At 68.2% G+C, this 230,686-nt stretch carries 199 protein-coding genes and 3 tRNA genes (2 of these 202 only partly in view); 50 read left to right on the top strand and 152 right to left on the bottom strand.

Annotated features, from left to right (window positions below):
• A protein-coding gene (locus LQ566_RS10835; RefSeq protein ID WP_231091715.1) for a GntR family transcriptional regulator crosses the window boundary here: on the top strand, positions 1-642 show its 3' portion. The gene continues 15 nt to the left of window position 1, outside the view; 642 of the gene's 657 nt are visible here — the last part of the coding sequence; its start codon lies beyond the left edge, outside the window; the stop codon is at positions 640-642.
• A gap of 61 nt (positions 643-703) precedes the next feature.
• Here LQ566_RS10835 and LQ566_RS10830 read toward each other — a convergent pair whose 3' ends face one another.
• The 7 genes from LQ566_RS10830 to LQ566_RS10800 form a co-directional block, all read right to left on the bottom strand.
• Positions 704-2,338 (bottom strand): amylo-alpha-1,6-glucosidase, encoded by a 1,635-nt coding sequence (locus LQ566_RS10830; RefSeq protein WP_231091714.1) that lies wholly within the window; start codon positions 2,336-2,338, stop codon positions 704-706.
• The gene (locus LQ566_RS10825; protein ID WP_231091713.1) at positions 2,335-3,270 is read right to left on the bottom strand and encodes a carbohydrate ABC transporter permease; all 936 of its coding nucleotides are present in this window, start codon (positions 3,268-3,270) and stop codon (positions 2,335-2,337) included. Before LQ566_RS10825 ends, LQ566_RS10830 begins: the two co-directional genes overlap by 4 nt.
• Positions 3,267-4,223 carry a carbohydrate ABC transporter permease gene (locus tag LQ566_RS10820; RefSeq protein ID WP_231091712.1) on the bottom strand — a complete coding sequence of 319 codons (957 nt, stop codon included), beginning with the start codon at positions 4,221-4,223 and terminating at the stop codon, positions 3,267-3,269. The genes LQ566_RS10825 and LQ566_RS10820 overlap by 4 nt, the downstream gene beginning before the upstream one ends.
• Entirely contained in the window at positions 4,223-5,521 is a 1,299-nt protein-coding gene (locus tag LQ566_RS10815; protein ID WP_231091711.1) for an ABC transporter substrate-binding protein, read from the bottom strand. Before LQ566_RS10815 ends, LQ566_RS10820 begins: the two co-directional genes overlap by 1 nt.
• Before the next feature lie 94 nt (positions 5,522-5,615).
• Positions 5,616-6,515 (bottom strand): carbohydrate ABC transporter permease, encoded by a 900-nt coding sequence (locus LQ566_RS17670; protein ID WP_231091710.1) that lies wholly within the window; start codon positions 6,513-6,515, stop codon positions 5,616-5,618.
• Positions 6,512-7,420 carry a carbohydrate ABC transporter permease gene (locus tag LQ566_RS10805; protein ID WP_231091709.1) on the bottom strand — a complete coding sequence of 303 codons (909 nt, stop codon included), beginning with the start codon at positions 7,418-7,420 and terminating at the stop codon, positions 6,512-6,514. Before LQ566_RS10805 ends, LQ566_RS17670 begins: the two co-directional genes overlap by 4 nt.
• Positions 7,420-8,730 (bottom strand): ABC transporter substrate-binding protein, encoded by a 1,311-nt coding sequence (locus LQ566_RS10800; protein ID WP_231091708.1) that lies wholly within the window; start codon positions 8,728-8,730, stop codon positions 7,420-7,422. The genes LQ566_RS10805 and LQ566_RS10800 overlap by 1 nt, the downstream gene beginning before the upstream one ends.
• Positions 8,731-8,902: 172 nt before the next feature.
• Here LQ566_RS10800 and LQ566_RS10795 point away from each other — a divergent pair, with 172 nt between their 5' ends.
• On the top strand, positions 8,903-9,208 hold the full coding sequence (locus tag LQ566_RS10795; protein WP_231091707.1) for a zinc-ribbon domain-containing protein: 306 nt from the start codon (positions 8,903-8,905) through the stop codon (positions 9,206-9,208).
• Between the two features lie 67 nt (positions 9,209-9,275).
• On the opposite strand, the gene LQ566_RS10790 is transcribed toward LQ566_RS10795, so the two are convergent.
• The 12 genes from LQ566_RS10790 to LQ566_RS10735 all read right to left on the bottom strand — a co-directional run bounded on the left by LQ566_RS10790 (position 9,276) and on the right by LQ566_RS10735 (position 24,151).
• The gene (locus tag LQ566_RS10790) at positions 9,276-13,613 is read right to left on the bottom strand and encodes an Ig-like domain-containing protein (protein WP_231091706.1); all 4,338 of its coding nucleotides are present in this window, start codon (positions 13,611-13,613) and stop codon (positions 9,276-9,278) included.
• A gap of 79 nt (positions 13,614-13,692) precedes the next feature.
• Positions 13,693-14,694: a hypothetical protein gene (locus tag LQ566_RS10785; RefSeq protein ID WP_231091705.1), complete on the bottom strand. Its 1,002-nt coding sequence runs from the start codon at positions 14,692-14,694 to the stop codon at positions 13,693-13,695.
• A gap of 257 nt (positions 14,695-14,951) precedes the next feature.
• Positions 14,952-16,145 carry a M20 metallopeptidase family protein gene (locus tag LQ566_RS10780; protein WP_231091704.1) on the bottom strand — a complete coding sequence of 398 codons (1,194 nt, stop codon included), beginning with the start codon at positions 16,143-16,145 and terminating at the stop codon, positions 14,952-14,954.
• 3 nt (positions 16,146-16,148) lie between these two features.
• Complete coding sequence (locus LQ566_RS10775; protein ID WP_231091703.1) at positions 16,149-17,582, bottom strand: MFS transporter; 1,434 nt, start codon at positions 17,580-17,582, stop codon at positions 16,149-16,151.
• Positions 17,572-18,186, bottom strand: coding sequence for a TetR/AcrR family transcriptional regulator (locus LQ566_RS10770; protein WP_231091702.1), 615 nt, complete (start codon positions 18,184-18,186; stop codon positions 17,572-17,574). Before LQ566_RS10770 ends, LQ566_RS10775 begins: the two co-directional genes overlap by 11 nt.
• A 380-nt stretch (positions 18,187-18,566) precedes the next feature.
• Positions 18,567-19,880, bottom strand: a complete 1,314-nt coding sequence (locus tag LQ566_RS10765) for an MFS transporter (RefSeq protein ID WP_231091701.1) — start codon at positions 19,878-19,880, stop codon at positions 18,567-18,569.
• Positions 19,881-20,058: 178 nt separating this feature from the next.
• A complete protein-coding gene (locus tag LQ566_RS10760) occupies positions 20,059-20,694 on the bottom strand; it encodes a hypothetical protein (protein ID WP_231091700.1) in 636 nt (211 codons plus the stop codon).
• 219 nt (positions 20,695-20,913) lie between these two features.
• A tRNA-Met gene (locus LQ566_RS10755) sits at positions 20,914-20,987 on the bottom strand.
• A 21-nt stretch (positions 20,988-21,008) separates the two neighbouring features.
• Positions 21,009-21,080: transfer RNA gene (locus LQ566_RS10750), tRNA-Thr, on the bottom strand.
• Between the two features lie 63 nt (positions 21,081-21,143).
• The gene (locus LQ566_RS10745) at positions 21,144-22,283 is read right to left on the bottom strand and encodes a M23 family metallopeptidase (RefSeq protein ID WP_231091699.1); all 1,140 of its coding nucleotides are present in this window, start codon (positions 22,281-22,283) and stop codon (positions 21,144-21,146) included.
• Between the two features lie 199 nt (positions 22,284-22,482).
• A complete protein-coding gene (locus tag LQ566_RS10740) occupies positions 22,483-23,274 on the bottom strand; it encodes an inositol monophosphatase family protein (RefSeq protein WP_231091698.1) in 792 nt (263 codons plus the stop codon).
• Positions 23,275-23,605: 331 nt separating this feature from the next.
• On the bottom strand, positions 23,606-24,151 hold the full coding sequence (locus tag LQ566_RS10735; RefSeq protein ID WP_231091696.1) for a hypothetical protein: 546 nt from the start codon (positions 24,149-24,151) through the stop codon (positions 23,606-23,608).
• A 234-nt stretch (positions 24,152-24,385) separates the two neighbouring features.
• Here LQ566_RS10735 and LQ566_RS10730 point away from each other — a divergent pair, with 234 nt between their 5' ends.
• The 4 genes from LQ566_RS10730 (at position 24,386) to LQ566_RS10715 (ending at position 31,521) form a co-directional block, all read left to right on the top strand.
• Positions 24,386-27,706: a hypothetical protein gene (locus tag LQ566_RS10730; RefSeq protein WP_231091694.1), complete on the top strand. Its 3,321-nt coding sequence runs from the start codon at positions 24,386-24,388 to the stop codon at positions 27,704-27,706.
• Positions 27,703-28,641: a nucleoside hydrolase gene (locus LQ566_RS10725; RefSeq protein WP_231091692.1), complete on the top strand. Its 939-nt coding sequence runs from the start codon at positions 27,703-27,705 to the stop codon at positions 28,639-28,641. Before LQ566_RS10730 ends, LQ566_RS10725 begins: the two co-directional genes overlap by 4 nt.
• A gap of 61 nt (positions 28,642-28,702) precedes the next feature.
• Positions 28,703-29,935, top strand: a complete 1,233-nt coding sequence (locus tag LQ566_RS10720; protein WP_231091691.1) for an ROK family protein — start codon at positions 28,703-28,705, stop codon at positions 29,933-29,935.
• Between the two features lie 212 nt (positions 29,936-30,147).
• Positions 30,148-31,521, top strand: a complete 1,374-nt coding sequence (locus LQ566_RS10715) for an ABC transporter substrate-binding protein (RefSeq protein WP_231091690.1) — start codon at positions 30,148-30,150, stop codon at positions 31,519-31,521.
• 282 nt (positions 31,522-31,803) lie between these two features.
• Here LQ566_RS10715 and LQ566_RS10710 read toward each other — a convergent pair.
• From LQ566_RS10710 to LQ566_RS10685, 6 genes are all read right to left on the bottom strand, one after another.
• Positions 31,804-31,887, bottom strand: a tRNA-Tyr gene (locus LQ566_RS10710).
• 100 nt (positions 31,888-31,987) lie between these two features.
• A complete protein-coding gene (locus tag LQ566_RS10705) occupies positions 31,988-32,908 on the bottom strand; it encodes a carbohydrate kinase family protein (RefSeq protein WP_231091688.1) in 921 nt (306 codons plus the stop codon).
• Positions 32,905-33,384, bottom strand: coding sequence for an FBP domain-containing protein (locus LQ566_RS10700; RefSeq protein WP_308070845.1), 480 nt, complete (start codon positions 33,382-33,384; stop codon positions 32,905-32,907). Before LQ566_RS10700 ends, LQ566_RS10705 begins: the two co-directional genes overlap by 4 nt.
• Before the next feature lie 39 nt (positions 33,385-33,423).
• On the bottom strand, positions 33,424-35,313 hold the full coding sequence (locus LQ566_RS10695) for a glycoside hydrolase family 13 protein (RefSeq protein ID WP_231091686.1): 1,890 nt from the start codon (positions 35,311-35,313) through the stop codon (positions 33,424-33,426).
• A gap of 65 nt (positions 35,314-35,378) precedes the next feature.
• Positions 35,379-36,401 (bottom strand): BtrH N-terminal domain-containing protein, encoded by a 1,023-nt coding sequence (locus LQ566_RS10690; protein WP_231091685.1) that lies wholly within the window; start codon positions 36,399-36,401, stop codon positions 35,379-35,381.
• A complete protein-coding gene (locus LQ566_RS10685; protein ID WP_231091684.1) occupies positions 36,398-36,916 on the bottom strand; it encodes a PadR family transcriptional regulator in 519 nt (172 codons plus the stop codon). Before LQ566_RS10685 ends, LQ566_RS10690 begins: the two co-directional genes overlap by 4 nt.
• A gap of 75 nt (positions 36,917-36,991) precedes the next feature.
• On the opposite strand from LQ566_RS10685, the gene LQ566_RS10680 reads away from it, so the two are divergent.
• Positions 36,992-37,483: a YajQ family cyclic di-GMP-binding protein gene (locus tag LQ566_RS10680; RefSeq protein ID WP_231091682.1), complete on the top strand. Its 492-nt coding sequence runs from the start codon at positions 36,992-36,994 to the stop codon at positions 37,481-37,483.
• Positions 37,484-37,545: 62 nt separating this feature from the next.
• Here LQ566_RS10680 and LQ566_RS10675 read toward each other — a convergent pair whose 3' ends face one another.
• Positions 37,546-38,019 (bottom strand): META domain-containing protein, encoded by a 474-nt coding sequence (locus tag LQ566_RS10675; RefSeq protein WP_231091680.1) that lies wholly within the window; start codon positions 38,017-38,019, stop codon positions 37,546-37,548.
• 257 nt (positions 38,020-38,276) lie between these two features.
• Between LQ566_RS10675 and LQ566_RS10670 the strand changes: the two genes are divergently transcribed.
• Positions 38,277-40,340, top strand: a complete 2,064-nt coding sequence (locus tag LQ566_RS10670; RefSeq protein WP_231091679.1) for a S1 family peptidase — start codon at positions 38,277-38,279, stop codon at positions 40,338-40,340.
• Positions 40,341-40,481: 141 nt separating this feature from the next.
• Here LQ566_RS10670 and LQ566_RS10665 read toward each other — a convergent pair whose 3' ends face one another.
• The 4 genes from LQ566_RS10665 to LQ566_RS10650 all read right to left on the bottom strand — a co-directional run bounded on the left by LQ566_RS10665 (position 40,482) and on the right by LQ566_RS10650 (position 44,811).
• Entirely contained in the window at positions 40,482-41,519 is a 1,038-nt protein-coding gene (locus tag LQ566_RS10665) for an alpha/beta fold hydrolase (RefSeq protein WP_231091677.1), read from the bottom strand.
• 63 nt (positions 41,520-41,582) lie between these two features.
• The gene (locus LQ566_RS10660) at positions 41,583-42,959 is read right to left on the bottom strand and encodes an FAD-dependent oxidoreductase (RefSeq protein WP_231091675.1); all 1,377 of its coding nucleotides are present in this window, start codon (positions 42,957-42,959) and stop codon (positions 41,583-41,585) included.
• Positions 42,960-43,008: 49 nt separating this feature from the next.
• Entirely contained in the window at positions 43,009-44,070 is a 1,062-nt protein-coding gene (locus LQ566_RS10655; protein WP_231091674.1) for a polyprenyl synthetase family protein, read from the bottom strand.
• A 9-nt stretch (positions 44,071-44,079) separates the two neighbouring features.
• Entirely contained in the window at positions 44,080-44,811 is a 732-nt protein-coding gene (locus LQ566_RS10650; RefSeq protein ID WP_308070839.1) for a class I SAM-dependent methyltransferase, read from the bottom strand.
• Between the two features lie 76 nt (positions 44,812-44,887).
• Here LQ566_RS10650 and LQ566_RS10645 point away from each other — a divergent pair, with 76 nt between their 5' ends.
• Positions 44,888-45,805, top strand: coding sequence for an AraC family transcriptional regulator (locus tag LQ566_RS10645; RefSeq protein WP_231091673.1), 918 nt, complete (start codon positions 44,888-44,890; stop codon positions 45,803-45,805).
• On the opposite strand, the gene LQ566_RS10640 is transcribed toward LQ566_RS10645, so the two are convergent.
• On the bottom strand, positions 45,691-46,926 hold the full coding sequence (locus tag LQ566_RS10640) for an MFS transporter (RefSeq protein WP_231091672.1): 1,236 nt from the start codon (positions 46,924-46,926) through the stop codon (positions 45,691-45,693). The genes LQ566_RS10645 and LQ566_RS10640 overlap by 115 nt on opposite strands.
• 76 nt (positions 46,927-47,002) lie before the next feature.
• Positions 47,003-47,539 carry a DUF402 domain-containing protein gene (locus LQ566_RS10635; RefSeq protein WP_231091671.1) on the bottom strand — a complete coding sequence of 179 codons (537 nt, stop codon included), beginning with the start codon at positions 47,537-47,539 and terminating at the stop codon, positions 47,003-47,005.
• 59 nt (positions 47,540-47,598) lie between these two features.
• Here LQ566_RS10635 and LQ566_RS10630 point away from each other — a divergent pair, with 59 nt between their 5' ends.
• From LQ566_RS10630 to LQ566_RS10620, 3 genes are all read left to right on the top strand, one after another.
• Entirely contained in the window at positions 47,599-48,837 is a 1,239-nt protein-coding gene (locus LQ566_RS10630; RefSeq protein ID WP_231091670.1) for an isochorismate synthase, read from the top strand.
• Between the two features lie 147 nt (positions 48,838-48,984).
• Positions 48,985-49,554, top strand: a complete 570-nt coding sequence (locus LQ566_RS10625; RefSeq protein ID WP_231091668.1) for an ArsR/SmtB family transcription factor — start codon at positions 48,985-48,987, stop codon at positions 49,552-49,554.
• Position 49,555: 1 nt separating this feature from the next.
• A complete protein-coding gene (locus LQ566_RS10620; RefSeq protein WP_231091666.1) occupies positions 49,556-50,791 on the top strand; it encodes an MFS transporter in 1,236 nt (411 codons plus the stop codon).
• 16 nt (positions 50,792-50,807) lie between these two features.
• Here the strand turns inward: LQ566_RS10620 and LQ566_RS10615 are convergent, their stop codons facing one another.
• From LQ566_RS10615 to LQ566_RS10605, 3 genes are read right to left on the bottom strand one after another with little or no spacing between them, the layout of a single operon-like run.
• Positions 50,808-51,671, bottom strand: coding sequence for a PPK2 family polyphosphate kinase (locus tag LQ566_RS10615; protein WP_231091664.1), 864 nt, complete (start codon positions 51,669-51,671; stop codon positions 50,808-50,810).
• A 42-nt stretch (positions 51,672-51,713) separates the two neighbouring features.
• Complete coding sequence (menD, locus tag LQ566_RS10610) at positions 51,714-53,393, bottom strand: 2-succinyl-5-enolpyruvyl-6-hydroxy-3-cyclohexene-1-carboxylic-acid synthase (protein WP_308070835.1); 1,680 nt, start codon at positions 53,391-53,393, stop codon at positions 51,714-51,716.
• Positions 53,350-53,778 (bottom strand): PLD nuclease N-terminal domain-containing protein, encoded by a 429-nt coding sequence (locus tag LQ566_RS10605; protein WP_231091662.1) that lies wholly within the window; start codon positions 53,776-53,778, stop codon positions 53,350-53,352. Before LQ566_RS10605 ends, menD begins: the two co-directional genes overlap by 44 nt.
• A 72-nt stretch (positions 53,779-53,850) precedes the next feature.
• Between LQ566_RS10605 and LQ566_RS10600 the strand changes: the two genes are divergently transcribed.
• A complete protein-coding gene (locus tag LQ566_RS10600; RefSeq protein ID WP_231091660.1) occupies positions 53,851-54,111 on the top strand; it encodes a DUF4229 domain-containing protein in 261 nt (86 codons plus the stop codon).
• 161 nt (positions 54,112-54,272) lie between these two features.
• Here the strand turns inward: LQ566_RS10600 and LQ566_RS10595 are convergent, their stop codons facing one another.
• The 3 genes from LQ566_RS10595 to LQ566_RS10585 form a co-directional block, all read right to left on the bottom strand.
• A complete protein-coding gene (locus LQ566_RS10595) occupies positions 54,273-55,244 on the bottom strand; it encodes a 1,4-dihydroxy-2-naphthoate polyprenyltransferase (protein WP_372459800.1) in 972 nt (323 codons plus the stop codon).
• Positions 55,245-55,335: 91 nt separating this feature from the next.
• Positions 55,336-56,472, bottom strand: a complete 1,137-nt coding sequence (locus LQ566_RS10590) for an AMP-binding protein (RefSeq protein ID WP_231091659.1) — start codon at positions 56,470-56,472, stop codon at positions 55,336-55,338.
• Positions 56,472-57,386 (bottom strand): 1,4-dihydroxy-2-naphthoyl-CoA synthase, encoded by a 915-nt coding sequence (locus LQ566_RS10585; RefSeq protein ID WP_231091658.1) that lies wholly within the window; start codon positions 57,384-57,386, stop codon positions 56,472-56,474. Before LQ566_RS10585 ends, LQ566_RS10590 begins: the two co-directional genes overlap by 1 nt.
• Before the next feature lie 502 nt (positions 57,387-57,888).
• Between LQ566_RS10585 and LQ566_RS10580 the strand changes: the two genes are divergently transcribed.
• Positions 57,889-58,863, top strand: coding sequence for an o-succinylbenzoate synthase (locus tag LQ566_RS10580; protein WP_372459802.1), 975 nt, complete (start codon positions 57,889-57,891; stop codon positions 58,861-58,863).
• A gap of 51 nt (positions 58,864-58,914) precedes the next feature.
• Here the strand turns inward: LQ566_RS10580 and LQ566_RS10575 are convergent, their stop codons facing one another.
• Complete coding sequence (locus tag LQ566_RS10575; protein WP_231091655.1) at positions 58,915-59,589, bottom strand: TetR/AcrR family transcriptional regulator; 675 nt, start codon at positions 59,587-59,589, stop codon at positions 58,915-58,917.
• Between the two features lie 124 nt (positions 59,590-59,713).
• Here LQ566_RS10575 and LQ566_RS10570 point away from each other — a divergent pair, with 124 nt between their 5' ends.
• Both LQ566_RS10570 and LQ566_RS10565 read left to right on the top strand, forming a co-directional pair.
• On the top strand, positions 59,714-62,446 hold the full coding sequence (locus LQ566_RS10570; RefSeq protein ID WP_231091654.1) for an MMPL family transporter: 2,733 nt from the start codon (positions 59,714-59,716) through the stop codon (positions 62,444-62,446).
• Complete coding sequence (locus LQ566_RS10565) at positions 62,443-64,986, top strand: YhgE/Pip domain-containing protein (protein WP_231091653.1); 2,544 nt, start codon at positions 62,443-62,445, stop codon at positions 64,984-64,986. The genes LQ566_RS10570 and LQ566_RS10565 overlap by 4 nt, the downstream gene beginning before the upstream one ends.
• Before the next feature lie 77 nt (positions 64,987-65,063).
• Here the strand turns inward: LQ566_RS10565 and LQ566_RS10560 are convergent, their stop codons facing one another.
• The 20 genes from LQ566_RS10560 to LQ566_RS10465 all read right to left on the bottom strand — a co-directional run bounded on the left by LQ566_RS10560 (position 65,064) and on the right by LQ566_RS10465 (position 83,800).
• Positions 65,064-66,305 (bottom strand): four-carbon acid sugar kinase family protein, encoded by a 1,242-nt coding sequence (locus LQ566_RS10560; RefSeq protein WP_231091652.1) that lies wholly within the window; start codon positions 66,303-66,305, stop codon positions 65,064-65,066.
• Positions 66,302-67,174, bottom strand: a complete 873-nt coding sequence (locus tag LQ566_RS10555) for an NAD(P)-dependent oxidoreductase (protein WP_231091651.1) — start codon at positions 67,172-67,174, stop codon at positions 66,302-66,304. The genes LQ566_RS10560 and LQ566_RS10555 overlap by 4 nt, the downstream gene beginning before the upstream one ends.
• A 57-nt stretch (positions 67,175-67,231) precedes the next feature.
• The gene (locus tag LQ566_RS10550; RefSeq protein ID WP_231091650.1) at positions 67,232-68,626 is read right to left on the bottom strand and encodes an MFS transporter; all 1,395 of its coding nucleotides are present in this window, start codon (positions 68,624-68,626) and stop codon (positions 67,232-67,234) included.
• 145 nt (positions 68,627-68,771) lie between these two features.
• Positions 68,772-69,542: an SDR family NAD(P)-dependent oxidoreductase gene (locus tag LQ566_RS10545; RefSeq protein ID WP_231091649.1), complete on the bottom strand. Its 771-nt coding sequence runs from the start codon at positions 69,540-69,542 to the stop codon at positions 68,772-68,774.
• A 10-nt stretch (positions 69,543-69,552) separates the two neighbouring features.
• The gene (locus LQ566_RS10540) at positions 69,553-70,521 is read right to left on the bottom strand and encodes a 3-hydroxyacyl-CoA dehydrogenase family protein (RefSeq protein WP_231091647.1); all 969 of its coding nucleotides are present in this window, start codon (positions 70,519-70,521) and stop codon (positions 69,553-69,555) included.
• 25 nt (positions 70,522-70,546) lie between these two features.
• A complete protein-coding gene (locus LQ566_RS10535) occupies positions 70,547-71,494 on the bottom strand; it encodes a sugar phosphate isomerase/epimerase family protein (RefSeq protein WP_231091646.1) in 948 nt (315 codons plus the stop codon).
• A gap of 141 nt (positions 71,495-71,635) precedes the next feature.
• Positions 71,636-72,358: a GntR family transcriptional regulator gene (locus LQ566_RS10530; protein ID WP_231091645.1), complete on the bottom strand. Its 723-nt coding sequence runs from the start codon at positions 72,356-72,358 to the stop codon at positions 71,636-71,638.
• Positions 72,359-72,383: 25 nt separating this feature from the next.
• A complete protein-coding gene (locus tag LQ566_RS10525) occupies positions 72,384-73,124 on the bottom strand; it encodes a triose-phosphate isomerase family protein (RefSeq protein ID WP_231091644.1) in 741 nt (246 codons plus the stop codon).
• 6 nt (positions 73,125-73,130) lie between these two features.
• Entirely contained in the window at positions 73,131-73,586 is a 456-nt protein-coding gene (locus LQ566_RS10520; RefSeq protein ID WP_231091643.1) for a ribose-5-phosphate isomerase, read from the bottom strand.
• 1 nt (position 73,587) lies between these two features.
• Positions 73,588-75,309 carry a dihydroxyacetone kinase family protein gene (locus tag LQ566_RS10515; protein WP_231091642.1) on the bottom strand — a complete coding sequence of 574 codons (1,722 nt, stop codon included), beginning with the start codon at positions 75,307-75,309 and terminating at the stop codon, positions 73,588-73,590.
• A 609-nt stretch (positions 75,310-75,918) separates the two neighbouring features.
• Positions 75,919-76,926: a c-type cytochrome biogenesis protein CcsB gene (gene ccsB / locus LQ566_RS10510; protein WP_231091641.1), complete on the bottom strand. Its 1,008-nt coding sequence runs from the start codon at positions 76,924-76,926 to the stop codon at positions 75,919-75,921.
• Between the two features lie 4 nt (positions 76,927-76,930).
• Positions 76,931-78,721 (bottom strand): cytochrome c biogenesis protein ResB, encoded by a 1,791-nt coding sequence (gene resB / locus LQ566_RS10505; protein WP_372459799.1) that lies wholly within the window; start codon positions 78,719-78,721, stop codon positions 76,931-76,933.
• Positions 78,702-79,448, bottom strand: coding sequence for a cytochrome c biogenesis CcdA family protein (locus LQ566_RS10500; protein ID WP_231091639.1), 747 nt, complete (start codon positions 79,446-79,448; stop codon positions 78,702-78,704). The genes resB and LQ566_RS10500 overlap by 20 nt, the downstream gene beginning before the upstream one ends.
• A 28-nt stretch (positions 79,449-79,476) precedes the next feature.
• Entirely contained in the window at positions 79,477-80,085 is a 609-nt protein-coding gene (locus tag LQ566_RS10495; protein WP_231091638.1) for a TlpA disulfide reductase family protein, read from the bottom strand.
• Entirely contained in the window at positions 80,082-80,711 is a 630-nt protein-coding gene (locus LQ566_RS10490) for a histidine phosphatase family protein (protein ID WP_231091636.1), read from the bottom strand. Before LQ566_RS10490 ends, LQ566_RS10495 begins: the two co-directional genes overlap by 4 nt.
• A 178-nt stretch (positions 80,712-80,889) precedes the next feature.
• Entirely contained in the window at positions 80,890-81,174 is a 285-nt protein-coding gene (locus tag LQ566_RS10485) for a WXG100 family type VII secretion target (RefSeq protein ID WP_269143072.1), read from the bottom strand.
• 1 nt (position 81,175) lies between these two features.
• Positions 81,176-81,463 carry a hypothetical protein gene (locus LQ566_RS10480; protein WP_231091632.1) on the bottom strand — a complete coding sequence of 96 codons (288 nt, stop codon included), beginning with the start codon at positions 81,461-81,463 and terminating at the stop codon, positions 81,176-81,178.
• Between the two features lie 212 nt (positions 81,464-81,675).
• On the bottom strand, positions 81,676-82,977 hold the full coding sequence (locus tag LQ566_RS10475; RefSeq protein ID WP_231091630.1) for a putative T7SS-secreted protein: 1,302 nt from the start codon (positions 82,975-82,977) through the stop codon (positions 81,676-81,678).
• A complete protein-coding gene (locus LQ566_RS10470; protein ID WP_231091629.1) occupies positions 82,977-83,267 on the bottom strand; it encodes a hypothetical protein in 291 nt (96 codons plus the stop codon). The genes LQ566_RS10475 and LQ566_RS10470 overlap by 1 nt, the downstream gene beginning before the upstream one ends.
• Positions 83,268-83,413: 146 nt before the next feature.
• Entirely contained in the window at positions 83,414-83,800 is a 387-nt protein-coding gene (locus LQ566_RS10465; RefSeq protein WP_231091628.1) for a hypothetical protein, read from the bottom strand.
• Between the two features lie 126 nt (positions 83,801-83,926).
• On the opposite strand from LQ566_RS10465, the gene LQ566_RS10460 reads away from it, so the two are divergent.
• The 5 genes from LQ566_RS10460 to LQ566_RS10440 all read left to right on the top strand — a co-directional run bounded on the left by LQ566_RS10460 (position 83,927) and on the right by LQ566_RS10440 (position 88,216).
• Positions 83,927-85,090 carry an ABC transporter substrate-binding protein gene (locus LQ566_RS10460; protein WP_231091627.1) on the top strand — a complete coding sequence of 388 codons (1,164 nt, stop codon included), beginning with the start codon at positions 83,927-83,929 and terminating at the stop codon, positions 85,088-85,090.
• Positions 85,087-86,007, top strand: a complete 921-nt coding sequence (locus tag LQ566_RS10455) for an ABC transporter permease (protein WP_231091626.1) — start codon at positions 85,087-85,089, stop codon at positions 86,005-86,007. The genes LQ566_RS10460 and LQ566_RS10455 overlap by 4 nt, the downstream gene beginning before the upstream one ends.
• A complete protein-coding gene (locus LQ566_RS10450; protein WP_231091624.1) occupies positions 86,004-86,813 on the top strand; it encodes an ABC transporter permease in 810 nt (269 codons plus the stop codon). The genes LQ566_RS10455 and LQ566_RS10450 overlap by 4 nt, the downstream gene beginning before the upstream one ends.
• Positions 86,810-87,910, top strand: coding sequence for an ABC transporter ATP-binding protein (locus LQ566_RS10445; RefSeq protein ID WP_231091622.1), 1,101 nt, complete (start codon positions 86,810-86,812; stop codon positions 87,908-87,910). Before LQ566_RS10450 ends, LQ566_RS10445 begins: the two co-directional genes overlap by 4 nt.
• 123 nt (positions 87,911-88,033) lie before the next feature.
• On the top strand, positions 88,034-88,216 hold the full coding sequence (locus LQ566_RS10440; protein WP_231091621.1) for a YegP family protein: 183 nt from the start codon (positions 88,034-88,036) through the stop codon (positions 88,214-88,216).
• Between the two features lie 76 nt (positions 88,217-88,292).
• Here LQ566_RS10440 and LQ566_RS10435 read toward each other — a convergent pair whose 3' ends face one another.
• The 7 genes from LQ566_RS10435 to LQ566_RS10405 all read right to left on the bottom strand — a co-directional run bounded on the left by LQ566_RS10435 (position 88,293) and on the right by LQ566_RS10405 (position 92,187).
• Positions 88,293-88,592, bottom strand: a complete 300-nt coding sequence (locus LQ566_RS10435; protein WP_231091620.1) for a Dabb family protein — start codon at positions 88,590-88,592, stop codon at positions 88,293-88,295.
• 18 nt (positions 88,593-88,610) lie between these two features.
• Positions 88,611-88,883, bottom strand: a complete 273-nt coding sequence (locus tag LQ566_RS10430) for a glutaredoxin family protein (protein ID WP_231091619.1) — start codon at positions 88,881-88,883, stop codon at positions 88,611-88,613.
• A 60-nt stretch (positions 88,884-88,943) separates the two neighbouring features.
• Positions 88,944-89,234, bottom strand: a complete 291-nt coding sequence (locus LQ566_RS10425) for a rhodanese-like domain-containing protein (protein ID WP_231091618.1) — start codon at positions 89,232-89,234, stop codon at positions 88,944-88,946.
• Positions 89,221-90,924: an FAD-dependent oxidoreductase gene (locus LQ566_RS10420; protein WP_231091617.1), complete on the bottom strand. Its 1,704-nt coding sequence runs from the start codon at positions 90,922-90,924 to the stop codon at positions 89,221-89,223. Before LQ566_RS10420 ends, LQ566_RS10425 begins: the two co-directional genes overlap by 14 nt.
• Positions 90,925-91,009: 85 nt before the next feature.
• Positions 91,010-91,108 (bottom strand): 30S ribosomal protein bS22, encoded by a 99-nt coding sequence (locus tag LQ566_RS10415; protein WP_003792170.1) that lies wholly within the window; start codon positions 91,106-91,108, stop codon positions 91,010-91,012.
• Positions 91,109-91,214: 106 nt separating this feature from the next.
• Entirely contained in the window at positions 91,215-91,406 is a 192-nt protein-coding gene (locus tag LQ566_RS10410) for a helix-turn-helix domain-containing protein (protein ID WP_231091616.1), read from the bottom strand.
• A 379-nt stretch (positions 91,407-91,785) separates the two neighbouring features.
• The gene (locus tag LQ566_RS10405; protein WP_231091615.1) at positions 91,786-92,187 is read right to left on the bottom strand and encodes an ArsR/SmtB family transcription factor; all 402 of its coding nucleotides are present in this window, start codon (positions 92,185-92,187) and stop codon (positions 91,786-91,788) included.
• 69 nt (positions 92,188-92,256) lie between these two features.
• Here LQ566_RS10405 and LQ566_RS10400 point away from each other — a divergent pair, with 69 nt between their 5' ends.
• The gene (locus LQ566_RS10400; RefSeq protein ID WP_372459798.1) at positions 92,257-93,699 is read left to right on the top strand and encodes a TrkH family potassium uptake protein; all 1,443 of its coding nucleotides are present in this window, start codon (positions 92,257-92,259) and stop codon (positions 93,697-93,699) included.
• Positions 93,692-94,363: a potassium channel family protein gene (locus LQ566_RS10395; protein WP_231091613.1), complete on the top strand. Its 672-nt coding sequence runs from the start codon at positions 93,692-93,694 to the stop codon at positions 94,361-94,363. The genes LQ566_RS10400 and LQ566_RS10395 overlap by 8 nt, the downstream gene beginning before the upstream one ends.
• Positions 94,364-94,375: 12 nt before the next feature.
• Here the strand turns inward: LQ566_RS10395 and proC are convergent, their stop codons facing one another.
• Positions 94,376-95,212 (bottom strand): pyrroline-5-carboxylate reductase, encoded by an 837-nt coding sequence (proC, locus tag LQ566_RS10390; RefSeq protein ID WP_231091612.1) that lies wholly within the window; start codon positions 95,210-95,212, stop codon positions 94,376-94,378.
• Positions 95,213-95,436: 224 nt separating this feature from the next.
• On the opposite strand from proC, the gene LQ566_RS10385 reads away from it, so the two are divergent.
• The 4 genes from LQ566_RS10385 to upp all read left to right on the top strand — a co-directional run bounded on the left by LQ566_RS10385 (position 95,437) and on the right by upp (position 98,714).
• Positions 95,437-96,540 (top strand): alpha/beta fold hydrolase, encoded by a 1,104-nt coding sequence (locus LQ566_RS10385; RefSeq protein WP_231091611.1) that lies wholly within the window; start codon positions 95,437-95,439, stop codon positions 96,538-96,540.
• Between the two features lie 80 nt (positions 96,541-96,620).
• Positions 96,621-97,550, top strand: coding sequence for a DUF808 domain-containing protein (locus LQ566_RS10380; protein ID WP_231091610.1), 930 nt, complete (start codon positions 96,621-96,623; stop codon positions 97,548-97,550).
• Position 97,551: 1 nt separating this feature from the next.
• Positions 97,552-98,013: a nucleoside deaminase gene (locus LQ566_RS10375; protein WP_231091609.1), complete on the top strand. Its 462-nt coding sequence runs from the start codon at positions 97,552-97,554 to the stop codon at positions 98,011-98,013.
• 68 nt (positions 98,014-98,081) lie between these two features.
• Complete coding sequence (gene upp, locus LQ566_RS10370; RefSeq protein WP_231091608.1) at positions 98,082-98,714, top strand: uracil phosphoribosyltransferase; 633 nt, start codon at positions 98,082-98,084, stop codon at positions 98,712-98,714.
• Positions 98,715-98,783: 69 nt separating this feature from the next.
• Here the strand turns inward: upp and LQ566_RS10365 are convergent, their stop codons facing one another.
• The 8 genes from LQ566_RS10365 to LQ566_RS10330 form a co-directional block, all read right to left on the bottom strand.
• Positions 98,784-98,960, bottom strand: a complete 177-nt coding sequence (locus LQ566_RS10365) for a PspC domain-containing protein (protein ID WP_231091607.1) — start codon at positions 98,958-98,960, stop codon at positions 98,784-98,786.
• An 83-nt stretch (positions 98,961-99,043) separates the two neighbouring features.
• Positions 99,044-102,556 carry a TM0106 family RecB-like putative nuclease gene (locus LQ566_RS10360; RefSeq protein WP_231091606.1) on the bottom strand — a complete coding sequence of 1,171 codons (3,513 nt, stop codon included), beginning with the start codon at positions 102,554-102,556 and terminating at the stop codon, positions 99,044-99,046.
• Between the two features lie 54 nt (positions 102,557-102,610).
• Complete coding sequence (locus tag LQ566_RS10355; protein WP_231091605.1) at positions 102,611-102,787, bottom strand: hypothetical protein; 177 nt, start codon at positions 102,785-102,787, stop codon at positions 102,611-102,613.
• Positions 102,788-103,013: 226 nt separating this feature from the next.
• Positions 103,014-106,133, bottom strand: coding sequence for an AAA family ATPase (locus tag LQ566_RS10350; RefSeq protein ID WP_231091604.1), 3,120 nt, complete (start codon positions 106,131-106,133; stop codon positions 103,014-103,016).
• A complete protein-coding gene (locus tag LQ566_RS10345) occupies positions 106,130-107,284 on the bottom strand; it encodes an exonuclease SbcCD subunit D (RefSeq protein WP_231091603.1) in 1,155 nt (384 codons plus the stop codon). The genes LQ566_RS10350 and LQ566_RS10345 overlap by 4 nt, the downstream gene beginning before the upstream one ends.
• A 117-nt stretch (positions 107,285-107,401) precedes the next feature.
• Positions 107,402-107,815, bottom strand: coding sequence for a VOC family protein (locus tag LQ566_RS10340; protein ID WP_231091602.1), 414 nt, complete (start codon positions 107,813-107,815; stop codon positions 107,402-107,404).
• 102 nt (positions 107,816-107,917) lie between these two features.
• Positions 107,918-108,895 carry a DNA-3-methyladenine glycosylase family protein gene (locus LQ566_RS10335; RefSeq protein WP_231091601.1) on the bottom strand — a complete coding sequence of 326 codons (978 nt, stop codon included), beginning with the start codon at positions 108,893-108,895 and terminating at the stop codon, positions 107,918-107,920.
• Between the two features lie 52 nt (positions 108,896-108,947).
• Positions 108,948-109,643 (bottom strand): winged helix-turn-helix domain-containing protein, encoded by a 696-nt coding sequence (locus LQ566_RS10330; protein WP_231091600.1) that lies wholly within the window; start codon positions 109,641-109,643, stop codon positions 108,948-108,950.
• 386 nt (positions 109,644-110,029) lie between these two features.
• Here LQ566_RS10330 and LQ566_RS10325 point away from each other — a divergent pair, with 386 nt between their 5' ends.
• Both LQ566_RS10325 and LQ566_RS10320 read left to right on the top strand, forming a co-directional pair.
• Positions 110,030-110,515: a DIP1984 family protein gene (locus tag LQ566_RS10325; protein WP_231091599.1), complete on the top strand. Its 486-nt coding sequence runs from the start codon at positions 110,030-110,032 to the stop codon at positions 110,513-110,515.
• 251 nt (positions 110,516-110,766) lie between these two features.
• The gene (locus tag LQ566_RS10320) at positions 110,767-111,060 is read left to right on the top strand and encodes a GNAT family N-acetyltransferase (protein ID WP_231091598.1); all 294 of its coding nucleotides are present in this window, start codon (positions 110,767-110,769) and stop codon (positions 111,058-111,060) included.
• Positions 111,061-111,067: 7 nt separating this feature from the next.
• Here the strand turns inward: LQ566_RS10320 and LQ566_RS10315 are convergent, their stop codons facing one another.
• Together LQ566_RS10315 and LQ566_RS10310 are read right to left on the bottom strand one after the other, a co-directional pair.
• Entirely contained in the window at positions 111,068-111,892 is an 825-nt protein-coding gene (locus LQ566_RS10315) for an alpha/beta fold hydrolase (RefSeq protein ID WP_231091597.1), read from the bottom strand.
• 274 nt (positions 111,893-112,166) lie between these two features.
• Positions 112,167-112,934, bottom strand: a complete 768-nt coding sequence (locus LQ566_RS10310) for a phosphatase PAP2 family protein (RefSeq protein ID WP_231091596.1) — start codon at positions 112,932-112,934, stop codon at positions 112,167-112,169.
• 79 nt (positions 112,935-113,013) lie between these two features.
• On the opposite strand from LQ566_RS10310, the gene LQ566_RS10305 reads away from it, so the two are divergent.
• The 3 genes from LQ566_RS10305 to LQ566_RS17665 all read left to right on the top strand — a co-directional run bounded on the left by LQ566_RS10305 (position 113,014) and on the right by LQ566_RS17665 (position 116,123).
• Positions 113,014-113,376: a PLD nuclease N-terminal domain-containing protein gene (locus tag LQ566_RS10305; RefSeq protein WP_231091595.1), complete on the top strand. Its 363-nt coding sequence runs from the start codon at positions 113,014-113,016 to the stop codon at positions 113,374-113,376.
• A 71-nt stretch (positions 113,377-113,447) separates the two neighbouring features.
• Complete coding sequence (locus LQ566_RS10300) at positions 113,448-115,205, top strand: hypothetical protein (protein ID WP_231091594.1); 1,758 nt, start codon at positions 113,448-113,450, stop codon at positions 115,203-115,205.
• A gap of 42 nt (positions 115,206-115,247) precedes the next feature.
• Positions 115,248-116,123 (top strand): alpha/beta hydrolase, encoded by an 876-nt coding sequence (locus LQ566_RS17665; protein ID WP_231091593.1) that lies wholly within the window; start codon positions 115,248-115,250, stop codon positions 116,121-116,123.
• 3 nt (positions 116,124-116,126) lie between these two features.
• Here the strand turns inward: LQ566_RS17665 and LQ566_RS10290 are convergent, their stop codons facing one another.
• From LQ566_RS10290 to LQ566_RS10275, 4 genes are read right to left on the bottom strand one after another with little or no spacing between them, the layout of a single operon-like run.
• The gene (locus LQ566_RS10290) at positions 116,127-116,537 is read right to left on the bottom strand and encodes a DUF6157 family protein (protein WP_231091592.1); all 411 of its coding nucleotides are present in this window, start codon (positions 116,535-116,537) and stop codon (positions 116,127-116,129) included.
• 36 nt (positions 116,538-116,573) lie between these two features.
• The gene (locus tag LQ566_RS10285; RefSeq protein ID WP_231091591.1) at positions 116,574-117,212 is read right to left on the bottom strand and encodes a dihydrofolate reductase family protein; all 639 of its coding nucleotides are present in this window, start codon (positions 117,210-117,212) and stop codon (positions 116,574-116,576) included.
• 41 nt (positions 117,213-117,253) lie between these two features.
• On the bottom strand, positions 117,254-118,957 hold the full coding sequence (locus tag LQ566_RS10280; RefSeq protein ID WP_372459801.1) for an ABC1 kinase family protein: 1,704 nt from the start codon (positions 118,955-118,957) through the stop codon (positions 117,254-117,256).
• Positions 118,958-119,007: 50 nt separating this feature from the next.
• Positions 119,008-119,553, bottom strand: a complete 546-nt coding sequence (locus LQ566_RS10275; RefSeq protein ID WP_231091590.1) for a PadR family transcriptional regulator — start codon at positions 119,551-119,553, stop codon at positions 119,008-119,010.
• A gap of 368 nt (positions 119,554-119,921) precedes the next feature.
• Here LQ566_RS10275 and LQ566_RS10270 point away from each other — a divergent pair, with 368 nt between their 5' ends.
• Positions 119,922-120,347, top strand: coding sequence for a GIY-YIG nuclease family protein (locus LQ566_RS10270; RefSeq protein WP_231091589.1), 426 nt, complete (start codon positions 119,922-119,924; stop codon positions 120,345-120,347).
• On the opposite strand, the gene LQ566_RS10265 is transcribed toward LQ566_RS10270, so the two are convergent.
• The 25 genes from LQ566_RS10265 to rpsJ form a co-directional block, all read right to left on the bottom strand.
• Positions 120,337-120,753, bottom strand: a complete 417-nt coding sequence (locus tag LQ566_RS10265) for a VOC family protein (protein ID WP_231091588.1) — start codon at positions 120,751-120,753, stop codon at positions 120,337-120,339. The genes LQ566_RS10270 and LQ566_RS10265 overlap by 11 nt on opposite strands.
• Positions 120,754-120,858: 105 nt before the next feature.
• Positions 120,859-121,632: a DsbA family protein gene (locus LQ566_RS10260; RefSeq protein ID WP_231091587.1), complete on the bottom strand. Its 774-nt coding sequence runs from the start codon at positions 121,630-121,632 to the stop codon at positions 120,859-120,861.
• Positions 121,633-121,749: 117 nt separating this feature from the next.
• Positions 121,750-122,601, bottom strand: a complete 852-nt coding sequence (map, locus tag LQ566_RS10255) for a type I methionyl aminopeptidase (RefSeq protein WP_231091586.1) — start codon at positions 122,599-122,601, stop codon at positions 121,750-121,752.
• On the bottom strand, positions 122,601-123,203 hold the full coding sequence (locus LQ566_RS10250) for an adenylate kinase (protein WP_231091585.1): 603 nt from the start codon (positions 123,201-123,203) through the stop codon (positions 122,601-122,603). Before LQ566_RS10250 ends, map begins: the two co-directional genes overlap by 1 nt.
• Positions 123,200-124,525 carry a preprotein translocase subunit SecY gene (secY, locus tag LQ566_RS10245; protein ID WP_231091584.1) on the bottom strand — a complete coding sequence of 442 codons (1,326 nt, stop codon included), beginning with the start codon at positions 124,523-124,525 and terminating at the stop codon, positions 123,200-123,202. The genes LQ566_RS10250 and secY overlap by 4 nt, the downstream gene beginning before the upstream one ends.
• A gap of 90 nt (positions 124,526-124,615) precedes the next feature.
• Complete coding sequence (gene rplO / locus LQ566_RS10240) at positions 124,616-125,167, bottom strand: 50S ribosomal protein L15 (RefSeq protein ID WP_231091583.1); 552 nt, start codon at positions 125,165-125,167, stop codon at positions 124,616-124,618.
• Positions 125,167-125,352 carry a 50S ribosomal protein L30 gene (gene rpmD / locus LQ566_RS10235; protein WP_167038504.1) on the bottom strand — a complete coding sequence of 62 codons (186 nt, stop codon included), beginning with the start codon at positions 125,350-125,352 and terminating at the stop codon, positions 125,167-125,169. Before rpmD ends, rplO begins: the two co-directional genes overlap by 1 nt.
• Positions 125,352-126,035: a 30S ribosomal protein S5 gene (rpsE, locus tag LQ566_RS10230; protein ID WP_372459797.1), complete on the bottom strand. Its 684-nt coding sequence runs from the start codon at positions 126,033-126,035 to the stop codon at positions 125,352-125,354. The genes rpmD and rpsE overlap by 1 nt, the downstream gene beginning before the upstream one ends.
• On the bottom strand, positions 126,032-126,391 hold the full coding sequence (gene rplR, locus LQ566_RS10225; protein ID WP_231091581.1) for a 50S ribosomal protein L18: 360 nt from the start codon (positions 126,389-126,391) through the stop codon (positions 126,032-126,034). The genes rpsE and rplR overlap by 4 nt, the downstream gene beginning before the upstream one ends.
• A gap of 2 nt (positions 126,392-126,393) precedes the next feature.
• Positions 126,394-126,930 carry a 50S ribosomal protein L6 gene (gene rplF, locus LQ566_RS10220; protein WP_231091580.1) on the bottom strand — a complete coding sequence of 179 codons (537 nt, stop codon included), beginning with the start codon at positions 126,928-126,930 and terminating at the stop codon, positions 126,394-126,396.
• Between the two features lie 6 nt (positions 126,931-126,936).
• The gene (gene rpsH / locus LQ566_RS10215; RefSeq protein WP_231091579.1) at positions 126,937-127,335 is read right to left on the bottom strand and encodes a 30S ribosomal protein S8; all 399 of its coding nucleotides are present in this window, start codon (positions 127,333-127,335) and stop codon (positions 126,937-126,939) included.
• 156 nt (positions 127,336-127,491) lie between these two features.
• Complete coding sequence (gene rplE / locus LQ566_RS10210; protein WP_231091578.1) at positions 127,492-128,058, bottom strand: 50S ribosomal protein L5; 567 nt, start codon at positions 128,056-128,058, stop codon at positions 127,492-127,494.
• Complete coding sequence (gene rplX, locus LQ566_RS10205; protein ID WP_231091577.1) at positions 128,058-128,417, bottom strand: 50S ribosomal protein L24; 360 nt, start codon at positions 128,415-128,417, stop codon at positions 128,058-128,060. The genes rplE and rplX overlap by 1 nt, the downstream gene beginning before the upstream one ends.
• 2 nt (positions 128,418-128,419) lie before the next feature.
• Complete coding sequence (rplN, locus tag LQ566_RS10200; RefSeq protein ID WP_231091576.1) at positions 128,420-128,788, bottom strand: 50S ribosomal protein L14; 369 nt, start codon at positions 128,786-128,788, stop codon at positions 128,420-128,422.
• 34 nt (positions 128,789-128,822) lie between these two features.
• Positions 128,823-129,113 (bottom strand): 30S ribosomal protein S17, encoded by a 291-nt coding sequence (gene rpsQ, locus LQ566_RS10195; protein WP_269143071.1) that lies wholly within the window; start codon positions 129,111-129,113, stop codon positions 128,823-128,825.
• The gene (gene rpmC, locus LQ566_RS10190) at positions 129,113-129,424 is read right to left on the bottom strand and encodes a 50S ribosomal protein L29 (RefSeq protein ID WP_231091575.1); all 312 of its coding nucleotides are present in this window, start codon (positions 129,422-129,424) and stop codon (positions 129,113-129,115) included. The genes rpsQ and rpmC overlap by 1 nt, the downstream gene beginning before the upstream one ends.
• Positions 129,424-129,843, bottom strand: coding sequence for a 50S ribosomal protein L16 (gene rplP / locus LQ566_RS10185; RefSeq protein ID WP_231091574.1), 420 nt, complete (start codon positions 129,841-129,843; stop codon positions 129,424-129,426). Before rplP ends, rpmC begins: the two co-directional genes overlap by 1 nt.
• Entirely contained in the window at positions 129,843-130,607 is a 765-nt protein-coding gene (rpsC, locus tag LQ566_RS10180) for a 30S ribosomal protein S3 (protein ID WP_231091573.1), read from the bottom strand. The genes rplP and rpsC overlap by 1 nt, the downstream gene beginning before the upstream one ends.
• Positions 130,607-131,002: a 50S ribosomal protein L22 gene (rplV, locus tag LQ566_RS10175; protein WP_231091572.1), complete on the bottom strand. Its 396-nt coding sequence runs from the start codon at positions 131,000-131,002 to the stop codon at positions 130,607-130,609. The genes rpsC and rplV overlap by 1 nt, the downstream gene beginning before the upstream one ends.
• Positions 131,003-131,023: 21 nt before the next feature.
• The gene (rpsS, locus tag LQ566_RS10170) at positions 131,024-131,305 is read right to left on the bottom strand and encodes a 30S ribosomal protein S19 (protein ID WP_040162977.1); all 282 of its coding nucleotides are present in this window, start codon (positions 131,303-131,305) and stop codon (positions 131,024-131,026) included.
• 11 nt (positions 131,306-131,316) lie between these two features.
• Positions 131,317-132,156 (bottom strand): 50S ribosomal protein L2, encoded by an 840-nt coding sequence (gene rplB, locus LQ566_RS10165; protein ID WP_231091571.1) that lies wholly within the window; start codon positions 132,154-132,156, stop codon positions 131,317-131,319.
• A gap of 21 nt (positions 132,157-132,177) precedes the next feature.
• Complete coding sequence (rplW, locus tag LQ566_RS10160) at positions 132,178-132,477, bottom strand: 50S ribosomal protein L23 (RefSeq protein ID WP_231091570.1); 300 nt, start codon at positions 132,475-132,477, stop codon at positions 132,178-132,180.
• The gene (gene rplD, locus LQ566_RS10155) at positions 132,474-133,130 is read right to left on the bottom strand and encodes a 50S ribosomal protein L4 (RefSeq protein WP_231091569.1); all 657 of its coding nucleotides are present in this window, start codon (positions 133,128-133,130) and stop codon (positions 132,474-132,476) included. The genes rplW and rplD overlap by 4 nt, the downstream gene beginning before the upstream one ends.
• Positions 133,131-133,132: 2 nt before the next feature.
• A complete protein-coding gene (rplC, locus tag LQ566_RS10150) occupies positions 133,133-133,792 on the bottom strand; it encodes a 50S ribosomal protein L3 (RefSeq protein ID WP_231091568.1) in 660 nt (219 codons plus the stop codon).
• A gap of 14 nt (positions 133,793-133,806) precedes the next feature.
• On the bottom strand, positions 133,807-134,115 hold the full coding sequence (gene rpsJ / locus LQ566_RS10145; RefSeq protein ID WP_040162964.1) for a 30S ribosomal protein S10: 309 nt from the start codon (positions 134,113-134,115) through the stop codon (positions 133,807-133,809).
• 878 nt (positions 134,116-134,993) lie between these two features.
• On the opposite strand from rpsJ, the gene LQ566_RS10140 reads away from it, so the two are divergent.
• Complete coding sequence (locus LQ566_RS10140) at positions 134,994-135,833, top strand: endonuclease domain-containing protein (RefSeq protein ID WP_231091567.1); 840 nt, start codon at positions 134,994-134,996, stop codon at positions 135,831-135,833.
• Between the two features lie 306 nt (positions 135,834-136,139).
• On the opposite strand, the gene LQ566_RS10135 is transcribed toward LQ566_RS10140, so the two are convergent.
• From LQ566_RS10135 to LQ566_RS10125, 3 genes are all read right to left on the bottom strand, one after another.
• On the bottom strand, positions 136,140-146,672 hold the full coding sequence (locus LQ566_RS10135) for a CLIPPER-2 domain-containing protein (RefSeq protein WP_231091566.1): 10,533 nt from the start codon (positions 146,670-146,672) through the stop codon (positions 136,140-136,142).
• A gap of 234 nt (positions 146,673-146,906) precedes the next feature.
• Positions 146,907-147,152, bottom strand: a complete 246-nt coding sequence (locus tag LQ566_RS10130) for a hypothetical protein (protein ID WP_231091565.1) — start codon at positions 147,150-147,152, stop codon at positions 146,907-146,909.
• A 110-nt stretch (positions 147,153-147,262) separates the two neighbouring features.
• Complete coding sequence (locus LQ566_RS10125) at positions 147,263-149,263, bottom strand: DUF4012 domain-containing protein (RefSeq protein ID WP_231091564.1); 2,001 nt, start codon at positions 149,261-149,263, stop codon at positions 147,263-147,265.
• A gap of 233 nt (positions 149,264-149,496) precedes the next feature.
• On the opposite strand from LQ566_RS10125, the gene LQ566_RS10120 reads away from it, so the two are divergent.
• Complete coding sequence (locus tag LQ566_RS10120) at positions 149,497-150,621, top strand: glycosyltransferase (protein WP_231091563.1); 1,125 nt, start codon at positions 149,497-149,499, stop codon at positions 150,619-150,621.
• Positions 150,618-151,583 (top strand): glycosyltransferase family 4 protein, encoded by a 966-nt coding sequence (locus LQ566_RS10115; protein WP_231091562.1) that lies wholly within the window; start codon positions 150,618-150,620, stop codon positions 151,581-151,583. The genes LQ566_RS10120 and LQ566_RS10115 overlap by 4 nt, the downstream gene beginning before the upstream one ends.
• Before the next feature lie 45 nt (positions 151,584-151,628).
• On the opposite strand, the gene LQ566_RS10110 is transcribed toward LQ566_RS10115, so the two are convergent.
• From LQ566_RS10110 to LQ566_RS10095, 4 genes are all read right to left on the bottom strand, one after another.
• Positions 151,629-152,702 (bottom strand): glycosyltransferase, encoded by a 1,074-nt coding sequence (locus LQ566_RS10110; RefSeq protein ID WP_231091561.1) that lies wholly within the window; start codon positions 152,700-152,702, stop codon positions 151,629-151,631.
• Entirely contained in the window at positions 152,699-153,784 is a 1,086-nt protein-coding gene (locus tag LQ566_RS10105; RefSeq protein ID WP_231091560.1) for a hypothetical protein, read from the bottom strand. Before LQ566_RS10105 ends, LQ566_RS10110 begins: the two co-directional genes overlap by 4 nt.
• Positions 153,785-153,890: 106 nt before the next feature.
• Positions 153,891-155,387, bottom strand: coding sequence for a glycosyltransferase 61 family protein (locus tag LQ566_RS10100; protein ID WP_231091559.1), 1,497 nt, complete (start codon positions 155,385-155,387; stop codon positions 153,891-153,893).
• A 2,505-nt stretch (positions 155,388-157,892) separates the two neighbouring features.
• A complete protein-coding gene (locus LQ566_RS10095) occupies positions 157,893-160,319 on the bottom strand; it encodes a glycosyltransferase (protein ID WP_231091558.1) in 2,427 nt (808 codons plus the stop codon).
• Positions 160,320-160,600: 281 nt separating this feature from the next.
• Between LQ566_RS10095 and LQ566_RS10090 the strand changes: the two genes are divergently transcribed.
• Together LQ566_RS10090 and LQ566_RS10085 are read left to right on the top strand one after the other, a co-directional pair.
• Positions 160,601-161,455, top strand: a complete 855-nt coding sequence (locus tag LQ566_RS10090) for an ABC transporter permease (RefSeq protein WP_231091557.1) — start codon at positions 160,601-160,603, stop codon at positions 161,453-161,455.
• Positions 161,439-163,301, top strand: a complete 1,863-nt coding sequence (locus tag LQ566_RS10085) for an ABC transporter ATP-binding protein (protein ID WP_308070810.1) — start codon at positions 161,439-161,441, stop codon at positions 163,299-163,301. The genes LQ566_RS10090 and LQ566_RS10085 overlap by 17 nt, the downstream gene beginning before the upstream one ends.
• Before the next feature lie 80 nt (positions 163,302-163,381).
• Here LQ566_RS10085 and LQ566_RS10080 read toward each other — a convergent pair whose 3' ends face one another.
• Positions 163,382-165,733: a glycosyltransferase gene (locus tag LQ566_RS10080; protein WP_231091556.1), complete on the bottom strand. Its 2,352-nt coding sequence runs from the start codon at positions 165,731-165,733 to the stop codon at positions 163,382-163,384.
• A 62-nt stretch (positions 165,734-165,795) separates the two neighbouring features.
• Here LQ566_RS10080 and LQ566_RS10075 point away from each other — a divergent pair, with 62 nt between their 5' ends.
• On the top strand, positions 165,796-166,962 hold the full coding sequence (locus tag LQ566_RS10075) for a nucleotide sugar dehydrogenase (protein ID WP_231091555.1): 1,167 nt from the start codon (positions 165,796-165,798) through the stop codon (positions 166,960-166,962).
• Between the two features lie 69 nt (positions 166,963-167,031).
• On the top strand, positions 167,032-168,537 hold the full coding sequence (locus tag LQ566_RS10070) for a sugar transferase (RefSeq protein ID WP_231091554.1): 1,506 nt from the start codon (positions 167,032-167,034) through the stop codon (positions 168,535-168,537).
• A 100-nt stretch (positions 168,538-168,637) separates the two neighbouring features.
• Here LQ566_RS10070 and LQ566_RS10065 read toward each other — a convergent pair whose 3' ends face one another.
• Positions 168,638-169,150, bottom strand: coding sequence for a VanZ family protein (locus tag LQ566_RS10065; protein WP_231091553.1), 513 nt, complete (start codon positions 169,148-169,150; stop codon positions 168,638-168,640).
• 248 nt (positions 169,151-169,398) lie between these two features.
• Here LQ566_RS10065 and LQ566_RS10060 point away from each other — a divergent pair, with 248 nt between their 5' ends.
• Complete coding sequence (locus LQ566_RS10060; protein WP_231091552.1) at positions 169,399-171,462, top strand: acyltransferase family protein; 2,064 nt, start codon at positions 169,399-169,401, stop codon at positions 171,460-171,462.
• Position 171,463: 1 nt separating this feature from the next.
• Here LQ566_RS10060 and LQ566_RS10055 read toward each other — a convergent pair whose 3' ends face one another.
• Entirely contained in the window at positions 171,464-172,003 is a 540-nt protein-coding gene (locus LQ566_RS10055; RefSeq protein WP_231091551.1) for a VanZ family protein, read from the bottom strand.
• 131 nt (positions 172,004-172,134) lie between these two features.
• On the opposite strand from LQ566_RS10055, the gene LQ566_RS10050 reads away from it, so the two are divergent.
• Positions 172,135-174,183: an acyltransferase family protein gene (locus tag LQ566_RS10050; RefSeq protein ID WP_231091550.1), complete on the top strand. Its 2,049-nt coding sequence runs from the start codon at positions 172,135-172,137 to the stop codon at positions 174,181-174,183.
• Between the two features lie 31 nt (positions 174,184-174,214).
• Here the strand turns inward: LQ566_RS10050 and LQ566_RS10045 are convergent, their stop codons facing one another.
• The 6 genes from LQ566_RS10045 to rpsL form a co-directional block, all read right to left on the bottom strand.
• Entirely contained in the window at positions 174,215-175,000 is a 786-nt protein-coding gene (locus LQ566_RS10045; RefSeq protein ID WP_231091549.1) for a PaaX family transcriptional regulator, read from the bottom strand.
• Complete coding sequence (locus tag LQ566_RS10040) at positions 174,997-175,479, bottom strand: YqeB family protein (RefSeq protein ID WP_231091548.1); 483 nt, start codon at positions 175,477-175,479, stop codon at positions 174,997-174,999. The genes LQ566_RS10045 and LQ566_RS10040 overlap by 4 nt, the downstream gene beginning before the upstream one ends.
• Positions 175,480-175,652: 173 nt before the next feature.
• Positions 175,653-176,846, bottom strand: a complete 1,194-nt coding sequence (tuf, locus tag LQ566_RS10035) for an elongation factor Tu (RefSeq protein ID WP_231091547.1) — start codon at positions 176,844-176,846, stop codon at positions 175,653-175,655.
• Positions 176,847-177,007: 161 nt separating this feature from the next.
• Positions 177,008-179,122: an elongation factor G gene (fusA, locus tag LQ566_RS10030; protein ID WP_308070805.1), complete on the bottom strand. Its 2,115-nt coding sequence runs from the start codon at positions 179,120-179,122 to the stop codon at positions 177,008-177,010.
• Between the two features lie 78 nt (positions 179,123-179,200).
• Positions 179,201-179,671 carry a 30S ribosomal protein S7 gene (gene rpsG / locus LQ566_RS10025; protein ID WP_231091546.1) on the bottom strand — a complete coding sequence of 157 codons (471 nt, stop codon included), beginning with the start codon at positions 179,669-179,671 and terminating at the stop codon, positions 179,201-179,203.
• A 5-nt stretch (positions 179,672-179,676) separates the two neighbouring features.
• Positions 179,677-180,045, bottom strand: a complete 369-nt coding sequence (gene rpsL, locus LQ566_RS10020) for a 30S ribosomal protein S12 (protein ID WP_231091545.1) — start codon at positions 180,043-180,045, stop codon at positions 179,677-179,679.
• Positions 180,046-180,424: 379 nt separating this feature from the next.
• On the opposite strand from rpsL, the gene LQ566_RS10015 reads away from it, so the two are divergent.
• Genes LQ566_RS10015 through LQ566_RS09995 form a run of 5 tightly spaced genes read left to right on the top strand, consistent with a single transcriptional unit; the run spans position 180,425 to position 183,521 of the window.
• Positions 180,425-180,757, top strand: coding sequence for a hypothetical protein (locus tag LQ566_RS10015; RefSeq protein ID WP_231091544.1), 333 nt, complete (start codon positions 180,425-180,427; stop codon positions 180,755-180,757).
• Positions 180,754-182,382, top strand: coding sequence for a hypothetical protein (locus tag LQ566_RS10010; protein WP_231091543.1), 1,629 nt, complete (start codon positions 180,754-180,756; stop codon positions 182,380-182,382). The genes LQ566_RS10015 and LQ566_RS10010 overlap by 4 nt, the downstream gene beginning before the upstream one ends.
• Complete coding sequence (locus LQ566_RS10005; protein ID WP_231091542.1) at positions 182,379-182,864, top strand: hypothetical protein; 486 nt, start codon at positions 182,379-182,381, stop codon at positions 182,862-182,864. The genes LQ566_RS10010 and LQ566_RS10005 overlap by 4 nt, the downstream gene beginning before the upstream one ends.
• Before the next feature lie 2 nt (positions 182,865-182,866).
• Entirely contained in the window at positions 182,867-183,238 is a 372-nt protein-coding gene (locus tag LQ566_RS10000) for a YbaB/EbfC family nucleoid-associated protein (protein WP_231091541.1), read from the top strand.
• Positions 183,228-183,521 (top strand): hypothetical protein, encoded by a 294-nt coding sequence (locus LQ566_RS09995; RefSeq protein ID WP_231091540.1) that lies wholly within the window; start codon positions 183,228-183,230, stop codon positions 183,519-183,521. Before LQ566_RS10000 ends, LQ566_RS09995 begins: the two co-directional genes overlap by 11 nt.
• Positions 183,522-183,523: 2 nt before the next feature.
• On the opposite strand, the gene LQ566_RS09990 is transcribed toward LQ566_RS09995, so the two are convergent.
• The 5 genes from LQ566_RS09990 to LQ566_RS09970 all read right to left on the bottom strand — a co-directional run bounded on the left by LQ566_RS09990 (position 183,524) and on the right by LQ566_RS09970 (position 187,597).
• Positions 183,524-184,834, bottom strand: a complete 1,311-nt coding sequence (locus LQ566_RS09990) for a S8 family peptidase (protein ID WP_231091539.1) — start codon at positions 184,832-184,834, stop codon at positions 183,524-183,526.
• 10 nt (positions 184,835-184,844) lie between these two features.
• Entirely contained in the window at positions 184,845-186,275 is a 1,431-nt protein-coding gene (locus LQ566_RS09985) for a hypothetical protein (protein WP_231091538.1), read from the bottom strand.
• Between the two features lie 89 nt (positions 186,276-186,364).
• Complete coding sequence (locus tag LQ566_RS09980; protein ID WP_231091537.1) at positions 186,365-186,835, bottom strand: hypothetical protein; 471 nt, start codon at positions 186,833-186,835, stop codon at positions 186,365-186,367.
• A gap of 127 nt (positions 186,836-186,962) precedes the next feature.
• The gene (locus tag LQ566_RS09975; RefSeq protein WP_231091536.1) at positions 186,963-187,253 is read right to left on the bottom strand and encodes a WXG100 family type VII secretion target; all 291 of its coding nucleotides are present in this window, start codon (positions 187,251-187,253) and stop codon (positions 186,963-186,965) included.
• A 32-nt stretch (positions 187,254-187,285) separates the two neighbouring features.
• The gene (locus LQ566_RS09970) at positions 187,286-187,597 is read right to left on the bottom strand and encodes a WXG100 family type VII secretion target (RefSeq protein ID WP_231091535.1); all 312 of its coding nucleotides are present in this window, start codon (positions 187,595-187,597) and stop codon (positions 187,286-187,288) included.
• Positions 187,598-187,930: 333 nt separating this feature from the next.
• On the opposite strand from LQ566_RS09970, the gene eccD reads away from it, so the two are divergent.
• The 3 genes from eccD to LQ566_RS09955 are packed head-to-tail and all read left to right on the top strand — an operon-like array spanning position 187,931 to position 191,906.
• A complete protein-coding gene (eccD, locus tag LQ566_RS09965; RefSeq protein WP_231091534.1) occupies positions 187,931-189,274 on the top strand; it encodes a type VII secretion integral membrane protein EccD in 1,344 nt (447 codons plus the stop codon).
• 2 nt (positions 189,275-189,276) lie between these two features.
• A complete protein-coding gene (eccB, locus tag LQ566_RS09960; protein ID WP_231091533.1) occupies positions 189,277-190,602 on the top strand; it encodes a type VII secretion protein EccB in 1,326 nt (441 codons plus the stop codon).
• Positions 190,599-191,906 (top strand): S8 family serine peptidase, encoded by a 1,308-nt coding sequence (locus LQ566_RS09955; protein WP_231091532.1) that lies wholly within the window; start codon positions 190,599-190,601, stop codon positions 191,904-191,906. The genes eccB and LQ566_RS09955 overlap by 4 nt, the downstream gene beginning before the upstream one ends.
• A 33-nt stretch (positions 191,907-191,939) precedes the next feature.
• Here the strand turns inward: LQ566_RS09955 and LQ566_RS17660 are convergent, their stop codons facing one another.
• From LQ566_RS17660 to LQ566_RS09835, 25 genes are all read right to left on the bottom strand, one after another.
• Positions 191,940-192,866 (bottom strand): FHA domain-containing protein, encoded by a 927-nt coding sequence (locus LQ566_RS17660; protein ID WP_231091531.1) that lies wholly within the window; start codon positions 192,864-192,866, stop codon positions 191,940-191,942.
• Entirely contained in the window at positions 192,863-196,837 is a 3,975-nt protein-coding gene (gene eccCa / locus LQ566_RS09945) for a type VII secretion protein EccCa (protein ID WP_231091530.1), read from the bottom strand. Before eccCa ends, LQ566_RS17660 begins: the two co-directional genes overlap by 4 nt.
• A complete protein-coding gene (locus LQ566_RS09940; RefSeq protein ID WP_231091529.1) occupies positions 196,834-198,219 on the bottom strand; it encodes an RDD family protein in 1,386 nt (461 codons plus the stop codon). Before LQ566_RS09940 ends, eccCa begins: the two co-directional genes overlap by 4 nt.
• Before the next feature lie 4 nt (positions 198,220-198,223).
• A complete protein-coding gene (locus tag LQ566_RS09935; RefSeq protein WP_231091528.1) occupies positions 198,224-199,519 on the bottom strand; it encodes a ubiquitin family protein in 1,296 nt (431 codons plus the stop codon).
• Between the two features lie 71 nt (positions 199,520-199,590).
• Entirely contained in the window at positions 199,591-199,716 is a 126-nt protein-coding gene (locus LQ566_RS17485) for a hypothetical protein (protein WP_269143067.1), read from the bottom strand.
• A 158-nt stretch (positions 199,717-199,874) separates the two neighbouring features.
• Entirely contained in the window at positions 199,875-200,627 is a 753-nt protein-coding gene (locus LQ566_RS09930) for a hypothetical protein (RefSeq protein ID WP_231091527.1), read from the bottom strand.
• Positions 200,624-202,594 carry a DUF5684 domain-containing protein gene (locus LQ566_RS09925; RefSeq protein WP_231091526.1) on the bottom strand — a complete coding sequence of 657 codons (1,971 nt, stop codon included), beginning with the start codon at positions 202,592-202,594 and terminating at the stop codon, positions 200,624-200,626. The genes LQ566_RS09930 and LQ566_RS09925 overlap by 4 nt, the downstream gene beginning before the upstream one ends.
• Positions 202,591-205,074, bottom strand: a complete 2,484-nt coding sequence (locus LQ566_RS09920; protein WP_231091525.1) for a transglutaminase domain-containing protein — start codon at positions 205,072-205,074, stop codon at positions 202,591-202,593. Before LQ566_RS09920 ends, LQ566_RS09925 begins: the two co-directional genes overlap by 4 nt.
• Entirely contained in the window at positions 205,071-206,438 is a 1,368-nt protein-coding gene (locus LQ566_RS09915) for a DUF58 domain-containing protein (protein WP_231091524.1), read from the bottom strand. The genes LQ566_RS09920 and LQ566_RS09915 overlap by 4 nt, the downstream gene beginning before the upstream one ends.
• Complete coding sequence (locus LQ566_RS09910; protein WP_231091523.1) at positions 206,435-207,400, bottom strand: AAA family ATPase; 966 nt, start codon at positions 207,398-207,400, stop codon at positions 206,435-206,437. The genes LQ566_RS09915 and LQ566_RS09910 overlap by 4 nt, the downstream gene beginning before the upstream one ends.
• Positions 207,401-207,428: 28 nt before the next feature.
• Positions 207,429-213,464 (bottom strand): Ig-like domain-containing protein, encoded by a 6,036-nt coding sequence (locus LQ566_RS09905; RefSeq protein ID WP_231091522.1) that lies wholly within the window; start codon positions 213,462-213,464, stop codon positions 207,429-207,431.
• Positions 213,464-214,585: a serine/threonine-protein kinase gene (locus tag LQ566_RS09900; protein WP_231091521.1), complete on the bottom strand. Its 1,122-nt coding sequence runs from the start codon at positions 214,583-214,585 to the stop codon at positions 213,464-213,466. Before LQ566_RS09900 ends, LQ566_RS09905 begins: the two co-directional genes overlap by 1 nt.
• A 174-nt stretch (positions 214,586-214,759) precedes the next feature.
• A complete protein-coding gene (locus LQ566_RS09895) occupies positions 214,760-215,422 on the bottom strand; it encodes a spermidine/putrescine ABC transporter substrate-binding protein (protein WP_231091520.1) in 663 nt (220 codons plus the stop codon).
• A gap of 189 nt (positions 215,423-215,611) precedes the next feature.
• Entirely contained in the window at positions 215,612-216,076 is a 465-nt protein-coding gene (locus LQ566_RS09890; protein ID WP_231091519.1) for a DUF6121 family protein, read from the bottom strand.
• A complete protein-coding gene (locus tag LQ566_RS09885) occupies positions 216,076-217,548 on the bottom strand; it encodes a hypothetical protein (protein WP_231091518.1) in 1,473 nt (490 codons plus the stop codon). Before LQ566_RS09885 ends, LQ566_RS09890 begins: the two co-directional genes overlap by 1 nt.
• 136 nt (positions 217,549-217,684) lie before the next feature.
• The gene (locus LQ566_RS09880; RefSeq protein WP_231091517.1) at positions 217,685-217,855 is read right to left on the bottom strand and encodes a hypothetical protein; all 171 of its coding nucleotides are present in this window, start codon (positions 217,853-217,855) and stop codon (positions 217,685-217,687) included.
• A gap of 129 nt (positions 217,856-217,984) precedes the next feature.
• A complete protein-coding gene (rpoC, locus tag LQ566_RS09875; protein ID WP_231091516.1) occupies positions 217,985-221,866 on the bottom strand; it encodes a DNA-directed RNA polymerase subunit beta' in 3,882 nt (1,293 codons plus the stop codon).
• A gap of 56 nt (positions 221,867-221,922) precedes the next feature.
• Complete coding sequence (rpoB, locus tag LQ566_RS09870) at positions 221,923-225,414, bottom strand: DNA-directed RNA polymerase subunit beta (RefSeq protein WP_231091515.1); 3,492 nt, start codon at positions 225,412-225,414, stop codon at positions 221,923-221,925.
• 236 nt (positions 225,415-225,650) lie between these two features.
• The gene (locus LQ566_RS09865; protein ID WP_231091514.1) at positions 225,651-226,469 is read right to left on the bottom strand and encodes an alpha/beta fold hydrolase; all 819 of its coding nucleotides are present in this window, start codon (positions 226,467-226,469) and stop codon (positions 225,651-225,653) included.
• A gap of 306 nt (positions 226,470-226,775) precedes the next feature.
• Complete coding sequence (locus tag LQ566_RS09860; protein WP_231091513.1) at positions 226,776-227,786, bottom strand: hypothetical protein; 1,011 nt, start codon at positions 227,784-227,786, stop codon at positions 226,776-226,778.
• A 152-nt stretch (positions 227,787-227,938) separates the two neighbouring features.
• Positions 227,939-228,658, bottom strand: a complete 720-nt coding sequence (locus LQ566_RS09855; RefSeq protein ID WP_231091512.1) for a hypothetical protein — start codon at positions 228,656-228,658, stop codon at positions 227,939-227,941.
• Between the two features lie 2 nt (positions 228,659-228,660).
• Positions 228,661-228,843 carry a ribbon-helix-helix domain-containing protein gene (locus LQ566_RS09850; protein ID WP_231091511.1) on the bottom strand — a complete coding sequence of 61 codons (183 nt, stop codon included), beginning with the start codon at positions 228,841-228,843 and terminating at the stop codon, positions 228,661-228,663.
• A 113-nt stretch (positions 228,844-228,956) separates the two neighbouring features.
• Entirely contained in the window at positions 228,957-229,799 is an 843-nt protein-coding gene (locus LQ566_RS09845; protein WP_231091510.1) for a 5-oxoprolinase subunit C family protein, read from the bottom strand.
• The gene (locus LQ566_RS09840; RefSeq protein ID WP_231091875.1) at positions 229,796-230,413 is read right to left on the bottom strand and encodes a 5-oxoprolinase subunit B family protein; all 618 of its coding nucleotides are present in this window, start codon (positions 230,411-230,413) and stop codon (positions 229,796-229,798) included. The genes LQ566_RS09845 and LQ566_RS09840 overlap by 4 nt, the downstream gene beginning before the upstream one ends.
• A protein-coding gene (locus LQ566_RS09835; RefSeq protein WP_231091509.1) for a LamB/YcsF family protein crosses the window boundary here: on the bottom strand, positions 230,410-230,686 show its final stretch. Its footprint extends 491 nt past the window's final position; 277 of the gene's 768 nt are visible here — the last part of the coding sequence; its start codon lies off the right edge, out of view — the gene reads right to left on this strand; its stop codon occupies positions 230,410-230,412. The genes LQ566_RS09840 and LQ566_RS09835 overlap by 4 nt, the downstream gene beginning before the upstream one ends.

The raw sequence follows: 230,686 nt of genomic DNA, 5'->3' as shown, positions 1-230,686 counted from the left end.
AAGAACCTACGCTCGCAGGTGCGTGACGAACTGCTCGAGCGCATGCGCTCCGGCGCGGTCGCCCCCGGTGAGGGGATCAACGAGGTCCAGCTGGCCACGGAGCTCGGCGTGAGCCGCACCCCCTTGCGGGAGGCGCTGATCGCGCTGGAGAGCGAGGGGCAGATCACCAGCGAGAACGGCAAGGGTTTCCGCTTCGCGCCGTTCAGCGTTCAGGAGTTCCAGGATCTCGCACCGGTGATGGCCGCGTTGGAGAGCCTCGCACTGGAGCTGACCCCCGCCGAGGCCCTGCCGGCCCTCGGCGAGCGACTCGCCGCCCTGGCGGCGGAGTTCGACGCCGACGTGGCCGAGCACGGGCTGATCATCAAGAACGACGACCAGTGGCACGAGGTGATGCTCTCGGCCTGCCCCAACCGTCCGCTGCTCGATGTGATCGAGAGCGTGCGGGCATCCATCCACCGCTATGAGTCGCTGCTGGTGCCCGAAGGGGAGCTCGTCGGCCGCGTGGCGTCGGAGCACGCCGACATCGCGCGTCATCTGATCGCGGGTGACGTGGCCCAGGCCACCGCGGCGCTGCGCACCAACTGGATGAACGGGAACCGGCGCATCGCCGACAACGCATCCAGCCCCTACTTCAGCGCCTGACGAGGATTCGCACGCACACGGCTCTCCCGCCGGCTCCGAAACGGAGCCGGCGGGAGAGAGCTCAGCGACCGGTGAGGGCCACCGCATTGTCGATGAACAGCGCGGCGGACCAGGCGAAAGCCGTGGTCGCTCGTGGAGCCTTCTCCCCCGTCTCGGGATTGAAGTACTCGTGCGGGCCGCCGGCGTGGATGACGAGTGCGGCGATACGCTCACGGATCTCCCGCGCGAGCTCGGCACGACCGGATCGTTCCAGGCCCTCCGCGACCAGCAGCGTGGTGTTCACCCACACCGGCCCTCGCCACATGCGCGTGGGCGAATAGTCCGGATCCGACAGCGCCACGGTCGGGATGACCCACGGCGCGGCATACCGCGCGGGGTCCTCGATCGCGGCCACCAGTTCGGACACCACCGCCTCCGGCAGCGTTCCGGTGAACAGCGGGATCAGCCCCACCACGGTGTCACTGACGATCGGCTCACCCGCGCCCCAGGCCACGAACCGGCGCAGCTGGGGGTCCCACAGCCGCAGCAGGCGTTCCGCCGTGCGATCGGCGCGCCGGCGCAGTTCCTCGGTGTCCGCGGCTTCCGGCGCGTATCGATCCCAGAGGTCTGCGAGCTCCCGATCCTGCTGGACCAGGTACGCCGCGAGGTCCGGGGCCGTGGTGGGGATGGGCCCGTCGAACACCGGGCTGTCGTCCAGGCCGGAGGAGTACGGGTGGCCGTACTCCGGGAGCCCGTCGTGGTCCAGGTCGCTGTCGCGCAGCCACCACTCCTGACTGGCCGCCACCACGGGAAGGACACGTCGCGCCCACTGCGGATCGTCCTCGGCCTCCAGCACCGCGCGCACCGCCCATGCCGCCAGCGGCGGCTTGGTGAGCGGCACCGGTGCGGTGGGATCGGCGATCGCGGAGCCCGCACGACGCAGGTTCTCACGATCGCCTTCGGGCAGGTCGTCGCTGGAGGCCAGCACGCCGTGCTCGTGGACAACGTCCGGCAGCTGGCCGGTGGGCGCCGGAAAGGCGAACACGATGTCCAGCTGCTCGCGCGCGAGGGCCGGGTCGCCGTGTCGCAGCCCGCGCGCGATGAAGTAGGCGTCCCACTGCCAGGCGCCGACGTAGCCGATCTTCGACGGCACGACGGCACGCGAGCCCGGCATGCTCGGGATCTCCACGATGTTCGCTCCCAGCACCCACCAGCAGAACGCGGCCATCTCCTGCAGGTCGTCGCGCACGACCGGAAGCTTTGCGAACCAGCCGTCCCACGCCGCCTGCGTGGCGGCGAGCGCCGCATCGTGAGCATCGGCGGCGGACAGCCGCAGCGAGCGATCCGTGCCGATCGCGATGCGCAGACCGGCGGAGCCGTCGTGTTCGACCCTCTCCCCCGCCTCGGTCACCGCCACGATGCCGGCGCCGCCGCGCAGCGACAGGGCACCGGCGCCGTCGAACGTCAGTGTGGCCGCCCCGCCGCCGAACTCGATGCGATCCACGCGAACCGCGGTGATCGGCAGCGCGGCGCCTGCCCCGTCGTGCACCAAGAGGCTCTGGAGGACACGGCACTCGTCGCGACTGCGCTCGTACTCCGAGGTGTGCACACTCACGGCGTCCTCGCCACGACGGAACACCATGATCCGCGACGAGGGCAGCGTGAACGGTGCGCGATCCAGATCCAGCAGACGCGCCGCGAGATCGGCGGCGCTCATCGCCCACCCAGCCCGGACGCGGCCATGCTGTTGAGGATCCGGCGCTGACCGATGACGAACGCGATCAGCATGGGCACCGTGGCGATCGCCGACGCCGCCATCACGAGTCCGTAGTTCACCGACCCGAACTGACCGCGGAAGCTGGAGAGCAGCAGCGGCACCGTGAACAGGTCCGGGGTGTTCAGCAGCACGAGCGGGAACAGGAAGCTGTTCCAGACGTCCAGCGCCACGATGATGCTGAGTGCACCGAGGCCCGGCTTGAGGTTGGGCAGGATCACGCTCCAGAAGGTCCGCCACCGACCGGCGCCGTCGACCACCGCCGCCTCTTCCAGCTCCTTCGGCAGCGCGAGCACGAACTGACGCATCAGGAACACCGCGAACGGGTTGACGAGCATCGCCGGCACCAGCAGCGCCAGATGGGAGTCCACCCACCCCAGCTGAGCCATCAGCAGGTAGAACGGAATGAGCGTGACCTGCTTGGGGATCATCTGCGTGGCCAGGAACAGCACGAAGATCACCTTCGAGCCCCGGAACCGGATGCGTGCGAACGCGTAGCCGGCCATCGAGGCGGTGAGCAGCGTCCCGATCACCGACAGCACGCAGATGTAGATGCTGTTGAGGTACGCCTGTGCGAACGGCATGGCGTTCCACGACTCGGCGTAGTTGCTGAACGTCCACGGGTCCGGAAGGAGCTCAAGCGGACGCCGCAGCAGTTGCGGCAGCGTCTTGAACGAGGTCAGCAGCATCCACAGGAACGGCGCCACCATCGCGATGCCGCCGAGGGCGAGCAGCGTGTGCAGGATGATCGTGGAGGCGCGTCGGCGGGTGCCGCTTCCCTTGCGGGCGCGGCGCGCGAAACCGGGCGCCGTGATGGTCATCGTGGCGTCCTCGGGGCGGGTGGGGCGCGCGAGGGTGGGCGCGGTCTCGGTCATGATGCCTCGTCCTCGTAGTGCACGAACTTCTTCTGGGCGGCGAACTGCAGCGCCGTGATGATCAGCGTCAGAATCAGCAGGATCACCGATGCCGCGCTGGACAGCCCGAACTGGAACTTCCCGAAGCCGAGGTCGTAGATGTGGTACACGATCGTCCGCGTCGCGTTGTCCGGCCCCGCATCGGAGGTCAGGATGAAGACGGTGTCGAAGGTCTGCAGCGACGAGATGAACGCGATGATCGAGGAGAAGAAGACGATCGGCGACAGCAGCGGCAGGCGGATGTTGAGGAACAGTCGCACGGGTCCGGCACCGTCGAGCTTGGCGGCTTCGATCACCGAAGGCGAGATGTTCTGGAGGCCCGCCAGGAAGATGATCACGTTGAGACCGAGCGACGACCAGATGGTCACGATGCACACCGCGATGAGCGCCAGGCGGGGGTCGCCCAGCCAGTCCGGCGGGGTGATGCCGAAGACGGCGCCGATCGCGCTGGAGAGCATCCCGTCGGCGCGGAAGATCTGCTGCCAGATCATCGCGACCGCCACCGTCGAGGTGACCACCGGCGCGAAGAACATCACCAGGTAGAGGGTGCGCGTGCGCAGCTTCTCCAGCGCCACCGCGACGATCACCGCCAGCAGCAGGCCGATCGGGACCGTGATGATCGCGATCAGCAGCGTGTTGACGATTGCCTTGCCGAGGAGCGGGTCGGCGAGCTGGGTGGTGAAGTTGTCCAGTCCCACCCACTCGAGCGCGGTGAGGCCGTCCCACTTCGCGAAGGCGAGCACCAGGCTCGCCAGGAACGGCAGCAGGATGAACAGCGCCATGCCCGCCACCTGCGGCGCGATGAAGACGTATCCCCATCGCCGATCACGACGCCGCCACCGCGGCTCGCGCCGCGGGGCGGGGGTCGCACCGGAAGCGACGGCTCCCGGTGCGACCTGCCCGATGCTGCTCATCACTTCGCGGCTTCCACCTTGGCGGCGACCTCGTCGAGCGTCTCCTGCGCAGACTGCTTGCCCTGGTAAAGCTTCAGGAAGATGTCCGAGACCTCGGTGGACAGACCCGGCACCGTCGCCTCGGTCGGATAGTCCTCGAAGCCGATGTCGCGCATGTCGAGGAAGGTCTGGGCGTGCGCGGGGTAGTCACCTTCGAGCACCACCTCGTCGGCGCCCTTGATCGAAGGAACCGCGTTGCCGCCGCCCTGCAGGCGGAAGACCTGACCCTCGGCGGAGAGGAACTCCGTCCAGAAGGTGAAGGCGGCGTCCTTGTTCTTGGTGGCCTTATTGATGGCCAGGTAGCTCACCGCGACGCCGGTGGGCGCGGCCTTGCCGTCCGGAGTCGGCCAGCGAACGATGTCGTACGCCTCGGTATCACCGGCGGACTTCACGGTTCCGATCGTGTACCGCCCCTGCACGAAGAAGCCGGACTTGTGGCTGACGAACACGCTGTCCGCACCCGCACCCTCCGGAAGGGTGTCGGCCACGACGAAGCGGCCGTCCTGGAAGTAGTCGCCGAGCGTCTGGACCGCGTCGACCGTCTTCTTGTCGCTGTTCGCCACGAACGCACCGGAATCGTCGAACGCCGTGCCGCCCTGCGCGGAGATCCAGCTGTAGTGGGTCGCCCAGTAGTTCCAGAACATCGACCCCGTGAGCCCTGCCGCCTTGAGCTTGTCGTTCATGGCGAGGAAGGTCTCCGTGGTCCACTTGTCGGCTGCGGCGAGTTCAGCCGGGTCCTCGGTGATACCGGCGGCGCGGAGGGCTTCCTTGTCGTACCAGAGCACGTCCGGGTTGGAGTCGTTGGGCGCGGCGTAGTACTCACCGTCGCGCTCTGCGGCGCCGAACAGTCCGGGGAAGAAGTCGTCGGGCTTGGTCTTGCTGTCCGCGCTGTTCATGAGGTCCGTGAGCGGCATGAGCACGTCGGAACTCACGAACTGGCCGATCTTGTCGTCCCCGATGTAGAAGACGTCCGGAGCTGTGCGGCTGGTGAGCTGTGCCAGCAGCTTGGAGTGGTAGTCGCCGTATCCAGCCACCGGCTGCAGCTTCACCGTGATGTCGGGGTGGCGCTCCATGAACTCCTTGTTGAATTCCTCGTAGCGCGTGAGCTCCTCCGGGGTGCCCCACGTGGACCAGACCACCGTCTTGCCGTCGGACGCTCCGCCGGCGTTGCCGCCCGAGCATGCGGTGACGCCGAACACGACCGCGGCGACGGCGGCGATGGCGCCGATGCGGCGCGTTGTCGTGGTGAATCGGGCCATGGCCCTACCTCTTTCTCTTCGTTGCGAAAGGCGACGCGTCGGATGAACGTCCATATCGTATTTTGTATACAGAATGCGCCGATGTCAATGGCGATCAGCCCTTGACCGCCCCGCCCAGCAGTCCCGCGACGAACTGCTTCTGGAAGATGAGGAACAGCAGCATCAGCGGGATCGTGGCCAGCAGTGAGCCGAGCATCAGTCCGGAGTAGTCCACCCGCGACATGCCGATCATCGTGTTCAGCGCCACCGGCACGGTGTAGTTGTCCTCCGTGTTCAGCATGAGCAGCGGCCAGATGAACGAGTTCCACTGGCTGATGAAGGTGTAGATCACCAGCGCGGCGATCTGGGGCTTCGCGATCGGCAGCACGATCCGGTAGAACGTCTTTAGCTCGCCGGCGCCGTCGATACGAGCGGCCTCGATGAGCGAGGCCGGGAAGTCGAGGAACCCCTGCCGCATCAGGAAGATGCCGAACGCGTTGGCTAGGAACGGCAGGATCACCGCCTGATAGGTATCGATCAGTCCTGCCGACGCCATGATCTGGAACAGCGGAACGAGCAGCACCTGCATCGGGATCATCATCGTCACGAGGATGACGCCGAGCAGCACGCCGCGCCCCCGGAACCGATAGGTCGCCAGCCCGTAGCCGCACATGATGGAGATCAGAGAGCTGAACACCGTGTAGACGATGGCGATGCCCAGGCTGTTGACCATCACGCGACTGAAGTGCACCTCGCTCTCCAGGCGCGCCAGGTTCTCCCAGAGATCCCCGCCGGGCAGTACGGGCAGCGGTGTCCCGAAAAGGGCCGAGGTGGGATGGGTGGAGGCGATGATCATCCAGAGGAACGGGATGATCGAGATCACCGAGGCGATGATCAGCAGCACATATCCGGGCACATGCGCGAGCGCGCGGGCCAGCCGGGAGCCGCTTCCCGCCGGCCGCGTGCGCGGTGTGCGCCCGCCGGTGACGATGCGCTGTGTGACGAGCTGGGTCACGGCTTCTCCCTCATGATGCGGAACTGGATGACGGCGATGATCGCGGTGAGGACCACGAGCATCCAGGCGATCGCGGACGCGTAGCCGAAGTCGAACTGACGGAAACCCACCTTGTAGAGGTAGAGCACCGGCGTGAGGGTGGCATCGTTCGGACCTCCCTGGGTGAGGATGTAGTTCTCGTCGAACAGCTGCAGCGCGCCGATCGTCGAGGTCACCGAGGTGAAGATGAGAACCGGCCGCAGCTGCGGCAGCACCACGTGCCAGAACGTCTGCCACTTGCCCGCGCCGTCGATCCGGGCCGCCTCGTACAGCTCGGCGGGGACCGCCTGCAGTCCCGCGAGGATGATGACCATGTTGTAGCCGGTCCACCGCCAGGTGATCGCCGCGATCACGGCGACCTTGGCCCACCACTCGTTGTTCAGCCAGTCCACCGGAGCGATGCCGAACACTCCGATGATCTGGTTGACGGCGCCGCCGTCGGTCGTCAGCAGCACCCGGAACACCACCGAGTAGGCGACGAGTGTGGTGACGGCCGGCAGGAAGGTGAGGAGGCGGAAGCCGGAGCGGAACCGCAGCCACGACTGGTTGAGCAGGTACGCCAGACCGACCGCGAGCGCGATCATGACGGGCACCTGGAGCACCAGGATGATGCCGGCGTTCAGCAGGCTCTTACCCACGAGCGGATCGCGGAAGAGGCGCACGTACTGCTCGACGCCGACGAAGGTGGACTCTCCTCCGGCCGTCTGGAAGAAGCTCTGCCAGAGTGACGCGATCAGCGGATAGGCGAAGAAGATGCCGAGCAGAGCGGCCGCCGGCAGGACGAACCAGACACCCGCGCGCTGGGGGCGCCAGCGGCGCCCCGCTCCGCGCCCCCGGCGCGAAACGGGGGCCGGGATGCTCGCCATCACGGCTGCGCGATCTCGCGTCCGGTGGCCGTGGCCAGCTGCTGTGCCGCATCGGCGAGCACGCTCTTCGGGTCCGCTCCGTTCAGCACGGCGGCCGTCACGGCGTTGGCGACGATGTCCGTTGCCTGCGCGCTGTCGGAGGTGTAGACGATCGGCGGGATCTGGGCCGTCAGCTCGGCGAAGGTCTCGTACACGGGCGCACCGCCGAAGTACTCCACCGGCTGCTGGAAGTAGTCGGACTGCAGGGCGGGCAGGTAGGCGGGGAACAGTCCCTCCTCCTTCATCATCGACACCTGGTTGTCGGTGTCGGCGAGTGCGTACTTCACGAAGGCAGCGGCCAGGTCGGGATTCTTTGCCTGCGTCGGGATGGCGAGGCCCGATCCCCCGCTGTTCGAGGTGCGCACGCCTCCCGCGTCGAACGCCGGGAGGGGCAGCACTCCGTAGGATCCGGCGAGCTCCGGGGCATCGCCCTGCAGCGTGCCGATCCACCACACCGCCTCGGGCGTGACCGCGGAATCGCCGTCCTTGGCGCTGGTCACGCGTCCATCCCAGCCGCGGACGTTCTTGATGAGACCGGCGGCGTTCATCTCCGTCATCATCGTGAGCACGCGGACGGCCTCCGGCGAGTCGATCGTGATCTCGCCCTCGGCATTGAAAAGCCCCTGGCCCAACTGCTGCAGGTACATCTGGAATCCGCCGCCGGTGGACAGGTCCGTGGACAGGAGCGTGTGTCCGGTCTTGTCCTTGATGGTCTTGCCCAGGGCGATCAGATCGTCCCAGGTCTCGGCCGTGGACAGGTCGACACCGGCGGCCTCGGCGTAGTCAGTGCGGTAGAACAGCGCGACGGTGCCGGAGTCCCACGGCGCGATGCGCAGCGACCCCTCGTCGTTCGATCCGACACTCCACTTGAAGGGGTCGAAGTCGGCCTTCTGCTCCCCCAGCACGGGGGTCAGGTCGGTGAGCCCCTTCGGGAACTGGGTGATGTATCCCGGGGCGGCATCCGATTCGATGGTGATCACGTCCGGAAGACCGGTGCCCGCCTGCAGCCCGACGGAGATCTTGTCGTAGGCGTTGTCATAGCCCACGTCCACCACCTTCACCGTGGTGCCCGGGTGCTCCGCCTGGAAGGACTCGGCGATCCGCGTGAGCGCGGTGGCGCCGACGTCCCACGACCAGACGGTGATTTCGCCGGACACCTCCGCGTCGGCGTTCAGGGTGGCACCGGCGCTGCCGCCACCACCGCCCATGGCACATCCGGACAGGGACAGGGTGAGCGCTGCTCCGAGAGCGATCGCGGACCGCATCTTCATGGGGGGACTCCTTTGTCGACGAAGCGCGACGCCGTCATCCGCTTCCAGCGGCTTCATCGTCGCGTATTCTGTATACAGAATACGCGACGATCGCGCAAGGCTCCCTCCGAGATCGTCGACCCGGTTCACAAGACGGCCGGTAGTCTGGCTCTTTCACGACACCGGGGGCATCATGATCATCTTCGGCACGCGGGGCACCGCGAAGTTCCTCGCTGCACTGTTCACCATGTGCGGCTTCTGCCGCGCGACAGCCGCGCAGCGCCTGTACCGCCGGCGCACGTGGTTCACCCTCTTCTTCATCCCGATCTTCCCGTTCGGGCATGGGAAGTACGTGCTGCAGTGCGCCAACTGCGGTGAGCAGTCCGAGCTGCCTCGTGACGTCGCGGAGCGCTTCCAGGTCGACGCCGCGCAGCAGCAGGCGGCACGGCAGGCGGCGGAGTCGACGATCGCGCCCGCACCCTCCTCCGACGCCTCCTGACACGACACCGGCCGCAGCATCCGTGAGGACGCTGCGGCCGGTGTCGTCGATCAGTCCGCGCGCGCGATCAGTCGCGCACGGTCCGTGCCCGAAGGCGGGCCAGCAACACGACGCCGGCCGCGGCCAGCAGCAGGGAGATCACTCCCGCTGCCGTCCAGGGCGATCCGTCGATGCCGGTGGAGGGAAGTCCTCCCGCGGGCGGCGTCGCGGCCGGGACGCTGCCGCCCGGGGTGACGCCCGGGCCCGCGGTCACGGTCGCACCGGGGGTCGACGTCGCGGTTCCCGTCGGCTCCGGGGTTTCCGTGGGTGCCGAGGTTTCGGTTGGTGCGGGGGTTTCCGTGGGTGCCGGCGTTTCGGTCGGGTCCGGCGTTTCCGTCGGTGCCGGCGTTTCCGTCGGGTCCGGCGTTTCCGTCGGGTCCGGCGTCTCCGTCGGGGTCGGCGTCTCCGTCGGGGTCGGCGTCTCCGTCGGGGTCGGCGTCTGCGTCGGGTCCGGCGTCTCCGTCGGGGTCGGCGTCTCCGTCGGCGTCGGCGTCTCCGTCGGGGTGGTGCTCGGCGTCGGCGTACTCGCGAGCGCCACCGTGACGGTGATGCTGTCGGCCACCCCTTCCACCCGCGTGCTGCTGGCGGTGATCCGGTACTCGCCCACGGCGGCGTCGGCAGCCACGTGCAGCACGCCCGACTCGTCGATGGTCAGCGCAGATTCAGCCGCTGCCCGGAGGGCGGAGCGGGCCACTGCCGTGCTGACCTCGGCGACGCTCCACGCCACGTCACGACCCCAGTCGTCGGTCACCGGATACGGCGCGGCACCGGTGACGTCCACGGTGATGGGCGCGGTGGCTCCCGGGGCGAGCTCCGATTCCGTCATCGTCAGCGCGATCGATTCCGGACGCGGATGCGTGGTCACCACCTGCTCGGGCCGCAGTTCGTTCGGGTTCGTGATACCGCTCGGCAGCTGGATGCCGCCGGGGAACCGGTACGTGTCGGGCGGGCTGGTGGGACCGTAGTTGCGGGGGTCGTCATCCCAGCCGGTGACCACCAGGTCCACGCTCGACCCGTCGTCGAGTGTGGCTGTGACGACACCGGGCATGCCGAGCTCGCTGCGGGACAGCCCCACGGGGACGTCCATCGGAGCGAGATCCACGAGGCTCACCACGTGGAGTGCGACCACGCGCACCACGGCGACCACGGGGGCGGAGATCCCCGCGGCGCGACCGAGGAAGGTGTGCTCCCCCTCGCTCTGCACCTGATCCGCCGTGATCTCCGGCCACGTCACCGGGACCTCGGCGGTCTCGCCGTTCGAGTAGGTCACGGTGACCGTCTCGGGAAGCACCGGAACCTCACCGGGCGCCACATCGACCGCCACCGGGCTGATCGAGGACACGAACACCTCGGACAGATGCAGCGAAGGTGCGAGCGCCGTCTCGGACATCGTGAACCCCGCCGGCAGGTTCGCCGGCAGCGTGAGCTTGCCCGCGCCGTAATCGGCGAACGCCTGCTTGGCGCCGAGGATCGAGAACGCATCGAATCCGGCGTTGTCGCGGTTGTAGTTGGGGATGGCGCTCGCCGGGATGTCGATCGCGAAGCTGATCGGGCCGGAATCAGCCGGGAGGGAGCGGATGTAGTCCGCGACGTCCAGGTCGATGGCGTTGCCGTTGTCGATGATCTGGCCGTTGGTGAACGCCTGGTGCGACACCGGGACGAGCTCGTCGTAGGACGGGATTCCCTCGTTCGCGGAGTAGTCGGCGTGCGCGTAGCGCGAGATCTCCGCACCCAGGGGCGCGTTGTTCCACGTGAGCGTCGACGAGGTCCAGGTGGGCTCGGTGGCGTACACGTCCGCGGTGAAGGCGGTGTTGCGCAGGCGCTCCGCGTCGCTGCCGCCCGCTCCGGTCCACGCGTCGTACCGCGAGACGTAGAGGCGGATCGATGCGGACTTCACAGCGGCCAGATCGCCCTCGTAGGAAGACGGGTCGAACTGCACGTAGATCCGACGGGTGAATCCCGCCGAGGCCGCGTTCTTCAGCTTCAGCACCAGGTTGTTGGACATCGAGACGCCGAACGGGAACTTGTACTTGTCGCCGGCCGCCGGAGCGGTGCTCGTACCCGCCTGCGTTCCCATCGCCGTGGTTCCCGATCCGCGCTGCACGAAGCTCGCGTCCAGGGCAACGGAATCGCCCTGTGCGGTACCAGCGCCGAGCTCGCCCACGACCGTGACGGTCGCCTCGATCGCGGCGCTGGGCGTGCCGCCCACGGTTCCGGTCGCTGTGATGGTGCCGGCCGCACGATAGCTCTCGCCCGGGATCAGATCCCAGGTCACGGGCCGCTTCTCGGTGCGCTCGGTGGTGTTGGCGCCGGCGGTCTCGCGCACCGTCACCTGGAGCACGTCGGGCAGGGTCGGGTACACGCCGGCGGCGGTGCGCACGGAGACCTCAGGAAGCACGAGCGTCGCGACCGTCTTCACCTGCGACACCTGGTGTGCGCCGATGTCGAGACCGACGCCGGCGGTGTTCGCACCGAAGAAGTCCTCGGACGGACCGCCCGTGATCGCGGTTCCCGCCGTGACGGCGGGGCTGGTCGACGCGATCTGGAAGAGCGATGCCCGCTCGCGGAGCCGCTCGCGCGAGGTGAAGTCGGCGATGCGATCGGTGGCGTCGTCGAACGTCGTGGTCGCCTGGGACGCCAGGCGGGCGACGAGCTGCGGGTCGCCCTCGATGGCGAGCTGCGGGCGGGCGAAGATGTTGCCCGCGGCCTCCATCTTGGCGACGTCGACACCGCTCGCGGCGCTGGCCAGGCTCTGCGGCCAGAAGATGTTGTTCTTCATGAGCTTGTCGGGTGAACCGAGTGCGCGCTCGATCGCGTCCTTGCCGTCCGACGGATGCGCCGTGAGGAACTTGAGCGACCCGGCACCCTCCTTCAGCAGGATGTTGTTCCAGAAATAGGCGTTGGTCCCGGAGTTGTCGCCCGAGTTCCCCTCGCCGAACAGGGCCGTGGAGATGCCGTCGCCTACGTACAGGGTGTTGTTGTAGATCTGGGGCATCGCGGAGCCCTCGTTCTTCACCCAGTAGTGGAAGATGCTCTGCTCCTTGTAGGTGTAGCCGCCGCCACCACCCTTGTCCGCGTTCGTCCCGCGGTTGCCGCCACCATCGTTCGCGGAGATGTTGTAGCGGACGATGGAGTCCTTCTGGTCCGACATGAGCAGCATGAAGCCGCCCGCGTTGTGGTGGCTGTAGTTGTACTGATAGACCACGTTCACGCAGCCGAGGTCGATGTCGTACGCCTCTGCGTCGTTGTAGCCGAACGTGGTTCCGTAGACCTCGTTGTACTGGAACAGGGCGTCGTTGTTGGACATCGACCAGACGCCGGCGAAGTTGCGTGCGCCATAGTCGGCGTTGGCGGGCCGGACGGCGATGTTGCCCTCCACGAGACCGCCGGAGGCCACCTCGCTCAGCACGATCGCGTCGCCGGAGACGTCCTCCAGGTAGTTGTTCTTGATGCGGATGTCGGACATCGTCTTCTTGAACGAGTTGCTCACCGCCGTGTTCGCGTCAGCCTTGGTGCGGATACCCTCCAGGCCCACGCGCTTGACCACGTTGTTCTCCACGGTCACATCGTGGAAGCCGGTGGACGAGCGCCACTCGCCCGCAGGCAGGAGCACCGTGCCGTCGGGATCCACCCAATGGCCGAGGATGATGATGCCTCCGGTGGCCTTGAGGGCCGGCCCCTGCGAGGCGGGCGGCAGGCCCGGCTGCTGGAAGTACTCCGACTGCACGTCGTGGACGTAGTTGTTCGCGATGCGGATGGAGGTGAAGGTGCGATCCTGTTCGTAACCCATCACGAGGATGCCCGCGCGCTGCGCGTCGCCCGGCTTCTTGTACCCCTCCGGGTTGGAGGCCTCGGGGCTGTTCGTCACCTCCAGGTTCTGGATCTGCCAGTTCTCCTGGTTGACCAGCTGCACGGCACCGGTGATGTAGCGCTTGAAAGTCCCGGTCCCGTACGTGCCGCCACCGTTGATGACCGGGCGCCGCTGTGCCGTGAACGACGCCGTGCCGCCCTCGTCGGTGTAGAGGTCGACCGCGATCGGGGCCTCGGCTGTGCCACTGCCCTTCGGGTGCAGCATCTGGCCGTTCCAGGTGCTGTCGGATTCGAGGAGGATGTGATCACCCGGCTCGAAGGTGGTGGCGGACACCTTTGTCAGGCTCTTCCACGCGGTGGCGGGACTGGTGCCGGCGGCACTGTCGTCACCGGACGCACCGTCGACGTAGTAGGTGGTCCCGGTTGTCGACGGGCCGATCGAGGTGTACGCCGCCGGTTCCGGTTCGGCGGCGGACGCGGCCGGCGGAGCGGCGACGCCTGGGAGGAAGAGCGCCGCGGACAGGGCCGCGGCGAGAGCCACGCGGGAGAATCTCATTCCAACGCAGTCCTTTCTGTGTGGGGATGTTCGAGTCGGGATCCGCGCGCGGTGTGCTGCGCAGCGGATCGGCGACCGGTCAGGGGGTCGCGTCCAGCAGTAGCGTCGCGAGGTCGGCGGTCATGCGGAGGGGATCTGCATCGATTCCCTGCTCCAGCTGCTCCTCAAGCAGTTCGTTCACGTAGGCGTTGCGGGCGAGCTGGGGCGCCTGTTCGAACGTGAGCAGTCCGCCCCCGAGCTTGTCGACGAGGATGAGCCGCTCCCCCTCCGTGAATCCGTCGATGACCGCCCCCGGCTCGGCGTGCTGCATCGCATCGAGGATCTGCGAGGAGTAGAGATCCTCTTTCGAGATCTCCTGAGAGTCGATGCGCAGCTCCTCGACGCTCGCGCCCGCGGCGATGAGGCGGTCACGAAGGGCGGCGGCGTTCGTGGTGTCGACCGTCGCGGAACTGCCAGTCACCCCGGCGGAGGTCGGCGAAGCGGGCGCCATACTCGCGGCGAGCACCTCCTCAGCGCCGTGGACGCGCCAGACGGTGACGGCGAGATCGGACTCCTTGGAGACGTCGCCCAGTCGTTCGAACGCGGAACGCAGGTCCGCATCGTCGGGCGGGGACTGCTCCAGCAGCGCAGCGCGCACCGCGTCCTTCAGCTCTTCGGCGCGGGAGCGGAGGCGCTCGTACGCGTCGACGCCGCCCGGCTCCTCGGTGGCCGCCCGAAACGCCGAGCTGTCGACCCCCCAGTCGTCAGCAAGGAGAATCAGCGCACAGTCCGCGGTGAGAGCGGACTTCACGGCGGACGCGAGAGCGTCGACGGGTCGAGTGCCGCCGTACTCCTGACCCCAGAAGTCCGAGCCGTAGGAGGCGATGTCATGCTGGGCCGCGAAGTCTGTGCCCACGGCACTCTGCAAGCCGAGCCCGTAGGTGACGGCGGTGGAGGCAGGCACAGTCACGTCGCCGCAGACCGCGGCGGCGCCGTCCGCCTCGCGCGTGATCGCCCATGCCCCGGCGGAGACTCCTCCGATCAGCAGCACCGCGACGACCGCACCGATCATCGTCCGTCGTCCTTGACGTGCCCTCTGCATTCCTGTTCCTCCGGGACTGCACTCGAGACGTGAACATTCTTGTTCACTTAGACACAGTCTTAAACGGAGAGGAACATTAGCGAAAGTTTGTGTTCACTATTGATCACTTCGGAGCCAACACAGGTCCCCGACGAGCGTGAGAGATCGAAAACGCACCTCCGAGCGACCTCAGAGGTGCGTTTTCGATCTCTCACCGCGAAACCTCACGGAAACGTCGGGGACGTGGCGCGGTGACCGAGCCCACGTCCCCGACGTGATCAGCGGGCGGTGCGGGCGAACGCCACTGCGGCGAGCGCGGCGGCCTGGTCTCCGAGAACCCCGTCGTCGAAGATGACGCGCGGCGAGTGGTTCCACTCGACCGTCGCCAGGTCGGTCTCCGGCGGCGAGGTCATCAGAGCGATGAAGGTTCCGGGCACCTCGTTGAGCACGAAAGCGAAGTCCTCCGAGCCCATCATGGGCGTCGGCATGATCGTCACGCGCTGCTCACCGAAGGTGTCGCGCAGCACGTCCACGGTCTCCGCCGTCTCCGCCGGGTCGTTGACCGTGACGGGATACATCGTCTCGAAGCTGATGTCGGCGGTGAGGCCGTGCGCGCTCACCACACCCTCGATCACGCGCGGCAGCCCCTCCTGCAGTGTCTTCAGCGACGCCGGCGACATGTTGCGGACGGTCGCGGCCAGCTCCACCTGCTCCGGGATCACGTTCACGGCACCGTCGCCCGTGGACAGCCGCGTGACCGAGAGCACGATCGGGTCGAACGCGTCGAACCGGCGGGTCACGAAGCTCTGCAGCGCGAGCACGATCTCCGCGGCCGCGGGCACCGGATCCAGGGTCTGCTGCGGCTGCGACCCGTGTCCGCCGCGACCCTTCACGGTCACGTGGAGCTGGTTGGAGCCGGCGGCCACGGCGCCGGCTCGCGTGGCGAAGACGCCCCGGGGGCCGGGTGCGACATGGATCGCGTAGGCGGCGACGGGACGCTCGCCTGCAGCGTCGAGAAGACCCTCGTCAAGCATGACCTTCGCTCCACCGTGTCCTTCCTCGCCCGGCTGGAACATGAAGATCACCGATCCGTGGAGCTCGTCCTGGCGAGCGGAGAGGAGCTTCGCAGCACCCACCAGGCCGGCGGTGTGCAGATCGTGACCGCAGGCGTGCATGTTGCCGTTGGCCGAAGCGAAGTCGAGACCGGTCGCCTCATCGATCGGCAGCGCGTCCATGTCGCCACGGAGCAGGACGGCGGGCCCGGGGTGTGCACCGCGCAGCACCGCGACGACGGATGTGGTGGCCGTTCCGGTGCTGATCTCCAGCGGCAAGCCGGCAAGGGCGTCGAGCACCTTCTGCTGGGTCCGGGGGAGGTCGAGTCCGAGTTCCGGGTCGGCATGCAGGGCGCGGCGCAGGGCGACGAGCTCGGGAAGGATGCCGGCCGCGTCCGCGGTGAAGTCGGGTGCTGTCATGGTTCAGCCTTTCGTGGTGGTGGTGTCGGCCGGGCTCGGCATGCGCATGAACGCCAGTGCCACGGCGGCGATGAGGAAGGCTCCGGCGCAGACGGCCCAGATCGTGACGTAGCCGCCGATCGAGGAGGACAGCGAACCGGAGGCGGTGAAGCCGGCGAGGATCACGGCGAACACGGCGCCGGCAGCGGAGCCGCCGAGGGTGCGGAGGGAGTTGTACACACCGGTCGCGATGCCGGTCTGGTCGCTCGGAGCCACCTCCGCGACGAGCGCGGGCAGCGCACCGAGCAGCAGGCCCATGCCGGTGCCGTTGATGGCCGAGACCAGGAAGATCTGCCACAGCTGGTCGTGGAACGCGATCTGTACGAGCGAGCCGCTTGCGGCCAGGATTGCGCCGGTCACGAGCACGGTCCGGATGCCGACCCGGCGTGCGATGGGTGCGAAGGTGGCGGCGCCGATCGTCGCGAGGATGGTGACGACGGCCGTGACGGCGGAGGCCGTGCCCGCACTGGCGGCGAAGCCGTATCCGGTCTGGGCGGGATCTGCGGTGAGGAAGGTGGTGGACGGCGACTGCGCGCCGAACATCACCATGCCGAAGAGGAAGGCGGTGAGATACACCGGCCCCATCCGGCGCGAGACGATCAGGCGCACATCGATCGCGGGCGATGACGATCGCAGCTCCCACAGCACCCAGAGCGCGAAGATCACGACCGCGGCCGCGAGGGTGCCGATCGTGGCGGCTGATCCGAAGCCCTCGCTGGAGGCGAGCCGGAGGCCGAACAGCAGGACGATCATGGCCAGTCCGATGCCGATGAAGCCGAGCACGTCCACCTTGGCGCCGGTGCGAGAGGTGGACTCCGGCACCTTGAAGAAGACCGCGTACACGCTCACCGCGACGAAGAGCACGGGAATGAGGAGCGTGAGGGTGAGGCTCGGCAGCAGCGCCGAGAACACCCCGGCGGAGATGGTGCCGAGGATCGCGCCGCCGGTGAGGCAGGAGACCAGCAGACCGATCGACGTGCGGGCGGTCTCGCCCTTGATGCGGTTGTGCACCAGGGCGATCTCCAGAGGCAGCCAGACGGCGAGCGGCCCCACCAGGATGCGGGCGGCGAGCACCAGCGGGTAGTTCGGCAGCAGAGCGGTGACGAGGGTTCCGATCAACACGGAGATCACGGCGATGCGCAGCATGCGGCGATGACCGAAGATGTCGCCGAGCTTGGACAGCAGGGGTACGCAGACCGCCGCGGCGAGCGTCTGCACGGTGAGGAACCAGGTGATGTCGGCGTCGGACACCTTCAGGTGGCCGGCGATCTCGCCGAGCAGCGGGGCGTAGAAGCCCTGAACGAAACCGCTCGCGAGCTCGCAGAAGATGAGGAAGCCCACGACGGCGCGAGCGCTGACCTTGGGCAGGGATTGGGTGACGGGGGCGTCAATGGACATGGTGGACCTGTTCGTCGGAGTCGCCGGAGCGACGCGGCGGGCGTGAGACGAGCGCGTCGATGATGTCGACGTAGGAGTGCTCGGCGATGCGAATGCGTTTGACCGACTGCCGGTACAGGGTGAGTCCGGCGATCGTGTCGAGGAGGACGTCATGGTGGACGTCGTCGGGGAGCTCGCCACGGGCGATGGCGCGGTCGATGATCTCGATCCCCTGCGCTCTGCGGTGCTGGAAGAACCCGTCCCAGAGGGCCGGGAAGACGTCGGGCTCGAACATGGCGCGCAGGCCGTGTCCCTGCTCGGGCGACAGCTCCTGATTGCGCTGGTTCTGCAGCGCGTGCTCCAGGAGATCGGCGCGGACATCGCCGGAGTCGGGAACCTCGCCGATGCGCACCTGAGACTGCAGGACGGCCGCGACCAGCGCGCCCTTGTCGGCGTACCGGCGGTAGATCGCAGTCTTGCCGCACCCCGCCGCCTTCGCGACCTGCTCCACGCTCAGTGCGGCATAACCTCGCTCGCCCAGGAGCCGGGCCGCGCTCTCGAGGATGCGCCTGGTGAGGTCCTCGTCGGTGGGACGGCCAGTGCGCTCAGCGGGGGTCGCGGTCATACCGAAACGATACGGTACGACGTGTTTCGTAAGTGTTACAGATGGATCACGATGAGAATCACGGAGCAAGGAGAGGCACGCGGCAGGCGAGTGCCCGGCATGGCGTCACCCGGCGCCGGATACAGCGCGGCCCCAGCCGGTACCGAATACCGCGCCCCGCCAGCCGGTACCGAATACCGCGCCCCGCCAGCCGGTACCGAATACAGCGCCGCGCCAGCCGGTGCGGAAGACAGCGCGGCGCCAGCCGGTGCCGAGGACAGAGCGCAGAGCAGGCCGAACGCGCCCCGGACGAACACGAGACGCCACGCAGAGCAAGAGCGGGGACGCTCGGGGTGACCCCGGCTCGCGAGGAGAACCCCGCGCGCTCTGACTCCTCGCGCTCAGACCGCCGCGGGAGGCGCCACCGATGCGGCACGGCGGGCGATCAGCATGATGCCGGCGGCGGCGAGGAGGAAGATCAGGGCGAGCATCCCCCACCCCGCGAGCCCGTAGGTGAGCGCAGTGGCGTTGACGACCATCGGCGATGCCAGTGCGCCGAGCGAGAAGCCCATGCCGAAGACTCCCTGGTACGCGCCCGCGCGCACGGGATCCGCCAGCTCGAAGCTGAGTCCCCACGCTCCCGCCTGGGAGAGGATCTCCGCGAAGGTGTGGGCGACCATACCGAGGACGAGCACCGCGATGGCGGCCCAGGTGGGAAGGCCAGCTGCGAGCGCGTAGATGAAGCAGGCACCGGCCATGAGCCAGCCCGCGATCATCGTCACGCGTCCGGCCACGCGGATGTCGTGGGTGCCGCGCGAGGCACGCACTTGGAAGAGCACCACCAGCGCGGTGTTCAGGACGAGTAGCACCGACACGATCACGGTCGGTGCTTCGGTCTCCTGCGTGATCCACAGCGGCACGCCGAGCTCGGCCACGCCGAACTGCATGCCGAACACCGCCGAGAGGACGGTCAGCAGCAGGTAGCGCGGATCCCGCCAGGGCGAGCGACGCCGCCAGTCGCTGCGCTCCGCCTGGGCGACGGTGTTGATCGACCCCGTGTCGGTGCGCAGCGCAGTCGTGCTGCGGGCAGGGGCGTCGACGCTTGAGGGAAGCCGCAGCAGCGGGATGGAGCCGATCGCGCACAGCAATCCCGCCGCGAGGATCACCACGCGGTAGGCGGGCGCGGTGCCGAGCGCGAGCGCAATCGCCGCGATGCCGGAGCCGAGAGCGATCGACAGGTTCGTGACGGTGCGCAGCACCGCGCGGGCGTGCACGCGGCGCTCGGGAGCCAGCCCTCGGGCGATGATCGCGGACCGCGCCGAGTGCCCGACGGAGTCGAAGAATCCGGAGAGGCTGGCGAGGATCAGAGCGGAGAGGAAGTCGCCGGCAAACGCGTATCCCGCCAGCAGCAGACCGCCCAGGGCCTCGCACGCGAATGCGATGCGTCGCGCGCTGCGCCGATCGGACAGCCATCCACCCACCAGTGATGCGACCACCCCGCACGCGCTGGACACGGCCAGCACGAGCGCCGCCTCCCCCGCGCCGAGCCCGAGGATCTGCGTGAAGAAGAGCACGGTGACCGTGAGGAACACCCCGCGACCCACCCGGGACACCGCTGTCGAGGTGACGAGGGCGCGAAGCACCGGGTCATTCATCGAGGCGGTGAGCCTGCGCCACAGCCCCTCACGAACGGGGGCGGGACCTGCAGAGCTCACCACTCGATCCTCGCACGTGCGCGGTTCTTGTCATGACGCGGCGGCGGAGCAAGCACGTCGCTACCGGACGCCCACCGCCGGGCTCGGAGCACGCGAACACGAACGGCGCGTTGATGGGGAACACAAATCAGCGCTGCTCTGCCGGAGGATCATCGCCGCCACGCCGGAGGATCAGCGATCAGCCACCCGGGCCCGACGGATCGATCGGGGCGCCGTCGCCATGCTCGGGGAGGTCGCCGCGCTCGACCGGCATCCCCGCGGGCGGCTCGGGCGCATCGGAGAAGAGCAGTTCGAGTTCAGCCTCCGATGGCACGTGCACTGCCTGTGCGGCCGCCCGCAGGTCCTCCTCCGAAGCGCCTCGGCCGCTCACGCGGATGAGCACATCGTCACGCGTCGCTACGTACTCGTGTGCGTCTCCCGCAGTCCGGTGCCAGAGTCCGTCATCGTCCTCTTCGCAGGTCACGGCCACGTCGTGCGCCTCGAAGAGCGGAGTCGCCGCGCAGTTCTCGGCGGTCACCTCTCCGAAGTCGGTGCGGATCGTCAGTATCCCGCCGCGCGCCTCGCTGAACCACGACGCCGACATGCCGCTGGAGCCGGTCGAGCCGACCGACTGTACCGCAAGATCGTAGCCGTCGACATCGGTCGTGTAGACGAGTTCGGGCGTGATGCCGAGAGAGCTCGCGCTCTCGGCGATCCGCTCGGGGTCCGCGGGCGTGTTTCCACCCGCGCCGGTCGCGCACGCCGAAACTGTCAGGGCGACAGAGGCCGCGATCGCGAGGGCGATCACGGGCCGGAGCGAGGCATGGAGGCGCACGACACGATCGTAGCCATGGAGTGCGGCCGCGCTCCAGGACGTGAGAGGAAACAGCCGGCACGTCGTGGGCGTCCCGAGCGGTCGTTGCCCCGCCTCCCCCGCCTCGCGGAGCGCAGGAACTGCACGCGTGGCCGATCGCCCGGTGAGCGATCAGCCACCATTCCGGTCCGCCAGCCCCGATACGACAAAACCCCCGGAAGAACCGGGGGTTTTCATCTGTAGCAGGAGCGGGGCTTGAACCCGCGACCTCACGATTATGAGTCGTGCGCTCTCACCAACTGAGCTACCCTGCCGCACGGCATTTTCATGCCTTGAGCCCCGAGTCAGGATTGAACTGACGACCCCTTCCTTACCATGGAAGTGCTCTGCCACTGAGCTATCGGGGCGTTGTCACCCTCACCGGGGCAACTCATCCAGCGTACCAGATGATCGAGGTGGCGATTGACCACTCACTCCGTGTGAGCGCGCAACCAGGCGATCGGATCGACGGTCTTTCCGTCGATGATGATCTCGAAGTGCATGTGCGCACCGAACGAGCGACCGGTGTTGCCCGTGAGCCCGACGACGGTGCCCACTGTCACCTGGTCCCCGGCCTTCACGCGCAGCGAGCCGTACTGCATGTGCGCGTAATGGCTCGTGACGATCTGGCCGTCGATCTCGTGATCGATGTACACGTTCACGCCGTATGCGCCGCCGTTCTCGGTGGCGATGCGAACGGTGCCGTCGGCGATCGCCTGGACCGGCGACCCGTCACCCGGCTGGAAGTCGGCTCCCTCGTGCATACGCCCATCGCGCATGCCGAAGCCATCGCCCACGGGAACGCCGACGGCGAAGGGCCACTGGATGGGTGCGGAGACGTTGTTCACGAAGACCGACGACGAGTAGTTGCGGATGCCGCTCTCCTGGGCGAGCTCAGCGCCCGAGATCGTCGAGTAGTTCTCGCTGCGGGCGAGGTCATCGGTGAGGGCATCACCGGAGGCGACGAACGCCTGGATGTCGGCCTTGGCGGTGGACGGTCCGGTGCTGGCGACCGAGGCGACCGCCGAGCTGCTTCCGATCGACGGCGGCAGCGCCATCGCGAACACCAGGGCCGCGGCAGCGCCCATAACGCCGATGGAGGCACCTGCGGTCGCGATACGACGGACGTTGCGACGCTTGCGGGGCGCGACGTGCAGGTAGACGGGAAGGTCCGATACGGGAAGCGTTGCGTCAGCGGGCGCGCTCTTCTCCTCGATGATCGACGTCACCTGCGTGTGACCGGCCTCGGCAAAGACGCGCGATGCCTCGGCGAACGCGTCGCCTTCGGGATCGGCGATGACGTCGGAGATGTGCGCGACGGGAACAGTCGGCCCGGGGGCCGCCTCCGCGGCTGTGCTCTGCTGGGCGCGACGCGCGTCGCTCCGACGCGAGGGCTGTGGGCGCTGTGCGACGGTCTCGGCGGCGGGCTCGGCGGGCGCGACAGCATTGTCGGCGGGAGCGACGCCAGCGGCGGCGATCGTGACGGCGGCAGCGCGAGCGCGCAGGGCACGGCGCGTCAGGCGCGCACCGGAGTCGGCGGGAGCGGATTCGTCGCGGTCAGCTTCAGACACAGCGCCGTCACCGGCTCGGGTGTGATCTATCGACAAGAACTCGTTACCTCAGGGTTGGCCGCACAACCGCGACACGAACAGATTCAGGGGGCGGACCGAACTCCGCTGCGGGTCAGCAAAAGTAACGATCAGGTAAAGGCTACCCCCGCTCCGCTGAAAAAGCCATCCGAAGAGCGAACTCTGTTAGCAATCCAGGACCTCAGCCGGCCAGCGCCGCGATCACGCGATCATGGGCGGCGGGAGATCCTGCGACGATCCGCGGGCGTGAGCCTTCCGCGTCGAGAAACGACACCGTTCCTCCGGCCTCGATCACCAGCAGGGCACCGGCGGCGTGATCCCAGGCCTTCAGATCCCGTTCGGAATAGGCGTCGACGCGGCCGGCCGCCACGGAGGCGAGATCCAGCGACGCGGCACCGAACCGGCGCAGATCGCGGGCGAAGGGCAGCACACGCGCGATCTCGGCGAGGTCAGCGGCATGAGTCGTCCGGTCGTAACCGAAGCCGGTGGCCACCAGCTCGCCCGCCGCACTCGGCTCCGCCACCCGCAGTCGCTCGCTCGTGCCCACGCCGTCCAATCGCGCACCCTCGCCGACCGCTGCACTGAACATCTCGTTTGTCGCGGGAGCGAAGATCGCACCTGCGACCGCCGTCCACTCCCCCACACGGGCGGGACCCGAGACCACCGCGACGCTCACCGCCCAGAACGGCAAACCCTGCGCATAGTTGACGGTGCCGTCGATCGGATCGACGATCCAGGTCAGCCCATCCGCGGGGACCGGGTCGTACTCCTCGCCGATGATGCCGTCACCCGGTCGCTCACTCGCCAGCCGATCACGGATGAGCCGTTCCACCTCGCGGTCGGCTTCGGTGACGATGTCAGCGAGCGTGGACTTCGTCGCCGCGATCCGCACACCCTCTGCACGTCGGCGAGCGGCGAGCTCCCCCGCCTCCCGTGCGACGTCGATGGCCAGGTCCCGAAGCTCCACACTCATGCCGTCAGCCTAGGCGCCCAGGCCGACGGCGCATGCTCTCGTCTGGAACGGATGAGCCCTCGCTCACCTTCACGACAAGCAAGAGGAACCAGGGGACTCGCCTGCGACGCGGAGCCGACGTCCTCGGGAGAGAGAATCGTGCCTCCCGATCGGCAGCGCCGCACAACACTGACACACCTGATACCCAGATGTGCAGGCATCTACGACGGTCGAGGGTGCACACATGGCATGCGCGGCTCACTGGCACTCTGGGGACGATCCTGAGTTCCCCTCAGATATCCGTGCCCCTGTGCGGCTTCTCGAACGTGGATCAGCGAAGGACAAATGCGCTCTATGTCGGCGATGACGCCCAGGCGTTTTCGATCGCAGTCTCCCAATTCTCGATCAGGTTCGTTACCGAACCGGTTTCCCGAATCGTCAGCGCATTCTCCGGGACTGCTCCCACGACGTGCACGAGGAGGAAACGGTCGTGAGGGAGGTCGAAGCGCGCCACGCCGTCGGCCGTCGACGCCACCAGGACCTCACCGCCGCGGAGTTCGACGGTCACAGCCGCCGTCATGTTCCACCGCGGTGGGTGGCTCCGCCTGAAATCGTCCTCGACGAAATCGACATCGCCCTGAACCCCCGTCATCAGCGCGACGATCGGACGCTGTGCGTCGTCCCGCACAGGGAGCGAACGCCAGTATGTCCCGCCGACCAGAGAGGTGCCGTCAACCTCATCCTCAGCGAGGGTTCCGGGGAAACCGAACAGCGGTGGACTCACGATCTCCCAGGCCACAGCCTTCGTGACAGATCGCATGGGTGCAGAGGCCCGGGCAAAGAACTCATCGAGTTTGCTCCGATCCCCTGACTCCTCGTCTGGAACCGTGGTGACCATCCCCCGAACGTAACCTCAGCGCTCGTTTCGTGTCCAGTAACGACGGCAGAGGACGCGCCACTCGCGTCAATCTTGCTGGATAGCCGCATTGGTGTATTCAGATCTTCGCCGCATGAGCGATCTGCGCACGCAAGTGCCCGCTCAACGCAGTGCGCACTTGCTCTCGTAGGATCTGTGCGATATAAAATCCAATCAGTGGATTTCTTTTCGGCCACGTCCAATGAAGGAGCTGCCATGGAATCGACCACCCCCCGCCGCCGCCCGCGACGGCGCAGGAGCGCCCTCGCAGCGCTCCTCCTCCTCGCCGGGTTCTTCGTCGCGATGCCCACAATCGCGCACGCCACCTCCTACGGTGCCGACGCGGTCGCTGTGCTGGGTGAATCCCCGGAGCTCATCGGAGTGGATGGCGCACGACCTGGAGACCGCGAAATCGACCCGGCTGCCGTGGCGACGACCGTAGACGGTGTCCAGTGCTGGGCGATGCAGGAGTCGCCCCTGGTCCGTTACGTCTACGTCAACGTCGCCGACGCGGTGGTTCCCGAGGGCGCACGGCGCGCAATCGTGACCGTGGACTACTACGACGTCGGCACGAATGGCTTCGATATTCAGTACGACGCGCAGTCGACGCCGTGGGCGGGAAGCCGGAACCAGCCCATGACCGACAGCCACCAATGGCGAACCACCTCGTTCGAGCTCACGGACATTCGGTTCCAAAACCGCTCGAACGGCGCCGACTTCCGGCTCAATGTCAAGGCTCCCGTCGGCGGCATGTCTCCCGTGTGCTTCTCGAAGATCGAAGTGAGGTTCACCGATGCTCCGATGGCGGCCCTCGATTCTCTCGCGATCATGAGCCCCTCGCTGATCTTTGCGGAAGGGGAAGCGCGTATCGATGTCGCCAGTCCCGCGAGCCAGGTCAACTGGCGAGTGAGCGATGCGTACGGCGTCGAGATTCGAACCGGTATCTCTGCGATGACAACGGGGGCAGGAACCATCGACGTCAGCGACCTGGGCTTCGGGTATTACACGCTCGACGTAACAGCTCCCCTGGGCACTCCGGTCACCCGCTCCACCTCCTTCGCGGTGCTCGACGCTCCACCTGCAGGCTGGAACGCCGACGATGCCTTCTACGGGGTGGGACTCCACCGTGGATGGCAGAGTCCGCGCGACACGACGTCACTCATTGAGGCGATCGCATTGGCAGGCTACGGACTCAGTCGCATCGATCAGACGTGGGAGGGCATCGAACCGACCGCGGGAAACTACACGTTCGACACGCTCGCCACCGCGACGCAACGAGAACTCTCGCAACACGGCGTCAACGCCATGTGGAACGCCCTGTACAAGAACCCGCTCTACGACAACAATCAGACGCCTCACACTCCTTCGGGAATCGCAGCGTTCGCCGCATATGCCGGAGCAACCGCGGGGTTCGCGTCGGCCGAGAGCCTCACCCATGACGTCGGCGTTTACAACGAGTACAACTCCAGCGGCTTCAACAGCTCGGGCTGCCTCACCGCCGCCTGCTACGTCGCTCTCCTTGAACCGACGGCATCTGCGATACACGCCGCTGATCCGCAGGCGAACGTGATGGGACCCGTCACCGCGGGGGTGCAGCTGGATTGGGCGCGCGATTTCATCGACCGCGGCGGGCTGGATTCCATCGACACGTACGCGGTCAACTACTACGGCGTGCAGAACTTCGGCCCCGGCACTGCGCCCGAGGAGAGCGAAGCAGTCACGGCGTTGCCGGAGCTGGTCGACCTGGTGCACGCGAACGATGGCGGTCGTGACATTCCGGTACGCATCACCGAGAACGGGTGGGCAACGCACACGGCGGGTTCGTCCGCCCAGCAGCAGGCCGACTTCGCAATCCGCGGACCCGTACTCGCGGAGGCGGCGGGCGTCGACTCATACATCTGGTACGCGATCATGGACACCGGCTTCAATCCCTCCGAGCGCGAGGATAACTTCGGTCTGCTCAACCGCCCGGACGCGACCTCGTGCTGGAACTGGATCTGCCCGGATGCTCCCGGCTACACGTATGGTGGCGTGCACGGCATCAGCCCGAAGCCCGCCTTCGTCACGCAAGCAGTCCTGATTCGACAGACGACGGGGTTGGAGCAACAGCCCCGCGAGGACCTCTCCTCCCCCACGGCATACTCCTATCCGTATACCGATGGCACCAGGACGAACCGAGTGCTGTGGAGCACGGCGGCCGACCATGTCACAGTCTCCTCTGCGAACGGGTTCACTCTGACGGATGAGTTCGGCACGAAGACGGAGGTCGGTGCGGGCGATTTCTCACTCACCCTCGACGAGTCACCCGTGTTCATCTCCGGTACGGTGACCCTTGCTCTCACCCCCGCCCCGTTCGCCGTCGACGTCGCGGATCAGACGGTCGCCGGCGGAGCAGCCACCGTGACCGTGACCGCACTCGATGCAGGGATACGCCCGCGTACGGTCACGGTGATGGGTGACGGTGTGAAGCAGACATTCCACCTCGCTGGCGGCTCAGTGCAGATGACCCTGCCCGCGGCAAGCCGCCTGGGGCGTCGCACCATCACCGTCACGGTCGCCCAAGGCGGGCAGGGCCAGAAACCGATGGCTCAGCTTCGCGCGCACACACAGGTCATCGACGGCTACGAAGTCATCGCACGGCCAGGCGTCACCCGAGAAGCTGACGACTATGCCTACGCTCTCGATGTGACGGTCAGGAACAACGATCCCGACCATGAACTGCGTCTCGATTCCCTGACCTGGCGCGTCGGAGCAACGGCAGGCACGATTGCTTCGCCGCCGGTCGTTCCCCCGGGAACGTCCGCAACCGTCGCGGCCGCGGTGCCTGCCCCTGCCCTCTTCGTCCCCCTCGCCTACGAGGTGCGCGCTGCTGCCGGCGGATATCGCCACGAGGACGTCGGCACGCTGAGCTTCTCCCCGATCGAGCCGGACGACGCGACACGGGTTGACCCGATCGATCTGAACCGCATCGGTGTCTGGCGTGCGAACGGGTCGGGCACCCGCGGCGGAACCGCAGACGTCGGCGGGTCCGTACGCTTCACGTCCCTGCCCGGGGGTCTGCGCGTTCACGCCGAGATCACCGATGATAAGCACATCGGTTCCCGAGCAAGCGCGTCGCAGGCCTGGCAGGTGGATTCGATTCAGTTCAGCACCTATGACCTATTCCCCTCCCTCATCGGCGGACATCGCGTCGAGATCGCGGCCGCGCTGCTCGACGGCGGACCCGTCACCTACACATTCGCCGCACCTCCCGGCGCGGTGGCGGGCCCGACACCCGGAGCACAGACGAGCATCACGCGCAACGAAGAGACACGGACGACCGTCTACGACGTTTCGGTCCCCTGGAGCTCGCTGGGATTCGATGAACCGCCACAGAGCGTGTTCGGTCTCTCCTTCCTCGTGAACGACGCAGATGGTGACGTCACAGGCACCGATGGCCGCTCAGGATGGGTGGAGTGGGGCGGCGGGATCGGTCAAGCGTCGAAGAACACCGCCCTCTTCCGATCGGCCAATCTCATCTCGGCGGAGGCGGAATGATCGCGTCGTCAGCGGGGATTCCTCGCATCGTTCTGGAAAGCGACATGTTCGCCGACGTTGATGACGTCGGCGCCCTGGCGATCGCTCTCCATCTCGCTCAAGCGGGGATCATCAGCCTCGATGCCGTGGGCATTAACACCCCGAGCCGCTGGGGACCGCGCACTGCCGCCGTCGTGTGCGCCCACCACGGTGCGGACGTCCCGATCGGCCACCACGCTCGCACCACGGATGATGTGTGGGAGAACGACTACGCGCGCGCTGTCGCCGAGCACTTCGCCAGCACACCGGGACGCACCCCAGAACCGGCAACGCTCGTTCTCAGACGCGCCCTCGCGGCAGCCGAAGACGGTGCCATCACTGTGACCTCCATCGGCTTCTTCGCAAATCTCAACGCCCTGCTCGCCTCCGCACCGGACGAATGGTCTGCATTGTCAGGAGCGGAGCTCGTCGAACGGAAGGTGGGGCGCACCGTTGTCATGGGTGGACAGTTCCCGTGGGGTCGGGAATTCAACCTCGCCGAGCACGCTCCGGAGGCGATGGAGTTTCTCGACTCGTGGCCAGGCAGCGTCGACTTCGTCGGATTCGAGACGACCGAGCACGTCGTGACAGGTCGGCATCTCGCGGAGCGTCTGGGCGCGGAGAACCCTGTCGCCCTGGCGTATGAGACCTTCTGCGGCGTCGGAGTCGGACGTCCCAGTTGGGACCTCCTCACGATCTACCTCGCTGCATTTCCCGACTCCCCCCTCGTCACATGGAGCCCGCCCGGCGAGCTTGTGCTGGAGCGGGACGGCTGGAATCGCTGGACCACAGGCGGAAAGACAGCGCGCCACAGACACGCCCTCGTGACGGTCGGAGAGACTGAGCTCGCCGCCGTGCTCGACGCATGGCTCGAAGGGAAAGTCGAAGCACCACGCGGCTCTCATGCGCCGGTGTAGCGTGAGAGAGCCGCGGTCGAAACGATGACCCGCATCTTCGCGGCGCGCATCGGGAGGTGCCGTGGACACTGCCGCACAGTCGCCTGCGGACGACAACGGCGCGGGGACCCCTCGACGCGTGGAGACCAATGAGGCTCTGGTGCTCACGGCCGTGCGCCGCGGCGCACGTTCCCGCGTCGCGCTCGTCTCCGAGACCGGACTCATCCCCCAAACGGTCTCGAATGTCACCCGTCGTCTGATTGACGCCGGTCTGCTCCACGAGGTCGGCAAGGAGCGGATCCCGGGCCATCGCAAGCCGCGGACGCTGCTCGATCTCGACCCCACCGGCTGCTACGCCGCGGGGGTCCATTTCGACCCAGTCGTGGCCACATGCGTGATTCTCGACTTCGCAGGCGGAGTCGTCGTCGAGAGCAGGCAGTCGCTCACTCCGGGAACCGATGCACAGGCGACGACAGCCATGATCGCGGCACAAGTCGGGGACCTCATCGAGCGGTCCGGTGTGAACCCCGCGCGGATCGCAGGCGTCGGTGTGGCGGCCCCGGGCCCCATCGACGGCGCCACCGGTACTCTGCTCAGCCCACCTCATTTGCCGGGATGGGACAGAGTACCGCTTCGCGACATGCTCAGCCGACGCCTCGGTCGCCGGGTGCTTCTCGAAAAGGATGTGATCGCATGCGCCGTCGGTGAGCAGTGGGTAACGGGTACCGATGCCCCCGCCAATTTCGCCTTCCTGTACCTGGGTACCGGCGCGGGCATCGGCCTGGTTGTGGATAGCTCCGTCGTGCGCGGCAGATCCGGCAACGCCGGTGACGTCGGGCTCCTCGCGGTCACCGCGGATGAGATCGGCGAACGCTTCACCGGTGATTTCCATGCGTTCTGGGAGGTCGCCTCACAGAGCGCCCTCGTGCATCAGGGCGTGGAGGCGGGAGTGCTGCCTCGCGAGGCAGGAGGCAACACCTCCCCCGAAGCCAACGAGCTGTTCGCCTTGCTCTGTCGCGCGGCGGATGGCGGCGATGAGGTGGCGGTCGGGATTCTGGACCGCGCCGCCCGCTACACGGCGTCCGCCGCGCTTACGATCGGCAACCTCCTCGATGTCGACACGATCGTCATGGGCGGTGCTATGTGGGACCAGGTCGCCTCCCGGTTCCTGCCGATCATGACCCCCATTGTCGACCGGGTATCCGTCACACGCCAACTGCACAAGGTGACACTTCGTGGCACCACGCTGGGGCGCGACGTCGCCGCCATGGGCGCAGCCTGTCTCGTATTGGAAGATCTCTTCAGTCCAGCCTGACGCTTCCGATCACGAAGCTCTTTCTTGCACGCCCGTACGACGCTCATCATCGTGCTCGCGAGCGCGCGCTGGCGCCATCGCACAGGCCGCCCGGATATCGCCGCGTGTGGTGCGCACGCAGGCAGACGATCATCCCGATTGATAAAATCCATCAATTTGATATATGCTCGCTCCCACCCGGCGCTGAGTCGCCGCTACGAAGGAGTAGCTTCATGCAGGCACGTCCCCCTCGCATCACCGGTGCCACCATCGTCACCGCAGCCCTCGGGATCGCTCTCGTCGCGTGTTCCCCAGCAACCGACCCGCAATCCGATCCCGCGGCGACCGGCTCCGTGACCATACGGGTCGGCGAGATGCCGACAGCCGATCAAGCGGCATCCCTCAAGGTGTTCACCGATCGCGTGGCTGAGTTCGAGAAGCGGTACCCCAACATCACCGTGGTCGGCGATGAGACCCGCTACGACCCGCAGAGCTTCAGCGCACTCCTGGTCGGCGGCACAGCTCCCACCACACTTGCGATTCCATTCACCGACATGACCGCCCTCATTCAGCGCGGTCAAGCAGCGGACATCACCGATCTCGTCGAGCGGAGTACGGTGCTGTCGGGACTCAACCCGGACCTTGACGATGCAGTGGTGGTCGACGGCAGAACCTATGGCGTCGTGCGACAGGCCTACGAGATGTCCCTGATGTACAACCGCGCACTGTACGCGCAGGCCGGCCTCGACCCGAACACGCCGCCGACGGACTGGGAAGGGGTGCTGGAGAACGCCAAGACCATCGCAGCAAGAACCGGCAAGACGGGGTTCATCATCCCCACGACCGGAAATAACGGAGGCTGGCTCCTGACGACCATGGCCTACGCGAACGGCTCGCTCGTTGAGACCGTCGACAAAGATGGCGCTGCCACTGTCACGGTTGACACCGCGGCCATGAAATCATCGCTTCAATTCCTCCATGACCTGCGATGGGACGCGGATGCCGCGGGTTCAAACTTCCTGCTCAGTCCCGACGACATTCGCAACGAGTACGCCGGCGGCAACGTCGCACAAACGATCAACGGACCGATCTACACCGACGTGGTCGTCAACCGCGGTATGGATAAGGATGACATCGGAATCGCACCGATGCCCCAAGGTGCCGCGGGCCTCGGCACTCTCGGCGGGGGTGCCATCCAGTGGTACAACCCGAAAGCATCTCCGGAAGAACTGGACGCCGCACTGAAGTGGACCGAGTTCTACTGGCTGGACCGATACTTCGACAAGGACACAGCGATCTCGCTCGCGACTGCCGCGGTGGCTGACAACGTGCCGGTCGGCATCCCCGAGATCCCTCTCGTGAGCGATGAGCAGTACGAGACCTACCTCGGCTGGATCGCGGACTCCATCACTGTCGATCGATCCCTGTACACCGACTACCTGAGCTCGAAGCTCACGGTGAATCCCGAGCCCGCCGTGAAGGCGCAAGAACTGTACGCGGCGCTTGACCCGATCGTGCAGGCGGTACTCACGGATGAGAAGGCAGATGTAGACGCGCTCCTCGCGGAGGCGCAGAAGTCGGTGCAGGCGGTGATCGACGCCGGCTGATGAGTTCGCACGAACGACCCGTCTAAGCACCTCGTCACCCACGGGAGTAGACGGCGTTCAGGGCTCCGCTGACAACGGCGAGCTCCCCAAGAGATCACGGCCGCCGAGGAGACCACGGTGAGGGTCTTCGCGTGTTGCAACGACCTCGGCGATGATCTCTCGCCGGTGCGCACAAGCGTGAGCGCACCGGCGTCAGCGAGAAGAGAAACGCCCCCGAAATCGGGGGCGTTTCTCTTCTCGCTGTTCGAGTTCCCTGAACAAAACTCAGGAGCGAACAATCCATGGTGGCGGGTGAGGGATTCGAACCCCCGTAGCTTACGCGTCTGATTTACAGTCAGATCCCTTTGGCCGCTTGGGAAACCCGCCAGGTGCGCACCCGACCAACTTGTACAGCCGACCAGAGGCGCGGATATCGATACTACCGGAGCTTCGGCGTGACCAGAAATCGGCTGATCAGGGGCGGGTCTCAGGTGTCGATGCGGTGAGCCTCATCGCCCGCGTCGTCACGCGGAACGCGCAGCAGCGCGCCCTCGGCCCGGCACGTCGCCGCCGCCACGTCCATCGCCTCGGCGAGAGCCTGCTCCCATGCCGCCTCGTCGAGCTGCGGGCTGCGCACGAGCGCCTGCACCACCGTCGCCAGGGTGGCATCCCCGGCACCCATCGTGTCGACGATGCGCCCCGGCAGGACCGAACTGCCACGGGAGACGCTGACGCCGCTCGCGTCCAGCCGCGCCCCGTCCGCTCCGGCCGTCGAGAGCACCGCGGCCGCCCCGAGCGCCAGCATGCGCTCCCGCATCTCGGTGAGGCTCGAACGGTACAGCAGACGCGCGTCGTCATCACCGATCTTCACGAGGGCGGCCGCGGGCACCAGCGCCTCGAGGCCGGCGATGAAGCGATCGCGATCGTGCATCATCCCGGCACGCGGATTCGGGTCGATGACCAGCCGCGTGGGCGTACCGCCGACGGCGTCGGTCAGGTCGTTCGCCTGGGCTTCGTCGTCGAATGCCACGCAACTGACCACGGTGACGGGTGCCGCGCCGATCGCGGCGCGTTCGGCTTCGCCGTAGCGGATCCTCCGCTGTCGGGCGGCCTCGGAGAACACGTACACCGGCTCCCCCGACGGGCCCCGCTCGCTGACGGCGCGGGCAGTGCCGAGCGGCGAGGGCGTCGCCAGCAGTTCGACGCGATATGCGTCGAGGAGTTCGCGAATCCGAGCACCGGGCTCGTCATCGCCCACCATCGCGATGAGCGTGGCCGGCACTCCGAGCACGCTCAACCCGACGGCGACGTTGAGGGCAGCACCGCCGATGAACTCGCGGACGCCGTGCGGATCACGCAGTTCGTCGATCAGCGCATCACCGATGACCACGACCCGGTCCTCGCTCATGTGTCCTCCAGCACACGACGCACGAAGTCCTCGGCGCGGCGTCGTGTTCCGTCCAGGCGATGATTCACGTCGCCGCGGATCTCGCCCGGTGCCAGGGGAGCCGCCAGGCGGACCGCGTCATGGCACGTGAGATCCGCGCACATGTACGTGCCGATGCCGTCACCGCGCTCCCCCGCCGTGCCCCCTCGTCGCGCCGTGAACATCGTCACCTGGTCCGCGGGCTGCATCGTGTGGCAGATGTTGCACACGCCCGCTCGCGCATGACTGGATCCGGACGCCGCGCGCAGAACGATCCCGGTGGGATGGCCATCGAGCTCGACGATCAGATACGCACGATCGCGCGTGCGCGGGTCCCGCCAGGCGACGAAGTCCATGTGATCCCAGTCCAGGATCAGAAAGGCCGTCGGCACCGCCATCAGCTCGCGCTCGCCGTCGGACGCGTTCGCGAGCGCTGCGCGCGCGTCATCTTCGGTCATTCCTCGCATGAAGCCTCCGTCGGCGAGTCTAGGAGCCTCTCACGCCGCGCGGGCCGGAACCGCCACACCGGGCAACGACCACACGCCGAAGCCCGGGCCGTCGCAGACGATTCGAGTCTCGCCTTCCGCACGGGCAAGCGTGACCTCACCGAACAGCGGCGCAGCGGCGCCGAGGCCCTCCACAGCCTGATCCGGAATGTCCGCGGCAGAAGCAGAGCGCGCCGCCGCGATCAGCAGGGTCTCCTCGGCGCTCTCCCGCACGAACACCAGCAGTTCGTCGGACACATGCAGCCATCGCATTCCCCCGGTGGCCAGTGCCGCATGACCCCGGCGCAGCGCGATCAGATCGCGATACAGCGTGATGCGCTCGGCCACCCGACCCTCGCCCTCCGTGCCCCAGGGCATCGGCGTACGGCTCGATTCGCCGTCCGCGCCGGTGAGGGCGTACTCGTCACCGGCGAAGACGACAGGCAGACCCGGCAGCGTCATGGAGAGCCCGACGGCCACGGGCACGGTGCCGGGCGCAGCGTTGGTGGCGAACCGCGCCGTGTCATGGGTGTCGAGTGGCTGCATGTTCCCGAGCCGGACCCGCCAGGGGATGCCCGCGGTGAAACGCGTGATCGCCTCGGCGACATCGCGGCCCGAGTACCGGGGGATGCCGCCGACCGGCTGCGTGAAGAACCACGGATCGGTGGAGGTGGTGCCGTCGGCCTCGAGGTAGGGAGCGTGCGTGGGCTCGCTCAGCCACCCCCAGACCGGCCGGGTGAACGAGGGGTAGGTCATCGCTCCGTGCCACGCATCACCCTGAAGATCGCTCTGTGCGTCGTTGGTCGACTCGCCCAGCAGGATGCGCTCCCCGGGGACCGAGGTGATCGCACGCAGCAGCCCTCGCCGCACGTCGGCGTTCAGGTCGATGGCGCCGAGCCGTCCGGTCATGTTGGCCACATCCACGCGCCAGCCGTCGATGCCGAACGGCTCGCGCAGCCAGTGCGCCACGACGGAGTCCTCATCCTCGTAGAACCGGCGACGCAACTCCGCATCGGACCAGTCGAACTTCGGCAACGTGTCGTAGCCGAGCCAGGACTCGTAGCGCGTGCACTCCGGATCGGTGAAGTAATAGAACCCGGCCTCCGCTGCCTCCGGATGACCTTTCGCAGCGCGGAACCACTCGTGGCTGTCACCGGAGTGGTTGCTGGTGAGGTCGCCGATGATCCGCATGCCGCGTGCATGGACAGCAGCGATCAGGCGGGCGTAGGCCTCATCACCGCCCAGGAGCTCGTCCACGTGACGGAAGGTGGAAGCGTCGTAGCGATGATTGGATTCGGCGGGGAACACCGGGGTGAGATAGACCAGGTCGACGCCCAGGTCCTCCAGGTGATCGAGGTGCTCGATGATGCCGTCCAGGTCGCCGCCGTAGAACTGCTGGGTGCGGCCGGGCATCACCGGGTCCACCGGATCATCCCAGGCCGCCGGGATCGCCCAGGCCGGTGTCGGGCGCGTGTCGGCCGCAGCCGAGCGAGCGAAGCGGTCGGGGAAGATCTGGTACATCACCGACCGATGTAGCCACGTCGGGGGCGCCGCGGTGGTCACCAGCGCGAAATCCTCGCTGTCCAGGGTCTCCCCGGTGTGCAGCCCGGATTGATTCAGCCACTGAACCCGGCCGTCGTCGTGGATGAAGACAAAGCGGTAGCCGTGCCTCGGGTTCGCCACCGTGACGGGCGCTTCCCACCACTCCCATCCGCCGGCCACCCCGATCCGCTCCGCCTCGGTCCAGGCCGGCTCGTGATCGGGATTGGAACGGGTACGAACCGCGGCGAGCGGTCCGAAATCGACCGGCACCCGCACGCGCACGCGCACGGTGTCCCCGAGGGCGGGCGCATCGTCCGAGACATACAGCGCGGAGCCGTCGTGGTGCGGTGTGAGCGTCATCCGTGGTCCTCCCTCAGCGAGGGCGGCGGCCTCGTCCCCGGCCGTTGTCCCCTCGTGCGGTCAGTCTAGGGGCGGCTTCGGACACCGCGCTGTTCGAGGATGCGAAGCCCTTCCATGGCGGCGGTTTCGACGTCGGCGATCGCGGAGAGCAGCGCACCCGCCTCTGCGAGAAGGCGGGGCTCCCGCCCGGATCCGGCGGCGTCGATCAGCTCCGCTGCGCGCGTCCACCGGCGGGCGGCGTCCGCGAAGAGGTCGACGCCGCGCTCCAGCGCCGAAGCCTGTGCCGGAGCGAGATCGGCCGCGACGATATCGCGAGCCTCGATGAGAAAGTCCCGATAGAGCGCGCGGAAGAGTCCGCCGCCAGTCCCGCCGCGCTCCATCAGGGCCGCGATCTGTCGCAGGTCCCGGGGCGGGTCGGCGACGCGCTCCAACCAGGCCGGCACCTTCCGCGCCGCCGTGCGCACACCACGGCCGCCCACGTTGGCGATGGGCGGATTGAGGTAGGCGTCTGCGGCCGCGACGATCGCGTCGAGGATCGCGGGCGACAGATCGCGGGAAGCTCCGGCCCGGATCGTGAACGAGCGGTTCCGTGCGGACATCGGGCCGCGGGCTGACCGCGCCGCCGCCAGGCTGTCGAGGTCCGTGGACACCTGGCCGCCCTGCTGCGCCGTGTCGACCAGGTGCGCACGCTCCCCCTCGTACCCGGTCATCGCCACCACGTGTCCGGCGAAGTGCACCCGGGACGTGAAGTACGGCAGGTAGAAGCTGTCGAGTTGCAGCCCCACCGCCGAACCGCTGTCGAGGGCCCCTCGCACCTGCTCCCACGCCAGCCGCGGGGACGCGGTCTCGTGCACGTTCAGGGTCACGCCGCACCGCTCGATCACCGCTCGGACGATCTCGAACGGCTTCACCCGCCCGCCGATGAACGGAAGCGGCTGCCGACGAGAGTCCCAGTAGACGAACGACAGCCCGCTCCCGAGCCCGAACAGCATCGGCTCGGACAGGGAGATACCCGCGTCCGCGAACAGCACGCGGAGCGTCGAGGTCTCGCAGTGAACGCCGCCCGCCAGCGCGGGACCCCCGCTCATCGGCTTTCCCCCACGCGCTCGTGGAGCCAGGTGCGCTCAGCCTCCCACTGGTGGAGGGAATATGAGAACACCTCGCGGGCGGCGAGCGGGAGCGGCTGCTGACTCCGCTCGGCGGCACGGATCGCCGCGATCCGCTCCTCCACCTCGGTCAGTCGCGCGCGAAGGACACGCGCATAGTCCGGACCGACGAGGTCGAGGTTCGCGAGAGCGACAAGGAAGGGATTGGCCGCGGGCTGTGCATGCTCCAGAAGTTCACCGACCGCCGTGAAGGCTTCCTCCCGCCCCGCGGCGGTGGCATGCATCACGCGGCGTGTGGTCGGCCCCGTGGCGGCCGCGTCGGATGCCAGCAACCCCCGCTTCTCCAGCTTGGACAGCAGGTAGTAGATCGAGGAGAAGCCGATGTCGGTCCACTGGCGGATGCCGCGCTGCTCGATGACACGCTCCAGGTCGTAGCCGTGACGCGGCTGCTCGATGACGAGTCCGAGGATCGTGAGCTCGGCGGAGGTCAGAGTCATGTCGATATTCTAGCGCTAGAATATCGATGCCTCCCTCTTCCGCCTTTTCGCGGTCCCCGCGGATACACTGGCGACATGCCAAGCGACAGTAGTTTCGACATCGTTTCCAAGGTCGACCACCAAGAGGCCGACAACGCACTCAACCAGGCGAAGAAGGAAGTCGAGCAGCGCTACGACTTCAAGGGCACCGATGCCTCCATCGACTGGAGCGGTGAGAGCATCCTGATCAAGGCCAACACCGAGGAGCGCGCACTCGCCGTCCTCGACGTGTTCCAGTCCAAGCTGATCAAGCGCGGCATCTCCCTGAAGAGCCTGGAGTCGGGCGACCCGACGCCGAGCGGCAAGGAGGTGCGCATCGTTTCGACGATCAAGAACGGCATCTCCCAGGAGAACGCGAAGAAGATCGGCAAGATCATCCGCGATGAGGGCCCGAAGGGCGTCAAGAGCCAGATCCAGGGCGATGAGCTGCGCGTGCAGTCCAAGAGCCGCGACGACCTTCAGGAGGTCATCCGCCTGCTCAAGGCGTCCGACCTCGACGTCGATCTGCAGTTCATCAACTACCGCTGATCGCCCAGACGCGCGAAACCCCGCCTGCTCCCGTGGAGCGGCGGGGTTTCTGCGTGGGAGGGCTAGGCGGTGCGAGCAAGCGTGCCGATCTCGGCAGCACTGCGGTCGAGGATGATGAGCTGGTCGGCGTCGACCTTCACCGCGCGGACGGCGCTGAGCCAGGTGTCCACATCCGGGCAGGCCTTCATCGTGGACGGCATGCGCGAGAGGGAGATGGTGTCTCCGTCAGCGGCGAACGTCGCGCCGATGCCGTTGCACCCGTCCGAGCCCAGAACCATGCCATCCGCGGTGAACGTGAGGTAGGCACCACCCTCATCGCCCCAGGTTCCGAGCGCGGACTCCAGCAGCGCGCGATCACCCTGGGGCGCGGCCGACAGCGGCGTGGGTGTCGGGTTCGCGAACGCGGGACGACTCGGCGTCGGAGAGGACGAGGGAGAGGAGGACCCTCCCGCCCCGGCGGACGAATTCGTCGCGCACGCGACCAGCGGGGCGGCGAGAGCCGCGACGAGGAGGAGCTTTCCGAGTGTGCGGGCCATGCCGTCAGTCTCACGACTCCGGCTGGCAATTGCCAGTGCTCTCCTGCGGACCGAAGAAACTCCCGATCAGAAAGATGAGAACTTTCTCATGCTGAGAACGGGGTGAGTGTCTCCGATGACTTTGCCAAACGGCGATCCCCCCGTACCCTGAACGGGGCGTCACCTCCGACGACGCTTCAAGGGGAACTCTGCCGCATGCGCGCGGCTTCGTGACCTTCTGCCTGATGGCTAATCAACACACAACGCAGAGAGAAACGATGAACAACAGCAAACGACGCATCGCCGCGGTGGGTACCACTGCCGGTCTCGCGCTCGCTCTCGTCGGTGGCATTGCGCCGCTGGCGGCGCAGGCCGATGACGCCACACCCGCTCCGACGTCCGGCGCCGAATTCGACGCCAACGCCCAGTCGCTGCTCGCCAGCGACGACGCCGTCCAGGCCGTCGGTGTCGACGCAGACGGCAAGGTCGTCATCCTGGCCACCGAGAAGGACAAGAACCTCCGCTCCAGCGCCCCGAGCGCCGCGGACGAGTTCGCCGACAAGCACAGCAACGTCGAGGTGCGCTACCTCAAGGGCGAGATCACCTCGCTGAGCTCCAACGACCTCGTCGCCGGAGCCGGCTACCTGGCCGCTGACGGCGACGGCCAGATCAAGGGCGCCTGCTCCGTCGGCTTCCCGGGCTGGACGCCGGACGGCAAGCCCGCCTTCATCTCCGCCGGTCACTGCACCGACGACGGCGCCTCGACCATCGCGGCCGTGGAGGTCCCCTCCACCGCAGAGGCCAACGGCGGACCCGGCTTCGAGCCCGGCGCCGTCATCGGCGAGCTCGGGTTCAGCCAGTTCGGCGGCCCGAACAACACGCAGGGCGCGGAGAACGACGTCAAGTCTGTCGACATCTCCGTGTACGACGTGCTCAACCCCGACCTGAACCTGATCCCGGGCGTCACCGACTGGTCCTCCGCGGACTCGGACGACCTCGCCGCCTCGATCGTCAGCAAGGTCACCGCGGTGGGCACGGCCGACTTCGGCCCGATCGCGCGCTCCGGCCGCACCACCGGCTACACCACCGGTGACGTGACCTACACGAACCTCTGGTTCCTGGTCGACGGCACGCGCTACGTCCACGGCTTCGGCACCGACGCCCACTCGGACCACGGTGACTCGGGCGGCGCGATGGTGCAGGGCACCACGGCTGTCGGCGTCCTCTCCGCTGGTGGCACGCTCACCGACGGTTCCGAGATCACCCTCGGCGCCGACCTGATCGACGGCCTCGCCCTCACCGGCGGCTACTCGGTGCTGCTCGACATCGCTGAGCCCACCGTTGCCACCTCCGGCAAGGTCACCCCGGGCACCACGATCTCCGGCACCGCGACCCCCGGTCTGACCGTCGTGGTCACCCCGGAGACCGGCGACCCCATCACGGTCACCGCTGACGACGCGGGCAACTGGTCGTTCCCGGCTCCGGCCGCATGGGGCGAGTACAAGTTCTCGGTCATCGCCAAGGACGGCGGCTACAACAAGTCCGACGCCGTCACCGGCGCCGTGACGATCGTTCCCGCCGCTCCGACCTTCACCGCTCCGGCCAACCCCACCGAGACCTCGGTCTCCAAGGTCACCGGTACCGGCGTGAAGGGCGCCACGGTCACCCTCACCGGTGACATCGAGGGCACCGCCACGGTGAAGGACGACGGCACCTGGGTCATCACGGTCGACCCGGCCGCCACCTACGGCAACTACAACGTCTCGGCCACGCAGACCATCGGTGGTCAGACGTCCGCTGCTGCCGACCTCCGCTTCGACGTGATCCCGACCGCTCCGGTCATCACGGCACCGGAGAACGGCGCGACCTTCACGGAGGGAACCACGCCCGCCGCGGTCACCGGTACCGGCATCGTCGGCGCCACCGTCACCGTCTCGCTGAACGGCGAGAAGGTCGGCACCACCGAGGTCGTCGCTGCGACGCAGACTCCCGCCCCGTCGGCTTCCGCCGGTGCTGCTGCTCTCGCCGCCGAGGCGAACGCCGCTGAGGAGACCGGCACCTGGGTCATCGCCCTCCCGGCCGGCCTCGCCGCCGGCACCTACACGGTGACCGCAACGCAGGCCATCGACAGCATCTCCAGCAACGCGGCCGAGGTCGCCTTCACGGTGGAGGCCGTCGTGGCTCCGACCACGCCGCCCACCACGGGACCGGCTCCGAAGCCGACCCTGCCCACCACGGGTCAGGGCGACGCCACCCCGCTGGCGCTCGGCGCACTGTTCCTGTTCGTCGCCGGTGGCGTGATCATGGCTTCGCGCCGGATCCGCGCAGCGAAGAACAGCTGAGCTGACTGATCGGCCCGAGGGGGTCGCGATGCGAGAGCATCGCGGCCCCCTCGGCTTTTGCCCGACGGGGCGAGAAGAATAGCCGGTCGACGCAGCGCCGTCGAATCGTGCATGAGAATCCTCACATGCACGAGAAGACCGTCACACGTTCGCTGCCGGCCCGGGCAGCGACGCGGTCAGCATCCGGCGCGCGGTGAGGTCCAGCCGCCGGTACGCGTCCTCGCGAGCATCGTGCCGCGACAGGAAGACGTCGTGCAATGCACCCTCGATGCGCTCCAGCCAGACCGTACGGCCGAGGTGCGTGGCGGCCTGCACGATGTCGGCTACGACCAGCACGCTGTCCACCGAGGTGAGCTCCTCACTCCACCGCAGGGGAACCGCGCTGCGACGGGAGGTCATCACGCACACCGGCACGTCGATGTCGAGTCCGGCCTGCACCCGGGTCTGCCCCTGCACCACGGCGTGCAGCCAGCCGGCGTACACGGGCATCGTCTGCTCGGGCCGCCAGTTCAGGTTGACGGGCTCATCATCGGGCTCGGCCACCTCTCGCTGCGCACGCGTGTAGAAGCCGCCGTCCAGCTGCGGACCCGGCTCCGTGGGCCAGTGCTGGGAAGACCAGTTCAGCACCGATGCCACCAGCGCACGGGTGGTCGCGGGAAGCTGTAGCGTCAGCCACGGGCTGTTCAGGATGACCCCGGTCGCTACGCCGGGATGGCGCGCAGCCCACAGGGAAAGGGTGAGTCCCCCGGTCGAATGCCCGAGCAGCACGAGACGCCGGTCGGCCCGGCCTCGCGCGGCATCCCACCCCATCGCTGCGAGGGCCGCGGCGATGTCCTCGTCGTAGGTCGCGAGATCCGTCACGTAGCCCGCGGTCTGTCCGGCGCGAAGGCTGCGCCCGTACTTGCGCAGGTCCAGGGCGAAGAAGCGGGCTCCGAGGCCCGCCCAGTAGCGCGCCAGGCGTTTCTGGAAGAAGTAGTCCGACCACCCGTGCACGTACAGCACGTCCACGTCGTGGAACAGGGGCCTGCGGCCTCGGAGGCGATCCCAGAACGTCGGGGAGTCCGGCAGCAACCGCACCAGCGTCGCCACCACCTCACCCTCATCATCGGCCCCGAGGGGAATCGTGAGCTGTTCGAACCCGTCACCGAGAACGTCGGGGATCCACGTCTGCTCGCTCATGACCTCAGCCTAGGCAACAGACAGCGCCTCCCCGCCGAAGGCGGGAAGGCGCTGGTCGTCGTGTCAGCCGTCGGCGCGGGAGATCCGCACCATTTCCTCGCGCGGCACCACCTTGACGCGCGCCCGCCCGGAGTCCTGGCCGAGCGCGATCTCGTGCGCGTCCAGCAGGTGCCACCCCTCAAGGTCGGTCCACTGCACGTTCCGCTCGGCCAGCAGCGCCGGCATCGCCTCCTCGGAGGGATCCTCCGGCTGCCACCAGGTGCTCTGGTCGGCGATGAGGTGGGTCACGGTCTCCATCGCGTCGGACTTCGTGTGGCCGATCAGGCCGATCGGTCCGCGCTTGATCCAGCCGGTCGCGTAGATGCCGGGGATCTGCTCGCCCGACGCCGGATCGATCGCCTGTCCCTCGTGGTTCGGGATCACGCCGCGCTTCTCGTCGAACGGGATGTCCGACAGCGGAGAGCCGAAGTATCCGATGGCGCGGTACAGGGCCTGTACCGGGATCTCGCGGTACTCCCCGGTGCCCACGACGCCACCCGCGCCGTCGGAGGCCGTGCGCTCGACGACGAGTGCACGCACGCGTCCGTCCTCATCGCTGAGCACCTCGTGCGGCTTGGCGTAGAAGTGCAGGTGCAGCCGGCGCGAGGCCTCACCGCCGGCGTTGTTGACACCGGGACGCTGCCGCCACGACTGGAGGACGCGGTCCATCACCATGATCTGCTTGTTGGACTTCACCGCGGCCTCGGCGGCCTCGTCGTAATCGAAGTCCTCGTCGTAGACGACCATGTCGACATCGTTCAGCTCGCCCAGCTCGCGAAGCTCCAGCGGCGTGAACTTCACGGCGGTGGGGCCACGGCGGCCGAAGACGTGGACGTCGGTCACGGGGCTCGCCTTCAGCCCCGCGTACACGTTGTCAGGGATCTCGGTGACGTGCAGGTCGTCGGCGTGCTTGGCGAGCACGCGGGCCACATCCAGCGCCACGTTGCCGTTACCGATCACAGCGACCGAGGTGGCATCCAGCGGCCATTCCCGTGAGACGTCGGGGTGACCGTCGTACCAGCTCACGAAGTCCGCGGCACCGTACGAGCCCACGGCGTCGATGCCCGGGATGTCCAGCGAGGCGTCGCGCTGGCCGCCGGTGGCGAAGATCACCGCGTTGTAGTGCTTCTTGAGGTCTTCCAGCGTGATGTCGGTGCCGAAGTGGACGTTGCCGAAGATGCGGATGTCACCGCGATCCAGCACGTCCCGCAGGGCGTTGATGATCCCCTTGATGCGGGGGTGGTCGGGGGCCACACCGTAGCGGACCAGCCCATAAGGCGCGGGCAGGCTCTCGAACAGGTCGATCGACACGTCGAAGTCGCGTTCTGCCTTCAGCAGGATGTCCGCGGCGTAGATCCCCGCGGGTCCGGCACCGACGATCGCCAGGCGCAGCTTGCTCATGATGTCCTCCGTCTCGTTGCCAGGCGGCGTCGAGGTTCTGTGAAAAGCGTCAGGCGGAGCGGTCGACGACCGCGTCCGCGAAGCGGATGAGCGCCTCGTGCACGGCACCGCTGGGAAGTGCGTCCAGTGCGGACTTCGCCTCCCCCGCCCACCGCGCGGCGAGTGCCTGCGTCTGGCGGGTCACGGCGCTGTCGCGCAGCTGCTCGATCTCCTCATCCAGGATTCTCGGGTCCTCACCCGCGATGACGCGGGCCTGACCCGCCCGGATGCGGTCGGCGAGATCGCGGTCGGCGGGATCCTCCGACCGGTCCAGGAGCAGCGACGGCATGGTCGGAACGCCCGCGCGCAGGTCGGTTCCCGGGACCTTGCCGGTCTTCTCGGCATCGGCCGAGAGGTCTATGACGTCGTCCTGGAGCTGGAAGGCCACGCCGACCTTCTCGCCGTACTCGCGCACCGCATCTTCCAGTGCCAGATCAGCCCCCGAGAAGAGGATGCCACTGGCCGCGGCCGCCGCGATCAGCGAACCGGTCTTGTCGGCGAGCACCTGGATGTAGAAGTCGATCGGGTCATCGTCCTCGCCGGCACCGACCGTCTCATTCATCTGACCGAGCACGAGGCGCTCGAACGTGTCCGCCTGCAGGCGGATGGCGCGCTCCCCCGCCCCGGCCATCAACTGGCTGGCACGGGCGAACAACAGGTCTCCGGTGAGGATCGCGACGTTGTTCCCCCACACCGCGTGCGCACTCGGAACACCGCGGCGGCGGTCTGCACCGTCCATGACGTCGTCGTGGTACAGCGAGCCGAGGTGCGTCATCTCCAGCGCCTTGGCGGCATCGATCACGCGATCCGTGCCGCCGTCGCCCAGCTGCGCCACCAGGAGCGTCAGCATCGGGCGGATGCGCTTGCCACCGGCTTCCAGCAGATAGCGGCTGGCCGAGTCCGCCACGGGCGAGGTGACGCGCAGGTCGTCCGCCAGCTCCGCCTCCACGCGATCGAGGCCCGCATCGACCGCGGCCAGCAGCCGCCGCGAGCGGGGACCGGCGAACACGCGGTCGCTGATGCCCAGTCGGCTCGCGATCCGCGCGCCCGGGGCTGGACGGCTCGAAGTCACCTGATCAGCCTACCGTGACTCGGCTGCGGGCTTGCGTGCCCGGTGCAGAGCGACGATACCGAGGGTGAGATTGCGGTGGGCGACCGCACTCCAGCCCGCCTCGCGCATCCATCCGGCGAGAGTGCGCTGATCAGGCCAGTCGACGATCGACTCGTTCAGGTAGTCGTAGGCCTCGACATTCGAGGACACCAGCCGCGCCACGACAGGCAGGATGCGTGCGTTGTAGAACCGGTAGAGCGCGCGGAACGGAGCGAACGGCGGCTGGGAGAACTCCGCGATGACCACGCGCCCGCCCGGGCGCGTGACGCGCAGCATCTCCGCCAGCGCCTTCTTCGGATCGTTCACGTTGCGCAGGCCATACGAGATCGTCACCGTATCGAAGGTGTCGTCCTCGAACGGCAGATCCAGCGCGTCCGCCTCCTGGAAGGTGAGGTTGGGCACCGTGCCGTGGCGCCGACGCCCCTCGGCGATCATGCCGGCGGAGAAATCACCGGCGACGACCTCGGCGCCCGCGTTGGCGAGCACCACGGAAGAGGCGCCGGTCCCCGCCGCGAGATCGAGGATGCGCTGCCCGCGCCGTGGAGCGATCGCCTTCGTGGTGGCGATGCGCCACCACTTCTCCAGCCCGAACGTGAGCAGGAAGTTCGTGCGATCGTATGCCGCCGCGACCTGATCGAACATGCCGCTGACGCGTGCCGGGTCCTTGTGCAGATCTGCGCGGTTCCGGGATGGTGTGCTCACCCCACGAGTCTACGTGGCCGCACCTGCGCGTCGTCCGGGTGGAATACGCGCGTGATGGCGGTCGTTGGCAGAGGTCATGACGCCCACCGCCATCGCCAGCTCGACGGATCCGGGAGTGGACCTTCGGGCGCTGGACCGGTTCCTCAGCGACTCCGAGTGGGAGATCCGCACGGCCACACGCGTGCGCCTCGACGACGGCGACCCCCTCCCGACGTGGCCCACCACCACGCTGGTGTACGTGCACGAGGGAACGGTGGCCGCCCCCGGCAGCCACCCCCATGACCGGCTGCATGCCGGTCACCTGCTGCTGGATTCGTCCGGCGCCATCCGCCTGCACGCGCTCTCACCGGTGTCGGCGCTGGTCGCCGAGGTGGTCCGCGTCCGCGCGCCGGAACGTGCCGCGCAGCTGCCCACGACGATCTCCATCGCCGATCTGCCCGAGCGCGAGCCGTCGGCGTCGGCCCTCGTCGCGATGCTCGGCTGCGACGCCGCCCCCTCCCCAGTGGACGGGCTCGTGTGCGCCCGCATCGTGACCACCCTGCTGACCGTGGCGCTCCGGCGCTGGGCGGTTCAGGGGTGCGCACCGCAGGGGTGGCCCGCACCGGCCATCGACCCGTACCTGCAACAGGCGATCGATGCCGTGCACGCCGACCTCGCTCATCCGTGGTCGGTGGCCGAGCTCGCGGCCCGCAGCGCCATGGGGCGCTCCGCATTCGCCGAGCGGTTCCGTGCCTGCCTCGGCGTCTCGCCCGCCGAATACGTCACCACCGTGCGGATGACGGCGGCGGCGCAGCGGCTGCGCATCGGAGAGCCGGTGTCCCTGGCGGCGCGCGCCGTGGGGTACGACTCCGACGAGGGCTTCCGCCGCGCCTTCCGTCGTCACACCGGTGTGGCTCCGTCCGAATGGCGCGAGCGTGCGGACGCCGCGAACACGATGCCTCCCACGATCGCCGCGGCCCCTGCGGCGAGGAAGAGTGTGAACGCGCCGCTCTGATCGACGATCCAGCCGCCCGCTGCGGCACCGATCACGATGGCGAGCTGGAAGCCGACCACCACCAGGCTCCCTCCGGTCTCGAGCTCGTCGGGCATGACCCGCGCAATCCAGGCGTTGACGACCACGAGCCAGCCACCGAACGACGCGCCCCACAGCGCCGTTGCGGCAAGTCCCAGACCGAAGCTCGGGAAGAGCGCGAGCGCGCCGATCATCATGCCCATCACGACGGGAACCACGGCGGACAGCAGCCGGAGCGAGCGTGCGGCCACGAGTCCGCACAGCAGGTTTCCCAGGAACCCGCCGACCCCGAAGGCGGTCAGCAGCACACCGACGCCAGCGGCGTCCAGATCCGGGATGCGCTCCAGACCCACCCGGATGAAGGCGTAGGCACCCATGTGCCCGAGCACCACGAGCACATGCCCGATGAGTCCCGGAGTGATGCCGGGACGACGCAGCATGCGCGTGAAGATGCCGAGGCCGGCGCGGGGGCCCGCCGGGGTGACCGGCAGCAGGAACAGGAGGGCGATGGCGACGGCCAGGGACAGTCCGGCCGCAATCACGAAGACGTCTCGCCAGGGCAGCGTGCCGCTTGCCCAGATGCCGAGAGGCACCCCGATCACGGACGCCAGCGTGTTGCCGACATTGACGATCATCATTCCGCGCGCGACGCCGCTCGGCGATGTGATCCGGGCCACCACAGCGAGCGAGAGCGACCAGAATCCGCCGATGGCCGCACCGATGAGCAGGCGCGACAGGAGCAGGGTGAGAAGGTTCGGCGCCAATGCCACGGCCAGGTCGGACACCGCAGCGAGCGCCGCGAGCGCGGTCATCACGACCCGTCGATCCAGTCCTGGAACGATCAGCGTGATGGTCGGGGCGATCAGCAGACCCGCGAGGGCGGTGACCGTGACGGCCTGACCCGCCTGACCCGCGGTGACGCCGAGGTCCGCTGCGATGAGTGTGAGCAGGCCGCCGGGGAGGAACTCCGCGGTGATGAGGATGAAGCTGGTGACGGCCATCGCGACGAGCGCGGCCAGTCCGCGCCCACGGCCGATCGATCGAGTCGATGCGGGTGAGGCGATGCCGGGAGCCGTCGGGACCGGGCTGGTCTGGGTTGTCATGTTCTGAGTCTCATCCGGCGCCCCGCACCGCACCGGGCAGAGCGTCCGGACCGCCGAGCCGATCGTCCGCGAACGATCAGCGTTGTGCGAGCACCTCGTCCAGCCGCCGGTTCCAGAACTCCACCGTCGCCTCGTCATAGGGCGCTCGTCCGGCTCGCACATCCGCGGCGATGACGCCGGTCCGCTCCTCGAGTTCGCGGACGATGTCTTCGGGATAGCCGTATCGCACGCGATGGTCCGCCCACTCGTCTTCATCGTCGATCCAGGTGCCACGCTCGTCGCGCGCGCGGATGACGTCGAGGTCCATGTCGATGCCGCGAACCACATCGGCACCGTCCCACCGCACGTCCCAGGCGATGTCGACATAGACGGCATAGTCGAGCGGGCGGGCGTTGAAGGTGGGAACGTGGTCCGCTGACGGCGGGATCAGGCTCAGCGTCCGCGATCGGGCGGGCATGGATGCGCCGGGCCGCTCGCTGCGCCAGCCGATCTCCTGACCGACCCAGTGACCCCACTGGTCAGAGCCCAGGTAGATGCAGTCATGCTCCCAGTGCGGCGCCCCGTTCCACTTCTGCCACAGCATTCGCACCGGCATTCCCGCGATTCGCTCCATCACCGCAGTCTAGACACGGCTCAGACGTCGATCCCGCCCGCACGATCTAGGCTGGAGGGGTGATCGAATCGCCCGTTCCGCGCCTGGTGGTCACCACCCGGCGCATCGATTCTCCCGACGATCTCCTCGCTGTCACCGACCCCGCTGCACCCCTGGTGTGGATGCGCCGCGGTGATGCTCTGATCGGTGCGGGCTCCCCCGTCGCGGTGCTCTCCGAGAGCGGCGGAGACCGCGCGGCGCGACTGGCCTCCCGATGGCGGGAGCTCTCCGCGGCGGCGATCATCGATGACCCGATCGGCGTGGCCGGTACGGGACTCGTGGCTTTCGGAGCGCTCGCCTTCGACGACCGCTCCGCCTCGCCGTCCACGCTGACCGTGCCGCAGGCTGTGATCGGCCGGCGCGGCCCGGACGCGTGGCTCACCACCGTCGGCACGGCGGATACCCCAGCACCGTCGCCATGGGGACCATACTGGTCCGCCACCCTGGGCCCGGGCGCACTGGATCCGGCCGGCTACCAGCTCGCGGTGACCGCGGGACTGGAGGCGATCGCCGCCGGCCGGGTGGAGAAGGTCGTCCTCGCGCGCGACCTCGTGGGATCCGCTCCCGCGGGTGCGGATCTTCGCCGCCTGGCGCGCGAACTGCATGATGCCTATCCCGACACGTGGACGTATGCCGTCGACGGCATCATCGGCGCGAGCCCCGAGACGCTCGTCACCGTCTCTCGCGGCACCGTGACCGCACGGGTGCTCGCCGGCACCATCGCCCGCGGCGCCGATGCCGATGCCGACAATGCCGCGGCGATTGCCCTCCGCACCAGCACGAAGGACCAGGACGAGCACGGGTTCGCCGTGCGCAGCCTGCTGAGCGCGCTGGAGCCGCACACCACGGCGCTGGTGGCAGGTGAGGAACCGTTCACGCTGAAGCTGCCCAACGTCTGGCACCTGGCGACGGACGTGGAGGGCACGCTGTCAGACGCGGCGTCAAGCCTGGATCTCGTCGGCGCCGTCCACCCGACGGCCGCGGTGGCCGGAACGCCCACGCCGACGGCGATGGACCTGATCGCACGGCTGGAACCGTCGGATCGTGGTCGTTATGCGGGCCCGGTCGGCTGGATCGACGCGCAGGGGGACGGAGAGTGGGCCATCGCCCTGCGCTGCGTCCAGGTCTCGGCGAACGAGGACGGATCGTTCGCCCTCACCGCCCACGCCGGCGCCGGCATCGTTGCGGAATCGGACCCGGAGAAGGAGATGCTGGAGACACGGGTGAAGTTCCGCCCGATCGTGGAGGCGCTTGCCTGAAGCGAGCCGTCAGTCTTCAGGCGCGAACGCCGATTTCAGCTCCGCGAGGGCAGTAGCCCAGCTCGCCAGACGGACTTCTGAACTGCTCGCACGTCAGATTAGACAAGATTTCTTGTGCAATAACTCTTGTATACCTACACTCGGACCATGACCGATGCGATCCGGGTAAACGATCCCTCTGCTCTGCGCGCGCTGGCCCATCCGCTGCGGCTGAAGATCATCGGCGAGCTCCGCACCCGGGGAGCCATGACGGTGGGTCAGCTCGCTGCGGCCCTGTCCGCCGCGCCCGGCTCGGTGAGCTATCACCTCGCCACCCTGGCGACGCACGGCTTCGTGGCACCGGCACCCGACCTCGCCCGTGACGGACGCGAACGCTGGTGGCGTGCCACCGCGGACACCACGCACTACGTGCCCGCCGAACTGCAAGAGGAGCAGGAACAGCGGGAGGCGAGCTGGGCGTTTCGCCGCACCATCGTGCAGTCCTACGAGGCCGAACTCCTCGAGCACCTCGACCGGGAAGACGGTGACGCACCGGAGTGGATCGAGGCGGCTACGCTCGGCGACATCATCTCCTGGCTCACCGCCGACGAGGCGGACGAGCTGCGCCGGGAGGTGGAGGAGCTCGCCGCACGCTGGTCCCGACGAGGATACGAACGACGCGACGACGCCGACGTCCGCCCCGTGCGCTTCATCTACGCCAGCTTCGGGCGGCGATGACGTGACCGGCACCGCCGTCCGGCGTCGCGGCCCCCTGGTCGCCCTTTTCGCGGCCGGTGCGCTGTCCCAGCTCGGCAACGCGATCACGACGATCGCGATCCCCCTGATCGTGCTGCAGACCACCGGATCCGCCTGGGCCACGGGTCTGGCAGGCACGGCGGCGACGGCGCCGCTGCTCATCGGCGGGGCGCTCGGGGGGATCGTGGTGGATCGACTCGGCTTCCGCCGGGCGAGCATCATCGCCGACACCGCCAGCGGAGCGACGATCGCCGCCATTCCCGCACTGCTCGCCCTCGACGCGCTGCCCTTCGGGCTGCTTCTGGCACTGGTGTTCCTCTCCAACCTGCTGGATGCCCCCGGTCGTGCGGCACGCGCGAGCCAGGTGCCGGAGCTGAGCGCGCTCGCCGGACTCGGCCTGGAGAAGGCGACGGCGATCGACGCGACGGTGTCCCGCATGAGCATGATGATCGGAGCTGCGGCGGCGGGTGGTCTCGTCGCGCTCGCCGGCGCCGGCCCCACCTTGCTCGTCACCACCGCACTCTTCGCGGCGGCGGTGACGGTGACGATCCTGTGCGTCCCGGTGATCGCGCTGGATCGGCTGGACTCGGCATTGGAGGATTCCGGGCTCGGCTGGCGCGGGGTCACCGCCGGCATCCGGTTCGTCTGGACCACGCCGGTGGTGCGCGCGATCGTGGGATTGCTGATCATCACCAACCTGCTCGACATCGCCGCCTTCTCGGTGCTGAACCCGATCACCGCAACGGCCTATGCCCCCGATGGCGCAGCGTACGGCGCGATGACCGCCTTCTTTGCCGGTGGGGCGCTCACGGGAGCGGCCCTGTCGACGCTGATCCCGGCGCGGTGGCCCCGACGCACGGTCATCCTCGTGCTCTTCCTGGTCGTGGGACCCGGGATGTTCGGGCTGTTCGCCCTGCGTCCGCCCCTTCCCGTCCTGCTCGCCGGAACCGCCATGGCGGGGCTCCTGGCCGGTCCCCTCAACCCGATCCTGGACACAGCGCTGCTGCGGGTGATCCCGTCCGCGATCCGTGCCCGCACCCTCGGCGCGGTGAGCACCGGCGTCGCCGCCGGCATGCCGATCGGCACCCTGCTCGCGGGAGCCGGCGTCGATCTGCTGGGGCTGACCGAGGCCTATGCCGTGGGCGGCGCCGCATACCTCGTCACGATCCTCGCGCTGGGCTCAGGCCGGCGCTGGCGATCGATCGACACCGTCCGCTGATCACACCGCCCGCTGATCAGCTCGCTGCGAGGCGCGCCATCTCAGCGTCGACGTCGTAGTCCGCCTTCGGCCACGCCGGCGCGATGTCCGTGAGCGTGGCGACCAGCAGTTCCTGCACGGCCAGGCGAGCGAACCACTTGCGGTCGGCCGGAACCACGAACCAGGGCGCGACGTCCGTCGACGTGCGGTCGAACACCTGCTGGTACGCCTGCATGTAGTCGGGCCACAGCACGCGTTCGTCCACGTCGCCGGGGTTGTACTTCCAGTGCTTGTCGGGGCGCTCGAGGCGCTCCATCAGCCGCACCTTCTGCTCCTCCGCGGAGATGTGGAGCATGACCTTGATGATCCGCGTTCCCGCGGCCGCCACCCGGTTCTCGAAATCGACGATGGCGCCGTAACGCCGTTCCAGCTCCTCCGGAGAGGCGAGCTTTCGCACACGGCCGATCAGCACGTCCTCGTAGTGCGACCGATCGAACACCCCGATGAAGCCGGGCTCGGGAAGGCGCTTCTCAATGCGCCAGAGGAAGTCGTGCTCGAGCTCCTCCGGGGTGGGCTTCTTGAACGAGGCGAGTGAGACGCCCTGCGGGTCGACTCCTCCCACGACGTGACGGACGATGCCGCCCTTGCCGGCGGAGTCCATCGCCTGCAGCACGAGGAGCACGCTGTCACGCGCGTCGCCCATCCGGCTGGAGGCGAACAGCCGTTCCTGCAGATCGCTGAGCCGGGTCACGCCGCTGGTGAGCTCGAAGCGTCCGCTCTCCTTGTCGCCCGAGTAACCCGGGGTGGAGCGGGGGTCTACATCCGTGAGCCGGAATCCGTCTCGGACACGCAGTGCCTCGGTGGCGGGAACGGACCAGGAGCCGGGCTTCGTCTTCGACATGGCGACATTCTGGCACGGGTCCCGAACGCGTTCGTGAACCCGTCAGCGATCCAGAGGAACCTCGATGAGGCACCGCGTGTGCCGCGGATCCAGCGCCTCGGCGAGGTGGTCGACGCTCCTCACCCGCACATGCTCCCACCCGTAGGCGCGCGCGAGGGCGGCGAGGTCGACCTGCTGCGGTGTGTACTGCACCCGCCGGAACGCCTCGGGTGCCGCGACGCCCGCCACTTCGAGCGTGTCGAAGATCGTGCCGCCGCCGTCGTTTCCCACCACCAGCTGCACGTGCGGATCGGGCTCGTCGGCGGGCAGGAGGAGGGACCCGGCATCGTGCAGCAGAGTGAGGTCGCCCAGGATCACCCGGGTGACTCCGCTCTGCGCTGCCGCATCGATGCCGATCGCGGTGGCGATGGTGCCGTCGATTCCCGCGAGCCCCCGATTGGCGTGCACACGCACCGCTCGCGGCTCCAGGACGCTGTCGGCCACACGGACCAGACGGGACGATCCGAACATCACGCGATCGGCGGGGCCGCTCGCCCGCCACACCGCGCGCACCAGATCGGCGCGGGAGATCCCGCCCTCGGCCGGGGCCGCCGGAGCGGACCCGCGCAACCAGCGTTCCAACGAGTCTCGATCGCCGCGCGCGGCGTCCCGCAGCTGCTCCACCGTGACGGGGCGTGTGCGGCCGTTGAGGTTCAATCGCTCACCGGTGGCGGGGACGGCCACGATGTCCAGGTCGGCGCGCGACAGGAGCCGGGCGACTTCACGCGTCAGCGTGGGATGGCCGATGACGGCGACCCGCTGGATGGTGTCGGCGAGTTCCGGGGAGCGCAGTGCGGCGCGGTAGTCGGGGACGACGTTTGCGCCCAGGCGGGCGCCGCTGACGATCTCCGCCACCAGGGGCCAGCCCCGCTCCTCTGCGAGCACCGCCGCCTCCGGCCCGGCATCCGCTCCCGCGACCAGGAGTGTGTGCGCGGGAAGATCCCACCCCAGAGCTCCCTCGTCCACAGCGGCGGACTCGGCTCCCCCCGCCGGGTCCGAAGCCGATCCTTCGCCCGACGCCGGCTTCGACCACCACTCGGGGAACGCCCCGGCAAGCGGCTCGCGCACGGGGAGGTTGAGATGCACGGCTCCGGCTGGAGCGCCCGTGGCAGCCCTCCACGCGCGGCGCGCCAGTTCCCGGTATCCGTGGATCTCCGCCGTATCGAGCATCTCCGCCGCTTCGACGGGAACGGGGGCGTCGGTCTCGAACCGGACGAACGCGGAGAACATCCCGGGCTGGGTGGTCGCCTGATTCGCACCGACACCGCGCAGTTCGTGCGGGCGGTCGGCAGTGAGCAGCAGCAGCGGCACGCCGGCATGATGGGCTTCCATGGCGGCCGGCAGGAGATTGCCCACCGCCGTGCCGCTGGTCACGATGACCGCTGCCGGCCTGCCGCTCTGCCGGCCGATGCCGAGCGCGAGGAAACCGGCCGAACGCTCGTCCACGCGCACGTGCAGGCGTACGCGCCCGCTGCGCTCCAGATCGGCCGCCAGCAGCGCGAGCGCCTGGGAGCGAGATCCCGGACACAGCACGATGTGCTGAAGTCCCGCGGCGACGAGCTCATCGAGCAGGGCGGCCATCGCCGCCATGGCGGGGGACGCCGTCGGCCCGGCGGCCGTGGGGGCCTCGTCGGGCATCTCAGCCGCGCGCGCCGGAGCGTCCGCGAGAATCGTCGTCGCCATCGGGCGCGGGCGTCTCCGGATCGGCCGGCTTCTCACTCGGCTTCGCCTGAGCCTCTTCGGCGTCGAGGCGGGCGAGTTCCTCTTCCAGACGGCGGATGCGCTCGTCCTGCTCCGCACGCTCGGCTGCGGTCATCCCGCCGATGGTGCCGAGGAACGTCGGATCGTCGTCGGGCGCGCGATTGCCCGCCGGAGCCGCGGCCGCACGCCCGCGTCCGATCCAGAACCACAGGACACCGCCGATCACCGGCAGCAGCAGCACAATGACGATCCAGACGGGCTTGGAGACCCCGCGGTGGCGAGCCGGCGGCTGCAGCGCGCAGTCCACCACGCTGATGACCCAGAACAGGACCGCAGCGACCACGACGATGGGAATGAGGCGTGCCACGCCTCCATCCTAGGCAGGTCGAGCGGTGAGCGGGCTGAGGGCCCGTTCAGCGTTCGCCTCTAGACTGTCGGGGTGAAGCTGCCTCCCCTTCTGACGTACACGGTGCTGCGGCTCCTGGCCTTCCTGGTGCCGTTCGGCATCATGATGCTGTTCCCGATCCTGCGGGAGTGGTACTGGCTCTCCGCCATCTTCGCCGCGCTGATCGGTATGAGCCTGTCGATCCTGTTCCTGCGCCGTCCACTCAGCGAGGCGACCGCGAACATGGGCGAACGACGTGCCCGCAAGCGCGGCGTGGCCGACGAGGACATCGAGGACCAGCTCACCGAGGACTGACGTTCAGCCCGTCAATGCCCGGAGTCTTGCTCCGGGCATTTTTCATGGCGACCCGCGGTCCGTGTCGTGGATCCATGACCCCGCGCCGAGTTCATGAGGGATTCAGCGAATGCCTCATACGTTGAGCGCATGATCATGGATTCACGACAGAGCCCACCCGATCACGCCGCGGCGGCGGGGATGCCCCAGAAGGCCCAGAACAGGGCGCCGGCGTAGATGAGAGCTGACAGCGACACCAGGGCGAGCGCGATCACGAGCTCGCCGGGCTTGCGGTACATCCATACGATCACGATGGCGGGGCCAGACGCCAGCAGCGACATGAGCGCGAGCCAGGCGATCGGGTAGAACAGCGCGAGGAATGCCGCGATCAGCAGCGCCAGCACGATCAGCACCGTGAACAGCACCTGGGTGGCGCGCTTGCCGATGCGCACCGTCAGCGTGCGCTTGCCCGCCAGACGATCCTGGTCGATGTCTCGCAGGTTGTTGGCGAGAAGCACCGCGCAGGCCAGGAAGCCGGCGGCGACGGCACCGAACCACGCCTCCTGCGGGAGCATGAGGGCCTGCACCCACGTGGTGCCGAGCGTTGCGACGAGGCCGAAGAACACGAAGACGAAGAGCTCGCCGAGCCCCGCATAGCCGTAGGGGCGCTTGCCGCCGGTGTAGAACCAGGCCGCGACGATGCACACGGCACCCACGGCGAGCAGCCACCACTGCTGGGTGCGGATCACTATGGCGAGGCCGGCGAGGGCCGCGAGCGCGAAGAAGGTGAGGGAGACCACGAGCACCGTGCGCGGTTTCGCCTTGCCGGCACCGGTCAGTCGCGCGGGGCCGACGCGGAAGTCGTCCGTGCCGCGGATGCCGTCGCTGTAGTCGTTCGCGTAGTTCACGCCGATCTGCAGCAGCACGGCCACGGCCAGGCACGCGAGCGCGATCACCCAGTGGAAATCGAAGGTGGCCAGCTTCGCCGCACCGGTGCCGATCACGACGGGCGCGATGGCCAGCGGCAGGGTTCGCAGGCGCGCGGCACCCACCCAGTCGCCGAAGGTGGCGGGGGTGACCTGGGCCAGCGGTTTCTTGGCCGGGTTGCCCGATCGGCCGCGGGCGGCGCGGGACTTCTTCGAGGTGCTGCTCACAACCCTCGATCCTATCGACCACGCCGTGGACGATCGATGCGGGCGCTATGGATCAGCCCTGAGCGACCCGTCCCCCGCGTGGAATGCCTCGTCACCTCGCGACAAGAGCGGTGAGCACCCGGCGGTCAGGCTTTCCGGAGGCGAGGAGCGGGATCTCCGCGACCGGCACGATCCGGTCCGGCCGCCCGGCGACGCCCACCTCCGCCTCCACGGCGTCGCGTACACGCGCGAGGGCGTCGGCATGCTCGGTGTGCGCGGTCACCACCACCGGCACCTGCCCCCACCGTTCGTGAGCCGCCCCCACGACGACCACGTCCTCGAACCCGGGAATTGCGCGGACCACGCGCTCGACGCGATCCAGCGACACGTTCACGCCGCCCGAGATGATGACGTTGTCCAGTCGTCCGGTGATGCTGAGGACGCCGTCGTCGGTGAGCTCAGCCGCATCCCCCGTGCGGTACCAGCGGATGCCGTCGGCGTCGGTGAGGAACACTGCGTCGGTGCGTTCCGGCTCGCCGAGATAACCATCGGCGAGCGTCGGTCCGGCCACCTGCAGCTCTCCATCCACGATGCGCAGGCTCACGCGATCCAGGGCACGGCCGTCGTACACGCAGCCACCGCTGGTCTCCGTCGATCCGTAGGTCCGCACGATTCGCCAGCCTTCTTCGCGGGCGCGTTCCAGCAGCGCCGGCGCGACGGCCTGACCTCCCACGAGCATGGCCCGAAACGATCGCCCGGTGCCCGCGACCGCCGGATCGTCCGCGGCGTCGAGCAGCGTCTGCAGCTGTGCCGGCACCAGCGACACGAAACGCGGCACCGGCGCTCCGTCGGCCGTCGCGTGCATCCGCCCCGCGGTGTCCACGAACGCGTCGGGACTGAAGTGACCGTCGAGCACCACGGGATCGTGACCCTGCACCAGCGACCGGATGATCACCTGCAGTCCGGCGACATAGGTGGGAGGAAGCGTCAGCATCCACTCCCCCGCACCGAGCCGGTCGGCGGTGGCCATCGCGGAAGCCGTGAGCGCCGATCGCGACAGGATCACGCTCTTGGGCACTCCGCTGGATCCCGACGTGGTCACCACGGCGATGGTGCCGGCCGGCAGTACGGCGTCGTCGGCCACCGGAGCCCCGAGCGCCAGCACGGGACCCGTGCCGTTCATCGCACAGCGCGCCGCGGTGACGACCTGGGCCGCCGGGGTGGCTGAGGGGAGGAAGAGCGCGGACATCAGTAGTGGTAGGGGAAGGCGGACCAGTCCGGATCGCGCTTCTCCAGGAAGCTGTCGCGTCCTTCCACGGCTTCATCGGTGCCGTACGCGAGCCGCGTGGCCTCACCGGCGAAGACCTGCTGGCCCACCATGCCGTCGTCGACCGCGTTGAACGCGAACTTCAGCATGCGGATCGCTGTGGGCGACTTCCCGAGAATGGTCCGTGCCATCGCGATGGCCTCGCGCTCGAGATCGGCGTGATCGACGACACGGTTGACGGCGCCGATCTCGTACGCGCGCTGAGCGGAATACTCCTCGGCGAGGAAGAACACCTCGCGCGCCACCTTCTGCCCCACCTGCCGCGCCATGTACGCCGAGCCGTAGCCGGCGTCGAACGAGCCCACATCGGCGTCGGTCTGCTTGAAACGACCGTGCTCCCGAGAGGCGATCGAGAGGTCGCAGACGATGTGCAGGGAGTGACCACCGCCTGCGGCCCATCCCGGGATCACCGCGATGACGACCTTGGGCATGAAGCGGATCAGGCGCTGGACCTCGAGGATGTGCAGGCGCCCCGCGCGTGCGGGATCGTGCACGGCGGTCTCGTCCTCCGAGTACTTGTAGCCGTCGCGACCACGGATGCGCTGGTCGCCGCCGGAGCAGAACGCCCAGCCACCATCCTTGGCGGACGGGCCGTTGCCGGTGAGCAGCACCACGCCGATCCGCGGGTCCTGACGCGCGATGTCCAGCGCCCGGTACAGCTCGTCGACCGTATGAGGACGAAACGCATTGCGCACCTGCGGCCGGTCGAAGGCGATGCGCGCGATGCGGCCGTCGACGGACGTGTGGGCGGTGATGTCGGAGTAGTCGGCGGCGCCGGGGGCAAGGACCCACGCCTCCGGGTCGAAGATGTCCGAGACGTTCGGCAGCGCACTCATGCCTCCAGCCTATTGCGCGCCTCCCGCGCGATGCGCCCCGCCGCTCAGCCCCCGGCCGCCGGCGCCAGGAACAGTCTCACCACCGGCAGGACAGCCACGCCAGCACAGCCAGCTGGACACGACGCACTGGTCTCATGCTCGGCAGCGCAACAGCACCGTCGCTGCCGGATGGGGGACCGTCCGCCGAACTGGTCTCATGTTCGGCGCCACAACAGCACCAAAACCGCCGAAAGTGAGACCACCGGCCGAGCCGGTCCGATATTCGGCGCCACAACAGCACCAAAACCACCGAAAGTGAGACCACCGGCCGAGCTGGTCCCATGTTCGGCGCCACAACAGCACCAAGACCACCGAAGGTGAGACCACAGGCCGGGAGCACGGCGATGCGCGCCGCTGCGACCCGCCCGCCGCGCCCGCCCGCCCGCCGCGCCCGCCCGCCGGCACCCGCTCGCGCGGCGATCTGCGTTGCGGAGCCCGACACCGGGGGCAGAATGGGGGCATGATGCTGCCACCGCTGGCCGAGGTCCTGGACACGATGCGCGTGGTCACCCTGCCGATGGCGGTGCGCTTTCGCGGAGTGGACCTGCGCGAAGTCGCCCTCTTCGAAGGACCAGCGGGCTGGACGGAATTCTCGCCGTTCCTGGAGTACGACGACGCGGAGGCGTCGTCGTGGCTGGCCGGCGCGCTGGATTTCGGCTGGCACGTCGCTCCCCCGCCGCGGCGGGACCTGGTGCCGGTGAACGCCACGGTCCCCGCGGTACCCGCTTCAGAGGTCGCCGCCGTGCTCGCGCGCTTCGACGGCTGCCGCACGGCGAAGGTGAAAGTGGCCGAGCGAGGCCAGTCGCTCGCCGACGACGTCGAACGCGTCCGCGCCGTGCGTGCCGAGATGGGCCCCGAGGGGCGTATCCGCGTCGATGCGAACGCCGGGTGGAACGTGGATGAAGCGGAGCGCGCGATCCACGCGCTCGCCGAATACGACCTGGAGTACGTGGAGCAGCCGTGTGCCACCGTGGCCGAGCTGGCCGATGTCCGTCGGCGCGTGAAGTACGCCGGCATCCTGATCGCCGCCGACGAGAGTGTGCGCAAGGCGGAGGATCCGATCGCCGTGGCGCGGGCGAAAGCCGCCGACGTGCTCATCGTGAAGGCGCAACCGCTCGGCGGCATCCGGCGGGCGCTGGACGTGGTCGCCCAGGCGGGACTTCCGGCGGTCGTCTCCAGCGCACTGGACTCGGCGATCGGGATCGGCATGGGCGCGGCACTCGCCGCGGCGCTGCCGAATCTCGACTTCGACTGCGGCCTCGGCACCGCCTCCCTGCTGCGCGACGACGTGGCCGATGCCCGTCCGCGTGAGGGCGTCCTTCCCGCGGGGCGGGTGGTGCCGGAAGCGGGCGCGCTGCAGCGGCTCGCGGCCGACGCCGGGCGCGCGCTCTGGTGGCGCGAACGCGTCACCCGCTGCTATCGCCTGCTGGAGAGCTGAACCACACGCGTCACGCGGTTGTGATGATCACCGGCTCATCGAGCGCGGACCCTAGCCGCGACCGGTGGTCTGCGAAGCGACGAGCGCCGCGATGATCGCCACCGTACGCCGGCAGACCTGATCGGCCAGATCCTCCTGATCGCGGCGCTCGATCACAGCCTGAACGCTGGTGCCCTCCCAGATGAACATCACCATCTGCGCGAGCTCGGCGGGCTGCATCGACAGTTGCAGCCCGGTCCCCCGCGCGATGTCGCCGACGATGCCCTCGACGCGCTCCTCCATGCCGTGCTGCCAGGCGAGATACGCCTGCGCAGCACGCTCGTCGCGCATCGCGCGGGTACGGAACTCGTTCATCAGGCGCACGGCGACGGGTTCGTCGACGATCACGTCCAGGATGCGGCCGAGCAGCTCCTCCACGGCCATGTCGCGCAGGCCCTCGGACTCCAGGGAGCGCACCCGCTCGCTCACCGCGAGGAGCTTGCGATCGGAGACCGCGGACACCAGCGCGAAGAACAGGTCGTCCTTCGACTCGAAGTTCGAGTAGAACGCACCGCGGGTGAAGCCGGCGCGCTCGGTGATCATCTCCACGGACGCCGCGTCGACGCCGATCTCGCCGAACACCTCGGCGGCCGCCTCGAACAGCCGGGCACGGGTGTTCCCCCGGCTGCGTCCGGTCTTCGTCTCGCCCGTCACGTCATTGTTCGGGCCGTCGACCTCGTCGCGCATGCATCTCCTTCTCGAACTCCCAGTCTCACATCCCCCGTTCAGAAACAGCGGACTAAATCGGGTTACGATACATAACTGTATCCGATACACAACTGTATCGAACCTGATCGCTGGAGGCTCTCGAGTGTCGACCCTGCTCTACTCCCTCGGCCGCTGGTCGTACCGTCACCCGTGGCGGGTTCTCATCGCCTGGCTGCTCGTTCTGGGCATCGCCGGCGGCGGCGCGATGCTGAACAAGGGCACGGACAACTCGTTCTCGATTCCCGGCACGGAGTCGCAGGCCGGGCTCGAGCAGCTCTCACGCACGTTCCCGCAGGTGAGCGGAACCAACGCGCAGTTCATCGCGGCGGTTCCCGACGGCTCCGACATCGAGACCTACAAGCCGCAGATCGAGGCGACCATCGCCGAGCTGGAGAAGCTGGACGGCGTCCTCGCCGTCACCGACCCGTTCGGCGAGACGGTGGACGGCCTCATCGCTGATGACGGGTCCGCCGCCATCGTGCAGCTCCAGTTCGACGGTCAGGCCACCGACGTCCCGCAGCAAACGAAGGACGACCTCACAAGCATCACAGCGGATCTGCGCACCGAGCTTCCGGACGGCTCGGACGTGCTCCTCGGCGGCGACCTCTTCGCCGTCTCCATCCCCGCGATCTCCATCACCGAGGGCGTCGGGCTGCTGATCGCGCTGCTCGTGCTGATCGTGACGTTCCGGTCGTTCGTGGTGGCGGGACTTCCGCTCCTGACAGCGATCCTGGGCGTCGGCATCTCCATGGCGGCCATCTTCATCGCCACCCTCTTCACCTCCATCTCCTCCACCACCCCGCTGCTGGCACTGATGCTGGGTCTCGCCGTCGGCATCGACTATTCGCTGTTCATCGTGTCGCGACATCAGGATCAGGTCAGAGCGGGAGCCGACCCCGAGGAGTCCGCCGCGCAGGCCACCGGCACGGCCGGTTCCGCCGTGGTGTTCGCCGGCATCACCGTGCTCATCGCCCTCATCGGCCTCGGTTTCGCCGGCGTGCCGTTCCTCACCACGATGGGGATCGCCGCCTCCGGCGCCGTGCTCATCGGAATGTGCCTCGCCATCACCATGACGCCCGCGCTGCTCGGCTTCGTCAAGGGCAAGGTGGCGGGTCGTCCGCCGCGCAAGCCCCGCCCACGCAGCCGCACCTTCTCCGCGCGCTGGGTGCGCCTGGTCACGCGCCACCCCGTCATCACCACGGTCGCCGTGGTGGTCGGACTCGGCGTCGTGGCGATCCCCTCCGGAAGCCTCGCGCTCGCGCTGCCGAATGCCGGAGTCCTCCCGCATTCATCCGAGGCGCGGCAGAGCTACGACCTCGTGGCCGAGAAGTTCGGCCCCGGCTTCAACGGCCCGCTCATCGTCACCGGCACCATCGTCACCTCCACCGATCCGCTGGGCCTGATGGAGGACCTCGCCGACGAGATCCGCGATCTCCCCGGCGTCAAGGCGGTCCCGCTGGCCACGCCGAACATGACGGCGGACACCGGCATCGTGCAAGTCATCCCGACGACGGCACCCGACGATCCCGTCACCGCCGACCTGGTGCGCGAGCTGCGCTCGCACCACGACGAGTGGAAGGACACGTACGGCATCGACGTGTCGGTGACCGGGTTCACGGCCGTAGCCATCGACATCTCCGACAAGCTGGGCGCGGCGCTCCTGCCCTTCGGCGTGTTCGTGGTGGGTCTGTCGTTCATCCTGCTGATGATCGTGTTCCGCTCCATCTGGGTGCCGCTGAAGGCCACCGTGGGCTATCTGCTGAGCGTTCTCGCCGCGTTCGGCGTGGTCAGCGCGGTCTTCGAGTGGGGATGGCTGGCCGATGCCCTCCACGTGGCGAAGGTCGGCCCCGTGATCTCCTTCATGCCCATCGTCCTGATGGGGGTGCTCTTCGGTCTGGCAATGGATTACGAGGTGTTCCTGGTCTCCCGTATGCGCGAGGACTTCGTGCACGCCACCCGGTTCCGCCGGGCGGATCGCGCCATTGCCATCGCCTCCGTTCGCAGCGGGTTCTCCGCCTCGGCGCGCGTGGTGACCGCGGCCGCACTGATCATGTTCGCGGTGTTCGTGGCCTTCGTCCCCGAGGGCGACTCGTCGATCAAGCCCATCGCTCTCGGCCTCGCGGTCGGTATCGCGGTGGACGCCTTCCTCATCCGCATGACCCTGACCCCGGCCATCATGGCGCTGCTCGGCGACAAGGCGTGGTGGTTCCCGCGCTGGCTCGACCGGCTGCTTCCCCACTTCGACATCGAGGGCGAGGCGGTCGTCCGGGAGAAGGAGCTCGAGCAGTGGCCGTCGCCCGATTCCACCGCGGTGATCGCCGCGCAGGACCTCGCCGTGCGCGACGAGGATGCGGAGCTCTACTCCGGTGTCAGCTTCCAGGTGGAGGCGGATGACACTCTCCTCGTGAGCGGGGCGGGCGACCGTGCCGTGCTGCTGACGATCGCGGGCCGTCTGGCTCCGACGGACGGGATCGTGAAGGTGCTCGGGCGCCTGCTTCCGGCCCGCGGATCGTGGGTGCGCTCCAACGTGGGCGTCGCGCTCCTCGCCGATGCCGCCGATCCGCTGCGCGCACTGCGCACGGCCTTCTCCGGCGGCACGCGCCTGGTGGTGATCGACGGCCTGGACGCCCTCTCCGCCGCCGCCCGTGAGCAGGCCGCCGCGACGATCCGCGACGCGGGGCTGCGCGCCGCACGCGCCGGTCATTCCCTCACCCTCGCCGCCTCCGGCGGCCAGTACCCCGCCGCCGTCGCCGACGTGCTCCTGCGGGCAGACCGGTCCCGCCCGGTCACCGTCGAACTCGCATCCGTCCGCTCCACCCGTGAGGTGATCGCATGACCCTTCCCATCGAACGAGCCACCACCCGGCGCCGGGTCACCTGGCTGACTGTCATCGGGGTGATCCTGCTCCCGGTCCTCATCGGCGGTGTTCTCGTCGCCGCGCTGTGGAACCCGACCGAGAGGCTCGACAACATCCGTGCCGCGATCGTGAACGAGGACTCCCCCGTCACGCTCAACGGGCAGACCGTGCCGCTGGGGCGCCAGCTCACCGCCGGACTCGTGGAGGGATCCGACGACGTCGACAGCAACATCGACTGGGTGATCTCCAACGCGGACGACGCGAAGTCCGGCCTCGCAGACGGCACCTACGACGCCGCGATCACCATCCCGGAGAACTTCTCGGCCGCCGCCACCTCCACCGCGGGCGACAACCCAGAGCAGGCGAAGATCGAGGTGACCACGTCGCCGGACGCCAAGGTGTTCGATGCCACCATCACCAACCAGATCGCCACGATCGCCTCCGGCAGCATGGGCGAGATGCTCTCGAAGAACTACCTCGAGAACGTGCTCCTGGGCTTCACCACACTGAACGAACAGCTGGGCACGGCGGCGGACGGCGCCACCGAGCTCGCCGACGGAACGCGGCAGAGCGCGGACGGCACCCGGCAGCTGGCCGACGGAGCGACCACGCTCGCGGACGGCATCGGGCAGCTGGACAGCGGTGCGCAGCAACTCTCGAGCGGAGCGGCGACCGCGGCGGACGGCACCCATCAGCTCGCCGACGGCGCCGGTCAGCTCGCCTCCGGCCTCAACCAGCTCGCCCCGGGTGCCACCCAGCTCGCCGATGGCGCCGCGGCGTCCGCGACGGGCGCGCAGGGACTTGCGCAGGGCGCCGGTCAGCTCACCGAGGGTCTCAGCGCGCTGGCGCCGGGTGCCCGCGGCATCGCCACGGGCGCATCCGACCTGTCGGGTGGCGTGAAGACGTACACCGACGGGGTGTCGGCTGTGCTCGGCGCGCTTCCCCAGATCTCCGCCGGAGCCGGACAGCTGCGGGACGGCATCGGGACGCTGGCGGACGAGATCCGCGCCAACGCGGAGACCATGCGCTCCTCCGCGCTGCTTCCCGACGAGCTGCTGACCAACGCCAGCGATGCGGCCGCCACGACGGCGTCCGTCGCGACGCAGATCGGCGACGCCGCCCAGACGCTGGGCGCCGCGGCGCAGTCGTGCGCTGTGGCGCACGGGCAGACCGATGCCTCGTGCATCGCCCTCGCGCAGCAGGCGCAGGCGCTCGGTGCACTCGCCACCGGAGACGCGACCACGGCCGCAACGCAGGCAGGCACCGCCTCGGCGTACGCCCAGGGCACGGCGCAGGCTCTGCCGGGGACCATCGCGGACCAGCTCGTCGCGCTCGGTGACGCGATCGACACGACGCCCGGCCCCGACGGCTCGCCCAACCTCGCTCAGGGGGCCACCGCACTCGCCTCGGGCATCGACACCCTCATCACCCAGGCGGCACCGCTCGACCAGGGCGGCAAGGAACTGGCCGCAGGCGCCGCGGCCCTCGCGTCGGGCGCCGCCTCGGTGGCCGATGGCGTGGACGCGACCGCGACCGGTGCTTCCTCGCTCGCCTCGGGCTCATCCCAGCTGGCGTCCGGCATTCAGCAACTCTCCGACGGCGCCTCGGGGCTGTCCCTCGGTCTCGGGCAGACGCAGATCGGCGCAGGTTCCCTCGCCTCCGGCACCAGCGCGCTGGCCGACGGAGCCGACCAGCTGGCGTCCGGCGCCTCCGCGCTGAGCGACGGCGTCGGGCAGACGGCGGACGGCGCAACCACGCTGGCAGAAGGAACCACCACGCTCGCCGACGGCAGCACGAAGCTGGCGGACGGCAGTGCCGGCCTGGCGGACGGGCTCCAGGACGCTGTGAAGCAGATCCCGAGCTACAGCGAACAGCAGCGCACGGATCTGGCCACCGTGGTGGCGAACCCGGTGGTCACCGAGGGCACCGGCTCGAACATGTTCGGAGACTCCGCCATCCCGCTGCTGGCCGTTTTCGCACTCTGGTTCGGTGGCCTCGCCTCGTACATCGCCATGCAGGCACGCACGGCGCGCACGCTTGCGGAGCGTCGCCCGTCGGTTGTGCTCACCCTCCGGGCGCTGATTCCGGGTGCCCTGATCGGTGCTGTGCAGGGCGTGCTCATCGCCGGCGTGGTCCAGTTCGTCGCGAAGTACGACGTCGGCGAGTGGTTCGCGTTCGCGGGTGTCGCAGCCCTCGCCGGCATCGCCTTCGCCGCCGTCAACCAGGCGCTGGTCGCCCTGTTCGGCGGCGCCGGGCGCTGGATCTCGGCGATCGTCGGCGTCCTGTTCTTCGCCACCGGTGTGGTCTCCACCACCCCCGGATTCCTGGACGCGGTCGCCGGAGTGCTTCCGACGGCACCGGCGTATCAGGGTCTGCTCGCGCTGGTGACGCCCGCGGGCGGCTTCGGCGCCGCTCTGACGGCCCTTGTGATCTGGACGGTGCTGTCCATCGTCGTGACCACCGCGTCCATCGCACGCCGGCGCTTCACGTCGGTTCGGGCGCTGCAGGCCGGAGCCTGATCCGACACAACACAGCGGCCCCGGCGGAGTGATCCGCCGGGGCCGCTGTGTTGTGTCAGGTTCCCGGGGTGCCGCGGTCAGCGGCCGAGGGCTGCCAGCACGTCGGTGAGCGCCGAGGCATCGCCGACATTGCCTGGCACCACGACATACAGCCGCGGGTCCCCCTCGGCGGAGACGAGATCCCAGACCGAGACGCCCGGAATCACCTGGCCCCGCACCTCGGCACGCGTGGCGCCGACGCCCGTGCGCGCCAGCTCTGCGGAGGTGATCCCGCCCTTCGCAACGACGGCTTCCACCTCCGGGACGAGAGCGCGGACGGCGACGGTGAGCGCCTGCATGACGAGCTCGCCGTGACGCAACGTGTTGTGCTCAGGACGCCGGTGTCGCTCGGTGGACACGACCGCGAGACCGCCCTGCGCGAGCTGCTCTCGGGCGCGATCGGCCGCGGCGAGTCCCGCTGCCACCGCATCGGCGAAGGCGTCCGCCGTGGGGATGACGACGGCGGGCCCGTGGATGGCCGCGACGGCGTCGAGCTGTGCGGTCGCGCCCGCGGTGTGGGAACCGCAGGCCAGCAGGGTCGGCACCGGCAACGGGATCAGTGGACGAGGGAGTAATCCGTCGCTCTCGACGCCCGCGAGCGCGGCGGCCAGCGGCGACGCGCTGCGGACCACCACCGAGCGGCCGGCACGGCGCACCACGGCGATGGCCCGGGCGATCTCGCGGATGTCGTCGTCGGTGAGGGCGTCGGGCAGCACCACGGCGCCGGCCGGAGCCGTGGCGATGGCGGAGGCCACGCCGCCGGCGCGCACCGTCTCCAGATCCACGAGCAAAGAGGGACGTCCGGACTTCTCGGCAACGTAGTCGGCGAGCACCCCGGAGGAGAATGGGAACACCGGATCATCGGCGTACTCCGTCTCATGCGCGGGCAGGTCCTGATCGCCGATGCGCACCCGATGGACACCGTCCAGCGTGGTGCGGCCACCCGCGGGGAAAGCCGGGCTGAACACGATGACAGCGTCCTCGTCGAGGAACTGCTCGGTCTCCGCGAAGACGTGCCCGCGCAGCGTCGAGTCTCCGCGCAGGACGAACTGCAGGTCCTCACCGAGGCTCGCTGCGGCGCTCCTGGCCGCGTCGCGAACGTCCGACACCAGTGCGATCGCGGCTTCCTCGTCAATCGCACGGGAGTTCGTCTGCACGTACACGCTGTCCGCCCGGGAGAGCGCCTCGCGCAGCAGGTCCGCGTCGTACTGCAGGAGCACGGTCACCCCGGACGCCGACTGGGTCCCGGTCGGGTCGTCGTCCAGCACCACGGTCTTCATGATCCGCTCCTCTCGCGATAGGTCTCGATCACGCTGGAGTCGTCGCGGCCGCGCAGGCCCGCGGCATCCGCGCGGAGGAATCTCTCACGGGCAGCGGCCAGCACGGGCAGCGAGATGCCGGCGGCATCGGCCGCATCGGCGACGAGTCCGGTGTCTTTCACGAAGATGCCGATCTGGCTGAGCACCGGGGCATCCTCCCCCTGCAGCATGCGCGGACCACGATCGGCGAGCATGAACGACGCAGCCGCACCCCCGCCCACGACGTCGAGCACGAAAGCGGGGTCCAGTCCCAGCCGTTCCGCCAGGGCCAGTGCTTCGGCGGCGGCGACGATATGAACCGCGCAGAGGTGCTGATTCACCACCTTGACCGCCTGCCCGTCCCCGATAGCGGCCCCGACCACGCGCACGGTGCCCATGGCATCCAGGACCGGCGCGACGGCCGCGATGTGCTCGCTCTCGCCCGCAACGAAGAGGGAGAGCTCGCCCGTGGCCGCGCGCGCCACGCCACCGCTCACCGGCGCATCCACGACCCGCGCACCGGCACCGGCCAGCCGCTCGGCCTGCGCGCGGACGGCGTCGGGACCGACCGTGGACATGACGATCCAGTGCGATCCCGTGATCTCTGCTCCGGCGAGGGCCGCATCCACCACGGCGGCGAGCTGCTCAGCGGTTGCCACCATGACGACGGCGACATCGACGACGCCGGCGTCCGCGATGGAGGCCACGGCACGCAAGCCCGCCGCTGCCGCACGCTCTCGTCCTTCCGGTGACGCTTCGACGCCGACGACGTCGAAGCCGGCTCGGGCGATGCTGCGGGCCATCGGCAGCCCGATGGCTCCGAGGCCGATGAAGACGGTCTTCGATGACATGCGTTCCTCCTGTCGAAGAGTACGGGGCGCGTACCATCCGGTACGCGCCCCGTCGGGTCAGTGACCTGGTGCCCGATCCGTGACGAGCAGGGCGTCGGCCTTCGCGCTGAAGAAGCGCGTCGCCCACATCATGACGGCAGCCACGAAGGCGAACACACCCAGCGAGACCACACCCCAGGCACCGCTGTCGGTCGGCACCGCGTCGTTGATGCCGGTGCGCATGATGGGCGCCACGAAGCCGCCCAGATTGCCGAGCGAGTTGATCAGGCCGATACCGGCGGCTGCGGCCGCCCCCGTGAGGAACGAGGTCGGGAACGACCACGTGATGGGCCCGGTCGACAGGAATGCCGCGACAGCGACTGTGATGGCTGCGATGCCCAGCAGCCCCTGACCGTTGGCCCCGGCCCAGGCGGACACGAGGATCGCGAGACCGGTGATGAGGAAGAACAGCGCACCCCAGGTGCGGCGCCGCTTGACGGTCGTGGCGTGCTTTCCCACGTAGTAGCAGGCGAACAGGCCCACTGCCCACGGGATGGCGGAAACGAGACCCACCTGCCAGCCGACGGACTGCCCGATGAGGCTGGACACCTGCTGTGGCAGGTAGAACGTCGTGCCGTACACCGCGATCTGCAGGCAGAAGTAGATCGCCGTGAAGTACCACACCTTCCAGCTGATCAGCGCGGCGCCGATCCCGCGCGGACCGTCGGACTCCTTCACCGAGTCCTCGTGATCCATGACCTCCTTCATCGCGGCCTTCTCATCGTCATTGAGGAACTTCGCCTTCTGGGGCGAGTCGACGAGGAAGAAGAACGACGCGATTCCGGCGGCGACCGCCATCATGCCCTCGACGAAGAACATCACCTGCCATCCGGCCCAGGGCGTGACCTGGTCACCGAAGCTGATGAGCCCACCCGACAGCGGTGCGCCCAGCATCTGTGAGAACGGCTGAGCGAGGTAGAACAGCGCGAACATCTGGACGCGGCGCTTGTTCGGGAACCACTGGGCCAGGAACATGATGACGCCGGGGAACAGTCCCGCTTCCGTCACGCCCAGGAGGAAGCGCAGGATGATGAACATCGTCTCGCCGTTCACAAAGGCGAACGCCGCAGCGACGATACCCCACGTGATGGCGATGCGAGCCAGCCAGAAGCGGGCACCGAACTTGTCCAGCAGCAGATTCGAGGGGATCTCGAACAGCGCGTAGCCGATGAAGAAGATGCCGGCACCCAGCGCATAGGCGCCCGCGGTGATGTTGCGGTCGACCTCGAGGGCGGCCTCGGCGAAGCCCACATTCGTGCGATCGAGGAACGCGACGAAGTAGAGGATGATCAGCATCGGCATGAGGCGGAAGGTCGCCTTGCGGATACCGCTGGTCAGATGCGGGCTGGACAACAGGTCCTGCGCCACGGTGACATTGGCCCGCGTGGCGGGACCGAACTCCGAATGGGACACGAACTCTCCTTTGAGTGGTTATCGAATGGGGGTCAGCCGCCCAGGGACGGGACGATCAGCACGAGGCCGATGACCACGCAGATCACCCCGACCGCGAGGAAGGCGATACGGCTCTTGGACCAGGATCCGGACATGTGCGCGAACCTCAGTGCATGTAGAGGCCACCGTCGACGTTCAGGGTCTGGCCCGTCACGAATCCGGCGTCCTCGCTGATGAGGTAGGCGACAGCGGCGGCGATGTCGGTGGGAGTGCCGATACGCGGCAGGACACCGTCGGCGGCCATGGCGGCCTTGCGCTCGTCCGTGAGGGTACCGCCCATGATGTCGGTGTCGATGGGGCCGGGCGAGATCACGTTGGCCGTCACGCCGAGCGGTCCCAGCTCTCGGGCGATGGAGCGCATGAGGCCGATGACGCCCGCCTTCGATGCCGAGTACGGGGTCTTGGAGAACGTTCCGCCACCACGCTGGGCGGAGACGGAGGAGATGCCGACGAGGCGGCCCACCCCGTTCTCCGCAAGCGTGCGCGCCACGCGCTGGGTCACCCAGTGCACGCCTTCGAGGTTGATGGACTGCACGCGGTGCCACTCCTCCGGGGTGACCTCCAGGTACGGGATCGGAGACGAGACGCCCGCGAAGTTGACCAGTGCGACGGTCTGGGGCAGCTCGGCCTCCAGCGCGTCGACGGCCGCGACCGCCTGCTCGCGATCGGCGACGTTCGCGCCGACGCCCGCGGCACGGACGCCGTGGGCTTCGGCGACCTCGGCGGCGGTGCGTGCGGCGGCGTCACCGTCGACGTCGATGATGCCGACGTTCCACCCGCGCTCGGCGAGGTAGAACGCGGTGGCGCGGCCGATGCCGCGGGGGCTGGCGGCGCCCGTCAGGATGACGGTGCGCTCGGTGGGAAATGCAGTGGCCATGTCGTTCTCCTTAGTTCTGGGCGGAGTGGATCGGGGCGGGGCCGAGTTCGTCGACGAGCTTCTTCATCGCGACGTAGGCCTTGTTGCGGTACGCCACGAGCTCCGGGGTGCGGTCGGCCGGGACGTCGAGGAAGCCTGCGCCCGACTTGGTGCCGAGCTTTCCGGCGGACACCAGGGCATCGAGGATCGGCGGGGTGGCGAAGCGCTCGGGGAACTCGGTCTGCAACGAGGCGTAGCAGAACGCGTACACGTCCAGCCCGGCCATGTCGGCGATGGCGAACGGGCCGAAGAACGGCAGCCGGAAACCGAAGGTGGTGCGGACGATCGTGTCGATGTCCTCCGGCGTGGCCACGCCCTCCTCCACCAGCTGCGTGGCCTCGTGGAACAGCGCGTACTGCAGGCGGTTGAGGACGAAACCGGTGGCGTCCTTCACCCGGGCGGTCTCCTTGCCGGTCGCGGCGACGATCGCCTCCACCGTCGGGAGGACGGCCTCGTCGGTTCCCGCGTGCGGGATGAGCTCGACGCCGGGGATGAAGGGCGCCGGGTTGGAGAAGTGCACGCCCAGGAAGCGCTCCGGGTTGCTGACCGCTTCGGCCAGGCGGCCAATGAGGATCGTGGAGGTGTTGCTGCCGATGATGGCGTCCGGGGATGCGGCCGCCGAGATCCGTCGCAGCGTCGCGTGCTTGATCTCGATCTTCTCGGGCACGGCCTCCTCGATGAAGGTGGCCCCGGCGACGGCGTCTTCGATGGTGGCGGCCGTGAGGCGCTCGGCGATCACGGCAGCGGCGTCGGCGGGGAAGAGCCCGTCGGCCGCGAACTGCTCCGCCTCGGCGATGAGGCGATCGCGGTTCTTCTGCGCGATGTCGATGTCGACGTCGGCGATGCGCACGTCGGCGCCCGAGAGCGCGAGCGACTGCGCGATGCCGCCGCCCATGTAGCCGCTGCCGATCACTGCATAGACGGGACGCTGTTCGGTCATGTCGTTCTCCTTGTCGATCAACGGGTCAGGCCTCTGCCACGTCGGGCAGCAGGGTTCGCAGGTAGTCGCGGTTGGTGGCGCACACGCCGAGGCTGTCTCCGCCGTACTGCTCCATGAGGAACGGGCCGCGGAAGCCGATCTCGACGGCGCGGGCCACCATCGCGCGGTAGTTGATGAGACCGAGCTCCATGCTCGTGGGCACCGCCGTCTGCCAGCTGCCGTCCCCCGCCTCGTCACGGATGTAGTTCTTCACGTGCCAGTAGTTGGCGTACGGGAGGGTCTTCTCGTGCATCTCACGCCAGTCCTCGATCGGACGGTGCAGACGCACGAGGTTTCCGATGTCGGGGTTGAGGCCCACGTTGTCGAGGCCGATCTCCTCGATCAGGCGCACGGCGCTGTCCGCGGTGCCGAGGTACGTGTCCTCGTACATCTCCAGCGCCATCGGCAGACCGACGGATGCCGCGTGCTCACCGAGCTCGCGCAGGCGCCGGACGGCCAGGGCGCGCGTCTCTGCGTCGTCGGGGTCGACCGGTCCCGGCGCCGTCCAGAACCACAGCGCCTTGCGCTGCGCCTCGCTGAACGGCTGGTGCAGACCGGTGGAGAAGACGCTCATGCCGAGTTCGGCGGCGGCATCGATCGCCCGGTGGGCATAGGCGAGGTTCTGCTCGCCCTTGCCCGGTTCGATCACGCTCTGACGCTGCACATGCACCGAGATCAGCTCGACGCCGTGCGCGGTGGCGATCTGCTTCAGCTCCGCTCGGCGTGCCGGGTCCAGCTCGGAGGGCCGGATGTGGCTGTCGGCGATCTCGACGGCGGTGAAACCGAGGCGCTCGATCTGGCCGAAGACGCCGTCCCAGGTCTCGGCGGTCGCATCGTGCAGGCGCGTGCCGTCCGCGGCGACGGGAGCGAATCCGTGCATGCAGACGGCGATCGGCCAGTTCTGACTGGTGAGGGGGTGCGACGTTGCGGTCATGACGACTCCGTTGACGTGATGGCGAACCGGTCTCGGCTCTTCGTAGATCCTATAGGAAATAGGTGATGCGTCAACCCCTCACCTCGGAGACGAGAAATGCGCACGGCCTCGAACGAGACCGTGCGCATGTCGATGGTGGGATCAGACCTGCTCGAGATCGAGGGAACGGGCCCGCACCTGCTCGATGTGGTGCTGCATGAGACGTTCGGGCGCATCCGGGTCCTCCCCCGCGAAGGCGTCGGCGATCGCCTCGTGCTCGGCGATCGCCTCGCGCACGTCGGTGACCCCGTGCAGCACGGACTGCCGCATGCGGTGCAACTGCGCACCGAGTGACTCGGACATGTCGCTGAGGTAGCGGTTGCCGCAGTGATCGAACACCACGCGATGAAAGGCCGCATCGGCGGCGAAGTAGGCGGTGGTGAGTTCCACGTCGGTGTCTCCCGCGCGCAGCGACGTGATCACGCGCTCACCGATACGGCGATGCGCTTCCTCCGCCGCCCGCAGCTCCGCGAGCATCGCCGGGCTCGCCGGGGTCGCGAGGCGAGCGGCACGGGACTCCAGCATGATTCGCGCGTCGAACAGCTCACGCAGCTGTTCGACGCCCAGCGGCGGTGCGACCCGATAGCCCTTCAGCGCCTCGCGGGTCACCAGTCCGGTGCGCTCCAGCTGCACCATCGCCTCACGCACGGGCGTGGGTGAGACATCCAGCTGACGTGCGATGGTGTCGATCGACAGGCGCGCACCCGGGGCCGCCTCGCCGCTCAGCAACAGACGCAGGATGCGGTCGTACACGTGATCGCGCAGCCCTCGACGCTCGATCGTCGAGTCCAGTCCGCGCAGACCGCCATCGCCTGCTGACACCATCCGTACCTCCCAGAGCCGGGCGCGATCACGCCGTCAGCGCGCCCACTTCATCGAGGATGTCACGAACTGCGCCCGCTTCGTGCGCGAATCGGCCGAGGAAGAGCCCGTCGACGCTGTCCGCGATCCTGGTGAGCAGCCCGGGTCCGGCACTGCCCCCGTAGATGACCGCGCCGCGGCGCTCCCCCTCGCGCAGGTGGGCGCGCAGCCGTGTGCACACCCTGCGGATGTGATCGTCTGACGCGGGCGCGGGCGCACCGATCGCCCAGAGCGGCTCATAGGCGATGACGATCTCCCCGTGTGCGCCTGCGTCATCGGCAGCGGCGAGCGCACTGCGGATCTGGGCGATGCAGACATCGGCGGCGGCTTCGGCATCCACCCGTTCGGACTCACCCACGCACACGATGGGCACCAGACCGTTCCGCAGCGCGGCATGGGTCTTGGCTGCGACGACCGCGTCGGTGTCTCCGAACATCCGGCGCCGCTCCGCGTGTCCCACCTCCACGAACCGGCACCCGAGCTCTGCCAGCACCGCGGCCGACACCTCACCCGTGAACGCGCCGGAGTCCTCGGTGGCGACGTCTTGCGCTCCCACCAGAAGATCACCCGCACGTTCGAGGGCAGCCGGAATGGAGGGGTACTGCGGAATCACGAAGGCCGTCACGGCGTCTGCTGCCGGATGACCCGCGACGATGGTGGCGACATCCGACACCCACTCCAGCGTGCGCGCGTGGGAGAAGTACATCTTCAGACTCGCCCCGATGAGCATCGCGGATCAGCGGCCTTCGTAGGCGCAGATCTCCCGCACCTTGTCCGCGGACGCGCTCTGCGGGTCGAAGGTGTAGGTCAGCCACTCGGCGGCCAGCCGTCGCGCCAGCTCGATGCCGATAACGCGCTGGCCCATGCACAGGACCTGAGCATCGTTGGAGAGCACGGATCGCTCGACGGAGAACGAATCGTGGGCGGTGACAGCCCGGATCCCGGCGACTTTGTTCGCCGCGATGGCGACGCCGAGGCCGGTGCCGCAGATCAGGATCGCGCGATCCGCGTCCCCGGCCGCGACCCGCTCGGCCGCCGTCGTCGCGATCGTCGGATAGTTGGTGTGGCCGTCGGCGTCCACGCCCACGTCCACCACCTCCGACACCAGTGGGTTGTTCAGCAGGTCGGCCTTGATGCGTTCCTTGTAGTCGAAGCCGGCGTCATCGCAGCCGATCACGAGTCGAAGTGCCATGTCAGTTCTCTCCCTTGAGGATGTCGAGGACGGTGTGGGTGATGAGCGCGAAGGAAACTGCGCCGGGGTCAGGAGTGCCGAGGCTCTTGTCGCCGTGCGAGCGGGCGCGGCCCAGGCGTGCGGTCAGATGGGCGGTCGCCTGCGCCGCTTCCTGTGCAGTGCGAGCGGCCTCCTCCCACGCCGGGACGAGGTCCGCGCCGGCGGAGAGCTGCTGGGCGAGGGCGTCCGCGAACGGAACGATGGCGTCGATCATCGTCTTGTCGCCGACCGTGGCCTTGCCGAAGGACATGACCGCGTCCTTCATGCGGCCGACGCCCGCCCCGACCTCGGGTGCCCCGACCGGGGCTTCGTCGCCCAGCGAGGCGCCGAGCGCAACGAGCATCTCCCCCCAGATCGCGCCGGAGGTCCCGCCTCCCTTGTCCGCCCAGGCGTCGCCTGCGTGCTGCAGCAGCGTGCGCGCCCCGGCGCCGCCGGCCAGCCCTTCTGCGGCGGCCGCCGCTGCGGCGCGGCTGCCGCGCTGCATGCCGATGCCGTGGTCCCCGTCCCCGGCGACCCGGTCGATCCGGCCGAGCTCCTCCGCTTCCGCATCCAGCATGGCGGCCATGGCTTCGAGGGCGGTGGCGATGGTCACGGCAGCGGCGCGCGATGCGTCCGATGCCGGCGGGATGACGAACTCCTCGGTGAGTTCCTCGATCTCGTCCACCACGACGCGATCGGCCACGGCGCCGCGACGGAAGGCCGGAGTGTCGCAGGCGGCGAGCCACAGGCGCTCGAGCTCGTCGTCGAGCCAGAGCAGCGTGAGCGAGGCGCCCGCCATGTCAAAGCTGGTGCAGAACTCACCCACCTCCGGCGAGACGACGGTGACCCCGGCCTGGGCAAGAAGGCGGTCGATCGCCGCATAGACGACATACAGCTCCTCGTACTTCACGCTGCCGAGCCCGTTGAGGATCGGAACCACGCGTGCGGTGGCGAGATCGACGCCGTCGGGCACCTCCGCCAGCAGGGAGGAGACGAACAGCTCCGCCAGACCGTCGGCCGTGGGGATGTCGACCTCGTCGATGCCCGGCTCGCCGTGGATGCCGAGCCCCACGGCCATCCGCCCCTCGGGAACGGTGAACAGCGGCTCGTCGGCGCCCGGAAGGGTGCATCCGCCGAACGCGACACCCAGGGACCGGGTCCGCTCATTGGCGAGGGCGGCGACGCGCTCCACACCGTCGAGGTCCTGTCCCTCCTCCGCAGCAGCGCCGGCCACCTTGAACACCACCAGATCCCCGGCGATGCCGCGGCGCTTGTCCCGTTCCGTGATCGGTGCGCTGGAGATGTCATCCGTGACGGTGACCGTGCGACAGTCGATGCCGGCGGCCCGCAGCCTTTCCTGCGCCTGCGTGAAGTGCAGCACATCGCCCGCGTAGTTCCCGTAGCTGAGGAGCACGCCGCGTCCCTCGTGCGCAGCGGTGGCCACCGAATGCACCTGGTGCGCCGAGGGGGAGGCGAAGAGGTTGCCCATCACGGCGCCGTGCGCGAGCCCCGGACCGACCAGTCCGGCGAACGCCGGGTAGTGCCCGCTGCCGCCGCCGATGACGACGGAGACCGTGGATTCGGCACCCCGCGTGGAGCGGACCACTCCCCCGGTGACGGGACGAACCCAGCGGCGGGATGCCGCCACGAACCCGGCAGCCGAATCGGCCGCGAAGTCATCCGGATCATTGAACAGGCGCGTCATTGCGATCTCCTCCACGTGAGAGCGGGCGGTGCCCCGCACCTCAGCATCCTATAGGAAATTGGATAGAGGAAGCTAGTGAGTCCGCCGATCGCGGCGGCGGCGGCCCAGGAGCGTGCCCAACAGAGCACGATGTCGGCAAACGAGGACGTTGTCGTCAAAAGAGGACGATGTCGCCAAACGAGGACCACTCCGGCCGAATCATCCTCTTTTGGCGACAATGTCCTTCGTTGGTGACAACGCTCGCGACGCGCCAACCACGACGCGGCACGTGCAACCCCGGACCGAACCACCCACAGCCCCGCTCACGAAACATGCACATGGGGCGCAGACACGTCCCCAACAGAGGACCATGTCGCCAAACGAGGACAACGTCGCCAAACGAGGAGCACTCCGGCCGAAACATCCTCTTTTGGCGACGTTGTCCTTCGTTGGTGACAGCCTTACGAGCCCGCACGGCTATCGCATGCTCATCAACCGCCACACGGCAGACGTGTACCCGCCACACCAGTACCGCCACCACCACACTGGTGCCGCCCGCAAAAGAAACCCGCGCCACCAGCCCCAGAAACAGCAAAACCCCGCTCGCGCGGGGTTTTGCTGGGCCTGGACTCAGCTCAGGCCGGAGTAAGCGTGCAGTCCCTTGAAGAAGACGTTGACGATGGTGAAGTTGAACAGCACCGCAGCGAAGCCCACGATCGACAGCCAGGCGGAGCGGGCGCCACGCCAGCCGCGGGTGGCGCGCGCGTGGATGTAGCCGGCGTACAGCACCCAGATCACGAAGGTCCAGACCTCCTTGGTGTCAAAGCCCCAGTACCGCCCCCAGGCGTCATTGGCCCAGATGGAACCGGCGATCAGGGTGAAGGTCCACAGGATGAAGCCGACGATCGTGAAGCGGTAGGCGAGACCCTCCAGACGCGTGGCGTCAGGGATCGTGTCCAGGAAGGATCGCTTGACCGGGGCCGCGGCGGACGCGGCGATCTTCGCCGCACGACGCGACTGCATCAGCTGAAGGATCGACAGGCCGCAGGCGAGAGCGAAGAACGCGCAGGCGAGGGTCGCCACGAACACGTGGATCACGAGCCACACGGACTTCAGCGGGTCGGCGAGCGGGACCACCTTCACATAGAAGCTGAGCGTCGCACCGGCGAGGAACAGCACCACGATGAGCGAGATGAACGAGCCGAGGTAGCGCAAGTCGTAGAAGAACAGCACGACCAGGTACACGAGCGACACCAGGAACGTGCCGGTCATGGCGAACTCGTAGAGGTTCGACCACGGCACGTGACCGATGGCCAGACCACGCAGGATGATGCCCGCGAAGTGGAACAGCAGGCCGAGCCACATCACACTCGTGGCGATGCGCGCGTAAAGGTTCCGCTTGCCCCCTGCAGGACCGGAGGCCGCGGGGATGCTGGCGCCGCCACCGGTGACCGGATTGGTTCCGTCCGCCCCCACCAGGACCTTCTCCCGTACGGTCACGGCCGCATCGACACGGTCCGCAGCCTGCTGGGCGCGGCGCGCGATGTCGAAGGCGTAGATGAGGAGGGCGAGCGCGTAGAGCGCGATCGCTGTCCAGATCGACAGAAGGGAGAACTGCTCGAAATCGGACGCGGACATGGGCTCAGTCTACTTTCTGACCGGAATCGGACGGCTGGGGGGATTCGGCGAGCGCCGCCTGATGCTTGTCCGCGATCGCTTCTACGGACGCGGCGAGCTGGGGGTCCTCACCACGAGCCAGGCCCGCGTACTCCAGGGTGACGCGCTCCCCCTTCGGGGTCGCCTTCACCCAGACGCGCCGGCGCGGGATGAACAGCGCAAGCAGCAGGCCGAGCAGCGCCAGCACGGCGAAGATGAGCACGAAGATCGATGTCGGGTCGTGGTGCATCTGCAAGGAGACGTATCGGGGGACGGAGTGCTCGTACTGGGTGCTGTGATCCGCGGCGGGCGAGAGCTGCGCCTTCGGATCCAGATTGTCGAAGGTGACGGTGCCCCAGCCGTTCGGCAGATCGACGGTCTCACCCGGCTTCATGATCAGCGGCGGGAAGTCCGCCTTGGGGCCGGCGATGTTGCGCATGCTGGACACGTCCAGCGTGTAGACGTTCACCGGGGTGCCGTCGTTGATCCCGAGGTCGCCGGCGTACACGTTCAGCGAGAGCGTCGGCATGATCAGATCCGGATACACCGAGGTGAGGGCACCGGTGTCGAGGGTTCCCACCGTGGGATAGAAGAAGCCCTGCAGCCCCACCTGCTCGGGCAGGCCGTCGGTGATCTTCACCACGCCGCCGGAGAGCATCGTGCTGTTCTCCTGCGGGACGAACGGAACCGCCTGGCTGAAGATCTCCTCGCCGTCCGCGTTTCGCACCGTGATGTGGGGCGCGTAGCCGTTTCCGAGGAGGTACACCCGGTCTCCCCACAGGCTGAGCGGGTGGTTGACGCGCACCGTCTGCTTCTCCTTGTGACCGTCGCCGGGTGCGGTGATGGTGAGGTTGGCAGCGAAGTCGCCGGCCTGTCCCGGAGAGTTGCTGTCGGGAAGCTGGTAGGTCACATCGAACGAGTCGAGTGTCATCCCGTACGGGACGAGGGCCTCATCGCTGACGAAGCGGCCCTTGTTCATCGAGGAGTAGTCCACGAGCTGGTTGACGAAGGTGGTGCCCTCGACGATGACCGTCTGGCCGGTGTAGGAGAACCCGCCACCCATGCCGACGGAGATCAGCACGCCCACGAGCGATACGTGGAAGAGCAGGTTGCCGGTCTCACGCCAGTAGCCGCGCTCCGCGGAGACCGAGAATGCACCGCGTCCGTCGTAGCGCTCGACCCGGTAGCCTGCCGCACGCAGCTGGCTGGAGGCCACCTCCACGGCGTGCTCGGCCTCCGCGGCCGCATCGCCCGGCACCTCGAAGACGTCCTCGCGATGATCGGCAAGGCGCGACAGACGCGCCGGCGTGCGAGGCGGGCGCGAGCGCAGCGCCTTCGCGTGGTGCTTGATCCGCGGGATGATGCAGCCGACGAGCGAGACGAACAACAGCAGGTAGATCGCCGAGAACCACACCGAGGTGTACACGTCGAAGAGCTGGAACCAGTCCGCCACCGGGAACATGTCGGGGTTGTTCGTCTTCCACGCCACGACGCCGTTGGGGTCGGCGCTGCGCTGCGGGAAGATCGAGCCGGGGACGGCTGCGATGGCGAGGATCAGCAGCAGCACCAGCGCGGTGCGCATGCTCGTGAGCAGCCGCCAGGCCCAGCGGAACCAGCCGATGAGACCCAGCGCCGGAGCGTTGACGTCTTCGCGATCGGCGCCGGATGCGCTGTCGATGTAATCCGAAGGGCGAAGCGGGTCGGTGGCGTCGGCCGCGGAGGCCTTCGCGATCCGCGGCTTGCCGCCCGGGCGAGGGTCAGAGGGGGAGGATGACACTGGACATCACTGATCCAAGACGGGTCATGAGCATCGTCCAGACGCCCAGGACCATGAGAAGGCCGACGATGATGAGGAGCACGCCGCCGATGATGTTGACGACGCGGATGTGCTTGCGGATGAACGCCACGGACCTCGAGGCCCACCCCAGACCCAGCGCCAGCAGGATGAACGGGATCCCGAGGCCCAGGGAGTAGGCGATACCGAGGATCGCCGCGCGACCCGGGTCACCGAGTCCCCACGCCACCGACATGATCGTGGCCAGCGTCGGCCCCATGCAGGGTGTCCAGCCGACGCCGAGGGCGATACCCAGCAGCGGCGCTCCGATGAGACCGGTCTTTCCCGAGACATCCATCTTGACCGTGCGCTGCAGGAACGACACCTGACCGATGAAGACGAGGCCCATCAGGATCACGACCACACCGAGGATGCGGGTGATGAGGTCCTGATACTGCATGAAGACGCCACCGAAGAAGCCGCCGAGCACGATCACCACGACGAACACCGCGGTGAAGCCCAGGACGAACAGCAGCACGCCGAAGAGCAGGCGCCCGCGGGAGACAGCACCGCCCTGCTCGCCCGAGCCGCGCGTCACGGTGCCGCCGAGGAAGCCCAGGTAGCCCGGAACCAGCGGCAGCACGCACGGCGACAGGAACGAGATGAGACCGGCGAGCAAGGCCACCGGCAGCGCCGCCCACAGCGCGCCGCTCGCGACCAGGCCGTTCACGAGACCTCCGCGGCCGACGGTGAGCCGGTCACGATTCTTCGGAGAGCTCGGTGACGAAGGTGTTCAGCACGGAGGGGCCGTCGATTGCACCGATGATGCGGGCGGCGACGCGTCCCTCCTTGTCGAGCACGACCGTGTTCGGAGACGCCTGCAGCGGAACCGTCTGGGCGAAGGCGATCTTCGCCGCTCCGTCGCCCGCGTCGATGATGCTGGGGTACGTGACCCCGTAGGTCTTCATGAAGGACTTCGCGGTGTCGGCCTGATCGGCGGTGTTGATGCCGATGAAGCTAACGCCGTTGTCCTTGTGGTCCTGATAGACCTTCTCCAGGTCGGGCGCCTCGACGCGGCAGGGACCGCACGCGGCGTACCAGAAGTTGATCACCACGACGTTTCCGCGAAGATCGGCGCCTGAGACCTCGTCGCCGTCTTGCGTGACGCCTGCGAAATCGACCGGCTTGCCGCGCTCAGCTTCGGGAACCTCGACCCAGCGCCCGTCGCCACCGATGTACCCGGCGTTCTGCCCGTCACGGAACGCCTGAGTAGCGGCGTCGGTGGACGTGCAGGCCGACAGCGAGAAGGTGAGTGCCACGGCCGCGAGTGCGGCGGCGGCGGTGGCGAGCATGCGGCGCCTGGTCATACTGCTCCTACATCGACAGCGGATCCGGTGGATGCCGGCTCGGCATAGCCGACCTCGGTCCACACTCCGTCACGCCGCTCGAACGACGTGACGGAGGAGAGCGCGCAGCGGCGCGTGCTCGGGTTGTGAGCGAGCTTCTCGCCCGCGACGGAGAGGTGGGTGATCCAGATCGGCGCCTGATGCGACACGATGACGGCGTCCGCGTCGTCGGTCTCGTCCCAGAGATCGTCCATGGCGGCGCGCATGCGGGCAGCGATGGAGGCGAACGGCTCTCCCCAGCTGGGCACCGACGGCCGCATCAGGTAGCGCCAGTTGAGGGGGTTGAGCACAGCGAGCCGCATCCGCTTGCCTTCGAAGGCGTTGGTCGGCTCGATGACGCGGTCATCCACCACGGGTGCGAGGCCGAAGCGCGCGGTGAAGGGCTGCGCCGACTCCTTCGTCCGCTGCAGCGGGGAACACACCAGCGCGCCCACCGGACGGTCGAGGCCGGCCACGTAGTCCGCCGCCTGGCCTGCCATGGCGCGACCTGCCTGGCTCAGCCGATAGCCCGGAAGGCGACCGTAGAGCACGCGCTCGGGGTTGAAAACCTCCCCGTGGCGCACCAGATGGAGACGGGTTGCGGGCACCCTTCAATCCTACTGAGGGCCACCTGGCGACCGGCTGGACGGATGCTGTGCGAGAGCGTCAGCCGCGGCTGCGCACCGACGAGGCTGGATTCAGGCCGCGGGCTCACCGGCCGCACCGCCGGCTCCCCTTCCCGATTCCTTCGGGCCTCTCGGGACCGTTTCGTCCCGCGGGCCCCGTTCAGGCCCAGACGCGGGCGGCCAAGGCACCCGTGTCAATGCTGATCTGGTTCGCATTGGCGAGACGCCCGGTGAGCTCGCGAAGAACGGTGCTCATCGCGGCCTGCGCCGCGCTCCATCGCGCGTGAGCGACTCGGTACGCCTCCCGTGCTTCTCCGTTCCACTGCGACTGCAACAGCGCTGCGGTCGCATCGAGCTGCTCAAGCTCCCGAGCGATCTGCGTGGCTGCAACAGACATCTCGACAACGAGCCCGGCTACGCTCTCATGCTTAACAGAAATCTGCATCTCATCCCCCGACCCCGAGATCGAACTCACGCAACTGATACGGCTGTGCAACAGTGTCGGTGAGGTAGAAGGTCAAGAAGACCACGGCCGCCTCCTCAGCAGTGAATACTTCGTTCGACGAGACAGTGACCTGCGCACGGTCATTGATCCAGATCGTGGTGGGCGGCCCTTTCACCGGCTCCTGTCGTCCCACCGTGAACAGACGGGCCGTGCCGTCCGAGGTCATCACCCGCGCCTCTACGGTCATCGCTTGCGCGGAGCCGCCCGCCTGAATGAAGGTCTCGCCCATCCGCGTCGGGCTCCGCTCCCCCGCAGGGACACGCCAGATCGAATAGGTGGTTGCTCCCTCTCCATCGAGAGTGCGTAGAGAATTGAGGATGTGATGAGAGACCGTGCCCCCGATGGGATTTAGCTCCCCCGCTAACTCAGCGATCGGTCCCGAGGCGTACCCAACTCGTTCGCCGTATGCGACTGCACACATCTCACTCTTCCTCAATCTCTTCAAGCTATCGTTCCGCGAATCACGCGAACCGCGGTGACGCGAATCTCTTCGCCATTCAGCGTGCCGACCGCAGGGCTGTTCAGTAGACCTTCGTCGAATTCACGTTGCACATAGCCTTCTCTAAAATACTTGTCATATTCGCTACCGAACTTGACCTCAACGCCCGTATAGGTGCCGTCTGGATTGCGTATGAGGCCGTCGTAGTAGCGCCCATTCTGAGGTGCGCCAGGATAATCGATACGCACCTTGTCACGTATCACCGTGACATTGAACCTCTCTTCGAGCTTATCCAGGCCGTTCTTCTCCGCCTGCTCATAGTCGCGAGGGGGCGCGTCCGGGTCTCGGGATGTGAAATTGCCTTTGTAGTCCCGTCCGTCGCCGCGGTCCATGCCCGGTCGGCGGTCGGGATCGGTGGCGGCTTCGTTCATCCAGCGGTCGATGCCGTTGCCCAGCATGCCCGCACCGCCCGCAGCGACCGTCCCGCCGGCGATGACCGCGGGAACGGCGATGGGGGAAGCGCCACCCACGGTGACGAGTTCCAGGCCCCCGCCTCCCACGATGGTGGCCACACCACCGGCGATGCCGAGGATCCCGCCGAGGATCTCGAACACGATGTCGGGATGCTCGAGGACGGTCTCGACGATCCCGCCGAGAAAGTTCAGGGTGGACACAAACGGCTGGACCACGCTCATGTCCACGGTGAGATAGACCGCGGCATCGATGGCTGCCTGCTGGGCCTGTTGTGGTGTCAGCGGGAGCGGGGCCGCGTTGCTCGCTTCCCCGATCGTGTTCGCGTACCCGGTTGCCAGCACGTCGAGCTGGTAGCGGGCATTCGCCAGCACTTCCCGCGCTTCCTGGTGCGCCGGCCCGGACGGATCGACGAACGGGACATCGACGTCGACGTGCCGCAGCCCGTGCCCGCGGCGAAGCTCGCGGACATACTCCTCATGCTGAACGAGCGCCGCCGCTGCTTGCGCCTCAGCCGCGTCCCACAACTCGATCGCGCGCGCCGCCTCGGCTTGGGCCCATTCCAGCGCGTTCGCGTAGTTGCCGAGTGCGTTCGCCGCGGACGTGAACACGTCACTCGTGTCCTGCCAGTACGCCAGCTGCGTACGGAAACGCTCCAGATACCGGTCGTACGCGGCACCGGTCCAGGTGCCCGCGTCATCCAGTTTCGCGAACGCATCACGCGTGGCGAGCGCCTTCCCCGCCGTCCTCGCCCATTCCGTGGCCCCGAACCGGGCGTTGGACACCGACCCCGGAATCAGGGCCATGGCGCTCTGCGTCTGCCCGAGCTCCATCAGAAGTCCCAGATCAGCGAGTCCAGCTCACGCTGGGCGGCATTCTGCCCCTCGTCGAAAATGCGCGCGGTGCTCGCGAGCTTGCCCGAGAACTCCGTCAACTCGTCGACGCGCGACTGAAGCCCCGTCCCCCACTTCTCCATGAAGAAGCCGACCGCTTCCTCGATACCCGCATGCCCCAGCGACGTCGGGTGCGAGACCCTCGTACTCCCGAACCCCGCGGCAATCTGCGCAGCCCCCGCCGCCATGACCCGCAACTGATCCGTATCGACCCCATAGTCATCGTCCATCCCAGCCCCCAGGCCGTGCCACATATAGTAGGCACGGCCGAGGTGCGAATGCACCGCTCGACCGAGAGGATTCCGCGCGCTGTGATCACAGCTCCCCCGCCGCGCACCCTCTCAGGAGCGCGGCGTCGAAGACCGCGACGAGAAGATCAGCCCAGCAGCGACAGGCCGAGGGCGGCCAGGTGACCGACCACACCCGCGAGGATCCCCAGCAGCACGCCGAGAATCGTGAGCCACACGGCCCCGTTGCCACGCTGACGGCGGCGCAGCAGACCGATGAGGAAGAACACCAGCGGCAGCGCGAACGGCAGCGCCATGGTGGCCAGCGCCACCAGGCGGCGCACGCCGCTCGCGTTCACGGGCGTCGGCACGTCCGTGTATCCCATCAGCAGGACGGCACCGCCCCAGCCGAGAAGCAGGAACACGAGGGCGAGCACGAGATCGGCGATGCTCGGGCGGATGCGATCGACCGTCTCTGCGGTGGCGGTGGTGCGTGGCGACATGGTGATTCCACCGTAGGTGAAGAGGATGCCCATTCACACCTCCCCCGCACGGAAACCAGCGCATCACCCTCCGTTCACCTCACGGACGATTCACCGCAAGGCGCGATGCATAACGTCATCGAGGCCCTGCCGCCGGCCGGGCCTCGAGAGGACACAGCAATGACCCGAACCATTCGTCCGTTCCGCCGCCTCGCCGTGGGCGCAGCCGTCGCCGGAATCGCCGCCCTCACCCTGTCGGCGTGCTCGACCGGCACCGCCGACGCTGCGGGCACCGCGGCCGCCGGAGAGACCGGCTCGTCATCCGTCGACGCCGCCACCGCGACCAGCCTCAGCGATTTCGGCACCCTGGCCGACCTGGAGGCCGCCGCGAAGAAGGAGGGCAAGCTCAACGTCATCGCCCTGCCGCGCGACTGGGCCAACTACGGCGAGATCATCGACGCGTTCACGGCGAAGTACCCGGAGATCACCGTCACCGAGCAGTCGCCCGATGTCTCCTCCGCCGAGGAGATCACCGCCGCCAAGACCAACAAGGGCCTGGACACCGCGCCCGACGTCTTCGACCTGGGCCTGACGGTCGCGCTGCAGAACACCGACCAGTTCGCCGCCTACAAGGTGCAGACGTGGGACGAGATCCCCGAGGCGCTCAAGGAGTCGACCGGCCTGTTCGTCGGCGACTACGGCGGATACATGTCTGTGGGCTACGACTCGAAGAAGTTCCCGGCCCCGGCTGCGATCACCGACCCCCTGAAGAGCGAGTACAAGGGTGCGGTGGCCCTCAACGGCGACCCGACGCAGGCGGGTGCCGCGTTCGGTGCCGTGGGTCTCGCCACCGTCCAGAACGGCGGAAGCCTCGACGACTACAGCGCGGGCATCGACTTCTTCTCGAAACTGAACTCCGCGGGCAACCTCCTCAAGGTGGATGTCACGACCGCGACCGTCACCTCGGGCGAGACGCCCGTCGTCTTCGACTGGGACTACCTCAACGCGGCCCACACGAAGGACAACAAGGACTGGAAGGTGGTCGTCTTCCCCGGTAACGGCTACGCGGCCTACTACAACCAGGCCATCAACGTCGACGCCCCCAACCCCGCCGCAGCCCGCCTGTGGCAGGAGTTCCTCTACAGCGACGAGGTGCAGAACCTCTGGCTGAAGGGCGGCGCACGCCCGGTGCGCATGGAGGCCATGACGAAGGCCGGAACCATCGACGCCGACCTCGCAGCCAAGCTGCCGGAGGCGCCGAAGGAAACGCTCGTTCCCACCGAGGAGCAGAGCAAGGCGGCCGGCACCCTGCTCGGTGAGAAGTGGGCGGCAGCGGTTCAGTGACCTCCCCCGCCGTCTCCCACGGCACCGTTCCCGCCGGCTCGGGGCTTCGCGCTCCGGGCCGGCGGGTTCGCCGTTCGTCCCTCGCGGGCCTCGGGCTCGCGCCGTTCCTGATCTACGTGGCGCTCTTCCTCGTGGTGCCCACCATCATCGCGATCGGCTCCGGCCTGTTCGCGAAGGACGGCTCGTTCTCGCTGGCGTCCTTCGCCGCGCTCGGCGACCCCGTGATCCTCGCCACCTTCTGGAACTCCACGTGGCTGTCGCTGCTCACCGCCGTCGTCGGCGCGATCGTCGGCGCCCTCGTCTGCTACGCGCTGCTGGGGCTGTCACCCACCGGTTTCGTGCGCACCACGGTCGATGCCGCGTGCGGTGTGCTGGCGCAGTTCGGCGGTGTGATGCTGGCGTTCGCGATGATCGCCACCATCGGAATCCAGGGCGTCCTCACCCGCTTCCTCCGCGACGCGCTGGGCATCGACATCTTCGCCGATGGCGCGTGGATCTACGCCCTCCCGGGCCTCATCCCCGCGTACCTGTACTTCCAGGTGCCCCTCATGGTGATCACCTTCATGCCCGCCGTCGCCGCGTTGCGCGCATCCTGGGCGGAGGCCAACCTCACGCTGGGCGGCACCCGCGCCGGGTTCTGGCTGCACGTGGGCCTGCCGGTGCTCGCCCCATCGTTCCTGGCCAGCACACTGCTGCTGTTCGCCAACGCGTTCTCGTCCTACGCGACGGCCGCGGCGCTCGCCAGCCAGGGATCGCAGATCGTGCCGCTGCAGATCCGCACCGCGCTGACCAGCGAGACGCTGCTCGGCCGCGAGAACCTGGCGGGCGTGCTCGCGTTCGGGATGATCGTGGTGATCGGTGTGGTGATGTGCGCATACGCGCTCGTGCAGCGACGAGCGGCGAGGTGGCAACGATGAGCCGCGCGCCCGGGGACATCGGGCCCACGCTTGCCACCCGCTGGATCATCGGCACCCTGGTGGGCGTGATCTTCGCGATCCCGCTGGTGTCCACCCTGCTGTACACGCTGCAGGATGCCGACGGCGCGCTCACGCTCGATCACTGGGTCAGCCTCTTCAGCGCCGCCAACCCGTCCGTGATCAAGCCGCTGACGGCGGGGCTCGGCAACTCGCTGGTCCTCGCCGTGGTCACCGTGGTGATCGTGATCGTGCTGCTGGCACCGACGATGATCCTTGTCAATCTGCGATTCCCGGGGATGAAGGCCGTCTTCGAGTTCATCGCGCTGCTGCCCATCTCCATCCCCGCCATCGTGGTGGTCGTGGGCCTCACGCCGATCTACCTGCAGATCGGACGCACGCTCGGCACCGGGGCGTGGACGCTCGCGTTCGCGTACGGAGTGACGGTGCTGCCTTTCGCGTACCGCTCGATTCAGGCATCGATCGACGCCGTTGACCTGCGGACGCTGACCGAGGCCTCACGTTCTCTCGGCGCGAACTGGCCCACCGTGTTCGTCACCGTGCTCGTGCCAAACCTTCGCTCGGGGCTGCTGGCCGCATCGCTGATCTCCATCGCCGTGGTGCTCGGAGAGTTCACGATCGCCTCCCTCCTCAACCGTCAGGTGCTGCAGACCGCTCTCGTGGTGGTCGGCAAGATCGACCCGTACGCTTCGGCGATCTTCACGCTGCTGGCGCTCACCTTCTGCTTCCTCCTCCTGCTCGCGCTGGGCTTCGCCGCCCGCGGGCGCTCACGAAAGGCGCGGTCATGACAGACGCTCCGCTGAATCTCCCGCCCACCGGCGACAACCTGCTGCTCGCGGACGCCGGCACCGGCACTCGTGTCGATCTGGTGGACGTGGTGAAGGACTACGGCAGCACCCGGGTGCTGCACGGACTGGATCTGCGCATCCGACCGGGTGAGTTCGTCTCGCTGCTGGGGCCATCGGGCTGCGGCAAGACCACGGCGTTGCGCGTGCTCGCCGGGCTCGAAGACGCCTCCGGCGGCTCGGTGCTGATGGACGGTGTCGACGTGTCCGCCGTCCCCGTGAACAAGCGCGACATCGGCATGGTCTTCCAGGCGTACTCGCTGTTCCCGCACCTGCGGGTGCGGGAGAACACCGCCTACGGTCTGCGCCGGCGCAAGATCGCGCGCGCCGAGGCGCTGCAGCGGGCACAGGACGCGCTGGAGCTCGTCGGGCTGGGCGGATTCGCGGACCGGTACCCGCACCAGCTCTCGGGCGGCCAGCAGCAGCGCGTGGCCCTTGCCCGTGCACTCGTCACCGCTCCGCGCGTCCTCCTGCTGGACGAACCCCTCTCCGCCCTGGATGCCAAGGTACGGGTGCAGTTGCGCGACGAAATCCGCCGGCTGCAGCTGCGTCTCGGGATCACCACCGTGTTCGTGACGCATGATCAGGAGGAGGCGCTGGCCGTCTCCGACCGGATCGCCGTGATGAACTCCGGCCGCATCGAGCAGATCGGTACCCCGGAGGAGCTGTACTCCGCGCCGGCAACGGCGTTCACGGCAGCGTTCGTCGGGCTCTCCAGCATCGTTCCGGCCGCAGCCGACGGCGCTCGTGCCCGGGTGTGGGGCCGGGAGCTCACCCTCGTAGAGCCGGCGAGCGGGGCGGTCGAGGTGTTCCTCCGTCCGGAGCACCTCTCACTGGTAGCGGCCGGTTCCGGCGATGTGCAGGGCGTGGTGCAGGAGAGCACCTTCCTCGGCAGCATCCGTCGCACCCTGGTGCGCACGGACACCGGTGAGCTGATCCGTGTGCAGCACGACGCCGCGCTCCGCCCCGAGTTCGGGGAGGCCGTGGGCGTGCGGCTGTCCGATCACCCGGTCACCAGCCGACCGCTCGCACCGGCCTGACCCGCACCGTTCATTCGCTGTCACGTTACCCGCGGGCTCTTCCTCCGCACCGGTCCGCAGCGCTATGTTCCCTTCAACGCACGCCCGGATCTGCGGACGGTGCCCGACCCCAGGAGGTTCCCCATGGCAGGAAAGTTCGAGCTCTACCAAGACAAGGCCGGCGAGTGGCGCTTCCGCCTCAAGGCCAGCAACGGCGAGGTGATCGCCAGCGGCCAGGGCTACGCCTCGAAGTCCGGCGCACAGGGCGGCATCGAATCAGTCCGTCGCAATGCCGCAGACGCCGAGGTGGTCGAGCTCGAGGCCTGATCCGCCTCAGCGGGACGAAGGGCCCTGCTGACGTTCATCGTCGGCAGGGCCCTTCGTCGTGCGCGGCGGGTGCGGATCAGACCTCGAAGTCGACCGCGACGCGTCCGGACACCACGCTGCGTACGTAGGCGACGACCTCCTGATGGGCCGGATGCGTCTGGTATCGCTCCAGGGCCTCCCGGTCCGCGAAGTCGGCGACCAGGGCCACGTCCCAGTTCTGCTCGTAGAGCGCCTCCGCGCCGGCCGAGATCGACAGGATCTCGGGGATGACGCCGTCGAGCGCGAGCAGCCGATCGGCGATGCCGCGGGCGTGCTCAGCCTTCAGCGCGGCGTCATCCGCTGCGACCTGCCAGGCGACGATGTGACGGATGGTCATGGATCCTCCGAGTGCGTATCAGGAGTGGGTGCGGTCAGCGGCGATGAGCGCTGACTGCAGACGGTCTGCGGCCACACGCCAGTGCGCGTGGAGCGAGTCGTCGATCAGCACCACGGGGATCTTCTCCCACCACAGCTCATAGAGCGCCGGGTCGTCGAGAATCGACTTCTCGACCACCTCGACGCGATCGGCGACGTCCTCCGGAAGCTCCGAGAGGACCCGCTCGACGACTCCCTGAGCCACATCACAGAGGTGGCACTCCGGCTTGCCGATGATGGTGAGAGTGGTCACCGTCTCATCCTATGCCGATGCGGGCATACGGGATCCGCCGGCCGTCGAAGGTGTGGACGATCAGTGCTCGACGGGCTTGCCCATCGCGATCCAGGCGCCGGTGCCGCCGTCGATGTTCGTGGCGTCGTGGCCCTGGGCTTCGAGGTACTCCACGACGCGAGCCGACCGTCCGCCCGCCTGGCAGATCACATCGAAGGCACCGGAGGGGAGCTCATCCAGTCGCCCGGTGATCTCCGACATCGGGATGTTGACGGCACCCGGCACGTGACCGGCCGCGAACTCGTCGGTCTCGCGCACGTCGATGAGCGGCAGACCGCGACCCTCGAGTTCGGTGATGTCAATGCTCTTCATGGCTGAGGATGCCCTTTCCGTGGAAGGCGAGGAGCGTCTGCATCCCGCCGGAGAGTGTCGCGGAGTCGAACCCGGCCGCCACGAGCTGGCGATGGGCGAGATACGAGCGTACGCCCGACGCGCAGTGGATGCGGACCGGGCGCCCGCCGGCCGCTTCTCGCACTTCGTCGATGCGATCGCGCAGTTCGGTGTGCGGGACGTGCAGAGACCCGGCGAGGAAGCCGCGAGCGCGTTCGTCGGCGCGCCGGACGTCGAGGATCAGGGTGGCTTGTCGAGCCGCGTCGAGCTCCCACGGGTACCACAGCACCGTGGTGCCCGTGAGCACGTTGTCCCCGACGAGGCCCGCCATCGTGATGGGGTCCTTCGCGCTGCCGTACGGCGGAGCATAGGCGAGGTCCAGGTCGATCAGGTCGCTGACGTGCAGCCCGGCCCGGATCGCGGTGGCCAGCACGTCGATGCGCTTGTCGATGCCATCGCGTCCCACCGCCTGGGCGCCGAGAAGGGTTCCGGCGGCGATCCGGTGGTCGCCCACCGCGAAGTGGACCACGAGATGCACCGGCTCCGAGCCCGGGAAGTAGCCCGCGTGCGATCCGGCGTGCAGGTGCAGCGTGTGGTGCTCGATGCCTGCGGCCTGGAGCTCGGCCCGGGTGCGGCCGGTCATCGCCACCGCCTGCCCGAACACGCGCACGATGGAGGTCTGCAGCGGCGTCGGCTGCGGACGTGCTCCCGAGCCGCCAAGCATGGCATCGGCGATGAGACGCCCGTTGCGGTTGGCGGGACCGGCCAGTGCAGCAACCAGATCTCCGCCCGTGAGCGGATCGGCGACACTTGTCGCGTCACCGGCGGCCCAGATGCCGGGAACCGAGGTGGCACCGTGCGCGTCGACGGCGATGAAGCCGGCGGGGGTGAGCGGCACCGCGCCGTCCAGGAAATCCGTGTCGGGACGGGTTCCCGCGGCAACCAGCACGGTGCGCGCCGAAAGCCGGGCTCCGTCGCTCAGGACGACGTCGGCCTGATCGCCCTGGTCTTCGATCGCCACGACGGTGACTCCCGAGTGCACGGACACGCCCCCGCGCTGCAGTTCGCCGGTCACCAGGCTCGCCAGCTCCGGCTCCAGCCTGCTGAGCACGTGGGGACCGCGCTGGATCACGTGCACCTCGTCGCCGCGCAGCCGGAAGGCCTCCGCCGCCTCCAGGCCGATGTACCCGCCGCCCACGACAACGACCGGCCCGGTGCCGGCACGCTCGCGAAGCGCAACGGCGTCCTCCACCGTGCGAAGCAGAGAAACCTGCGGAGCATCGACCCCGGCGATCTCCGGCATCAGCGAGGCCGCACCGGGTGCCAGCATCAGCCGGTCGTAGTGCTCGACGCTCTCCCCCGCCGCCGAGCGCACGGTGATCGTTCGGGCACCGGCATCGACAGCGACGACGTCGTGCCCGACACGCACGTCGATGTCGAGCGCGTCGCGCAGCGATTGCGGCGTCTGCACGAGCAGGGCGTCGCGCTGCTCGATCTCACCCGACACGTAGTAGGGCAGCCCGCAATTGGCGAAGCTCGGATGCTGGCCGCGCTCGAACACCACGATCTCGGCGCTCTCATCCAGGCGCCGGGCACGCGCGGCGAAGCTCATGCCTGCCGCCACGCCGCCCACCACGAGGATGCGCAGTGTCGGCTGTGCTGACTGGTCCATTCGTCCTCCGTGATCGTTCGGGGAGAAACACGAAGCGCCCGTCCGAAGACAGGCGCTCGGTGTCAGGCCCGCCGGGCCTTGCCGCTCACTTCTTGTTGCGGCGCTGGTGGCGAGTCTTGCGAAGCAGCTTGCGGTGCTTCTTCTTCGCCATGCGCTTGCGGCGCTTCTTGATGACAGAACCCACGGAAACCTCACTAGATCGGGGCTGGGCGAACACGTGCGTTCACCCGGGAACGGGCAGATGAAAAATTGCCTCGCGACAGTCTACAGGATGCCGGGAGTCGACTCGTTCAGCCCACGTCCGAGATGGGCCGTTGCAGCAGCTGAGCCACCGCGGACTCGGGCACACGGTAGGAGCGGCCGAACCGAACGGCCGGCAGCTCACCGGCGTGCACCATGCGGTACACGGTCATCTTCGACACGCGCGCGAGCTCGGCGACCTCTGCCACCGTGAGGAAGCGCACATCAGAGTAATCGGACACGAAACCCCTCCTTCCGAACCTGCACAGCCTATGGCTTTCCTGAGAAGGATGTAAACATCCGAGTCCAGCGTGACTCCTGTGACCGGTGTGGTTTCTGCGAACTGTGATCACAACCAGAGATCCTCAGCGGACGCATAGGGCCCTCTGCGCCGCATTTCAGACCGGTGTCGTTTACTGGGTGTCATCGGGGCTCGCAGAAGCTCTCGATGACCGGACGGGTGCGACGTTCTCCCCCTTTCACCGCACCAATCCGGTCCGATCGCGGAGACACGGGACTGAATCCGCGGCATCGAGTGCGAGCCTCGCGGTTGTCGGGACCGATGCGACGGGCGGGTGAGCTGAGCTCCCCGCCCGTCGCCATGTCCGCGGTCGGAACCGATCAGCGAGACGGGCGCTTGCGGAACGTCGAAGTCACCGCGTGCGTGATGGCCGCGGCCGTGCGTCCCACGAAGTCGGCGGCGTGCACCGCACCCTCCGGGAGGGCAGCCACGACCTGGTCGTCGTGGGCGTCGATGAACGGCATCAGCCAGTCCTCGATCTCCTCCATCGGCACGATGTCGAGGCTGTAGAAGCGGTGCTGGCCCTCCTCGCGGACGGTGACGAGCCCCGCGTCGCGCAGCACCTTCAGGTGCTTCGAGACGGTCGGTTGGCTGATCCCGAGGTCCGCGACGATCTGGGAGACGCTCGTCCCGTCGTATCCGGGGGCGTCGGATCGGTCCAGCAACAGCCGGAGAATCTCTCTCCTGGTGCTGTCGGCGATCACGTCGAAGATGTCGGCCATGTGTTTAGGGTAGTCAGGACCAGACCGGAGTACCATGACGGACGGCCGGAATCGGGAAGAGGGAGCCAGATGCCACGCGTGTCCGCACGTCGGCTGATACCTCAGGAGCCGGGATCATGGATCCAGCGACTGGGAGTGAAGCTGCGCGACACCACCACGGAATCGCCCGCTCGATTCGCCGTCGTGATCTTCGTCTCGCTCATCGCGCTGTTCACCGTGCTGTTCTCCCTGCCGGCGGCCAGTGCCACCGGCCAGCGGACCTCGCTCGCCGACGCGCTCTTCACCGCCGTGTCGACGATCTGCGTGACGGGACTCGCGACCGTCGACATGGACTCGCACTGGTCGCCCTTCGGCAATGCGCTGGTGTTCATCGGCGTCCAGGTGGGAGCCCTCGGCGTACTGACGCTGGCGTCGATCCTCGGTCTGGTGATCTCCAAGCGCCTCGGCCTGCGGGCGAAGCTGATCGCAGCGGGCGACAGCAACCCGCTGCGCGTGCACGGCGGTCCGGTGAACGAGGGACAGACCGTGCGTCTGGGAGAGGTCGGCTCGCTGCTGCTGACCGTCGCGATCTCGACGCTCATCATCGAGGTGAGCCTCGCGATCATCCTGTACCCGCTGCTGGTGATCGCGGGCGTCGATCCCCTGATCGCCCTCTGGGAGGCGCCGTACTACGGCGCGATGGCGTTCACCAACACCGGCTTCACACCCAACGCCGGCGGCCTCACCCCGTTCGCCGACGACCACGCGATCCTGTTCGTGCTGATGCTGGGAGTCTTCCTCGGATCGATCGGCTTCCCCGTCATCTTCACGCTCGCCAAGCAGCGCTGGCATTACCGCAAGTGGTCGCTGCACGCGAAGCTCACCCTCATCACCACGGTGATCCTGTTCTTCGCCGGCGCCGCGATGTTCCTGATCCTGGAATACGACAACCCCGCCACATTCGGGTCGATGGACGCCGGCAACACCACGTTCCAGGCGTTCTTCATGTCCGCGATGACGCGCTCCGGCGGCTTCTCCGTGGTGGATCCAGGCGAACTGCACGGATCGTCGCTGCTCGTCGCATCGATGCTGATGTTCGTCGGCGGAGGTTCGGCCTCCACCGCCGGCGGCATCAAGGTGACGACCCTCGCCGTGCTCGCCCTCGCCGTGTTCTCCGAGGCGAAGGGACGCCCGAGCGTGCAGGCCTTCGGGCGCAGGATCCCCTCGGACGTGCAGCGGGTGGCGCTGTCGGTCGTGGCGTGGGGCGCGACCATCGTGGCCGCCTCCACGATCATCCTGACCCAGATCACGAAGGCGCCCGTCGAGCACGTCCTGTTCGACGTGATCTCCGGATTCGCCACCGTGGGACTTTCCACGGGTATCGCGGAGAACCTGCCGGATGCCGGCGTGTACGTGCTGGCGGCCACCATGTTCATGGGCCGCGTTGGTACAGTGACTCTCGCCGCGGCGGTCGCCGCCTCATCGAAGACGCAGCTGTACTCGCTGCCCGTGGAAAGGCCCATCGTTGGTTGAACGGATCCGGAGCGATGCTCCCGTCCTCGTGATCGGCCTCGGCCGCTTCGGCGCCGCGTGCGCCGGCGAACTGGACCGGCTGGATCGCGAAGTGCTCGCCATCGACGACAACCTCGAACTGGTGCAGAAGTGGTCCGAGCGCGTCACGCACGCCGTGCAGACGGATGCCCGAAACCTCGAGGCGCTGAAGCAGATCGGCGCGCAGGACTTCCAGGTGGCCGTGGTGGCGGTGGGCTCATCCATCGAGGCATCCGTGCTGATCACCGCGAACCTCGTAGACCTCAAGGTGCCGCAGATCTGGGCGAAGGCCGTCTCCCAGGCGCACGGCAAGATCCTCGCCCGCGTCGGTGCGAACCACGTGATCTACCCGGAGCGCGAGGCCGGAGAGCGCGTCGCGCACCTGGTCTCGGGCCGCATGCTGGACTTCATCCGCTTCGACGACGACTTCGTGCTGGCGAAGATGTATCCGCCCCGTTTCATCCGTGGCGTGCCCCTGATGGAGTCGGGTGTCCGCAGCAAGTACAACGTGACCGTGGTCGGGGTGAAGAGCCCCGGCAAGCCGTTCCGCTACGCGGAGGCCGCCACGGTGGTGACCAACCACGACCTGATCATCGTGTCGGGCACCAACTCGGACATCGAGCGGTTCGCGGGGCTCGACCGCTGACGCGGCCGCCGCTCACGCTCCGGCCGCGAGCTCCTTCGCACGCGCCAGCGCGGCGTCCGTGGCACGGACGAACACCTCGTCGAGGCGCGCCTCCTGCAGGACCCCCACGGCGCGTTCGGTGGTGCCCTTCGGGCTGGTCACGCGCCGGCGAAGCTCCGCGGGATCCTCGCCGCTCGCGTCGAGCAGTGCCGCCGCCCCGATGAAGGTCTGCTCGGCCATGACACGGGCATCGGCCTGACTGAACCCCTTGCCGACCGCGGCCTTCGTGAACTCCTCGATGAGCAGGAAGACGTACGCGGGTCCGGATCCGGAGATCGTCGACAGAGGGTCGATTCCCGCTTCGTCGGTCTCGATGACCGTGCCGACGTACTCGAACAGCCGGCGTACGGCGGCGACGTCCTGGGCCGAGGCGTGGGCGTTCGCGGCGATGCCGGTGACGGCCTTGCCAACCACCGCGGGGGTGTTCGGCATGGCGCGGAGGATGCGACGGGTGCCTCCAAGCGCCTGTTCCATGGTGGCGATCGTGGTGCCTGCCGCGAGGCTCACCACCACGGCGTCGGGATCCAGATCGTCGGCGATCTCGCGCAGGAGGTCGGCCACCATGGCCGGCTTGACGCCGATCACGACGATCTGCGCACCGCGTGCGGCGGTCCGGTTCCCGTCAGGCTGGTCCGCGAGCGCGATGGAGTGCACCCCGTCGAGTTCGGCAAGCGCTGCGGCCTTGTCCGCCGTGCGGTTCGTCACGCTGATCCCGCGGACGCCCCCGGCGACGAGGCCCTGCAGGATCGCACCGCCCATCGAGCCTGCTCCGAGGATCGCGATGGACGGGGACGGAACCGGTGCGCTCATGCCGCCATCCTACGTCGGAGCAGCGGGCGAGGACCGGCCCGCGTCCCGTCACGATGTCGCATTCCTGGGCCGGTCTCCGAGCCGGCGACGATACGTCTCCCGCCCCGCGGACGAGGTTGAGCTCGCGACCCGCAGCCGATGCACCCCGCCCGTCCAGGTGGCGTGCTTATCATCAGAGAACCGATGGCAAACGCGCAGCGAAGCGCGGCGAGCAAAGGATGATCATGACGCTCTTCGACGGAATCACAGCCCGAGTGGTGCAGACGCCCCGCCTGGCCGTCGGAGTGCTCGAGCGCGCCGGGGACTCGCCGGATGCACCAGCGGACCGGACGATCGTCTTCGTGCACAACGTGGTCGGCTCCGCGGAGATGTGGCAGAAGACGATGCTCGCCCTCCCCCGCGATCTCCGGCTCATCGCCGTGGACCTGCGCGGCCACGGCCGCTCCGAACGCCTCGGCGTGGATGCGACACGCGGTGTCCGCGACTTCGCCGATGACCTTCACGATGCTCTCCAGGCGCTGCAGCTCGGCGCCGTGCACCTGGTGGGCTGGGGTCTGGGCGGCGGTGTCGTCCTGCAGTACGCGCTCGATCACCCGGTGCTGTCGCTGACGCTGGAATCCCCGGTCTCCCCGTATGGTTTCGGGGGCACCCGCCGCGACGGCTCGCTCCTCACAGAGGACGCCGCCGGGACGGGAGCGGGCGTGGCCGATCCCGACTTCGTCGCCCGGATCGCCGAGGAGGACGAGACGGCGGAGGTGGCCACGTCACCGCGGTCCGTGTTCCGCTCGGTCTTCCTCGCCACCGGCTACGTCTCGCGCAACGAGGACGTCTGGGTCGAGTCGATGCTCACCACGGCGGTGGGCGATGACGCGTTCCCCGGCGCCACGAGCCCGTCGTCCTCATGGCCCGGATTCGCACCGGGCACCACGGGCGTGCTCAATGCGCTGTCTCCGCGGTACTTCGACGTCTCCGCCATCGTCGATCTGCCGCACAAGCCCCCGATCCTGTGGGTGCACGGCGGACGCGACATCATCATCTCAGACGAATCCGCCTTCGACACCAACGTGCGAGGACGCAACGGTGACATCGACGGCTGGCCGGGCGAGGATGCCGCCCCCGCACAGCCGATGGTGACGCAGACCAAGGACGTGCTCGACGCGTACTCGGCCGCGGGTGGTCACGTCCTCGACGCGCTCTTCCCCGCCGTGGGCCACTGCCCGCACCTGGAGGAGCCGGAGGACTTCCGCGCCGCACTGCTGTCGCGCATCGACTACGTCCCGGTGGGCGGGCCTCCCACCGAGGTCATCGTCCTGAAGTCGGCGGACTGATCGCTCTCACCACCGCCGACGTGGGTGACCGATAGAATCGCTGGGTCGCCGGACGATCACACGGCGTTCGAGGGGGATTCATGTCCGTTGGTCTGCTGGCAGTCGTCGATGACATCCTGAGCGCGGCGCTGAAGGCGTCAGCGAAGTCCGCGGGAGTCGTGATCGACGACGCCGCGGTCACCCCGCAGTACGTGCAGGGCATCACGCCCGCCCGTGAGCTGCCCGTGGTGGGAAAGATCGCGCTGGGCTCGATCGCGAACAAGTTCGTGATCATCATCCCAATCGCGCTGGTGCTGACCCAGTTCGCCCCGTGGATCCTGCCCTGGCTGCTGATCATCGGTGGGACGTTCCTGTGCTTCGAAGGCGCGGAGAAGGTGCTGGAGTGGTTCGGTGTGGGCCACCATGGCGACGAGGAAGCCGAAGACCGCAACGAGAACAAGCTGGTGTGGGGCGCCATCCGCACCGACCTCATCCTGTCCACCGAGATCATGCTGATCTCGCTGTCGAACCTGCCTGAGCACCTCGGTTTCTGGATGGAGCTGGCCGCCCTCGTGGTCATCGCACTCCTGATGACGGGCGTCGTGTACGGCGCCGTTGCGCTCCTGGTCAAGCTCGATGACATCGGCCTGCGGATGGTCCGCAGCGACGAGAAGCGCGTGCGTCACACCGGAACGCGCATCGTCCGCTCGATGCCGGCCGTGTTCCGCGTCATCAGCGTCATCGGCACGGTGGCGATGCTGTGGGTGGGAGGTCACCTCGTGATCGCCAACCTGGGCGAGGTCGGCTTCCACCCGCCGGCGGATCTGCTCCACCTCGTCGAGCACGCCCTGGCTCCGCTCGGCGGCGTGATCGTGTGGATCGCGGACACCGCCATCTCCGCCGTTGCGGGGCTCGTGATCGGTCTGATCGTGGTGGCCGTGGTCATGCTGGTGCGTCGCATCGCGGGGCGGGGATCGTCCATCCCCTCGGCCGGTGAGAACCCGGATCTGGCTCGCACATCCGGGCACTGACATGCTCACGACCCCGGCAGAGGACGCCGCGATGGCCCGGGCGCTGGGCCTCGCGGCCGAGGCGGGCGCGGCCGGCGAGATCCCGGTGGGCGCCGTGGTGCTGGGCCGCGACGGCGACGTGCTGGGCCTCGGACGAAATGACCGCGAGGAGACGGCCGATCCCACCGGCCATGCGGAGGTCGTCGCGATGCGCGCGGCGGCCCGCACGATCGGATCCTGGAACCTCCAGGACACCACGCTGGTGGTCACGATGGAGCCGTGCGTGATGTGCGCCGGCGCCGCGCTGCAGGCGCGTGTCTCACGGGTCATCTTCGGCGCGTGGGATGACAAGGCGGGTGCGGCCGGCTCGGTCTACGACGTGCTGCGCGACCGCCGTCTTCCAGTCCGTGCCGAAGTGGTCGGCGGCGTCCGCGAGGCCGATGCGGTCGCGCTGCTGCAGGAGTTCTTCCGCGGCCGTCGCTGAGCACCCGCGCGTTCTCGCGCACGACGACCGCACAGCGTGGGACCGTTCGAGCGGATATTCTGTACCTCATGCGTGTTCACGTCGCCGATCACCCCTTGATCACCCACAAGCTCACGGTGCTGCGTGACAAGAACACGCCGTCGCCCGTGTTCCGTCAGCTCACCAGCGAGCTGATGACGCTGCTGGCCTACGAGGCCACACGGAACGTCCGGGTCACGCCGTACGAGATCCAGACCCCGGTCACCACGACCACGGGTGTGCGCATCTCGGAGCCGCGTCCGCTCATCGTGCCGATCCTCCGCGCCGGTCTCGGCATGCTCGAGGGCATGACTACGATGATCCCGACCGCAGAGGTCGGCTTCCTCGGCATGGCACGCAACGAGGAGACCCTGGAGCCGCAGACCTACGCGGAGCGGCTGCCCGAGGACCTAAGCGCGCGCCAGTGCTTCGTGCTGGATCCGATGCTGGCGACGGGCGGCTCGCTCGGTGCCGCCATCGACTTCCTGTTCCAGCGCGGTGCGCAGGACGTGACCGCGGTGTGCATCCTGGGCGCCCCGGAGGGCGTTGCGGCGATCGAGAAGCAGGTGGCGGGCCGTGATGTCACGCTGGTGCTGGGTGCGCTGGATGAGCGTCTCGACGAGCACGGCTACATCGTCCCGGGCCTCGGCGATGCGGGCGATCGCCTGTACGGCACGGTCTGATCCCGGATTTCTTGCACGAATCGCCCCGCTGTCTGAGCGGGGCGATTCGCGTTTCGGGATGTGTCCGCGTCACTCGGAGGGGATCAGCGCCCAGGCGACGAGGTAGGCGATGAGGGAGACTCCGAGCAGGACGGTGAGCACGCGCACGAGCGTCACATCGAGGTTGAAGTGCTCGGCGACGCCAAGGCAGACGCCTCCGACCCATCGGCCGTCGCGGGGTCGGCGAAGCGGTGTGTTGATCGACATATCAGCAGGTTAGGCCCAACCGAACCGGCACGCGCCTCAGTGGTGCCGCCGCGGCAGCGGTTCGCGCCGCTGAGCCGTCGGTGTCACTCGCCGGCAGGCTCAGCACCGACCATGCGGGTGAACGCGGAGAGCCGGGCCACGCCCGCCGGTGTGCGAGGCAGATCATCGAGCAGGCCGGGCGCGTACAGGACGTACGCGGCGACCTGTGCGCGGGAGATGGCCACGTTGAGGCGGTTCTCCAGCAGGAGGAACTCCAGGCCACGCGGAGCTTCACGTGCGCTCGACGCAGCCAGGGAGACGACCGCCACCGCCGCTTCCTGTCCCTGGAACTTGTCCACCGTGCCGACCGGGGTCTCGGCGAAACCCGCAGCGACGAGCGCCTCGCGCACGGTCTGCTGCTGGGCGTTGTACGGGGTGACCACGATGATGTCGGACGCCTCGAGCGGACGCACAGCGGCGCCCTCACCGGGATCGAAATCCCGCCCGATCAGGTCCTGCACCAGGTCCACCACGCGCGCGGCCTCGGCGTCGCTGTGCGAGGTATTGCCGCGATGATCGACGGTGAGGGCGTGCACGCCGGGCTCGATGCCCTCGATCGTGCGCTCGAGAGCTGCGGCGGCTGCGGTGAGCTTGCCCTCATAGGACAGCGCGGAGACCACGTCGGCGACCTCGGGGCGCATGCGCCAGGTGTGTTCGAGGAAGTAGCCGAACTCCGGCCGGATGACGTCGTCGCCGTCCATCACCCAGCCGAGTGCCGAGGTGTCCACGGGCTCGGGATGCGTTCCCTGGCTCACCTGTGGCAGCTGCTGTGGGTCGCCCAGCAGCAGGAGATCGCGCGCCGCCACGGAGGTGGCGATGGTGTTGGCGAGGGAGTACTGGCCCGCCTCGTCGATGACGAGCAGATCCAGGCTTCCGGGCGGCACCCGACGACCGTTGCAGAAGTCCCACGCGGTGCCGCCGATCACGAACCCCTCCCGATCGAATTCCTCCCGGAACTGTGCGATGCGGTCGCGCGGCACTGGCGTGAAGCGCTCGTCCTCGGCGTCTTTGTCGGCGCTCGCCTTGCCCACCCGCTCGATCGGAAGCCCCGCCTGCACCACGCGGGTCAGCAGGTTCTCCACCACGGCGTGCGATTGTGCCACCACGCCGATGCGATAGCCGTGATCTGCAACGAGACGGGCGATCACGTGCGAGCCGACGAAGGTCTTCCCGGTGCCGGGAGGACCCTGCACGGCCACGTAGCTGGAGTCGAGGTCACGGATGCTCGCGACGATAGCGGCGACGTCGTCTCCGGTGGACGGTGTGAGCCGCCCTGACCGAGTGCGCGGCGGCCGGCGCAGCAGCACATCGGTGGCGGCATCGCGCGGCAGAGCGGGCGCGGTGCGCAGCACGCCGTCGGCCCAGAGGTCGATGCGCTCCTGGATGTTCTTCGTCGACGGCGGTGGGCCGGGGACCACGGCGATCGGCGCGCGCTCCCACTCCACCTCGGGCATCCCGCGCTCGGCGACCAGGAGGCCGTCGTCGCGGACCTCGATGATGCGCGCCGGCACCGGAACGTTGATCCAGCGGGAGGACTTCAGCGCAGGGAACGGGACGGGGCGTTCATAGATCGTGAAGACCTCGGAGCCATCGCGCAGACTCGAGCCCGGGGCGATCTCACCACGCAGCATGACCTCGCGCTGGGGCGAGTGGGCTCGCTCCGGCAGATACCAGGGCTGGGCGACGAAGGAGCGAGCGGGATCCACGGTGAGCACGTCTCGTCCCTGGTTCCAGCTGGAGAGCGGTTCGCGCAGGCGCAGGTAGTGCCCCGCCCAGAAGGCGCGGCTCTCCCGCGGGTGGTAGTCGATGGCAGCTGCCGCCAGCCGCAACGCGGTCTCCTCGGCCGTGCGCTCCGTTCCCGGGGTGCGTGCGGCGAGTGCTTCGGCGTCATGCAGCAGCGCGGTGGAGCGTTCCGAGGGGTGGTAGGCGTTGGTCTCCGCTTCGATCTGCTGGCCCGGCTCCACTCCCGCCTCGGCGGCGCGGGCGCGCAACCAGTCCCGCAGGCGCCGAGTGGACACGCAGTCGTACCGGTTGTAGTCGGCCAGATCGTCGAGGATGTCCTGCGCCGCTGCGGTGTGGCCGTCTGCCGCGAGAGCGCGCGCCTCGACGTACCGCTCGATCGACTCGTCACCCTTCTGCACTTCGGCAGTGCGCACCTCGTCACCCATGTAGAGCGGTTCGAGCTTCTTGATGGAGTAGGAACGGGACCCCACTCGCACGGCGCGCTTGACGATCGGATACAGATCCACGAACACGCCCTCTGCGAGGAGGCGATCCACCTCGGCCTCACCGAACCCATGACGGGCGGCCATGGCCGCCAGGTGCGTGGGCTCGTACGGAGCGTAGTGGTAGATGTGCATCTGGGGGTGCTGTGAACGAAGCAGCGAGACCGTCCGCAGGAACGTCTCCAGCGCCGCCCGCTCGGCGGCGAAGTCGTGCGCCCAGATGGCCGAGTATGTCTCTGCGTCATCGACCCAGCCGAACAGGTAATCGAGCCCCCAGTGCTCACCAGCGCCCTCGGTGTACAGGGGGTCGCCTTCGAAGTCGAAGAACATGTCGCCGGGATCCGCCGGCGGCAGGATGGCCAGCGCTGAGGGAAGGATCACCTCGTAGGTGGGAACCGGGTGGGCCGGTGCGTCCTCCCCCACCACCGGCACTCCGGCGGGGCTGGCCAGCTGAAGCTGCGCCTGGATCCGCAGCGCGTGGAACACGTCGGCCGCGATGTCGTCGGGGGTGTGCTCGGCCCCGGCGAGATCGTCGATGGTGACGATGCCCGCGGCCCGGAGCCGGCGGCGCTGCTGCGGACGCATGCCCGCCACGAGCAGCAGATCCCGGTGGGCGACGGACTCGGACTCGCAGGTGGCGCAGCGGCCGCAGGCGATGAGGCCCAGCTCGCCGCGCTCATCCGCCCACGCCACCGCCTCGACCGCTGTGCCTGCGGCCACCTGGCGATCCGCGATCAGGGCCCGCAGCCGCTCGCGGCGAAGGCGGAAGACGGGACGGATGTCCTCGATGCGGTGCGTGCTGATCTCGCCGGTGCCGAGGATGAGCTCGACGGTGGGCGCGACGGGGATGCCCTCGGCCTCCAGGCGGTCGACGTAGGCGACCAGCTGCATCAGCGCCGTCACGCGCGCTGTGCGGGCGAGCTTGGTGTCCTGGACGAGCCAGCCGTCCGGGGTGCGCACGATGAAGTCCGCGAACCCGATGAAGTCGGGGGCGGTGAACGCGCCCTGGTAGACCACCTGCGCGTCCGTCCCGCGCAGCGCGTCGAGCGTACGCGCGAAGGCCGCATCGCGATCCTCCGCACCGCCCTGGCTGACGTCCTCGATCTCGACCACAGCGCCGGGGAAACGACGGTGGTAGTCCGCCAGAACGCGCTTCTCGTGCGCCAGGCCGAGCTCGATGGCACGACGCATCATGGCGTCTTCCGGTTCCTCGATGGCCTCGATGCGCCCAAGCTTCGCGTCGATGCCGCGCACCCAGGCGAATTCGCAGTCGGCAGCCTTCTTCAGATCGGTCGCACTCCAGATGACCCGGCCGCCATCAGCAATTCGCATGTTTCCTCCTGCCCACGACGCTATCGCGGGGTTCGGACATCGGCCCGCGTGCGGTCAGCCGTCGCGGCGCGCGGTGATCGTGCGGATCACGCCGTAGACCACGACCGCGACGATCGCCACGATGGCGATCTTCGCGATCAGCCAGGCGAGGGAGAACAACGCGTTCACGAGGAACCAGGCGATCACGACCGCCACGATCACGGTGATCCAGGTTCCGAGCGAAGACTTCATGCACTCACCGTATCGCCCGTTCCCGAGCGCTTGCCCACACCGGCGGGCACAGGCGGGCCGAGCACACAGGCACACGGGCACACGGGCGGGCACACAGGCACACGGGCACACGGGCACATGGGCGGAGACGGGCACACGGGCACACGGGCGCAGACGGGCGCAGACGGGAGTGCGGTCTCGGACGCGCACGCAGCGCGGACGGCGAGAGGCCCGGACGGCGAGGAGGTCAGACGGGCGGGGCACCGGTCTCGCGAGAGACCACGCTGGAGCCATCCGAGCGTACGCTCACGCGCAGCCGTGCGGGAATCTGATCCTGCATCGCCTCCACGTGGCTGATCACCCCGACGGTGCGACCGCCCTGACGCAGCTCGTCCAGTGTGCGCATGGCCACATCGAGCGTCTCCACATCCAGGGAGCCGAAGCCCTCGTCGATGAACAACGTGTCCAGCTGCACCCCGCCCGCTCGCGAGGTGACGACCTCGGCCAGGCCGAGTGCGAGTGCCAGGGACGCCAGGAAGGTCTCTCCGCCGGACAACGACGTCGCCGGACGCGAACGGCCGGTGTGGGCATCGACCACCTCGATTCCCAGGCCTGACGCGGCGTTGCGCGCCGCCCGTTCGTCGGTGTGGGCGAGCGTGTAGCGGCCCGAGGACATCTCGGCGAGGCGGAGATTGGCGGCAGCGACGATGTCCTCCAGCTCAGCGGCCAGCACGAAGGTCTCCAGGGACATCTTGCGGGTGTTGGGCTCGCGACCGGCGATGGTGTCGGCGAGGCGGACGATCACTGCGCGCTGCGCTTCCGCATCGCCCATCTCCCGGAGCGCTTCCGCGGCGTCCTCCGTGGCGCGCGCCAATTGCTGGACGGCCGATTCCGCGCGAGCGGATTCGGCGGCGGCTCTCCCTGCCGCCGCCCGAGCCTCGGCCACGGCGGTGTGCGCGGATTGCACGTCGATCGGCTCCTCCGGGAGCATCTCGAGCTCCGCTTGCAAGAGCACCGCGCGCAGGTCCCGGAGTGCGGCGTCGTGGGCGGCCAGCGCCGCCTCGAGACGGTCACGATCCGCGCGCGGGAGGAGGGCGGCGCGCGCAGCGTCCGCCGATTCGATGCCCGTGCGCTCGAGCACGTCCGCCAGGACGGCGCGTGCCTCCGTGAGCGCCTCCCGCCGCTCGGCGCTGTCATCGAGCGCGTCCGCCAGGATCGTGGCGGCATCTCGGACCTCGGTGAGCCGCACGATCCGATCCGCCACGCTGTGCGCTCCGGCGCGCGCCTGGGTGATCGTCTCAACCGCCGCGCGGGCCCGCTCGTCGATGGCGTTGCGGACCGACTGCAGTTCGGTCCGCTCCCGCATGAGATCTGCCAGTGCGGCCTGCTGTTCGTTACGGACGTCGGTGAGGTTCTGGATCTGCGCGGCGAGCTGGGCAGCACGCGCTTGCGCCGCATCGGCCGTCTCACGGGCGGTGCGTGCAGCGGCGGCGAGTTCCCGGAGAGCGGCAGTCTCGTGTCCCCCGGCGGCGGCGAGCGCAGCAGAATGCCTGTCTCGCACCGTGCGTGCGGCGTCGGTCGCCGCCTGCGCAGCCGTCGCGGCGCGCTCCGCGGCGTCCTCCGCGGCCGTGATGTCCGCCTCCGACACGGGGGTCCCGTCATCGGGCGCCGGTGCCGGGTGATCGAGCGAGCCGCACACGGGACAGGCCTGCCCGTCCTGGAGATCGCGGGCGAGCTCGGACGCGTGTCCGTCGAGGCGGCGACGCATCAGCTCCGTGAGTGCGGCGCTCGTCCGGGTGCGAGCTTCGGAGGCCGCTGCCTGCGCCTCCTCGGCGCTGCGAAGCTCCGGACGGATCGTGTCGACCAGGCGGGCCGCGGTGAGGGCCGCTTCCAGACGCTCCTGTTCGGCTCGGGCCGCGGGGAGCGCGGCGGCGGCGGCCACGGCCTCCGTATGCCGTTCGCCGAGCCGCTGCAGTTCGCCGGGGATGTCCGCGAGGCGGGCGGTGAGCTGCGCGATCCGCTCGTCGGCGCCCGTCAGATCCTCGTGAGCTCGACGCTGCTGGGCGGCCAGTTCATCGGCCTCCTGCTCGAGCTTGTGCGCGTGGGCCAGGGCTCCGAGCATCTCCGACGCCCGCGATGCCGTCGCCCGCAGTGCTTCGCCTTCGGCTGCCAACCCCGTCTGTTCCGCCGCCGAGGCGGCACCGCTCGCCTCGTCGTCCGCCACGACCTGCCAGCGCGAGCGCGCGGCGACCACCGCGGCATCGCAGTCCTGCTGCCGACGTTCCGCCGCCGCCAGTGCGTCCAGGGTCGCGCGCGCCTCCTCCGCCCGCTGAGCCACAAGCAGTCGAGCGCGATCCTGTTCCATCTCCGGCACAGCCGACTCCGCCCGCGCCAGTTGTACGCGAGTATCGTCGCGGCGCCGCTGTGCCTGGCGCTGCACCTCCAGCTCGGCGGCGATGCTCGCGAGTCGATCCTGCTCCGCCACCAGCCGCTGGGCTTCTTCAGCGGCCACGTCTCGGCGGTACTCCGCGCGCGGCAGCGCTTCTCGGATCACGTCCAGACGTTCAGCACGGCTCAGCGGCGTGGCCGTCGCACCCGGCGCGGGCGACCATTCGACGGCCGCAGAGGCCCCGGCGTCGGCCACGTCATCGGGCGTCGGCGTGGCCTCCGTGCCGGCCGGTTCCTCGTCGAGACCGAGATCGCGGATGATCCGCTCCGCCGCGTCCAGCCGGGCATCCGTCGCAGTACCTCGGCCGGCTAGTTCGGCCTCCGCGGCTCGTCGGCGTGCCTCGAAGGCATCGGCGTAGTCCTGGAACCGACGCGTGCCGAACAGCGTCTGCAGCACTTTGCGCCGTTCGTCGTTGCCGGCGAGCAGAAACTCGGCAAAACGGTTCTGTGCGAGCAGGATCACCTGCAGGAACTGCTCCCGGGACAGCTGCAGGATCTCGTCGAGGTCGTTTCCCACGTCGCGAGCGCGCGCCGACATCCCGCGCCACTCGCCATCCTCCCAGCGGGCCAGCTGCACCGCGGCCGCCTGAGTGGTCATCCCCTCACCGCGCTGCTTGGGTTTGAGGTACTCCGGATTGCGGATCACCCGGTAGCGGTGCTCTCCTGCGCTGAACTCCAGCACGACCTCCGTCGGCTCCTCGGGTGCGCTGTGGTCGCTGCGCAGCCGCTTCTCACCGCTGGAGTAGCGCGGGATCGAGCCGTAGAGTGCGAAGGTGATGGCGTCCAGGATGCTGGACTTGCCCGCACCGGTCCGACCGGAGATCAGGAAGAGACCATCCGCCGCGAAGTCATCGAAGTCGACGTACTGCCGTTCGCGAAAAGGGCCGAATCCCTCGATCTCCAGCCGGTGGAGTCTCATACCAGCGCCTCGGCGCGTGCGTGCTCATCCAGGATCTCCCGGATCAGCGCGCGTTCCGCCGCACTGGCCCCCTCCTCCGCCCGGACATGCACGAGGAATGCCTCGATGCGTTCCTCATCCGAGGTGGCAGTACGCAGGCGGTCACGATAGGTGGCCGTCGTCTGGACCTTCGCACCGTGGGGCACGTGCACAACCACCGCGCAGAACGGAAAGCGCTGCTGCAGTCGCCGCATGGTGTCCCGCTGCGGTGTGCGGTCGGTGTACTCGATCGACACCCAGGCGTCTTCCACTCCGGAGTAGGCGGGATCGGTCAGCAGGGCCTCGAGGGTGTCCCGCAGCACGACGAGTCGCCGGGGTACGGGCAGCGGCAGCCACTCGATCTGTGCCAGGCCCTCCGCGTCGAGATCCACCAGCCACGAGCCGCGCGGCTTGTCACGCTCCCCGAAGCTGTAGTGCAGCGGGGCGCCGCTGTAGCGGACGCGGTCCGAGAGCTGCTGGCGGCCATGGATGTGCCCGAGCGCCACGTAGTCGGGCCCGTCGAAGGCGGACAACGGCACCATGTCGAGGCTTCCCTGTCGCACCTCACGCTCGACACCCGGCGTGGCTTCCACCCCGACGGCGAAGCAGTGCGCGATCGCGACAGACCTCACGCCGCGGCGCTGGATGGAGGCACGAACGAGGCTCATCGCGTGCCCGATCGTCTGCGCCTGGGAACGTAGATCGGCCCCTTCCCACGTGTTGCGCACGATGGTCGGCTCGAGATACGGGATGCCGTAGAAGTCGACTTCCCCGTGCTCGTCCCGGATGGTGAGCGGAAGATCCAGCGCGAGCGGATCGGTGACCACGTGGATCCCCTCGCGAAGCAGTGCCGACTGGAATCCGAGTCGTGCCGCCGAGTCGTGGTTTCCGCTGGTGACGATGACCGATGCGCCTGTGTCAGCCAGTGCGCGCAGCGTGTCGGTGAGCAGGGTGTAGGCGGGAGCGGCCGGCGTCGACGAATCGAAGACGTCTCCGGCGACGATGACGACATCGACCTCGTTGACCCGGACCTGCTCGACCAGCGCCTCCAGCACCTCACCGAGCGCGGCCAGCGTCGGGTTGCCGTGGAAGGTACGCCCGATGTGCCAGTCAGAGGTGTGCAGGATTCGCATGTCTTCACCGTAGAAGGGGCCTCCGACATTGCTGCGGCGGCGAGCCGACAACAGCCCGGACACGCTGAACGGCCGGCGCCTGCGGGCACCGACCGTCACGGGAAGCGCGGCGGAGACTCAGAAATCGTCGTCGATGGAGACCATCCAGCTGATGCCGTAGCGATCGACGAGCATCCCGAACTCGCCTCCCCACGGCGCCTTCTCCAGCGGCTGCGTGATGGTCGCGCCGTCGGCGAGGCCGTCCCAGTACCTGCGCAGGGAATCGGCGTCCGCCCCCGACACGGAGACCGAGATTCCCGCCGGCGCCACCCATCCCATGTGGCTCGGGGTGTCGGATCCCATCAGGACGAACCCGTCCGGCGTGGTGAGCTGGGAGTGCATCACCAGCCCCTGTTCGGCCTCGGGCATCCCCATGCCGCCCATGTCGGCGAAGGTCATCACCCGCAGGTCCCCGCCGAAGACGCTCTGGTAGAACTCCATCGCCTCGCGCGCATTGTCGTGGAACGAGAGATAGGGGTTGAGGGTGGACATAGGAGGCTCCCATCCGCGCACCGACCTGATGCGCACGAAGGACAGTGTGGAGCCGCGGCGTCTCGTCGGCAAGAGCCGCGGGCCGATTCATCGGTACCGCCGTCAACGGCCCCGGTGATCCTCCGGATGCAGGCGGGGTGCTCGCCGCGGTTCGCCCAGACCGGCCACGCCGATCAGGCGGATCACGCGCTGACGCTGTCCCGCCCACGGCGCGAGAAGACGCAGCATTCCGGCATCATCCGTGCGTCGGCCGGCCAGAGCATGACCCACGTGATGGGCCAGGTGGAAATCGCCGACGCTGACCGCGTCGGGATCGCCGAAAGCCCGGATGCGTATCTCGGCCGACGTCCAGGGGCCGACTCCCGTCAGCGAGGTGAGGACGCGTTCTCGTTCGGCTGCATCAGGTGCGTTGCGCACCGCGTCGAGCAGCGATGATCCGCGGGATGCGGCCGACACGATGGTGCGCGATTGCGGGGGCTCGACTCCCGCACGATGCCAGGCCCAGGATGGGATCCGCCGCCACTGGTCCCAGGTGGGTGCCACCCGCAGGGGACGCGGTGCCGGGGACGGCACCGTCTCACCGAACCGCGTGACCAGGGAGCGCCAGGCGCCGTATGCCTGCATGGCGGTCACCTTCTGCTCCAGCACGGCACTGACGATGACCTCGGTCAGACCTTCGCTGGAGCCGATGCGCAGACCGGGGTGGCGCCGGTGGGCCTCGGCGATGAGCGGATTGTCGCCGGGATCGAAGCGCTCCGGATGATCTTCCGCGCCGCACAGACGCGGCACCGTATCCAGCGCCTCCGCCGCGCCGCTCCCCCACGCGGCAGCCAGGACGCCGTCGGCGCCCTGGCGCAGTGCCAGGACCGCGGGTCCAGCCGATGTGCGCAAGGCACGCCAGATCACTCCGCCCGCAATGTGCATGGTGGGGTCGGTTCCGCCACGCCGATGAAAACCCACGGTGCGCATCAGGTCCAGCTCGTGCGCCGGCCGATAGCGTGTCTCCACGCGCGGGGGGACGCGTACGGACCGGTCCGCGACGGGCCTGCGTGGCAGGGTCCGCGGCGGCGAGAAGGTCATAGGCTCACGCTACGCGGCACCTCCGACAACGGCCTGCACGACCGCGGCGCGCTCAGAAGCGGTCGGGAGAGGGCGTGCCCGAGCCGTAGCGGATCACGACGTCGGCGTGCCGGTCGAAACGGTAACCCACGCCGCGCACGGTGCGCACGATGTCCTCGTACCGGCCGAGCTTGGCGCGCAGCCGACGCACGTGAACATCGATCGTGCGCTCGCCCGGGGCATCAGCATCCCCGGCGCTCCACAGCGACGAGACCAGCTCGCTGCGCTCGATGGTGCGCCCCTCGCGCAGCACCAGGTACTGCAGCAGCTCGAACTCCTTGTAGGTGAACCCGGCGGACTCACCGTCGATCACGACGCGCTTGCGGGAGATGTCGACAATGACGCGGCTGGCCTCGTCGTCCTCTGCGGCGGCGGGACGGTTGCGTGCGACGGCGCTCGGCTCGTGCAGAGCGAGACGGACCACGTCCACATCGCGTCCGCCTGCGCTGGTGGGGGCGAGGGCGACGGTGGCGTAGGTCTCGGCGGAGGGCGACAGCTCGGCGAGCGTGCGGCGAAGGGCGTCGACGAGCAACGGCAGGCTGACACCGTCAGCGGCGGCCTTGAGCTCGTCGATGCCGACGTACAGGGCGAAGCCGCGGGGCGAGGGACCGGTGGTCACGACGTTCTCCGTGCGGGAGACGGCACGCAGGTGCGGCTGGCTGACGGGGGCGGTGCGGGCGGGTGCATCGATGAAAGCGAGGTTCGACATGATGATGAGGAGTCCTTGGAGGGGTTGCCGAAAAGGCGAGTGAGCTTGCTGCGAGGTGGGGCCGTCATCGGCCGGCGCCATCGCTCGGAGCCTCCTGGTGTGGGGCGGAGCGGCGACGCGGGGTCCACACGTCTCACGCCAGATTGGAGCGTGGAGTCGGACCGAGCGAGAGCTGCAGGTTTAGCGGCACATTCGGCAACACATGCCAACACGGCCGGCCATCATCATGCCGGCACTCCCGTTCGCCTCCCAGGCGGACACAGGATATGCGTTGTTGGTCATGTGGGCATTATGACGAGACAAGTCCTTCCATGTCAAACTGAGACATGCTATGAGCGAGCTGTGACCGCGTGGCAGTGCCCCGGCATGGCGGCTAGGGTCGGAGCATGAAACTCGCTGAAGCATTGGCTCTGCGCGCAGATCTGCAGCGGCGGATCGAACAGCTGCGGAGCCGGATCGTTCAGAACGCGCGGTACCAGGAGGGCGAGCCGCCCGCCGAGGACGCCACCGCGCTGCTGGCGGAGGCGGAGAGGTGCGTGGAGCGGCTGCGGCTGCTGATCTCCGCCATCAACACCACCAACGCCGCGATCGATCTGGGCACGGATGGCACGATGACCGAGGCGCTGGCCGCCCGGGACACGCTGCGTCTGCAGCATTCCGTGCTGACCGCCGCAGCCGACGCCGCGAGCCCCGCGAGCTTTCGCCAGATGCGCTCCGAACTGCGACAGATCGCCGCCTTCGATGTCGCCGTCGTTCGCACCCGCGCGGATGACGTCGCGCGCCGGCTGCGCGAGCTGGACGGGCGCATCCAGCAGGCCAACTGGCTGAACGACCTCCGGGACGAGGCGGGAGCCATCAGCCAGGAGGAGTGAGCGGAGTCGGTAGTCGACGGCAGCGGGCACACAACCCACGAGCACGGGTATATGTGCTCACTGTCCGGGTCTGAGCAGCCCATCACCACGGTGCACGCTCAGCACACCGCACCTGTGAAGGTGCACCGGGACAGCGCATCACCGCGTGCCGGGTCGTCGACGAGGGTGGGATCGGGGATCTCCGCTGACGGTCCGCTGCGTATCACGCGCAGCGGACCACCGCAGGCGGGCGACAGGCGTACGCTGTGCCGATGACCGATCTGGAGTTCGCACGCGAGCGGGATGCGGCGCGCTTCGCGTTGCGCCGCGGCGATGAGCTGCTGAGCGTGCTGGACTATCGCGACGACGGGCGCACCGTCGCCCTCACACGGGCGTACACGGTCCCCGCGCATCGCGGTCACGCCTATGCGGCGGTGCTGGTCGACCGGGCCGTGGCGGAACTGGAGGCCGAGGGCGACCGCGTGGTGCTTCCGGTGTGCTGGTATGTGGCGGACTGGTTCCGTGACCACCCGGAGCGCTCCGGCATCCTCTCCCCCCGGAGCTGACCAGCGATCATCGCAGCTTGCGCTCCAGCAGGAACTGCTCGATGCGGATGACCGACGCCTCCGGTCGCACGATCAGCGCGGCATGCCCGCGACCCGGAAGCTCGGTGAGCGCGCCGTCCGGGAGGAGGGCGAGCACTTTCTCGCTCCACTTCTTCGGCACGACGTGGTCGTTCGCCCCGCGCAGCACGAGCACCGGGATCTCCATGCGCGGGTATGTCGCTTCGGGCCGGTGCACGACCGTAGCCCGTGCCTTGCGCATCAGGTGCGGCCCCGCCTTCAGATACTCCGCCGCGCCCCGGTAGAACGTGAGCGGGTGGGCCGCGACGATGTCCCGCGCCAGACGCAGCGTCTGCCGCAGGAGTCCGCGAGCGCCGGAGTCGGTGGTGGGTGCGACGAGAACGGCTGCGGTCACCGCGGACCCGGGATGACGGGCGACCGCCTCAGCCACGATCTGCGTGCCCATCGAGTGGCCGATGAGGACGACGTTCTCGAGTGCGCGGTCGCTGACGAACGCGGCAACCAGGTCACCGAGTTCTTCCATGGTGGGCGTCCGCGCCGGCTCGGGCGCTTCTCCGAACCCCGGCAGGTCGAGCGCGATCACGCGTCCGGCGGCTGTCAGGCCGTGCGCGATCTCGATGTAGGCGGAGCGACCGAGGCCGAAGCCGTGGACCACGATGAAGGTGAGCGACTCCGGTCCGGCCAGCTCTTCGGCGATCAGCTCCCGCCCGTCGAGGGAGAAGGTCGTGACGTTGCTCCCCGACTCGGACAGCTCGGGCTCCGGTACTGTGCCGTCGCCGTGCTCAGGGTGCCGATCCGCACGGGTCGAGGTCATGCCGGCTCCTTCCAAGCGTTGCGGGGACGTGGCCGGAAGTGGGGTGGTCGTCTTGTGCCCCCCGGCGTTGACGACCACCCCGCGCGGTCTCGATGAGCTCCGGCGCCTGCAGCGTTACCGCTGCTGCTGCGATCGCCCCCACGACGACGGCAGCAGTCCAAGCGGGCGATCACCAGATCGCCCCGTCGTTTCGCGCGACCGCGGAACGACTGAATGTCCCTCATTATGCATCCCCCACCTGGGGAACAGCAGATCGTGAAGTCACCGGCGGTCATCACAGTGGGTCGTCCGCAGCGGCCACGGAGCGCGGTCCGCGCGCTGGGACCACGCGCTCGGCGACGGCGAACACCGCGGTCGAGACCACGGGCACCACGAGCAGCGACGCGGTCACGTCCGTGGGGTGATGCACCCCGAGGTACATGCGCGACCACGCAGTCACCAGAGCCAGCACGGCGGCGACCGCGGCGGCGACGACGACCGGTGCCGCACGGTGGGTCCGGCTCACCACCGTCCATACCAGAGCGACCCCTAGTGCGGCGGCGAATGCGGTGTGACCACTGGGATAGCTGGCCGACGCGGGCTCGCGGATGAGCTGCTCCACCAGAACGCCGGCATCCGGCCGCGGCCGGGAGACCACCGCCTTGATGACGTCGACCACGAGCCAGGGCACGGCCACCAGCAGTCCGAATCGCACCGCAGGCCACGCCGCCCGTGCGCTCATCCCGATCACCACGGCGACGATGAGCGAGATGATCACCGCGCCCACCGGCCCGAACCCAATGTTGATGGCCAGCGCGATCGGCGTGAGCAGCGAGGTGTGCATCGCGCTGAGGTCGTGCAGGAAGGAGAGCTCCGCATCGTTCACCGCCGCGCTGTCCCGCACGAGGACGCCCACGACCGCGACCACGAGGACGACGGCGAGGGCGACCGGAATCCACACCGCAGGTCGCGGTCGGGCAGCGCGAAGGTCACTCATCCCGTCAGCGTGCCACAGCCACCCGAGCGGTTCCTGCTGACGCAGAGTGAGGCGTTCAGCCCTCATGAGGACATTCTCATGCAGAGGCGTCACCCCATCGACGCCCGCCCGGCCAGCACATAGATTGAGAACCATGATCCCGTTGATGACCCTGCTCACGGTGGCGCTGTTCGTCACGTCCCTGGTGGACATCATCCTGCGTGACTCGAGCAAGGTGAAGCACCTTCCGAAGGTCGTCTGGATCCTCATCGTGATCTTTCTTCCCCTGATCGGAAGTCTGTTGTGGTGGATACTCGGCCGCGAGTATGACAGCGCGCGCATGCCCGCGCCCCGCGCCCAGCGCGCCACGGACCGCCCCGGATACCCGACCCCGCGGGTGGTGGATACACGTACGACCGAGCAGCAGATGGCCGACCTGGAACGCGAGATCGAGGAGTGGCGGCTGCGTGAGGAACTCGACCGCCGTCGGCGCGCGAGCGAGGGTGGCAGCACTTCGCCCTCGGAATGAGCGCGACAGCCGCTGTACCATCTTCCTCAACGATCGACGGGCTGCTCGGCCCGTCCTGAGGGGGACCCGCCATGAGCGACAACAGCGCTGACCAGCCGACCAACAACAACGCACCCGATCCGTCCGGGACGCCACTGCCGGACCCGACGATCGATTTCGGGGACGCGCCGGCGACGGCACCGCAGCCGCCGTCCTCCGGACAGCAGCCGACCTACACGCCGCCGCCCGCCTACGAGCAGGGGCCGACGTACCATGCGCCGGCCGCCCCCTACGGGGGTCCGGAACAGCAGCCGCCCGCATACGGTGCGGCCCAGCCCGCGGCGGGGGCGTCCGTTCCGCAACCGGACTCGTCCGGCGCGACTGCGGAGGCAGCTCCCGCGGCGACGGGCGAGGACGCCACCTGGAGCACGACGGCTCCCGTCGAGCCCGCAGAGCCGACGCCACCCTCCGGCGCGCCGGGGTACACCGGTGGCGCGGTCGGGGCATCTTACGGAGCGCCAAACCAGGCAACGCCGGCCTACGGCGCACCCAATCAGCCCGCCCCGCCCTACGGCGCACCCAATCAGCCCGCCCCGCCCTACGGCGCACCCAATCAGCCCACTCCGCCCTACGGCGCACCCAATCAGCCCGCCCCGCCCTACGGCGCACCCAATCAGCCCACTCCGCCCTACGGCGCACCCAATCAGCCCGCCCCGCCCTACGGCGCACCCAATCAGCCCAGTCCGCCCTACGGCGCACCGGCAGGCTACCCGGGCGGCCCGACCGGCCCCAGCGGACCCCTATACGGCTCGTCCGTGGTGGCCGACAAGCCCAAGGGCAAGGGCCTGCTGATCGGGCTGATCGTCGGCGGCGTCGCGGTGCTCGCGATCATTGTGGTGATCATCGCACTGGCGATCGGTGCGATCCGCGGCGCGGCCCACAACGGCACCCCGGTCGACGGATCCGGCGACGGCGACCCGTCGTCCGCGGCGGCCGAAGCGGTTCAGGGGTACTTCGACGCGCTCATCGCCTCCGACTCGAAGAAGGCCCTGAGTTATCTCGATGACACCGCGGGGCTGGACAAGACCTTCCTCACCGACGAGGTGCTGAAGTACTCGAACGAGCTCTCGCCCATCACCGATGTCGAGGTCGACGCGAGTGACGTGTCCAGCTACGGCGGGTACGCCACGGTCGACTTCATGGTGGGCGACAACGCCGTGTCGGAGGACTTCCTCGTCTCCGTCGACAAGAAGGGACGCGCGAAGCTCGCCTCCTACAACGCGGTGCAGAGCCTCTACCTGTCCGACAGCCAGTTCGATCTGGAGCTCAACGGGGTGCCGGTGACGGGCGACACCGCGGATGTGTTCTTCGGGATGTATCAGCTGAGCAGCGTGAACAAGAACTTCACGCTCCCGGGCGACGGGAAGTTCGCGGTCACTCCGCTCAACGCGGAGCTACCGCGCGCCAGCGACGTCCAGCTCACCGATGAAGCTCGCGCCAAGGTGATCAAGGCCGTGAGCGATGCGGTCACGGCTTGCCTGGAGGAGAAGACGATCGCGGCGGGCTGCGGGCTCTCGCTCGAGTCCGCGTCCGGAGAGACCCTGGCCGAGAACGGCATCACCCGCAGCATGGATGAGGACTCGCTCAGCGATCTCGCCGATCCCACGATCACCATCTCCTACGACACGGTGGGCGTGGAGGTGACCGACTTCGGGTCGGTGGACTTCGCAGCCACCTGCACGAAGGACGGCGCCACCGCACCGTGCGAGGTGTACGGCGCCCCCGACTTCTACCGCGTGCTCGTCGACATGTCCGATGAGAAGTGGAAGCTCACCTGGGAGAACTTCTGATCTCCTCCGCGCTCACTCCTCCCGCGCGTCTACGCTGGAGGAGTGAGCGCACCCGATCCCGCCTCGTCCGCACCCGACGCCGCCCCCACGTCCGCTGACGCTGCGGTCGAATCCGGGACGGCAGCGGAGCGACGCGCGTCGCGCCGCGACGCGCGCCTCGCCCCGCGTTCCTCACGCCCGCACCGCGTTCGGCGGGTACTCGCCTGGGGAGCCGGCGGTATCCTCGCCCTCCTCGTGGGCGCCGGCGCCGGCTTCCTGATCTGGGCGAACACGGGTGTGATGGCGGCACAGCCCGATCCTCTCGCCGCTGTTCGCGCCGACTCCGGCATCGAGCTGGCCGACGAGGGGACAGCCTGGGTGATGCGCCCCACCGACGCCTCCGATGGCACAGGTCTGGTGTTCATCCCGGGCGCGAAGGTCGCGCCCGAGGCATACGCCGCGACGTTCCAGGCTCTGGTGGACGACGGCACCACCGTCGTGATCACCAAGCCCCCGCTGAACCTCGCGATCCTCGATCTGCGTCCGCTGTCGCGCTTCACCGAGCTGGTTCCCGAAGTGTCGGACTGGGCGGTGGGTGGCCACTCGCTCGGCGGTGTGAAGGCATGCCAGCTGGTCGGGAGCGCCGGCGTCGAGCGTCTGATCTTGTTCGCCAGCTACTGCTCCGACGACATCTCCCAGACCGGGTACGACGTGCTCAGCATCTCGGGCACCGCGGACGGGCTGTCGACTCCCGCGAAGATCGAAGCCGCCTGGCCGCTGCTGCCCGCGGATGCCGCGGCCTTCGTGCTCGACGGCGGCAGCCACGCCTCCTTCGGCGCCTACGGACCGCAGGCGGGCGACGGGACGCCGACGATGCCGGCTGACGAGGCGCACGCGCGCATCTCGAGCGTCGTGCGGGCCTTCCTCACCGGAGGGTGACGCTCAGCCGCGACGCGACCTCATCGCCGCGGTCTGCCTGAGCTGCGGCGAGGTCGACAGTTCGGCGTATTCGTCGCTTCCCATCGGCACGAGCGCCACGCGACCCTGCGCGTCGTGATGGGTGCCCCAGCCGTAGCGCTTCCCGAGAGCACTCGAGCGCAGGCAGGCCTGCCCCCGGGAGAAGAACTCCTCGCGTGCGCGTTCGCGATCCTCTTCGGCGATACCCGCACGATCGGCATAGACGGTGAAGATCACATCGTCCGAGGTGAACTCATACGGATGCTCGTGCAACAGCGCGAACTGCCGGGCCGCGATGCTGGGGTTGTCGGGATCGCTCGGCGGAGCCTCTGCCGCCACGGCGCGGCTGTCGGGCGCTACGGCGATGAAGGTGTCGACGTAGTTCGTGGTGTGCATGCGGACATCCTGGCACGGGGCACGGACACCGCGTCGCTATTCGCCGACGGTCCCGGTCTGCGGCGCGAGGTCCACGGGCCCGTACCGGAGGGTGAGCACCCCGCGCGACGAACTGGTCGCCGGGGCCAGGAGCCGGAGGTTCGCCGGTGTGCTCCCCGCGGGGAACACCCGCTTGCCGTGGCCCAGCACGAGGGGATACGTCCACAGCTTCAGCTCGTCGTACACCTGCGAAGACAACAGCGTCTGCACCAGATCGGCGCTGCCGATCACGTGGATGCTGCGGTGACGATCCCGCAGGGCGTCGATCTCCGCCGCGACGTCGCTCCCGATCCTCGTCGTGTTCTCCCAGGCGGGCTCCCACTCCCCCCGTGAGGCGACGTATTTCGGCACCGCATTGATGATGCGGCCGATCATCCCCTCCGGGCCCTCGGCGTGATGCGGCCAGTACGCCGCGAAGATGTCGTAGGTGCGCCGGCCCAGCAGGAGCGCGTCCATCGACTGCAGTCCGGCGACGATGTCCGCACCGATCTCCTCATCCTCGAACGGCGCCTGCCATCCCCCGAAACGGAATCCGTCGCTGGGGTCCTCCTCCGGCCCTCCGGGTGCCTGCACGACACCGTCGAGGGTGCTGAAGAGGTCGATCACGATGCGCCCGCGCGCGCTTGCTTCGCTCATGCGCACAGTCCACTCCGCCCGGGCCGCCCCCGCAAGACCCCTCAGCGGGAGCGGGCGAAGAGGGCGAACACGCCCACCGGGGCCGATCCGATCATCAGCACCGCACCCAGCACGGCGTCGGAGGAGTGCACCACGGCGCCGCCGATGATCAGCCCGGCGAAGATCACCACGGCGATCACCCGGCGAGCCAGCCGATCCACCCGTCGCTCCAGCCGGGAGGTGTCCACCACCAGCCGTCCCTGCTCCAAGGTGGTGATGAGCTCGTCCGCACGGCGGGGCAGCCGTGACAGCACGCCCGCCACCTCCGCCGCCTGCTTTCCGAGACCCCGCAGTGCTCCCCCAGCCTGCCTGCTCATCAGGCCCGTCGCATACGGCTCCGCCGCGTTCCAGATGTTGAACGCCGGATCCAGTGCGCTGCAGACGCCCGACGTGAGGGAGACGGCACGGATGAGCAGCAGGAAGTTCTCCGGGAGCTGGAACGGGAGCTCTCGCACGACGTCGCCGAACTCCCGAGCGAAGTCGCGGAACTCCCGGGGATCCACCTGCTGCAGTTCGGCGAAGCCCATTCCCCCGAAGCGCTCGAACAGTGCCGTCAGTGCCCGCTCGAGCTCGACGGTGTCCGCGGAGGGAAGGAGCATTCCCACATCGCGGAAGGCGCGCACGACACCGGCCCCGTCACGGGAGACGACCGCGATCACCGCTGCCTGCAGATGCTCGCGCAGCTGGCCGGAGACCTCACCCATCATCCCGAAGTCGATGAACGTGAGGCGGAATCCGCCCTCGACGCTCGCGTCCGGGGTGACGAACACGTTGCCCGGATGCGGGTCGGCGTGGAAGGGTCCGTCGAGGAAGACCTGGTCCAGCATCGCCGTGGCGAAGGCATGGGCGACGGCCGACGGGTCGATGCCGGCCGCGCGCAGCGCCGGAACGTCGCTGATCTTGATGGCGGACACGTCCTCCAGCACCAGCACGGTGCGTGTGGTGCGCTCCCACGCCACACGCGGACCGCTGATTCCCGGCCGTTGCGCGGTGTCCATCGCAAAACGCTCCGCGCTGGCGGCCTCGTGCAGATAGTCGATCTCATCACGGCTGACCGCCGCGAACTCGGCGACGAGAGCGGGAGCGTCGACACGGCGCGACACCATGCGAACGCGAGCCAGGATCCGTCCGATGCGCGCCAGAGCGGCGAGGTCGGTGTCCACGATCCGATCGATGCCCGGCCGCTGGATCTTCACCACCACATCCGCGAAGCCCGCGATCTCGGCGTCCTCGGCCCGCAGCACTCCCCGGTGGGCCTGACCGAGCGACGCGGCGGCGAGCGGGATCGGATCCAGGCGTTCGAAGGCGCGCTCCAGCGGCACACCCAGGCTCACCTCCGCCGCGCGGCGGATGTCGTCGAACGCCACCGGCGGCGCCTCGTCCTGTAGATCCGCGAGCTCGGCCGTCACCTCGGGCGGAAGCACGTCCAGCCGGGAGGACAGAAACTGGCCCACCTTGATCATCAGGCCGCCGAGCTCGACAGCGAGCGGGTGGAAGCGGCGGGCGATGCCCACCATGCGGCGGGTGCGCGTGCGATTCGCGAGCGCTCGCAACCCCACAGCGGGAAGCACCAGCTCGTACCACCACGACTGCACCAGCACCCGCGTGGCGAAGCGCATGATGCGGCGGTATCGCCCGCGCAAGGCCGGATCAACGCGCGACGGAGGCACCGGTGTCGCCGTGCTCACCACACCGAGCTGCTGCATCACCGCGTCCGCGGCGGATCCTGCGGGAGGATCGCGCCGGTCCTCGGCCATCACTCCTGCGCGAGGATCGCGTAGAGCTTGCGCCGGGCGTCTTCCAGCACGGCGATCGCCGCCTCGACCTGAGCGGGGCTGCCGTCGCGGCCGACCTGAGCGGCGGCCTGCGCCAGCTTTGCACCGGCTTTCGGCAATGCCAGGTGGTGAGAGCTACCGGACGAGGCCGTCGAGCCCTCCCATGGCGCTGCGCCCTCGCTCGCCTCCGCTGCTTCACGTCCGGCGTCGGTGAGCGAGTACGTCTTGCGGCCCTCCGCCTCGTCGGCTTCGATCAGGCCTTCATCGGCCAGCAACTGCAGCGTGGGGTAGACGGACCCCGGGCTCGGCTTCCACGCGCCGTCGCTGCGATCCGCGATCTCCTGGATGATCTGGTAGCCGTGCATCGGCTGTTCGGCGAGCAGCGCCAGAATCGCCGCGCGGACGTCGCCGCGCGCCATCCGCGGCGGCGCGAACCGGCGCTCGAAGCCGTCACGCAGCTGCTCCATCGCATCCCACAGACCGTTCATCGGGTTGCCGAATCCGGGCATCGAGTTGCTCGCGTTCATGATCGTCCTCCTTCGCGCCGATGACGTCGGCGCATCAAGCGATATATACCGATATATCGCTTGATGCCGGGTGTCGCCAGATCCCTCGGCGCTCTCCCAGCCGACCCGCAGGCGAAGGGGCTTCTCGCGCGGCGGTCGCGGATCTGATTCCGGGCACACGCCGCGTCGAGCGCTTCCCGAGAATCTCGCCACGACCGCTGTGGCGCCGTCCGCGGACGACGGGCGCCACCAGGACGACCGGACCGCCGATGTACAGGGTGAACACGACAGCGGCGCCCCTCCGCCGGGGCCGGCCGCTGAGTCGGTTCGGACGGGCGGGGGCATCGGTGCGGATCGGCGATGTCCGAGACGGGGCGTAGCGTGAGCGCATGCCCAAGCTGCCCGCGCCCTGCCTGTTGTGCCGCGGGCGGCGTTCGGAACGCGCCGACGGCTCGCTCCGGTGCGCCCGCTGCGGCTGGCGGTTCGGCGATGCCCCTGACCCTGACCTCCCTCCCCCGCGCGTCGACGTGGTCTACTACCTGCGCTGGCGGGACCGCATCAAGATCGGCACCAGCGCGAATCCGCGCCAGCGGCTGGCCGCGATCACGCACGAGGAACTGCTGGCGTTCGAACGCGGCGACCGGATCCTCGAGCGGGAACGGCACGAGCAGTTCGCGCCGCTGCGCCTCGGGGGCGAGTGGTTCTCCGCCGACGAGACGCTCAGAGCGCACGCCCTCCGGCTTCGCGGTAACCGTGACCCGTGGGATCGCTACGTTCGCTGGTTCGCGACGGAACTTGCCGCCATCACGGGGTGAGCTCCGGAGCATCGCCCTCATAACCGATGAGCCACCGGACACCCCACCGGTCCCGTACCTGACCGTCGTGTGACCCCCACGCCGTCGCGTGCAGCGGATCCAGCACGGTCCCACCCTTCGCCAGCTGATCGAACCAGCGCGTGAGAGTGGCCGGATCGGCTGTGCCGAGCAGCGCGATGGCCGCGCCGCGCATGTCGAGGGCGTCCTCCTCCCCCGTGGCGTCCGTGGCGTAGATGGTCACGGCTCCGACCAGCTGGCCGTGCGCTACAGCATCTGACGGGCCGTCAACGCGGTTGAAGTCGGCATATGAGTACCGGGTGACCTCTCCGCCGAAGACGGACTGGTAGAAGTCGAGTGCATCGCTGGCCGTGCCGGGGAACCACAGATACAGCGTGGGAGACGTCATGATTCTCCTTCGTTCAGGTGTCCTCACCCTACGCCCAGACGCGTGAAGAACGGGCCCGCGCCGATGGCGCGGACCCGTTCTTCACGCGCAAAGCGCCGGGATGAGTTACTTGGCCGCGGTCGGCGGCGTGGCAGTGCTGGAGGACTCCGGCGAGGCCGACGCGTCCGGTGCCGGGGACTCGGTCGGCGTGGCCGCACCGAACTTGTCGGTGAAGAAGGTGGCCGATGCTCCGATGGTCGCGAGCTGCTGGTACTCGCCGTCGATCACGATGGTCGGCGTCGCACTGGATCCCGTCGCCGGGTTGGTCGGCAGCTTCTTCGTCGACCACGTCACGTACTTGGAGAACTTCGCCTCCTGCTGGCAGGTCGCGATGTCCACGCCCAGGTCCTTCGCGAAGCCGACGAGCTGATCATCGGTGAGTCCCTCGGTGTTCTCGGCGGGCTGGTTGGCGAACAGCGTGGTGGCGAAGTCCTGCAGCTTCGAGCTGTCGGTGTCCGCCACGCAGTAATAGGCGTTCGCCGAGCGGCTGGAGTAGTTGGTGCCCATCGAGAAGCGATCCAGAATCGCGACCGGGTGCACCGCGAGGGTGATGTCGTTGTTGTCGGCGAGCTCAGCAAGCTGCTCACCGTAAGCGCCCTCGAACTGGTTGCACGCCGGGCACTGGAAGTCGACGTACGTCTCCACGCGGTTCTCGCCCTCGCCGAACAGCAGGGCGCCGGTGTCCTTGTCGAGGTTCGAGGCGGCCGGTGCCGTACCGGAGCTCGTCGCGACGCTGTTACCGACGACGACGGCCACTCCGGCGCCGATCACGATGACAGCGACGATCACGCTGGTCCAGATTGCGAACCAGTTCGTCTTGCGGGCAGCAGCCTTCGCCATGTCTTCCTCTGTTCAGGGCCGTGGGCTCCAGAGCGGAGCCGCATTCAATGCGCTGGAATCCATTTTGCCCTGCACCTGCCTGAGCCTGCGGTGTGAGAGGGAACGATGACGTAACGCTCAGGGAACCGGAACCGGCACCACACCGAAGGGGGCAAGGCCCGCCGCCCCGCCATCTGCCGCCGTGAGCACCCAGATGCCGCCGTCGTGAACGGCGACGGAGTGCTCCCAGTGCGATCCCATCGAGCCGTCTGTGGTGCTGATGGTCCAATCGTCCTCTTCGACCACGACCTGCTCGGTGCCTGCGGTCATCATCGGCTCGATCGCCACGCACAGTCCCGGCTCGATCTCGGCGCCGAGACCGCCGGTCTCGTAGTTGAAGATGCTCGGCTTCTCGTGCATCTTGCGCCCGATGCCGTGCCCGACGAAGTCACGAAGGATGCCGGCCGGACGGCCGTGCTCCGACAGGGGATGCTCGACGATGTACTTCTCGATCGCCACACCGATGTCGCGTGTGTGCGCTGCCGTCGCCATGGCGGCAATTCCCGCCCACATCGAAGCCTCCGTCACCCGCGAGAGCTCCTCGCGATGAGCGACGAGCTCCGGGCGCGACGGGTCGGGAATGACGAACGTCCGGGCGGAATCGCCGTTCCATCCGTCGAACTCCGCCCCCACGTCGACCGAGACGATGTCGCCCGGCTGCAGAACCAGGGACCCGGGGATGCCGTGCACGACCTGCTCGTTCACCGACACGCACGTCGTGTGGTGATACCCCTTCACCATCTTGAAGTTGCTCTTCGCCCCGTGCCGGAGCATCTCCGCTTCCGCGGCTGCGTCGAGGTCGAGGGTGGTGATGCCGGGCCGGATGGTCGCGGCGACCGCGTCCAGCATGGCGCAGGTGATCCGCCCAGCCACGACCATCTGGCGCAGCTGGGCGGGCGTCTTGTACTGCGAACGGGGAAAGAGCCGCATCAGACCGCGACGGGCGCGAGACCGCGAGCGGCCAGCGCTGCGAAGATGCGCTCGGTGATCTCATCGAGCGTGCCGACGCCATCGATGGTGTCCACCACCCCGCGCTCCTCGTACACGGCGAGGATCGGCGCCGTCTCGCGCTCGTAGATGTCCAGGCGATGCGCGATGGCTTCCGGGGTGTCGTCCTCGCGTCCCTGCTCCTGCGCGCGCAGGGCGATACGAGAGATCGACTCTTCACGGGGCACATCCAGCGCGATCACGGCGTCGAGCGCGACCCCCTGACCGCTCAGGATGTCATCCAGGTGGCCGACCTGCGCACGGTTACGCGGGTACCCGTCGAGCAGGAACCCGCCCGCCGCGTCCTCCTGCGAGAGCCGGTCGCTCACCAGTTCGCCGGTGAGTTCGTCGGAAACGAGGTCGCCCGCGGCGGTGATGGCCTGGACCTTCTTGCCGAGGTCCGTCCCCTGCTTGATGTTGGCACGGAAGATGTCTCCGGTAGAGACCACCGGGATGCCGAACGCGTCCGCGATGCGGACCCCCTGCGTTCCCTTTCCGGAGCCCTGCGGGCCGACGATCAGGAAGCGTGCAGAGGAGTTCGTCATCGGAGGAGCCCTTCGTAGTGGCGCTGCTGAAGCTGCGCGTCGATCTGCTTGACGGTCTCCAGACCCACACCGACGATGATGAGGATCGAAGCGCCGCCGAACGGGAAGTTCTGGTTGGCACCGACGGTCGCCAGCGCGACGAGCGGAAGCAGAGCCACGAGACCGAGGTAGATGGCGCCCGGCGTGGTGATGCGGTTGATCACGTACTCGAGGTAGTCCGAGGTCGGCTTGCCGGCGCGGATGCCCGGGATGAAGCCGCCGTACTTCTTCATGTTGTCCGCGACCTCGACGGGGTTGAACGTGATGGCCACGTAGAAGAAGGTGAATCCGACGATCAGCAGGAAGTACAGAATCATGTAGAGCGGGTGATCGCCCTTGACGAGGTACGTCTGAATCCACACGACCCAGCCGGGGATGTTGCCGTCCTTGTCGGGGTTCTGGTTGAACTGCGCGATGAGGGCCGGGATGTACAGCAGCGACGAGGCGAAGATGACCGGCACGACACCGGCCATGTTGACCTTGATCGGGATGTAGGTGTTGGTGCCGCCGTACGTGCGACGGCCCACCATGCGCTTGGCGTACTGGACCGGGATGCGGCGCTGGGACTGTTCGACGAACACCACGAGCGCGACGACGAGGATGCCGACGGCCAGCACGAGGAAGAAGACCTCGGGGCTCTTGGCGGTCCAGATGGCCCACATCGAGGCCGGGAAGCCGGCGGCGATGGAGGTGAAGATGAGCAGCGACATGCCGTTGCCGATGCCGCGCTCGGTGACGAGCTCGGCGAACCACATGATCAGGCCGGTGCCGGCGGTCAGCGTGATGATCATCATCAGCTGTGCCCACCAGGCTGTGTTGGTCAGCAGGTTCTCGCACGCGGCGGGACCGCCGGTGCCGAAGAGCTGGCCGGTGCGCGCCACCGTGACGAGGGTGGTCGACTGCAGGAGGGCGAGTGCGATCGTCAGGTAGCGCGTGTACTGGGTGAGCTTGGCCTGACCGGCCTGGCCCTCCTTGTAGAGCGCTTCGAAGTGCGGGATGACCACGCGCAGCAGCTGCGTGATGATCGTCGCCGTGATGTATGGCATGACGCCGAGGGCGAAGATCGACAGCTGGAGCAGCGCGCCGCCGGAGAACAGGTTGACGAGCGAGAGCAGACCTTCGGAGGTCGATGCACTGGCGACACACGCCTGCACGTTCGGGAAGTCCACGAACGGCGCCGGGATGTGCGCACCCAGTCGATAGATGGCGATGATCAGCAGAGTGAAGCCGATCTTGCGCCGAAGATCCGGGGTGCGGAAGATCCGCGCGATTGCGCTGAACAAACTCGTCCTCCTGACGAAACGTCTATAAGCGGGAACGGGCGGCCGGGGGTTAGACCCCCGCCGCCCGTTTCACGACTCAGGCTCTGAGCCTCAGCCTACCGAACCACCGGCGGCGACGATCTTCTGCTCAGCAGAGCTCGAGACCTTGTCCACCTGGACGTTCAGCTTAACGGTGATGTCACCGTTGCCGAGAACCTTCACCTTCTCGTTCTTGCGCACGGCACCCTTGGCGACCAGGTCGGCGATGGTCACATCGCCACCGGCCGGGTACAGCTCCGAGAGCTTGTCCAGGTTCACGACCTGGTACTCCACGCGGAACGGGTTCTTGAACCCGCGCAGCTTCGGGGTGCGCATGTGCAGCGGCATCTGGCCACCCTCGAAGCCGGGACGCACCGAGTAGCGCGCCTTCGTACCCTTGGTACCGCGACCCGCGGTCTTACCCTTGGAGCCCTCACCGCGACCGACACGGGTCTTGGCGGTGTGAGCGCCCGGGACGGGACGCAGGTGGTGGACCTTCAGCACCTGCGGGCGCGCGGCGGGAGCCTCGGCCTTCGCGGGAGCCTTCTTGGCGGCCGGCTTCTTGGCGGCAGCCTTCTTCGGGGCGTCGACCGTCTCCACGGTCTCGTCCTTCTTCTCTGCCATTAGTCGATCTCCTCAACCTTGACGAGGTGAGCGACGGTCTTGACGTAACCGCGCGTCTGCGCGTCGTCCGGACGGACGACCGAGTCGCCGATCCGCTTCAGACCGAGCGAACGCAGCGTGTCGCGCTGGTTCTGCTTCTCGCTGACCTTGGACTTGATCTGGGTCACCTTGAGACGCGAGGCCATCAGGCACCAACCTTCTCAGCTGCAGCATCGGCAGCGGCCTGGGCCTCCGCCTTGAGGATCTTCGCGGGAGCGACCTGGTCGTAGTCCAGGCCACGACGGGCGGCCACGGCGCGCGGCTCCTCGAGCTGCTTCAGTGCCGCAACGGTCGCGTGCACGATGTTGATCGTGTTCGACGAACCGAGGGACTTCGACAGGACGTCGTGGATACCAGCGCACTCGAGGACGGCGCGAACCGGACCGCCGGCGATAACACCGGTACCGGCAGCAGCCGGACGCAGCAGGACGACGCCTGCAGCGGCCTCACCCTGAACGGGGTGCGGGATCGTCTTGAGGATGCGGGGAACGCGGAAGAAGTTGCGCTTCGCCTCCTCGACACCCTTCGAGATCGCCAGCGGAACCTCGCGCGCCTTGCCGTAGCCGACGCCGACGAGGCCGTTGCCGTCGCCCACGACCACGAGGGCCGTGAAGCTGAAGCGGCGTCCACCCTTGACGACCTTCGACACGCGGTTGATCGTGACGACGCGCTCGAGGAACTGGCTCTCGGCGCGGTCACGCGAACCGCGGTCGCGGTTCGGGTTGCGCTCGCGTCCACCGCGACGCGGCTCGCGCTCGCGCTCGGTGGTCGCCGCCTCAGCCGCGGGGGCTGCGGTCTCGGTCACTTCGGTCTCCTTGTTGTCGCTCACAGGCTCAGACCTCCCTCACGGGCGCCGTCAGCGATAGCTGCGACGCGACCCGCGTAGCGGTTGCCACCGCGGTCGAAAACGACCTCGGTGATGCCTGCTGCCTTCGCACGCTCGGCGACGAGCTCGCCGACCTTGCGCGCCTTGGCGGTCTTGTCCTCGGTAGCCGCACGGAAGTCCGCCTCGAGCGTCGAAGCGGAGGCAACGGTGTGACCCTTGCTGTCGTCCACGATCTGGACGAACACGTGGCGGGCGGAACGCGTCACGACCAGGCGCGGACGCTCGGCGGTGCCAACGATGCGCTTGCGAAGACGGGCGTGACGACGCGCGCGGGCGTCGGACTTGCTCTTCACAGCCATGATTACTTACCAGCCTTTCCGGCCTTGCGACGCACGACCTCGCCGGCGTAGCGCACACCCTTGCCCTTGTACGGCTCGGGCTTGCGGATCTTGCGGATGTTGGCAGCAGTCTCACCGACGGCCTGCTTGTCGATACCCGACACGGTGACCTTGTTGTTGCCCTCGACCGTGAAGGTGATGCCCGCGGGCGGGTCCACCAGGACGGGGTGCGAGAAGCCGAGGGCGAACTCGATGGAGCTGCCCTTCTGCGCCACGCGGTAACCGGTGCCGACGACCTCGAGGCCCTTGGTGTAGCCCTCGGTCACGCCGATGATGTTGTTGCTGATGAGGGTGCGCGTCAGGCCGTGCAGCGAGCGCGAAGCGCGCTCGTCGTCGGGACGAGTGACCAGAACCTGGTTCTCCTCGACCTTGACCTCGATGGGGCTGGCCACGGAGAGCACGAGCTCACCCTTGGGGCCCTTGACGGCGACCTCAGAGCCCTCGATGGTCACAGTGACGTTCGAGGGGATGTCGATGGGAAGACGACCGATACGAGACATCGCGGGTCACCACACGTAGGCGAGGACTTCCCCACCCACGCCCTTCTGGTCGGCCTGGCGGTCCGTGAGGAGGCCAGACGAGGTGGACAGGATCGCGATGCCCAGGCCGCCGAGGACGGTGGGCAGCTCGGTGGAGCGTGCGTACACGCGCAGACCGGGCTTCGACACGCGCTTGATGCCGGCGATGGAGCGCTCACGGTTGGGTCCGTACTTGAGCGAGAGGGTCAGCGTCTTGCCGACGCGTGCATCCTCGACGTTCCATCCGGCGATGTAACCCTCCTTCTGGAGGATCTCGGCGATGTGCGTCTTCAGCTTGCTCGACGGCATCGACACGGAGTCGTGGTGCGCCGAGTTGGCGTTGCGCAGACGGGTCAGCATATCTGCGACCGGGTCTGTCATTGTCATATGAATTTTCCTTCGTTCACCAGGTTTCGACGCCGCGGCAAAGCGGGCCGACCTGTGGTGGAGATACCCAAAGAGTCATCCTCTCATGCCGACTCCCCGCGCACAAAACGCAGGGAGTCGGCAGAGAGGTGATCTCGGGTGGGCGTTCCCGCCGGATTACGCCTGGGCGTCGTCCGACTTGAACGGGAACCCGAACTGCTTCAGCAGCGCGCGTCCCTCGTCATCCGTCTTCGCGGTGGTGACGACAGTGATGTCGAAACCGCGAACGCGGTCGATCTTGTCCTGGTCGATCTCGTGGAAGACCGACTGCTCCTGCAGACCGAACGTGTAGTTTCCGTTGCCGTCGAACTGCTTGTCCGAGAGGCCGCGGAAGTCGCGGATACGCGGCAGGGCGAGCGAGACCAGACGGTCCATGAACTCCCAGGCGCGGTCACCGCGGAGGGTGACGTGAGCACCGATGGCCTGGCCCTCACGCAGCTTGAACTGCGCGATGGACTTGCGGGCCTTGGTGACGACGGGCTTCTGACCCGTGATCGCGGTGAGGTCTGCGACCGCACCCTCGATCACCTTGGAGTCGCGAGCCGCCTCACCGACACCGGTGTTGACGACGATCTTGACCAGACCGGGGATCTGCATGACGTTCGCGTAACCGAACTCCTTCTGCAGTGCCGGTGCGATCTCGGACTTGTACTTCGCCTTCAGGCGGGGCTCAGCCGTTGCCATCAGAGGTCCTTACCGCTCTTCTTTGCGTAGCGCACGCGAACGGTGCGCTTCACGCCGTCCTTCGTCTGCTCCTCGACGCGGTGACCGACCTTGGTCGGCTTCTTCGTCGAGGGGTCCACGAGGGCGACGTTCGAAATGTGGATGGGGGCCTCGATGGTCTCGATGCCACCCGTCTTGGTGCCGCGCTGCGACTGGCCGACACGCGTGTGGCGCGTCGAGTAGTTCACACCCTCGACGACCACGCGGTTCGACTCGGCCAGGACCGCGAGGACCTTGCCCTGCTTGCCGCGGTCGCCGCCCTTGTCCTGCTTGCGACCCGTGATGACCTGAACCAGGTCACCCTTCTTGATCTTCGCCATGATCAGATGACCTCCGGTGCCAGCGAGACGATCTTCATGAACTTCTTGTCACGAAGCTCGCGACCGACCGGTCCGAAGATGCGGGTGCCGCGGGGCTCCCCGTCGCTCTTCAGGATGACGGCAGCGTTCTCGTCGAACTTGATGTACGAACCGTCAGGACGGCGCGTCTGCTTCTTCGTGCGGACGACGACGGCCTTGACCACGTCACCCTTCTTCACGTTTCCGCCCGGGATGGCGTCCTTGACGGTGGCCACGATGATGTCACCGAGACCCGCGTAACGACGGCTGGAGCCACCGAGAACGCGGATGGTGAGCAGCTCCTTGGCACCGGTGTTGTCGGCGACCTTGAGGCGGGATTCAGTCTGAATCACTTGTTACTCCTTGGATTCCAAGCAAGCCGAGGGCTTACTTGGCCTTCTCGAGGATCTCGACCAGGCGCCAGCGCTTGGTGGCGCTCAGCGGACGGGTCTCGTTGATGAGAACCAGGTCGCCGATGCCGGCGCTGTTGGTCTCGTCGTGCGCCTTGACCTTCGAGGTGCGGCGGATGACCTTGCCGTAGAGGGGGTGCTTCACGCGGTCCTCGACCTCGACGACAATGGTCTTGTCCATCTTGTCGCTGACGACGTAGCCACGACGAGCCTTGCGGTAACCGCGCTCGAGCTCGGGGGCCACCGTCTCGTCCTTCTTGTCAGCCATTACTCGGCCTCCTCCTTCGGCGCGTCAGCCTCAGCCTTCTTCGCCTTCGTCGCCTTCTTGGCCTTGGGGGCCGCCTCGACGGGAGCGGGCGTGGCACGAATGCCGAGCTCGCGCTCACGGATCACGGTGTACAGACGCGCGATGTCGCGCTTGACGGCGCGGATGCGGCCGTGGCTCTCGAGCTGACCCGTGGCGGACTGGAAGCGCAGGTTGAACAGCTCTTCCTTGGCCTTACGGACCTCCTCGAGGAGGCGCTGGTCTTCGAAAGTGTCGAGCTCGCTCGTGGCGAGCTGCTTGGTACCGATCGCCATTATGCGTCGCCTTCCTCGCGCTTGATGATGCGTGCCTTCAGGGGCAGCTTGTGGATGGCACGGGTGAGGGCCTCGCGTGCGAGCTCCTCGTTCACACCCGCGACCTCGAAGAGGACGCGACCCGGCTTGACGTTGGCGACCCACCACTCGGGCGAACCCTTACCGGAACCCATGCGGGTTTCGGCCGGCTTCTTGGTCAGCGGACGGTCGGGGTAGATGTTGATCCACACCTTTCCACCACGCTTGATGTGACGCGTCATCGCGATACGAGCTGCCTCGATCTGACGGTTGGTCACGTAGGCCGGGGTGATCGCCTGGATGCCGAACTCACCGAAGGACACCTTGGTGCCACCGGTGGCGTGACCCGAGCGACCCGGGTGGTGCTGCTTGCGGTACTTGACCTTGCGGGGGATGAGCATTACGCCGAAGCTCCTTCCGCGACCGGTGCCTCAGCGGCTGCGTTGTTACGCGGGCCACGACGGCGGTCGCCACGGTCGTCACGACGAGACTTGGGCGCGTTGGCCTGCTCGCGTGCGAGTTCCTTGTTGGTGAGGTCGCCCTTGTAGATCCAGACCTTCACGCCGATGCGGCCGAAGGTGGTCTTCGCCTCGTAGAAGCCGTAGTCGATGTTCGCGCGCAGCGTGTGCAGCGGCACACGACCCTCGCGGTAGAACTCCGAACGGCTCATCTCGGCGCCGCCGAGGCGGCCGGAGACCTGGATGCGGATGCCCTTGGCGCCGGCGCGCTGAGCGCCCTGCAGACCCTTGCGCATCGCGCGACGGAACGCCACGCGAGCAGAGAGCTGCTCGGCGATGCCCTGCGCGACCAGCTGAGCGTCGGCCTCGGGGTTGCGCACCTCGAGGATGTTCAGCTGGATCTGCTTGCCGGTGAGCTTCTCGAGGTCAGCACGGATGCGCTCGGCCTCAGCACCACGACGACCGATGACGATACCCGGGCGCGCGGTGTGGATGTCCACACGCACGCGGTCGCGGGTGCGCTCGATCTCGATGTTGCTGACGCCGGCACGGTCCAGCTGCGTCTGCAGAAGCTTGCGGATGCGGATGTCCTCGGCGACGTAGTCGGCGTAACGCTGGCCGGGCTTCGTCGAGTCCGAGAACCAACGCGACACGTGGTCGGTCGTGATTCCGAGGCGGAAGCCGTACGGGTTGACCTTCTGTCCCATTACTTGCTCGCCTTCTTGCTGGAGCCGGCAGCCGTGTCAGCGGCCTCCGGCGTCGAGAGCACGACCGTGATGTGGCTCGTGCGCTTCTTGATCTGGAAGGCGCGACCCTGTGCACGGGGCTGGAAACGCTTGAGCGTCGTGCCCTCGTCGACGTACGCGTTCTTCACGTACAGGTCGCGCTCGTCCAGGAACTCGCCGTTCTTGTCGGCGGTGACCCGTGCGTTGGCCATAGCCGACGCGACGAGCTTGTAGATCGGGTCAGAAGCCGACTGCGCTGCGAACTTGAGGATCGCCAGCGCCTCTTCGGCCTGCTTGCCCTTGATCAGTGCAACGACACGACGAGCCTTCTGAGGGGTCACGCGGATGTGTCGCACACGTGCGATGGACTCCACCATTTTTCTCTCCTCTGCGTCGCCTTAGCGGCGACGGCCCTTCTTGTCGTCCTTCACGTGACCGCGGAAGGTGCGGGTGGGCGCGAACTCGCCCAGCTTGTGACCGACCATCGACTCGGTGACGAACACCGGGATGTGCTTGCGGCCGTCGTGCACGGCGATGGTGTGACCGAGCATGTTCGGCACAATCATCGAGCGGCGCGACCACGTCTTGATGACGTTCTTCGTCCCAGCTTCGTTCTGCGAGACAACCTTGCGAAGCAGGTGCTCGTCGACGAAGGGGCCCTTCTTAAGACTGCGAGGCATCTTCTTGACTCCTACTTACGCTTCTTGCCAGCATTGCGGCGACGGACGATGTACTTGTCACTTTCCTTGTTGGCGTGACGCGTACGGCCTTCCTTCTGACCCCACGGGGTCACAGGGTTACGTCCACCGGAGGTCTTACCCTCACCACCACCGTGCGGGTGGTCGACCGGGTTCATGGCGACACCACGCACGGTCGGGCGAACGCCCTTCCAGCGCATACGGCCGGCCTTACCCCAGTTGATGTTCGACTGCTCGGCGTTGCCGACCTCGCCGATCGTCGCGCGGCAGCGGACGTCGACGTTGCGGATCTCACCGGAGGGCATACGCAGCTGGGCGTAGGGGCCGTCCTTGGCGACGAGACGCACCGAGACACCAGCCGAACGCGCGATCTTCGCGCCGCCGCCGGGACGGAGCTCGATGGCGTGGATGACCGTACCGGTGGGGATGTTCTTCAGCGGCAGGTTGTTACCCGGCTTGATGTCAGCCGAGGGACCCGACTCGATGATGTCGCCCTGCTGGATCTTGTTCGGAGCCAGGATGTAGCGCTTGGTGCCGTCCACGTAGTGGAGCAGCGCGATACGAGCGGTGCGGTTGGGGTCGTACTCGATGTGAGCGACCTTGGCGTTCACGCCGTCCTTGTCATTGCGACGGAAGTCGATGACGCGGTACTGACGCTTGTGGCCACCACCGATGTGACGGGTCGTGATGCGGCCCTGGTTGTTACGGCCACCGGTCTTCGACAGCGGACGAAGCAGCGACTTCTCGGGCGTCGATCGGGTGATCTCAGCGAAGTCGGCCACCGACGAACCGCGACGACCCGGGGTCGTGGGCTTGTACTTGCGAATAGCCATGTTTCTCTACTCCTCCGGTCCTCAGCCGACAGCCGTGAAGATGTCGATGGTGCCGGACTTCAGGGTCACGATGGCGCGCTTGGTGTCCTTGCGCTTGCCCGTGCCGAAGCGGGTGCGACGGGCCTTGCCGACGCGGTTGAGCGTGTTGACCGACGCCACCTTGACCGAGAAGATCTTCTCGATCGCCAGCTTGATCTCGGTCTTCGACGCACGGGGGTCCACCTCGAAGGTGTACTTGCCCTCGTCGATGAGTCCGTAGGACTTCTCCGAGACGACCGGCTTCAGGATGATGTCGCGCGGGTCCTTGTTGATCGCGGTCATGCCGAGACCTCCTCAGCGGCGGACTTCGAAGCGACGAACGCGTCGAAAGCGGCCTTGGTGAAGACGATGTCGTCGGAGACGAGCACGTCGTAAGCGTTGAGCTGGTCGAAGTACAGCGCGTGCAGGTTGGCGAGGTTGCGAACCGACAGGGCGCTGATCTCGTCGTCACGGGTGAGCACGACGAGCGTGTTCTTGCCGGGGAACGAAGCCAGCAGCGCGGCAGCCTTCTTGGTCGAGGGGGTGCCCTCGATGCCGAAGCTGTCCACGACGTGCACGCGCTCGCCACGAACACGGTCGCTCAGCGCACCCAGCAGGGCGGCGGCGATCATCTTCTTGGGGGTGCGCTGCGAGTAGTCGCGCGGCTTCGGTCCGTGGACGATGCCACCACCGGTCATGTGAGGAGCACGGATGGAGCCCTGACGAGCGTTACCAGTGCCCTTCTGCTTGAACGGCTTGCGGCCGGCACCGGAGACCTCACCACGACGCTTGGTCGAGTGGGTGCCCTGACGCGCGGCAGCCTGCTGCGCGACGACGACCTGGTGGATCAGCGGAACGTTGGTCTTGACGTCGAAGAGCTCGGCGGGCAGGTCGACCGAACCGGCCTTCTTGCCTGCAGCGCTCTGAACGTCGAGCTTGAGAGTCGTGTCAGCCATGCTCACGCGCCCTTCACTGCGTTGCGGACGTAGACGATGCGGCCACGTGCACCGGGGACGGCGCCCTTGACGAGCATGAGTCCCTTCTCGGCGTCGATGGCGTGCACCGTGAGGTTGAGGACGGTCACGCGCTCGCCACCCATACGACCGGCCATGCGCATGCCCTTGAAGACACGGCTCGGGGTCGAGGAAGCACCGATGGAACCGGGCTTGCGGTGGTTGCGGTGAGCACCGTGCGATGCCGAAACGCCCTTGAAGTTGTGGCGCTTCATGACACCCGCGGTGCCCTTGCCCTTGCTGGTGCCGACGACGTCGACCAGCTGACCGGCCTCGAAGACGCCGTCGACCGTGAGCTCCTGACCGAGCGTGTACTCGGCAGCGTCAGCGGTGCGGATCTCCGTCACGTGACGACGCGGCGTGACGCCGGCAGCCTCGAAGTGACCGGTGAGGGGCTTGGTGACCTTGCGCGGGTCGATCTGGCCGGCGGCGATCTGGACGGCGTTGTAGCCGTCACGCTCGGCCGAGCGGACCTGGGTGACCACGTTGGGTGCGAGCTCGATCACGGTGACCGGGATGAGCTTGCCGTTCTCGTTCCAGACCTGGGTCATGCCGAGCTTGGTGCCCAGCAGTCCCTTGGAAACCTTGGTGTTGATGTCAGTCATGTTCGATACCGGCCTTACAGCTTGATCTCGATGTTGACATCGGCAGGCAGGTCGAGGCGCATCAGCGAGTCGACGGCCTTGGGCGTCGGGTCGATGATGTCGATGAGGCGCTTGTGGGTGCGCATCTCGAAGTGCTCGCGGCTGTCCTTGTACTTGTGGGGCGAGCGGATGACCGCCACCACGTTCTTCTCCGTGGGGAGTGGAACCGGACCCACGACGGTAGCGCCCGCCCGGGTCACGGTGTCGACGATCTTGCGCGCCGAAGAGTCGATGACCTCGTGGTCATACGACTTCAGTCGGATGCGGATCTTCTGTCCCGCCATCTTTGTCTCTCTTTCCGCGTCATACCTCTGGGGCATTGGACGCACGGGGCGCGGATTGCGCCTCTGGCACTCGCACACGGCTGGTGACCGTGCGATGCTGCACCACTGTTCTGCTGTCATCACCGGCGTGAGCCGGCCTCCGATGGCCGCACGAAAGCAGGGCCCTCATGCGAGTATCGGATTGCGTTCTGCTACCCGCGGCCCAGAACCTGACGCTGTCGCGCCGCCTGTGCACTGCCGTGGTAGTGATCCCGCGCAGGTCATGAGGACATGACGGCACGCAGAAATGTGGAACCTGACTAGTTTGCCACCCCGGGAACGTGACTGCAAACCCGGGCGTGTCGCGCTCGGGTGATTCCCGGTTTCGGGCGTGATCCCAGGGCGTGCGTGGGATGTGGGCGGCACGGCCAGGGGGGTGGCTCTGACGGGCGAGCTGGAAGGTTGGTCGACCGGACGGCGCGGGCGGGTGGGCTTGGTCGCAAGTTAGGAAAATGCGTCCAAAATAGGCCCCTGCCTACGCCCCAGCCCTAGATTCGTGCCACCGCCCTATTTTGGTGCCGTCTCAGCGGGCCGTGCGATCCCGCGCCTGGCGCGACACACAGTTCCACCACACGTCGGCACCCAGCACCCGCCACCAGCCCCGTCAGCACCCAGCGCCACCAGACGCCCCGCGTCACCGGATGAGGAGAGAAGCACCAGCGTAGGACCCATCCCCGTCATCGCCCGAGTTCCCAGACATTCCCTACTTCGGCGACATGGTCGACCAGTGCTCCAAGACCGGCACCGTGCGTCCTCCCCGGGGTCGACTTTGCGGAGCTGATTGCCCATTCATCCATGGCCACCCTCCGGGGGTGGTAACAGCAGACCAGGATCCTGGGATGGATTTCGCTACCTGGCTTCGGGACAATGGCGGCATCGCGCACCGACGGCTGGCGCGTGAGGCGGGGTACGGCGCACGACGGATCAAGCGGGACATCGATGCCGGCCTTGTTCGAGCAGTCGGTCGCAACTGGATCGCCGGGCCGGGAGTCCACGAGGATCTGATTGCGGCGGCTCGCGTGAACGGTCGCGTGGCCTGTGTCACGGCGGCGGGGCTCCGGCGCTGGTGGCTGCCCGAATCTGCGTCTCGCCGACAGCACTTCCACCTGGCCACCAATTCCCCCGTGCCAGCCGGCGGGATGCGCATGCACCGCAACCAGCCACTCGTTCCCGTGGCTCACGGCCAGTTGATCGAGTCGATTGAGGACACGCTTCAGCACGTCGCCATGTGCTGCGATGTGGGCATTGCAAGCGTCATCTGGGAATCCGCGTGTCGCGTGGAGCGAATCTCACCGGAGAATCTGCGGCAAATCGCGTGGACCTCCCCCACCACCCGACGCCTCTCGACCACCGTCACCGGTCTCGCCGATTCCGGACTGGAAACCCTGCTGATCCGCGGGCTCGCCCACCTCAACTGCGATCTCCGGGCTCAGGCGTTCGTCGCCGGGCACCGGGTCGATCTGCTCATCGGAGATCGGCTGATCATCCAGGTCGACGGCCAGGCGTTCCATTCCCGCGCCGCTGAGCGCGCTCGTGACGCGGCGCACGATGCGGAACTGGTGCTGCGCGGCTACACCGTCCTACGTTTCACCTACGCCCAAGTCGTCCATGACTGGCCCGGAGTGCTGAAGACGGTCTCCCGGGCCGTCGCGCAGCGCCGCCACCTCCTCCCCCGCTGACCACCCGCTGATGTCGAGCGCGCCTGGGTCGTCGCCGCTTCACCGACCTTCACGGGCCCAGCGCCCAGCACCGAACGCCGAGCGCCCGACAGGGCCCTCAAGCACCGAACCCCGGACACAGAACGCCCAACGGCTCCGTGACCTTCAAACACCAGCGACCGGCTTTCAGGCGCCGAGAGCTGCCAAGACACTGCCGCCTGGACCCCGCTTCCCGCACCGCCGCCAACATGCCCCCAACGGCAATGCCCCTCCGAAGCGTGGCTCCGGAGGGGCATTGACTTACTTCACACCGTGAAGCGGCTCACCTCATCGACGTTCCTGCGTGCGGCGGCGCAGCACCAGCAGGGCGGCGCCGGCGGCGAGCAGCATGACGGCGATCGGGGCACCGTAGCCGAGCGAGACACCGGTGATCGAGAGCTCCTCGACCGTGACCGTGCCGCGAGCCGAGGCGGTGGGCGCCTTGTCGTTGCTCATCGAGTCGGACGACACCGTTGCGGTGTTGACCAGCTCGCCGCGCGCTCCGCGGTCGACCGTGGCGGTGACCGTGATCACGCGCTCCTCCCCGACCGCGAGGCCCGGAAGAACACAGGTGATCGTGCGGCCCTGCGCGGTGCAGGCGTCCGTGATGCCGTCCGCCGACGCCGACGCGAAGGTCAGGCCCGCGGGCAGCTCGTCGGTCACCGTGACGGGACCGAGGTCCTCGGTGGGTCCGCTGTTGCCGACGGTGATCTCGTAGGTCGCGGTGCGACCGGTCACCAGCTGACCGACGAGACGCTTCTCGATGGTGAGCGTGCTGAGGGCGGGCACCGGCGACGTCACCGTGGAGGTGTTGTCGCCCCGCGTGCTCGGGTCCTCCGGCGTGGCCGAGGTCACCGTCGCGGTGTTCTCCACCGACGGGTAGGCGGCGGCCGACACAGTGGCCGTCACGGTGACGCTGGCGGTCGCGCCGACGGCGAGCTCCGGCAGCTGGCACGTGACCACACCGCCATCGCCGACCACGCAGCTCCAGCCCTCGCCCGCGGCGCTGACCCCGGTGAGTGACGCCGGCACCGCGTCGGTGACGACGACGCCGCGCGCAACGGACGGACCGGCGTTCGTGACCTCGAGCGTGTAGGTGATGCGCTCACCGATCTTCGCGTCGGTCGCGGTCTTCACGATGGACAGGTCGGCCACCTCGGCCACCGTCCCCGTCACCGTCGAGGTGTTGTTCGACAGGTCCGGATCGGTGGTCTCGGAGCTGACGACGGCCGTGTTCACCACGTCGCCGCTCAGCGATGCGGATGCCTGCACGCGGATCTCGACGACCGCGACCGCCCCGCTCGCCAGCGTCCCCAGGGCGCAGGTGACCAGCTGGCCGTCCGCGTCGCAGGAGCCGTCGGAGCTCACGAACGTGAGTCCCGCGGGCAGCTCGTCGGTGATCGCCACGCCCACCGCGTCCGACGGACCGAGGTTGGTCACGGTGAACCGGTACGCGCCCTCCGTCCCCGCGGTGAAGCTCTGGGAGACGGTCTTGGCGATGGAGAGGTCGGCCACCGTGATCACCGGGGTGACCGTCGTGGACGAATCCGGGCCCTCGCCGCCCTCGGGCTGCGGGGTGCGGCCGGGCGTGACGCTGGCCGTGTTGACCAGCTCACCCGTCACGCCCGCGGCCACGTGGCCGGTGACCGTGATCGGCGCCGCAGCGCCGACGGCGAGGTCCTGGGCCAGCTCGCAGACGATCGTGCCGTCGGCCGTCGTCGTGCACGTCCAGCCGTCACCCTCCGCCGCGACGAACGTCACGCCCGCGGGCAGCGCGTCGGTCACGGTGATCGGGTGCTCGGCGTCGGCGTGCGACACGGAAGGCCCGTGGTTGGTGACCTGGATGGTCCACGAGAAGTCCTCACCGGCCGTCGCGGTCTCGGCAGTGGCCGTCTTCACAATCGACAGATCAGCTTCCGCGGACACCGTGACGGTGTCGGTGCTCTCGCGGGGCTCGTCGTCGGGCAGCGGGGTGATTCCGGGAACCACCGATGCGGTGTTGACGATGTCGCCCTCGAGGTCGGCGGCCAGCTGCACGGGAACGGTGAACGACACCGAGGCCCCCGGAACGAGGGTCGATGTGATCGGGCACGTGACGATCTGACGACCGTCCTGCTCACCCGTCACGGCGCAGTCCACGGCATCCGGAGACAGCGTGACCCCGGCGGGCAGCACGTCGGTGACCACGATGGGGTGGGCCTCGGTGGCACGCGAATCGCTCGGACCGTTGTTGGTCACCTGGAGCGTCCACGCGAACGGCTGCCCGGCGATGACGCGAGCCTCGGGATCGTGCGACTTCACGATCTGCAGGTCTGCGACCTCTGCCACGTTGCCCGTGACCGTGTCGGTGTTGTTCGACGGGTCGGGATCGGTGGTGTCGGAGCCGACGGTGGCCGTGTTGACGATGTCGCCGGTGACGGACGCGGACGCGCTCACCGTGATGTCCACGACGACCTCCGCCCCGGCGGCGACGGTGCCGAGCACGCACGTGACGAGCTGGCCCTCGGCCGAGCAGTCGGCGTCCGAACCGGCGAAGGTGAGACCGGCGGGCAGTTCGTCGGTGATGACCGCGTTCACCGCGTCGGACGGACCGGCGTTGCTGACGACGAAGCGGTACGCCCCGTCGACACCGGCCGTGAACGACTCGAGTACGGTCTTGACGATCGACAGGTCGGCGATCGTCTCCACCGGCGTGGTGACGGTCGACGAGTCGGACTGCGTGTTCTCCGCGGGCTGCGGCGTACGGCCCGGCGCGACGGCGGCGGTGTTCACGATGTCGGCGGTCACGTCGCTCGCGACGAGTCCCGTGACGGTAATCGGCGCGGCATCGCCCACCGGCAGGTCCGTAGCGAGCTTGCACACCAGCAGACCGAGCAGATCGACGTCACAGTTCCAGCCCTCGCCCGTCGCGGAGACGAAGGACGCTCCGGCAGGAAGCAGGTCGGTGATCGTGATCGGGTTCTCCGCGTCCGCGTGGGACACGGACGGACCGTGGTTGGTGACGGCGATCGTCCAGGAGAACTCCTCGCCCGCAACGGCGGACTCGGCGTTCGCCGACTTCACGACCGACAGATCGGCCTCAGCTGCCACGGTGATGGTGTCCGTGCTCTCACGCGGCTCCTCATCCGGCAGCGGGGTGATGCCCGGAGTGACGGACGCGGTGTTCACGACCTCACCCTCCAGGCCAGCTGCCAGCAGCACCGGAAGCTCGAACGACACGGAGTCGCCCGGGGCCACGGTCGAGGTGATCAGGCACGTGACGATCTGCCGACCGTCCTGGTCACCCGTGACGGTGCATCCCTCGGCCTCCGGCGCCAGCGTGACGCCCGCAGGCAGCACGTCGGTGACGGTGATCGGGGTCGCGGCATCGGCACGCGAGTCGCTGACGCCCTCGTTGGTGACCGTGAGGTTCCAGGTGAAGGGGGTGCCGGCGATCGCCTCGGCATCGGCATCGTGCGTCTTGCTGATCCGCAGATCTGCACGCGTGATCACCGTGACGTCGTCCGAATCCTCGTCACCCACGTCGCTGGGCGACGTGACCGATGCCGTGTTGGTGATGGTCTGGGCGTCCAGGCTGGGCGCCGTCGAAGTCACCAGAGTGAGGAACGGAGCGGACGTGTTGGCCGGGAGGGGCGTCGGCTGCCCGTCGACGCCCAGCAGGACGCACGTGAGGGTGCCGTCGGTCACCTGGCAGTCCCAGGAGATGGGGCCCGAACCCGAGTCGGCTCGCACGAAGGCCAGGCCGGCAGGGATCACGTCCGTGATCGTGACCGGAACGGCCGCATCCGACGGACCGTGGTTCTCCACCACGATCTGCCAGGTGGCGTAGTCACCCGCATCGATCGTCGGCGTGACGGCCTTCTTGTGGATCTCCAGGCCGCTGACCGCATCCGTCACGATGGTTCCGCTGCCCGGGTAGGGAACGCGCTCGCCCGTGGTGTCGTCGACGGACGACGACGTGGTCGCGACCGCGGTGTTCGTGATGCTGGTGGCATCGGAGATGCCTGCACTCACGCGCGTGGTCACGAGGACCGTCGCGGTGCCGTGCAGCGGAATGTCGGCGAACGAGACGTCCATGCTGGCGGCATCGAAGCCGATCACGCGGCTACCGGCGGGTGCATCGCCGAGGGCGACGTCCGTGATGGTCAGGCCGAACGGCATCTGATCGGTGAGCTGTGCGTCGTACGCGGTGGACGGACCGTTGTTGGTGACGACGATGGTCCACGTCACGTCGGTCCCCGACACCACCGTGGTGGCGTCCGGCGTCTTCGTGACGGACAGCGTCGCCTTCGGCGTCAGCTCGATGGGCGCGAACGACACGTTGTTCTCGAGCTTCGTGTCGTTCGAGGTCGACACCTCGGCAGCGAGCTCGATCGTGCCGTTCACGTCGGATGCCACCTGCAGCGTCAGCGTGAAGTCATGCGACTCCCCCGGCGCGTACGGCGTGGGACGCGTGAGCGTCTGCTTGCCGTCGACCGTGCTGACGGTCCAGCCGTCGACCACGTCGCCGTCCTTCACGTCGCCGGCGAGCGTAGTCCCTGCGGGCAGGGTGACCACGGTGACGCCGTCGTGCGAGGTGGACGGGCCGGCGTTCGCGACGTTCAGCGTCACATCGAACGGGTCACCGCCGGGCACAGCCTTCTCGGGCACATCGGTCCAGGTGACCGACATGTCGATCTTCGCCTGCACGCCCGCGGGCGCCTCGACGACGTTCGTGCGGTCGCCATCCGAGCGTGCCTGCGCGGAGTTGACGATCTTCGCCAGCGTATCGGGGTCGGTGATCGTACCGGTGGTGGCCGGGTCGATCTTGACCACGTAGCTCAGCGTCGCACTGCTGTTCGCGGCGAGGTCGCCGTAGACGAACGTGACGTTGCGGCCGTTGGCGGATGCGGACCAGTGGTCCATCCCGGTGCTCAGTCTCTCGAAGGTCGTGCCCTCGGGAAGGACATCCGTGACCACCACGTTGCGCGAGTCGGACGGCCCCTGGGCGCGCACGGTGACCTCGTACGTCATCGTCTCGCCCGGGGTGACCGTGACGACACCGTTCGCCTCGGCGGGATCCGTGATCTTCTTGCTGATGCTCAGCTTGTCGGCGGTGCCGACGACGGTCTGCGCGGAGCCGGTGTTGTTCCCGGTGTTCGGGTCGGGGGTCACACCCGCCGTCACCGTCGCGGTGTTGGTGATCGTGGTGCCCGAGGTCACCGAGGCCGCCACGCGCGTCTGAAGCGTGATCGTGACCGACTCGTTCGGGGCCAGGTCCCGCGTGATGTCACACGTCAGGTTCGTCGCGGTCGAGTTCTCGCAGCTGACGCCGCTGACCGTGGCGACGTTCTCCATGGTCAGGCCCGCGGGGAGAGCGTCCGTCACGCGAATCGGCTGAGCCGCCGAAGCGCGCGAGACCGACGGGCCCTGGTTGGTGACAGTGATGGTCCACGTGGCCGCCTGTCCGGCGGTCGACGACGCCGGACCCGTCTTCGTGATCGCGAGGTCTGCCTTCGTGCTCACCGTCCCCGTCGCCGAGTCCGTGTTGTTGTCCGGGTTCGGGTCGTAGGGATAGATGTCGGATCCGGGCGCGGCGGGCGTAGACACCGTGGCGGTGTTGCGCACATCCGTGCCATCGGTCACGTCGGCGGCGATGTCCGCGACGACCGTCAGCTTCCAGCTCTCACCGTTGCCCAGCGCGGCATCGTCGGTGCGCGTGCAGGAGTAGGTGTTGCCATCGAGCGTGCAGTTCCATCCCTGCGCCGCGGCATCCGGAAGGCTGCGCAGCGTCACGCCGGGCACGCTGTCCAGCGTGTCCTGCAGGAGCACGCCGCTCACCGCATCGGGGCCGTTGTTGGTCACCGTCACGGTCCACGTTCCGGTCCCGCCGGCGACGAAGTTGTTCGGGACGTCGGCGACGGCCTTGTCCACGGACAGGTCCGACTTCGGGATGCGCACACCGGCGGTGCCGCTCGTTCCCAGATACGCGTTCTGGTCGGAGCCGAAGCGGTCGTAGCCGGCGTTGTCGGTCACCGCGATGGGGCTTGCGGTGTTGAGGTGCCGGACGCTCAGGCCGAGGTTGTCGGGGTTGTTCACGAGCACACTGCGCACCGGCTTCGCCTGGTAGGTGAAGGTCACGCTCTGGCCCGGGGTGAGACGTCCACCAGGGAGGGGGACGCTGTTCCAGGTCAGCGCAGCACCGGCGACGGCCGGCTCACCGGCGCCCTGCACGGAGCCCGCGACGTATGCCCAGCCGGACGGCAGCAGGTCCTTCGCACCGGCGGTGAGCGCATCGCCCGATCCGCTGTTGGTGAGGGTCACCCGGAACGTCACCGGCTGGTTCAGCAGCGCGACGCCGTCGGCACCGATGGTGGGAACCGGATCGATGACCGTCTTCGTCGCGTTCACCTTCGGGGTGCGCGGCGTCACGTTCGCCGTGGCGTTGGCGCTCGGTCCGTACTGCTTGCCCACGTTGTTGGCGAGCGAGTTCCAGCTCGCGGCACGGAGCGTGTTGGTGATCGCACCGGCACCCAGCGAGGTGGAGGGAGCCAGCTTCACGTAGAAGGTACGGGTGGTGTTCGTGCTCGGGGCAACGGTCCCGACATTCCACGTGATCTTGTTGCCGGAGACCTGGCCCGCCTGCTCGCCCGCGTTCGGGCTCACCGTGGTGTTGCCCGTGATCGGGCTGCCGTCGGCGTTCACCAGCACGACGCCCGCAGGCAGCGTGTCCTCGAGGATGACGTCGTAGGCCGGGACCACGCCGGTGGAGTTCGCGCGCACGGTGTAGGTGAAGACCTGGCCCGGCTGCGGGGTGGACGTGCTCACGCTCTTCTGCACCGTCACGATGGGCGTGCGGAAGACGGTGGTGTCGGTGCCGGTGGCACTGGTGTCGCGGCCCGAGCCGGACTTCGGCGTGAAGTTCCACGCGATGCTTGCGCTGTTGCTCAGCGTCGTGTTGTTCGCCAGCGTGGAGTTCGCCGGGATGGTGGTGCGCACCTTCACCGTGACGACGCGGACGTCGCTGGACGGCTCGATGTGCCCCGACGCGTGCGTGCCGACGAGCTGCACCGTACTGGTGCCGCCGGCGGCAGAGACCGCTCCGAGCGTGAACCCGCAGTCAGTGGCTGCACCCGTGCCCTGCACAGTGCAGGACAGGCTGTTCGCGTCCCAGACCAGGCCGTTGGTGCCGCCGAGACCGGCGGCCGGAGTGTCCGTCAGGATGGCGTTGTAGAGCCAGGCATCGGCAGGCAGCACAGCGGAGACCGTCCACTCGACCGTCTCACCGGCCACCACGTTCTTCTGCGTGGTCCGCTTGGTCAGCGAGGCCGGGGCGACCTTGGCGGTCGCGTTGGCATCCGCCGTGTAGGTGCGGCGCTCCGCACCGTCCGGGTGGCTGAAGCCGGTGAGCTTCGCGGTGTTGGTGTACACCGCTCCGGCCGCGGCCGTGTTCGGCACCTGGACCGTGTAGGTGAGCGTCACGGTCTGGCCGGCAGCGAGGGGAGCCTCGCCCTTCCAGGTGTACGCCGTGGTTCCCGCCGCGCAGGAGCCCTGGGTGGCGAAGGTCACCCCGGCTGCACCGGAGGACGTCGAGAACTGCGGGTCGGAGGCGACGAGCTCACTCGGGATGCAGTCCAGCACCGACCAGTCGTACAGCACGGAGCCGGACTTGTTGGTCGCGCTGAGCGTGAAGGTCGCCGTACCGCCGGGGACCACGACGCCGTTCGCGGGAGTGGTGATCGCCTTCTTCAGCTCGGGCGTCGGCTGCACGATCTGAACGTTCGCCGTGGCGGTCTTGACGGTGGCCGGTGTGCCTCCCTCGGCCGGGGCCGCGAGCAGTCGTGCGGTGTTCTGCTCGATCGCGGCGGCGGCGGACTTCACGACCGCGAAGTACGTGACCACGAAGGTCGCCGGAGAGTCGGACGTGTTGCGCCACGTCTCGGGGAATCGCAGGGTGCCGTCCGGGCAGAGCGTGACGTCATCGACCGCGCTGGCGCAGACGGAGTCGGATGCTGCGACGACGACGCCCTCAGGGCCCGTGGCGCTCACCGGCTGCGAGGCATCCTGCACCAGGCCGGCCGAGAGCGTGTCACGCGCAATGCCGCCGTAGATGGTGGTCTGCGCCGGAACGGTGACCGTGTACGCGAACTTGACCCACTCGCCCGGCGTCGCCTGGGAGGCGAGGTTGTTGCCTGTCGCCGTGATCCCCGTTGCCAGGGTGGACTTGATGATGTCCGCCTTCGGGGTGGTGATCGTGGCGGTGTCGTTGGCCGCCGGCGCGTTGGGCTTGTAGCTGGAGTCCGCGAACGGGTTGTTCTGCGGGAACATCTGCTCCTGCGTGGTGTCGCTGTCCGTGCTGTCGACGAAGTACGACGTCACACCGGCCGTGTTGGTGTGTGACGTTCCCTGGCCCACGGTGGCGGGCATGGTCATGTCATACGAGATCCGCGTCGTCGCACCGGGGGCGAGCGGGCCCGGGATCACCCAGGTGATGATCGTCTGGCCCGCGAACGGCGCACCCGCGGGCGCGACCTCAGCGACGAAGTTGCCCGGTGTCACGTTCGTGACGTTGTCGATGGCGATTCCCGGCGGAAGTGCGTCACGCACGGTGATCTTGCTCACCGGCTGATCAGTGGCGTTCGCCGCCGTGCCCTCGTTCTTCACGTCGATCGTGTAGCGGAACGCCTTGCCCTGCGTGGCGTCGGCGTTGCCACTGACCGGGGCCACGTTCTTGTCGAGACTCAGCGGCACGACCGGGGCGATGGAGAAGTCGGCCGACGCGCGGGACGAGAACACCTCACCATCGGTGTTCTGGTAGCGCAGCTTGGCGAGGTTGCCGAGCAGGTCGGGCTTGGTGGTGAGGTTCGTCTCGGTGATCTTCGCGACGACGAGGAGCTCGAGGTGAGCACCCGGCTTCACATAGGAAGCACCGTTGGCGGGAGTGCCCAGCAGCCAGTTCAGGCTGTCGCCCTGCTGCCAGGTGGTGTTGGTCACACCGGGGACGACGACGTTGTTCGCGGCGGTCGGAACCACCTCGACCGCGGTCGTACGTGGCGGGATGAAGTCGGTGAGCCGCGCGTTGCGGGTGTCGACGCCCGCGGGGAAGTCGATGGCGATGCGGAAGCAGATCAGGTCACCGAAGCGGGCGACCGGGCCGCCGGTCGAGGACCAGTTGGCGGCGTCGCTCAGGTCGCAGTCGCCCGCGTCTCCGATCGGGGTGCGGTTCGGGTTGGTCCACGCCTGCTTGACGATGGTGACCTCGGCGGTCTCCAGCGTGTGCGAGGAGGTGTTGGTGGAGTCCACCGGTCCCTGATCCACGGTGTTGCTCGCGATGGGGGTGGTGGTGCCGTCGGCGCGCACGTTGTTGGTGAACGTGTCACCCGACACCGTCGGGAGCGTGTCCCGCGCGGTGCTGCCGTAGTCGGCGCGCTGCATCACGTGGTAGCTGAAGGTGGTCTCCGACGATGCGGCCATGTCCGACAGCGTGAAGGTCAGCACGTAGAGGCCGTCGGCGTTGGTGGTGACGGAAGTCAGCGTCACACCGGCGGGCAGCGTGTAGGGAGCCGCGTCGTTGTCGCATGAGGCCGGCAGGCTGATCGCGGGTCCACCCTCGGGGATCACGGGGCACAGTCCGTCCGGAAGGGTGTCGGTCACTGTGATGCCCGCGGCGCTGACGTACTCGCTGGTGCGCACGGTCAGCGTGTAGGCGCGAACGGCGCCCTCCTGGAACACGCCGCTGTCGCCGCTCTTGAGGATGCTGAGGTCCAGCACCTGCACGCTGTGGCTGTCCTGCACGTCGACCAGACGCGAGGCCTCGTCCTTGACGTTGCCGAGGTAGCGGCCCGTGGCGTGAGCCGTATTCTCGCTCCAGTAGCCGTCGACCGGCTCCGATCCGACCGGACGCGTGGCGCCGCCGGTGAGGCTGCCGTCGGCGGCCACGTGCCGCAGGTCGACGTGCGCGGTGTAATCCAGGACGATCTCGTCGCCCGCACCGAGGGTGCCCAGGTCCCAGGTGATCTGGGTGAAGACCTGACCGTTTTCTTCGATGATCGCGGTGGTGCAGGGATGCGCGTCGCCGCAACTGTCGAACACCATCACGCCCGGAAGCTTGTCGACCACGACGACGTTCTCGGTACTGGCGTTGGCCGCAGCGTTGCGGACCGTGAGCTGGTAGTTCACCGGCTGACCGCGCAGGGCTTCGTCTTCCGGCGTGTTCGTGGTGGCCTTGGTGAGCTTCAGCGGCACCACCATGACGGGCTGGTCCTTGACGCCGCTGCTCGTGGCACCGGTCACGGTCGGCGCGCCCACCGCGGGAACCTGGACCGCCGGAACGGTGCGCTCATTGGCGTTGGCGTAGATCCCGACGCCGACGTTGAACTCCGAGCCCACCGGGTGCCGCGCGTCGTCGGCTGCGACGTCGAACGAAACGGTGAGGCTGGAACCGGTGACGAGGTCCGAGATGTTGGGCCAGGAGAGCACCACGCCGCACGAGGCCGGGTCGTTCGGGACCGCGCACCATGGCGTGGAAACCGGCGCCGGCAGCTGCTTGCCCTGACCGTCGACAGCAGGCCCCACGAAGCTCACGCCCGGGGGCAGCACGGCCACCGCCGTGGCGTTGTACTGGTCCGGCCCGCTCGTGTTCGTCGCGGTGACCGTGATGTTCGCCTTCTCACCGGCGAGGAGCTGCTCGCTCTCGACGGTGAGCCCCAGCGTGGTGGGGGTGGTCCCGCCCGGGACCGTCACCGGCACCGTCGCTGAAGCGGCCGGCGCGATGGCGAGTCCCGCCACCAGTGCGGTCACCACCACCATCACCAGTCGCGCGAACCAGGTTCGCAGGGTCATCGGGACGGGGGCATGCGAGCGCACAAAAGACACGGGGATATCTCCGGGGGACGAGCCCACGGTTCGGAATCGCGGGCTCTGGCTGGGGTAAAGCGCAACGGCCTCGGGTGGCCGTCTTCCAACCTAACCCGACACGCCCGGCCCTGCACCCAGGCCCCTCCCAGGTTCGTCAGCACCCCGGAAAGAAGAACGCCCGGCCCCCTGCGGGGCCGGGCGTTCGTACGAGTCGGTGACTCAGTTGTTGCCGATCTGCTTGTCCACGTTGTCGCGGATCTCGTCGATCTTGTCTGCAGCGCCGGGAGCGACCTTCTTCGCGAAGCCCGCGACACCGTCGAGGATCGAGTCGCTGATGCCCTCGGCCTGCTCCGAGTGGAGGGCCTCGTCGACCTTCTCCTTGTTCTGCTCGTAGAGGTCCTTGGCCTTGTCAACGCCCTCGCTGACGGCGTCCTTGCCCTTGTTCACCACGTCTTCGATACCCATGGGTGCTCCCCTCCGGATTGGTTTCACGGCCCATGTGAGCCGCGTTCATTCTGCTACGTCTCTGGCGTTCAGCAACAGAGTCTTCACAGAGGGACATAGCAGGTTCACAGTCAGCCCGCGGGCGTCGTCGTTCCGGGGAACATCGACATGCAGCTCTCCTCGATGGTGACCGGGGTCTTCGAGGTGGTGGGCGTCCATCGCACGCTGAGCGGCGTGGTGGCATCCGCCGGTACGGATGAGGTGAAGGAGAACGTGCGCGTCTCCCCCTGGCGGATGGCCGCCGTCAGGCTCTGCGTCTGCCGTCCGTTGTACACACCGGACCGGTCGTTGTAGCTGATGTCGCCCTCACCGGGATCGGTGCCGACCAGCTCGCCACCCGGAATCGCCATACCCAGCACGTCCAGCGTGATGGTGTTGCTGGTGTAGCCCCACTGCGTGTTGCGCCGTCCCAGCGTGTAGGTGCTGCCGATCGAGTCGGGGATGCTGTTGGTCATCGACACGCTGGTGGTGACGGTACGGGCATCCGCGTTGCAGCTGACCGCCATGGTGGTGCCCAGCCAGTACTCGAGCTTCGAGTACGACGTGTCGTTGAGGTAGATGCCCGTCTGGACGGTCTGCGAGTTGTCGCCGGTGATGGCACCGTCGAGGTTCAGCTCGTGCGCCATCGCCTGGGAGGCCTCGTCCGGGAACCAGAGGTAGATCCGCTGCTCCGCGGCGCCGGCCTTGAGCTGATCCAGCATCGCGAGGGGATCCCATCCGCCCGCCGAGATCTTGTCGAAGATGGCCGATGCCGCCTTGCCGAAGTACCAGCTGGCCGCCAGGCCGTCCGCTCCGAACCGCTCGTAGGTGTCGCTCAGGAGCAGCTGGACGGCGTTGTCCGCGGTGATCTGCTCGTCCTCGCCGTCAACGGTCACCGGTCCGGTGACGCGCAGCATGTACGACAGGGCCACGGGATCCAGGCTGATGACGCCCTGCACCGGGGATCCGCTCACGTCGGTCCAGAGCCGCGAAACCACATCCGCGGTGTCGCGGAAGTCGGGGTAGCGGCTGAAGTTCTGGCTGTTGTTCCAGGTGTCGTTCTCGAACAGCTGGGCCTTCTCCGCAGGTTCGATCGGCGCGAACCCGGTGCCGCTCAGACCGCGCTCGATGAACGCCGCGCTCTCCCAGTCGTCGCGCATCTCGATCTTGCCGTTGTCCACGTGCAGAACCGCGGCGTTGGAGGGGTTGCCTCCGGTGGAGCGGATCTCGGCGTTGTTCTGGAACAGCAGGATGTAGTCGCGCGGACCGTCGGCGCCCAGCATCGCGAGCATGGTGGGCAGGTACTTCTCCGCGAGGTCGAACGCCGGAGAAGCTTCGTCGATGATGTCCACGAGCTGGCCGATGTTGTCCTTCACGAACGGAAGGATGGCAGCCTGATCGATCTTGTCCACGTGGGACTTCGCCTCGGTGAACGTGGCCGCGAGCGCGGGGATCTTCGGCTGCGCGTCGCGGAAGGGCTGCAGGTTGAAGCCACCGCCTTCCAGCGTGAGGTTCTTCAGATCGAGCGCGGCCAGCAGGTTGAGTCCGGTGGGAAGGGCGTCGCGCACGAGGATGTGCGTGGCCTGGGTGGTCTCGCTCACCGCGGCCACGTTCGCGCCGACCACGGGCACCTTCGCCGCGAACTCCCAGAGCTGTCCCTGGACGATGCCGTCGGCTTCCTTCGTGAGGGCCAGCACCTCCTCGGCGATGGGCTGGATCTGCGCGATGTCGCCCGACTGCACCAGCGGCATCACCGCGGTGACCTTCTCCTTGGTCTGCTCGAGGAGGTCGCGGACCTTGATCGCTTCCTTCACGAACATCGCAGCGAACACCGCGCCAGCGATCAGCACGATCAGGAGCGGGAAGACCACCCACGGCCACCAGCGACGGCGACGCTTCCTCGCCGGCGGACGCTCGCCGCCGGAGCCGCCAGAGCCGCCGGAGGACAGCGGCCGAGTCGTCGCGGTGGTGTCGTCGCCGAAGGGACCCAGCTTCTCAGTGGGCTGTGCGGACTGGCTCAGCGCGCGTGCTTCACGGCGGCTGAGGGGCGCGTGGGGGTCGATGTCGAACTCCTTTAGGTCGTGCGAGATCATAACGTCCGACCCTGAGGGAACCCGGGTGCCTCGTCTCGCCACCCTCGGATTCGTCGTGCCCACTTCGCTGCCAAACCGTGCCGTTTCGAGCAAAGTGAGCGCACTGCAGGCGAGCGCGCCGCTCCCGGGCGAGTAACTACACTCGTGTGAGGCCGATGATTTCGCCACACGGCGAACACGGTCCCGCCGTCGCGGACCGAGCGACATCGGCCGAGACAACCGGGAGGTGCGACGTGTCCGGCATTCTGGTGCACGAGTGGCTCGCCCGTCACGGTGGTTCGGAGAACGTGTTCGAGGTGCTCTCCGGAATCTTCCCCGACGCGGATCGCTTCTGCCTCTGGAACGACAGCGACGGCCGCTTCACCGGCGTCGAGGAAACGCTGCTGGCGCGCACTCCGTTGCGGCACAGCAAAGCGGCGTCCCTCCCGTTCATGCCCTTCGCGTGGCGCCACCTGCCGTCACGCGACGCCGACTGGATCCTGTGCAGCAGCCACGTGTTCGCGCATCAGGCGCGTTTCGCAGGGCCCGCACGCGACGCCCCGAAGCTGGTCTATGCGCACACGCCGGCGCGATACGTCTGGACCCCCGAGCTCGACGGCCGCGGATCCGGCGCCGCTGCTCGGCTCGTCTCCAGCGTCCTCAAGCCGCAGGACCGCCGCCGCGCAGCCGAGCCGGTCGCGATCGCGGCCAACAGTGCCTTCATCGCCGAGCGCATCGCACGCACATGGGAGCGCGAGGCCATCGTGATCCATCCGCCGGTAGAGGTCGCGGCGTTCACGGCTCCCCCCGCTATTTCGGCGGAGGAAGAGGCGCGCCTCGACGGGCTTCCCACCCCGTTCCTGCTGGGTGTCTCGCGATTCGTCCCCTACAAGCGCCTGGACCACGTGATCGACGCGGCGATGGCGGCCGGCCTCCCGGCAGTTCTCGCCGGCGGGGGCCCGGATGAGGCTCGGCTGCGCGACTATGCCGCCTCGCGCGGTGCCCGCGTCACCTTCGTCCACAATCCCTCGACCGCGATGCTCGCAGAACTGTACCGTCGGGCCCTCGCGCTGGTGTTTCCGGCCATCGAGGACTTCGGCATCATGCCGGTGGAAGCCATGGCCACCGGCACGTCCGTCGTCGCGAGCGCGGTGGGCGGCACGGCGGAGACGGTGGTGGACGGCGCGACCGGAGCTCTGGTGCAGGACTGGACGGATGCTGCCGAGCTGACCGCCGCGGTGGAGCGTGCCGCCGGCGCGACCGCCGAGGCATGCGTGGCACGCGCGCGCGAGTTCGATACCTCGGTGTTCACCGAGCGCATCGCCGCATGGGTGGCGAAGACCACCGCGCCGTCCTTCATCGAAGGCGCGGCCGAGTGAGCGCTCTGTTCGTCGACGACCGCTACCGGGGTGCCCACGGTATCGGCCGCTATGCGCGCGAAGTGCTGCCGCGACTGGAGCCCGCCTGGCGGTCCCTGCAGCTCAGCGGTACGCCCTACTCCCCCCTCGACGCATTCCGCAGGCTCCCCGGCGCCTCCCCCGGCGATGTCGTGTACTCGCCCGGCTACGGCGCCCTGGTGCGCGCTTCGCGGCAGCTCCTCACCGTGCACGACCTCATCCAGCTCCGCTCGCCGTGGCCCGGGCGCGCGAAGTTCGCTGCCTACTACGCCGGGCCGGTGCGCCATGCGATCCGCCGGGCCGGTGTGGTGCTCACCGTCTCGGAGACCTCGGCGCGCGACATCCGCGAGTGGCTGCGCGACGACGCGGTTCGCGTCGTCAACGCCGGCAACGGATGCTCGGCGGCGTTTCATCCGGATGGGCCGGTCGGAGAGGCGCCGTATCCGTACGTGATGTACGTGGGCAACACCCGTCATCACAAGAACCTGAACGTGGTGGTGCAAGCCCTCGCGCGCGTTCCGGAACTGAGGCTGCGCGCGGTCCTGCCGGAGCCGGAGATCGACACGGCGGCCGGGTGGGCGGAGGCGGCGGGGGTCGACGACCGCGTCGAGCTGCTGCACAGCGTGACGGACGACTGGCTCGCCGAGCTGTATCGCGGCGCCGTCGCCACCGTGCAGCCGTCGACGGACGAGGGTTTCGGCCTTCCCGCCCTCGAGTCCATCTCCTGCGGTGTCCCGGTGATCTTCTGGGCCGGATGCGAATCGGTGGCGGAGATCGTGGGCGGGCGTGGCTGGGCCGTGACAGAAGCACACGATCCGGCCGCATGGGCGGACGCCCTCACCGCCGCGATGGATGCCCGGCGTCGTGTGGAGGCCCCGACCGGGTACGACTGGGACCGCACTGCGGCCATCATCTCGGAAGAACTTCGCCGCGCCCTCGGCTGAGGCGCTGCGGTGGCCCCGCGCCGGAGCATCCCCGGGGGGCGCGATTCAGCGTTGTGTGAGATCGAACACGAATCGCTGCAGTTGGGCGGTCTTCGCGCCCCAGCTCTCCGCCGCTGCGCGCCGCATGCCCGCGATGTTCGGTGACGGATGCGCGAGCGCGCTCCGCAGCGCCGCATCGGCGTCGGCTCCGTCCCGGTAGGTGTACACCCCGGAGACGGCGTCAGCACGGAGCACCGGCGTCTCCCGGGTGACCACGGCCGTCCCCGCTGCGAGGTACTCGTACAGTTTCATCGGGCTTCGTCCGGCGTTGAGCGGATCGTCCGACAGCGGCAGCAGTCCGACGCGTGCCTGCTGCAACAGTGCCGGGAGCTGGTCGTAATCGACCGCGCCGAGCATCTCGACGTTCGATGTGAGCGATGCGGGCGCCTGCCCGGGGCCTGCGACGATGAAGCGGACATCCGGATGCTGCCGCGCCCACGCGCCCAGCTGGTTCCAGTCGAATCTGCCGTCGAGCGCGCCGACGTACACGCACAGCAGCTCCCGTGCACCGCCGGCCGACGACGCGGTGAACCGCTCGGCATCGACGCCGTTCTCGATCACGAGCGTCGGCAGGGTGAGGTCTCCGAGAGCGCGGAGGACCGCGGAGGACGTGGCGATGACGGCATCGGCCGCGGCGACGATCCGCTGCTGCTGCGCGTGCTTGACCCCGTCGGGGTACATATCGGTGGGCCGGTACACGAGCCGCCCGGTCAGCGCACGCACCGACTCGTGCCACAGCAGCGGCTGGTCGATGAGCACGGCATCGAAGCGCTCGGCGATGCCGTGCCGGCGCAGCTCCCGATCGACACGGAACCGCCCGTAGGGCACGGGAGCGATGGTAAGGGGCACGAGGTGGGTCACACCCGCCTCGTCGCGCATCGGTCCGCGCGGAAGCGTGGCGAGGGTGTGCGCGTCGATGCGTCCGGTCACCCGGTGTGCGAGGGAGACCGGAGTGGAGAGGTGCACCACCTCGGCCCCCGACTCTGCGAGCGTGCGGGCGTAGTGATGGCTTCCCACACGGAACGGGCCGAAGGCATGACTGTGCGAGAGCAGGAGGATCCGCGCGGCGGCGTCGCTCATCGGCGTGCCCGCCGCACGGTCTCGCGCATGCGCGATTCGAGATGAGCGATCTTGTCCGCAGCAGCCGAGACCGCCGCGATCACCTCATCACGTCGTCCCCGCTGAGTGACGAGAACCTGCGTCAGAGCGTTGACGTCGGCGTCGCGGGAGTCGTGGCTGACACCGTGCAGCCCGATCACATCGAACGCCGCCGCGATCTTGCCGGTCGGCGTGGGCACCAGCTCCACAGGTACCGCGCCGCTCAGCGCAGCGAGCACCAGCACGTGCATACGGTCGCTGATGACCATGGGTGCGTCGTCGTAGCGTGCGCGGAGGTTTCGTTCCTGCGTGACCGCGTCGATGTCACCCCAGGGCTCGAACTCACCGCCGAGTGCGTCGGCGAGCTCCCGCGAGCGCTGCTCGTCCTCCCGAACCTGCACCACCGTGCGGATGCGGAGCCCTTCGGTCCGGGCGAACGCACGCACCGCCTCGATCCAGGCAGCGGAGGGCATCGGACGCGCCCCGCGCAGGCTGATGATCAGCTCCTCACGCGCCTCCTCGTCGGATCCGGCGCGCACGCCCGCCGCGAAACCGACGTCGGGCACCACCTGGGCGCCGCCCACCAGCGCCGCGCTCTTCTCGTCGCGCCACAGCGCCACCTGCGACCATCGCGCCGCGAGCGCGTGCAGCCAGAGGGCGGGATTCGACGGCGCGCGGATGCCGCGCGGCGGTCGCACCACGACACCGCGCTTGAGCCGGACGATCACCGTCTCGGCCAGGAAGACCAGCTCGCGAAGCCCGTTGCCGCGATCCAGCGGCACCTCCCCCGCCTCCAGCACCAGCACCGGCCGGCGCGGAGCCGTGGCCAGCAGCCACAGCCAGCGCGGGACGCTGCGCTTCGTGCGCAGCACGATGGTGCCCGTGGGAACCCCGAGCTGGTGCAGCCACACGTCGGGCGCCTCGCCCACGTAGGCCACCAGCTCGTCGGAGGTCCCCCGTGCCCACTCCAGCGTCTCGCGGCGGATCAGCGCATCGCCGATGTTGCCCGCAGGCCCCGTGAGGGACACGAAGGTACGGGTGGGACGACGACGCGACGAGCTCACTCGTTCAGGCTATGCGCTCAGCGCGCGCGGAACGTCCATCCCGAGACATCGTGCCGCAGCCGTTGCGACCGACGTCGGTCTGAGCGAACGCGCGACATTTCCTTAGTCAAGTACGGGCAGACTTCCTGACCCACCGCGCGTGGACAGTCTTCACTCGAGTAACCGGGGCCTCGAAATCAAACTCCTCGCGAAGTCTCGGCGAGTTGTACCACCCACCAAACCTGAACCCAGGTCGCTCTGGATCCGCTGGGCGAAGAGCTACTCCGCCTCGGTCAATAACTTGATGCGGAATCGGGGTTCCCCCGTTGCTGTTGAAATGGATTTCACCCGTGTGAGAAGGTCGACGAATCTCCGGTTCATGATTCACGAAACGGCGAACCAAACGTTCTCTTGCTTCATCACTGATTGGTTCGCCACAAAGTGTCGAGTGAATACTGTCAACAAGATCAACTAATGTCCATTCGGGATATCGTTTGAGAAAGCGATCAGGGGTGCTTGCGAGCAGCTCTGCCCAATTGCGCAAATATTCGGCGAGCGAACTCTCCAACGAATCCGTTGAAACGTGCACATCGTGCACTTGTTTAGCATACTCGACAAAATGCGACGATTTTGAGAAGTAGACCACTCCAACGGTGTGCGATCCCGGCAGAAGAGACAAAAGCGCGTCGACGATACGGATATTGGCGGCTCGCATCTGGCTGAGTCCCCACTGCCCTTCCACGGAAAGGCTTCGAGGGTGCCGCAGGAGAACCGACTGATTCACGCCGTCCTGCGCAAAAACGACCAGATGCGACAAGGTGCCCGCGGTGGAGGCGATCTCTTTCGCTCCTGCAATCAAGGATATCTGCTCAGCAAGCGGCAGTGTTTCTGGCGAGACAACCTTGTACCCACGCCTCTGGTAGAAATCCTCGAGCATCTCTTCATTTAGTTCCCGCGTCTCAGTTGTCCTGTTAACCAGCCTGCGACGCGTGAAGTAGATCTTTTCCACCGCGCCCGGCGAGACCGAGTCTCTAATCGAGTCGTAAATGAATCTCAAGTTATCGTGGTACTCACCATTACCCAAATAGAACGATTGGTCAGGAACAACAACTTTGTCGAACTGCATCGGCTCGTCGACGATGACAATCTGCTCCCGAGATATCCCAAGTCTCTCAACCAAGGAGAAATTGGGGTGATCTATCCCCACCGGATAGGTTCTATTGAAAGCTACCTTCATCGATTCGATGTTGTTGCCGATCGCCCACCAGAGTCTCGCGAGACTCTCCGTGAGGAAGTGGCCGAACTGATCGGGACGTATTCCGCCAGCATAGAGGGCAACGCCCTCGACGCGCCTGACTTGCTCAGGCTCATAACCTCGGATCACATTACGACGGTGAGATCTGGCGGGATGAAAAGTATGCCCCGCAACGAATCCCCCTGTCGCATCGGTGACACCCCCCTCCCACGACTGGCGCGAGTCTCGCGCGGCTCTTAGCGGGAGGATTATTCCGTCGTCAACAATTTGCACACTGAGGTCATGCTGAATTCGACGATTCTGTGCAACAAAGGCGCGCCACTTCTCCGAATCGTTCGCGAAGATCAGAGGCTGGCCTGTGGTGTTCATCAATGATCTCCATCATGACAGTGCGCTAAACGGTAGCCTCGCTCGAGCCAACCCGGCGTCGTAGACTGGCTTGCCCGTCCCGTGCGCGGGGACGTACACATTCCGCGGCTTCGATCCTATCGGAAGTACCAGAGGAATCAGAGCGCACCAGCTAAAGCAACCGACGCATAGACGCCAGCCATCTGGGAAATCTTCGCGTCAGGCTCGCTAGACGCGAGTGGCAGAGTAGGCACCTAGCCAGTACTCAGTAGGCGCTTGTCATCGACTCGGCTACGCCCAAGCGCCGATTCTCCCCAGCGGTCCGACGACAACCACGCGAAAGCCCCAGGGCTGATCAATGCGGATCAGGATCGCGAGCGCGAGCGCGCCCTGACAGATTTCGTAGCGGCTGCGCGCTCGAACACCTGCGCGAACGCCGCGCGCGTCGATGCCAGACTACGCCCCTCCAAATTTGGAGCACCGCTACGCTCGGTGGCACGTCCAAAGTCGATTGCCAAGTCGATCGCCTCCGCGGTGATCGGTCCGTCCGTTAGGTGCAGCCACCCGACTCCGATCTCGTCTGAGAGCTCCGCCAACGCCTCAGTTCGCGGAGTGAGGACGGGGCGTCGGCGAGAGAGGGCTAGGAATAGGATCTGTAGATCGTGAGGTGTGTGAGGCGCGCGAGGTAGAACCACAAGCTCGGCGGCATCAATTTCTTGGATCCTCGCTCCGTCCGAAATTCGCTCCAAGCGCGTCGAGATCAGCTTCGAACGTCGCGCCTCAGCTCCTTTGAGTTTCGTTGCACTGAGGCGATGCGCGGGCGCTACGAACCGAATCGTGAGACCCGGTGTGTTCGTGACTCGAATCAGCTGGAGCAAGCCCACAGCCGACGATGGAAGGAATCCACGCGCGATGCAGAGCAGACGCCCCGGCACCTGAGTCGCGCCGGGGTAGCCCACAAACCTCTCACCAAACTCGGAGTACGGGATGAGGTGTGTTCGCGCAGGTGCCGGAGTTTGTGTGAACGCGTCGCGCACAATGAAGGCGCTCGTGACCCGGTCGAGCAGTTCAGACGCGATCCGATCCGACCGGCTCCTCTGGTCACGTTGATCAGTGCCATCGACCGTTCGCACCAGCGCGATTCGATGTTTGCGGAGATTACGCACGAAGGCCCATGTCGCCAACAGCCGCTGGCGAGAGCTCGCGTCAGCGGTCCCGATGAGGGTGTCGAGGCTCGAATCCACGACGTGCACGACGTCCACGTCGAAGCTTGTCAGTACCCCCTGTGAGTATCTGAAGGTTAGGCCCGGATTCGACTCCCCCACGACCTCGTCCACATATCGCAGTACAGGAGCCGGCGGACGATGAGTGAAGTGGACGGTGAGGTCGCGTGCCGACCGGGCTTGAGCGTTAGGAGACTCCACGACAACCATAATATAGTCAAGGTTCACAGCACGAGAGGCTTGGAATGCAGCACGTCTTCATTCACCCGGCGGGGCAGGATGACAACCTTGGAGACTCAGCACTTCGGGTCGGACTCCTCCAAGCACTCCGCGCTCCGCAGCAACGCCTGCACGTCCTACTCGAGGGACAGACATCGGACTACCTGAGTGCCATGCCACTACAGCCTGACGACGTGGTCTATGAGTCCCGGCGTGCGTGGCTAGCCGCACGCCGGAAGGTTGCAAGGCCCGTGTACGTTGTGAACGCAGGAGAGATCAACCCAGTCGTTGATCGTGCCTATCCCCACCCCAGACGCGCCGTCGAACTGAGGGACACGGTGAAGCGAGGGGGCGTGGTGATTGCTGCCGGGCTCGGATTGAAGGACCCGTCAAACGCAAGCCGTGTTAACTTCGATATCGCTCTCCGTGATGCTTCGATCATGTCTTGGCGGGACCAAGGGTCAGCCGAGGCTGCAGGATTCGGGACGCATGCCCCTGATTGGGCCTTTGCGCTGGGCAGCGCGCCGTCGACATGGCTTCCCGATGCAGGCCGTCATCGCCTCGCAGTGACATTGCGGTTTGATCGCCCCTGGCCCTCGGATACTTGGTTCACAGCGGTTCGGCGTCTCGCCGCCCGCACTTCGACTCAGATAGTGACGGTGGCACAGGTCGCACGTGACGCCCCGCTGGCGGTACGTCTAGCCGAGGCGCTCGGTGGCCAGTATCTAGTTGCGAATTCCACAAGCCATTCGGACCTTGATCAGCACGTTCGACAGGTGTACCGCGAGTCGCTGGCGGTCGTGAGTGACCGAGCCCACGCACTCATTATGGGGGCGACGGAAGGTGCGTATCCACTCGGAAGTGCTGCGGATCCTCAGAAAATCATCCGCCTACTTACGACCGCGGGCGTCGGGGCTCTTACAGGACACCACTCAACCTTCAACGACCGGCAATCGCGGCTCGAGACAGAGCTTCCCACCCTCGCTTCCGCGATGAACCGCTCCCGCGCAGAGCTGATCGCTCTCTCGAGCAGAATCCATGATGTCCTGGGCTCAGTCGCTGACTGAGCCCAGGACATCCGACGTTACTTCTGTCGCAGAATGATCGCGCGCTTGATTCGATGGGCATGCGGGCGCAAGCCGGGAAATACCTGAAGCACGGTTCGCCCCACAGGGGCAGCAGCTCGCCAAGCGCGCGAGCCGATGGACATGCCTTTAGGTGACCCCAGGTCGCTGTTCCTCCGAGGCGTGCGACTAGACACACGCCCCTTCCCATTCGTCCGCTTCGATTTCGACACCTGAGCTTTCCCGTTGGACTGCTCATCAGCGCCGCGTTCCGCATAGAAAATCATGAGGTCCAAGAGCCTGCGCGCATCTTCGAATGTAGGTTCGGGTGAGAACTCCTCCGGAAGCGTGTCAGTTACGACTTGCTGATAAAGCTGGGAAAAATCGTAAGCAATCTCGCGGTTGGCCGCACTGATCGACGCCCGCGAAAGCGCCTCGTACCGAGCAGGGTCACGTGATACCGCGGCAATTGCCTGAGCGAGGCCGGCCGGGTTCTGCTGGGGCGTGGCAACAATGCCGTCATTATCTTGCACGAGTGTCAACCACGGAAGTTCGTACATGAACACCGGGAGGCCACGAATCTGCGCTTCTGCGATAGTCAGTTGATAACCTTCAATGATACTCGTGGAGACGAATGCATCCGCCGAGTCAATGGCCGCTAGGAGCTCCTCACCACGGCGCTCCCCGACAGCCCTGACGAAGTGGTGCAGGCGCCGTCTTCTCACCTCAGCGTTGAAGCGCGTGGCAGTCCAGTCTTGCCACTTTGGGCCGATGACGGTGAGCTGGAAATCGACCGAGAGCTTCCGCAATTGTGCAGCAACCTCGATCAGCTGGGAAACGCGCTTTGTGTGCTCATCAAGCCGCCCCCACCACACCAGCTCCAAACGCTCGTTCGCCAACTTTTTAGGGCGGGATATGCGTGCCGACTCCATGAGCAGCGGGGAGGGTGGATTCGGAACATATGCGCTGTTCAAAACCCCGCGGAGCTTCCAGAATGCGACATCCAATGGAGACAGCGAAATGAGCTTCTCCAGTAGCGAGGCGTTCGCCTTCAGTAGCTCATGTAGGCCATTGAGGTCGTAAATTGGCCGACCTGCGAAGTTGTGCAACCACCCAATCGTCGCCACACCCAGGCCGCGTGCCACTAGGGCATACTCGGGCCAGTCCCGACTATAGAGAACTTGATGATCGATAACGACATCAATGTGGAAGTCTTGACAGATCTCACTCCACTCAGCAAGGCGGTCAGGAAGGCCACTTCCTCCCATCTCAATGAAATGTGCACCTTGGGGTACGAGATTTCGCTCGCTGCCAAACCGGCGAGCCACAATAGTCACGTTGTAACCAGCCGCCATGAGGAAATTCGCCTGCGCGAGAAGCACACCCGAGACGCCTCCAGTAGTCAACGCCCTCGTTGTGAGCAGGACGTTGCGGACGTTCTTAGACTTCAAGTCGACTGGCTTGCTGTGCTCTTTGAGAGCAGGAAGATTCGACGGATAGAAGCGGACGGCGGCGACTGCAAGATCAAGCGCAGGGGTACAAGTATGAAGATGGTCAAGCATCTGAGGCATCAGATCACTCGTAGTGTGCGCGAGGAGGTAACTTGTTACGTAGCCAATAATCGACAACCGTACTGATTCATAGTTGTCCATAAGCTCAGCAGGATCACTACTCTTTCGAGCTATGAGCCTTACGGCGGGTTCGATACTACTAATAGAACGAATAGCATCAGCGTAGAACTCCGCCTGGGCCATCGTATCCACCACTTGACCGCTTCCGCCGCGTCCATAGTGGTAGCGATAAAGACGCTCGGAAACAGAAACGAACTTCTGTGCAAGAGCCGCCACGAGATAGAGGAGGGGAAGATCATTCACTCGTGGGAGAACGAGATCAGCGGGCAGCATCGCATAAGCCTCCCGCACAATCTGTGTTCGGAAGAGGTAACGCCAAAGTTGGCCCTGAGCTGGTTTATCTACTGGGAAGAGACCCTGGAGCACGCCAGCGGCTGACAGCTCTGTGAACTTCGGCTTCAGACGTTCCTGGTAGCCACCCACCGTCCTTCCGTCGGCTCCGACTACCTCTACGGCGAATCCGACCAAGTCAGCCTTGTGTTCCTCCGCCACAGCCAACGAACGTTCAGCCGCTGTGTCCAGTAGCTCGTCATCCCCGTCAAGGAAGAGCACATACTCGCCCTGCGCGGCTAGGATTCCGGCCCTTCTCGCCTGAAACGCCGACTTGTTCGAGCTCTGCCGGATCACACGCACACGAGGATCCCGCTCCGCATACTCCTCAAGGACGCGGGCAGTGCCATCGGTCGAGGCATCATCCACGCAGATAACCTCGATATTCCGCATTGTCTGAACGAGGCAGCTGTCAAGCGCGCCTGCAACTGTGCTCTCGTCGTTGTGAACCGGAATCACGATCGTGAGGCGCGGGGCAAGAGACATAGGATGCTCCGGGAGATTGGGCGGAATCGGTGCGGTGAGCGCCGGCTTCCCACCAACCCCCACCTCGCGATTCTATGCCCTCCCAAGACGCAGCAACGATCCACGCGGCCGAGACGCTCGCGTTCCAGCGCCGTGGTCGGCCAACTGCGCCTCGCCCCGAGACCTCCGTGCCGATGCACACAGCATGGCGCAGTATGCTGGGTCCGATTGTGTACACGTACGCCGTGCACACGTTGGGCGATCACGCCCTTCGAGGATCAAGTTCGGAAGGCGGAGCCAGGGTGGAAGACGTACGTCCGCAGCCTCCGGCGCCGGGGCTCGTGGAGGTGGGGCAACGCCCGCCATTCTTCCCCTACGTGGCTGAGGCTTGGCAGCGACGCTCGTTCGCCTGGACACTCGCCAAGTACCGTCTATCCAGCGACCTCCTCAAGAACCGCTTAGGGTTTTTGTGGCTGATCCTGAGGCCCCTCGCCACGGCAGCAATCTATGGAACCATCTTCGGCGCGATCCTCTCTAACGCGGCCCGACCGGATGATTGGGTCCCTTACCTGATCACCGGCGTTTTCACGTTTCAGTACTTCACCGGTTGCGTCGGCAGTGGATCAAAGGCAATCACTGGGAATGCTCGCCTTGTTCAGAGTCTCGGCTTCCCTCGCATTCTCTTGCCAATCTCCATAGTCATGGAGCAAACACTACGCGTCGTCCCCATTTTTGTCTTGCTCATGATCCTCCTACCAATCTTTGGTGTCGGAGTGAGCTGGTCATGGCTTCTACTGCCCCTTGTACTGCTGCTCATGGCGATCTTTAATTTCGGAGTCGTTCTTATTGCTGCCCGACTATCTGTGTGGGCGCGGGATGTGCAACAAGTAATTCCCATCGTCAATCGGGTCTTGTTCTACGCAAGCTCGATCTTTTTCCAGTTGGACCAAGTGTTCGCGGACCAGCCCGCCATCCTCACGATCGCACACCTCGTGCCGACGTATGACTTCATCGCTTTGGTCCGCGATGTGATGCTCAACGATCATCCGGCACCTTTGTTGGCTCTCATTGCCGCGCCAGTGTGGGCCATTCTCGCACTTGCGGCAGGCGTGCTCGTATTCTGGAAAGCGGAGGCTCGCTATGGCCTCAGCGACTGATCACACTGCCGGGAGGTCGGCGGACGAAAGCACCTTGGGTCACCCACTGATGGTGGTCGATAACGCGCACGTTCATTATAGAGTGTACGCGTCTGGAAAGCAGTCGAACGCCAGCGACAGCGCATTCAGCCTAAAAGCAATGCGTGGCGGCCGGGGTCTGCAAACTGTTGAGGCTGTTCGCGGTATAACCTTTAGCGCCGCCGGCGGCGAGTCGATCGGCGTGATTGGTCACAACGGGTCTGGGAAATCCACGCTCTTCCGCGCGATGAGCGGCCTTTTGCCGACCACCAGCGGGAGGATCTGGGCCGCAGACAGACCAGTGCTTCTGGGAGTAAACGCCGCCCTCATGCCGGAACTTTCGGGCGAGAACAATATCAAGCTGGGCCTTCTAGCAATGGGTTTCACTCAAGAGGAGGCGGCAGCACAGGTCGGCCCTATTGCGGAATTTGCCGAACTCAACGAGTTTATAAGTCATCCAATGCGGACTTATTCCTCCGGGATGGCCGCCCGCCTAAAGTTCGCCATCGGTTCGGCTAAATCCCACTCGATCCTGCTGATTGACGAGGCACTCTCCGTCGGGGATCGACGCTTCCGCACGAAGAGCGAAGCACGAATCCGAGAGCTCCGGGACAGCGCTGGCCTGGTCATGATTGTCAGCCATTCCGTGAGTTCCTTGCGAGACACATGTGAACGAGTTCTGTGGGTGCATAAGGGAGAGCTACGCGCGGATGGGGCGGCACGTGATGTAATCGATGAGTATGTGCGATGGACCAAGAACCCGGGGAGTATCGCTGTCGGCGCAGCGCCGTCCGCTGCTAAGCCGCGCCGCCTGAGCGCAGCTGCCAAGAGGGCCGCTGCCGCTGCCGCTGCCGCTGCCGCTGCCGCTGCCGCTGCCGCTGCCGCTGCCGCTGCCGACGATACTGCCGGCGGCGGGTCCAATGCCGTTACGAACAGCGATTCAGTTCGCTCCACCGCACTAACGAATGAGCCGCTGCGGGGGGAGCCTGCGCGGACGCGCACCGATTCAATCCGCATGGCGAGCGGCGTTGCAACTGGCACCCGTCCCACCGCGATAGTCTCGACGGCCGCTACGAATCCGCGTAGCAGCGCTCGTCGCGCGCGATACCTTGCCGCGGAGCGCACCAAGTCACGCCGTCGTATCGCGGCGTTCTCCTTCACAGGTGGGGCGATTTTGCTCGCGGCGGCCGCAGGAGCAGCAATCTCCGTAGCGGCGAACCAGGCGGACCGCAGCGCGCTTACGGAGATTAGGGCATCAGTTTCGGCCCCTCCGACTTCATCTCCGACACCTTCGGCTGTTCCGGTCTTGCCGGTGATCAATGAGTTCACTTCCTCCACTCCCACCGCATTCTGCGAATCCGTCGACTCATCGACGGAGGTGAGCCTGATCTGGAACGTAAGCGGTGCAACATCTGTGTCGGTTGCTGTCGCGACAGCGGACGGCGCGTCGACAGAGTTCCTCTTGACCGATCAATCGCTCGCGGTTCCTTCCCAGCCGGTGGTGTTCCCGTGCGCCAACGAGTCAACGGTTTACACCTTGGTCACCACCAACGCCGGCGGGCAGCAGGTGACATCGACGGTGACGGTGACCCGCGAACTAGCGCCTGAGACGACCCCTGAGGAAGTTGAGGAGCCCCCGGCGGAGCCCACGGAAGAGCCGATACCACCAGTGGTCAGCGAGCCGCCCGCGGAGCCCTCTCCCTCGCCCAGCGTCCCAACGACCGAACCGACTATCCCTACCGAGCCAACGACAGAGCCCACAGTCGGCCCGACAACCGAGCCGACTGACCCACCCCCGACAGAGGGTACGACTGGCGACGCTCCCTGACGGCGCGAATGCGGTCGCGCCCGTCTCCAGCCCTTCGCGCTCTACACGGGATGTGATGCGGCGAGCACGAGCCGCGCCTTTCAGCGCGCGCGGAGCCACCCCTTCGCGCGGTGCGCGAGGGGCCGCAGCCCGGGGACCCGCTCCAGAGTGGCACGTCCGAGTGGCGCCGCCGATTGCCACACGCGCACACCGAGTGACGACTGATCCACCGCACTCTGGGTCGTCTGCTCACGTCCGCGGTGCGGGGCGCGCTCGGCGAAGAACACCATGAGTCCGAGGAGCTGCTGAGCATCCTCCAGGGCCGGCGCAGGAGAGAACTCCGGGGGCAGCGTCCCCTCCACTACTCCGGTGTAGAGCGCGGCGAAGTCATAGGCGAGGGCCTGGCCGGCGGCCTTCACCGAGGCGTCGGACAGCTCACGGTAGCGCTGCGGGTCAGCGAGGACCTCGCTGATCTGACGGGCGAGGCCGGCGGCATCGCCTTGTCGCACGGCCACGACTCCGTCGTTGTCCTGAACGAGGGTGAGCCAGCGCAGCTCGTACATGAACACGGGTAGGCCGCGCGCCTGCGCCTCAGCGATGGTGAGCTGATACCCCTCGATGATGCTCGTGGAGACGAACGCATCGGCCGCGTCGATCGCCGCGACCAGCTGGTCGCCGTGTCGCGGGCCGATGGCCACCACCTGTTCGCCCACACGGCGGCGGCGCGCTTCGGCGTTGAACTTCTTGGCCGTCAGGGTGTCCCAGTCGGGCCCGATCACCGTCAACCGGAAGTCCACCGACAGCTTGCGCAGCTGCACGCCGATCTCGATGAGCTCGGTCACCTGCTTGGTGCGCTGTTCCAGACGCCCCCACCACACCAGCTCGATGTGCCCGGCCGGGGGCACCTTGGTCACCTGCTGGGCCACCGATGCCTGCAGCATGGGCGACGGCGGGTTCGGCACGAACGCGGCATGCTGCACCCCGCGCAGCTTGAAGTACGCCACGTCCAGGGGGGACAGGGTGATGAGCTGCGCCAGCGTGTTGCTGCACTGCTCAATCAGCGAGAGTCGATCGTTGCCGTCGTAGATAGGTCGCCCCACGAAGTTGTGCAGCCAGCCCACTGTGGCAGCGCCCTCCGACCTCGCCATCAGGGCGAACTCGGGCCAGTACCTCGTGTACAGCACCTGATGATCGATGACGACATCGATCTCGTGCTCCCGGCAGATGTCCGCCCACTCCTGCATGCGGTCCACCAGCTCTCGCGCCTCGAGCTCGACGAACTCGACGCCCGGCGGGACCGCCTTCGGGTCGCTGCCCTTGCTTCGTGCCACCACGGTCACGCGGTAGCCGGCCTCACGCAGATAGTGCGCCTGCGAGGCGAGAACAGCGGAGACGCCCCCGGTCCTGAGGGTCGACGTCGCCAGCAGCACGCTGCGCACCGGTCGATGGCCCACCGGCTGCCACGGGGTATGGAACTTCAGCACCGTCAGCACGCGGGGGTAGAAACGCGCGGCGCCCTGGATGATGTCGTGTGCGGACGCCACCTCGTGCAGGTGAGCCAGCGCCGCATCCAGCACCGTGCTGTCGCTGCGATCGATCAGCTGCGAGGTGACGTAGCCGACGATCGACAGTCGCGCCGACTCATAGGCGTCCCGGAGGGCCTGTGGATCCGCGTGCCGCGGGGCGAGCGCATCCACAGCGGCACGGATGCTGTCGATCGACCGGATCGCCGAGACGTAGAACTCGGCGCGTTCGATGCTGTCGACCACCTGCCCGCTCCCACCGCGGCCGAAGTGATAGCGGTACAGCTTCTCCTCGATCGACACGTAGCGTGTGGCGAGAGCCGCCACCAGGAACATCAGCGGCAGGTCGTTGACACGAGGCAATACGAGGTCGTCGGGAAGCTCGGCGTACGCGTCGCGCAGCACGCTGGTGCGGAACAGGAACCGCCAGAGCTGCCCCTGCGCGGGCGTCCCCAGCGGGAAGAGGCCCTCCAGCACGGCCAAGGCGCCGTCCAGGCGCTCGTGTCGCGGCTGCAAGCGGCGCTCGTACGATCCGCCGGTGTGACCGTTCTTGTCGATGACCGTCACGCCGAACCCGACGAGATCCGCATCGCTCTCGCGCGCCACCGCGAGCGCACGCTCGGCGGCATGGGGCACCAGCTCGTCGTCACCATCCAGAAACAGCACGTAATCGGCCTCGGCGGCGAGGATGCCCGCACGACGAGCCTGGAACGCCGAGAGGTTGCGCTCCTGCTGGACAAGCCGCACCCGCGGGTCCCGCGCCACGAAGTCCGCGATCACCGCGGCGGTCCCGTCCGTGGATGCATCATCCACACAGATGATCTCGACGTCGGGGAGCGTCTGTGCCAGCGCGCTCTCGATGGACGCGGCGAGAGTCGCCTCGTCGTTGAACACCGGCATGACGATCGAGACAACGGGAACCGGCTTCACCACACCGATTCTAGGCGTCCGGTAATCCGGATCTGGTATCGGGCACGTCTATCCTGGAACCTATGAAGATTGCGATCGCCGGCACGGGCTACGTCGGACTCTCGAATGCCGTCGTCCTCGCACAGCACCACGAGGTCATCGCGGTCGATGTCAACGAGCACAAGGTGGACCTGCTGAACCAGCGGATCTCCCCCATCGTCGACGCCGAGCTCACGGAGTACCTCGCCACTCGCGAGCTGAACCTCACCGCCACGCTCGACGGCGCCGCCGCCTACCACGACGCCGAGTTCGTCGTCGTGGCAACACCCACCAACTACGACGAGGTCACCAAGTTCTTCGACACGTCGTCGGTGGAGTCGGTGATCGATCAGGTGCTCGCCATCAACCCGGACGCCGCCATCATCATCAAGTCGACCATTCCCGTCGGCTTCACCGAGCGCATGACGAGCGCGCACCCCGGGGCCACGATCATCTTCTCCCCCGAGTTCCTGCGCGAAGGTCGCGCGCTCTACGACAACCTGCACCCGTCGCGCATCGTGGTGGGCGACCGCGGACCGGTCGGACGCCAGTTCGCAGATCTGCTGGTCGAGGGCGCGATCGATGAAGACGTTCCCGTGCTCCTCACCGGCGCAACCGAGGCGGAGGCGATCAAGCTCTTCGCCAACACCTACCTCGCCCTGCGCGTGGCCTACTTCAATGAGCTCGACACCTACGCCGCCGTGCACGGCCTGTCCAGCCCCGAGATCATCGAGGGCGTCGGGCTCGACCCGCGCATCGGATCCCACTACAACAACCCGTCGTTCGGCTACGGTGGCTACTGCCTTCCCAAGGACACGAAGCAGCTGCTGGCGAACTACTCCGAGGTGCCGCAGAACCTCATCACGGCCATCGTCGATGCCAACCGCACCCGCAAGGACTTCGTGGCCGAGGACATCCTGTCTCGCGGCCCCCGCACGGTGGGCGTCTACCGCCTCGTGATGAAGGCCGGATCCGACAACTTCCGGACGTCGTCGATCCAGGGCATCATGAAGCGCATCAAGGCGAAGGGCGTCGAGGTCATCGTCTACGAGCCCACCCTCGAGGATGCGGAGTTCTTCCACTCCGAGGTGGTCAGCGATCTCGAGGAGTTCAAGCAGCGCGCCGACGTGATCGTGGCCAACCGGTCCAGCGACGTGCTCGCCGACGTGGTCGAGAAGGTATACACCCGCGACATCTACGGTCGCGACTGACAGGCAGATGACACCCCCCGTGCACCCCCCACGCAACCGGCAGCGCAGATCGCTGCGGGCGTGTGGTGCATGTCCACGGAGCAGCTCGTGACCGTGGAGCCCGAGGACTCGGACGCGAATGCCATCGCCTCAGCACGCGCGGAACCGCTGGCACCGCGACGTGCGACGAAATGGGCGATGCGCTACGCGCGCCGTCTCTTCGTCACCGACGTCATCGTGATCACGGTGCTGCTGACCGCCTTCGGCCTGTTCGGACTGCGCAGCAGCACCCTCGCCTGGCCCGGCGGCCCCAAGCTGCCCTACGCTGTTCCGCTCCTGCTTGTCGCTGTGCTGTGGCTGGTGTGCCTGGAGGCATTCGAAACACGCGATCGTCACATCGTGGGCGACGGCGTCGTCGAGTACCGCCGTATCATCAGCGCCACGGTCTTCGTCTTCGCCGTCGTGATCTCCCTGGCGTTCTTCCTCCGCATCGATGTGACGCGCGCGCTCTTCGTCATCGTCCTGCCGGCAGGTCTCCTCGGACTGCTGCTCAGCCGCTGGCTGTGGCGGCAATGGCTGCGCAAGCGCCAGTGGAACGGCACCTTCGTGTTCCGCGCGGTGCTGCTGGGCGAGAAGGCGAAGATCCAGCACATCGCCCGGCAGATCCGTCGCATCAAGGTCAGCGGCTACGTGATCGTCGGGGCCATCACACCGGACGGCACACCGTCGCAGATCGGTGACGTACCGGTGCTCGGTGCACTGAAGGACACCGTCAGTGCTGTGGACCGCACCGGAGCCGACACCCTGATCGTCGGCGGAAGCGACGAGCTCGACCCGAACACCATGCGCCGGCTCGGGTGGGCCATGGCGGATCGAGACGTGAACTGGGTGGTGGCGCCGGCGCTCACCGATGTGGCGGGTCCGCGTATCCATGCCCGGCCTGTCGCGGGCCTCCCGCTGGTGCACGTCGACTTCCCCCGCCTCGAAGGCTATCGCCGGGTGGTCAAGCGCACGTTCGACATCGTCGCGGGCAGCGTCATGCTCGTGTTGGCTCTGCCAGTCATGCTGGTCACCGCCATCGTGATCCGCGCGGAGGGCCCGGGGCCCGTGATCTACGCCCAGGAGCGTGTCGGCCGCCACGGAAAGACCTTCCACGTGCTCAAGTTCCGCTCGATGGTCCCCGGCGCGGATGCCCAGCTTCCGGGACTGCTCGACCAGCAGGGAACCGCGGGACAGCCGTTCTTCAAGGTTGCCGATGACCCCCGCATCACCAAGGTGGGCAAGTTCATCCGTCGTCACTCCATCGACGAGCTGCCCCAGCTGTTCAACGTTCTCCGCGGCAACATGAGCCTCGTGGGCCCGCGTCCCCAGGTCGCCTCGGAGGTCGCGCTCTACGAGGAGGGCGTCGAGCGACGTCTGCTCGTCAAGCCGGGGATGAGCGGGCTGTGGCAGGTGAGCGGTCGGTCCAAGCTCTCCGCCGAGGATTCGATCCGCTTCGATCTGTACTACGTGGAGAACTGGTCCTTCGCCCAGGACCTGCAGATCCTGTTCCGCACGTTCAAGGCCGTCGTCGCACCGGGCAAGACCGCGCACTGACGCGCTCCCGCCCGCGCGACGCTCTTGCTTCGCCGCCGGGCCACTCGCTGCGTAGTGCGTGAGGGCTTCCCCGGCACCGAAGCAGGGAACGCCGTTCTGATCAGCCGCGATCGGCGAAGAAGAAGGCGCGCGCGACCACACGCTTGTCGCGCGCGTGAATCGCGGCGACGAGGGCCACGGCGATCAGCAGCCCCAGCCATCCGCCGATCGTGTTGGAGATCACATCACCGATGTTCCCGGAGCGCTTCTCCAGGAACAGCGCCTGGGCGAGTTCCAGAGCGCCGGAGAACGTCGGCACGGCGGGGAGGACGAGCCAGCGCGCACGTGAGGGCAGCACGAGCGCGAGGAAGAAGCCGAACGGGATGAACATCACGATGTTCGCCGTGAACTCGAGCGCGTGATAGTTGAACGCATCCGGCACCCCGGCGCTGTGGGCGACCGTGAGCACGCGGTCGATCCCGCCCATGTTCCCTTCGGTCACCGGCGTCGGTCGCAGCGTGAGGACCAGGATCGCGCCCACGATCAGCGCCAGCAGCGCCGCCGCGATGACCACACGATGCCGGCTTCGGGCGGGTTCCCGGATGGCCGACGTCATCGGCTGGGCATCGGCCACGTGCTTCCCCTTGTTTCGCGTCATCCGCGCCGTGCCCGGTGAGGCGCTCACCGAGGTGACGGCATATGTAGGCTACCCGCGCGCCGGGACCCGGTCCAACGCCCAGGTGAGCGGAGGTAGGCTGGAATTGGTGCGCGCCGCGAGGCTGCACGCCATGCGTCTCCCTGGACGCCCGTTCGCACATCCGCGCGCCTTCGACCGGTCAACGAGGATCGTCAAGGTCATCGCATCATCGCGGGAGTTTTTCCATGTCGTCTGCCGTCACCACCCCGACCGCGCCGACACCGCCCGACACGCCGACCGTGCGGCGGGCGGACCTCGAGGGTCTCCGCGTGGTCGCCATCTTCCTCGTGGCCGCCTATCACGTGTGGACCACACGCGTGTCCGGCGGTGTGGACGTGTTCCTCCTGCTCTCGGGCTTCTTCGTGGGAGGCTCGCTCTGGCGCCAGTTCGTGGCCGGCCGGCCTCCTCGCGCTCGTGCCTATGCGGCGAAGCAGGTCCGCCGCCTCGTTCCGACGATGATCGTGGTGCTCGCGGCCACCATCGTGGCATTCGTCGTCCTCGCACCGCGCACGCGATGGCTGGAGGGAGCCGAGGAGACGCTCGCCTCGCTGTTCTACGTCGAGAACTGGTGGCTCACGCTGAATGGCCAGCAGTACGGTGCGGCGCAGGCGACGACGAGCCCCTGGCAGCACTTCTGGTCGATGTCCGCACAGGGGCAGTTCTTCGTGCTGGTGCCTGTCCTCTTCGCCCTGCTGTGGCTCGTCACGCGCCACCGCACGGAACGGACGCGGGAGATCGCCTTCCTCTGGCTCCTCGTCGTCGCGACCGCAGCGTCGTTCCTCTACGCGGGCTATGCCGTCACGGTCGACCAGGCGGCCGCCTACTACTCGACGCCTGCGCGGCTCTGGGAGTTCCTGCTGGGAACGCTGGTGGCGGTGCTGCTGCGTCGCTGGAGCCCGCGGGGCAGACTGTGGCCGGTGGTCAGCTGGGCGGGTCTACTCACGCTGGTGCTCGCAGGCTTCGTGGTCGACGGGAAGGCCGCATTCCCCGGCCCCTGGACTCTCGTTCCGCTCGGCGCAGCGATCGCCCTGATCGTCAGCGGCGCAGCTCCACACGGATTCGGCGCTTCTCGTCTGCTCTCGCTCCGCTGGATTGCCGGATGCGGGAAGTACACGTACGCGTTCTACCTCTGGCACTGGCCGATCCTGATCTTCACGTCCCTGTACCTGGGTCGCGAGACGGGCTGGCTCGCGGGCATCGCCATCCTCGGCACCGCCGGCGTGCTCTCGGTCCTCACCTACCATCTGGTGGAACAGCCGCTGCGAAGCCCGCGCGCGGTGAAGGAGCGGGCGCCCCGATCGCGGTGGGTGGCGCTTCCGCTGGTGACGGCCCTCGGGCTCTTCACCGTGATCGCCCCCGTCGGCTGGACGGCGTCCGTGGCGATGCGTACGGCCCAGGCCGCGGACTCCGACGACGACTTCCTGACTTACCCGGGCGCCCTCTCCGTCACCAGTCCCGAGATCTACCAGGTCGCCGACGGCGTGGAGCCGATCCCCGCCATCGACACGGTGAGCACCGACTTCTCGCAGCTGGTCCTCGATGGCTGCACCGTCGCACTCGACGACTCGGAACTCGCCGACTGCAGCTATGTCGACGGCTCCGGGCTCCGGGTGGCGCTGTTCGGCGCATCGCACTCCGAGCACTGGTTCGAGGTGGCGCTGGAGCTCGCCGAGGAGAACGACTGGACGCTGGTTCCGTTCGTCAAGCCCGCGTGCGTTCCCGCCCTGCCCGAGGAGACGGTGGAGGGACCGTGCCGCGACTGGCTCGCGTCGACGTATGACGCGATCGAGTCCGGAGGATTCGATCTGGTCATCACCACGGCAACGCGCCCGGGTGAGGACGGCGACGAGGTGCCTTCGTTCTACGTGAGCATGCTCGAGAAGCTGTCCTCCATCACCACGGTTCTCGGCATTCGCGACAACCCCGGATTCGCCGTCGACATGCCGGAGTGCTACGCGATGGGAGGCGAGTGCGACTTCCCGCTGAGCGACTATCTGAGCTCACCCAGCCCGACGGACGCGCTGGATATCCCCCACGTCGCCTATGTCGACGTCAACGATCTCATCTGCCCCGACGGGATCTGCTCACCGGTGGTCGGGAATCGATTCGTGTTCCGCGACCAGTCACACCTGACCACCACCTACATGGTCTCCATGCAGGTGGAGGTCGCACAGCGGTGGAGCGACGCGCTGAGGGACCAGCTCGACTTCGACGTGGCCGAACGCCACCCGGACGGAGCCGGCGCGTAGGTCAGCGACGCCCGCCGTATCGCGCGTCCCAGAGTGCGCGCTCGATCACCTTCCGGTCACGGGCATGCACCATTCCCACGATGATCGCCGCGAGCAGCAGACCGGCCCAGCCGCCGATGGAGTTGGCCACGACGTCCTGGAGAGTGGCGAACCGTGCCGACAGGAACGTCGCCTGGAACCACTCGATCCCCGCCGACAGCGCCGGCAGCAGCAGGATGCCGAGCCACATCACCCGGCCGAGCGCGAGACCCAGCAGCAGACCGAGGGGCACGAACATCGCCACGTTCGCCGTGAACTCCAGCTCGCGGTAGTCGAACCAGGCGGGTACGCCGTTGCGGTGGAGCACCGCGAGGACCTTGTCGATGGAGCTCTCGTACCCCTGATCCAGCGGAGTGGGCGACAGGGTCGCCGCCAGCACCACGCCGAGGCAAGCCAGCAGCAGCACGATCGCGATCCCGGCTCGGAGGTGGCTGCGGGGCGGCCGCGGAACGACCTCACGGACGGTGCCGCGATCGAGCAGTTCGGTCACAGCATCGGACACGGTTCCTCCTGGGGTCGGGATGCCCATGGTATTCGCATCACCTCCACGCCTCCCGAGCACATCCATGGACCATGCTGGGACCAGATGCAACCCCCTCGCAAAGCGAAGCGGGCCGGGCTAGCGTGAAAGGGATGCGGCAACGTCGAGACATTCAGGGTCTGCGGGCGCTCGCCGTGGGACTGGTGGTCATCTTCCACCTCTTCCCCAGCGTGCTCACCGGCGGATACATCGGCGTCGACGTGTTCTTCGTGATCTCGGGCTATCTCATCACGGGCCATCTCGACCGTGAGCTCGACCGGCACGGACGGATCCGTCTGGGCGAGTTCTGGGCACGACGGATCCGGCGGCTGCTGCCGGCCGCGCTCCTGGTCATGGCGGTGTCGGCCGTCGGCGCGCTGCTGCTGATCCCGCGAACGCTCCTGCCGCAGAACCTGACCGAGATCACCGCCGCTGCGGGGTACGTTCTCAACTGGGTGCTGGCCGCCTCATCCGTGGACTACCTGTCCAGCGATGCGCCGGCATCCGTTGCGCAGCACTACTGGTCGCTCTCGGTCGAGGAGCAGTTCTACATCGTGTGGCCGCTGCTGCTGACCGCCGCCGTCCTCGTCGGCGTGCGCCTGCTGGGGCGAAGCCGGCGCACGGCCCTCACCGCGGTCATCGGACTGGTCTTCGCCGCCTCGCTGGCCGCCTCGATCGTGCAGACGGCACTCTCCCCCGCCCCCGCATACTTCGTCACCACCACGCGGGCGTGGGAGTTCGCCGCGGGCGCGCTCGTCGCCCTGCTTCCCGCACTCGGCGCGCGTCTTGGTGCATCCGTTCGCCTGATCGCCTCCTGGGTGGCGCTGGTCGCGGTCCTCGCGTGCGGGGTGTTCTTCACCGCGAGCACACCCTTCCCCGGAGCCATCGCGCTGATCCCCGTGGTGGCGACGGCGCTCCTGCTCTGGCTGGGAGATGACGACCACGCCCTCGCCCCGCAACGGCTGTCGCATCCGGCTGCGGTGCAGTTCGTCGGGGATGCGAGCTACTCGCTCTACCTCTGGCACTGGCCGATCATCGTGCTGGCGGCCGCAGCGATCGGCCGGCCCCTGGATCCCCTCCTCGCCCTGGCCGCGGGCGCACTGACCGTCGCCCTGGCGTGGGCCACGATGCGGTGGGTGGAACAGCCCATCCGCCGCGCCCCCGGCCTGCTGGCGCGGCGACTGCCCACCTACGCGGGTGCCGCAGCGGCGATGGCGGCCGTCATCGCGCTGGCCCTCTCCCCCCTCGGCGTGCTGCGAGCCGAGGATCAGGCCGCCGCCGCCACGATCGCGGAGCTGGAGCGCGACGCGAGCGGCTGCTTCGGCGCGTACGCGCTGCTCAACGACTGCGACGATCCGTACGCGCTCACCGATACGGTGAATCCCACCCTCACCCAATCCGGCGGCTTCGGCCTGCGTTCCGGGGACGGAGAGGAGTGTGACTGGGCGACCATCGCAGATCGTTCCGAGATGAGCTGCGATCTCGGCGTCCCCGCCGCGGAAGCCACCGAGCGGCTGGCGTTCATCGGCGACTCGCATGCCGATCAGTACGCGCTGCCCCTGGCCCTCGCCGCCCGCGAGCACGACTGGAGCGTGCTGGTGCGCACCCGCGGCTCGTGCACTCCGCTCGCCCCGGTGGGGGTGGCGGCCGAAGACGCCACCGCTTCACAGGCGGAGGCGTGCGATCGGTGGACGATCGACGTCCTCGACGAAGTCGTCTCCGACACCGAGGTGGACACCGTCATCGTTGCGGGTCGGTATGAGCTTCAGCCCGACAGCACAGAGAACGCACACGAGGTCATGGAGCGGTTGCAGGATGCGGGCAAGTCGGTGATCTTCATCGCGGACCTTCCCGGCACCGCCCACGAGTGGGGCGCGACGGACACCATGGAGAGCGCACCGAGTTGCGTGGAGCGCGAGTGGCGCGATGACGCCTGCGCCTGGGAGCCCGCCCCGCACACCGACTGGGCCCAGACAGCGGCGTACGAGGCCGGCGCGACGATCATCGATCCGTCGACGCTCCTGTGCCAGGAGGGGCGCTGCCACATCGTGGTGGGCGGGACCATCGTCTTCGCCGACTCCCACCACATCTCGCGCGCCTTCGCGCGAACGCTCACCGGCTGGTTCGGCGATCAGATCTCCGGCGCCCTCGCGCGCTCTTAGTTCAACTCTCGAAGTAAAAAGGCGCGCGAACTCAGTCGATGTTCTGCCCCAGCGCGGACCACACCGAGAGGAACCGCCGGCGGACCTCACTGGGGCGCCACGGCTTCGTGCGGAGCTCGGGTGGCAGGAGCGGGTCGGCTGCGAGTGCCTGTCCGAACGCTTCGCGCAGGGGAATCGCAGCTGCCAGCGTCATGACCTGATCGTCCGGTGACGGGATCACCGACGCCGACAGCTCGCGCTCGAGCGGTTCGTATGCAGCGAGTGTCCCCGACGCCGGCCACAGACGCTCGGCGACCATCTGCGCATCCGTCACGCCGCCGACGCTCAACCGATCCGACTCCGCGACGATCAGCCGGCGAGGGGTGTCTCCTTCCCCGAGAAGAAGCGACAGCTCCTCCCCCAGATCGTGCGGCGTGACATAGAGGCCGGGGATCAGGACGGACGCCCCCAGTCGCTGCAGCGTGGCCCGAAGCGCATCGCGCTCCGAGCGCGCCGACTCCGGAACGGAGAACCCGTACATCCGCCATCGCCCGTCCCAGACGACGTCACCATCATCCTGCGCGAAGGCGAACCTCAGGAGCCGGTCGTCGAGTCGCGCGCTGGCCTCTGACTCGCTCGTCCGCTCCACCCTGCCCGCACGCCCACGGCCGATCTGCTTCAGCTCCCCGGCCGCCTGCATTCGCCGAATAGCGAGCCGCACCGTCTGCTCAGTCAGTCCCAGCGCAAGCCCCACGTCGTACACCACATCCAGTGGCGCCACACCATCAGCCCGGAAGCATCCCTCGATCAGCGTGCGCGGGGAGATCGCGATACTCACGAGGTCACGACGCCTTCCCAGGGATACCCGTGATGCGTGAACGCCGCAGCGATGACTCGTCGTCCACCCTCCACATCGTCATCGAACAGCACTCGCCCCTCCGGCGACTCGATGCGCACCTTCCCCCCGTGGCGATACACCCCGCCCACCTGAGCGCGTTCGACCACGCGAGCGTCGTCACCCTCGCGAATGACGATCCGCTCGTCACTGATCGTCAGTCGCGCACTGTGGTACGTGAGGAGGAAGGCCACCACCAGCCCCACGATCCCGAGCACCACCGGCCGGCCCAGCACCATCAGCGGCGCATCGAACGAGCCCAGAAACGTGAGGTACTCCATGAACGGGATCGGCCATGACGATGCGATCCGCAGCACACCGGGCAGCACCCAGCCGAGTGCCGCACCACCAGCTCCGCACACCACCCAGATGAGCACCTTGGTACCGAGGGCCATCTCCAGCACGGTCTCTTGCGTCCGCACGCTCAGCTCCTTATCTATCGTTACAGCTACGATCGTAGCAGCAACGATATATAAGGGCTGAGCGTGCGAGATCCGACTCATGCGCCGCATGCCGGGCCTGTGCTTCCCGCGCCAGACAGAACGAAACCCCCCTGGTTTCCCAGGGGGGTTTCGTCAGAACTCAGTAACCGAAATTACTTGATGATCTTGGTGACGGTACCGGCACCGACCGTACGACCACCCTCACGGATGGCGAAGCCGAGGCCCTCCTCCATAGCGATCGGCTGGATCAGCACGACCGTCATGTCGGTGGTGTCGCCGGGCATGACCATCTCGGTGCCCTCGGGCAGCGTGATGACGCCGGTGACGTCGGTGGTACGGAAGTAGAACTGCGGGCGGTAGTTCGTGAAGAACGGGTTGTGGCGGCCACCCTCGTCCTTGGACAGGATGTACGCGGTGCCCTCGAACTCGGTGTGCGGGGTGACCGAACCGGGCTGAACGACAACCTGGCCACGCTCGACGTCGTCACGCTTGGTGCCGCGGAGGAGCAGACCACAGTTCTCGCCGGCCCAGGCCTCGTCGAGCTGCTTGTGGAACATCTCGATACCCGTGACCGTGGTCTTCTGCGTCGGACGGATACCGACGATCTCGACCTCGGAGTTGATCTTCAGCGTGCCACGCTCGGCGCGACCCGTGACGACCGTTCCACGACCGGTGATGGTGAAGACGTCCTCAACAGGCATGAGGAACGGCTTGTCACGGTCACGCTCGGGGTCCGGCACGGAGTCGTCGACGGCCTGCATGAGCTCGAGGATGGCCTCGGTCCACTTCTCGTCACCCTCAAGGGCCTTCAGAGCGGAGACGCGAACAACCGGAGCGTTGTCGCCGTCGAAGCCCTGCGACGAGAGAAGCTCGCGAACCTCGAGCTCGACGAGCTCCAGGATCTCCTCGTCGTCAACCGCGTCAGACTTGTTCAGCGCGACGAGCAGGTACGGAACGCCGACCTGCTTGGCGAGCAGAACGTGCTCACGGGTCTGAGCCATCGGGCCGTCGGTGGCGGCGACCACGAGGATGGCGCCGTCCATCTGAGCAGCACCGGTGATCATGTTCTTGACGTAGTCAGCGTGACCCGGGGCGTCGACGTGCGCGTAGTGGCGCTTCGGGGTCTCGTACTCGATGTGCGAGATGTTGATCGTGATACCGCGCTGACGCTCCTCCGGAGCCGAGTCGATCGACGCGAAGTCGCGCTGAACGTTCGTGTCCGACGGGTACTTGTCAGCGAGCACCTTCGAGATCGCGGCAGACAGCGTGGTCTTGCCGTGGTCGACGTGACCGATCGTACCGATGTTGACGTGCGGCTTGGTCCGCTCGAACTTGGCCTTAGCCACTGGGTCCTCCTCAGGACATTCGTGTAGGGATTCCGGGCACTGGATTGCGACCGGCTCGCTACAGGGGTTGATTTCAGTGTAGTGGAGACAGCGTCTCCGAGTCTGTGAAGTTGTAAGCCAGCAGGCTCCGGGGGCGGCGGATGCCGCCCCCGATCAGGCGATTACTCGCCCTTAGCCTTCTGAACGATCTCTTCCGCGACGTTCTTGGGAACCTCGGCGTAGGAGTTGAACTCCATCGAGTAGACGGCGCGACCCGAGGTCTTCGAGCGCAGGTCACCGATGTAGCCGAACATCTCCGACAGCGGAACCTGGGCACGGATGACCTTGACGCCCTGGGCGTCCTCCATCGACTGGATCTGGCCACGACGCGAGTTCAGGTCACCGATGACGTCACCCATGTACTCCTCCGGAGTACGGACCTCAACGGCCATGATCGGCTCGAGGATGATGGGGTTGGCGCGGCGAGCCGCCTCCTTGAAGCCCATCGATCCGGCGATCTTGAACGCCATCTCGGACGAGTCGACATCGTGCGATGCACCATCGACGAGGGTGGCCTTGACGCCCACCATCGGGTAACCGGCGAGGACACCGACGTTCATCGCGTCCTGGAAGCCCTGGTTGGTGGGCTCGATGTACTCGCGCGGGATACGACCACCGGTGACGGCGTTGACGAACTCGTACGTCTTGTCGCCCTCGACCTCAAGCGGCTCGATGTTGAACTGGATCTTCGCGAACTGACCGGAACCACCGGTCTGCTTCTTGTGCGTGTAGTCGTGCTTCTCGACGGCCTTGCGGATCGTCTCGCGGTAAGCCACCTGCGGCTTGCCGACGTTGGCCTCGACCTTGAACTCGCGCTTCATGCGGTCCACGAGGATGTCCAGGTGCAGCTCGCCCATTCCCTTGATGAGGGTCTGGCCGGTCTCCTGGATCTGCTCGACGCGGAACGTCGGGTCCTCTTCGGCGAGCTTCTGGATAGCGGTACCCAGCTTCTCCTGGTCGGCCTTCGTCTTGGGCTCGATGGCGACCTCGATCACCGGCTCCGGGAAGGTCATCGACTCGAGCACGACCTGTGCCGACGGGTCGCTCAGGGTGTCACCGGTGGTGGTGTCCTTGAGGCCGATGACGGCGTAGATGTGACCGGCGGTCATCGACTCGACCGGCATCTCCTTGTTGGCGTGCATCTGGAAGATCTTGCCGATGCGCTCCTTCTTGCCCTTGGTCGAGTTGATGACCTGGGCACCCGAGTCGAGGTGACCCGAGTAGACGCGCACGTAGGTGAGACGACCGAAGAACGGGTGCACGGCGATCTTGAAGGCCAGGGCCGCGAACGGCTCGTCCTTCGAGGGCTTGCGCTCGATGACGATCTCTTCGTCCTTCGGGTCGTGCGCCTCGACGGCGGGCACGTCCAGCGGGGACGGGAGGAAGTCGACCACGGCGTCCAGCATCGGCTGCACACCACGGTTCTTGAAGGCGGAGCCACACAGAACCGGGTACAGCTCGCCGGCGATCGTCAGCTGGCGGATGCCGGCCTTGATCTCGTCGATGGTGAGCTCCTCGCCACCGAAGTACTTCTCCATGAGCTCGTCGCTGGTCTCGGCGACGGTCTCGAGGATGACGGTGCGGTACTCGTTGGCCTTCTCGACCAGGTCCGCCGGGATCTCCTCGATCTCGTACTTGGCGCCCATGGTGACATCACCCTTGGCGTCGCCGGGCCACACCAGAGCGCGCATGTTGATCAGGTCGACGACACCGACGAAGTCGCTCTCGGAACCGATCGGCAGCTGCAGCACGAGCGGCTTGGCCTTCAGGCGGTTGACGATCGTGTCGACGGTGAAGTAGAAGTCGGCACCGAGCTTGTCCATCTTGTTGACGAAGCAGATGCGGGGGACGTCGTACTTGTCCGCCTGACGCCACACGGTCTCGGACTGGGGCTCGACGCCCTCCTTGCCGTCGAACACGGCGACCGCACCGTCGAGAACGCGGAGCGAGCGCTCCACCTCGACCGTGAAGTCCACGTGACCGGGGGTGTCGATGATGTTGATCTGCGTGCCGTTCCAGAAGCACGTCACAGCAGCAGAGGTGATCGTGATGCCACGCTCCTGCTCCTGCTCCATCCAGTCGGTGGTCGCGCCACCGTCGTGGGTCTCGCCGATCTTGTGGTTGACGCCCGTGTAGAACAGGATGCGCTCGGTCGTCGTCGTCTTGCCGGCATCGATGTGGGCCATGATGCCGATGTTGCGGACCTTCTTGAGGTCGGTGAGCACTTCTTGTGCCACGGGGTCTTCCTTACGTGAAGTGTGCGATCAGGATCCGCTCCGCCCGGGCGCAGGGCCCGAGCGGAGCGGAAGGGCTCATTACCAGCGGTAGTGAGCGAAGGCGCGGTTCGACTCGGCCATCTTGTGGGTGTCTTCGCGGCGCTTGACCGCGGCACCCAGGCCGTTCGAGGCGTCGAGGATCTCGTTGCGCAGGCGCTCGGTCATCGTCTTCTCACGACGACCCTTCGCGTACGACACGAGCCAGCGCAGCGCCAGCGTGTTGGCACGGTGAGGCTTGACCTCGACCGGAACCTGGTAGGTCGAGCCACCGACACGGCGGCTGCGGACCTCGAGGGTGGGACGGACGTTGTCGAGCGCCTTCTTGAGCGTTGCGACGGCGTCCTGGCCGCTCTTCTCCTCGACACCCGCGAGGGCGCCGTAGACGATCGACTCGGCGAGCGACTTCTTGCCGTCGACGAGGATCTTGTTCACGAGCGACGTGACGATCGGTGCGCCGTAAACCGGGTCGTTGACAACCGGGCGCTTGGGGGCGGGACCCTTACGAGGCATTGGTATCAGCCCTTCTTCGCGCCGTAGCGGGAACGAGCCTGCTTACGGTTCTTCACGGCCTGGGTGTCGAGCGCACCACGGACGATCTTGTAACGGACACCGGGGAGGTCCTTCACACGACCACCACGAACGAGCACCATCGAGTGCTCCTGGAGGTTGTGGCCCTCACCGGGGATGTACGCGGTGACCTCGGTCCCGTTGGAGAGCTTCACACGAGCGACCTTGCGCATCGCCGAGTTCGGCTTCTTCGGGGTGGTGGTGTACACACGGGTGCACACGCCGCGCTGCTGCGGGTTCGACTTCAGAGCGGGAGCCTTGGTCTTGCTGACCTTCGGCGACCGTCCCTTGCGAACCAACTGCTGAATAGTTGGCACTTCTTCTCCTTGTTTGCTGCACGGTGACAGCGTCGTGTTCTCGTCCCCCGCAGTGAGGAGATTTCTCTCCGTGTCGAAGGGGCTTCACGTTCATCCACGGGCGCGGCAGACTGGCTGCCCTGCTGATGTGGATATGCCGTGGGGGTGACCGGATCGCCGGTCGTTCCCGAGAGCGTGACCCCGTAGCCCGCTCATCCGTGCCGAGGCACGGTCGAACGCGCGCGCGGACGCACACCCGATCAACTATACGCGCTCCGGGAGCCACCGGGCAACGCGCCCGGGTTCCTGAGAGGCTATTCCGCTGCAGGCGGATCACGTGGGAAAGTGAATGTGCTGAGCGCACAGGTGCTTGGCACACGGGCGTCAGGGGGACACCGAGATGACAGCAGGAGGCGGCGGCGTCGCCGGGCGGACCACGATCATCCTTGATGCGGAGGTGCTCACCGCACAGTCGCGGTCACTCGCCGCGCATGCGGCGATGATCACGAAGGCATCGTCCGCGGCGGGTACGCGGATGCCGGGAAGCGCCTTCGGCCAGATGAACGGCTATCTCCCGGGCCCGATCAATGACCTCGCCGGCCGTGCGGATGACCTGCTGTCGGCGGTCAGCACGATGCTCGACAAGATGCGGGAGGGCGTCGACGGCGTGTTCGATGCGTTCAGCAACATCGAGGAGGCGGCGGCCGCCAAGATCGCGGAGCTGGAGCCGTGAGCGACGCCACCGCGGTCGCCGCACGACTGCGCGGCGGCGACTGGTGCGGCGGGATGCCGACCAGCGGCGGAGACGGCTGCGCTTCCATCCCCGGTCTCGTCGGCTGGGCATTGCGATACGTCCAGCCGTTGCAGGACTGGTTCGACGAGCTGCTGGGAGATCCCTCGGCGGTGGTCGCGTTCGCCGGCGACTGGGAGCGGATCGCCAACTACGCTCAGGCGGTGTCGGGCCAGCTGAGCTCCGATCGCGCTCGCCTGGACGCTCTGGACGGCCGGTCCGTCCGAAAGCTCCGCGAGCGCTACGACGATCTGGCCCCCGTGGTCCGGGACGCCTGCGAGTGGTCATCGGCGACCGCGGCCGCACTGCGGCTGGCATCGACCATCGTGGCGGCGACCCGGGAGTTCATCTGCAGCATGCTGACGGCGGCGGCCAAGCTGTGGGATGCCATGTTCGACGGCAATCCGCTGGACTTCTGGAACGACCTGCGAGAGTTCGCGGACGCCGTCTGGGAGCTGGTGCAGGCGGGGAAGAACCTCGTCGACCGCTTGATCACGGCACTCGGCGAGCTGGTCACGCTCATCGTGGCCCTCATTCCCATCCTCCAGGAGGCGCTGGACCGGCTCCGGCAGATCATCGGCGAGATGATCCCGCCGCTCGCGACCGGGCTGGGGGGCCTGCTGGGCGGCCCGCTCGGCGGAATCCTCGGCAACTTGCTCGGCAGTGCAGCCGGCGATCTGCTGCAGGACGACCGCGACGTCGAGGAGCTCGATCCGGATCAGCTCTCCCCCGACCGCCAGCGCGCGTATCAGGAGCTCATGGATCACGGCGGGATCTCCTCCCCCGTCGACCTCCTCGACCAGAACCGTCTGATCGACGAGATCAGCGGGGGCGACGGCACCGCGATCAGCGTGCAGACGGTGCGCCGGCCCGACGGCTCGGAGTACACGCTCGTGAACCTGCCGTCGACGTTGGACTGGGGCCTCCTCAAGAGCGTCATGGGCGACGCCGCCTGGAAGGATCTGCTGAAGGACTACGGCCCGGTCAACGATCTCGACTCCAACATCGCCCTGGTGATGATGGAGAACCCCTGGCTCAAGACCCAGTACGAGCGAGCCGTGCTGAACACGCTGCACGACGCCGGCGTCGCGCCCGGCTCGGACGTGGTGTGGTCCGGGTTCAGCCAGGGCGGCATCATGGCGGGCAACCTCGGATCCGACCCCTCCAGCGGCTACAACACGATCGGCATCGTCACCAACGGCTCCCCGACGGATCACTACAACATCCCGAGCAACATCCCGGTGCTTCAGGTGGAGCACGAGGGCGACGTGGTCCCGAAGCTCGACGGCGACCCCAACGGTCCCGCAAACCCCGACCCGCGACTGATGCAGCTGCAGTTCAACCCGCCGAAGCCGACCGTCCCGGACAACATTGACTGGATCCTCCGGCCCACGCCCACCGGTGCGGTCGACGAGAACGGTCAGCCGATCGATCATCCCGAGCACAACGCCGGGACGTACCGTGACACGTTGCGCGACTACATCAACGGCGGCGGCACGTTCAAGAACGACTGGTCGTTCCTCAACGGCGAGATCACCGACACCTACGTAGGACAGACCCACGAATGAGACGCTCCGCCCGTATCGCCACCGCGCTCGTGTTGATCGGCGCGGCTTCCGCGGCTCTCGTCGCCTGCATGCCGGGAGCGGGCACTGACCATGCCTCGCACTCGGCGGCGTCCTCTCGTGACGAGGTGGTCGCCGAGATCCAGCGGGCTCTGGTCGACTCCGGTGAGTTCGACGAGGTGACGGTCTCCCGGGGCGATCTCACCGTGGGCTGGGACCTCGACGTGGCAGTGAGCACGGAGGAATCGCTCACGGGGGAACAGCTGGATCTCATGCTGCGCACGACCGGGGAGCGCATCTCGGAGACGGACATCGCCTCGGTGACGTTCCTGCACACCCCGCCCGGCACGGTGCTGGGTGACAACATCCATGTAGCGGCACGAAGCGTCGATCTGGTCGACAAGCTCGCCCGCAATGGCGCTGCGCTGGTGATGTGGCGTGACGAGGTCGTCAACTACGCGAACGCACGCGGATCGGAAGGATGAGCATGACGGATTACGCAGCCGAGGTCGAGGCGGCTCGAGCGAAGGTGCAGCAGCAGTTCGACGCGGCGCGCACGCGCCACGCCCTGCTCCGCTCCGCGATCGACGGGGCCGAGGGGGCGACCGGTACCGCCCGATCCTCCCGCGGCGAGGTGACCGTCGTCGCCGGAGCGGACGGGACGATCCGATCGGTCGTGTTCGCCGACACGCACGTTCCCGCCACCACGCTCGGTCCCCTCGTCACCCGGACCATCGCTGAGGCTCAGCAGGCCGCACGGGAGGCCGCGGCCGATCGCATCGCCGAGGCGGTCGGCGACGACGCCTCGATCGTCACGCAGCTGCGCGCCCCGCGCGGGGGTGATGACCGTGTTCGATGAACTGAAGGTGGACGTCGGGGCGATCATCGATCAGGCGGTCGCGATGGAGAAGGGCGCGGAGTCGCTCTATCAGGCCTCCACCACGCTCCTGGAGAAGCTCCGCGCGCTTCAGGCGAACACCTCCGGCGGCGCATCGAATGCGGCCGTCACGATGACGCTGGACACGATCGCCAAGATCGAGGCCCGCGCCGGAAAGCTCACCCGCAACGCGAAGGTGACGCGCGAGCTCGCCGCCCTCTACGACAAAGCCGATCGCGAGGGGGCGCGGGCCTTCGGTCCCTGATCTCAGGGCGCCGGCGTGCGGCGCGTCCGAGTGGCGACCACGATCACCACGACGATCACGACGGCGAGAACACCCACGCCGCCGCCGATCAGCCACGGCAGGGCAGCCGACATCGCGCCGGTGGACCCTGCTGCCGGCGGAGCGTCCGTTCCCGGAGTCGATCCGGTATCGGTCTGTCCGGCACCCGGCGACGCGGAGGGCTCCTGCGACGACGTCGGAGTCCCGCCGGCAGCGGCGACGTCCGCAGCCGTCGGAACGCCCAGAGGGTTGTCCATCAACGGATTCTCATCCGGCAGCGTCGTCGGATCGGTCGCCAGCAGGTTGCGCAGCGACACCGCACCGTAGCCGTATCCACCCGTCTCGTCGCGTGGCTTGCCGAGCCGGGCCTGTGCGGTGGAGGAGATCAGCGCCTGGATCAGCTGATTGCCCGTCGCGGCCGGGTACTTCTGAGCGAGCAGCGCCAGCGAACCGGCCACGAGCGGTGCGGCGTTGGACGAGCCGGTGGACAGCGAGTAGCCCTCCCAGCCATCAGCGTTGCCGAGGCCGAGAATGCCGATGCCGGGGGCCACGACGGTGACGCTGGGGACGATCACGGGGGTCACCCCGTCCGGATCCGTCTGTTGCGCACCGTCACGGCCGACGGCTGCCGTCGAGACGACACCGTTGTAGGTGTACGGCGACACGAGGTTCGTCTCGACGTTGTGGTTCGGCGACGACGTGACGATGACCACGCCCTTGGCCAGAGCCTCCGCCACGACCGCGGCATCGGCCTCGGGGGCTTCGCTCTGTCCCATCGACACCGACACGATCCGGTTGCCGTCCCGGACGGCCCGCAGCACGGCGTCCATGATGCTGGTACGCCCGTCCGGACCGTCGACGCACTCGTCCGGCCCGGCCGAGTAGAAGGTGACGTCGGCGTCGGGAGCGATGCCGCGCATCGGGTACTCTCCGACGGGTCGTGCGACGAGGAGCGCGACCATGCCCGTGCCGTGGCGGGCTCCGTCCGAGGACACTTCGGACACGGGGTCTCCCCCGGCAGCACAACTCGTTCCCGGGCTCACGGTGAGGTTCGCGCCCTGGAACGGTCCGAGGTTGGGGTTGATCGCCGTGTCGACCACGGCGATCTTCACCCCCGCCCCCGTGAGACCTTCGGCTCGCGCCTCATCGACGTGCATGCCGTTGTACCACCAGTTCGGGTCCTCCTGCTCGGCCGAAGCCGCCGAGCCGGCGCACACCGACATCATCACGGCCAGGCCGAACGCGACGAGCGCCTGCAGGGCCCTCGCCCGGGGACGAGTGCTGCTCGTCTTCACCACCTGCACGTCAGATATCGCGTCCGCCGGCACCGGCGGCTTCAGACCGGGGCGTCGGGTCCTCGTCGCCATCGAGCTGCGGTGCGCGCAGCCCCGCCAGGCCCGGACGTGACTTCTTCTCGGCAGCACCGCCGCCGCCAGCGCCACCCATCATTCCCATCGCGCCTCCCGCTCGGCCGCCGGCGGCGCCGGCACCCGCAGCGGACCCGGCACCGCTGCTGCCGAGCAGGCCGCCGCCGAGTCCCGGGCCTCCGGTCTGCATGAGCTTTGCGCCCGCCAGCGAGACGGCGCCACCGGCACCGCCCAGGAGCGCGGCCGAACCCGCACCGCCGCCGAGGCCGCCGAGGCTCGTCGATCCGCTGCCGCCGAGGCCGCCGACTCCCAGCCCGCCGCCGACGCGGGTCGTGCCCGTTCCCCAGCCGTGCGAGCCACCGCCCATCGAGGAGTCCGGCGTGAGCGCGCCGTTCGGACCGCGACCACCCCAGGTGCTCGGGTCGTTGGGGTCATAGCCGTCGGGCAGGTAGCCGGTCGGATCCGGGTTTCGAGGCCCATCGGGGCCCCAGGGGCCGTTGTCGTCCGGACTCCACGGGTCGGGGCCGTTGCCATCGGGACCACCCGGCCCGTCGCCGCCCGGGCCCGGAGGGCACACCGGCGGTTCGGGGTAGTCGGGGTCGTTCGGGAAGGTCGGGTTCGTACCCGGGAAATCATTGTCGTTGTCGTCGCGCGGCGGATCGTACGTCACACCCGGCGGCAGATCCACACCCGGGTTGTCATTGGCACCGGGATAGGTGCCGAATGATCCGCCGGGGACGGAGCCGCCTGTGCCGGGACCGCCTGTACCGGGGACCCCCTCACCAGGGGGCGGCCACGCCTCGTCGCTGCGCTGACGCGACCGGGACGCAATGCGTGGCTCCCCGCCGAGGCTCGCCGCTTCGGTGTCCATGACCGCGCTGACGGCCTGCACCCCTTCCCGAGCGCGCGCACTGCGCTGCGAGGCAAGCAGGTCGTTGACGGTGCCCACGACACCCTCGGCCACCACGAAGGAGAACGGCCCGAGCGTCCAGGTCGATCCGACCGTGGCTCCGCGCAGCAGCCCTTCCTGCCACCACTCGAGCTTCTCCGGGTACCCCGAGTCGAGATCATCCACGTAGCGTTGCGCGGTGGCCTGGCGCTGAGCGTTCGCCTGGTCCACGGCGGTCATGATCCGGGTGACGTCGTCCTTGAGGGTCAGGGCGTCACGGGCGTCCTCGCCGAAAGCGGTGACGGCGGCCTCGGCCGCAGTCCCCTGAAGCCCGTCATTGGTCGCTCCACCGAGGGCCGTGTTGATCTCATCCAGAGCGGCAGCGATCTCGCGGGCGTTCGGGAGCGTGATGTTGGCCTCTCCCGAGGCGAGCCGCCGCAGCTCACTCTCCCAGTCGGTGCGTCCGACACGTCGTTCCACAGCTAGTCCTTCTTCCGATATACCGAGCGCGAAGCCGGTGAGTCTGGTGCGAGCCCCGGCTCACCAGAGCCTGCTGGGCCGCGGGAGACTCAGGCGTACTCGTCGCGGGTGTTGTCCTGGTTCGAGCCGCCTGCAGCCGGCTGCGCGCTGCCGCCGTCGGCTGCGGGTGCGGGGGTGAGGGCGGCACCGCCGGCGCCGGCGCCCGTTCCGACGGGTGCGCCGGTGGCTTCACCGATCTGGCCGAGCAGCTGCTGTCCAACCTGCCCGGCAGCCGAGTCCGTGTTCATCAGATCGGTGACGGCGGCCTGCAGGTTCTGGATGTTCAGATTGACGTTGGAGTTGAAGTTCTGTGCGTCGGAGCTGCGGTTCTGCAGATCTGCACGCAACTTCGCCACGAACTGGCTCATCGCCCCGATGTCTGAGCCGCCCTCGAACCGCGAGATGCTGCTCGCCATCTGGGCGAGATCGGTGTTTCCGCCGTTCCCGTCCATCGCGCGCCACAGGCGCTTGACACCGGCCGCGACGGCGTCTGGGTCGACGCTGATCTTCGGACCGCTCATGATTCCCCCTCGATCACTGATTCTTGTCGGCGGAGTCCCGCCATCGGAAGTGATGAACGGGACGGAGCGAAAGCTCCGTCCCGCTCAATGGGGTCCGCCCGGGGGCAGACCGGTGGGTGTCCCGAGATCAGATCTCGAAACGGCCCTTCGACTTGCGGTCGCTCTGCAGGTAGTCGCCCTTGATGGCGTCGGTCTGCTGACCGATCTGCAGCAGCAGCGTGTTCATCTGGTTGATCGAACGCGACCACGCAGCGTGAGCGGTGTCGTACGCGACCTGCGCGTCACCCTCCCACGAAGCACGCAGCTGCGAAACCTTTGCGTCCAGGTTCTCGAGCGCCTGGTTGATGGCCTTACCGCGCTGGCCGATGTCCGACGACAGCTGCTCCAGCGCGGCCGGGTTGACGGAGAAAGAGTCCATGATCGTCAATATCCTTCGAGTGTCCGGGAAGCTCAGGCGAGAGTCGCGCCCAGGCCGCCAATGATCTGCTGGTTCGACTCGTCGGTCGCCGCCTGGTCCGAAGCCGTACCGCGCAGCGCACCCTCCAGCGTCACGAGGACCTGGTTGATCTTGCGGGCCTCGGCCTCCCACCGCTCCACGAGCGAGAAGTACTGGTTCGCCGCAGGACCCGTCCACAACGGACGCGTCGCGCCGGCGGCGCCATCAACAGCGCGCACGTTCTGCGCGATGCTCGCGTTCGTGTCATTCACCGCGTTCGCACCAGCGAGTAGCGCACCCGCCTCAGCAGAAATCTTCTCAGCCACAACACACCTCCATATCATTCATGCCAGTGCAGAGCGTTCGCCGCTGCACTCACAGCCCCCCCTTAATGAACCGCGCGAGCGCGGAAGAGGCCATTAATTGACAGGGCCGACGATAGATCCCCTCCGGCGTGGCTGCAACTCCCCTCGCGCGCGGATGTCGCCCGGGGTCACCTCGCGGCCGGAGATTCCGCGGCGCGGCATGTTCGTGAGAACTTTCCAATGTCCACGCCCGCCGGGGACTGATGCTCATCGGATCACGCCGACTACAGTTGTGGATGTATGCCCGCGCGAGACGAGTAGGTGCGCGCGGGAGATCACTCGGGAGGGGGCCAGGTGAGCGCGACACGCACGTCGACGACGCCGATCGTCCGCGTCACGGTGCAGAGCGAAGGACGCCGTCTGGATGTGACGGTTCCCCGCCAGGTGCCACTCATCGAGATCATGCCGGGCTTCGCCCGCAGCCTCGGTGTTCTCGACCCCACGATGACCTCGTCGGGCTACGTTCTGCAGGCCGCAGACGGCACGCCGCTCGATCCCGCTCGCACGCTGGCAGATCTGGACATCTCCGACGGCGATGTGCTCTCCCTCAGTCGTGGCGCGTTCGTCGCCACCCCGCGCGTCTACGACGACATCGTCGAAGCGGTGCTGGACGTCACCGGCGAGCAGCGTGGCTGGAGCGCTCGCGACAACGCGCGCACGGCACTCGCCGTCAGCCTGGCGTTCCTCGCCGTATGTGCGGTGCTGCTGCTGCCGAGCGGGCGTGGCGTCACCCTCAACATCATCGTCGCGGTGATCGGCGCCATCGTGCTGCTGGCCACGACGGCGTTCCTGGCGCGGCTGCGTCAGCCCGAATCAGGTGCGGCGATGGGCGTCGCGGCGGCCGCCTTCGGCGCGGTGGCCGGCTATCTCGCGGTGCCCGCCGATGCGAACCTCTGGGGCTGGCCGCTCGCGGCGGCGGGAGCCGGCGCCGTCGTGGTGGGCGCGGCCGCGCTCGCTCTGAGCCCCCACCGCCCGGTCGTGCAGTACGTTCCGATCGTCACCGGCGCGGCCGTCGCGCTGCCCGCGCTGTCGGCCGGGCTGCTTCCCACCGCCGCCACATCGTCCTACACGATGATGATCGCTGTCGCCGGCGCCCTGGCGAATGCGCTGCCCTGGCTGGCACTGTCCACCACCCAGCTGCGCGTGATCTCACCGATGACGGATGCGGAGATCTTCGCCGACGCCCCCGTCATCGACGGCGGGGACGTGCAGCGCCGCGCGTCCGCCGGACACCGCTCACTCACCGCGCTGCGCACCGCGCTGGGGCTTGCCATGCTGGCTGCGACGCCCGTGGTGGCCGCAGACAACCCGTGGTCCGTGCTGCTGTGTGCACTGGCGTTCGCCGGTCTCATGTTCCCGGCACGGATGAGCTACTCCCGTGCTCACGTCCTCGTTCTGCTGGCGCTCGGCTCCGCAGGCATCGCTCTCACCTGCCTGGTGGGCGCGCTCACGCAGCCCGCCCTGGTTCCCGTGATCGTGACGGCACTCGCCGCCACCGCGGCGGCCACCATCGTCCTCACCCTGCTCGCCCCCGGCGCGCGGCTTCGCCTCGCACGCCTGTCCGACACCATCGAGATCATCGTGCTGGCACTGGTGCTGCCGGTGGGCCTGGTGGCGTCGGGCCTGCTGGGGAGCTGATCGTGGCGAGCAAGAGCGAGCTGCTCGACGCCCAGAACTTCTCCCGGCGGCGCCTGCTCACCGCCTTCGTGAGCGGCGCACCCGGTGGCAAGGAGCTGGAGCCGGCGAAGCCCCTGCGCGGCGTCATCGCCGGCGTCGTGCTGTCCATCGCCGTTCTGCTGGTGGGCTGGTTCCTGAGCTTCAACGTCAAGGCCCTGCCAGAGGACTGGGGCACCGGGAAGCTCATCATCGACACCACCACCGGGTCGCGCTACGTGACCGCGGACAACACCCTGCACCCGGTGCTCAACATCGCCAGCGCCCGCCTGCTGCTGTCCGCCGAGGCATCCGCCGATCCGATCGAGGCCTCGGGCAGTCTGCTGGTGGGCAAGCCCGTCGGCACCACGGTCGGCATCCCCGGCGCACCGGACACGATGCCCACACCCGACCAGCTCATCAACACCGCCTGGACCGCCTGCATCGCCGACGACACCGGTGGTGTGGCAACGAGCATCGACAGCTCGCCGATCGCCGAGGCCGCCGCCGCAGGAACGGCGATCGTGGCCCGCGCGGAGAAGACGCAGTGGGTGGTCGCCGGCGGCACCCGCTTCCAGCTTCCCAAGAACGACGTGGACGGTCTGCTGCGCGACATCGGTCTCGGATCGGCGCCCCGGGTCGAGGTCTCCACGAACTGGCTGAACCTGTTCGCCCTCGGCTCCCCGCTCACGCCCACCAGCGTCCGCGACGCGGGTCGCTCACTCGTCGGCAGCGACCTGAAGGTGGGCGATGTGGTCCACACCACCATCACGGATTCGGATGCCCGCTACCTCGTGATGTCCGACGGCAGCCTCGCGGAGCTCACCCCGTTCGGACTCGCGCTGTATCAGCACGGGCCCACGTACTCCCCCGAGCGCAACTACGACGTAGACGCTCCTCAGGTCGCGAGCCTGCCCACGTCGGCCGAGCCCGCGCAACCGCAGGACTGGCCCGTCACCGCCCTCGCCCCCGCTGCGGGAACCCCGTGTGCGCTGGCGCAGACCAACGGCGAGGTGGCTCAGACGGTGCTGGCCACAGCTGCGGCAGACGCAGAGCTGTCCGCGGGCACGACGGTCGAGCCGAGCATGGGAGCCCTCGTCGCCGTCGCGGGGGCCGACGAGGGCGCGGCGTCCCTCCTCATGCTGATCGACCCCACCGCCACGCAGTACGCCATCCCCGGCGCCGACGACGAGCTGCTCGCGCAGCTGGGGTACACGAGCGGGGACATCGGACACGCGACACCGGAGTGGATGGCGCTGTTCGACAGCGGCCCCGCCCTGACCCGCGCCGCCGCCGGCGCCACCAGCGGATGATCACCGGACGATCGGCACGCCGGCTGGTGTGCGCGCTCACCCTGACCGCCGGAACCATCCTCACCGGCGTGTCACCGGCGCTGAGCGCCACGGCGGGCTCGACTGCGGTGGTGGTGCCCGACGCCGCCTCAGCCGATTCCTGCGTCAGCGGGGCGCCCGCGTTCAGTCCGGCACCGCCGGCGGCGCTGTCGCTGCTTCAGGCCGAACGCGCCTGGAAGATCACCCGGGGCGGCGGGGTGCTCGTCGCCATCGTGGACTCCGGCATCAACGCCTCCGATCCTCGTCTGGCCTCGCGCATGGCGGGCGGGGTGAATCTCGTCAACGACGGAACCGACCCGAACGGGTACACCGACATCCTCGGCCACGGCACCGCGATCGCCGGCATCATCGCCGCGCAGCCCGATCGTCGCTCCGCCCTCGTCGGGCTGGCGCCCGACGTCCGTCTGTACTCCGTGCGCGTCTACGCCACGACCGGCGAAGAGGCCGATAAGGCCGGCGTCGGGCCCGACGTGCTGCGCCTCGCCGCCGGCATCCGGGCCGCAGCCGACTCGGGTGCGCAGATCATCAACGTCTCGATGTCCACGCCGTTCTTCTCCCCGGAGATCGACGAAGCGGTGTCCTACGCGCAGCGCAAGGGGGCGCTGCTGGTCGCCAGCGGCGGAAACGTGGAGGCCTCCGACACCGAGATCACGATCGGCAGCACGCAGGCCGACGCGGCCGATGAGCGCTACCCGGCCGGATCCCCCGGCGTGCTCGGGGTGACGGCGACCTCCGTTCCCGGCGACGCCGTGACCGATGCCAGCATCCACGGAGCACACATCGCGCTGGCCGCACCCGGACAGGGCGTCCTCACTCTGGGCCTCAACACCGGAGACTGCTTCTTCAACGATGACCCCAAGTCCAGCTGGTCGACCGCGTACGCCAGCGCCGCCGCGGCGCTGGTCGCGGCCGCATACCCGCGGGAGACGCGCGAGGAGTGGGCGTACCGTCTGACCGCGACGGCGCTTCGCGGTGATCCGGATGCGCGCGACGATCAGGCCGGCTGGGGCATCGTCCAGCCGGCGGCCGCACTCGCGCTGCTGCCCGGGCCCGACACCCGCGGACCCGTCAGCCCGTTCGTCCCCCAGCAGGAGGCATCCGAGACGCCGGCACCCGAGACGATCGTCATCGCGGGCCCGAGCGACCAGCACGAGCGCGACATGACGCGTGTCGTGTTGATCGCGGTCCTCAGCGCCGGGGCGCTCGGCTTCGTGGGCGTGATCTCGATCGCCCGGAACCGGCGGGAGCGCCAGCGCGCCGAGTGAGCGCCGGGCCAGAGGGGATGGGCGACGGTCCGCTCAGCCGTCAATCGGTCGGATCATCCCGCGCACACCGCCGAGCTGGAACTCGCCGACGACGGGTACGCACGCTCCCGCCGCCAGCCGGGCCGGGGCACCGCCCTGCACCGAGGTGATCACGCCGTTCGTCGAGTGCAGATCGGTGATGAACCAGAGGTCCCCGGAACGGGTGAGTTCCGCATGGCTCTTCGACAGCTGCCCGGAGCCGTCCACCAGCGCCAGCAACTGAACGTCTGCGCTGTCGGATCGCGGCGCTCGGCCCACGATCACGCGACGCCCGTCGAGCGGATGGTGAGAGCCGTCCGACAGCACCAGCTCATATCCGATCGCGCGGGAGCGGTTCACGGTTTCGGCCGCGGGAATCGCGTCGGGGGTCATCGGCGCCGGCGCGGCGGGCGCCATCGGGGCCAGCTGCTCCACGGGCATCACCCCGGTCAGGGGGACCCCACGCACTCCGGGCTCTGCGCCGGTGCTCCAAGCCCCCTCCACCGTGCGGCGACGCCTCCGCGGACCCGCTGCCGGAGCGGGCTCCCGCGAGCGCAGAACACGGGAGGGCTCAGGCGCCGGCATCGCATCGACCGTGCCGCCGCCGGCGCGGACGGCCGCCAGGATCGACCAGACGACGGGCACCAGGGCACCGAGGATCGCGAGCGCGGGACCCCATCCCCACCGCAGGCCGATGCGGTAGAGGGCGCGCCCCTTCACCCACAGCGCATAGAGGGACACCGGAGGGATTGGCAGGAGCCCCGCAACGTAGGCACCCTCCTGCCCCATCCGCAGCAGCTCGGCATCGCGGACGAACGGAATCCAGCCACGCCAGCGCTCGCGACCGAGTCGCGCGAAGAGCACGCTGGTGGCCGCGCCATCGGCGATGCCGACCAGCAGCAGCGTTCCTCCGACGCTGACGAGGACGAGCGGATCGATCACGTCGACCGGGGTGGCTGGTAGGCCAGCTGGGCGGAGAAGATGCCGTGGTCCCTGCTGGAGACCTGCGCGCGTCCGGGAGCCGAGGGCACGGGCTTCAGACGGCCGATGAGCTGGCCTTCCTCGGGGTTGCCGCCGAGGAGGATACCCGTGACGCCCAGGTCGGTGAAGCGCTGCAGGATGGGGTCGAACGCGGCACGCGCGGCACCACCCGTGCGACGCACCACGATGAGGTGGAGCCCGATGTCGGCCGCCTGCGCGAGCAAGGGCTGCAGCACGGCGATCGGATTGCCCTGACTGGTGGCGACGAGGTCGTAGTCGTCGACGAGGATGTAGCCCTCCGACCCGGTCCACCACGACCTGTTGCGCAGCTGCTCAGCCGTGACATCCGGCCCCGGCAGACGGGACTGGAACAGCGCGGCGAGCTCCCCCATGCCCTGCATCGTCATCTCATGCGAGGTGAGGTAGCCCCCGAGGAACTCCTCGGGGATCTCGCCGAGATTGGCACGACGGTAGTCGACGAAGAACAGCTTGGCCTTGCGGTCGGGGTGCAGCCGCATGACCTCGTGCGCAATGCCGCGCAGGAACGAGGACTTGCCCATTCCCGCGTCGCCGTAGAGGTAGAGGTGGGATTCGGTGCGCAGATCGACGCCGAACGGTGCGAGCGCGGACTCCTCGATGCCCAGCAGCGTGCGGGTGTCGCCCTCCCCCGCGATGCTGCGAACCTGATCCAGCGTGACCAGCGTGGGAAGCAGGCGCAGCTTCGGACCCTGCGGACCCCGCCAGGCGGCCGTCGTCCGGGCGACGAGATCGTCGACGCCGTCCATCAGGGTGTTGGGGTCCCCCGACGAGTCGATGCGCGGCAGTGCGACCAGCGCGTGCAGCTTCTGCGGTGTGAGCGCGTGTCCGGGAGAGGACGGCGGCACGTTGACGGCCACCTTGCGGTCGATCTCGCTGTCGGACGGGTCTCCGAGACGCAACTCGATCCGGCTCTGCAGCGAGTCCTTGATGTTCGCGCGGACCTCCAGCCACCGGTTGGCGGTGAGCACGACGTGGATGCCGAAGCCCAGGCCTCGCGCCGCGATCGCCTGGATGCGCGGTTCCAGGTTCTCGAACTCCGCGCGCAGGGTTCCCCAGCCGTCGATGAGCAGGAAGACGTCGCCGAAGCCGTCGTCCACACGTCCCTCGGCCCGGCGCCGGCGGTAGGTGTTCATGGAGTCCACGCCGTTGTCGCGGAAGAAGACCTCCCGCGCGTTCAGCACGGACTCGACCTCCGCCACGATCCGGCGGATGGCCTCTTCGTCGGTGCGCATCGCGACACCCGCCATGTGCGGCAGATCCCGGAGGCTGACGAAGCTGCCACCGCCGAAATCGAGGACGTAGAACTGCACCTCCAACGGTGTCGCGGTGAGGGCGAGGGAGGCGGTGAGCATGCGCAGCAGCGTCGACTTGCCGCTCAGTGGGCCGCCGACGACAGCGAGGTTTCCGCCCGCGCCGGCGAGGGAGAGCACGAGCTGCTCGCGGCGCTGCTCGAGGGGCACGTCCACCACGCCGACCGGAACCTCCAGGGGACCGCGCGCACGCCACGACGGCGACACCAGGCCGAGGTCGGGATCGACGACGAGATCCGGCATGAGCTCGTCCAGCGATGCAGGAACCTTGAGCGGCGGCAGCCAGACGCGGTGCGCGAGCGGGCCGCGACCGGCCATGCGCGACACGGCGATGTCGATGGTGGAGCGCTCTTCCTTCGGAGCCTCCGACGGGGCGACGGGAGCCACCTCTTCGGAGTCCTCCTCCGGCTGCCACTGCGGGCGAGCGGTGAAGGCCATGATCTCCAGGGCGCTCTCACGTGCTTCAGCCGGGGTGCCGCCGTGCCGCATCCGGGTCTTCGGCGGGCCCGAGACGTAGGCGGCACGGAACTGCGTCATCGTCTCCTGGTCGCTCTTGAGATAGCCGACACCCGGCTCCTGCGGCAGGGTGTAGGCGTCGGGCACGCCGAGCACCGTGCGCGACTCCGCCGCGGAGAAGGTGCGCAGACCCACGCGATACGACAGGTAGGTGTCCAGGCCCCGGAGCTTGCCCTCCTCGAGCCGCTGCGATGCCAGCAGCAGGTGGATCTGGAGGGAGCGGCCGACACGGCCGATGTTGATGAAGCTCTCCACGAACTCCGGCTTGGCCGCCAGCAGCTCGGAGAACTCGTCGGCGATGATCAGCAGCGCGGGCAGCGGCTCCAGGTCGGTACGACCGCCGCGGCGTGCCTTCTCGTAGTCGTTCACGTTGGCGAAGTTCCCGGCGGCGCGCAGCAGCTCCTGACGGCGCACCACTTCACCCGTGAGCGCGTCCTGGAAGCGGTCCACGAGACCCGTCTCGCTGCCGAGGTTGGTGATGATCGCCGAGACGTGCGGCATGTCGGCCATGCCGGCGAAGGTGGCACCACCCTTGAAGTCCACGAGCACCATGTTGAGCTGCTCGGGCGAATGCGTGAGCGTGAGTGCGAGCACGAGGGTGCGCAGCACCTCGGACTTTCCGGAACCGGTGGCTCCGATGAGCACACCGTGCGGTCCGGAGCCCTGCTCCGCCGCTTCCTTGATGTCGAGGTAGATGGGAGCGCCCTCGGTGGTCTGCCCGATCGGTACGCGCAAGCGATCCCGCTTGGGCCGGCGCTGCCAGGCCTGATCGAAATCGATCTCGCGCACATCGGGCAGGCCGAGGAGATCCACCAGCTCGGCCTGACCGCTGATCTGGGCGGCCCCGCCGTCCGTCTGGGCGACCTCCATGGTGCGAAGCGGCAGCAGGCGGCGGGCCGTGGCCTCCGCAAGCACGACGGAGAGGTCGTCGGCGACGAGCCACTCGGACTTCTGCCGCACGCGCACCAGCTCCGAACGACGGTCCTTGGCATCCTTGGCCGGGAGCGCGATGCGCAGCACGTCCGGATTCTCCAGCGCGTCCCACCGCGTCGGCAGGTCCACCACCGTGATGCCGGCGACGGGATCCAGCCCGACAAGCGGATCGGCACGCGGGACCGGGACGCCGTCGGTCACGATCAGCACGTGCCGGCCCGCTGCACCGGCGGTGCCGAATCGCGGGGCGTCGGCGAGGTCCGCCGGCAGCAGCTCACGCAGCTCCTCGAAGGAGGACGTCACCATGCGCACGGGGCCGATGCGATCGCTGACGCGGGTGGAGGCTGCATGCGGCAGCCATTTCACCCAGTCCCACTCACCCAGCTGCGCGTCGGAGGTGACGACGGCGATGATCAGGTCGTCCGGATCGTGCAGCGCCGCCTGTCCCACGACGATGGCACGGGCGAGACCGCGTACCGCGTCCTCGTCCAGCCCTACGAGCTCCACCCGGGAGTAGTCGCTCAAGCGAATGGTGGCGGGCAGGGACCGCTGCATCTCGTGGGTGAGCATGAACCGGTGAGCCGCAGACGCCGCGACCGGATCCAGCTGTGCCAGGGGCGGCAGATCCGGAGCCTCCAGCGTGATGCACAGCGGCTGGTCATTGGTCCCGAGCCGTGCGAGCAGGAAGTCGCTGTCGGTTCGCGAGCGCTCCCACACCCGGATGCCGTCCTCCACCAGGAAGGTCAGCGTACTCGGGTCGGGAGAGGTCCAGTTGGCGTTGCGGCGCTGCTGGTCGGCGGCCGTGCGAACCGTGGTGCGCAGCTCCCCCAGGTAGGCGAGATACTCGCGACGTGCCGCCAGCACCTCGGCGTTGTGCTGCGAGCGCTGGCGCAGGCCGTTGATGACGACGAATCCCACCGCCGACAGCAGGAACATGCCGCCGGTGATGTAGCTGCGCGGCTCGTTCGGCGCCATGCTGATGACCATCACGACGGCGCCGAGCGAGGCGAGCATCGGCAGCATCGACTGCAGGAGGCCGGCCCCGCCCTCGCTCTCCTTCAGCTCGGGCGGAGCCTCCATCGGGATCTTCCCGCTGGGAACTCGAGGCGGGGCGAGTCGGGAGCCGCGGCTCATGAGTCCTCCTCCATCAGTCGGCTGATCGAGAACCACCGATCGCCCATGCGGACACGCACGCCGTCATCGACCGCCACCCGCTCGCCGGCGCGCAGCGGCGTCGCCGTGCCGTCCTCGCGAATGAGCGAGGTGCCGTTGGTGGAGCCGAGATCGGTGACCCAGGCGCCGGATCGCGCCTGCTCGAGGCGGACGTGGTTCTTCGAGATCGTTCGTGACGGGTCGTCCACGCGTACCGTGAGGTCGCCTTCGACCGAAGCGCTCGGCGTGCGTCCGAGATTGGCGACGGCGCGGGCCGGCAGCAGCTCGCGCTGGCCCGTGTCGAAGATCAGCAGGACCCCGCCCGGCACCACGCGACCGGTGGCCTCCAGGGCGCCCATGCCTTCGCCGCGCACGGCGACGGGGATCGCGTCCTGCTGCTGCGCTGCGGAGCCGGCCGGTGCCCCCGTGACGCCGCCCGTGGTCGACCCGGAGCCCCCCGTGGTGGCCCCGGTGGTCTCCAGCGCGGCGAACCCGGCGTCCGCCACCGGCACGGGGTTCGCGGAGCGCGCGCTCGGGAGTTCGGAGGTGACCGCGGTGCGGGCAGCACGGTCCGGGAGGGCGACCACGACGGTGCCCGCCGCGCGATCGCCCAGAGACCGCCGGCGGCCCGTTCGATCGGCGAGCGCGGTCAGCTCCACGCCCCAGGCGCCGACGACGGCGACGAGGCCGCCGGCCAGTGTGGTGAGTCCGCGAACCACCGAGCGTCCGAGCCCGGGCGATCGCGGAGCGTGCTCCTGAGCGACGCGCATGCGCATCAGCAGCTTGCCCGCGGTGGCACCGGTGCGCGCCTCGATCACCACGAAGATCACGGCGACCTCCGCCGCGACGACTGTTCCGAGGATCCACGAACCTGTGAGCCAGGCGGTCACTGCTCCGGCGAGTGCGATCAGGACGGCGTCGATGGTCAGAGCTGCGAGGCGGCGACCGATCCCGGCGGGGCGCCCCGCGAACTCGGCTCCCAGCGGGTCGTCGAGGTTGATCTCGGGTCGCGTCGCCGCCTCCGCGCGTGCGGGGCTCGCCGGTTCGGGCAGGCGGCGGGTCCGGGTGCGGGTGTGCGCACGAGCGGCGCCCGGTGCGGGAGCCGACGGCTCGACCGCCGGGGCGGGCACGACCGGTTCCTGCGTCCAGGATCGAGCGGGCTGCGGAGTCTGCACGGGCCGCACCTGCACGGGCGTGGGCGGTGGCGATGCGGGCTGCGGCCCCCGTGTGAGCGGCGGCTGCGACGGCTGCCCGCCGGCAGGGATCACCGCGGGCGCGCCCTGCTGCGGTGCCCGGCAGTGGGGGCACACCGCAGCGTCGGCGGGCATCGGCCTGCCACACGCCCAGCACAGCTTCTCAGCCATCAGCTCACCATCCTCGAATGATGTCGATCATGCCGCCGGCCACGAGTCCGGCGGGAAGACACAGTGCCACTGCGATCGCCTCGCTGATGTCACCGAAGCGCGACCAGTACAGGGAACGCAGTCCGCGGGCCACGGGAACTGAGCCCGCGGCGATCAGCACCGCCACCACCAGCAGGCCGATCGTGACGAACATGCGGGTCTGTGGCGTGAAGACGCCGAGCAGGCCGATCGCCAGCACCACCAGCACGAACACCGCGGTGGCGCGCAACGTCCAGGCGATCACCGTCGCGCCATGGCGACGCGCGCTGAGGGCGAGCACCACCACCACGAGACCGGCGAGGCACAGGCGGCCGATCATCTCTGTGAGGCTCTCGGGGTCCAGCGGCAACAGGGCGATCGGGGCGAACACGGCCGCACTCACGCAGACCGCGATCGTCACCGTCTGCATCCGCGCGCGTGACCGGCGCAGCAAGTTGCCGACGCGCGCACCATCCACGCGCAGCACTGGCTCCGGCATCTGCTCGCGCACCGCCCACCGCACCTGCTGGTGGCGTTCGAAGTCGATGAACATCCCGGCCGGCACGTCGATCAGCATGGCGGGCAGCGCCCGCAGCACGAGCGGGGCCGCACCCACGCAGAACGCTGCCGCCGTCGCCTCCGGCAGGCCCAGCATGGCGGCGACGATGTGGACCACGCCCACACCGGTGACGACCGCCCCGATCGCGCCGAGCTGGGCACGATCGCCCGGGAGCTTCGCCAGCGTCGCAAGACCGAACGAGTACACCGCGATGAGCGCGCACACCGTCGCGATGGTCACCGCGATGCTGAACGAGGACGGCGGTGAGAGCACCACTCCCGCTCCCCCGAGCAGTGCAGCGGGACCGAGCGACGCGGCGCCGATGGCGCGGGTGTGGCCTCGGCGCGTGAGCACGACTGCGGCCGCCACAGCCGCAACCACGATCACGCACCCGATCACCAGCGGCCAGCCGGTGAGCGTGGCGCCCGGTGCGAAGGCCAGGAAGACGGACAGCACGATGCCGACCGCACCCATCGCCCACCAGGCGGCGACGTTCTCGGTTCGAGCGCCGTCCGTGCGGCGACGGTCGCGCTTTCGCGGGACCGCAGCGGGAGCACCCTCGGCGATCAGAGTGACCACGTCGCCGTCGCGGAAGGCTTCGATCCCGTGCGTCGTCTCGATGGGCACGACGCCACGCTCCCGGAACATCCGGGTCTGCGGACCCGTGCGCACGCCGATGGCCGCCAGCACCTCACCGACGGTGTACCCGGCGGGGAGGACCACGTCGTGGCGGGCATCCCCCTCGCGGATACCGATTCGGCGGGCGTCGGCGGCGGCCGGCGACGCGGAAGCGCTCAGAGTTCCTCGGCCTCCTGCTGCAGTGCCCGCAGCATCCGCTCCGGTGACACCGCGGTCAGGGCAGAGGTGTGGGCCGCGCGCGGCGCCGGATCGACGTCCATGTCCAGCATCGGTGCACCCATTTTTCCCCCTTGCCCAAAATCGGTGTTGCTCTCGCGCCGATGCGTGTCAGCGGGCGGCGGTGCGAGTCGTCGGCCGGACGGACGCTCATCGGAACAAGCCCTCCGACACTAACATCTCTGCGCTGGCGGGCACAGGTTCTGCGCCCGCGACGAGCGGATCAGAGCAGCCCGGTGAGCAGCGCCACGATGCCCGCTATCCCGGCGAGGACGATCACACCGCCGACGGCGATCACGGCGATCAGCGTGCGACGGGAGTCGGCGCGCCTGCGGGAGTCTGCGGCGGCCGTGTTCACCGGTTCGCGGGGTTCCCGCGCCACCGGTTCCAGCCGGTTGACGGGCGGGGTGTCGACGATGCGGGGCCGGTACGGCGCGCGCAGGATCGCGGGCTCGGGTGTGCTCGCAACGCGGCGACGGATCTGGTCGTCGATCACGTCATCCTGCGGCGTCCGCTGTGGCGCGGCGGAGCGGCGGACGTCATCGCTCGACGCCGGAGACCATCGGAGGATCGGATCGTCCTCCTCAGGCGCAGCACCCGTCCCGGGCGCCGGCGTCGAGCGCCGACGCGGCACGGCTACGGTGTCGTCGGCATCGTCCCCCCGCTGTCGTGATGACAGCAGCGTCTCGTCCGCGAAGGCGTCCGGCTCAGGCTGCGCGGACGGGCGCTGCCGCGGCGACAGGAGAGTCTCGTCATCGACCGGTTCGTCCGACCCGCCGGGCGCCGGTCCTCGCCGTCGTGCGGAGAGCACGGTGTCCTCCACCGCATCACGGTCGGGCTCCGGTGCGCGATCCGCTCGGCGGCGCTGTCCGAGCACGGTCTCCTCGAGATCCGCGGGCGTCTCCGCGGGGACCGGCTGCCGACGACGCGACGCGCGCACCGTGCTGTCGTCGAGGTCCTCCGGGTCGGAGGTCATGCCGTCGCCCGGGTGATCCGCAGTTCCGCGTCTCCCAGCAGGAAGCGCTCGGTGAGCACCGCGGGGATTCCCGAGCGGAGTTCCTGCTCTGCACCGCTCTCGTCGATGAGGAAGACACCGTTGGTGGAGGCGAGGTCGGTGATCCACCAGACACCGTCGATGAGGTCCAGCCGCGCATGCGTCTTCGACACGGTCCGGGTGCCATCGGCGACCGGGACGTTCTGGACGCGCTCATCGCTCTCCGCCGGACGCCGGCCGAGCACCACGGCCTCCGCGGTGAGGACGATCTCCCCGCCCAGCGGCGGTGTGAGCGTCCACACCGGGCGACGACGGGACGCAAGCTGGGTGGCCTCGAAGTCGTCGCCCTCGTCGAGCGCCGGCGCGAGCTGCTGCGCCTGCGCGGACACGGACTCCCGCGCCGCGCGCGGCGCACCGGCATCGGGAGCGCCGATCACGGCCGACACCTCCTGCGAGTAGTCCAGGGCCGACTCGCTCAACTCGGACGGCGGATCGGTGCGGCGCACTACGGGAGCGAATGCCGCATCCGGGACGGGGCTCACCGGCGGGCCCGGGATGACGATCGGGCGGTACGGCTCGTCGGGGTCGGGCGCCGGCTGCTGCGCCGGAGGTGTCACGCCGGAGTGCGGTACCGCGCTGGCGCGGGCCTCCGCAACCACCTCAGAGTCCTCACGCATACGCGTCGCGCCTCCGGACGGCGCCGGAGCCTCCGGCGGAACGACCGGCGATGCGGTCGGGACGACGGGAGCCGCGGGCGGTGCGAACGCGGCGGCGTCGGAGTCCGCGGCGGTGACGTCCGCGGCGGGCGCACGGAAGTCAGCGGCGGGAGGCGCGGCACCAGCCGCAGCGGGCGGCGTCCAGGGCGCGGCGGTGGGCGACGGTACGGCAGCAGGCGACGGCGCTGCTGCGGGCGACGGCGCGGCAGCAGGCGACGACGCGGCAGCAGGCGACGACGCGGCAGCGGGCGACGGCACGGCAGCAGGCGACGACGCGGCAGCAGGCGACGACGCGGCAGCAGGCGACGGCGCGGGCCGCGCGGGCGGGGCGGACTCAGCGGACGCCGGCGGAACCGACGCTCCCGCAGCGGCGGCGGCACCGGTGTACTCGAAGAACGTCGGCGCCAGTCCGGGCGAGGATGCCGCCCGACCGTACGGATCGGCGGCGGGGGCGGCCGGCTCGGGCACATAGGGCGCCTCGGTGAGAGATGCCGGAACCTGCGGAGCCGGCTCCGAGCCCGCGGCCGCACCCGGCACATCGGCCACGGAGGCGAACAGGTTGCGCCAATCGGGTGTCTGTTCGGTCTCGATCGGATCCGGCAGGCTCACGCTCAGCGGCGGTGCTGCGGGATAGGCGGGCGGCGTCGCGCCCAGGGGGCTGGCGGGTGCGGGGGATGCCGGAGAAGCCGACGGTGCCCAGGACGTCGCCGGCAGATCCGCGCGCACGGTGTCCGACACCGACTCGCCGAGCAGCCCCGCGGCCGGGGCCGCGATCTCCGTCGCGTCGGAGACGCCGTTCCACGAGGTGTGCTGCGGGGTGGAGAGCCAGTCCAGGTCCGGACGCGGCGACGGCGCACCGACGGCCGGGGCGTGCAGCTGCGCTGCGGGACCGTCCCAGTGGGCGCTGCCCCAGCCGAGCACGGTGAGATACGCGGGCGGGCACACCGCCGCGAGCGCGCACCAGGCCGGCGACAGCCCGAACCGCGGACTGAGCTGGATACCGATCACAAGGAAGACGATCGGAATGAAGGGCGGGATGAGGCACAGCAGCGCGAGCCACGGGGTGACTCCGGCCAGCGAGCACAGCACCCACACGTTGTAGACCGGAATCCAGGCGGGCCACGTCTCCGCTCCGGCCTTGCGGAAGACGGCGACGGCCGCGAGCGACATCCACAGATACACGGGGATCGCAAGGACGAGGCTCGCCGTCAGCGCGATGATGTCTGCACTCATGACATTCCGGCGCCGCGTGCGCGGCGCTTCCTCCTCTCCGAACCTCGCGCCGCGCCCGATGCATCGGTGCCCACAGCGCGTGCGGACGTCTGCCGCAACAGTGACTTCAACGATACGGCGGCACGCACCCGGCGCCACCATCCGACCGAGGAGCGCAGTTCTCGTCGCTCATCGGCCACGATCTGCCAGAACTGCTCCGATTCCTCGGGTGTGAGCTGCTCATCGGAGAACACGGCACGATCGGCGAGCGTGGCCAGCTCCCCCGCCTGCGGGGTCGCATACAGCTCCGCCACCTCGTGACGGGTGCGAGCGGCAGGTGCCGGACGCCCGGTATCGACCGCGGTGTCCACGTACTCCTCCCAGCCGCCGGCGACGGCGCTCGCCGGCTCGGCGAGGCGCCGACCGCGGCGACGGAGAGCCTTCGCGATGAGCACGATGAGGAACGGGGCGAGCACCGCGACCAGGGCCAGCAGGCTGATCGCCACCGTCCGCACCAGCGTCCAGTCCACGATCTCGGGCGCGGGCGGCGGTGCGGGCTCCTCGGCGGTGGCAGCATCCTGGTTCTGCGGATCCGGAGGAGACACCTCGTCGGCGTTGCGCGGACGCACGTCCGTCATGTTCTCCGGATCACGCTCTCGACGGTTCTGGGTCTCGACAGACGCCGTGTGCTGGGGGCTGGTGTCCACGCTCACCCACGTCCCGGGGGCCACCGCCACCTCGATCCACGCGGAGAGATCGCCCGCGCGACACGCACCGTCCTGACAGGACGGCAGGGTCGGGTCGTCCGTGCGGAATCCGACGACGACGCGGGCGGGGAATCCGAGCTGCTCCGCGATCAGCGCTCCGGCCACGGCGAACTGTTCGTCGTCTCCCACGGCCGCCACCAGCGACGCGCCGGGCGCTTCTCCTGCGGCCTGCGCTGCACGTTCGTTGAGCTGAGCGAAGAGCTTGTCGATGCGGGAGAGCGAGTGCCCGGCCGCCGACGGGCGGAATCCGTAGTCGCCGAGCTCGCTCATCCAGGCGGGCGTGGTCCCGTCCGGGATCGTCAGGGAATGGCTGAGATAGCCCCGCTCGCGCAGCGCCCCGATGACCGACAGCAGCCCCGCACCGTCTCGCGAGGGCGCCTGGGCGTCGAGCCAGCGTTCCATCTGGGCCGGAAGCTCCACCTGGGGTGAGGCACCGGGAGCGGGCAGCGTCTGCAGATCCGGGGACGCGGGCGTCACCGCGGTGACGGTGTACGTGTCGCCGGTCGCCACACCGGCGGACTCGACGGCACTGCTCGTGCGCGGATCGTAGTAGAACCCGTCGGCCAGCATCGGAGCGCCCGATCCGCTGAAACCGATCTGGCGCAGCGCGCCGAACGTCGGTAGCCACACGCCACGCAGGGCCTCCACCGTGAAGGTGACGGTGGAGGCTTCGCCCGGCGGGGTATCCAGCACCGACGGCACCCGCTGGAACGCCCCCTCGGCGCCGTCGCCCAGCTGATAGGTCTGGCCGTCGTACGCACTGAGCGTGGCCAGGCGGATGCGCTCCGGCAGCGCGTCGACGCTCGTCACGCGAAAGAGGACCTGGGGGAAGCGGTCATCGGCGAACGAGGACCGGTAGGTGACGAGCGGGCTGATGGCATCGTCACCGGTGAGATCCGGCCCGATCGAGGTGCGCAGCACTTCACGCACGCGGCTCTGTCCGACCGGTCCCGTGGTGACCACACCCGCAGCGAGAGCCACCACGACCATTGCGGCGGCCAGCGCCGTGCGAGCGACGCTGCCACGCGAGCCCCGTCGAGAGCCGCGGACGCCCGTCGCCCGCTCGGCGCGGCGAATCGCCTCCCGCCGGTCATCCCGCCCTCGCCACGACAGCCACAGCACGCTCACGAGCAGCGCCGACGCGCCTACGGCCGTCTCGACGGGCGCGGGAAGAGTGAACGGCCCGAGCTGCAGGGGGGACGACGTGCTCGTTCGCCCGAAGAGGAGCCCGAAGACGGGCATGGCGGCCGCGACCGGGACGGCGAACCCGGATCGCGACGCGGGTAGCCAGCTGAGCCGCAGCGCCGCAGACACGCTCACGAGGAAGACGATGATCGCCGGCACCAGGAGGTTGCGATACGAGCCGACCGGCAGCGGGGTGGTGATGAGGTCTTTCCAGCCGGTGACCGGTGCAAGCAGCACATCGACGACCCCATCGGGCCAGATGCGCCCGGACGCCCAGCGCTCCGGCACGCCGAGCGCGAGGCCGAGGCCGAGCCATGCCGCGACCAGCAGCACGGCCACCAGCCACCCAGGCAGACGCCGCCAGACCCAGAGCACGGCGATCGCCGCGCCCGCGATGATGGCCGCCCCCGCGGCCCAGAGGAAGGACGGCGACGCATAGATCGGCCACGCGGCGACGATGCCGAGCGCGGCGAGAGCGGCGACGAAGACACTGCCTGCCACCACCGTGCGCGAGGTGGCGCGGCCCTTCGGACTCAGAGCGTCGCTCATCGCACCGCTCCTCGTCCCAGCAGCGCACCGAGATCCTCGAGCACGCCGATCGTCATCACGTAGACGTCCCCGATCGGGCGTACGCGGGGGTGCGCGGTCTCGTTGCAGACGACGGCGACGACGGTGGTCTCCGGGCCGTACGCCAGCGCCGCCCGCCGTACGCGCTCCAGCGGGAGCCGCGAGCCGCACACCAGGAAGACGATCGACAGGCCGCTGCTCTCCTCAGCTTGCAGCGCGCACACCTCTTCGAGGGCCATCGTGTTCTCCAGCGCGTCCACCAGGCAGAACTCGTCCAGCAGGCTCCGCGGACTCACCGCGCCCAGCTGGCGGAAGGCCCGCAGGCGTCCTCGCACCACACGCGGGATCTCGGCACCGGCGACGATCTCGAGGTCACGGCCCTCGCGCAGCGACTGCACGCCGAGAGACGCTGCGGCGCTGACGGCCAGCTCGTACTCGTCTTCATCGAGGTAGTCCGCCGCAGCCACGCTGAGGGCGATCGCGGTGCGAGCGCGTCGTGATTCCTCGAACTGGCGCACCATCAGCTGACCGGTCTTGGCGGTGGACTTCCAGTGGATCTGCCGCTGAGCGTCGCCGGGGGCGTACTCACGGATCGCATGGAAGGAGATGTCGGAATCCACCAGGCGCGAGGTCGGATTCCCCTCCAGATCCCGCACGATGCCGGCACTCGTCGCCGGCACCGGCACCGTGCGCGGATGCACGTAGAGCTCGTGGACGTCGGCCCACTCGTGTTCGCGATGCAGCAGCCGGAGGGGATCGGCCCGCACGGTGGTGGCAGGTCCCACCCGGATCACGCCGCGGCGCGGGGTGGGGATCTCGACGTCTTCGGTGACGTCGGCGTCCGGGCGCAGCAACGGCACCTCCACCTCGACGATCCCGTCACCCACCGGCAGATCCAGCCGCGATGGCAGGGCCGCGCGGGTGCCGGTGTTGCGCACCGTCACCCCGGTGCTGACGCTGCCGCCGGCGACCACGCGATCCGCCGTCGGATGCACCCGCACGTCGTACCGGCGTGCGCCGAACAAGAACGGGACCGCGAGCAGCAGCAGCACGATGGAGACGATGCCGGCCACGATCGCCTCGGCCCATCCCAGCAGCCATCCGAGGGAGAACCCGCCCAGCGCGACGACCACCGCGATCCAGCCCGCCGGCGTGACGGTGCGGGAGATCTCGTCGCGCGCCCGGCGCAGCACCGCCCCCAGCCGGCGCGCCACGGCCAGCACCGCCAGCGAGGCGCGCAGGAACGCGCTGCGTCGCCCGGCACGCACATGGGTGCGCGTACGCGTCTGGGTGTGCGATCGCGACCGCGACTGGGAGTGCGATCGGTCGGTGAACTCGTCGGTCATGCGGATGCGCGCTGCACGGGCGGCGCCACCTCCAGCATCACCTGACCGATGACGGCCTCCGCGGTGACCCCGTCGAACTCCGCTTCGGGGTGCAGGATGAGGCGGTGTGCGAGCACCGGGCCGGCGAGCGTCTTCACGTCGTCGGGGACGACGTAGGTGCGTCCCTGGCTCGCAGCGCGTGTGCGCACGGCGCGTGTCAGCGCCAGCGCCCCACGGATCGAGACCCCCAGCCGCACCTGGTCGGCACCACGCGTGGCATCCACCACACGGGCGATGTAGTCGAGCACGAGCGCGTCGACGTAGACCTCCTGCGCCAAGTCCGCCATGGACACCATCGTCTGCGGGGTGACGACGGGATGCAGCTTCGCGGTCTCCACTGCGGCCCCATCGAGGATCCGCAGCGTGGCCGCGTGGTCGGGGTAGCCGAGCGAGGTCTTCATCAGGAACCGGTCCAGCTGCGCCTCCGGAAGCCGGTACGTTCCGGCCTGCTCCACCGGGTTCTGAGTAGCGACCACGAGGAACGGGGTGCCCACGGTGCGCGAGACGCCGTCGACGGTGACCGAGCCCTCCTCCATCACCTCCAGCAGCGCCGCCTGCGTCTTGGGGCTGGCGCGGTTGATTTCGTCGGCCAGCACGATATTGGCGAAGACGGGACCGGCGTGGAACTCGAACTCGCCGCGCTTCTGGTCGTAGACGGTGATGCCGGTGATGTCCCCGGGCAGCAGGTCGGGGGTGAACTGAATGCGCGTGTGAGTACCCTGCACCGACTGCGCGAGGGCGCGCGCCAGCGAGGTCTTCCCCGTTCCCGGGACGTCTTCCAGCAGCACGTGCCCGTCGCTGAGCATGGCGGTGAGCACCAGCTCCACCACCGGGCGCTTGCCGAGCACCGCCCGCTCGACGTTGTCGGCGAGCTGGCCGAACGTCTGTGCGAACCAGGTGGCCTGCTCTTGCGAAATGGTCATGTCGTTCCTTGATCGTGCTGTGGTGTGTTCAGCCGCACTTGGCGGAGACGTTGTCGAGATCGACGGGATCCAGCCCCCAGCCGGTGCTGTCCCAGTCGACGTGGATGATGATCCCCTCGACGCGGACGGCCTTCGCCGGGACCTCTCCGCCGGTGTCCGGAGGGGTCGTCGGCTCCTCGGTGGGAGTGCCGCTCGGGTCCGGCGTCGGCAGAGACGGGATGCCCGGGAACACCTGGCGACCCCGCTTGTCGTAGTAGCGGGCCTGAGTCTTGTCCACGACGATGTTCGGCTTCTTGCCGCCGCCCTCGTAGTCGACGGCGACGGCGACGTCACCACCGGACTGGCACGCGACGTTCCACCAGGCGTGCACCTGATAGGGCGCGGATCCCTTCGCCGGCGAGACGGTGCCCCAGTCCGTCGCGCTGTCAGGGTAGAGGTCGCTCACCCACTGGACCTGAATATTCGGGTCGGCACCGAAGACATCCGAGCGGAAACCCCGGAACTCCGCGTGATATCCCTCTTCCGCGGTTCCGCTGGGCTGATCGCGGATGATCCAGCGGGCGTCACGGTCGCCGACGTCGGGGACGCCGTCAACCCGGAAGGTGTAGCCCTTCGGGGCCTGCGTGCCGCCGCGGATGTCGAGGGGGGCTTCCGCGGTCGCGCTGCCGAACACCTTGTCGTCGTACACGCTGTCGACGCACACGAGGTAGGTGTGCTTCTTGTTCGCCGCGACGTTCTCGAAGACGCGCGAGGGCTGCGCCGACGTCGCCGAGCACTCCTCGCCCTTCTCCACGATCCCGTACAGGAGCTTTCCACCGGCACCGCCGGGGGTCGCCGTGGCAGTTGCCGTCACGCGAGCGGTCCGGAAGTCGATCTCCTCCGACGTCGCCGTCAGCTTTACCTGCGTGGGTGCACCGATCCCGTTCGTATTCGTGCTGATCGACTTGCCCGTCGTCGCACCCTCACCCTCACCCTTCGGCACCGGTGACTTCGTCACCGGCTGCACGGTCACCAGCGTGGGCGAGTTCGAGCCCACGAGGAACTCCGTGGTGATGGTGGTGCGATCCTTCACCTCCACGTCGATCTGCTTGGCCGTGGGCGCAGAGATCAGCAGATTGTCGGTGCCCGCCGCATCGATGCCGGTGATCGTCAGCTGCACCTTCTTGCCGTCCGTGTCGGGAGAGACGACGGGGACGCCCACCACCGAAGCGGGCGCAGCGGGCGGACGATAGGCCCATGCGACTGTGGAGGCGGCGGCGCGGGAGTTGCCGACGGAGTTGACGGCGACCACGTCGTAGGTGCGCTGCTCGTTGTTGGGCGCCTCGAACGCCGGGCACACACCGTCAGCGTTGCAGCTGACCACCGCGGTTCCCCCGGTGGTCACGGCGAACCCGCTGACTGCGGGGTAGGACGAGCGCGCGGCGCCCGGGTCGACGCGCAGCGTCACCGAGCCGTCGCCGAAGGCGGACTGCGAGATGGACGCGGGTGCGCGAGGGTAGCCGAGCAGATCGAGTGTGACGGTGCCCTGGCGGTCGCCGTTGGTGGTGCGGTCCTGGGCGTCTCGCAGCTGGAAGTTGGCGGTGCACGTGCCGCCCGGAGCGTCCTGCGTCCACGACGCCCGGACGTTGTCGTCGTCGATCGCCTCGAAGGTGACGCCCGCACACACGCTGGATGCGGACGCCGCCACCAGCACGAGCGGTGTGCTCGGCAGCGGGTTCACCTCACCTGCGGCGCCGGTCACCCGGATGGTGCAGGACGAGCCGGCGTTCTGACTGCACTGCTGCTGCACGTTGCCGGCGCGCGGCAGCGTGGAGGGCGCCTGACCGACGCGCAGGATCAGCCGGGTGGGTGCGACGTCGGGGTGACTGGTCACGGAGACGAGCACCGCCGTCTCCCGTCCTGGCAGCGCGCTGTCGGCGGCGCGGAAGCTGACCACACTGCCCTCCTGCGACACCGCGAAATCACCCGCTGGCGCGTCGATCGCGTACCGGATGTTCGCGTTGTCCTCGCGTCCCTCCCAGGACGTGATGCTGGCCAGGTCGAAGGAGTCGCTCGATCCCGGCGTGACGGTGACCGATGCGGACCGCAGGATCGGGACGGGGTCCAGGGCCTGCACGTGGATCGGTACGGAGAGGAACGCCCAGTCCTCCTGCCCGGCGGCGCGCACCGGGACCACGCACATGTCGTTCCACGGCGGGCCCTCGCCCGCGGTGTAGGTGATGTTCGTGCCGCCCGAGGGGGTGCATGTGGCCTGTGCGCGCACGCCGGTGGCCGCGGTGTCCGGACTGACCTCGAGCTCGCTGTTGCGGCTCATCACCACGAGCGACGCCATGTCGAAGGTCACGGCCTCCTTCTCCCGCACCTCCTGTGCGGGGATCCCCGGACGCAGCGAGACGGTCACATCATCGGCCGCGGGAACGCGCACGAAGGCATAGGTGGTGATCGGGGTGCCGTCCGCGAGATCGCCGGTGACCGCGAAGGGGACGACGCGCGCCTTGTCGGTGAGCTGGCCGGTGATGTTCTGCCCGTTCACCGAGACGTCACCGGTTCCCTTGCCTCCCCATGCCTTGAGGCTGAGCGTGGAGGCGTCTCCACCGCTCCAGGTGACCTTGCCCGAAAGCACGTCGACGCCGGAGGCGAAGCTGTCGCGGTTCTGCACGGTGAGCAGCGTGTCGGCCACCACGGGATAGTCCGGAACGGTCTCCCGCACCACCTTCACCACGATGAGTCCGCGTCCGGTGTTACCCGAGGACGACGTCACGTCGTAGAGGAAGGACATGGTGCCCGTTTCGGTGCCCGCCGCGATGGTCACGACCGAGTCGTCCATCGTGCGGATGAGCGAAGACCAGCGATCGTACTCCGGGTTGGGTGCATCGCCCTGCAGCCGCTCGGACAGATTGGGGGTGACGTTGGTCAACGCCAGCGTGCCGTTGGTGGGGTCGATGTCGTTGTCGACGGGACGCACCCGGATGATCGATTCAGCGCCCTGCTGCACCTGCACGTAGTCCGTGAACGTGATGGGGCTGGGATTGGACTGCTGGTCCAGCACGCCGACCCGGGCGGTGCCGGTCCGCTTCTCCCCGAACGCATCGACGACCTGATAGGTGAAGGAGTCCTGACCACCGGCGGAGCCGGGAGTGGACACGTAGACGATGGCGGCGCCGTCGGAGGAGATCGCCGCCGATCCCCGCGCCGGCTGCGTGAGGATGCGGTCCAGGCGCACGTCGTCGCCGTCCGGGTCCACACCATAAGGATCGAAGTCGATCCGCACCGACTGCCCCGACAGTACGCGACCCGCCAGCAGCTTCGGCGCGGGCGCGTGATTGGCCTCGTCCCCGAGCACGGTGACGGTGACGGTGGCGGTGTCCTTCAGCGACGGAGCACCCGCCGGTGCGATGGCGTACTCCACGCTGTAGGTGCCGGGAGTGGTCGGGGCGAGGTAGCGCAGGGTGTCACCCGCGGCGAAGGCGAGGACGTTCGGCCCGGTCGCCGTCACGGACGACGGATCCAGGAACAGTGCGGCACCCGACGGGGCCACGTCGTTCTCGAGCACGGGAATGTCGATCTGCGATCCGGCGCGCACGACCACGCGGTCATCGACCGCGATGGGCGCGAGATCCAGGGCCGGCGGCAGCAGGTAGACCGTCGCCTGTCCGGTGATGGTGGCGCCCGCATCGGAGGACCCATCGCTGACGGTGTAGTTCACGACGCCCAGGCGGCCGGGATCCCCGGTGCGCGTGGACCCCGTGACCCGGATGAAGTTCTGCGCGACGGCGTCGACCTGGAGGCTGGCGCCCTCGTCGGGGATCACCGTCATCCCGCTCATCAGCAGCACGCGGCGGGTGGGGTTGGACACGGCGGCCAGAACATCCACCGTCGCGTCCTCCTGCGGCCGCAGGAACGCCACCACGGGCGCTGTGGCGAGCTGCGCCGCCGCATCGGGACCGAGCAGCGTCACGCGCACCGTGGCGCTGGCCTCCGAGCGACCGTCGCTCACGCTGTACTTCACACGGTAGGTTCCGGGCTGGGACGCGGAGAAATCGAACGAGGTGCCGGAGGCTCCCAGGGATGCCTGAGCATCGGCGTCGTCGAGCACCTGTACCGTCGTGACCGACAGCTCTCCGGCCGTACCCAGCACGTGGCCGGAGACATCGATGGGCTCGTCCATTCCGAGGCTGTCGACCACGGTGAACGACTGCGCCGACAGCACCGGCGTCGGGGTGACTTTCACCTTCAGCGTGCGCTCGGCGATGCTGCCGCGCGTATCGGCGACGGTCACGTCCACCGGCACGACCTGCGTCGTCGAGTCGGACGGGTCGGCATGCTGGAAGACCACCTCGCCGGCCGGAGTCACCGCGGCCGTTGCGATGCCGTCGGGGGCCCGCGCGGACAGCAGCACCAGCGGATCGCCTTCACCGTCCACCCAGGCGTTGAGCACGGGCACGGTCACCGTGCCGCCGGGGCTGACCTCCGGCTCGGGCCAGGTGGCGAGGCAGCCCTCGACTCCGCACCACTCCGGCGCGGTGTTCTCGTCCTCCGCCGCGACGGTCAGCGTGACCGTGGTGGATTCGGAGAACAGTCCATCCGCCGAGGTGCCGTCGGTCACGCGATAGCTGAACGTGGCTGATCCCTGCGCATCGGCGGCCACCGTCACGGCCAGCCGGCCGCCGCCATCGGTCACCGTGACGCTGCCGAAGGCGGGATCGAGGCCGGTGACCGATCCCGGATCCACGCTCAGCACGTCCTGATTGGGATCGTGGTCGTTCAGCAGAACGGGCAGTGACGAGACGGCACCGGCTCGTACGCCGAAGGCGTCCGGTTCCGCCACGGGAGGTTTCGGATCCAGCACCACTTCGGACTGGATCTCGCTCTCCTCGGCGTTCTGGTCGTCGGCGTCCTCGACGACCCAGTTCTGGCTCGAGGGCAGCAGCTTCGCGTCGGGGACGGTCCACACCCAGCCGGAGCGGGTCTCGTTCAGGATCAGGGCATCGGCGGTCCCCGCGAACACCGGCCGGCGCGTGTCTTCGAGGACCTGGCCCCCGAAGTCGAGCGGCTGCTGCCCGGTGCCGTCGCGCCACAGCACGCCCGAATCACTCGCCAGCCAGGCCGCCACCATCGTGTCACCGAGGGTGGTCGGTCGCGCGGGCGTGCCGATCTCCTCGTCGGAGGAGCCGACCACGCGTTCCACCGCCGTGCCGTCGAGCGGCACCCGGTAGAGGCCGGACGAATCGGCGATGTAGGTGTCCGTGCCCGACTTCTGCGATCGGGCGAGGACCGCGGATCCCACCGGCTCGATGCTGCGTTCGCCGGCCACGCGGCTCTCGATGATGGTGCCGTCGGCATCGAGCATCACCCAGTCATCGCCCACACCGGTGATGGCGGGCTCATCGCCGACGCCCGGGGCGGGATCCGTTCCCAGGACACGCGAATCACGCACGCTGTACCGCAGCACCGACTCGGTGGCCGCGGTGTAGGCGTACAGCACGCCGTCGGGGCTCAGCGCCACGGCGTCGGCCGTGTACTCCGGCGCATCCGAGGGCGCCTCCGTCGGAGAGGCGCTCGGATCCGGCGTGGGCTCCGGGTTGGGGTCGATCCGCATCGGCTGTGCGTCGGCCAGCAGCCCGGCGTAGACCCCACCGGTTTCGGTGCGGTACACCACGTAGTCACCGGCCACGGTGGCCTCGGTGGTGCCGGACGGCGTCGCGGTGGATGCCGCCAGGGTCTCATCGTCGAGGTCCGCGGGCATCGCGGCGTCGATCGGGGTGAGCTTGCCGTAGCTTCCGGAGTAGAGATACGCCCGCTCGGCGGTCTGGGCGATCGCCGACGGGTTGGCGACATCGCGCACGGTGTCCAGCTCACCGATCGCGGTGTTCACCCGCGCATAGCGGTGTCCGTCGGCGGTCTGCAGCGCCCAGATCGCCGCATCGACCGGCGGAGCCTCGTGGGCGTCGAGCCCGGGCCACACGATCGTCGCGCCGACAACGGCGGCGACGGCGAGCGCGCCGCCCCCGACCGCGAGGATCGGGCCACGACGAGAAGGACTGGTGGGTGTGTTGGAGGACATCAGAGCATTCCTGCGAGGAGAACGCCACCGCCGATACCGGCGGCGAGGAGGACCACGGCTCCCGCGGCGATCCAGCCCCAGCGCACGCCGGGGCGGCGCGCGGTGCCGATGCCCTCGTCATCGGAGCGGGCGTATCCGGACAGCTCCGCGGTGGGCCGCGCCTTGCGGCTGGACGGGGTGGGGACGTGGGCGCGGATGTGTCCGCGAGCGGATGCGTCCTCGAAATCGACGCCGGGAGCCGCCCAGACGTCCTCGGCCACCTCGAGCGGTGTCATCGGGAGCCCCAGTTCCACTTCGATCGCGCGAAGCGCCTCGGCGAAGGCCAGTGCGCTGGGGTAGCGCTCTCGCGGCGCGCGGGCCATGGCCGTCGCGAGCACGTTCTGGATCGAGTCGGTCACGTCGGAGCGGGTGATTCTCGTGTACGACGCGCGCAGGATGCGTCTGCGCAGCTGATCACGCGAGTTCTGCCCCTGCTCGGCCCGCTCGAACGGCGAGTGACCGGCCAGCAGCGAGTAGACGGTGGCGCCGAGACCCCAGACCTCGCTGGCGACGTCGCCGGAGGTGTGCTCGGCGATCACCTCGGGCGCGGTCCACGGCACGGACATCGCCATCATCCCGTCCGGGGTGGCGCGAGCCAGCGAGGAGGAGATGCCGAAGTCGGCGAGGACGGGGGCGCCGAACGCGGTGGTCAGGATGTTGCCGGGTTTGATGTCGCGATGAACGAGCCCGGCACGGTGCGCGGTCTCCAGCGCACCGGCCATCTTCACGCCGACCGACAGGGCTTCGGCCACCGGGATGCGCTCGCTGCGGTACCGGGGGGACATGGATCCCGGGCAGTACTCCATCACGATGTAGGCGCGCCCGTCGGCGGAGATGCCCGCCTGGTAGACGGTGACGATGGAGGGGTGGGCGGACAGGCGCGCCAGCACGTCGGCCTCGGCGTTGAACATGCGCAGCAACTCGGCGTCGGCGACGTCGCTCGGCAGCACTTTGACCGCCACGGAACGGCGCGGCATGGCCTGCTCGTACAGGAAGACGTCGGCGAATCCGCCGGAGCCAAGCGGCCGGACGAAAGTGAGTCCTGCCAGTACCGGGGGTGCAGAAAGCACGCGCTTGGCCATCGACACCCCCTTTTACCTCGTCCCGGTCGCACCTGATCGTCGGGTGCACGCTTCCCGCGTGTCGGCCGCGGCGGCGCGCCCTCGACGGGCGTGAAATCCGGATGCCGTCATGGTAACAGGGACGCCCTCCATCGTCCGCTTTCGCTCACCACCCCACCCGGCAGCGGGACGGGTTCAGGCGTCGGGAAGTGTGCCGTCGCGGGGATCGAAGGGCGCGTCCAGGGACCTGGCGAGCTCGGCGATGATGTCGGCGATCTGAGGCTCGACGTACTGCTGGACGGCCTGGGAGATCCGCAGCCGATGACCCACCAGGATGCGACAGACCTCTCGGCCCACCATCGTGGCGTACTCGTCGGCGAGTGCGACCTCCTGACGCAGGGCGACCTTCTCCTCCTCACTGAGGGGAGGAAGCGCCGGCACATCGGCATCCACCTCCGCGGCGAGTCCTGCGACGGTGAAGAGGAACGGCGCGCCCGGCTCCGGGTCGGGATCCAGCGGCATGCCGTCGAACTCGGGTTCGAGGTCATCACCCGGCCGGTAGCGACGCGCTCGGTTCCGCGCGGCCTGCTGGTCCAGCTCCGCCTGGAGCATCGGCAGGTTGCGGGCGGTGTACTCCCCCACCGCCGCGTCGATCACGGTCTTCATGCGTGTGGAGATGCCGTGCTGCACGCCGTGGGGAACATCGGTTCCGAGCCCCGCGGCCAGCAGGATGGGAGAGCCGAAACAGCGCTTGCACACCGCGGTGCGTCCACGATGGCTCTGCGGGTGCCACCGGGGCACCCAGCGCAGCCATGCGTCCACCGCATGGCTCACCTGCGCCTCGAGCTCCCGCTCCACGATCCCACCGTAGGGCAGGAAGCGCCGATCCGGACGGATTCGCGTCCGGATCTGCACGGAGCCGAGGCATCGCGGGGGTCCCGAGCTCCCGAAGCCCGTGGCGGATCACGCCGCTGCTTCCCGACTCGTCTGCCGCCCGCCGCTTCCACTCCCCGCCCCGCGCGCGCCCGGCCATGCGGGTCCGGACGCCTACTCGTCGTCGTCGTGCTTCTCCCACGGCCACTGCGGCGTACCGGTGCCCGCGCGGAACCCGACGACGGTGAGCGCTCCGGCGAGGAGGCCAGCGAGGAAGACGAGGACGCTGTATCCGCCGAGCACCAGGTGGGACGCGACGGCTGCGGCGGCGCCGGGAACGATGAAGAGCACGGCCACGGACACCGCCAGCAGGTGCACGGCCGAAGCCAGCACCGCGGCGAGCGCGGCAGCCCCCAGTCCCGGGCGGTTCAGCGAGCGCGCGAGGAGGGTGCCCGCGAAGGCGATGGTCCCCGCGGCGATACCGATCACGGCCGGAAGCGGACCGAGCCCGGGTGCCGCGATCACCTCCGTGTCTGTGGCGTAGCTGAGCGCACCGAAGCCGACGATCACCAGCGCGACGAAGACGACCGCGCCCAGCCCCGTGTAGATCAGGGGCCGGGCGCGGTTCGTGTCAGTCATCAGCTGGCGAGCTGGGGACCCGCGTCCAGGATGCGCTGGAACTCCTCCTGCGCCTCCGCGTTCGCGGCGATCACCTTGCGGCCGCGGCGCGCGATCCATCCGCCGAACCACACCGGCAGCTCACGGCCGATGACGAGCGCCACCAGGCCGGGCACCGAGAACACCGAGGTGCGAGCGAGCTCCAGAGCCTGGGTCGGCGTGATCAGCCAGGGGTTGGCCGCGATGATCTGGCCCAGCACGTGGCCCGCCAGCGACAGCAGCCCCACGAGGAGGCCGAACACCACCCAGTACCCCCACTTGGCCGTGTTGAGGATGGCGCCGAGCAGCCAGAAGGCGAGGAAGAAGGTGGCGACCGGGATCCAGAAGCCGGGCGATGCCACCTCCGTCAGCGCGGCTGCACCGAGCGCATCGAAGCTGGTGAGCACCTCCCCGCCGCGCGGGAGCAGGGTCGCCGCCATGTAGAGGACCGCGAAGACGACGGTGGCGATGAGGCCAACGACACCCGCGAATGCACGGTTGCCGCGCTTGGCGGGCTCCTCCGGTGCCTGCACGAAGATCTGTGCGGGCCCCGCGGTGACGCCGGTGGCGGCGGGCTCGGCGACGGGCGTCGTGGCCGCAGCGGCTGCGGCAGCCGCGGGCGGCGTCAGAGCGGTGGTGGGCGCGTCGACGGCGGTGGTGGGCGCGTCCGCCACCGGGGACGGCAGGGAAGCCGCGGCCTCAACGACCTCGGGACGGTCGTACCAGGGCGTGTCGTCGTCGTCGTTCATCGCTGCGGCAGCGGCGCGGGCGCGGTCGACGTCGGATGCCACCGACGGCGCGGGCGCATCCGCATCGGGGGTGGTGCCGGAATCGGCGATCGTCGCGGAGTCAGCGGCCGTGCCGGCCTCAGCGGCTGCGTCGGTGTCGGCCTTCGCGGTGGTGCCGGCGACCGCGGCGTCGGCGGCTTCCTCGGCTGCGCGGGCGCTCTCGGTGGCCGCCGCTGCCGCTGCGGCGGCGTTCCAGGCCGCGCCGTCGGCCGGCGCGTCGGGGTCGGCGATGGCGTCGGGCGCATCCTCGTCCGCGAACGACGCGGGGGTGACCGCCGGCGTTCCGGCCGGGTGCGAATCGTCGGCAGGGGTGGCGTCGACGGCATCGGCCGTCGCGGGCTCGGCCGGCGCCTCATCGGGCGAGGGGGCCTCGGAGGTTGCGGCCGCACGGGCGGCGTCCACGTTGTCCGCCGCGACGACGGAGGCGGGGGCAGCCGGGGGCATGGGCGCGGCGGCGGGAACGACGCCGGCGTTGGCCGCGGCGATCTCGTCGGCGACGCTGGCCGCGAAGGCGGCGTCGTCGTCGGAGTCGGCCGCGGGGACAGCGTCCTCGGCGGCGGACTGCTCCTCGGCCACGGTGTCCTCGTTCAGATCAGCACCCGTGGTGGTCTCCTCCACGGGCTCGCCCGCGGCGTCCCCGGAGGGCGAGTTCGGCGTTTCGCTCATCAGACTTCTCCTCGACGTGCTGGACGGTGCACTCCTGCAGCGCATTCGTGCCTGCTGTGCAATTCAGGGTAGTGCGGGCCTCGGCCATTGGGCCTGAGGCTTGCCGTAAGTGCGCGGGCGACGTCGGCGAGTTCGTTCAGCCCTGGCCGCGCATGAAATCGGCGACGGCCTGCATCATCGATCCGATCCAGAGTCCGGCGGCGGGCCACATGGGCAGCGCGATCACGAACAGCACGATCACGACCGCGACGCTGAGCACGATGCCGATGATCATCATCGGCACGTTTCGTCCCCCGACTCGCCCCATACCCCCACGCTACGCTCCCGCGCCCATTCGTCCCAGACGCACACGCGAGAAACCCGAGCAGGACGAGGGATGGGCGGAAACGCCGCAGGCCCCCGGCGGGAAGCCGGGGGCCTGCGGTTCACCTCATGCTCAGTTGTAGGTACCGGGCGTGGTGAAGTTGTCGTCCGTCGAGAAGCTGTCGAAGTCGACGTAGCTCAGGTCGTCGCCCGAGTACGCACCGTCCGACGCGAAGATGCGGTTGGGGTACCGCTCGCTCTTCGCCTCCTCCGTGGCCTCGACCACGACGTTGCGGTACTTCGCAAGTCCGGTTCCGGCGGGGATGAGCTTACCGATGATGACGTTCTCCTTGAGGCCGACGAGCGGGTCGCTCTTGCCCTCCATGGCCGCCTGCGTGAGGACGCGGGTGGTCTCCTGGAAGGAAGCGGCCGACAGCCACGACTCCGTCGCGAGCGACGCCTTCGTGATACCCATCAGCTCCGGACGGCCCGACGCGGGGCGCTTGCCCTCGGCCACGGCAGCACGGTTGAGGTCCTGGTAGCGACGCGTGTCGACCATCTCACCGGGCAGCAGGTCGGTGTCGCCGTGGTCGACGACGGTGACCTTGCGCAGCATCTGGCGCACGATGACCTCGATGTGCTTGTCGTGGATCGGCACACCCTGCGAGCGGTACACGCCCTGCACGCCGCCGACGAGGTACTTCTGCGCGGCACGGGCACCCTGCACGCGCATGACCTCCTTCGGGTCGAGCGTGCCGACCTGCAGCGCCTGACCGACCTCGATGTGCTGTCCGTCCTCGACCAGGAGCGTGGCACGCTTCAGGACCGGGTAGACGTACGGCTCGTCACCGTTGTCGGGCGTCAGGATGACCTTCTTCTGCTTCTCGGTCTCCTCGATGGTGATGCGACCGGTCGCCTCGGCGATCGGGGAAGCACCCTTCGGAGTACGAGCCTCGAAGAGCTCCTGCACACGGGGCAGACCCTGGGTGATGTCGTCAGCAGACGCGGAACCACCGGTGTGGAAGGTACGCATCGTCAGCTGGGTACCGGGCTCACCGATCGACTGGGCGGCGATGATGCCGACGGCCTCACCGATGTCCACGATCTTGCCGGAGGCCAGCGAACGGCCGTAGCACTGCGCGCACACGCCGACGGCGGAGTCGCAGGTCATCACCGAGCGGACCTTGATGTTCTCGACACCGGCCTCGATCAGCTTGTCGATGAGCACGTCGCCGACGTCCTCACCGGCGGTCGCGATGACCGTGCCCGCAGCATCGACGACGTCGATGGCGAGGGTACGGGCGAACACCGAGTTCTCGACGTTCTCGTCGCGCACCAGAGTGCCGGTCGAGTCCGCCTTCGCGATGACGTAGTCCAGACCCTTGCTCGTGCCGCAGTCCTCTTCGCGGATGATGACATCCTGCGAGACGTCCACCAGACGACGGGTCAGGTAACCCGAGTCGGCGGTGCGCAGAGCGGTGTCGGCCAGACCCTTACGGGCACCGTGCGTCGCGGTGAAGTACTCGGCCACCGACAGACCCTCGCGGTACGAGGAGATGATCGGACGCGGCATGATCTCACCCTTGGTGTTGTTCACCAGGCCTCGGATACCAGCGATGTTACGGATCTGCAGCCAGTTACCACGAGCACCCGACGACACCATGCGGTTGATGGTGTTGTCCTCGGGGAAGTTGGCGCGCATCGCCGCCTGCACCTCGTCGGTCGCCTCGGTCCAGATCTTGATCTGCTCCTGACGACGCTCGGCGTCGGTGACGAGACCCTTCTCGTACTGGCCCTGCACCTTGGAGGCGAGCTTCTCGTACTTCGAGATGATCTCGGCCTTGTTCGGCGGGGTGAGGATGTCGCTGAGCGCGACGGTCACACCCGAACGGGTTGCCCAGTAGAAGCCGGCGTCCTTGATCCGGTCCAGCGCCGCGGCGACCTCGACCTTCGGGTACTCCTCGGCCAGCTTGTTCACGATCTGCGACAGCTTGCCCTTGTCGGCCTGCTCGCGGACGAAGGGGTAGCCCTTCGGCAGCGTGTCGTTGAAGGTGACCTGACCGAGCGACGCATCCACGAGACCGTGGGTGTCGTAGCCCTCCGGGGCGTCACCCTCGAGGAACGTCAGACCAGGAATGCGGATGCGGACCTTGGCCTGCAGGTCGAGGGTCCCCTCGTCCTTGGCCATGATCGCCTCGGCGACCGAGCCGAACGCGCGACCCTCACCGAGCGCACCCTCCTTGACCGTGGTCAGGTGGTGAAGGCCGATGATCATGTCCTGCGAGGGCAGGGTGACCGGACGACCGTCGGACGGCTTCAGGATGTTGTTCGACGCCAGCATGAGCATGCGGGCCTCGGCCTGTGCCTCCACCGACAGCGGCAGGTGCACAGCCATCTGGTCACCGTCGAAGTCAGCGTTGAACGCGGCGCACACGAGCGGGTGCAGCTGGATGGCCTTACCCTCGACGAGCTGCGGCTCGAAGGCCTGGATACCCAGGCGGTGCAGCGTGGGGGCGCGGTTCAGCAGCACGGGACGCTCGCGGATGATCTCCTCGAGCACGTCCCACACCTCGGGGCGCGTGCGCTCCACGGCGCGCTTGGCGGCCTTGATGTTCTGCGAGTGACCAAGGTCGATCAGGCGCTTGATCACGAACGGCTTGAACAGCTCCAGGGCCATCTGCTTGGGCAGACCGCACTGGTGCAGCTTCAGCTGCGGGCCGACGATGATGACCGAACGTCCCGAGTAGTCGACGCGCTTTCCGAGCAGGTTCTGGCGGAAACGACCCTGCTTACCCTTCAGCATGTCGCTGAGGGACTTCAGGGCGCGGTTGCCGGTACCGGTGACGGGGCGACCACGGCGGCCGTTGTCGAACAGCGCGTCGACGGCCTCCTGCAGCATGCGCTTCTCGTTGTTGACGATGATCTCGGGGGCACCGAGGTCGATCAGGCGACGGAGGCGGTTGTTGCGGTTGATCACGCGGCGGTACAGGTCGTTGAGGTCGGAGGTCGCGAAGCGGCCACCGTCCAGCTGCACCATCGGACGCAGCTCCGGCGGGATCACCGGGACGACGTCGAGCACCATCGAGGCCGGGGACATGCCCGTGGCCAGGAACGAGGAGACGACCTTGAGGCGCTTGATCGCACGGATCTTGCGCTGGCCCTTGCCCTCGGAGATCTGCAGGCGCAGCGACTCCGCCTCAGCGGCGAGGTCGAACGTCTCCAGACGCTTCTTGATGGACTCAGCACCCATGTAGGCCTGGAAGTACTGACCGAAGCGGTCCTGCAGCTCGTGGAAGACGTCGTCCTCCGGCTTCAGGTCGCCCACGGACAGCGTGCGGAAGTCCTCCCACACGCGCTCCAGCTTGGCGATCGCCTCGTCGGTGCCCTTGCGGGTCAGCGACATCTCCTTCTCGGCGGCGTCCTTGACCTTCTTCTTCTGGTCTGCCTTGGCACCCTCCGCCTCGAGAGCGGCGAGCTCCTCCTCCAGCTTGCGCAGGCGGTCGGCGATCTTCGCGTCGCGACGGTCCGCCAGAGCCTTCAGCTCGAGGCGGATGTTGCCCTCCTGGGTCGCAAGGTCGCGGTGACGCGCTTCCTCGTCCACCGAGATGACCATGTACGCGGCGAAGTAGATGACCTTCTCGAGGTCCTTCGGCGCCATGTCCAGCAGGTAGCCGAGGCGCGACGGAACGCCCTTGAAGTACCAGATGTGGGTGACGGGTGCGGCGAGCTCGATGTGGCCCATGCGCTCGCGACGGACGGAGCTCTTGGTGACCTCCACGCCGCAGCGCTCGCAGATGATGCCCTTGAAGCGGACTCGCTTGTACTTACCGCAGGCGCACTCCCAGTCGCGGGAAGGACCGAAGATCTGCTCACCGAACAGACCGTCCTTCTCGGGCTTCAGGGTGCGGTAGTTGATCGTTTCGGGCTTCTTGACCTCGCCGTGCGACCACTGACGGATGTCGTCAGCAGTTGCCAGGCCGATGCGAAGCGAATCGAATGTGGTGGCGTCGAGCACGTGTTCTCCTGTGTCGATTCTGAAATCTTGTGGTGGTGGAGGGATCTGACCGCGGGTCAGATCTCTTCGACCGAAACGTTCTCGAAGCGGCTCGAGATGTTGATGCCGAGCTCTTCCGCGGCGCGGAACGCCTCATCGTCGGTGTCGCGCAGGTTGACGGGCTGGCCGTCGGCGTTGAGCACCTCGACGTTCAGGCAGAGCGACTGCATCTCCTTCATGAGCACCTTGAAGGACTCGGGGATGCCGGGCTCCTGGATGTTCTCGCCCTTGACGATCGCCTCGTACACCTTGACGCGGCCGAGGATGTCGTCGGACTTGATCGTGAGGAGCTCCTGGAGCGCGTATGCCGCACCGTAGGCCTCGAGGGCCCACACCTCCATCTCACCGAAGCGCTGTCCACCGAACTGCGCCTTACCACCGAGGGGCTGCTGCGTGATCATCGAGTAGGGACCCGTCGAACGCGCGTGGATCTTGTCGTCCACCAGGTGGTGCAGCTTCAGGATGTACATGTAGCCCACGGAGATCGGCGCCGGGAACGGCTCGCCGGAGCGGCCGTCGTACAGCGTCGTCTTGCCGGTGTGGTCGATCAGGCGCTCGCCGTCACGCGTGGGAAGGGTCGAGTCGAGCAGACCCGAGATCTCCTCCTCGTGCGCACCGTCGAACACCGGGGTCGCGACCTTCGTGCCGGGAGCGGCCTCGCGGGCCTCGGCCGGCAGGAGCTTCGCCCACTCCGGGTTGCCGTCGACCTTCCAGCCCTGCTTGGCGATCCAGCCGAGGTGGACCTCGAGCACCTGGCCGAAGTTCATTCGACCCGGGATACCGAGCGGGTTGAGGATGATGTCCAGCGGCGTTCCGTCGGCGAGGAACGGCATGTCCTCCACCGGCAGGATGCGCGAGATGACGCCCTTGTTGCCGTGACGGCCGGAGAGCTTGTCACCCGCGGTGATCTTGCGCTTCTGGGCGATGTAGACCACGACGCGACGGTTGACGCCCGAGCCGAGCTCGTCGTCGCCGTCCTCGGCGTTGAACTCCTTGACCGCGATGATGGTTCCCTGCTCACCGTGGGGCACCTTCAGCGACGTGTCGCGGACCTCGCGGCTCTTCTCGTTGAAGATCGCGCGGAGCAGACGCTCCTCGGCGCTGAGCTCGGTCTCACCCTTCGGGGTGACCTTGCCGACCAGGATGTCGCCGGGGCGCACCTCGGCACCGATGCGGATGATGCCGCGCTCGTCCAGGTCCTTCAGCAGCTCCGGGCTGACGTTGGGGAGGTCACGGGTGATCTCCTCCTTGCCGAGCTTGGTGTCGCGGGCGTCGACCTCGTACTCCTCGATGTGGATCGAGGAGAGGGTGTCTTCCTTCACCAGGTCCTGGTTCAGGATGATCGCGTCCTCGTAGTTGAAGCCTTCCCACGTCATGAAGCCGACGAGGAGGTTCTTACCGAGGGCGAGCTCGCCGTTGTCGGTCGAGGGACCGTCGGCGATGACCTCGCCGACCTCGACACGCTCACCGGCGTTGACGATCACGCGCTGGTTGTAGGACGTGCCCTGGTTGGAGCGGTCGAACTTGCGCAGGTAGTAGTCCTGCGTGCCGCCCTCGTCCAGCTGCACGGTGACGCGGTCTGCGGAGACCTCGGAGACCACACCGGCCTTCTGCGCGGTGACCACGTCGCCGGCGTCGATGGCCGTGTAGCCCTCCATACCGGTACCCACCAGCGGCGAGTCCGAGCGCAGCAGCGGCACAGCCTGACGCTGCATGTTGGCACCCATGAGGGCTCGGTTCGCGTCGTCGTGCTCGAGGAACGGGATGAGCGAGGTCGCGACCGACACCATCTGGCGCGGCGAGACGTCCATGTAGCCGATCTCGTCGCGCGGGAAGAGGTCGACCTCGCCACCCTTGCCGCGACGGGCGAGAACGCGCTCGTCGGCGAAGGAGCCGTCCTTGTTCAGGACGGCGTTGGCCTGCGCCACGATGTAGTCCTGCTCCTCGGCGGCGGTGAGGTAGTCGATCGTCTCGGACACCTTGCCGTCGATGACCCGGCGGTACGGCGTCTCGATGAAGCCGAACGCGTTGATGCGCGCGAACGACGCCAGCGAGCCGATCAGACCGATGTTCGGGCCTTCCGGCGTCTCGATCGGGCACATACGGCCGTAGTGCGACGGGTGGACGTCACGGACCTCGACGCCCGCACGCTCACGAGACAGACCACCGGGGCCCAGGGCCGACAGACGGCGCTTGTGGGTCAGACCCGCGAGCGGGTTGTTCTGGTCCATGAACTGCGACAGCTGCGAGGTTCCGAAGAACTCCTTGATCGCGGCGACGACGGGGCGCACGTTGATCAGGGTCTGCGGCGTGATGGCCTCGATGTCCTGCGTGGTCATGCGCTCGCGAACGACGCGCTCCATGCGGGACAGACCGGTGCGGACCTGGTTCTGGATGAGCTCGCCGACCGCGCGGATGCGGCGGTTGCCGAAGTTGTCGATGTCGTCGACGTCGATGCGGATCTCCGCGGGCTTGCCGCCGCGGACACCCTCGTAGGAGGTCTCACCGGCGTGCAGGCGCACCAGGTACTTGATGGTGGCGACGATGTCCTCGACGGTCAGGACCGACTCGGTCAGCGGTGCGTCCAGACCGAGCTTCTGGTTCACCTTGTAGCGGCCGACCTTGGCCAGGTCGTAGCGCTTCGGGTTGAAGTAGAAGTTGTCCAGCAGCGCGCGGGCGGCCTCGGCGGCGACCTGCTCGCCCGGACGGAGCTTGCGGTAGATGTCGCGGAGCGCGTCCTCCTTGGTGAGGATGGTGTCCTTCGACAGGGTCTCCTCGATGGAGGGGAAGCCGGCGAACTCGGCGAGGATGTCCTCGCTGGTGAGGCCCAGCGCCTTGAGGAAGACGGTGACCGACTGCTTGCGCTTGCGGTCGATGCGCACACCCACCTGGTCGCGCTTGTCGATCTCGAACTCGAGCCAGGCACCGCGGGAGGGGATCACACGGGCGGAGACGATGTCCTTGTCGCTGGTCTTGTCGGGGGTCTTGTCGAAGTAGACACCCGGGGAACGCACGAGCTGGGACACGACGACACGCTCGGTGCCGTTGATGATGAACGTTCCCTTATCGGTCTGGAGCGGGAAGTCGCCCATGAAGACCGTCTGGGTCTTGATCTCACCGGTCTGGTGGTTCATGAACTCGGCCTCGACGTACAGCGGAGCCGCGTACGTCTTACCGCGCTCCTTGCACTCCTCGATCGAGTACTTCTCGGGCTCGAGGTACGGGTTCGTGAACGAGAGCTGCATGGTCTCGCTGAGGTCCTCGATCGGCGAGATCTCCTCGAAGATCTCCTCCAGTCCGCTGACCTCGGGGACGTCGGTGCGTCCCTCAGCCTGCGCCTGCGCGACGCGAGCCTTCCAGTTCTCGTTGCCGACGAGCCAGTCGAACGACTCGACCTGCAGAGCGAGCAGGTCGGGGACGGTCAGCGTGTCGGTGATCTTGGCGAACGAGACGCGCTTGTGAGCGCGGCCGTTCTTGGGGTTGGTGGATGCGTTGCTCGCAGCTGCCAAGGGAATGACCTCCATGGGCCCCGGCCGGGCCTCGTGATTCCTTGTCGTGAGATTTCTCGCTCGCGTACATCCCCGAATTCCGAGCCGACCTCACGATCGGAGACACGGAAACAGCCGACCACCATATGAGGGCAGGAGGATGCGAGCGCAACTACCCACGATACACTCGGATTAGCGACACGTCCAGCGTTGATGCTTGAAGGTTCCTGAGACTCGGTGTATAACCACGCGCGGAGTCAGCCCGCTGTCATCCAACCCGACAGGATCCTCCGGAATTCCCCGGGCTGCTCGATCCACGGGTAGTGCCCGCAGTCGGCGATCCACGCCTGCTCGGCGCCGAGGGCTTCGGCATAGGCGCGGGTCGGACGCACGCCGCTCAGCATGTCCTCGGCACCGGCGACGACGAGCACCGGCGGGAGTTCGGCTGCGAGGATCTGCGCCGGTGCGTCGCCGGGGATCGCGGAGAACCAGCCGAGGGTCGCCGCCCGCGTGGTGGTGCCGACCCGTGCGTGCTGCTGCTCGAGCGCGCTCCAGTGCGCGTAGCCCAGCGGCGCCTCCTGCTGCAGCACATCCTGGAACCCCGCCTCGGTGTCGGGCATCTCCGCCGGGGCGGCGAGCGCGTGGTCGATGATCGGATCAGCGCGGCGGGCGGCGATGTCCGCGATGTCGTGCTCGGTGCCGGTGAGCCACGACGCCGCCGGCGTGACGAGCACGGCGCAGCGGATTCGTCCGGGGTGGCGCGTCATCGTCGCCAGTGCCACGCGCGTGCCCGCGGAGTGGCCGAGAACATCGAATCGTCCGAGCCCGAGGCGGTCGGCGATCGCGATGACGGCATCGGATTCGAGCCACCACCCGGGTGACGCATCGGGGCTCGCCGCCGTCCCGCGGAAGTGCACCACGATGAGCGGACGCACGCCGGCGATTCCCGCCAGGTCCCCGAGATACTCCGGCTCGCGACACGGACCGCCCGGAAGGACGATGACCGGCTCCCCCGCGACGCCACCGACGCGTTCGAAGGCAATGGTCGATCCGTCGGCGAGTCGCGCGTGTTCCACGGTGCGAGCCTACGCCGCCGGCGACAGATGCCCGGTGGCGGACGTTCGGAGCCGGGCGGGCACGGCGGTCGCGGGGGCGAGTGATGGCCGAAGTGCTCTCGCGCGAGGGTGGGGTGGGGTGTGGTGTGGTGCTCGCAGCCGTTGTCCAGGGTACGGAGGCGCTCACTCCGAGCACCCTCACGCGAGGTGTGGCGCTCCAGCCGTCGTCCGGGGGCGCGGGAGCGGTTACCGCGGCACCGGCAGGCGACGATGCGGCACCCCCGCCATCATCTCCAGGCACAGCAGGCGGTGCCCCCCGCGGCACCATCACGCGAGAGTGTGGCGCTCCAGCCGTCGTCCGGGGGCGCGGGAAGCATTGATCCCTTCCCGCACCGAGAGCACGGCGACCGGAGTCGACCAGGTCTGGGCAGGCTTGTTCAGCAGCCAGCCGTCGCCGATGGTGATCGCCGCGTGCTCGACGGCCCCGTCGGTGCCGCGCCAGACCAGCACTGTGCCGGGGTTGTCATCGTTTCCGCCGATGATGGTCGCCTCACGCAGCCAGCGCTCGAAGGGCTCCCGCTGCATCCAGGTGCTCGCAGCACCGTCGACGCCCGCCGCACCCATCACGGTACCGAAGCAGTTCGGCCCGCTGCGGGCCGGGAAGCGACCGGCGATCCGGCGCGCGTCCGGCAGGATGGCTCGCGCCCGACGCCACGTGGCCTCCGAGACCTCGCCGTGCCGTGAATCCGGCCAGCCGTCCTCGATCCAGCGAATGGTGCGGGCCGTGTCGCGATCTCGGCTGCGTTCGGGGTGCTTGCCGGGCCAGCGGTGCTTCGTGGGCTGAGCCGCCAGAGCCTCCCGGCTGAGCAGCCGGGCGCCCCGCTTGTCGAGCCACACGAGCGCCGTGCGCTCGGCGGAACCCAGGGAGCCGGCGGAAGCCTCCGAGCCGGCGGAAGCCTCCGAGCCGGCGAAAGCCTCCGAGTCCGCGAAAGCCGCCGAGTCCGCGAAAGCCTCCGACTCGGAAGAAGTCTCCGAGTCGCCGCTCGCCTCCGGGCCTGCGGCGGGGGGCGAGCCCTCCGGCATGCCCGCGACCGAATCGGCATCCCCGTCGTCACCCGCGGGCTCAGCCTCGATGGCGTAGACGCCAGTGCCCGCAACGGCATACAGCTGGAAGGTGTCACGCAGTTCCGGCGTCAAGCGCCGCGACCGCGCCACCCGCTTCACCGCTCGGGCTTCGTCCGCTGTGAGGAGGAAGGGCTGGACCTCAGGCATCGCCCAGTTCCGCCACCGCGCTAGTTGGGCATCGGTGACGCGGATGCCGAGCACCGTCGCCGTCATGGTCCCGAGCCTACCGGCCGGAACGTCGCGCCCGCGCCGGTCTCAGAATCTGCGGTTTCGGCGCGCTTCGGTTGCCGAAGCTGAGACCATCCCACCCATCGGGCTCAATATCGGTACGGGACCCGGCCGCGAACCGCACCGGTTGAGACCAATCAGGATTCCGCGTGGATCTGCAGGGAGCGACCGTCCGGATCGGTGAGCTCAAGCATCGTGCCGAAGGTGGTGTCCACCCGCACATCGTGCCCAGCGGCTCGCAGCGTGGCGGCCAGCGTCTCAGGATCGCCCGTGGTCGACAGCGTGAGATGCACCTGCGCCCCCGGTGCGTCGGCGAGCAGCCGCACCGTCTCTTCCGGCCGGGCGATGTGCACGCCAACCGATCCGTGGTCGGCACCGTACGCCACGAAGCTGTCATCGTCAGGGCTGCTCTGATGAAGTCCGAGCCGGGTCAGAAATTCGCCGTAGGCACCGCGAGGATCTGTGAATCGCACGGGGCAGACGCCGATCGTCGGGTCAGGAAGAGCCTGCGACGTCTCATATCCGTAGAAGTCCTCCTGCTGAGCGTTGACGGTCACTCGGTCCCCGAGCGGGTCGACGATCTCGATCGAGCGCCCCCAGGCCTCATCCATCGGGGTGACGCCGAATCGCACAGCGAGGGCGTCCATGTCGTCGGTCTCGAAGGTGAGCTCAGTCGATCCCGCGGGTGCTCCGTTCGCCGCGTTCGCGGTCGCGTGCAGGAGCACGTCGCCGGACCCGGAGCGCATCACCGCCCATTGCGGCGTGGACACGACGGCGACGAGCCCCAGCTGCTCCAGCAGCATGCGCATCGCGGAGACATCATCGGTGAACCGGATGGCCTGCACAGTGACCGACATGATCACTCCTCCCCTGCGCTTCGTGCGCGATCCAGATACTCGCTGAGCGCCCGCTCCACCAGGGCCGACAGACTGGTCCCGTCGTCGATCGCGCGGTGCTTCACCGCCACGATCAGCGGGCGCGGCAGGTACACGTTGAACTGCGCCTTCGCCGGGTCTCCGCCAGCCCGCCGCTCGGTTGTCATGCTCGAATGCTAGCAATCTAGGTATCAGAGCACAAGGCACCCACGTTTCGTTGCGCGCACATGGCTGCTTCCGCGCCGATATCGGAGCCAATCGCGCGCTCTGAAACCGAACGTCAGCCGCGCAGGCGAAGGGTGGCACCGGGACGGAGCTGTCCGATCCGGTCGAGGTCCAGCACCACGCCGATCACCGGGTACCCGCCGGTGACCGGCCCGTCGGCGAGCAGGATGGTCGGAATGCCGGACGGCGGTACCTGGATGGCACCGGGGATCATCCCTTCGCTCGGGAGCTCCGCGCTGCCGCGATGTCGCAGCAACGGACCGTCCAGCCGTACGCCCACGCGATCGGCGGCCGTCGACGCCGTCCAGGTCTCCCCGGTCAGCAGATCCCACGCGCCGGGTTCGAGATAGTCCCGGCGCGGCCCGGGCACGACTCGTGCCTCGATGTGCTCCCCCGGCACTCGCCACGGGGCGATGTCGACGAGGTGCAGCGGGAGAGGCGTGCGACCGACGGCGAGCTCGTCACCGGCCCGCAGCGGCTCCGGCCCGAGACCCGCGAGCGTGTCGGTGGAGCGCGAGCCGAGCACCGGGGGCAGCGCCAGACCGCCGCGCACCGCGACATAGGCGCGGATGCCGCGGGTGGCGATACCGAGTTCGAGGGGCTCCCCCGCGCGCAGCAGATGCGGTCGCCAGAGATCGATGGCCCGAGATCCGGCGTACACCGGGGTCTCCGCACCCGCGACCACGACCCAGTGATCGCGCGTCGCGCGCAGACGCAGCCCGCCGAGCGGGACCTCGATCCCCGCCGCCGACTCCCGATTGCCCACCAGGCGTTGTGCGATGCGGTGGGACTGCCGATCGAGCGCACCGGAGGAGCCGACACCGACCGCGCGCAGGCCCGGCCGCCCAAGATCCTGCACGGTCGTGCCGGGACCGGCCGCTTCGATCCGCAGGCTCATGACATCTCCCGGAACCGCACACGCGCACCCGGAACGAGCAGAGCCGGGGGCGTACGATCCGGATCGAACAGCGTGGCGTCGGTGACCCCGATGAGCTGCCACCCGCCGGGCGTCGCCCGCGGGTACACCCCGCTGAACCCGTCCGCGAGCGCGACCGACCCCCGCGGCACGCGGGTGCGCGGCGCGGCGAGCCGGGGCAGCCGGTAGGGCCAGTCGTCGGCGACGAGGTAGCCGAAGCCGGGTGCGAACCCGGTGAACGCCACCCGCCAGTGAGCGCGCTGGTGAGCGCTGATCAGCGTGTCGACGGCTACCCCGGCCGCCGCGGCCGCCGTGACGAGATCCGGACCGTCGTAGCAGACGTCGATCTCGACGATGGGCGACGCATCGGCATCGTCGATCCTGCCCGCATCAGCCGCCGCGCGGTCGATCCAGGCGCGAACCGCCCCGGGCGCGATCGTGGACGAGTCGAAGCACACCAGCACCGTCGCCGCGGCGGGGACGACGTCGGTGACCCCGTCGGGAGGTGTTGCCAGCACCGCCCGCAGTGCCAGCACGTCCGCCGTCTCCACCAGCAACGCCTCCGGCCCGAACGCGTGCACGACGAGCGGCGTCATCGGAGCCACGGGGCACGGATCACGACACCCGCGTCGGTCAAGGCGGCGCGGACGGCACGCGCCATCTCCACCGCGGCGGGACTGTCACCATGCACGCACAGCGACGCCGGGTGGATCTGGACGAGGCTGCCGTCCAGCGCCGTCACGGAGCCGGTCACCACCATCTCGACAGCGCGGCGCGCAACCTCGGCGGGGTCATGCAGCAGATCCCCCGGAGCGCCCCGGGGCACGAGGGTGCCGTCCGCCTGATAGCCGCGATCGAGAAACGCCTCG

This window comes from Microbacterium nymphoidis (assembly GCF_021044885.1).
GTDB lineage: Bacteria > Actinomycetota > Actinomycetes > Actinomycetales > Microbacteriaceae > Microbacterium > Microbacterium nymphoidis.
The sequence above is the reverse complement of the archived record's forward strand: the minus strand, read 5'-3'. Positions and strand labels throughout refer to the sequence as shown.

Coding starts and splice junctions, on each gene's coding strand:
- LQ566_RS10830 (WP_231091714.1), bottom strand. CDS start 2,338: ATGAGCGCCGCCGATCTCGCGGCGCGTCTGCTGGATCTGGATCGCGCA.
- LQ566_RS10825 (WP_231091713.1), bottom strand. CDS start 3,270: ATGACCGAGACCGCGCCCACCCTCGCGCGCCCCACCCGCCCCGAGGAC.
- LQ566_RS10820 (WP_231091712.1), bottom strand. CDS start 4,223: ATGAGCAGCATCGGGCAGGTCGCACCGGGAGCCGTCGCTTCCGGTGCG.
- LQ566_RS10815 (WP_231091711.1), bottom strand. CDS start 5,521: ATGGCCCGATTCACCACGACAACGCGCCGCATCGGCGCCATCGCCGCC.
- LQ566_RS10805 (WP_231091709.1), bottom strand. CDS start 7,420: ATGGCGAGCATCCCGGCCCCCGTTTCGCGCCGGGGGCGCGGAGCGGGG.
- LQ566_RS10800 (WP_231091708.1), bottom strand. CDS start 8,730: ATGAAGATGCGGTCCGCGATCGCTCTCGGAGCAGCGCTCACCCTGTCC.
- LQ566_RS10795 (WP_231091707.1), top strand. CDS start 8,903: ATGATCATCTTCGGCACGCGGGGCACCGCGAAGTTCCTCGCTGCACTG.
- LQ566_RS10790 (WP_231091706.1), bottom strand. CDS start 13,613: ATGAGATTCTCCCGCGTGGCTCTCGCCGCGGCCCTGTCCGCGGCGCTC.
- LQ566_RS10785 (WP_231091705.1), bottom strand. CDS start 14,694: ATGCAGAGGGCACGTCAAGGACGACGGACGATGATCGGTGCGGTCGTC.
- LQ566_RS10780 (WP_231091704.1), bottom strand. CDS start 16,145: ATGACAGCACCCGACTTCACCGCGGACGCGGCCGGCATCCTTCCCGAG.
- LQ566_RS10775 (WP_231091703.1), bottom strand. CDS start 17,582: ATGTCCATTGACGCCCCCGTCACCCAATCCCTGCCCAAGGTCAGCGCT.
- LQ566_RS10770 (WP_231091702.1), bottom strand. CDS start 18,186: ATGACCGCGACCCCCGCTGAGCGCACTGGCCGTCCCACCGACGAGGAC.
- LQ566_RS10740 (WP_231091698.1), bottom strand. CDS start 23,274: ATGAGTGTGGAGCTTCGGGACCTGGCCATCGACGTCGCACGGGAGGCG.
- LQ566_RS10735 (WP_231091696.1), bottom strand. CDS start 24,151: ATGGTCACCACGGTTCCAGACGAGGAGTCAGGGGATCGGAGCAAACTC.
- LQ566_RS10730 (WP_231091694.1), top strand. CDS start 24,386: ATGGAATCGACCACCCCCCGCCGCCGCCCGCGACGGCGCAGGAGCGCC.
- LQ566_RS10725 (WP_231091692.1), top strand. CDS start 27,703: ATGATCGCGTCGTCAGCGGGGATTCCTCGCATCGTTCTGGAAAGCGAC.
- LQ566_RS10715 (WP_231091690.1), top strand. CDS start 30,148: ATGCAGGCACGTCCCCCTCGCATCACCGGTGCCACCATCGTCACCGCA.
- LQ566_RS10705 (WP_231091688.1), bottom strand. CDS start 32,908: ATGAGCGAGGACCGGGTCGTGGTCATCGGTGATGCGCTGATCGACGAA.
- LQ566_RS10700 (WP_308070845.1), bottom strand. CDS start 33,384: ATGACCGAAGATGACGCGCGCGCAGCGCTCGCGAACGCGTCCGACGGC.
- LQ566_RS10695 (WP_231091686.1), bottom strand. CDS start 35,313: ATGACGCTCACACCGCACCACGACGGCTCCGCGCTGTATGTCTCGGAC.
- LQ566_RS10690 (WP_231091685.1), bottom strand. CDS start 36,401: ATGAGCGGGGGTCCCGCGCTGGCGGGCGGCGTTCACTGCGAGACCTCG.
- LQ566_RS10685 (WP_231091684.1), bottom strand. CDS start 36,916: ATGACTCTGACCTCCGCCGAGCTCACGATCCTCGGACTCGTCATCGAG.
- LQ566_RS10680 (WP_231091682.1), top strand. CDS start 36,992: ATGCCAAGCGACAGTAGTTTCGACATCGTTTCCAAGGTCGACCACCAA.
- LQ566_RS10675 (WP_231091680.1), bottom strand. CDS start 38,019: ATGGCCCGCACACTCGGAAAGCTCCTCCTCGTCGCGGCTCTCGCCGCC.
- LQ566_RS10670 (WP_231091679.1), top strand. CDS start 38,277: ATGAACAACAGCAAACGACGCATCGCCGCGGTGGGTACCACTGCCGGT.
- LQ566_RS10665 (WP_231091677.1), bottom strand. CDS start 41,519: ATGAGCGAGCAGACGTGGATCCCCGACGTTCTCGGTGACGGGTTCGAA.
- LQ566_RS10660 (WP_231091675.1), bottom strand. CDS start 42,959: ATGAGCAAGCTGCGCCTGGCGATCGTCGGTGCCGGACCCGCGGGGATC.
- LQ566_RS10645 (WP_231091673.1), top strand. CDS start 44,888: ATGACGCCCACCGCCATCGCCAGCTCGACGGATCCGGGAGTGGACCTT.
- LQ566_RS10640 (WP_231091672.1), bottom strand. CDS start 46,926: ATGACAACCCAGACCAGCCCGGTCCCGACGGCTCCCGGCATCGCCTCA.
- LQ566_RS10635 (WP_231091671.1), bottom strand. CDS start 47,539: ATGGAGCGAATCGCGGGAATGCCGGTGCGAATGCTGTGGCAGAAGTGG.
- LQ566_RS10625 (WP_231091668.1), top strand. CDS start 48,985: ATGACCGATGCGATCCGGGTAAACGATCCCTCTGCTCTGCGCGCGCTG.
- LQ566_RS10615 (WP_231091664.1), bottom strand. CDS start 51,671: ATGTCGAAGACGAAGCCCGGCTCCTGGTCCGTTCCCGCCACCGAGGCA.
- menD (WP_308070835.1), bottom strand. CDS start 53,393: ATGGCGACGACGATTCTCGCGGACGCTCCGGCGCGCGCGGCTGAGATG.
- LQ566_RS10590 (WP_231091659.1), bottom strand. CDS start 56,472: ATGTCCGCGCTCTTCCTCCCCTCAGCCACCCCGGCGGCCCAGGTCGTC.
- LQ566_RS10585 (WP_231091658.1), bottom strand. CDS start 57,386: ATGAGTGCGCTGCCGAACGTCTCGGACATCTTCGACCCGGAGGCGTGG.
- LQ566_RS10580 (WP_372459802.1), top strand. CDS start 57,889: ATGCTGCCACCGCTGGCCGAGGTCCTGGACACGATGCGCGTGGTCACC.
- LQ566_RS10575 (WP_231091655.1), bottom strand. CDS start 59,589: ATGCGCGACGAGGTCGACGGCCCGAACAATGACGTGACGGGCGAGACG.
- LQ566_RS10565 (WP_231091653.1), top strand. CDS start 62,443: ATGACCCTTCCCATCGAACGAGCCACCACCCGGCGCCGGGTCACCTGG.
- LQ566_RS10560 (WP_231091652.1), bottom strand. CDS start 66,305: ATGAAGACCGTGGTGCTGGACGACGACCCGACCGGGACCCAGTCGGCG.
- LQ566_RS10555 (WP_231091651.1), bottom strand. CDS start 67,174: ATGTCATCGAAGACCGTCTTCATCGGCCTCGGAGCCATCGGGCTGCCG.
- LQ566_RS10545 (WP_231091649.1), bottom strand. CDS start 69,542: ATGGCCACTGCATTTCCCACCGAGCGCACCGTCATCCTGACGGGCGCC.
- LQ566_RS10540 (WP_231091647.1), bottom strand. CDS start 70,521: ATGACCGAACAGCGTCCCGTCTATGCAGTGATCGGCAGCGGCTACATG.
- LQ566_RS10535 (WP_231091646.1), bottom strand. CDS start 71,494: ATGACCGCAACGTCGCACCCCCTCACCAGTCAGAACTGGCCGATCGCC.
- LQ566_RS10530 (WP_231091645.1), bottom strand. CDS start 72,358: ATGGTGTCAGCAGGCGATGGCGGTCTGCGCGGACTGGACTCGACGATC.
- LQ566_RS10525 (WP_231091644.1), bottom strand. CDS start 73,124: ATGCTCATCGGGGCGAGTCTGAAGATGTACTTCTCCCACGCGCGCACG.
- LQ566_RS10520 (WP_231091643.1), bottom strand. CDS start 73,586: ATGGCACTTCGACTCGTGATCGGCTGCGATGACGCCGGCTTCGACTAC.
- LQ566_RS10515 (WP_231091642.1), bottom strand. CDS start 75,309: ATGACGCGCCTGTTCAATGATCCGGATGACTTCGCGGCCGATTCGGCT.
- ccsB (WP_231091641.1), bottom strand. CDS start 76,926: ATGTCCGCGTCCGATTTCGAGCAGTTCTCCCTTCTGTCGATCTGGACA.
- LQ566_RS10495 (WP_231091638.1), bottom strand. CDS start 80,085: ATGACCAGGCGCCGCATGCTCGCCACCGCCGCCGCCGCACTCGCGGCC.
- LQ566_RS10485 (WP_269143072.1), bottom strand. CDS start 81,174: ATGCAGATTTCTGTTAAGCATGAGAGCGTAGCCGGGCTCGTTGTCGAG.
- LQ566_RS10480 (WP_231091632.1), bottom strand. CDS start 81,463: ATGGGCGAGACCTTCATTCAGGCGGGCGGCTCCGCGCAAGCGATGACC.
- LQ566_RS10475 (WP_231091630.1), bottom strand. CDS start 82,977: ATGGAGCTCGGGCAGACGCAGAGCGCCATGGCCCTGATTCCGGGGTCG.
- LQ566_RS10470 (WP_231091629.1), bottom strand. CDS start 83,267: ATGGACGATGACTATGGGGTCGATACGGATCAGTTGCGGGTCATGGCG.
- LQ566_RS10465 (WP_231091628.1), bottom strand. CDS start 83,800: ATGGGCATCCTCTTCACCTACGGTGGAATCACCATGTCGCCACGCACC.
- LQ566_RS10460 (WP_231091627.1), top strand. CDS start 83,927: ATGACCCGAACCATTCGTCCGTTCCGCCGCCTCGCCGTGGGCGCAGCC.
- LQ566_RS10450 (WP_231091624.1), top strand. CDS start 86,004: ATGAGCCGCGCGCCCGGGGACATCGGGCCCACGCTTGCCACCCGCTGG.
- LQ566_RS10445 (WP_231091622.1), top strand. CDS start 86,810: ATGACAGACGCTCCGCTGAATCTCCCGCCCACCGGCGACAACCTGCTG.
- LQ566_RS10440 (WP_231091621.1), top strand. CDS start 88,034: ATGGCAGGAAAGTTCGAGCTCTACCAAGACAAGGCCGGCGAGTGGCGC.
- LQ566_RS10435 (WP_231091620.1), bottom strand. CDS start 88,592: ATGACCATCCGTCACATCGTCGCCTGGCAGGTCGCAGCGGATGACGCC.
- LQ566_RS10425 (WP_231091618.1), bottom strand. CDS start 89,234: ATGAAGAGCATTGACATCACCGAACTCGAGGGTCGCGGTCTGCCGCTC.
- LQ566_RS10420 (WP_231091617.1), bottom strand. CDS start 90,924: ATGGACCAGTCAGCACAGCCGACACTGCGCATCCTCGTGGTGGGCGGC.
- LQ566_RS10405 (WP_231091615.1), bottom strand. CDS start 92,187: ATGGCCGACATCTTCGACGTGATCGCCGACAGCACCAGGAGAGAGATT.
- LQ566_RS10400 (WP_372459798.1), top strand. CDS start 92,257: ATGCCACGCGTGTCCGCACGTCGGCTGATACCTCAGGAGCCGGGATCA.
- proC (WP_231091612.1), bottom strand. CDS start 95,212: ATGAGCGCACCGGTTCCGTCCCCGTCCATCGCGATCCTCGGAGCAGGC.
- LQ566_RS10385 (WP_231091611.1), top strand. CDS start 95,437: ATGACGCTCTTCGACGGAATCACAGCCCGAGTGGTGCAGACGCCCCGC.
- LQ566_RS10380 (WP_231091610.1), top strand. CDS start 96,621: ATGTCCGTTGGTCTGCTGGCAGTCGTCGATGACATCCTGAGCGCGGCG.
- LQ566_RS10375 (WP_231091609.1), top strand. CDS start 97,552: ATGCTCACGACCCCGGCAGAGGACGCCGCGATGGCCCGGGCGCTGGGC.
- upp (WP_231091608.1), top strand. CDS start 98,082: ATGCGTGTTCACGTCGCCGATCACCCCTTGATCACCCACAAGCTCACG.
- LQ566_RS10365 (WP_231091607.1), bottom strand. CDS start 98,960: ATGTCGATCAACACACCGCTTCGCCGACCCCGCGACGGCCGATGGGTC.
- LQ566_RS10360 (WP_231091606.1), bottom strand. CDS start 102,556: ATGCGAATTGCTGATGGCGGCCGGGTCATCTGGAGTGCGACCGATCTG.
- LQ566_RS10355 (WP_231091605.1), bottom strand. CDS start 102,787: ATGAAGTCTTCGCTCGGAACCTGGATCACCGTGATCGTGGCGGTCGTG.
- LQ566_RS10350 (WP_231091604.1), bottom strand. CDS start 106,133: ATGAGACTCCACCGGCTGGAGATCGAGGGATTCGGCCCTTTTCGCGAA.
- LQ566_RS10345 (WP_231091603.1), bottom strand. CDS start 107,284: ATGCGAATCCTGCACACCTCTGACTGGCACATCGGGCGTACCTTCCAC.
- LQ566_RS10340 (WP_231091602.1), bottom strand. CDS start 107,815: ATGTCCACCCTCAACCCCTATCTCTCGTTCCACGACAATGCGCGCGAG.
- LQ566_RS10335 (WP_231091601.1), bottom strand. CDS start 108,895: ATGACCTTCTCGCCGCCGCGGACCCTGCCACGCAGGCCCGTCGCGGAC.
- LQ566_RS10330 (WP_231091600.1), bottom strand. CDS start 109,643: ATGTCGAACCTCGCTTTCATCGATGCACCCGCCCGCACCGCCCCCGTC.
- LQ566_RS10325 (WP_231091599.1), top strand. CDS start 110,030: ATGAAACTCGCTGAAGCATTGGCTCTGCGCGCAGATCTGCAGCGGCGG.
- LQ566_RS10320 (WP_231091598.1), top strand. CDS start 110,767: ATGACCGATCTGGAGTTCGCACGCGAGCGGGATGCGGCGCGCTTCGCG.
- LQ566_RS10315 (WP_231091597.1), bottom strand. CDS start 111,892: ATGACCTCGACCCGTGCGGATCGGCACCCTGAGCACGGCGACGGCACA.
- LQ566_RS10310 (WP_231091596.1), bottom strand. CDS start 112,934: ATGAGGGCTGAACGCCTCACTCTGCGTCAGCAGGAACCGCTCGGGTGG.
- LQ566_RS10305 (WP_231091595.1), top strand. CDS start 113,014: ATGACCCTGCTCACGGTGGCGCTGTTCGTCACGTCCCTGGTGGACATC.
- LQ566_RS10300 (WP_231091594.1), top strand. CDS start 113,448: ATGAGCGACAACAGCGCTGACCAGCCGACCAACAACAACGCACCCGAT.
- LQ566_RS10290 (WP_231091592.1), bottom strand. CDS start 116,537: ATGCACACCACGAACTACGTCGACACCTTCATCGCCGTAGCGCCCGAC.
- LQ566_RS10285 (WP_231091591.1), bottom strand. CDS start 117,212: ATGAGCGAAGCAAGCGCGCGCGGGCGCATCGTGATCGACCTCTTCAGC.
- LQ566_RS10280 (WP_372459801.1), bottom strand. CDS start 118,957: ATGCAGCAGCTCGGTGTGGTGAGCACGGCGACACCGGTGCCTCCGTCG.
- LQ566_RS10275 (WP_231091590.1), bottom strand. CDS start 119,553: ATGAACGCGAGCAACTCGATGCCCGGATTCGGCAACCCGATGAACGGT.
- LQ566_RS10270 (WP_231091589.1), top strand. CDS start 119,922: ATGCCCAAGCTGCCCGCGCCCTGCCTGTTGTGCCGCGGGCGGCGTTCG.
- LQ566_RS10265 (WP_231091588.1), bottom strand. CDS start 120,753: ATGACGTCTCCCACGCTGTATCTGTGGTTCCCCGGCACGGCCAGCGAT.
- LQ566_RS10260 (WP_231091587.1), bottom strand. CDS start 121,632: ATGGCGAAGGCTGCTGCCCGCAAGACGAACTGGTTCGCAATCTGGACC.
- map (WP_231091586.1), bottom strand. CDS start 122,601: ATGCGGCTCTTTCCCCGTTCGCAGTACAAGACGCCCGCCCAGCTGCGC.
- LQ566_RS10250 (WP_231091585.1), bottom strand. CDS start 123,203: ATGACGAACTCCTCTGCACGCTTCCTGATCGTCGGCCCGCAGGGCTCC.
- rplO (WP_231091583.1), bottom strand. CDS start 125,167: ATGGCAGAGAAGAAGGACGAGACCGTGGAGACGGTCGACGCCCCGAAG.
- rpmD (WP_167038504.1), bottom strand. CDS start 125,352: ATGGCCTCGCGTCTCAAGGTGACCCAGATCAAGTCCAAGGTCAGCGAG.
- rplR (WP_231091581.1), bottom strand. CDS start 126,391: ATGGCTGTGAAGAGCAAGTCCGACGCCCGCGCGCGTCGTCACGCCCGT.
- rplF (WP_231091580.1), bottom strand. CDS start 126,930: ATGTCTCGTATCGGTCGTCTTCCCATCGACATCCCCTCGAACGTCACT.
- rpsH (WP_231091579.1), bottom strand. CDS start 127,335: ATGACAATGACAGACCCGGTCGCAGATATGCTGACCCGTCTGCGCAAC.
- rplE (WP_231091578.1), bottom strand. CDS start 128,058: ATGGCAACGGCTGAGCCCCGCCTGAAGGCGAAGTACAAGTCCGAGATC.
- rplX (WP_231091577.1), bottom strand. CDS start 128,417: ATGGCGAAGATCAAGAAGGGTGACCTGGTTCAGGTCATCACGGGTCGC.
- rpsQ (WP_269143071.1), bottom strand. CDS start 129,113: ATGGCTGACAAGAAGGACGAGACGGTGGCCCCCGAGCTCGAGCGCGGT.
- rpmC (WP_231091575.1), bottom strand. CDS start 129,424: ATGGCGATCGGTACCAAGCAGCTCGCCACGAGCGAGCTCGACACTTTC.
- rplP (WP_231091574.1), bottom strand. CDS start 129,843: ATGCTCATCCCCCGCAAGGTCAAGTACCGCAAGCAGCACCACCCGGGT.
- rpsC (WP_231091573.1), bottom strand. CDS start 130,607: ATGGGACAGAAGGTCAACCCGTACGGCTTCCGCCTCGGAATCACGACC.
- rplV (WP_231091572.1), bottom strand. CDS start 131,002: ATGGTGGAGTCCATCGCACGTGTGCGACACATCCGCGTGACCCCTCAG.
- rpsS (WP_040162977.1), bottom strand. CDS start 131,305: ATGCCTCGCAGTCTTAAGAAGGGCCCCTTCGTCGACGAGCACCTGCTT.
- rplB (WP_231091571.1), bottom strand. CDS start 132,156: ATGGCTATTCGCAAGTACAAGCCCACGACCCCGGGTCGTCGCGGTTCG.
- rplW (WP_231091570.1), bottom strand. CDS start 132,477: ATGACCGCGATCAACAAGGACCCGCGCGACATCATCCTGAAGCCGGTC.
- rplD (WP_231091569.1), bottom strand. CDS start 133,130: ATGGCTGACACGACTCTCAAGCTCGACGTTCAGAGCGCTGCAGGCAAG.
- rplC (WP_231091568.1), bottom strand. CDS start 133,792: ATGACTGACATCAACACCAAGGTTTCCAAGGGACTGCTGGGCACCAAG.
- rpsJ (WP_040162964.1), bottom strand. CDS start 134,115: ATGGCGGGACAGAAGATCCGCATCCGACTGAAGTCGTATGACCACGAG.
- LQ566_RS10140 (WP_231091567.1), top strand. CDS start 134,994: ATGGATTTCGCTACCTGGCTTCGGGACAATGGCGGCATCGCGCACCGA.
- LQ566_RS10135 (WP_231091566.1), bottom strand. CDS start 146,672: ATGACCCTGCGAACCTGGTTCGCGCGACTGGTGATGGTGGTGGTGACC.
- LQ566_RS10130 (WP_231091565.1), bottom strand. CDS start 147,152: ATGGGTATCGAAGACGTGGTGAACAAGGGCAAGGACGCCGTCAGCGAG.
- LQ566_RS10125 (WP_231091564.1), bottom strand. CDS start 149,263: ATGATCTCGCACGACCTAAAGGAGTTCGACATCGACCCCCACGCGCCC.
- LQ566_RS10110 (WP_231091561.1), bottom strand. CDS start 152,702: ATGAGCGACGCCGCCGCGCGGATCCTCCTGCTCTCGCACAGTCATGCC.
- LQ566_RS10100 (WP_231091559.1), bottom strand. CDS start 155,387: ATGAACACCACAGGCCAGCCTCTGATCTTCGCGAACGATTCGGAGAAG.
- LQ566_RS10095 (WP_231091558.1), bottom strand. CDS start 160,319: ATGTCTCTTGCCCCGCGCCTCACGATCGTGATTCCGGTTCACAACGAC.
- LQ566_RS10085 (WP_308070810.1), top strand. CDS start 161,439: ATGGCCTCAGCGACTGATCACACTGCCGGGAGGTCGGCGGACGAAAGC.
- LQ566_RS10075 (WP_231091555.1), top strand. CDS start 165,796: ATGAAGATTGCGATCGCCGGCACGGGCTACGTCGGACTCTCGAATGCC.
- LQ566_RS10070 (WP_231091554.1), top strand. CDS start 167,032: ATGTCCACGGAGCAGCTCGTGACCGTGGAGCCCGAGGACTCGGACGCG.
- LQ566_RS10060 (WP_231091552.1), top strand. CDS start 169,399: ATGTCGTCTGCCGTCACCACCCCGACCGCGCCGACACCGCCCGACACG.
- LQ566_RS10050 (WP_231091550.1), top strand. CDS start 172,135: ATGCGGCAACGTCGAGACATTCAGGGTCTGCGGGCGCTCGCCGTGGGA.
- rpsG (WP_231091546.1), bottom strand. CDS start 179,671: ATGCCTCGTAAGGGTCCCGCCCCCAAGCGCCCGGTTGTCAACGACCCG.
- LQ566_RS10015 (WP_231091544.1), top strand. CDS start 180,425: ATGACAGCAGGAGGCGGCGGCGTCGCCGGGCGGACCACGATCATCCTT.
- LQ566_RS10005 (WP_231091542.1), top strand. CDS start 182,379: ATGAGACGCTCCGCCCGTATCGCCACCGCGCTCGTGTTGATCGGCGCG.
- LQ566_RS10000 (WP_231091541.1), top strand. CDS start 182,867: ATGACGGATTACGCAGCCGAGGTCGAGGCGGCTCGAGCGAAGGTGCAG.
- LQ566_RS09980 (WP_231091537.1), bottom strand. CDS start 186,835: ATGAGCGGTCCGAAGATCAGCGTCGACCCAGACGCCGTCGCGGCCGGT.
- LQ566_RS09975 (WP_231091536.1), bottom strand. CDS start 187,253: ATGGACTCTTTCTCCGTCAACCCGGCCGCGCTGGAGCAGCTGTCGTCG.
- LQ566_RS09955 (WP_231091532.1), top strand. CDS start 190,599: ATGATCACCGGACGATCGGCACGCCGGCTGGTGTGCGCGCTCACCCTG.
- eccCa (WP_231091530.1), bottom strand. CDS start 196,837: ATGAGCCGCGGCTCCCGACTCGCCCCGCCTCGAGTTCCCAGCGGGAAG.
- LQ566_RS09940 (WP_231091529.1), bottom strand. CDS start 198,219: ATGGCTGAGAAGCTGTGCTGGGCGTGTGGCAGGCCGATGCCCGCCGAC.
- LQ566_RS17485 (WP_269143067.1), bottom strand. CDS start 199,716: ATGGGTGCACCGATGCTGGACATGGACGTCGATCCGGCGCCGCGCGCG.
- LQ566_RS09930 (WP_231091527.1), bottom strand. CDS start 200,627: ATGACCTCCGACCCGGAGGACCTCGACGACAGCACGGTGCGCGCGTCG.
- LQ566_RS09925 (WP_231091526.1), bottom strand. CDS start 202,594: ATGAGTGCAGACATCATCGCGCTGACGGCGAGCCTCGTCCTTGCGATC.
- LQ566_RS09920 (WP_231091525.1), bottom strand. CDS start 205,074: ATGAGCGACGCTCTGAGTCCGAAGGGCCGCGCCACCTCGCGCACGGTG.
- LQ566_RS09915 (WP_231091524.1), bottom strand. CDS start 206,438: ATGACCGACGAGTTCACCGACCGATCGCACTCCCAGTCGCGGTCGCGA.
- LQ566_RS09910 (WP_231091523.1), bottom strand. CDS start 207,400: ATGACCATTTCGCAAGAGCAGGCCACCTGGTTCGCACAGACGTTCGGC.
- LQ566_RS09905 (WP_231091522.1), bottom strand. CDS start 213,464: ATGTCCTCCAACACACCCACCAGTCCTTCTCGTCGTGGCCCGATCCTC.
- LQ566_RS09900 (WP_231091521.1), bottom strand. CDS start 214,585: ATGGCCAAGCGCGTGCTTTCTGCACCCCCGGTACTGGCAGGACTCACT.
- LQ566_RS09890 (WP_231091519.1), bottom strand. CDS start 216,076: ATGACTGACACGAACCGCGCCCGGCCCCTGATCTACACGGGGCTGGGC.
- LQ566_RS09885 (WP_231091518.1), bottom strand. CDS start 217,548: ATGAGCGAAACGCCGAACTCGCCCTCCGGGGACGCCGCGGGCGAGCCC.
- LQ566_RS09880 (WP_231091517.1), bottom strand. CDS start 217,855: ATGGGGCGAGTCGGGGGACGAAACGTGCCGATGATGATCATCGGCATC.
- LQ566_RS09860 (WP_231091513.1), bottom strand. CDS start 227,786: ATGACGGCGACGGTGCTCGGCATCCGCGTCACCGATGCCCAACTAGCG.
- LQ566_RS09855 (WP_231091512.1), bottom strand. CDS start 228,658: ATGTCGGTCACTGTGCAGGCCATCCGGTTCACCGATGATGTCTCCGCG.
- LQ566_RS09850 (WP_231091511.1), bottom strand. CDS start 228,843: ATGACAACCGAGCGGCGGGCTGGCGGAGACCCGGCGAAGGCGCAGTTC.
- LQ566_RS09845 (WP_231091510.1), bottom strand. CDS start 229,799: ATGAGCCTGCGGATCGAAGCGGCCGGTCCCGGCACGACCGTGCAGGAT.
- LQ566_RS09840 (WP_231091875.1), bottom strand. CDS start 230,413: ATGACGCCGCTCGTCGTGCACGCGTTCGGGCCGGAGGCGTTGCTGGTG.